We start from the raw sequence: 223,985 nt of genomic DNA, 5'->3' as shown, positions 1-223,985 counted from the left end.
CCATTCCACCAACACGGCCTCGGCCAGGCTGACCCGCGGCCATGCGGAGGAGATCGCCGCCGCCGCCCGCCGCCTCGGCGTCGAGTCGCCGTTGGAGCCGGATCTCGGCCTTGCGCTGGGAGTCAGCGAGGTGTCGCTGCTGGAGATCACCCAGGCCTACGCGGTGGTCGCCAACGGCGGCAGCAAGGTCAGCGGCCATCTGTTCCAGCGCATCGGCGATCCCGCCGGGCGGACGATCTACAGCTACACCCCGCCGAAAGCGGACCGGGTGATCGACCCGCAGGCCGCCGCCACCCTGAAGGCGATGCTGGGCGAGGTGATGCGGGACGGCACCGGCAGGACGGCCCGCCTGCCGGAAGCGCTCGCCAAGCGTGGGGCGGGCGGCAAGACCGGCACCACCAACGATTACCGGGACGCCTGGTTCATCGGCTTCGCCGACGGCGTGGCCGGGCGCGGGCTGACGGTGGGGGTGTGGGTCGGCAACGATGGCAACACGCCCATGAAGGGGGTGACCGGCGGCTCCGTCCCGGCGGAAATCTGGCGCCGTTTCATGGTCGAGGCGGCCCGGGTGAAGGGTTAGCGACCCTTCGCCCCGGCGAGCAGGGAGGCCCCGACGAAGCCCAACGCCCGCCCGTTCCGCCCGACCTCATACCAGGACCCGAAGGCGGCCATCACGGTGACCGTCTCCCCCCGCTCCAGGACGTCCGCCACCTTGGCGTCGCAGAAGGGGGCGACACGCAGGTTCGCGGCGGCGCGGACGCGCACCCGCGTCCCCACGGCGATGGCCGGGCGGCGCGTATCGGCGCTGCGTTCCTCGGCGATGGGACCGGGCAGGGCGCAGCCGCGATCCTCCTTCGATGCCTTGGCGTAGCCGCCTTTGAAACGGTTTGCCGGCGCGCTTTCCGCGACCGTCGCGGGGGCCGGGCCGGAGGGCTTGCGGGTCGGCAGCGGGGCGGCAAGGGTATCGGAGGTGGTGGGCACCGGGGGCTCCGCCGTGGGAGCGGCGGCGGTGGCCGGTTCCGCCGCTGTCAATGGCTCGGTCAGCACCGGCAACGGAAGCAACGGCGCCAAGCCCTGCGCAGTTGCCTTTCCCGTCTGGCCCAACGGAGTCAGCCGGGGCAGAACGGCGGTCGGCGGCGGGCGCGGCGTGAAGGTCGGCTCGGCCTCGTCCGCCCGCGCCGAGGGGGTGCCGAACAACGCCAGCAAGGCGAGGAGGGAAAGGGCGAGCCGGCGCATCCGCCGCCTCAATCCACGGTGACGCGGGCGATGAGCGCGGGCAGGGTCTGGCAGCGGAACAGCCCGTCCAAGGTCTGCTGCTCGGTCAGGCGCAGCGACAAGGCGCAGCCGTAGGCGTTCACCGTCAGGGTGGTCTGTGCCAGCGCGCCAACGGCGGCGGAAGGCTTGGCGATGCTGTAGCCTGGGGCCCCCAGCCGTCCGGCGAGTGCGCCGTTGACCGGGTTGACGGAGTCGATCTCCAGCGTCAGCGGCCCCAGATTGTTCAGCACCGTTTCCGAATGCGGGTCCTCCTTCGTCGCGTAGAGCTGCACCGGCACCGCCTTGCGGCGGGCGATCCAGTCCTTCAGCGCCAGATTGCCCAGCACCGGGTCGCGGCTCTGCAGCGCTGCCTCCAGGGCGATCTGGCGCAGCGACGGGTCGTTGCCGCCCAGCGCCGCCTCATAGGCGGCGATCCGCGCCGGGCGGTCGGCGCCCTGAATCCGGGCGCGCAGCTCGGCGATCCGCGCGGCGCGGGCGTCCTCCTGCCGCCGTTCGGCGGCGGCGCGCTCCTCTTCGGCCTTGGTTGCAGCGGCCTGCCGGGCGAGCAGGTCCTCCTCGCGGCGGCGGCGGGCGTCCTCCTCGGCGCCGCGGGCCTCGGCGTCGCGGGCGATCTGGTCGCGCAGGCGGTTGGCCTCGGCGGAACCGGCCAGCACCGGACGGCCGGGAAGCTCCTCCAGCGGCTGGCCGATGCCCTCCAGCACCTCCGGGTTGCGCAACTCGATGCGCGCGCTCCAGCCATTGGGGCCGAGCGTGGCGAGCGCGGTGGCGGTGAGTGTCTTCTCCAACCCAGCCTCGGCGACGGGGCGGATGAAGGTCACGGCGCCGTCGCGGCTTTCCACCGCGTAGGTCGGCTTGGCCAGCCGCAGCTTGACCGCGATCCGGACGGCGGTCCGCGACTCGACGGTTTTCGCGGCGGCCTTGCCGTCGGGTGCCGGGACGGGAATCGGGTTCGCCGTCATCTCCTCGACGGTCCAGAGGGGTGGGACGAGGCGCGACACCTCGGCGCGGATGCGGTCGATGGGCAACTCGGCCGCGCGGGCGGTCGGAACGGGAGCCAACCCGGGCGCCAGCCCGGCCATCAGCGTCACCGCGATCCCCCACGCCGCCGGTCGCACCATTGCTCGTTCTCCACCGGAAGTGACCACTACAGCTTGTGCCGGTTCATTCAGGCACTGGTACAGCGAAGCCGCCAACGAAGGGAAGCGGCTTTTGCCCGAGCCGGCGCCGCGCGGTGGCTGGAACGGTGAACCCGGGGCCGGGATCGCGACCCCCGGTCGAAATTGGCTTTGTGCCCACACGCCGCTTGCAATATCATCATACAAGTGAATGTATGTTCGCCGGAAACGCGAGCGCCTTTCCGCAACGGCAGGGGACCAAGGGCAACAATATGGCGGACAGACAGGGGAACAAGGAAGGGCCGGTCCTGGTCTGTCGCAATGTCAAGGTTTCCGGTCGACGCACCAGTCTTCGAATGGAGCCCTACATTTGGGACTCCTTGAAGGAAATCTGCGAGCGTGAGGGGCTGACGCTCAACGATATCTGCACCCAGATCGATCAAAGGCGCGGGGAAGCGAATTTGACCGCCTCCATCCGGGTCTTCATCGTCAGCTATTTCCGCAACGCCATCGGAAGCCGCGGCTTCTCCGAAGACGGGCCGTCCAGCATTCTGCGCAAGGCCATGGACGACGCCATCCCGCCCTTCGACTGAACAAAGGGACGGGCCTCCGTCCGTCCTACCAGCGCAGGCTGGGCAAGGCGTAGGTCGGCTGATGGCCGGACGCGGCGGCGGCGGCAGCCAGCTTGGCCGGGTCCACCGCCTCACCCCAGGCGCCACCCAGCTCCTCCCGATGAATGCCGAAGGTGACCAGCGCCACGTCGATCCGGGCGGCGTTGGCGCCGGCCACGTCGGTGCGCAGGCTGTCGCCCACCGCCAGGATGCGCCGCTTGTCCTTGATGCCCATCAGCGACAGGCAGCGGTCATAGACCGGGGCGTGCGGCTTGCCGTGCCAGAACACGTCGCCGCCCATCGCCTCGTAGCGCTGGGCCAGGGTGCCGGCGCAGATGACCATCTGCTCGCCGACCATCACGATCAGGTCGGGGTTGGCGCAGACCATCGGCAGGTTGTGGCGGCGGCAGGCCTCCAGTGCCGGCTCGTAGACCGACAGCGACTCCCCGAAGTCGACGATGCCGGTGTTCACGACGAAATCGGCCTCGTCCGGCGACGCCGCGAGCGTGTAGTCCAGCCCCTCATACACGTCCATGTCGCGGTCGGGGCCGATGTGGTACAGGCGCCGGCCCAGAGCGGCGTGCCACGGGTCGTCGCGGTCGCGCAGCGCGTCGTAGGCGGCCTCGCCCGAGGTCATGACGTGATGGTAGCGCTCCCGCCCGATCCCCATGCCGTCCAGCTTGGCGATGACGCCGCCGGTGCGGCGCGGCGCGTTGGACAGCAGGCAGATCACCTTGCCCGCCGTGCGCAGGCGGTCCAAGCACTCCGGCACGCCGGGATAGGGCCGCTCGCCGTCGTGCAGAACGCCCCACAGGTCAAGGATGACCCCGTCGTAACGGTCGATGACGGGGGCGATTCCGGAAAGCTGGACGATGTCGGTCATGAGGTCCGGTGGTGTGACGGGCGGGAAAGGGGTAGTAGCTCAGCGGCCTTGCTGGGCGCGCTTGGGCTCGGCGAGAAGCTCCGCATAGACGGCCAGCGTGTCGGCGCACATGCGCTGCTTGGTGTAGCGCTCGGCGACGAAGGCGCGGGCGCGGGCGCCGATGGCGTCGCGCTGCTCCGTCGTCAGCGACAGCGCCTCGTCCAGCGCCTTGGCCAGCGCGTCGGGATCGGCGGGCGGCACCACCCAGGCGGTCTCGCCGGGAATCACCGTTTCCTGATAGGCGCCGATGGCGGAGACGATCACCGGGCGGCCCATGGCCTGAGCCTCGGCGATCACCCGCCCGAAGGCTTCCGGCTCCTGCGAGGCGGAGACGACGACGGTGGACAGCCGGTAGGCGGCGGCCATGTCGTTGCAATGGTCGGTCATCTTGACCACGCCCTCCAGCCCGGCGCGGCGCACCTGCTCCTCCAACTCCTGCCGGTAACCGGTGCGGCCCTGGTCGGACCCGACGAGCAGCGCGCAGACGTCCTTGCGCCCCAGTTTCGCCAGCGCGTCGATCAGCACCGTCTGGCCCTTCCAGCGGGTCAGGCGGCCGGGCAGCAGGATCACCGGCTTGTCGTCGGGCAGCCGCCATTTCTGGGCGAGCTGGATCATGCGGGCGGAGCTGACCCGCTCCGGTGCGAAGGACAGCGGGTCGATGCCGCGGTGAATGGTGCGGATGACCGCCGGATCGACCGCGTAGTTCTCCAGGATGTGGCGGCGGATGAAATCGGAGATCGCGATGATCCGCTCGCCCCGCGCCATCACCGAATTGTACCAGCGCTTCAGCCCGTTCTTGTAATTGTACGGGGCGTGGAAGGTAGTCATGTAGCGCGCGCCGGTCGCTTGGCAGGCCAGCCAGGCGCTCCAGGCCGGGGCGCGGGACCGGGCGTGCACGATGTCCACGCCGTTCTCGCGGATGATCGCCTCCAGCTTGCGCGCGTTGCGGCGGATGACCAGCGGGTTCTTGGAGGCCAGCGGCAGGGTGATGTGGCGGATGCCGGCGCGGTCCAGCTCCGCCGCCATCGGCCCGCCTTCGGACGCCACCAGCGGCAGCGCGCCGGCTTGGGCCAGGGCCAGCGCCACGTCGATGCAGCCGCGCTCGGCCCCGCCGGTGACCAGCGCCGGCAGCACCTGGAGAACGACGGGCCGGCGCCCGCCCGCCGCGAAGGCGCCCTTCGCGAAGGCGCCGGCCGGGTTGCGCGGGTCCTCGCCGGTGCTAAGCTGGGATTCGACGTCCATAGTCACAGATTCCTAAAGTCCTGGCCCACAGAGGTGTCCGATATGACCGAACCCGCAGCCGGCCCCGTCCCGTCGCCGGGCGGCGCGCACCATAGCCTGAAGCGCGGCGCCGCGACCATAGCCTATCGTCACACCCCTGGGCGCGACCCGGAAGGGCTGGCCCCCGGCGTGATGTTCCTCGGCGGCTTCATGTCGGACATGACCGGCACCAAGGCGCTGGCCCTGGAGGAATGGGCGGCGGGCGAGGGGGTGTCCTTCACCCGTTTCGACTATCAGGGGCACGGCGCCTCCAGCGGGCGGTTCGACGAGGGCACCATCGGGCTGTGGGCCGACGACGCGCTGGCCGTCCTGGACCGTGTCACGGTGGGACCGCAGATCCTCGTCGGCTCCTCGATGGGCGGCTGGATGATGCTGCTGACCGCGCTGCGCCGTCCGGAGCGGGTGGCCGGCTTGGTCGGCATCGCCGCCGCCCCGGACTTCACCGAGGACCTGATGTGGGACCTCTTCGACGAGTCCGTCCGCCGCGAGATCCTGGAGACGGGCCGCTGGCTGCGCCCGTCCGACTACGGGCCGGAGCCGCAGCCGATCACCCGCGCCCTGATCGAGGACGGGCGCAACCACCTGCTGCTGCGCCAGCCGATCGCCTTCGACAAGCCGGTGCGCCTGCTGCACGGCATGGCCGACCCCGACGTGCCCTGGCAGGTCAGCCTGACCCTGGCCGACCGTCTGAGCAGCGCGGACGTGCGGGTGACGCTGGTGAAGGACGGCGACCATCGCCTGTCGCGCAACCAGGACATCGACCTGCTGTGCCGCACGGTGGCCGATCTGGTCCGCGGTCTCGGTTGAGGAGAGCGAGGCGTCGATCCGCCCAGCGGACCATCCAGAAGGCGGTGCAAGATTTTTCCCAAAAAGTGATTTCAGGGGCTTGCGCACCGCCTTCGGGCTGGATATAAACGCGGCCTCTGCGGAGGGGTGGCCGAGTGGTCGAAGGCGCACGCCTGGAAAGTGTGTATACCCCAAAAGGGTATCGAGGGTTCGAATCCCTCTCCCTCCGCCAGTTTTTCCTGCTGACTTTGCTGTGGCGTCAGCAGAAGTGAGATACCGCCGTACTTCCGGGCGGTTAGCCTTATACTTTCCCAGACATCGACCCTGTAATGGGCCATAAGCCGCGCTGTTTGGCCGGTCTGTGCCCGCTTTTCTCCGCCGGTCCGTGACCGACTTCCCTTTCGGGCGCGAAAGGTTACTCGCCTGCCATGGCGCTGTCTGCCGGTTTGGGGAAGCTCCACGCATGGCCGGAACCGTCGCGTTCCCGCCAAGACCACGATCGCCCGACAGCGCCGCCCAAGGTTTGGCTGAGTGACGCTGACGAAAGAGCGCGGCGCCCCGAGGGGGCGCCGCGCTCTTTCCCGGATCGGGATATGATCAGCGGGAAGGGAAGCCGAGGAGCCGGCGCTGCTCGTTCCAGGCCAGCGGGATGTCGGTTTCCAGCATCGTGCCCAGGGTCAGACGGCGCGGCTGCTCCCCGCGCAGGATGGCGTCGACGAGGTCAGGGGCGAGAAAGGCCAGCCTCAGGATCTGGCGGATGTAGGCCTTGGTGCAGCCGGCTTCGGTGGCCAGATCCGACACCGACGCCACCTGCCCCGAGGCGAGTCGCCGGCACCAGCGATGCGCCCGGGCCAGCGCCTTGACCAGCGCCTCGTCGACACGCGGCCGGGCGGTCAGGTCCTGGCCGTCGGGACCGACGATCACCCGCCGGCCGCCCCACGTCTTCAGGCGGACGGGGATTTCCAAGATTCGTTCATCCACGTCCCCGATCAGGCTCTCGCCCCTCTGCATCAGGCGCAGCGCATTCCCCGGATCGACGCCGTCGCCATGCGGCAGCGTGATCCGGACCCGCTCCGCGCCCACCTCGATGCGCCGCACCAGGACGGCCAGCCGGCGGGCCTTCTCATGCACCGCCAGCCGTTCCCAGTCCCGTCGCCCGGCACCGGCCATGAGCGCACAGAGCCGATCCTCCACCAGCTGTTCGATGGCCGGGGCCGACACCCGGGTCAGCGTGCCGGCCGTCTCCGGACGGTGCTGCAGGAGCGCCTGGCTGGTGTAGTAGCGGTAGCGCCGTCCCTTCTTGAGGCAATGCGACGGGCTCATGATGTTGCCGCGGTCGTCGACGATCAGGCCGGTCAGCAGCGGCCGGCCGGCGGCGCGGGGGCGGTTCTCCCGCTCGACCCGGTTGGCCTCCAGGATCGCCTGCACCCGGTCCCAGAGCTGCTGCGGCACGATCGCCGCGTGCTCGCCGGGGTAGGGGGTGCCCTTGTGCACCGCCTCACCGAGGTAGACGCGGTTGCGCAGCAGCTTGTACAGGTTGCCGCGGCCGTACGGGCCGCCGCCGCGCGTTCCCCCGGCCTGGGTGGTCCAGCGCTTGCTGGTGATGCCGCGCGTACGGAGGTCGGCAACCAGCTGTTTCACCGAGCGGAGGTCGCCGTAGCGCTCGAAGATCAGGCGGACCCGCTCCGCCTCCTCGTCGTTCACCACCAGCTTGCGGTCGCGGACGTCGTAGCCGAGCGGCGGCGTGCCGCCCATCCACATCCCCTTGCGGCGGGAGGCGGCGACCTTGTCGCGGATGCGCTCGCCGGTGACCTCGCGCTCGAACTGGGCGAAGGAGAGCAGCACGTTGAGGGTGAGCCGGCCCATCGAGGAGGTGGTGTTGAAGTGCTGCGTCACCGAGACGAAGGAAGCGCCCTGGGCATCGAAAATCTCGACGATGCGGGCGAAATCGGCGAGCGAGCGGGTGAGCCGGTCGACCTTGTAGACGATCACCACGTCGATGCGCCCCTGGCCGAGGTCGGCGAGCAGGCGCTGCAGGCCGGGGCGCTCCATGGAGCCGCCGGAGAAGCCGCCGTCGTCGTAGGACGGACCGGTGAGCCGCCAGCCCTCGTGCGCCTGGCTGGCGATGTAGGCGGCGCAGGCCTCGCGCTGGGCGTCGAGCGAGTTGAAGGACTGTTCCAACCCCTCGTCGGAGGATTTGCGCGTGTAGATGGCGCAGCGGACGGTCGGGGGCCGTGTCATGCCGGCCGGTCCTTGCCGCGGTCCAGCCGCAGCCCGAAGAACTTCGGCCCCGACCAGGCGGTGCCGGTGATGCGCCGGGCGATGGGGGAGAGGCTGGTGAAGCGCTCGCCCTGATGCTCGAAGCCGTCCTCGAGCACGCGGACCTGATGATGGACGCCGCGCCACTCGCGGCTGAGCACGGTCCCGGGGCTGAGGGACAGGGTGGGAGCCGGGCGGTGATCGGGGTTGCGCTCGAAGGTGCCGGCGAGTCGCGTCAGCCGCCGCCGCGTCTCGGCGGTGAGCCCGCCATGGACCTTTTCCTGAAGCTCCCAGGCGATGAGCCCGGCGAGGATCTCCCGGCTCCGGCACGCCGGGGCGGGGCGTCCGAGCCGGCGCCCCCACTCCAGACGGAGGTCGTCGAGGCTCAAGGTGCGGAGGGCGTCGATGATCGCCTCAAGGTCATCGGGCATGTTGGCGGTGGGACGGTGCGCCATGGGCTGATCCTCAACCGGCATCGACAATGCGATACACGCGGCCGGCGTCGGTCCGGATCGATTCGATCGTAAGCCCGAGCCTCTTCCTGAGGGCGCCGGAGATGGCGCCACGCACGGTGTGCTTCTGCCAGCCGGTGGCGGCAACGATCTCGTCGAGGCTGGCGCCTTGTTCGCGGCGGAGCAGGACGATCACCTGCGCCTGCTTGGAGATGGCCGGGGTGCTGTCGTCAGCGGGGGGTGGCGTGGGCTCCAGCTTCTGGAGGCCGGTCCAGAGGCCGTGGACCGCACTTGCCCGGGTTTTGAAGCGTTTGGACAGCACCCCGGGAAGGGCATTCCATAGAGCGGTCAGGCGGGGCAGGGAGAGGCCACTGGCGGCAAGCTCCTCTTCCGAGCGGATCAGCAGGGCATCGGCTGGAAGGCCACGGGTGGTGGTATGCGCAGTGACGGTATCGTCATGGATGAGGTAGACGGGCATGGCTGTGGATCCTCGGTCGGTGGTGAGCGGTTCATCGCCTTGGACCCACAGTCACGCTCTCTTGGCGGTTGCCAGCCACTCCTTTCAGGAAGCTTCCATTGCTTTCTTCCGCCGGGTTCGAGCATTTCCGAAGGACAGCGCCCGTTCTTCTTTCTGCGGATTTGACAAAGAAAGGTTAGCCATCGTCCTCGGTGTCAATATTTCCGCGGTACTTGGCTTGATGTTGGTCGACCCGCTTCTCCCATTCCTCTTCGGTGAGCGGCCCGGGAACAACAAGCACGCCGGTTGGTCCCGACGCGGAGGAGGAAGCCGTTTTGGTTTCCAGCTTCAGAATAGCCTCGAATGCTCTGGTATCCCCTTTCATCGCCTTATGCGTCTGGGCCAGCAGCATTGCTTCTCCCTTGGACACTGTTCTCATTGCACCGTCTTCGCGGAGGGTGATCGTTTCCTCGAGGATTCCGGCAAGCAGTGCGCCCAGGTTCTTGCTTTTCCTCGGTCGTCCCTTGGGGTTTCCCGACTTGCCGGGCTGGAACTGGTGCGACGGGGGCGGCTTCTTGTAACCGACCTTGTAATCACCAGTCATAGCTGTCCTCCCGGATTTCGGTCGGCCCGGTCACGGATGCGCGCTGCTTTCCGACGTCCGCATGGCTGTGCCCGGCCCCGGCGAGGCGAGCCGCTTCGCCGCTCTCCCGCTGCCAGCGATCGATGGCGGTGTCGACGTAGCGGGGATCCAGTTCGATGGCGTAGCCCTGCCGGTCGGTGCGGTGGGCGGCGATCAGCGTCGTGCCGCTCCCCGCGAAGGCATCAAGAACAATCCCGCCCCGCCTGGAGCAGTCCTTGATCGCGTCCGCGACCAGGGCAACCGGCTTGACCGTGGGATGCATCCGCAATTCGTCGAGCCGGTCGGGCTTCAGTGTGTTGACGCCCGGGTAGTCCCAGACGTTGGTGCGATAGCGGCCATGCTGCCCCAGTTCGAAATTGTTGATGTGAGGCGCCCGGCCGTTCTTGAAGACGAAGACCAGCTCGTGCTTGGAGCGGTAGAAGGTTCCCATGCCGCCGTTGTCCTTGTTCCAGACACAGACGTTCTTCAGTTCGGCGTAGACGGCGCGTCCGGCGGTCGACAGCTCGTGGAGGTGACGCCAGTCCATGCACACGTAGTGGATCGAGCCGTCCGCGCTGTGATCGGCGAGGTTCCGCAGCACCATGGTGAGGAAAGCAGTGAACTCGGCCTCGGACATCTCGCCGGAGGCCATGGCGAACTCCTGGTGGCGGACGCTGCCGGCGCCGCAGACGTGCCCGGTGATCGGCACGTTGTAGGGGGGATCGGTGAAGATCATCTGCGCCGTCCGACCGTCCATGAGACGGGCGAAGGCGGCCGGATCACGGGCGTCCCCACACAGGAGACGGTGCGGGCCAAGCAGCCACAGATCGCCGGGCCGCGATACCGGTGGTGCCGTGAAATCCGGTTCCGGCACTTGGTCAGCCGTGGCGGCTTCGTCCGATCCCACGCCATCGAGCAGGATTTCGACGTCACCAACCTCGAAGCCGGTGAGGGTGAGATCGAAGCTGATGTCCAGTTCGGTGATGTACTTCAATTCAAGAGCCAGGAGGTCGCGGTCCCAGCCGGCGTTTTCGGCGAGCTTGTTGTCGGCGATGATGTAGGCGCGCCTCTGCGCCTCGGTCATCTCCTCCAGACGGATGGCCGGTACAGTCGGGAGGCCGAGCAGCTTGGCGGCGGCGACGCGGCCATGTCCGGCGATAATCCGATCCTGGCGGTCGAGGAGGATCGGGTTGGTGAAGCCGAACGCCCCGATGCTGTCGGCAATCTGCCGGATCTGCCTCGGGGAGTGGGTGCGCGCATTGCGGTCGTGCGGCTGAAGCGCGGCGACGCTGCGGTATTCGATGTGGAGTTCGGCCACGACGTGGCTCCCGTGTTGAGCGGGGACACGCCGAACATGAAAATGGCGTGACCCGCGATGGCTTTCGCCGTGTCCACCGGAATCCCGGTTCCGACACGGGCCCATCGGGCGTCGCGCCCTCACTGTTGGAGCTACCACAGGCGGCTTCGGATCGCCCTCGCCGCCGGCCCTCGCTCCAGGCAACACTCTTGTGCCATGGACGGGCGCCGGACGGCAGGGGGCTTGTTCTAACGTTTTCCCGGACCGTGTCCCGACGTCAGCTTTCCACACCGGTGCGGTCCAGGTGGTCGATGAGGCGTTCGGCCACCTCGCGCATGTCCTGGCAGCGGTAGGGGGTGTAGCGGTCTTTCGATGCGCTGTTCGGACTGGGGGTGATCGCCAGCTTCTCGGCCTTGCGCATCGACACGGCCGGCAACTCGGCCATGGGGATCAGCCAGGCGCGTTGCACGCTTCCCTGCTGCATGTCGAGCAGCACGGCCAGGAGGAACATGTCCGGCCCGTCCCGGAACGTGCTGGTGCGTACATCGAACTGCACATAGCCAAGAGTTTCCTGGGCTTTTGCGACTCGTCCCTTCACCTGGATCGTCACCGAGCGGCCGGAAACCTTGTCATGCAGGAGGAGGTCGACGCCGCCATCGTCGGCGAGCGGCGCGAAGGGGGAGAGGCGGCCGGACGAGGCCAGCATGAGCTGCGCCCCGACGATATTTTCGCCAATCCTACCAATCTGCGTGGTGCTGAGTGCCAGTGCCATAGGATCCTTCCCCGTGTGGTTGGCGGAGCCGGCTTCGGGAAATACGAAGTCGGCTTGGTCGGACATGCATTTCCCGAAGTCAGCGCCATGGTCAAGTCCCAAATCCGAAGTTCAACTCGGGTTATGGAAGAGGCGCTGAAACGACAGATTGGGGTGGCAGTTCGCGGGGCGCGCAAGCGGGCCGGGCTGACCCAGGAGGAACTCGCCGGTCGGGTCGGCAAGTCGACGGAGGCGGTGTCGAACATCGAGCGCGGGCGGGCGCTGCCGACGCTGACAACGCTCATGGAACTCGCGCGTGCACTGGATGAACCGTTGCCCCGCCTTGTGGCAGACGTACCGGTCGGCACTCCAAAGGCGATGAAGCGGCTGACTTTGGAACTGCAGTTGCGATCGCTTGCAGATCAGTTGGATGATCGAGTGCTAGAGGTTGCGGTTCGGCAAGTGTCAGCTTTAGTGGATTTGCGGCGTTGAATATTGGGAAAGAAAAGAATATCATTAATATTGTCATGAGGGACGAGGGTTGGTTTTGAAGTTCTGTGGAACCTGCGTGTCGGTTGCGGCACTCTAAAGCCTTTTGATTTATCAGGGATGCTTTCACGACCTAGAGCGGATTCCGATCATTCTGGTTCGTAGATGGCGGCGGTGAAGAAGGCTCAACTATCGCTTTGCGTCACGTTGTCGATGGCACCGCCACCGTGGGCACAGCTGCGATCACGGCGATCAAGGAAAACCTCACCGCCGCGCAGGAGACGCTGACGGGCTTGGCGCCTCATCTCAAAGTGGCCAAGTGGGCGCTGCTCGCGGTGACGCTCACCGGTGTCGGCGTGATGGTGTGGGCGAGGATCGAGGACCGGCGGCGAGGGGTGCGGTGATTTCATGCCAGTTTTGGGGCAAGGCCGGCGAAGCGACTTATCGCCCGCACGCTCGTCGCCTGGAAGACCACCAAGGTCACCCTCATCGAAGGCCGGATTGGCACCCTGGAACGCGCCGTCGACAACGACATCACCAGCCGCCGCATGGTGGCAGTTATCTATTTATGTCATGTTTCCGCCAGCCCGGCACGTGGGCGGTCATCAACGCCTTGAACATTTTTCCGTGCGTCGGGAATCTCAGGTGAAGCAACTCATGCACGATGACGTAGTCCTGAAAGCTGTCGTCCTGTTCCATAAGATCCAATGCCAAGGTGACAATCCCGGAGGATGAGCAGGAACCCCACTTCCGCCTCATTTCCTGTACCCGGATGATCTTCGGGTTCACGCGTAGCCGGAGCGCCCATGCCATGACGCGGGACTTGAGGTTTTGTACTGGATAGGGAGGTGTTCTTCTTGCCCGCAGTCGTTGCCCTTCTGCGGCATTGGCCTTCATCACTCGGCCTCCGCCAGAAGCTGCTTCACGATCAGGTCCACCACGCGGGCACGTCCCTCCTGGGACAATGCAAGAAGTGGCTTGTACAAGGCCGCTCGGAATCGGCGCTGCTCATCGGAGTTGACGGTAGCGTTGGGGAATCGGGTCAGCACAATTTCGACTTCCTGCGCCAGCCCTTGGACGGAAATGCCGGCGGCCTTCAATTCGGCGTCGTCCTTCAACGACCAGAAGATGCCGAAAGCGCACGCGGACAGGCCGCTTTCCTTGGCGGCCTTGACGGCTTCTTCCTTTTCCTTGGCCAGAACGGCAAGCTCGTCCATGGCGGCAAGGCCGGTGGCCTTGCGGTTTTCGAGATCCTTCAGGATGCGCTCCGCCCGATCCTTCAGGGATTGAAGAACAGGCGCCTTATCGGCTTCGTCCTCGATTTCCTTCTGCAGGCCGCGAACGAGGTTGAATACCTTGCCCTCGTCGGAGCCCGTCTCACCGCGCAATGACTCCAACGTCTTGACATCAAATGTCACGGTCTTGGTCAGCCGCCCAAGACCTTCTTGCACTGCGCTTTCTTCGACGAGCCGTTTGGTCTTGTAGGCGAGTTCCGCGACATAGCCGACCCGGTCGGCATAGGCGTTACGCACGGCGGCATAAAGCTGGGCGAGTTGCTTAAACGTCGAGATGTGATCGCGCAGTTCGGGGGATGGGGAAAGGATCTCCCACAGGGCTTCGACTTCCTTGTAGGCCTCGAAGAAGACTTTCCGTGGCTCGGGATTCAGGAACCGCCCATACACCATTTTCTCCAGTCGCTCGTCGGCACTGCCACCAGCATCTTGGTCGAAATAGTCGGCCTTGGCCTGTGCGATCTTGCCCAGGAAGTCCTTGAGCAGTAGGTCGAGGTCTTCGATCACCCCGTTGACGTCGGCGGAATCGAACTTGAGGGCCTTTTTCAATTCGCGCAGCACACCGACGAAATCGACGACTAGGCCAACCGGCTTTTGGATGCCGTTGGCGTCCACATAGGGGCGATTGACGCGAGCGATGGCCTGAAGCAGCACATGGTCCCGCATCGGCTTGTCGAGATACATGCAGTACAGCACCGGTGCATCGTAGCCGGTCAGCAGCTTGTCGGTGACGATCAGGATCTTCGGCTCTTCGGCCGGCTTCTTGAACATCAGGCGGACATCCGCCTCCCGTTCGTCGGAAAGCTGTACCTCGGCGACTATGGGGCGGTCCACGACATCGGCTGCATTCTCGGTGTAGACCGCCTCCGACCATTCCGGCGGCAGCAGTTTGTCCAACGCGCGCTTGTATTTTGCGCATGCCTCGCGGTTTACGCCGACCAGGAACGCCTTGTAGCCCAGCGGCAGCACTTTCTTCCTGAAATGCTCGGCGACGAAGGCTGCGACCTTCTCGACGCGGTCGTCGGCGGTGAGGAAGGTTCGCAGGCCGACGGCCCGCTCCAGCGCCTTGTTCAGTTCGTCGATGTCAGTGACGCCCTCGGCAGCGGCCAAGTCGAAGAATTCCTTGTCCAGCCGCTCGGCTGGCACGGTCATCTCGCTGGGGGCCATGGTGTGTCGGATGGGCAGGGTGGTTTCATCCTCGATGGATTCGCGGATCGAATACTTGTCGAGGTAGCCCTGCTCGTCGTCGGCGCCGAAGATCTTGAACGTGCCTTCCCCCTGCGCCGTCTTGGCGATGGGGGTGCCGGTGAAGCCGATGATGGTGGCATTGGGAACCGCTGCCATCATGTAGGTGCCGAGATCCTTTGCGACGGAACGGTGGGCCTCGTCGATGAATACGTAGATGTTGTCTCGGGTGTTGGCGTCCTTCTCGATGCCCTCGAACTTATGGATCATCGACAGGATCAGGCCACGTTTGTCGCTCTTGAGCAGATCCTGCACCTCGGACTTGGAGCCGGCGCGCCAGACCGGGATGTCCTGGCTCTGCATTTCCCCCAGCAGCTTCTCGACCCAGCCCTTGAGCTGGCCTTCAAGCTCGGTGCGGTCCACCACAAGAATGACGGTGGCGTTCCGGAACCGCTCTTTCTGCTCAAGGATCAGCCGGGCTGCCGTCAGCAGGGTGAAAGTCTTGCCCGATCCCTGAGTGTGCCAGACCAGTCCGCGCTTCTTGCTGGAGTCTTCGCAGCGGGCGATGATCTTATCGATGGCGCCCCTCTGGTGTTGGCGCAGCACCGATTTCCTGGTTTCGCCATCCTCGACATAGAACAGAATCCAGTGCTGGAGGGTGCGCAGGAAGTCGGTCGGTTCGAAGAACGACTGGACGGCGAATTTGTAGTTTTCCTGCGGCCGTTCCTTCCAGCGGGCCATGAACCGCCGCGAGGCGTTCCAGGTCACGCCATACCAATAATCGATCAGGTGGGTGACATTGAACAACTGCGGAGAGCCGATCAGTTCCGGCGTTTCCTTCTCGTACCGGCGCAGCTGGGTGACGCCCCGGTCGATGGCGCCGCCGTCCTTCGGGTTCTTGTGCTCGACGATGGTGACGGGAATGCCGTTAACGACGAACATCACATCCGCTCGATTGCCCTTGCGGGCTAGGGGCTTCAACTTCCATTCCCAGGTCACCTGGAAGGCGTTGTTGCCGGGATGCTGGAAATCGATGAGCTGGACGGGACGATGGCGCTTTTCGCCCTCGTCGTACCATTGCCGTTCGCCCCGCAGCCAGGACAGCATGCCCCAGTTGCCTTCGATGGTGGCGGGGATGGCCTCCAGATGCTCGACCACCTGCCGGACGGCATCTGTCGTCATCCATGGGTTGAATTCAGCGAGTTTGGCTTCCAACTCGTCCCGCAGCAGCATGCCGGCTTCGCCGCCACGCTTGGCCTTGGCCACATCCGGCGTAATCGGCGTCCAGCCGATTTCAACGGCGTGGGCGACCATGGGGAACTGGACGGTGCCCGCCTCGTTGATCTTGAGTTCAGACATGGTTCGATATCTCCGGGCGGGATTTGAGCGTCATCGGTGAAAGACAAAATCATTTGTTTGTAGCGAAACTCGCTTCCATGACATGCAAGCCTGCTTGTTCGTAATGGACGACGGTCAAAGCACGGTTCTGCCTTCCGCGATGCTCAGGAGCTTGGGGAACGCGAGAATGGTGGCACTTCTGCCTAAGTCTTCGCATCATCCCGCTTGGGCTTAGAGCGCCTAACAGAACCATCTCTGGACGAAGCGCCAGCAGATGAGGCTGGCCGCGATATGGTGAAAGGCAGTGAAGATGTCGGCGCGCCGTTCGTAGCGGACGGCGATGCGGCGGAAGCGGGCAAACCAAGCGAGCGTACGCTCGACCACCCATCGATATCGGCCGAGACGCTCGCTGCTTTCGACGCCACGCCGGGCAATCCGCGGAATGATCGCTCGTTGGCGCAGCGCCCGCCGGCAGTGAGCGAAGTCGTAGCCCTTGTCGGCATGCAGCTTGGCCGGTCGCCGCCGGGGCCGGCCCGCACACTGGCGGATCGCCGGCACGGCATCGACCAGCGCCTCCAGCAGCTTGCTGTCGTGCCGGTTGGCTGGCGAGATCCTCAGGGCGAGCGGGATGCCGTTAGCATCGACGAGGATGTGGCGCTTGGAGCCCGGCTTGCCGCGATCCGTCGGGTTCGGGCCGGTCTCCTCACCCCCCTTTTTGCCGGGACGCTGGCGCTGTCCACCGCCGCACGATCCCAGTTGATGGCGTTGGCATAGCCGAGACGGTCGAGCAGCACACGATGCAGCCGTTCCCACACGCCAGCCCGATGCCACTCGTGCAGACGCCGCCAGCAGGTCATACCCGAGCCGCAGCCCATCTCCACCGGCAGAAGCTCCCAAGGAATACCCGTGCGCAGCACGAACAGGATGCCGGTCAGCGCAGCACGATCGCACAGCCGGGGCCGTCCGCCTTTCGGCTTGGGCGGCTCCGGCGGGATCAGAGGTTCGATGATCGCCCACAAGGCGTCGCAAACAAGAGGGGCTGCCATGCCCCTACCAACCGTTCCCAGCCGGTTTTGTTACGCACTCTTATCCACGTCGCCATCCCCCCTGCTTCGATCTCCAACACCTCTCCCAGCGTTACATTGGTGCCCTCGATTTTCGAAGACAACACGGCTTCCTGGGTGGTCAACGGCGACAGGAGAACACCGGCATTTGGGATCGCCGTGATCAGGCCGTCATACCGGGCAAGCGCGGCGTTAGCCGGGCCAATCAACGGCATGAGCCGCGCCCGGTCCAGCTTTTCAAGACTCGGTGGAAATTGCTCGAGGTGGTAGCGAACGGGACCGGTCATGTTGCCCCCGTCCGGCGGTGCGCAGGCAGGTCGGAGACGACGATCTGTTGAGTCTGTTCGTCAAAACAGTAGTAGATACGCAGGCATCGGACCGGGTCGCGGACATTACCCCCGTTCTTAATATGCCAGTCGGCGGAAAATCTCCGACCGTTCCAGTCAAACTCATAGGTATCGGCACCACAGGGAGCATTCTGGATCCCGTTCATGACCGGGATGTTGCTCAGGGAGCCGCCGCCATTGATGCGCTGGTCGCGCCCATTGGTGGCAAGCCACAACAGGCAATAGGCCGCTGTCTGCACCGCCTCGAACTCCGGCTTTCGCACCCCACGGCGTGCCCTGGGGGTCAGGACGAGCCGCCCAGCAAATTGCCGATCACACCAGTCGTCGAGGTCGGACCATTGGGTTGGAAGAACGATACCCTGGTCCGGATTGCCACCGACAGACTTGAGTTGGTCGGAAATTGTCTGGATGCGATAGGCGGAGGCCTGCGCCTGCGCTTCCGCCACCTCGGCCCGTTCACGCTCCTTCTGATACTCCGTAACGTAGTAGTCCTGTTCACTCCTCAATGCCTCGATCTGACTTTGCAGCGCGATGATCTGCGCCTGAGCCGCGGAAAGCTGCTTGCTCTCGCTCGCCGCTCCTTCGCGCAGGCTCGTCTGATATAATTCCAAGGCAGCACTACGAATCGCCGCAAAGGTCAGCACGTCCGATCCGAGCCGGGTTCGCCTCACACTTTCCTGCGCGGCTGTGTCGCGCAACCAACGCATTGCCCGTGCCAAGCCTTCAGCGGACGCAAGCTCGCCCATTAGGATCAACCGATGCCGGTATGGGTCGGCACCATCATCGAAGCCTGGCAGATACACCCGGGCAGCCCCACCGAAGACGGACAGCCGCCTGCCGAATCGTTCCGTCAGCTGCCAACTGGTTGCCGGATGCGCGACCACAACATGGGCCAAGCCGAGAACCGCGCGGGCGAGGCTCTTGGGATCAATGAGCGGAGTGTCCGCGGACGCCACATCGGGAAGCGTCAGGACGAACGTGGGCAGGACGCGGCCAGGATCCAGAAGATGGTCGATCAGGGCTTCAGGATCGTCGCCATCGATGAATTCCGAGGCGGTGGACAATATCGCCTGTGACCCCGCCATCAGGCGGCACTTGGCAGCGACCTGCTGCACGAAACCCGGAGTGTGCGGTTCGATCGGCAGATTGACCTCGGGCGTGCTGACCAAAAGGCGTGCGCCGAACTTTGCCGGTTCTCCCGGCAGAAGGCCTAGCACGACCTCGGTAGTCCAGACCCGTTCGGGCACGGTCTTGTCCGGGTCATCGGCCCGGATCGCCCAGATGTCCGACGTGCCAGCCTGGAGCCGAACGGCGCTGCTGTTGCGACCGCCTGAGAAGAACTCGAAAGAGCGCCCGTCCCATGCCTCGGCGGGAAGCTGACCGCCGGCGCGCCGCTGCGCCCATTTCAGCACCTCGGCGACGGCCCGGCGCGCGATGGCGCTCGGGTCGTCGCCCGGCATCCAACTGGTCACACGCAGCACCTCGTGCTCACGTACGACGCGGGGTATGCGTTGAGACAGGGGGGCAAGGGCTTTGGCGAAGCTCATGCTCATGCGGCCACCTCAACGGTCAGTCTTGAAGAGAGCGCGGACAGGTCGAGGTCGGCCACGCGGATCTCCCCCGTCATCAGCTTGTGCAGCAGGGTCTTGAAAAGCTCGTCCAGTACGTCGCGCTTTCGGCGGTGCAGATTGATCTTGCGGTCGATGGCGTCCAGTACGGCGACGATTTCACGCTGTTCGTCGAGGGTGGGGGGGACAGGGATCGGCAAGCTGTCGATATTCCCGGTGTTGAGATTGTATTTGCCATCCGCTGCCGGCGTCGCCCGTCCAGCAATAATGCCGGTGCCGAGTTCGGACCCAAAGAAGTAGGCCGCGAAGCGGGGAACGATCCGCGTCAATTTGGGCCTTGCCCTGATGAGGTACGAAGCGAATAGTGCGCCCTCAGGCTGCCCCTCGTAGACGGCACAGGCGCCAAGACGTTCGATCACACCATTGGTTCGAATGAAGATCAGGTCGCCATTCTCCAGCCAATAGCGTTCCGCCTCTGCCGCTGAAAATTTGGCAAACTTGATGTCCTGGACATCAACTTGGCCGGGCGTGATATTGGGAATCCGGAGCACGGGAAACTCGGTCGGCTCGTAGGTACAGTGGGTTGATGTCCCATACTGAAGCCATTGGCGGACTGTCTCGAATGCCACCACATCCCAGCTCTCCGGCACTGGCCCAATTTCAGTGTCCTTCTGCGCCTCGCCCCGCAGGCCGCGCGAAAACAGCAATTGCATGGCGGCACGCCTGAGAGCCTCGGCGGCAGTCACCTGCTGGGTAGCCAGATCCATTGCATCGAATACTGAGTCGAGAATGCTCCCGATGGCATCTCCCTCGGTCGGATCCTGGGGGGTGGGGATGGTGAAAGTCCTCACGTCATCCAAATTCAGCGTCATAGTCCCATGGGCCGACGGAACAATGCGCGACAGGAGGTAGTCACGCGACTGATAGATCGCCGCGCGGATAAACGAGCCGGAGATACGCGTGCGCGGCACTAGAGCTTTGATGTCTTGATTGAATGCCATTGGGCGCCGCACTACTGCAACAGGCAGATCTTTAGCCAGCCCCATACCTCGTACGAGAAGAAGCACGGCTCCTGCCGGGGCGAGGCGGCTACCAGCAGCAAGACCATCAGAGTTGATGTGGTCGATGGTGTCGTCGAGACGTGGTGTCTTCATGTCCTTCCCTGATACCCAGGGAATATCACCCTGCCAGAACGAGGCATTGGCTTTTGACGGCGTTCCGCCACTCAGGATTTCGCAGAGATCGCTCAGGGGGCGTCGAGACCATCCCTCGGGGAGTGAAACGTCAAGCGTCAGCGACATCGTTAACCCCAGACATCAGGCGCGCAAGATTGGACGAGAGATTAAGTGCCTCGTGATCAAGTGCCAGCACTTGCGCCAGCAATGCGCTAACTGACCCTGTCTTGGTAGAGTTCGTCTGCCCCACCCATCGGCTTGGGCTGAGGTTGTAATCCGCCTCCTCAGCCTGAGCCGTGGTAATGACGGCGACCTCGCCCTCGACCGCTTCGCCCTTCAGATAGGCGGCCGCCAAGGAGCGGATATCGGTCTCCGGGATGTAATTTTTTGGCCGTCCCTTGGCCACCCGCCGGCTGGCGTTCAACAGGATGATCTTGCCGGCGCGGGCTGTCGGCTTCTTCTTGGACAGCACCACGATCACGCCGGCGGCGGTGGTGTTGTAGAACAGGTTATCCGGCAGCAGGATCACGCCGTCGATCAGGTCACGGTCGACGAACCATTTGCGGATGTTGCGTTCCTTGTCCTCGTTCTTGCTGCCCGATCCGCGCGTCACCGCCCCGGTGTCCAGCACCACCGCCGCCCGTCCGCGATCATTGAGGCAGGTCAGAGTGTGCTGGAGCCAAGCCCAATCGCCCTTACCGGTAGTGATGCCGCCCTGGGTGCGGAAGCGATCGAACGGGTCGTTGCTAAACACGTCTGGATTGAACGGCTGGTTCCACATAGGATTGGCGACGACGATATCGTTGGTGCGAATACGCCCGTCCGCCGTCTTGAACTTGGGATTCAGCATGGTGTCGCCACGCGCGACCTCGACATCCATGTCGTGGATGATGGCGTTCATGTACGCCACGGCATAGCTCTCCGCCTGCTGCTCCTGGCCGGTCAGTTTCAACGGCACCTTGCTGGTGGGGTCGAGTTCGCGGGCTACCAGTTGCAGCTTCACCAGCAAACCGGCGGAGCCGCAGGCATAATCGTGGCATTCCTCGCCCGGCTTCGGACGCATGATGTGCGCCATCAGGAAGCCGACCTCGGTAGGGGTGAAGAACTCGCCCGCGCTCTGGCCCGAGCCTTCGGCAAACTTCCTCAGTAGGTATTCGTAAGCGCGGCCCAGGAAGTCGGGCTGTACGTCTGCAAGCCCCAGCCGGTAGCGCGGGTCGGAAAAGGTTTCGACCACGGTGGTCAGCTTGGCAGGGTTGATGTCCCGTTCGCCGTTGCGTTCGGCGGAGAAGTCCACCACGTCGATCACCCCCGACAGCGACGGGTTCTGCCGCACCACCGCCCGCACCGCCTTGGTCAGGTGCTCGCCGATGTCGCGTGGCCGCGTGCTGCGCCCCTTGTCGTCCACCGGCCATTCGTAGGCTTCGCGCCCGTTAATGATGGCCCAACGGGCCTCGCGGGGCAGATAGAAGCGGAGCAGGCCGTGATCGCCTGAGGTGGTCCCCGTTCCCCGGACAGTTTTGCGGCTGGGATAAGCTTGGTTCAGGTCCGTGTCATGCCGCCAATCTGATCCCAACCGGGACGCCCTGGTGGGCTTCAGCCGGGGTTCGGCCGCCGAGCGCAGAGTGCGGTCGGTCGGCGTTGTAATACTCGATCCACTGGCCGATTCCGGCCCGCGCCTCGCTGCCCAACTCGAAGGCATGGAGGTAGACACACTCGTACTTCAGCGATCGCCAGAGCCGTTCGATGAACACGTTGTCCATCCAGCGGCCCCGTCCATCCATCGACACCCGAATGCCGGCCGCGGTCAAGAGGCCGGTGAAGCGCGGGCTGGTGAACTGGCTGCCCTGATCGGTGTTGAAGATCTCCGGGCGGCCGTGCCGCGCCATCGCCTCCTCCACCGCCTCCAGGCAGAACTCGACGTCCATGGTGTTCGACAGTCGCCACGCCAGCACCCGACGTGTCGCCCAGTCCATCACGGCGACCAAGTACAGGAAGCCACGGCGCATGGGAATGTACGTGATATCAGCGCACCACACCTGGTTCGGACGGTCGATGACCATGTCCCGCAGCAGGTACGGCCAGATTTTGTGCTCCGGATGAGGCACCGTCGTCTTTGGACGCTGGTAGACCGCCTGCAAGCCCATCCGCAGCATCAGACGGCGGACCCGCTTGCGGTTGACCTCCTGCCCCTGGCGCCGGAGATGACGGGTCATCTGCCGGCTGCCGTACCAGGGCGTCTCCAAAAACTGCGCGTCGATCCGCCGCATCAGCTCCAGGTTCTCGGCCGGCTCGCCCTTCACCGGCTCGTAATAGCTGGAGCGGCTGAGCGACACCAGCGCGCACTGTCGCGTGATCGACAGGCGCGGATGCTCCGGCTCGATCATCTCCCGCCTCCGGCCAATGCTCATCGTCCGGAGGCCTTGCGCAAAAAATCGCGTTCCACGACCAACTGGCCGATCATGGCGTGCAGCTTTTCCACCTCGCCCTGATGGCTGGCCTCAGCAGCCTCCGCCTTGCCGGAAAACACCCCGGCCATCCCCTCGACGGCCTGCTTCTTCCAGGCGTTGATCAGCGTCTGGTGCACCCCGTGCTTGGCCACGAGCTGCGACACCGTCAGCTCGCCCCGAATCGCCTCCAGCGCCACCTTCGCCTTGAACTCCGCCGAATACCGCTTCCGTTTCCCCGTCATCGGGTCCGTCCTTCCTGATGGGCGAACCAAGCTTATCCAACTGTCCGGGGAACGGGGACCACCTCAGCCTTCGGCAATTTCCAATGCAGTAGCGCGGTCACGTCCACCAGTATAGCGGCGGCTTGCGCCGTCCTCGCCTGCGAAGCGGCGAGCGAGTCGCTGTGTCGCAGCTCAGCCGGCGGATGTCGGCCGCGGCACCCGCACGCTCCGCACCCGGGTCCAATCCAGACCTTCGAGCGATGGGGTTGAGAGATGCCCCGGGGCGCAAAGCCGATGTGGCATCGGATATGATGGTCGAAGTGATCGACCCGCGTCATCCGCTACCCGAATCCATTGGACCTGAGCGCAATTGCCCGACGCAATGTGTTGGCCGATGTTTCCGGCGTTATGAGAAGGGGGCGATGCTGGTGACCTCCAACCGCGGCTTTTCCGAATGGGGCGATGTCTTCGCGATCCTCGACCAGAAGCAGCGGCCGGGGCAGGTCAGCGTGCGGATTGTCTGGCAAACCGGCGCGGTCAGCGAGCACTGGGTGCGACGGCGGGTGCACGGCTATGATCAGCACGCCGACTTCGGCCGGCTCGAACAGCGCATCCGCGCCCTGAACGGGGCCGGCAACATGGACGCGGCGATCGCGGCAGCGCTGAACGCCGAAGGCCTCCTGACGGCGAAGGGAACGCCGTTCAACGGCGCATTGGTCCACCTGCTGCGCAGGCGTTGGGGGATTCCAACGGTCAAGATCAATGGGACGGCCCCGAATCCGGATCGCTGGCCGGACGGCACTTATTCCATTCAAGGTGTGGCGAAAGCGGTGGGCGTCACCGCCCAGACTGTGTTCGACTGGCTGAAGGTGGGGCTGCTGACGGGTGTGCAGAGCATGAAAGGGCAGCCCTGGCAGATCGTCATGTCCGAGGAGACATGCGAGGATCTGCGGCAACGAATCACACGAACCAGACGATCGAGGAAAGTGGCATCATGAAACACTCGGCTTCACCGTCGTCGCTTCAGCCCTGCTGGACCGCCTGCTGCACCATGCTGTGGTGGTGCAGATCGAAGGCGCCAGCTACCGCCTGCGCCGCCACGCCGAACTGATGCCGGACAACAACCGCAGCAGGCCGATCAGCGCCCCACCGCCGGCACCACGACGCCGAGGCCGGCCACCGAAAGCGAGGAGCGCCGACACCGAAGCCAATCCATAGCCCTTCAAACCATCTGGGGATTTTTCGACCGACCGTTCCGGGGAAACTTCATTCGGCCTTTACACGGGCTGGTGCCGGTGTCCAAGGTGCAGCCGGACCTGCTGGCCGCTGCCGATCGGGCGCGTGGCGCCCGGCTCATGGCGGCAATGGACGCGATCAACAGCCGGATGGGCCGGGACACGCTGGTGCCGGCCGCCACCATCGGCCGGGCGTGGCGGATGCGTCAGGACAGTCGGTCGCCCAGCTATACGACCGAGCTGGACGACGTGCCGGTGGTGCTGGCGTGAGGGGCGCTGTGCGCAACCCGACCGTTGCTACAGTGACGCGCCCAAGCTCGTAGCCTGCGCTCACACGCCGACATCACAGCCTAACCCTCTTTCTCGTTGAGAAAGCTCTGTTCAGGACCCGCACCCATTGTCTGTCGCCCCGAATCAGGGTATCGAGAGTAGCCGGACTGTGGATGAGGCAGCTATTGGATATCTCGTTTGCGACGAGCCAGCTACGATCGTTGTGTGAAAACGCCACGAAAGCAAGACGAGAGCTGGGAAAAGGCGCTGCCGATGCACTTCAACGCCGTCTGGCCGACCTATATGCCGCCTATTCAATCGATGATCTCATCGTTGGGGTATCGGCAGAGGTGCCCAGTCCGGTGGAATTGTCAATTGCGCTTGCTGAGGGTTACGTTCTATGCATCCGCCCCGCCCATGTGGTGCCCCCTCTCGATAGGCAGGGGAATATCGTCTGGTCTCGCGTCAGCCGGGTCAAAGTAGTGGAGGTTCGCAAAAATGGCTGAGACCACGGAATTCAAACCTCAGTGGGCGTCTCCTCCCGGAGCAACAATTATTGACATACTTGAACAGAAAGGTATGTCGATTGAAGATTTTTGTTCAGCTATGCAAACCTCTGAGCGATTAGCTTCTAAGATCATCTCAGGGGATGCGGAGATTGATGCGCGCTTGGCCATCAAGCTTGAAAATGTTCTGGGAGGCTCTGCGGCGTTTTGGTTGCGTAGAGAAGCTCAGTTCCGCTCGGACCTTCAGCGGCTTGATGAAGCTGTAGTCGAAATGGAGCCGAAAGCGTGGCTATCCATACTTCCGGTTCGGGATATTACTGCGTTCGGCTGGGTCGAACGAATTGCTGACCGCGCCCTTCAGGCTGAGGCATTGCTTCGTTTCTTCGATACCCAATCGGTACAGGGGTGGCACAATCGCTATCAAAGGACTGTGACAGCTGTTGCCTACCGTACATCTCAAACATACGAATCTAAACTCGGAGCTCTGGCGGCGTGGTTAAGGCAGGGTGAAATTGAAGCTGAAAAGATTGCATGTTCTCCTTGGGACAGGGAGGGGTTGCGTCTCCTTATTCCAAAATTCCGTGCATTGACTCGCGTAAAAGACCCTGCAGTATTTATACCGGAGCTGCAGAAATTATGCGCATCCTGTGGTGTTGCTGTTGTTATTGTTCGCGCGCCAGCAGGGTGTCGAGCAAGCGGAGCCACAAGATTCGTTTCAGAGGCAAAAGCTGTAATCCAGCTTAGCTTTAGATACCGTTCAGATGATCATTTCTGGTTTACTCTTTTTCATGAGCTTGGCCACCTCCTCCTGCATGATTGCTCATCTATTTTTCTAGAAGATCTGGACCTGATTGCGACACATGAAGAGGATGAAGCCAACGACTTTGCCGCTAACACGCTAGTGCCACCCGAGTATCGAGCGGAAATGTTGCGTCTTCCGGCCGATCACCGGGTGATTATGCGCTTTGCGAAACGCATCGGAGTTAGCCATGGCATCGTCGTTGGGCAAATGCAACACTTGAGGGTCCTTGCACCGAACAGGCTTAATGCGCTCAAAGTTCGTTATACCTGGACGGCGGAATAAGAGCGCAGATCAAAGCCTCGCCTCCATAGGGTCAATCCATTGATCTTGTTTGGGTCGGCGGGCTTTTTTGATTTGCGCTCCAAACTACCCTCGAAATGCTAGGTATGTGTCAGGGCTTTTCTGCCAATTACACAGTGAGTCTTCCATGATCTGCATTCCTAACCCTAAGTAATCTCCAAGCTCGACAACCCATTGGTTCAATTTTTGAGGCGACAAATTGGCACTGTGATTTCCACCGAATAAGAGTCGCGCCCCCGCTAGTGGTCCGGTTGCACCAACGAGATATGGGATTCCAGGTTCTATGTTAGCGAGGCCTAGCTTTCCTACCATTGTAAGGAAATCAAACCGACCTGTGCGACCGAATGACGTCACCGCGGCCATAGCATGGTAGAGGTGGTCAAACATTTTTTTTGGGTCTCCTCCGCATTCTTGCTCTGCTTCATCTATCAACAATGCATGACCTCGATTTGCACCGACCCAAGAGACATAAGAACTAAAAATTTTACTAGTTCCCCTATGGGAATCTGGTCTAAGTGTTTCGTATTTTCTATGATTACCGAAGCGGCGTGAGATTCCATCCGTTCTTAATTCTCGATAAGAGCGAGTTATCCAAGTGTGGAAATCCTCGGGGTTTGCGCTAATGGATGCCCAATTCCAGAGATTACCCGCACCGTTTCTGCCATAGAGGGTCCGTGCAAGGCTCCATTGATCTAAAATATGCTTTCCGCAATGAGTTGCTAAGAATACCAGCCAATAGGCCTCATCAAGATTTCCTTCTCTATGCTTGATCGCTGCTGCACGTAGCGGGTCAAACATAGAAAGTTCTCTCGGATCACATCGCGATGGATGTAATTCAGCCTCTCGTAAGCGATGTACAAAGTCAATTCGTCTTATGCTATCTATAAACTGCTCAACCAATGCTTCTTGTCGCTGTGGAGTTCTCGCCCCTGGAAGTGGACGATAAGTATAATTTTGGAGACCTTCTATAAGAAGCAAGCGGCGTTCGGTCCCGAATCTCATCGTTCAGTATCCTCTTCGTTCAGCGTTTTAAGATCAAGAACCAGTTGCTGAGGAGAATGGAGTCTCTCCGACCGATTTCTGATATATTGGTCATAGAACTTCGATTTCATACGCTGTCTTACCCGAACTACTTCTTTGAGATTTTCACGTTCTGTTTTCTTTCTTGTTAAGTGAAATATGCGAAAAAGTCTTGATATATCTTTCCAGTAGTCGTCTATTTGCAATTCTTCTATTTTTACATTTTCTCCCCCTCTTATTCTATTTTCGACTTCTAAAACTGTTTCGATTGATGACCATTGTTCTCCCGAGGGCATGGGGGGCATCTTCAAGTTGGCTTGCCAGTCCTCCTCCATGAATTTGTTAACTTTATCGTGATCGCAATCATATAAATGCAAGCTTCCAATCGCATGCTTATATCGGCCTAGATGAACCCCTAGATCTCTTGCAATAAGTTCTTGTATCATTGTAAAAGCAAATATATCATGAGGAAGCCCTAAATAAGCATCATTAGAGCGCATATTCACATACATGTGAAGAAAGCCCTTTCTCACGACAAATTGCATCGTGCAGGTGCATGGGACATCTTTGTATGATCCAAATAGATCATCTGAACCATATATTTGCACAACTGCCCTTCGTGAAGAAGACTTTCTCCTTAAAATAGAAGTAATTTCTCCAATTTGATTAGGTCCATTTTTGTTAAATATCCTTGAACCATACCCGCTCGATACATGGTCTGTATTTTCTTCAGGATCGTATCCTTTCGGTATGTAATATTTAATAAATGAATGTTTGTTAGATCCAGATAAGTACCAGAATAGCTCACCAAGCGCGCTGAAAATTGTCCCGCGGCTTTCCGTCCTGCTCACTCGAGCTAGGGGTTGAGTGAGTTCGAGCACAACACCAAAAAGCTCCTTGTTAGGGCCTTTCGTTGGATAGGGTTCCACCTGAATACCATGACGGAGAATCCGTGTGAAAACCACTCGCAGAAGATCGTCAAGGGTTTGCCGACGAATATACATATTAGCCCATCGCGCAGGTTAATGCCTCTATATGGCATATGATGAGCGCGGATTGAAGACGCTATAAGTGTCTCTCGTGGCGATCGGTCGCGTTAAGGGAGTGCAGATGTTCGTTCCGCTATTCTTGTTAAAATTCATTGTATAACATCGTCTTATGAGCACCTCGATAAACCGGCCTTTCTGGGCAGTTAAGGCCACGGAACGGGGTTGATCCGGTGAGAAACTGGCAAATTTGGGGACATAATCCCGATTTTTGATGCGAGAAGGCGGAAATATGCGGTGATTTTGGCGCTATACGGGCGCAGTTTGCCCCTCGAGCCAGATCAGGCGTCGGAAATTGTAGGCAAGGTTGGCGAGGCCGATCTTCACCGTGGCGCGCCCAAGGCCGATGGTGCGGATGAACAGCGCCATGCGCTGCTTCTGGTCGGCGAAGACATGCTCGACGGCGGATCGCACCGCCGAGCGGGCGCGGTTGGCGCGTTGATGTGGCCCCGGCATCGGCCGCCCCTTCGGCTTGCGGAAATGCACCATGCTGCGGCGGCCCGCCGCCGCGATAGCCGCTTCGTTGGCCTTCGAGCGATAGGCGCTGTCCGCCCACACCCGGCTGTCGAAGGCGTCCGGATTGAGCAGGCCCAGCAACTGCGCACCGTCATGCCGCGCGGCGTCGGTAACGGCAAAACGCCGGATCAAGCGGAACCGGCGGTCGATGTTGATGTGCGACTTGTAGCCAAAGGCCGGGATCAGCAGGCCTTCCACGGTGCGCGCCTCGGACCCGTCGAGCGTTGGCCCCGGCTTCGCCTTGACCCGTCCCCGCTTCACCGTCCAGCGCGCCTGTGTGTCCTTCTGGCGCGCCTTGGCCGGTGGCCAGGGCGGGTCTTCCCCGTCACGGATCTGGCGCTTCTCCTCCCGGGTCAGCCGCTGCCTGGGCGCTTCCACGATGGAGGCATCGACGATTTGCCCACCCAGCACGAAGTAGCCGCGTTCCTTCAGGTCCGCATCGAAGCGGGCGAACAGTCCCTCCATCGCCCCCGCCGTCACCAGGGCCTCGCGGAACAGCCAGATCGTCGTGCGATTCGGAACCCGGTCGCCCAATCCCAGCCCGAGGAACCGCATGAACGACAGCCGGTCGCGAACCTGATACTCGGCCTGCTCGTCCGACAGACCGTACAGCGCCTGCAGCACCAGGATCTTGAACATCATCACCGCATCCAGCGGCGGCCGACCGCCCCGGGAGCGGTCCTTGCGCCCCAAGCCCGCGTCCAGCGTCGGACGGAAAACCTCGAAGTCCACCACCGACGACAGGCGTTCCAGCGGATCACCACTCTTGCTCAGTTCCGCGTAGCGATCCTGAAGATCGAACAGCCCAGATTGACCGGCCATGCTTCCGCCCCCCGCCTTCAGAACAAGGGAATCACCAGAACGCCGAACACGCCACAGTTTTTCGAGGCGTCCAAAAGGGGCAACTTCCCTGCCCCCGATATGGAGGTAAGTGTCGTCCGGAGGCTGCCTTGTGGGAACGGGGGCAGCGTGCTGAAATCTGGAGGTCGCTGCCGCTGTGCGTGGCCGGCTCGGCATGGTGGCACGCAGCGTGATTTGCACCGCGGCGGTCCAGTGTATTGAGGTCATCACCGGCGCCGGTGGGCGGCGCATCTACTCGGCCGAGGAGGAGATCCGCTTGGTCGGCAAAGCCCGCGGCGGGCACGGCGCGGTGGCGCGCCGCCATAGCGTGTGAAACAGCCTGATCTAACTGACCGTCTCGTTGATGATCTCCTCCGCGACAAGCGCCAGCCAGTAAGTGAGTTCAGAGGCAATCTCGCTCGTAACCTCTCCAGCGATCCTTCATCGCCCTCCGTACGGGAGTGCGAACGATATTCTCGCATTTTTCATAGTTTCTCGTTAAGCTGAGGCACAGCCATGGGGTGTGTGAAGCTGTTATGCCGCACGCATCCCATATCCTTCATTTTGGTCAGATAACTACTAATTATGGCGATCCTTGATCTGTCACTCTCCGAAGCCATCTGGCAGTTCTTTAGCCGGAATGATGGAAAAAGGGATGGTGATACGTTCGAGGAACTCGTGGAAATCATTCTCAATCGACGGATCGGGGTGCCGTGGCTTGACGGCATCCTGGAGAGTTGGGAACGGACGCCGGGGTCACACGATCAATCCCGTGACTTCATTCTACGGCGGTTGGACGGCGAAGCCTGGGCGGAATGCAAGAACTACAAAAAATCGCCGTCGCGGCACATTGTCAGCGCGACCTTGGCAATGGCAACAGTAAAGCGCGTCCGGACTATTCTCCTGTTTTCACCGGAACCGTTCAATCGGCCGGCACTCGCATTCTTTTCTTCGTTTCAGGAAGTAAACGATATCAACATTCACGCCTATCACGGCGACACTCTTCTTTGGCTGGTGGCGGACAACGCAGAGCTGATCCAAGCACGGTTTCCCGAGGTGTCCGGGCTGCTGCAACGCGAACGGGCGCGTTTGCCGACACCGCAGAAGATCAACGTAGTGGTGCGCGTATCGAAGGATATCGACGACGACGAGAGGCTCGGCCGTAACCCGGAACCGCTGGGTGCGGGAGGCGTTTCCTTCCTGCCGCAAGGCCGGTGCGTGGAAATCTATCAGGGGCAATTGGTTGCGCTGGATGTATACATCACCAATCATGACCCGTTGAACGACATGATCGGCAAACTTGAGATCATCATGCCTGAACGGTCGACCCTCACCCTGCTCAGTTCAGCCCAAGGGGCGGCCGCCCACGGCAGCCGGGTCGACGTTAAGCGCGCCAGCTTCAAATGGGTGAGATATCTGCTCCGTGCCAGCGCTGGACGCGTGAACGGCCAGCTGCCAAAGATCACGTTTACTGCCGACACGGCGTATGAATCCGCAACCTCTGACACGCTGGTGGTCACGCAGCGAATGGCTGCCGTATTCGTCGGCGGCGAACGAGGCGCGATGAAGCGTGCGGCTGCCATTCTGTCCGGCGCGCGCAACCGTACGGTCTTTCTCGTCGTGCACGGCAAGAGCGGTGTCGGCAAGACCCGCCAGCTCCAGGAGATGCGTGAGCCGTTCATCACTACTGGACGGCTCGTCCATACCATCGACTGCGAGGAGGCGGGGATCCGGAGTTTCCGGCATTTCGCGCGCCTCATATTTCGCAAAATCACGCCAGGATATGTGCAGGAACACCCCCAAACCCTTTGCGAGGTTTCCGTCCCGAATTCCCAGCTCGCCGTTGGGCGGCCGCAACGGCTCGCCGAATTGCTGGACGCGGAAGATGGTGAGGAGCCGGACATCGAGGAGATGGCCGATCTGTTCGAAGCCGTTCTTTCGGTCGTCCGCCGTCCGCGCGCGTTCATGATCGACAACCTGCAAAGCCTGCCGCAAGCCGGGATCAACTTTCTGCGTGCGCTGGACGAACGCGACATACGCAGCGCCGTGGCGCCGCTGTTTGCGGTCACCGTCAACGAAGAGCAGGCCGGCCAGGGAAGCGCCAGTCGGGCCTTCCTGAACGACATGCTGACGCGCGGCGTGGTCTGGTCGGATCGGAGCGGCGAGACGCCCCGCTATGTGACATTCCCTCTGACCGATTTCACAGCCGGCGAGATCGAGTGGTTCATCAACGATCATTTCGCTGTCAAGCACGGCAAACCTTTTTCCATGCGGTACCCGAACCTGATGCGCGAGCTGACCCGCGACGTGGTCAAGCGCCCTTTGTTCATCGAGCAGTTCCTGAACTACCTAAGCGACATTGATGCCATCGAGTGGGATGGCGAGACGGGTCTGATGACCGTCCTCCACGAGGAGCGGCTCCAGGAGGCCATCCAGCGCGCCTACATCGGAACCAGCCTGGAACAGCTCCTGACCAAACGCTGGACTCTCATCTCCGCCGGGATGAAGCCTGGAGAGCGGGCCAATTTCCGTCTCTTCGCCTTGCTGGGGAGCATTGATCTCGACCATCTTCGGGATTTCGGCATACCCTCGGGCCAGAAAACCGACTGGGTGCTGCGCGGTCTTGCCCGGGTCGATGATGGCCGCTTGTCGTTCTACCATGGACAGCTACGTCGCTTCTTCTTCGACCTATTCCAGTTTTCCGAAAGCGACATCAAAGAGAACGCCACTTGTTTCCGGCGCGTCGTCACCCGTTCCGACGCCGCCGGCTTGACCGCACACTATCCTCTGGCATACTTCACCGCCAAAGCTTCGCTGAAGCCGCTCGCCCTGAACGACCGGCGGTCGGTCGTGCCGCAGGTTCGCAACGACGGCCCGGATCATGGGCTGGCGCTGTTTCTGCGGCGCGTGTTCAAGAGCACCCTGGCGGCATTGCAGGCCGGACCGATTCTCGGGGAGGACATCGACCTCCTGCGGTGGACGGCCGAGCGCACACGGCACGATGTCCGCTACGACGTGGGCATCGCCCAATACGACAAGGGGCGGGAACGCCTGTCGGCGCTGATCGGGCGATGCGACGATTCGGCGGCCCGCGCGGCCTTCGTGTGCTTCGCCATTGCAAACGCCAACTCCTACTTCACCGGACACAGGGACCGCGAAGCGCTGCTGGGGCTGGACGAGGCTCAGTATCATGTCCGGCAGCATCCGCAGACGTTCCCGAATTCGCTCCTCAGCCATCTGGCGGACCGGCGATGCGTCGCCCTCAAATCGCTGAACCGGTTGCCGGAGGCCGGCCGAGCCGGCCGGGAAGCGTTGCGGCTGGCCAAGCGGTCCGACGATGCCGAGCGCGCTGCGCGCCTAGTGTTTGCCTACATCGACATCGGCAACATCTTCCAGAACGGCCACGCGCTGATTCCGTCGACCACTTTCACCAGGGCTGGGAAGTCGCGGGTAAGGAACGCCCTGTATTACTGGGCAAAGGCACGGGAGATTTTCCTGCAAAACCCGAAGTCGGCTGCCTATGACGCCGACACCGGGCCGATGGTCGAACTCTATCATATCCAGTCCAGGCTATTGGTGCGGGATCTGGATGGGCTCGCGGACCTGATGGACGAACAGATCCGCGAATGCCGGAGACGGAATCGCGCCTTTTTCGGCGTGAAGCATCTGCTTTTGAAGTGTATCGCCTCCCTGCAGCATCCGACGCTGTTCTCTGCTGGCTCACCGCCGGTCGATCTTGCGCTCGAAACGGTGCAATGGGCCATTGGCCACGACGTTCGGCGGTACATCTGGATGGCCCGCTATATGGAGGCTAAGGTGCTCCTTGCGTCGGGGCAGTACGACAACGCCCGCAAATCGTTCCTGGCGGCGGCCAAGGCATTGCATGGCGTTGCGACGCACCAAGGCATCGAAGAGTATCACTATCACTTCTACGATGACTTGGTCTTGGCCGCCAGAACCTTCGGTTGGAACATCCTCGGGGATACCCTCGATCTGTTGCGGAGCCCGATGCTGCGGCAGCGGATCCGCAACGTGTTCGACCTAGACGAGCCGGGCTTCGCCCGTCTGACCGCCTCCTACAAAGGGACGGCTAGGTTTTGTGTCGGCGACGACAGCCCCTACCCCAGCCTGCGTAACCGCAACCTGCCATACCCATAAGGGGCTGACGCGTCGATTTTCAACTCTGGTCCACGAGATTGAGCATCTCGATGTTGGCATTCCGGTCGACGACAACATCCCCGCTGTGCCGACGCAGGCGTTTCCAGAGCGCGTTGCCCTGGAGCGCAATGAAACGATCGACGAAATAGATAATCGGATTCTGAGTTTCCAGGAGCGCTCCGTCAAGCTGCGTTATGAGTTCTATGGCCTTTTCATCACGTTCCTTCGCTGGAATTTCGCAAGGCGAAATAATTGGCAGGACTTGCCCTACCACCTCTCGGTGCCAATCGCGGTCGGCGACGCTGGACAAATCGACCCACAGGTACCGGTTGTCAAGATCGGTCTTTGCGGCCAGGAACCTGTAGCTTTCCTGATAGTATCTTTCCATATCGACCGACATACGGTGCGCGTTCTTGGCAACGTACCAGCCCTTCACGTCGGCACGATAGGGCGACCGGTTCGTCTGCGCGGAATCACCGCGATGGAAGGCCATGGCATCGGCGGCAATCCAGCATTCCAGTCTGGCCTCGTTGACCCTGAGGCACAGATCGGTGTCCTGATAGAAGTTGTAGAGTTCCGTGTCCATGCCGCCAACGCGTTCGAACACGTCACGAGACATCATCATGCATGCCGAGCAGGCCATTTGAACGCGCCTGTCGACACAGGTCAGCGGATGATCAATCCGGCGATCTTTGAAGGGGTGCGCATTGTTGTATTTTGTCAGCCCCATGCCGTAATCGATGACCCGACCGCTGTTGGGATCGATAAGCTTGCAGCTCGTCAATCCGATTTTGCGTGAAGAATTATGGAGATTGTACAAAGCTTCAAGCCAGGATTTCCTTAAGAACGTATCGGAATCACAGAATACTAGGAGATCACCTCTTGCTCTCTTCACGCCGAGATTGATGGCTCTAGAATAACCAAGATTGGCGTACTCTCGCTCAACCCTGATTCGTGGATGATTAATATCAAAATCGATTTGTCGCGGATCCGCGTTGTTAAGAACAACGATGATTTCAACTTCATCGCTGGTGGTAGCGGTCAAGGTAGAGAGACAGATATCCAGCAACCTTTTGTTGCTGTGAAACGGTACGATGACGGAGATGTTTTTCATGATAATTAGTAGTTATCGTCTCGTTCCTCCCGCCGCTCGGGCGCGGGCTTCGGTGATGCTGGTGCGTAGGCTGGTGTCGGTGACGGTGGTGTAGCCTTCGGTCGTGCTGATGCTCTGGTGGCCGAGAAGGCGTTGCACAAAGCGAATGTCCAGGCCGTTTTCTAGAAGCTGTGTCGCCGCGGTGTGGCGGAGCATGTGCGGTGTTACGCGGCGGGCAAGTGCGGCGGCTTCCGCGGTTTCCCGGACGAGTTTGCGGATGTGTTGAGTAAATGCCGCCCCTTGGGCAGTGACGAGGAGGTGGTCTGTGCCATGCGCTGTCCGAGCGCGGGCGCCAAGATAGCTGGCGAGCAGAGCCCGCAGTTCGGGATCGGGTAGGAAAACCCGGCGCTGACGGCTGCCCTTGCCGTTGACGGTGATCACCCCCTCCGCCAAGTCAATGTCGTCCACGGTGACCGAGGCCAACTCGCCAACACGCAATCCGGTGCACAGTAGGACCTCCACCGCCAGCAGTGCTGTCAGGTCGTCCAGACTGGCGCGGCGCGCGGCGCGCTCCACCTTTGCCGCAGTCAGCCGGCCAGTGATGCCAGCGCGGGCGGCGGCGGCACTTTGCAGGCGCCGCGCCTCGTCGTTGGTCAGGCTGCGTGGCAAGCGCCGGGGCAGGCGAACACGCGCGTCAAGGCGGTGGAAGGGGCTGGTCTCGATCACCTCGTCCAGCTCCAGCCAGCGAAACATTACTTTCAAGCAGGCGATGCGCCGCCTGACGCTGGTCTCTTTCAGCTTTCGGGTGTCCATCAGGTGGGCCAAATACCGACGCAGCAGATGGCGGTCCACCGCTGTCACCAGTGTGGCTGCCCCGGCAAAACGCTCAAACTCACGCAGGTCGATGGCGTAGGCACGAATGCTGTGAGGTGAGAGATTCTTGACTCGGCAATGGGACAGGAATGCGACGCAGGCCTCATCAAGGGTCATGGGTGCAGTGGGGTAGGTTGCATACCTAAGTATGCATACTCCTTTTGTGCACTTATGAGAAGCGCGGTGCTTTCGCCTTCGCGTCGTTAGCCGTCAGGCAACAAAAACCGGAGTGATTCAGGCTTGTCGGACAGAGTTCCGGAAAAAGGGGCGTGAGCAGGAAAGCGACGATCAGCTGCGCGAGGATGTCGATGGCCGACCGGGACTTGGAGTTGGGGCTTGACGCCCTCACCAAAGTCGGCAGCGCCCACGTTTCCGTGGACACGGCGTCCGGCGCCGCTGCAGCGCCTTGATCGAGTCGATACCGATTCAAGGGAGTGGCTCCGGAAAGTACTGCGCTCGCCAATGGGAGCAGGGGAACGGCGTGTTGCCGGCGCACTCACGGATCCTGGTTCCGTGTGGCCGCGTAAGCGGCGAATCCGATGCCGTTACTCCCGTTCCGGTCCGCGCGCGTCGGACGCGACGGCTTCCATAATGCGCTTCAATTCCCCAACGATATCGCCATGATGTTTGGCGAGGTAAGCGGCCACGGCCGCGTTGCCGAGCAACTTGGTCATGAAGCCCTTGGCGACCACCAGCACCAGCATGGTCTCGCCGAGCGTGTCCTCCACGACCCGATAATCCTGATGCAGCTTTTCCATCTCGCGTTCCATGCGAGCGATGTCCTCCGGCGTGACGCCGGCGGCGGGCTTCGGCTTGCGCCCATCGACCAATTGCTCCGGCCGCGTCGTCGCCAGGATCATGCGTGCGTAATTGACCGTGAAACGGCTGGCCGACACCATCATCTCCGCCGCCACAATCTGACGCATGGGCTTCATCTTGCGCAGAACGGCGAACACGCCTTGGCTCACCATCCGGTCTTTCAGCATCGTGACCACTTCGGGGGCGATGCCCTTGAGCAATTGCTGACGCTCACGGATGCGTTCGACATTGATATCGAACGACTGCGCGATCCGCTCCGGAGCCAAGCCTATTTCGATCCCCTTCAGGATCATCTCATGTTCTTGGATAGGACTCAGGCGGTTGATCCGCCGGTTGTAGGTGAAGCCCTCGTCGTCGGTGGAAACAAGGCAGACCGCTTCCGTTCCGCCAAGCTCCTTCAGGGCTTCGAGCCGCAGGTGTCCGTCAAGCAGGATGTAGTAGCGGTCGCCCTCACCGGTCCCGCGTCCTTCCGGATGGACAGCCAGCGGTTCGATGATCCCGACCTCGCGGATCGTGGCGAGAATGGTCCGGTATTTCGGTGACTGGCGGATGTCCTTGCCAAGCTGGCGGGTCGGCAGGATATGGTCAACTGGGACGGTGATGGTCTTTCCCTCGAAGCCGTTCCGAACGTGGGTCATGGCCTCGAGTCTCCCGACAACCGGTCGGTCAATACCTTGGGCATGTCATCGATGCCTTCGGCGCGCAGGAGGGTGCGGAAATGTTCGTCCGCCAGCAGCCGGCGGAGCGTGGTCGTCACGAACAGGAGCCGTTGCTCGCCGATCTCCGCCTTCTTCACCAGAAGGCTCCGTCGACGAACCTCCGTCTGATAGGTCTGGAGCAACTTGTGCGGGGTCATCGCCGTGTCGATCTTCTGCGTCCAACGTCCATACTGCTTGCCCAGCACCCGACGGCGGTCGATGAGCCGACGGACCTGGATCAACTGCTCACCACGCAGAAGCCCTGTCTCGTAAGCCTCCATCATCGCAACCTGGATATCCTCATCGCCCGCCCTGGCGATCTGGGAGGCGAGATTGATGGGCAGCCAACCCTTCTCGACGGCGGCGATGAGACGTTCCTCGCCAGCCTTCAGCAGGACGAGGATGCCACTGATGTAACTGGGATCAAGGCCGGTCTTTTCGGCGATCTTCATCACACCGTAGCCTCGCTCCTCCAGCACGCGGACCGCGGTGAGCAGATCCCGATTGGAATGCTTGCGGCGGGCGAGGTTCTCGATCAGGCTGATGAGGTAGAGGTCGGCTTCGCCGGCTTCGACGACCATCGCAGGAATCCGAGTCTCGCCCAGCGCCTTGAACGCTTCCATCCGGCCCTGGCCGCACACCAAGTCGTAAAACGGCCCTTCGCCGTCGGCGCCGTTTTCAGTCACGGTGACCGGGCGCTTCAGGCCGACGGTGGCGATGCTCTCGACGAGGCCGGAAAACACCTTTTGATTGCGGCTGCGTGGGTTCAGAACCCGGATGCGGTCGATGGGGATCGACCGGATTTCCGAAGGCCCGCCGACATGGTGTGCGGCGGGTTGTTTTCTCGAACTCATCCTGGCACCTCCTTGAGGCTGACGCGCTTGGCCATGTTCATCAAGGCGCTCAGACCGTCGAAGCGGTAGGCGTCGATGCCGGCTCCGTTCTCCTCCGCCAACCGTAGTTTCGGCGCCGTCATGTCGATGGAGGGAAGCAGATAGTAGTCACGGACATCGTCGTTGCCGGGCGTCATCCGCACCGCCACGGTCAGGTCGGGGACCAGCCCGGCATCGAGCCGAATCACCCAGCGCCGTGCCCCGGCTGGGGTTTCCTGGCAGCGGCTCAACACCAGCGACACGGTGAATTCCTCGTTGACGGTCAGAAGGTCGGTGCGTGCATCGATCGCCACCCGGCCGCCGGCTTGGCGGATGCGGGCGAGGGTATCCTCGACGAGGCGGGGGTGGAGATCGCGGAGGTGGCGGTTGATCTCGATATAGCGGTAGTCCCGTCCGGGCCGATAGCCGATCAGCGAATAGGCTCGTACCAAGCTGCCGAAGCGGTGCCGGTAGGCGCCGCTGGAGGGCATGCCCTCGCACTCGTCGATGACGAGACCGGAAAGGTATCCTTGATGCGCCAGCAGGCTCTTCAGCCGCTCCAGCATCTCCGGGTCGGACAGCCGTTGGCTGCGCGTGAGGATGAGAGCCTGTGCGGCCTGGAACAGCCCCGGATCAAGGATGGGGGCGAACGCTCCTTCGGCCCTGATCCACATGTCAGACCGGTTGACCACGCGTTTGCCTTTCAGTTTGCAGGAAATCCGGTTGTAGATGTTGGTGCCGATGTACTTCTCGTTGGTGAGCAGTTGATGGACGCTGCCCCGCGTCCAGGGGCGGCCGAAATCGGTGAGCTTACCCTCGGTGTTGAGGAGTGCGGCGATCTCTCCCTCGGTCTTTCCGTCCTCAACAAAGGTGCGATACACCCGTCGTACGGTTTCGATCTCATCCTCTGGACCAGGAACGAGGATCACCCTGTCGGTCTGAAGGCTCTTGCGCTCACCGGGGCCCAGCAGGCTCTTGGGTCGCCGATCCTGATCGATCATCTGCCGGCGCAAGCCGTAGCCGGCCGGCCCGCCCTGACGAAAACCCAGCTCGATCAGGCGGCACTGACCGGCAAAGACCTTGTGCGACAGCTCGCGGCTGTACTCCCCAGCCATCTTGCGCTTGATCATCTTTTGAAGGTCGGATCCCATGCTGCCGTCGTTCTCGAACGACTCGGCGCAGTACTCGACCCTTACACCCGCGCGTTTGCAGACGTACTCGTAATAGGCGCTCTCGTCAGCGTCTTGGAAACGTCCCCATCGGCTGACGTCGTAGGCCAGAATCACCGAATAGTCGGCACGGCCATTCTGGACGTCGTCGATCAGGCGCTTCAGGCCGTTGCGGCCATCGATGGCCAGCCCGCTCTTGCCTTCATCAGCATAAGTGCGAACGATTTCAAGGCCATGTCGGGCAGCGTATTGTCGCATGGCATCGGCCTGATTCTCGGTTGAGTATTTTTGATGCTCCGTCGACATCCGCACATACTCAGCCGCCCGCACCGGGCGGGAAGGATCAGGAGAGTCGGCATCCGTCCGGAGGGAGCGCATGGCGAAAGCAACTTTTCAGGACCGTCGCCTTCCAAATTATTTTACGCAGTGTATAAACGCAAGCGTCAAAGCCGCAGCGCGTCCACCTATCGCCCAGGGCGACGTGGTCGTAAGATCACGACGCGGCTTTCAGGAGTGTTTGAGGTGGTCCCCGTTCCCCGGACAGTTGGATAAGCTTGGTTCGCCCATCAGGAAGGACGGACCCGATGACGGGGAAACGGAAGCGGTATTCGGCGGAGTTCAAGGCGAAGGTGGCGCTGGAGGCGATTCGGGGCGAGCTGACGGTGTCGCAGCTCGTGGCCAAGCACGGGGTGCACCAGACGCTGATCAACGCCTGGAAGAAGCAGGCCGTCGAGGGGATGGCCGGGGTGTTTTCCGGCAAGGCGGAGGCTGCTGAGGCCAGCCATCAGGGCGAGGTGGAAAAGCTGCACGCCATGATCGGCCAGTTGGTCGTGGAACGCGATTTTTTGCGCAAGGCCTCCGGACGATGAGCATTGGCCGGAGGCGGGAGATGATCGAGCCGGAGCATCCGCGCCTGTCGATCACGCGACAGTGCGCGCTGGTGTCGCTCAGCCGCTCCAGCTATTACGAGCCGGTGAAGGGCGAGCCGGCCGAGAACCTGGAGCTGATGCGGCGGATCGACGCGCAGTTTTTGGAGACGCCCTGGTACGGCAGCCGGCAGATGACCCGTCATCTCCGGCGCCAGGGGCAGGAGGTCAACCGCAAGCGGGTCCGCCGTCTGATGCTGCGGATGGGCTTGCAGGCGGTCTACCAGCGTCCAAAGACGACGGTGCCTCATCCGGAGCACAAAATCTGGCCGTACCTGCTGCGGGACATGGTCATCGACCGTCCGAACCAGGTGTGGTGCGCTGATATCACGTACATTCCCATGCGCCGTGGCTTCCTGTACTTGGTCGCCGTGATGGACTGGGCGACACGTCGGGTGCTGGCGTGGCGACTGTCGAACACCATGGACGTCGAGTTCTGCCTGGAGGCGGTGGAGGAGGCGATGGCGCGGCACGGCCGCCCGGAGATCTTCAACACCGATCAGGGCAGCCAGTTCACCAGCCCGCGCTTCACCGGCCTCTTGACCGCGGCCGGCATTCGGGTGTCGATGGATGGACGGGGCCGCTGGATGGACAACGTGTTCATCGAACGGCTCTGGCGATCGCTGAAGTACGAGTGTGTCTACCTCCATGCCTTCGAGTTGGGCAGCGAGGCGCGGGCCGGAATCGGCCAGTGGATCGAGTATTACAACGCCGACCGACCGCACTCTGCGCTCGGCGGCCGAACCCCGGCTGAAGCCCACCAGGGCGTCCCGGTTGGGATCAGATTGGCGGCATGACACGGACCTGAACCAAGCTTATCCCAGCCGCAAAACTGTCCGGGGAACGGGGACCACCTCAGTTCGTGCCAAAGAGAAGGGGAGCGCGGCTCCGTCGCCGGTGAAGATCCAGTCGGTGGTGATCCCGTGCAATTCCTTCAGTCGCGCCATAACCAACGGGTCAGGCAGGCGTTTGCCGCTTTCCCAGTGATTCCATGTCGCCGCCTTTACCCCCAAAGGCTCGTAAAGGTCCTTCTGGGTAAGGCCGAGCGCCAACCGGGCCGCTCGCAAGCGATTGCCGATGGCCTTCAGGTCGTCGGGATGGCGCTTTCGGGTCATGATCAATAGGTTACTCAGCGTAAAGAAAAGAGGCAAGGCACAACAACGCCGAATTGCCACGCTCACAGCGTCATCATGGGCGAACGCGGCACGGGTACCCGCCTCCCTTCCAACCCGCCACCGTGGACTTGGCGTTGCCGTCAGTTGCCCGCGGCCCGGGTGCAGGTCACCAGGAAATCGATCAGGCGCTGGGCCGACGCGTCCAACTCATCCCCGGCGCGGGTGCAGATGGCCAGTTCGCGGCGCGCCCACGGCTCGTCGAGCAGCAAGAGCGTCAGCCCAAAGGCGGCCACCAGCGGCTGCGCCGCCAGTTCCGGCAGGATGCCCAGCCCCAGCCCGTGCAGCACCATTTGGCACATGGCCTCGAAACTGCGGACTTGCACGCGCACCCTCGGGGTCTGCCCGCTGCGGCGCGCCTGATCGGTCACAAGCCGGTGCACGGCGGTTGCGTGGTCGAGCGTGACGAGTTCTTCCTTGAGAACCGACGCGAAGGCGACCGGGCCGCCATGGGCCAGAGGATGGTCGGACGGCACGACGATGGCCAGGCGGTCTTCGGCGTACGTCCGGGTGCGGAGTTGCCACAGGTCGCCACCCCGCACGATGATGCCGATGTCTGTTTCCTTCTGGTAGAGCGCCTCGACGATCTCGACACTCGGGCGCTCCTGCAGTTCCAGACGGATCGAGGGGAAGGCGCGGGCGAAGGCGGACAGGTCGCCGGCCAGCCGCTGCACCAGCGCCGAGCTGCTGGCGAACACCCGCACGGACCCCCGCACGCCGGCACGGTAGTCGGCCAGTTCGGCGTCGAGCTGCTGGTTCATCCCCAAAACCCCGCGCGCGTAGCGCAGCACCGCCAGTCCCGCCGGGGTCGGCTCCACGCCGTAGGGAAGCCGGTGCAGCAGCGCGGTGCCGCAGCCGTCCTCCAGGAGCTTCACGCGCCGGCTCGCCGCTGACAGGGCGAGGTTCGACTGGCCGGCGGCGCGCGTGATGCTCTTCGTCTCGCACACCCGCAGGAACAGCAGCAACGTCTGGATATCATGCCGCACCATCCGCCGCCCCTTCCCGCTTGAGGATCTCAGCGGCGGCTTTCGACGGGCCGCCTTGTCTGATTCCGCAGGCAACCAGTGTGCAGCAGCCCCGACACCGGTGCAACGGTGCTTCCGCCTTCGAATTCCGCGAAGGCTGACTACAGGGAAATCTAATTCGTTCGCATAGCAAACAAATGATACCGTTTCTTCCAGAGCGCACTTTGGCCGCCAAGCGGTGGCCGGGTGCACGGGCAGGGATGGAAACGAGGGCGATCACACATGGCCGCGTCGAGCACCCCCCATGAACGAGCCGGTACCGGTTCGGTCGGCGACCGACTGACGGCGTCGGACGCCTTGGCGAACCTCCGCGTGCTGGACCTGACGCGGGTGCGGGCCGGTCCGACCTGCTGCCGCATCCTCGCCGACTTCGGCGCCGACGTGATCAAGATCGAGGCGCCGGCCGGGGCCGACCCGAACGATGGCATGAACGGGCCGCGCGACGGCTACGACATGCAGAACCTTCACCGCAACAAGCGCTCGTTGTCGCTGAACCTCAAGACGCCCGAGGGCAAGGCCGTCCTCGGCCGCCTCGTCCGCACCGCGGATGTCGTGGTCGAGAACTACCGTCCCGACGTCAAGCACCGCCTGGGTATGGATTACGAGACGCTGCGGGCGATCAATCCGCGCATCGTCCTGGCCTCCATCTCCGGCTTCGGGCAGACCGGCCCGTACCGCGACCGCGGCGGCTTCGACCAGATCGCCCAGGGCATGGGCGGGCTGATGTGGCTCACCGGGCTGCCCGGCCAGGGGCCGGTGCGCGCTGGCGTCGCCATCGCCGACATCTCCTCCGGCCTCTACGCCGCCGTCGGCATCCTGATCGCGCTGGCCGAGCGCGGAGACTCCGGAGAGGGGCAGTGGGTGCAGACGTCGCTGCTGCAAAGCCAGATCGCCCTGCTTGACTTCCAGGCCGCCCGCTACCTCGTCGACGGCGTGGTGCCGGAGCAGGCGGGCAACGACCACCCAACCTCGACCCCCATGGGTCTGTACCGGACGGCGGACGGTTTCATCAACATCGGCGCCTCCGGCGAGGATCTGTGGCGCCGCCTGTGCCGCGCCGTCGGGCATCCGGCCCTCGCCGAGCGGCCTGAGTTCCGCAGCGAACCCGACCGTCTGGCCAACCGGCCGCAGCTCAACGCCGAACTTGGCGCCATCTTGGCGGAGCGCCCGTCGCACGAGTGGCTGGACGCGTTCACCGCGCATGGTGTGCCGGCCGGGCCGGTCAACCGGATGGACGAGGTGTTCGCCGACCCGCAGGTCGAGTATCTGGGCATGGCGGTGCCGGTGCAGCACCCGCGCCGCGGCGCCATCCGGCTGGTCGGCCAGCCGGTGGTGCTGTCGCGCACGCCGGCCGGCATCGCCGCCCCCACGCCGGAGGCCGGCGCGCACACCGACGACATCCTCGGCGGCCTCGGCTACACACCGCAGGAGATCACCGATTTCCGCAGCCGGAGGGTGATCTGATGGATACGCCGTCGCTCCGCTACCGGACCACCGGCCCGGTGGCCCGGCTGACCATCAACAACCCGGCGCGCCGCAACGCCATGACGCTCGACATGTGGGCGGCGCTGCCCGATCAGGTGCGCCGCGCCGAGGTGGACCCGGAGGTGCGGGTCATCCTGCTGCGCGGGGCCGGCGACGCCGCCTTCTGCGCCGGGGCCGACATCTCGCAATTCTCCGAGAAGCGCAGCGGCGAGGCCGAGGGGCGGGTCTACGACGCCGCGGTCGAGGCGGCGCAGGCGGCGCTGTTCGCCGCCGGAAAGCCGACCGTCGCCTATGTCCGCGGCGCCTGCTTCGGCGGCGGCGTCGGAATCGCCTTGAGCTGCGACCTCCGCGTCGCCGCCGCGGACGCCCGCTTCCGCATTCCGGCGGCGCGGCTGGGCCTGGGCTACACCTTCTCCAACGTCGAGCTGGTGACGGCGCGCCTCGGTGCCTCGACGACGGCCGACCTGCTGTTCACCGCCCGCACGGTCGATGCGGAGGAGGCGTTCCGCTTGGGCCTCGTCGGGCGCCTGTTCGGCGCCGAAGAAGCCGACGCGGCGGTGGAGGATCTGGTGACCGCCATCGGCGGCAATGCCCCGCTCACCCTGCGCGCGGTCAAGCGCGCCCTGGTCGAGCTTGCCCAGCCGGCGGTGGAGCGCGACACCGCCGCCGTCGATGCGCTGGTGCGAGCCTGCTTGGGCAGCGACGACTATCGCGAGGGTCAGGCGGCGTTCAAGGAGAAGCGGGAGCCCAGCTTCCGCGGGGTCTGAACGAACAACGGGGGAGGGACGTCGGATGAGCGAGCTTTCGGCCCAGGAGGCCTTCGAGATCGGCAGTCTGTACAGCCGGTACAACCTGTGCAGCGACCTCGGCGACCCCGACGGCTACGCCGACTGCTTCACGGCGGACGGGGTGCTGGAGCTGATGCCGCACGAGCTGCGCATCGCCGGCCGGGCCGGGCTGCACGGGCACAAGGTGCGTGACCTCGCCACCCGGCAGGGCTACCGGCGGCACTGGAACGGCAACCTGCTCCTGGAACGGCGCGACGACGGCTCGGTGCGTGGTCGCTGCTACCTGATGGCCTTCAACGGCCCGTCGGGTGAACTGCCGGCCATCGGCGACTGCGGGGTGTACGAGGACGACATCGTGCTCGACGGCGGCACTTGGCTGTTCCGCCGCCGGCTCCTGACCATGGACGCCAGCACCTGGACGCGGAGGTGACGGCGATGGACGACATCCTGACCATGGGCGCGGCGGAGCTGGCGCAGGCGGTGGGCAGCCGCCAGATGTCGGCCCGTACCGTGGCCGAGGCCTTTCTCGCCCGCACCGAGGCGGTGAACGGCGTGGTCAACGCCGTGTGCACCCTCAATCCAGCGGCGCTCGCCGAGGCCGAGGCCTGCGACGCCCGCCTGGCCTCCGGCGCCGCTCCGCGGCTGCTGGAGGGCGTGCCCTTCGTCGTCAAGGACAACGTCGACACAGCCGGCCTGCGCACCACCTATGGCTCGCGGCTGCGCCAGGACTTCGTGCCCGCCGAGGATGCGGTGGCCGTGGAGCGGCTGCGTCGCGCCGGTGCGGTGCTGCTCGGCAAGACCAACGCGCCGGAGTTCGCGCACGACGTGAACACCACCAACGCGCTGTTCGGCACGACGCGCAACCCGTGGCGGCTCGACGCGACCTCCGGCGGGTCGAGCGGCGGGACGGGCGCCGCCGTCGCCGCCGGCATGGCGCCGATCGGCATCGGCACCGACCTCGGCGGCTCGATCCGCGTGCCGGCCGCCTTCAACGGCATCGTCGGCGTCCGCCCGACGCCGGGCCGCGTCCCGGTCTATCCCAGCGCCTTCGCCTGGGACACCCTGGTCGAGCACGTCCAGGGCCCGCTGGCCCGCAGCGTCGAGGACGCCGGGCTGATGCTCGCGGTGATGGCCGGGCCGGACGATCGCGACCCCGCTTCGCTGCCCGACGACGGCATGGACCTCGCCGCCGCCGCCCGGCGCACCGACACCGTGCGCGGCCGACGGATCCTCTACGTCGAAGATTTCGGCGGGCTGGTGCCCACCGACCCGGAAGTGGCGCGGCTGGCCCGCGCCGCCGCCCTCGCCTTCGAAGACCTCGGCTGCGTCGTCGAGAGCGGCGACCTCGCCGCCGGCTTCGACGTGGGCGGCCTGCGCGAGATCGTCATGGGAACGCGGGCGTTCGGCATGGTCGGGCGCTATGCGGACCTGCTCGACCACCACCGGGCGGAGATGACCGCCCCGCTCGTCAACCAGATCGAGGACGCGCTCAAGCGCTCGGTTCGCGAGGTAGCCGCGGCGGAGCGGCTGCGTGGCGACTACTGGCACCGGGTGCGGCGGGTGCTGGAGCGTTTCGACCACATCATCGCCCCCTCGGTGGGGATCGCGGCGTTCGACCTCGACCGGCCCCTGCCGACCGAGATCGCCGGACGGCCGCTGGAGCGCTTCTACGACGTGTTCCTCGGCACCTACGCCTTCTCCGTCACCGGGCTGCCGGTGGTGGCGGTCCCCTGCGGCTTCACGTCGGCGGGGCTGCCGGTGGGCGTCCAGATCGTCGGCCGGCGCCTGCGCGACGACCGCGCGCTGGAAGCGGCCGCGGCCTTCGCGCAGGCGCGCCCCGAGCATGTCCGCCGTCCGCAGGTCGACACCGCGTGGCGGCCGCCCGAACACGGGGAAACGGGCACGACCGGCTACAAGGTGGCGTGAGGGGAGGACGGACATGGAAGGACCGATATGGATCTCGACCTGAAAGGCAAGCGCGCGGTGGTCACCGGGGCCAGCAAGGGCATCGGCCGCGCCGTCGCCGAATCCCTCGCCGGGGAAGGCTGCGACCTCGCGCTGGTGGCCCGCGGGTCCGCGGAGCTGGAGGAGCTGGCGGCGACCCTGTCCGCGCGCTTCGGCGTCGCGGCGGCGGCGGTGCCCACGGACATGGCCGACGAGCGGGCCCGGCAGGCCCTGGCGGCGGACTGGGCCGGCGCCGACATCCTGGTCAACAACGCCGGCGCCATTCCGGGCGGCGAGATCGGCGAGGTCTCCGACGAGGTGTGGCGCGGCGCCTGGGAGTTGAAGGTGTTCGGCTACATCGCGCTGTGCCGGCTGTTCTACGCCGCCATGAGCGAGCGCGGCCGCGGCGTCATCGTCAACGTCATCGGCACCGCCGGCGAACGGCCCAACGCCGCCTACATCGCCGGCACCACCGGCAACGCCGCCCTGATGGCGTTCACACGGGCGCTCGGCGCGCGGGCGCCGGACGCCGGGCTGCGGGTGGTCGGCGTCAATCCCGGCATGACCGCCACCGACCGCGCCGTGACGATGATGCGGACCTTCAGCGCGCAGAGGCACGGCGACGCCGAGCGCTGGCCGGAGGTGGAAAGCGCCCTCGGCCTGCCGTTCGGACGGATGGGCACCCCGCGCGAGGTGGCCGACGTGGTGACGTTCCTGGCCTCGCCGCGGGCCGGCTACGTCAGCGGCACCATCGTGACGGTGGACGGGGGGGCCAGCAACCGCAGCGCCTGAGCGGAATCGGAAAACGACGCGTCAGGACCGCACACAGGGGCAGCGCCCGGAAAAGGGCCAACGAAATGGGCCAACGAAATGGGAGGAAGGCACATGCGCACGCTCACGATGACCGGACTGGCCACGATGACCGGCTTGGCGTCGGTCGCAGCCCTGTCGCTGATGGCGGCGCCGGCCGCCTTGGCCGAGACCGGCGTCACCGCCGAAACCATCGTCATCGGCGGCATGGGCGGGCTCACCGGCCCCTCCGCCGGCCTCATCATCCCGCAGCTCAACGGGGTGCAGGCGGTGTTCGAGGAGGCCAACGCCGCCGGCGGCATCCACGGCCGCAAGATCGTCTATACCAAGCAGGACGACGAGTGCCTGCCCAGCCGGGGCGTCGGCGCGGTCAAGAAGCTGATCCACGAGGAAAAGCCCTTCATGATCGTCGGCGGCGGCTGCTCCAACGCCGCCATCGCGCAGAAGCCCGAGGTCATCGAGGCGAAGATCCCCTGGGTGATCGTGGCCTCCACCGCCGACTCCCTGACCGAGCCGGTCAACCCGTACATCTTCACGACCATGTCGGCCGCCTGGATGGAGGTCTATGGCCAGCTCCAGCTCGCCCTCGACCAGGGCAAGACGCGCATCGCCGTGGTCTGGCAGCCGGACGCCTGGGGCAAGGCGCGCCTCGATCCGATGAAGCAGGCCTTCAAGGCCAAAGGCATCGAGCCGGTCTCCATCCAGGAGATTGCCGTCGAGCCGACCGACACCACACCCACCGTCCTGCAGCTCCAGGCCACCAAGCCGGACGCCGTGCTGCTGCTGCTGTTCCCCAAGGCGGCGGTGCCATTCCTGCGCGACGCCTACAAGGTGGGGCTCCAGCCGCTGATGGTCGGGGGCTCGCCGCTCGGCGAGATCGACGTGCTGGCCAAGGGCGTCGGCTCGCCCGACTCCGTGAAGAATCTCCGCGCCGTCACCGCCGCCGGCTACGGCGTCGACGACCCGCAGGTGGCGAAGTGGAAGGGCATCGTCGAAAAGCGGTTCGGCGACCGCTTCAACGTCCTGCACATGTACGGCATTTCCGCCGGGCAGTTCGCGGTCGAGGCACTCAAGCAGGCCGGTCCGGAGCCGACGCGGGAGAAGATCCTCCAGGTCATGTCGAACCTGACGGTGAAGACCGACACCTACGCCGGTCCGCTGGAGTGCAAGCCCACCGACCACCAGTGCCACAAGGCGCTGGGCATCTTCGCCTTCCAGGACGGCCGCGTCACCGGCATCGGCGTCACCAAGCCGACCCGCTGATTCCGCATCCCTGCGCCGGCTCCCCGAGGGGACCGGCGTAGCCCTCCAGAGAAAGGAGCCCGGCGGTGCTGCTCGCCTACGCCTTGTCCTCGGGGATCACCAGCGGCGCGCTCTACGCGCTCGTCGCGGTCGGCCTCGTGCTCTGCTACCGGACCACCGGCCACATCAACTTCTCGCACGGCGAGCTGTTCATGATCGGCGGCTTCCTTGCCTTCACCCTGCATGTGATGTGGGAGTTGCCCTACATCGTGGCGCTGCTGGGTGCGGTGGCCGGCTCGTTCGTGCTGGGCGTGCTCACCGACCGCGTCGTCTACCAGCCGCTGATCAAGGCGCCGCCGATCGCCATGGTCATGGCGACGGTTGGGTTGTCCTTCGTGCTGAAGGGCATCGGCCGCCACTTCTGGGGCGGCCAGGGCGAGGTGGTGCCCTTTCCACCGCTGGTTAGCCCGGCCCCGGTCCTCATCGGCGGCGTCGCCGTGTTCCCGCAGCAGCTCGTGGTCATCGCCAGCGTGGCGGTGTGCATGCTGCTGCTGACGCTGTTCTTCACCCGGACGCGGGCCGGCAAGATGATGCAGGCCACCGCCGAGAACGCGCACGCCGCCTACCTCGTCGGCATCCGCGTCGAGCGCGTCTACATGCTGACCTGGGGCGCCGGGGCGGCGCTCGCCGGGGTGGCTGCGGTCTTCGTGGCGCCGCTCACCCTGCTCACCCCGGACATCGGGCTCAGCCTGCTGCTGAAGGCGTTCGCCGCCACCATCCTCGGCGGGCTGGGCAGCATGACCGGCGCGGTCATCGGCGGGCTTCTGGTTGGCATCCTCGAGGCGCTCGCCGGCACCTACATCGCCAGCAGCATCCAGGACGTCTCGGCCTTCATCATCATTCTGGCCGTGCTGGTGTTCCGGCCGACCGGTCTGCTGGGCGCACGCGCCCGACGGGAGGTGTGAAGCGATGGTCACCCTGTCCAACGAACCCTCGGCCGAACCCTCGTCCCCCCGTGCCCTCAAGCGCCGCAACCTCGGCCGGCTGGTCGGCCGGCGCCCGGCGCTCGCCGTCGGCGTCCTGCTGTTCGTCGTGCTGCCGCTGGTGGCCAACCCCTATCAGGTCTATGTCGGCAACCTGGCGCTCATCTACGTGATCCTGGCGGTCGGCCTGAACATCCTGCTCGGCCTCGCCGGGCAGCTCTCCTTTGCCAATGGCGCCCTGTTCGGCGTCGGCGCCTATGCCACCGGCCTGCTGCGCCTCGATGCCGGCCTGCCGTTCTGGCTGGCCCTGCCGGTCGGCACCGCCATCACCGTGGCCATCGGGCTGGCGGTCGCGCTGCCGGCGCTGCGCCTGCGCGGGCTCTATCTGGCGCTCGCCACCATCGCCTTCGCGCAGTTCGCGCTGTGGACCTTCGTGCACTGGGACTCGGTGACCCACGGCACGGCGGGCTTCGTCATGACGCCGGTCGACTTCACGGCGCTCGGCCTGCGCACCACCACGGGCATCTACTATCTGAGCCTCGTCCTCGCCGTCCTGCTGGTGGCCGCGGCGTACGGCATCATGCGCTCACGCGTCGGCCGCGCCCTGGTGGCCCTGCGCGAGAGCGAGGTGGCGGCGGAGTCCATCGCCGTGGACATCACCCGCACCAAGATCGTCGCCTACGCGCTGACCGCCGTCTACGCCGGGGTGGCGGGCGGCCTGTTCGCCGGCCTGCTGAACGTGGTGGTGCCGGAGTCCTTCAACCTGTTCCAGATCGTCCTGCAGTTCTGCATGGTCGTCGTCGGCGGCCTCGGCTCGATCGCCGGGTCGGCGATCGCCGCCGTGCTGCTGATCGGTATGCAGGAAGGGCTGCGCGGCATGCAGGACCTGCAGGAGATCGGCCTCGGCCTGCTGCTGCTGGGCATGCTGCTGTTCGCGCCGGGCGGCCTCGTGCAGGCGCTGCGGCGCTGGCTGCCGGGGTGGACGGAACCGCACAGCCGAGGGGAGGAGGACTGATGGCCGAACTCAGCATCGAACGCCTGTCGCTGTCGTTCGGCGGCCTCGCCGCGCTCAGCGACGTGGACATCGCGGTGCCGGCCGGCGAGATCCGCGGCATCATCGGCCCGAACGGCGCCGGCAAGACGACCCTGCTCAACGTCGTCTCCGGCCTGGTGCGTCCGACCGAGGGCGAGATCCGCCTGGACGGCCAACCGCTCACCCGCCTCAAGGCCAGCGAAGTGGCCGCCCGCGGCGTCGGGCGCACCTTCCAGACCTCGCTCCTCTTCAAGGGGATGACGGTGCTCGAGAACGTCATGGCGGGGATGCACCAGGGACTGCGCACTTCGGTTCTGGCCGCCGCCGTCGGCCTGCCCGGCGTGCTGCGCGAGGAGCGGCAGGCCCGCGAGCGGGCGCGCGAGGCGCTGGCCTTCGTCGGGATGCTGTCCTTTGCTGAGCGTGACGGCGCATCGCTGTCGTTCGGCCAGCAGCGGCTGGTGGAGATCGCCCGTTCGCTGGTCGCCGAGCCCAAGGTGCTGCTGCTGGACGAACCGGCGGTCGGCCTCAGCCCACCGCGTGTCGCCGAACTGGACGAACTGCTGCGCCGCATCCGCGACAAGCGCGGCATCACCATCATCATGGTGGAGCACGTCATCCGCTTGGTGATGGGCGTGTGCGACCGCATCACCGTTCTGAACTCGGGCCGGAAGATCGCCGACGGCACACCGGACGTTATCCTCGCCGACCCGTTCGTCAAGGAAGCCTATCTTGGAAAGAGCCCCGATGCTGACCGTGCGTAATCTTAGCGTCTGGTACGGCCTCAGCGAGGTCCTGCGCGACGTTTCCTTCTCGGTTCCCCGTGGCGAGGTCGTCGCGCTGCTCGGCGGCAATGGCGCCGGGAAGACGACGCTGCTGAAGACGCTGAGCGGCCTGGTCAAGCCGCGCGGCGGCGCGGTGGAGTTCGACGAACGGCCGATCGCCGGCCTGCACCCGCACGACATCGTCACCAAGGGCGTGATCCAGGTGCCGCAGGGCCGCTTCGTCTGGCCCAGCATGACGGTTGCCGACAACCTCGCCCTCGGCGCCGCGACGCGCCACGACAAGGCCGGTATCGCCGCCGACCTGGAGCGCGTCTACGACTTCTTCCCCCGCCTGCGCGAGCGGCGGATCGTGCCGGCTGGAACCCTGAGCGGCGGCGAACAGCAGATGGTGGCGATCGGGCGCGCGCTGATGGCGCGGCCGCGAATCCTGCTGATGGACGAGCCGTCGCACGGCCTGTCCCCACGGCTGGTCCAGGAGATGATCGAGGTGATCCGGCGGCTCAACGAGGAGGGCATGACCATCTTCCTCATCGAGCAGAACATCGGTGTCCCCGCGGCGGTCGCCGGCACCACCTATGTACTCGCCAACGGCGCGATCGCCTTCCAGACCCACGGCTCGAAGGTCGCCGACGACCCGGAGGTGCTGAGCAGCTATCTCGGTGGCGGTCGCCATTGAGCCGCACGGTTGACCAGTGCCATTGGCCCGAAGTCCAGCCGTTACAGGCAACTGAAATTCCCTGTTCCCGACCAAATACCGAATCGGCGATCGCTCCGGGAATACCGAGAAAACCAGCGTTGGGTAGGCTGCTCGACGCCAGTCAATGCCAGTGCGTCAGCCGAATTCCCTGTATTTTCCCTGCTGAGCAGCAAAGCGGCCTCGGAGTCCGGCCGAACCTGCCTGTCATGGGCATTGCCAGCGACAGCGAACTTCGCCTCGGACTTCGTACTCCGCCAGTTTTTCCTGCTGACTTTGCTGTGGCGTCAGCAGGAACAAGATACCGCCGTACTTCCGGGCGGTTAGCGTTTTACTTCCCCAGACATCGACCCTGCGAAGGGGCACAAGCCGCGCTGCTTGGCCGGTTCGTACCCGATTTTCTCTGCCGGTCCGTGATCGACTTCCCTTTCGGGCGCGAAAGGTTACTCGCCTGCCATGGCGCTGTCTGCCGGTTCGGGGAAGTTCAACCTATCGGACGCCGCGTCCGCTCGCCGACACGGACGGCATGATCCGCTACCGCGCCAGCACGCTGGACTGTGCGCCCTGTCCGCTCAAACCGCGCTGCTGTCCGAACACTTCCGCGCGCAAGGTGCCGCGCTCCATCCATGAAGGGGCTCGCGATCTGGCGCGCGCCATCGCCGCCACGGATGCCTACGCCACCTCGCGGCGCGAGCGGAAGAAGGTTGAGATGCTGTTCGCCCCCCTCAAACGCATCCTGAGAATGAACCGGCTGCGATTGAAGGGGGCGAACGGGGCGCGCGATCAATTCCACCTCGCGGCCGCCGCCCAGAACCTCCGCAAGCTTGCCAAATTCACCCCGATGCCGGAACCCAGGCCGGCATGAGGGGCCTTTGCCCGCTGACCCTTCGCCGGCGCCACAGGGGCGCCCTGCCGACAACCGACTTTTTCAACACCATCGGTCTCCCTCCGCCAAAACCAGACACCAACGCTTGGCACGGGTCACGACAGTTGGGTCGGTTCGCCGGCGTCATGGATCAGCACGACGACGGACCGCGCTTCCACCAGATAGGACAACTCACTCAGCGTCGGCGCCAAGCTCCACTCGACGATATCACATGGGGGGTCGAGCGAGGTGTCGATCCATCGGCGCCATGGGCCAACACGGCCGTCATTTGCTGGCGGAAGGTCAAAGCGAAGCGGTTTCCAGTAGGCGTTCAGGATCAGGTAAATGCGAAGCCGGCCCTGCTCCACCTTCGCTTCGACGGCGATGCTGTGGGAATCGCGGCTCCAATCCGGTTGCTCGGGAGTCACGCCGTGCCAAGTAATCTTCGCCTTCCGGAGCAGCTGCCGCAAAGGCACCCGCTCGTACATCCTGTCCCGCAGACTTCGGCGTGTGTTGAGCACAGTCACGAACCGGTGCACGTCCGCGTGCGTCTCGACCAGCGTCCAATCAAACCAACTGGTCTCGTTGTCCTGGCAGTAGGCGTTGTTGTTGCCGGACTGGGTGCGCCGCGCCTCGTCGCCCATCGTGATCATCGGGATGCCGAGCGATAGCATCGTCACGGTCAGGAGGTTCTTCACCTGGCGGTTTCTCAGCCGCTCGATTGCCGGATCGTTGGTCGGGCCTTCGACGCCGCAGTTCCAACTGCGGTTGTCGTCCGCGCCATCGCGGTTGTCCTCGCCGTTCGCCTCGTTGTGCTTGCGGTCGTAGGACACCACGTCGTTGAGCGTAAAGCCGTCATGGCAGGTCACGAAGTTGACGCTTTGTTCAGCCTCCCGCTCCTCATGCCCATAGATCTCCGGGCTGCCCAGGATGCGGTCCGCGATCTGGGTCACCGATCCCGGTTCACCGCGGAAAAACGCACGCACGTCGTCACGGAACCGTCCGTTCCATTCCTTCCAGCTGTCGCCGACGAAACTGCCGACCTGATAAAGGCCCGCCGCATCCCAAGCCTCGGCGATCAGTTTCGTACCGGCAAGCGCCGGTTCCGTTTCGATGTCCCACAGGATCGGCGCGTTCGGGATCGGATGTCCCGATGTGTCGCGGGACAGAACCGAAGCCAGATCGAAGCGGAAGCCGTCCACATGCATCGTCTCGACCCAGTATCGAAGGCTGTCCACGATCATGCGCCGGACGACAGGGTGATTGGCGTTCAAGGTGTTCCCGGTGCCCGTGTAGTTGGCGTAGCGGGATCGGTCGTCTTCGAGAAGATAGTAGGTGGGATTGTCCAACCCTCGGAAACACAGGGTCGGCCCGTTGTGGTCGCCTTCCGCCGTGTGGTTGAAAACGACGTCGAGGATGACCTCGATGCCGCCGCGGTGCAGCGCCTTGACCATGTCGCGGAACTCGTCCAGCGGACCGAGCGGATCGGAACGCGAACTGTACGCCGCATGCGGCGCAAAGAACGAGACCGGCGCGTATCCCCAGTAGTTGACCTTTCCCGGCGGGCAATCCTGCGCATCGAATTGGAACACCGGCAGCAGTTCCACCGCGGTGACGCCCAATTTCTGCAGGTACGGAATCTTCTCGATCAGCCCGGCAAACGTGCCGCGGGTCTTCCCGCCGACGCCGGAACTGGGATGGCGTGTGAATCCGCGCACATGCATCTCATACACGATGGTCTGCGCGGACGACCGCCGCAACGGTGCGTCGCCTTCCCAATCGTAGGACCCCGGATCCACAACCACGCTTTTCATGGCGGCGCCGCAATCGTCACCGGGTTTGCGGATGTCGTCGCGGCTGTAGCGGTCCGGAACGACCACCGCGCGGCCATAGGGATCAAGGAGAAGCTTGTCCCGATCGAAGCGCAGGCCGTTGGCGGGGTCCCATGGCCCCTCGGCGCGATACCCATAGATTTGGCCGGCCGTCACGCCGGGAAGAAACACGTGCCAGTAATGATAGGTGCGATGGGTGGAGGGATCGAGGCGGATCACGCGCGCAGGCCCCGCATCCTCGGCGCGGTCGAAAAGCAGCAGCTCGATTCCGGTCGCGTGCTTCGAGAACACGCTGAAGTTCGTCCCCTGGCCGGTGGGGATCGCTCCCAGCGGCGCCGCGGCTCCCCGATCGGGAGGACTGGGTGTGCCAGACCGCCCCGCATCCTCGTCAACCTGGACCGCCGATCCGGCCCTCACGGCACCGCGCACGGCTTCGCATCCCATATCTCGGCGGCGTATTCGGCGATGGTGCGATCGCTGGAGAACCGGCCAGAGTTGGCGATGTTCATGATGACCTTGCGCGTCCAGTCCTGCGGGGCCGCGTAGGACGCCAGCAACCGCCGGTCCGCCTCCAGATAAGCCGTGAGATCGGCGAGATGCATGAATCGGTCCCCGCCTGTCAGCAGCGCGTCGCGCAGAGGTTCGAAGATGCCCGGTTCGTTGCGGTTGAAATGGTCGGAAAAGACCAGATCCAGCGCGGCGCGGGTTTCCGGTTCGTTGTGGTGATGCCAGAATGGGCTGTACCAGCCGGCGCTGCTGGCCACCTGATCCGCCGTCAACCCGAACAGGAAGAAGTTTTCCTCGCCGGCGGCTTGCCCCATCTCGATCGTCGCGCCATCGCGCGTGCCGATCGTCAATGCACCGTTCATCATGAACTTCATGTTGCTGGTGCCGCTCGCCTCATAGCCCGCCGTCGAGATCTGGTTGGACACGTCGGAGGCCGGAATCAGCTTCTCGGCCAGGGACACGCCGTACTCGGGCAGGAACACCACCCTGAGACGGCCCCGCACCGCCGGGTCGTCATCGATGGTGGCGGCGAGGTTGTTGAGGAATTTGATGATCACCTTGGCGAGACGGTAGGCGGGTGCCGCCTTTCCCGCGAAGAAGAAGGTCCGCGGCGCCATGTCGAGGCCGGGGTTCTGCCGCATCCGGTTGTAGAGCACGACGATCCGCAGCCCGTTCAGAAGCTGCCGCTTGTATTCGTGGATGCGTTTGATCTGGCAGTCGAAGATCGTGTCGGGATCGACGGCGATGCCGTTGGTCGATGCAAGCCACGCCACGAAGCGGTGCTTCATGGCGCGCTTGGACTCCCGCACGGCGTCCTGGAAAGCCCCGTCGTCGGCAAGCGGCGTCAGCTTGGCCAATTGGGACAGGTCGGTGATCCAGCCGTCTCCAATGGCGTCGGTGATGCAGCGGGAGAGGGCGGGGTTGGCCAGCCGAAGCCAACGCCGGGGCGTCACCCCGTTGGTCTTGTTGCTGAAGCGCTCGGGATACAGTTCGGCCAGATCCTTGACCGTCACGGTGCGCAGCAGATCGGAATGGATCGCAGCGACCCCGTTGGTGCTGTGCGATCCGACGATGGCGAGGTTGGCCATCCGGATCTTCCGCGGATCGCCCTCCTCGACCAAGCTCACGCGCTCGATACGGCCCTCATCGCCGGGAAAGCGGGTCCGCACTTCGTCGAGAAGCCGGCGGTTGATCTCCAGGATGATCTCCAGGTGGCGCGGCAGCAGAAGCTCGAACCAGGGCAGCGGCCATTTTTCGAGCGCCTCGGGCAGCAGGGTGTGATTCGTGTAGGCGAGTGTCCGCCGCGTGAGATCCCACGCCTCCTCCCAGCCGAGCCCCGCGTCGTCGAGCAGGATCCGCATCAGTTCGGACACCGTCAGGCTCGGGTGGGTGTCGTTGAGCTGGACGGCGACCTTGTCGGGAAGCACCCGCCAATCGGTCGGGCTGCCGACCGCATTGGTCCGGCGGAAGCGCCGCACGAGATCCGCCAGGGAACAGGCGACCAGAAAATACTCCTGCACGAAGCGCAGGCCCTGACCCATGCTCGTCGAATCGTCGGGGTACAGGACCCGTGTGAGGGACTCCGCCGAGAGCCGTTCGGCGAGCGCGCTGACGAAGTCGCCGGCGCTGAACGCCTGAAAGTCCAACGCGTGCGGTGCCGCCGCCGCCCAGAGCCGCAATGTGTTGATCGTTCGGCCGCCGTATCCGATGACGGGGCGGTCATACGGAATACCGAGCAGGCTGGACGGCCGGCCGGGCACGGCGGCGAATGTCCCGTTGCGCACCTCGAACGAGCAGCCGAGCGTGATCTCCACAGACTCCTGCGGCCGAGCGACCTCCCAGGGATCGGGCCGGCGCAGCCAGTTGTCGGGCTGTTCCTGCTGCCAGCCATCCCGCAGGCTCTGCCGGAAAATGCCGTATTCGTAGCGGAGCCCATATCCCATGGCCGGGATCTGCATCGTGGCCATGGAGTCGATGAAGCAGGCCGCCAACCGGCCGAGCCCCCCGTTCCCCAGCCCGGCGTCGGGCTCCTCGTCGAGCAGGGCAAGCCAGTCGATCCCCTTCTCGTCGGCGACCCGCGCCACGACCGGATCGAGAAGGAGGTTCATGACGTTGTTGGCCAGGGAGCGCCCGATGAGGAACTCCAGGGAAAGGTAATAGACGCGTTTCGGGTTCTCGCGTTCGTAGGTCTGCTCGGTGCGAAGCCACCGCTGTGACAGCACGTCGCGCACGGAGCGGGCGACCGCCTCGTAGCGTTCGCGGGGACCGACCGATGTGGGGTCGACCACATGGTCGAACATCAGGTGCCGCTCGTAGAGCGCGTCGCGCGTTCCGGTGAAGTGGATCGGGCCGCATCCATATTGCTGGAGCAGGTCCGTCGATCCAGAGACGTTCGACGCCGTTGCGTCGGCCATGGTCATGTCGCTGCTCATGGCGTTTCCTCCTCACCCGGTCGCGGCCGCCGCGCCGTCCGACGGATGGCCCGACCATCGCCTTATGGTTCAAACATTGTCGGCCTCGGTCGAGGCGGCTTTTCCGACCGCTCCTGTCCGGCTTGCTCCCGGCTGGCCCGCGCCCGTCTGGTCCCATATCCATCCCGCGATTTCGGGCATGTCGTCGCCATACCGCCGGATGTGTTCCTTGTGCGCGATGAGCTTGTCGCGCATGGCCTGCTTGACGTAGGCGGCCCTCGCGCCGAGCGCCGGAACCCGGTCGATCACGTCGCCCACGAGGTGGAACCGGTCGAGATCGTTCAGCACGCACATGTCGAAGGGCGTGCTGGTGGTGCCTTCCTCCTTGTAGCCACGCACATGCAGGTTCCCGTGGCCCGCCCGCCGGTACGTCAGCCGGTGAATGAGCCAGGGATAGCCGTGGAAGGCGAAGATGATCGGTTTGTCGGTGGTGAACAGCGCATCGAAGTCGCGATCCGGAAGCCCGTGCGGATGCTCCCCCGGGGGCTGCAAGGTCATGAGGTCGACGACGTTGATGACGCGGACCTTCAGGTCCGGGGCGTAATGGCGCAGGAGATCGACCGCCGCCAGGGTCTCCAGCGTCGGCACGTCGCCGCAGCAGGCCATCACCACATCGGGTTCGCCGCCGCGGTCGTTGCTGGCCCATTCCCAGATCCCCAGGCCGGCCGTGCAATGCCTGATGGCTTCATCCATCGTCAACCACTGCGGGGCCGGTTGCTTCCCGGCGACGACGACGTTGACGCAGTTCCGGCTGCGCAGGCAATGGTCCGTGACCGACAGCAGGCAATTGGCATCGGGTGGCAGATAGACCCGGACGACGTCGGCCTTCTTGTTCACCACATGGTCGATGAAGCCGGGGTCCTGGTGGCTGAAGCCGTTGTGGTCCTGGCGCCAGACATGGCTGGACAGCAGGTAGTTCAGCGAGGCGACGGGACGCCGCCAGGGAATGGTCCGGCAGACCTTCAGCCACTTGGCGTGCTGGTTGAACATCGAATCGACGATGTGGATGAAAGCTTCGTAGCAGGAGAAGAATCCATGTCGGCCCGTCAGCAGATAGCCTTCGAGCCACCCCTGGCATTGGTGTTCGCTGAGCATCTCCATGACCCGGCCGTCCGGGGCGAGATGGTCGTCCCACGGGACGGTGTCGGCAACCCATGTCCGGTCCGTGACCTGGAACACGTCCTGCCAGCGGTTGGAGTTGTTCTCATCGGGACTGAAGAGCCGGAAGTTCCGCGCATCGAGGTTCAGCCTCATCACATCGCGGAGAAACTGCCCCATCACGCGGGTGGCTTCTGCGACGGCCACGCCGGGAGCCTCCACCGGGACGGCGTAGTCGCGGAAATCCGGAAGACGCAGATCGCGCAGGAGTGTGCCGCCGTTGGCGTGCGGGTTGGCGCTCATACGGCGAACGCCGCGGGGTGCCAGGTCGGCGAGGTCGGGGCGGAGGCGGCCTCCCTCGTCGAAAAGCTCCTCGGGACGGTAGCTTTTCATCCACTCTTCGAGAACGCGCACATGGTCCGGGTTCTCATGCATTTCCCCCATCGGGACCTGATGCGAACGCCAGAAATCCTCGGCCCGCTTGCCGTCGATCTCCTTCGGGCAGGTCCATCCCTTCGGTGTGCGGAGCACGATCAGGGGCCAGCGGGGACGCTGCGTGACCCCGTTTCGGCGCGCGTCGTCCTTGATCCGCCGGATGTCGGCGATGGCCGTGTCCAGAGTGGAGGCCATGCGTTCATGCATGTCGTCCGGTTCGTGGCCTTCCACGAAATAGGGGATGTATCCATACCCGCGGAACAGCTGCTCCAGCTCCTCGTGGCTGATCCGGGAGAGAATGGTGGGGTTGGCGATCTTGTAGCCGTTGAGGTGCAGGATCGGCAGAACGGCGCCGTCGCTGAGCGGGTTGAGGAACTTGTTGGAATGCCAGCTCGTTGCCAGCGGCCCGGTTTCGGCCTCCCCGTCGCCGACGATGCAGGCGACGATCAGGTCGGGGTTGTCGAAGGCGGCTCCGTACGCGTGGGACACGGCGTATCCGAGTTCGCCGCCTTCATGAATCGAACCGGGCGTCTCCGGCGCCACGTGGCTGGGAATCCCGCCGGGAAACGAGAATTGGGTGAAGAGGCGCTTGATGCCCTCCTCATCCGGCGAAATGTTCGGGTAGACTTCGCTGTATGTTCCCTCAAGATAGGCATTCGCGACCATGGCCGGTCCGCCATGCCCGGGACCGGCAATACAGATCATGTTCAGATCCAATTGCCGGATCATCCGGTTCAGATGGACATAGATGAAATTCAAACCGGGCGTGGTTCCCCAATGCCCCAGCAACCTCGGCTTTATGTGTTCGAGGGTAAGGGGAACTTTGAGCAATGGATTGTCATAAAGATAAATCTGCCCAACGGACAAGTAGTTGGCTGCCCGCCAGTATGCGTCGATGAGAGCCTTTTCCTTGACTGACAGCGCTTCGGCCATGCCCGCCTCCCGCAGCCCTGGTGATGTGACGCGGTCCTCTGCGATGCCACGCCCGACCTCTCGGCGTTGGATCGGGTCGGTGTGCGGCATCCATCATTCCACCAAGCGTGGCAGCGGTCAGAGTGCCAGTGCCCGCCCATTCCGTCTTGGTCTCATCGGTGTATGACCTGGGTCCGGCATCCGCTTCGCGGGATGCGAAAAAGCGCTTTTGTTCGGCAGCGCCCCTTCAGCCGATGGAAACGATGAACTCGAAGGCCGATCCCCAGCCGCCCGCAACGACGCGGTTCTCACCGTGGTTCAGAAGGGCGGTGTCCCTCATGAAATCATGCCCGATCGGCTGCCCGTTGACGACCGTCCCAAGCGTGCTGCCAAGATCGGACACGAGCAGCCGGCCCTGGCTGCGGCTGATCATGAAGTGATCGCGCGACAGGCGAAACGGCGGCTGGTCGTCGATGGACAGATCGGGTGACCGTGGGGGCGATGCCTCGCCGTTGATCGGGAGCCGACCGACCACGAAGGGCAGTTGCCCAACCTGAATTGGGCTTGGACCGATCCGGCTGCGCAGGGAGTCCGACCCGGCGGTCAATAGAATGCGTTCGTTGTCGTTGGGAAGTGCCTCCGACGACGGCGCGCCGTTCTCCACCAGTTCCGCCTCGCGCGTCGAGAGCAGCAGGTCGCCGGCAATCTTGTCCTCGATCGTCCGCAGGCGGATGCTGAGACGCTGGATCAACCCACGCGCCAGGGATGCGTCCCGGCTCACCCGGTCCAGGAACTCCTGCGGGGTGAGAACTTCCGCGGTGCCATCGCTGACGGCCCGGGCGGTGGCACTCCGGCTGCGGCCTTCAATGACGCCCATCTCGCCCAGCCACTCGCCGCCCCGCACATGCCCGATCAGGATGGCGTTGTCTCCATTCTCGCGCAGGACTTCGATTTCCCCATGCCTGATCCAAAAAACGCAGTTGCTCGCGTCCCCCCGCCGGAACAGGAAATCGCCCGCTTTGAACTGAATGGATTTGGCCATATCCGGAAGTTCTCCGCTGTTTGGCCGTGCGTCGCAATGGCACGACAGACGGAGATTCTGTACGATGAAAGCAGAAGTGAAACCCACCGAGAAAATGGACGCACACGACGGAGCCCCGCTTCTCCTTTCTTTTGGTGCATCGTTCCATCGTACGGCAAGATGGTTGTGAGTGTGCGGCCATCAATCTTTTCATCGGCTCAACATAGTCATGATCTCGCACTCCGCCGTTTCCGGCGAGCAGTTGGGTGTCCCATTGCTCCGACTTGAGCCTACCGAGGTCGCACTGATCCGGGCGACGACCGGCATCGTGGTCGGCGACGAGGCCATCGCGGAATGGTGGCTGCACTTTGGCCGTCCATCCGCCAGCACGCTCAGGCGCTTCAAGTGTACGCCCGGCGCCGGTGCGACAAGCGGGCCACGTGCGCCGACACGCAAGCTGCTCAAGACGTACGATGTCGAGCCCCCAGGTCACCACCGAAACGCTGCAGTCCTATGGGGCGGCTTTCTGCCGGTGAGGCTGATTCATCGCAGTTTGACGGCCAAAGAAGAAAATTACGCAGCCTTAAGCGAAGCCAAGCACCCAAGCCATTTCGCAGATGCAAATTCGCAACTGCGAAATAAACTCATTCAGGAGAAAGCTTTTCCTCTAATTCAATCAAAGTCATTGTCCGAGATACTGTAACGCCAGACAATTTCTGGGGCGGCAACAGCCCTTTCCGTATCGCCAGGATCCTATAAAACGCCGCAGGCAATGCAAAGACGATGCGGAAACCGTATCGAACTTATGTAACGTCTCGCCGAGCGGTCAAGCTTGGGACTTCCGTTCCTGGTCGCCATTCCTTCAACGACATTCAACGAATGTGACCAGTGGACGCTGGAGCGGAAGATGCCCCGCCTCATTGGAGGGAATCCTGACGGCAGGGAGACGAGGATAGCGGAGAGACGGCGATGACGACGGCTGACGTGAACGATCTCGTGTCGGTGAAAAACGCTGGCGTGGCGCAGACCCAGAAGTCGGACAAGCTGACCTTGCTCCCACTCGTTGCGCTCGTTGTCGGCTCGATGATCGGCGGCGGCGTTTTCAATCTTCCGTCGGACATGTCCAAGGGTGCGTCGCCCGGAGCCATCCTGATCGGCTGGATGATCACCGGCGTCGGCATGATGATGCTCGCCTTCGTGTACCAAAACCTGGCCGTGCGCAAACCGAACCTGAACGCAGGCCCCTATCCTATGCCAAGGCCGGCTTCGGACCGTTCGTCGGCTTCAACAGCGCCTGGGGCTATTGGCTGAGCGCCTTTCTTGGAAACGTGGCCTACGCGGTGGCCATCTTCTCGGCCCTGTCCCACTTCTTCCCCATCTTCGGCGACGGCAACAACCTGCCCTCCATCGTCGGCGCGTCGCTGTGCCTGTGGCTGATCCACGCGCTCGTGCTCAGCGGCATCAAACAGGCGGCCTTCGTGAACGTCGTCACCTCGATCGCCAAACTGGTGCCGCTGTTCCTGTTCGTCCTGGTGGCCATCGTCGGCTTCCATTGGGATCGCTTCACGGTGGATTTCTGGGGAACCGGCGCCGGTTCCGGCACGGGAGGCCTCGGCTCGGTCATGGAGCAGGTGAAGAGCACCATGCTGGTGACTCTGTGGGTGTTCATCGGCATCGAAGGCGCCAGCGTCTATTCCGCCCGCGCGGCCCGCCGCTCCGACGTCGGGCGGGCGACCGTGATCGGCTTCGCCGGTGCGCTGGGAATCTACGTGCTGGTCTCGCTGCTGGCGACTGGCGTCCTGCGGCAACCCGAACTCGCCGACCTCAAGGTGCCGTCCATGGCGGGCGTGTTCGAGTCCCTCGTCGGCCCGTGGGGCGCCGCCCTGATCAACATCGGCTTGGTGATCTCGGTCGGCGGCGCCTTCCTCTCCTGGACGCTGCTGTGCGCGGAGATCCCCTACACCTGCGGCCGCGACGGGACTTTCCCGAAATGGTTCGCCGCGGAGAACGCCAACGGGTCGCCCGTGAACGCGCTGTGGGCAACCAATCTCCTGATCCAGCTCTTCCTCGCGCTCAGCTTCTTTTCGCGCAGCGCGTACCAGTTCTTCTACTTCATCGCCTCGGTCGCGATCCTTCCCCCCTACGTCCTGTCCGGTGCCTACGCGTTGAAACTGGCCCTGACCGGCGAGGGCTACGGTGCCGAATCGCGGACGAAGGGCATCCTGGTCGGTGCCTTGGCGACGGCCTACGGCCTCTGGCTCGTCTACGCGGCCGGCCTTCAGTACCTGCTGATGTGCGCGGTCCTCTTCGCCCCGGGAATCCTCGTCTATGTCCGGGCCCGACGCGAGCACGGGGAGCGCACTTTTACCAGCGTGGAGATGGCCATCGCGGCGGCCATCGCCGTCCTCGCCGTGCTCGCCGCTTGGCTCATGTGGACCGGCAGGATCAGCCCGCTGTGATGGCCGCCGCGCCGTCATACGACAACAAGGCCCGCACGGAATAGCGGGCCATCGAAGCAGGGAGTTGCGTCATGTCTGAAGTCGGCGTGCATTCGGAAGTCGGCAAGCTGCGGACCGTCCTGGTTTGCCGGCCGTCTCTGGCGCACCAGCGCCTCACCCCCGGCAACTGCCACGACCTTCTGTTCGATGACGTCATCTGGGTGCACGAGGCGCAGAAGGACCACCACGACCTCGTGCTGAAGATGGAGGAGCGCGGGGTCGAGGTGCTGGACCTGCACGACCTGCTGGCGCAAACGCTCGACGATCCTCAGGCGCGCAGGTTCGTGCTCGACCGCCGCGTCACCGCCAACACCGTCGGGGTCGCCGCCGTGGAGGTCATGCGCCCCTGGCTGGACGAGATGCCGTCCAGGGAACTCGCCATCCATCTCATCGGCGGCATCGCCATATCGGACCTGCCGGACAACACCGTGAGCGTGCTGTTGAACGAGGCGTTCGGCGGCACCGATTTCGTGCTGCCGCCGATCCCCAACACGCTGTTCCAGCGGGACCCGTCCTGCTGGATCTACAACGGCGTGACCTGCAACCCGATGTTCTGGCCCGCCCGCAAGCCGGAGACGCTGCTGCAGCGGGCGGTCTACAAGTTCCACCCCCGCTTCCGGGACGGCGGCTTCACGATCTGGTGGGGCGATTCCGACGAGGACTTCACCGGTGCCTCCCTGGAGGGCGGCGACGTGATGCCGATCGGCAAGGGCATCGTCCTCATCGGCATGGGGGAGCGCACCAACCGCCAGGCGGTCGGCCAGGTGACCCGCGCGCTGTTCCGCAACAACGCGGCGTCCCGGGTCATCGCCTGCCTGATGCCGAAAAGCCGCGCGGCCATGCATCTGGACACGGTGTTTTCGTTCTGCGACCGCGATCTGGTGACGGTTTTCCGCGAGGTCGTCGACCAGATCCGCTGCTACAGCGCCTATCCCCTGGACGACGAGGGGCGCTTCGAGGTGCGGCCCGAGGCGAGGCCGCTGCTGGAGGTCGTAGCCGACGCGCTGGGCTACTCCAGGCTCCGCGTCGTCGGCACCGGCGGAAACGCCTACGAGGCGGAGCGCGAGCAATGGGACGACGGCAACAACGTCGTCGCCCTCGAACCCGGCGTGGTCGTGGCCTACGACCGCAACACCTACACCAACACGCTGCTGCGCAAGGCCGGCGTCGAGGTCATCACCGTCCGCGGGGCCGAACTCGGCCGCGGACGGGGCGGCGGCCACTGCATGACCTGCCCGATCTGGCGGGAACCCGCCCACTGACGACCAGCCGCGGACAACGAACCCGGAGGGAACCCCAGGAGGAAAAGATGAGCTTCAATCTGCGCAACCGGTCGCTGCTCACCGTCCAGGATTACACGCCGCGGGAGTTCCGCTATGTGCTCGACCTCGCGCGCGACCTCAAGCGTGCGAAGTACGCCAGGACCGAGCAGCAGCACCTGCGCGGCAAGGAGATCTGCCTGATCTTCGAAAAGACGTCGACGCGGACCCGTTGCGCCTTCGAGGTCGCCTGCCACGACCAGGGCGCCAACGTCACCTACCTCGATCCCGCCGGCTCGCAGATCGGCCACAAGGAGTCCTTCAAGGACACCGCGCGCGTCCTCGGCCGGATGTACGACGCCATCGAGTACCGCGGCGCCGCACAGGGCGGCGTGGAGCAGCTGGCGAAGTACGCGGGTGTGCCGGTCTACAACGGCCTCACCGACGAATACCACCCGACCCAGATGCTCGCCGACGTCATGACGATGCGCGAGCACAGCGACAAGCCGATCACCGACATCACGTACGCCTATGTCGGCGACACCCGGTCCAACATGGGCCATTCCCTGATGATCGTCGGCTGCCTGATGGGCATGGACGTACGCATCTGCGGGCCGCAGAGCCTGTGGCCGTCGGAGGAGTACACCGCCATCGCCCACAAGCTCGCGGCTGCCTCGGGCGCACGGCTGACCATCACCAGCGACACCGCCGAAGCGGTGGCCGGGGTCGATTTCATCCACACCGACGTCTGGGTTTCGATGGGCGAGCCCAAGGACGTGTGGCGGGAGCGGATCGCGCTGCTGAAGCCCTATCAGGTCAACCCGGAGCTGATGGCGGCAAGCGGCAACCCGCAGGTCAAGTTCATGCACTGCCTGCCGGCCTTCCACGACAGCGAGACGACGCTCGGCCGGCAGATCGCCGAGGATTACGGGATGCCCAACGGGCTCGAGGTGACCAACGAGGTCTTCGAATCGGAAGCGAACATCGCCTTCGAACAGGCGGAGAACCGCATGCACACGATCAAGGCGCTTCTCGTCGCCACTCTGGGGGAATGATGCCATGCGCGTCGTCGTCGCTTTGGGGGGCAACGCTCTGTTGAAACGCGGCGAGCCGATGACCGCCGACGTGCAGCGCCGCAACATCCGCATCGCCGCTGAGGCCATGGCCCCGGTCGCCCGGGAGCATCAGCTCGTGATCAGCCACGGGAACGGGCCGCAGGTCGGGCTTCTGGCGCTCCAGGGCGCCGCCTACCGGCCGGACGAGGCCTATCCGCTGGACGTCCTGGGGGCCGAGACCGAGGGCATGATCGGCTACATGATCGAGCAGGAGCTGGGCAACCTGCTGCCGTTCGAGGTGCCCTTCGCCACGCTGCTGACCATGGTGGAGGTCGACGGCGACGACCCGGCCTTCGGCGATCCGACCAAGTTCGTCGGGCCGGTCTACGGAGCCGCCGAGGCCGAGCGCATCGCGGCCGAGAAGGGGTGGGTGTTCAAGCCGGACGGCGCGTCCTGGCGGCGGGTCGTGCCGTCGCCGGCCCCCAAGCGCATCTTCGAGATCCGGCCGATCCGCTGGCTGCTGGATCAGGGAACCATCGTGATCTGCGCCGGCGGCGGCGGGATACCCACCATGTACCAGCCGGCCATGCACCAGCCGGGTAAGGAACGTACGCTGGTCGGCGTTGAGGCGGTGATCGACAAGGACCTCTGCTCGGAGCTGCTGGCGCGCGAGCTGGGTGCCGACCTCCTCATCATGGCGACCGACGCCGAGGCCGTGTTCCTCGGCTGGGGAACGCCGGACGCGCGGGCCATCCACCGCGCGAGCCCCGACGCGATGGGCAGGTACAGCTTCCCGGCCGGGTCCATGGGGCCGAAGGTGGACGCCGCCTGCCGGTTCGCGACGGCGACGGGGCGAACCGCGGCGATCGGGGCGCTCGCCGACATTCCGGCAATCGTGCGCGGCGAGAAGGGCACGCTGATCGACAACGCCTTCACGACGACGAGTTGGCACGGGTAGGCGGCCTGATTGGGGCGGCGATCCGGAAAAGGGGGCTGCGGCCATGGCGAACCACGTTTCGATGCCGGCTGAGGAAAAGCGGGAGGCGCGCCGGCCCACGCTGCTCGACGCCTTGCTTCCGATGATCGCCCTCATCGCCCTGCTAGCGTTGTCCTACCTCCTGTTCGGCAAGGACGCCTCCGCTGGGCCGAACCAGGTGGCGCTGCTGTTTTCCGGGATCATCGCGGCGGGGATCGCCTACAAGAACGGGATGCCCTGGGACGGGGTGCGCCAAGCCGTGGTCGACGGCATCGCCACCGGGCTCGCGGCCATCATGATCCTGCTGGCGGTGGGCGCGCTGATCGGCACCTGGGCGCTCAGCGGCACCATCGTGGCGATGGTCTATTACGGCCTCCAGATCCTCAGTCCCCACTATTTCTACGCGACGACCGCAATCATCTGCGCCCTGGTCGGCTTCAGCATCGGAAGCTCCTGGACCGTGGCGGGCACCATCGGCATCGGCCTGATGGGGGTGGCGGCCAGCATGAACCTGTCGCCGGAAATCACGGCCGGCGCGGTGATCTCCGGCGCCTATTTCGGCGACAAGGCCTCCCCGCTGTCCGACACCGCCAATCTGGCGACCGCGGTGACGGGGTCCGGGATTTACGAGCACATCCGGGAATCGCTGTTTACCTCGGTTCCGGCCCTGCTCGTCGCCATCCTTCTGTTCGGGATGCTGGGGGCGCCCGGCGATTTCGACGCGACCGCCATGATGTCCGGCATCGAAAGCCACTTCACGGTGTCGCTCTGGGCCTTCACGCCGTTGCTGCTGGTCCTTGGCCTGTCGATCGCCCGGTTTCCGCCCTTCATCACGATCTTCTTCGGCGCTCTGGCGGGCGGGCTTCTGGCGGTCGTCCTGGAGCCGGCGCGCGTCGTCGCCTTCGCCGCCGCACCGGAAATGCCGGCGGCTGTCGCCATGCTGAAGGGGGTGTGGATGGCGCTCGCCAACGGTTACGTCGCGCACAGCGGCAACGAGTCCCTCGACGTCATCCTGACGCGGGGCGGCATGTCCAGCATGATGAACACGGTGTGGCTGATCATCACCGCGCTGTCGTTCGGCGCGACGGTGGAGCACGCCGGGCTCCTCAATCGCCTGATCGACCCGGTGATCCATCGGATGAGGTCCGTCGGCGGGCTCGTGGCGACCGTGGTCGCCACCTGCATCGGCGCCAACATCGTCACCTCGGACCAGTATATTTCGATCGCCCTGCCGGGCCGGTTGTTCAAGGCGGAATTCGCGAAGAGGGGCCTTGCTCCCGTTCTGCTGTCGCGCGTGGTCGGCGATTCGGCGACGGTGACCTCACCGCTGATCCCCTGGAACAGTTGCGGGGCCTATATGGCGGCAGCGCTCGGCGTGTCGGCGACCGGCTTCGCCATGTATTGCTTCTTCAACATTCTCAACCCCTTGGTGACGATTCTCTTCGCTGTCTCCGGTCTGCGGGTGTGGAGAACGACCATCGACACGCCTCCGGGCAACGCACCGCCGCTGCAAGGCTGACGAACCCTGCACATGGCGTCGACCGCTGCCCGGCGCGGATGGGAGCAGTTCCGTCTTTTGGCTCAACGTGTGGAGTGATCACTGCCAGGATGGAGGGGACGATCATGAACCGCTGTTTTCTGGCGGGCTGCGCTGCCGCTGCTCTGGCAATGGGTGCCGGGGACGCCAATGCCCAGGCCAAGTACGAGATAAAAATCGGTGGCGATGCCTTCTTCGAAGCCGGCTTCGTCAATCAGGACCTTGACTCCGGTATGCGTTCGACCGAGTTCCGCAACCGCTTCCGCGTGCACATCACGCCGGTCGCCAAAGCGGACAACGGCCTGGAGTATGGTGGGCGCATCCGCATCCGCGCCTCCGGTTCCGACACCGGCGTCAACGCCGACCGTGCCTTCATCTTCGCACAGGGCAGGCTTGGCGAGGTGCGCCTCGGCGTGTCCAACTCCTTCAACGACGAAACCTTCATCTCGACGCCGGGCGACTATCTGCCGACCAGCATCATCGATCTCGATCAGGTGACGAACTGGGTTGGCCCGACGACGGCCGGGCAGTCCGTCAACCCGGCGAATGGCCGGTATCAGGGCTCCGACGTCCTCGGTGGGGTCGCCGAAGCCGTCAACGCCGCCAGCATCCTGTGGCCGTCGCTGACACCGGACGCCAACGCAACGAAGATCGTCTACTTCTCCCCACGCTTTGCCGGCGTGCAGTTCGGTGCCAGCTACACCCCGCGCAACGACTCCTTCAATCAGGACGTCAACCGGTTGAAGGCGTCTTCGGCGATCGCCAATCAGGGCGTCACCAACTCCTTCGCCAATCTGGTCGAGGTCGGAGCGAACTATGACGGCAACGTCTTCGGCTTCGACGTCAAGGCCAGTGCCGGCTATTTCTGGGGCACGTCCTCGGACAGCACGGTGGCCGCGGATTCCTTCCGTGACCTGAACGCTTGGCAGGTTGGCGCCCAACTCGGTTATGCCGGCTTCGCCGTCGGTGGCAGTTACACCAGCTTCGGCAAATCGGGCCAGAACAAGCGTCCCGGCTTCTTCGCGGACGACATGTACAATTGGACCGCGGGTGTGCAGTACACCGCCGGAGCCATCGTGGTGGGTGCGAACTACAAGTACGGCGTTGACCCCGGTTCCATGCTCGACCCGGGCAGCCGGCGGGTGACGGCCTACGAAGTTGGCGCCGGTTACACGGTCGCTTCGGGCCTGACCGTGAACGCCCAGTACGACTATGTGCTCTCCAACAGCGATCGCCCCGAGACCGCGGCCACGGGCTCGCCGGATGACAAGGCGCACGTCATCGTGCTTCGCACGGTCCTGGCGTTTTGATCTTCAGGGGAATGGAAAAGCTGATCCGGCGTGGAACGTTGAACCGAAAAGCACCGGAATGCCCGGCAACGGCGTCGCCGCCATGCGGGATACGGTCAACATCCATACGGAAGCCACGGCAAGGAAGAGAACCATGGCAAAAATGATGAAAGCGGCGGTGGTCCGCCAATTCAAAATGCCGCTGTCGATCGAAGAGGTTCCGGTGCCGGAGGTCGGTCCGGGCCAGATTCTGGTCAAGATCGAAGCCTCGGGTGTCTGCCACACCGACCTGCACGCGGCCGACGGCGACTGGCCGGTGAAGCCGAACCCGCCCTTCATTCCAGGCCATGAAGGCGTCGGCACCGTTGCCGCGGTGGGCGCTGGGGTGACCGCGGTGAAGGAGGGCGACCGGGTCGGCGTTCCCTGGCTGCACACGGCCTGCGGGCACTGCCGGCAGTGTCTCGCCGGGTGGGAAACCTTGTGCGATTTGCAGCAGAACACCGGCTATTCCGTCAACGGCGGCTTTGCGGAGTACACGCTCGCGGATCCCAACTATGTTGGCCACCTGCCGGACAGTCTTGACTGGGAAATGGCCGCCCCGATCCTCTGCGCCGGCGTAACCGTCTATAAGGGCCTGAAGGAAACCGACACCAAGCCCGGCGATACGGTTGTGATCTCCGGGATCGGCGGACTCGGCCACATTGCCGTGCAATACGCGAAGGCCATGGGGCTCGACGTGATCGCCGTCGACATCTCCGACGAAAAGCTGGCGCTCGCCCGTGCCATGGGCGCGGACGCCGCGATCAACGCGAAGACGACCGATCCGGTCGCCGAGGTCAAGGCTTTGTGCGGTGGCGCCCAGGGCGTGCTCGTCACCGCCGTGTCCCGGCATGCCTTCAACCAAGCTCTCGGCATGCTCGCCAAGCGCGGCACCATGGCCCTCGTCGGCCTGCCGCCCGGATCGTTCGAACTGGACATTTTCAGCACGGTTCTGATGCGGAAGACGATCCGCGGATCGATCGTCGGCACCCGGTTGGACCTCGCCGAATGCCTCCAGTTCGCCGGCGACGGCAAGGTGAAGGTTCACTATTCGGTCGAGCACTTGGACAACATCAACGATGTGTTCAGCCGGATGCGCAACAACGAGATCGACGGGCGGGTGGTCATGCGGATGTAACAAAAACCAAGTGACAGCCAATCCATGTGATCAGCAGCACGCCCGTGATTTCGACCAAGACTTACGTTGTTCCAACCTGCAAACAAGGGAACGATCGGCATGTGGTCGCGACGCGGGTTTCTGGCGGGAGCACTGGGGGTCTTCGTCCTGGCCGGCTGTTCCGGATCGGGAAGCGTTGCTTATGTGAACGATCCTTGGGGCTACCCGTTCTATGATGACGATTGGGTCTACTACTACGATGAGGGTGACGTGGACTTCCTCGCCGGCCTGACCGACGAACAGAAGGCCGCGCTCAAGCAGAAATGGGACACGCTCTCACCCGAGGAGAAGGAGCAGATTCGTGACCGGTGGAACGCTCTCAGCGCCGACGAGCGCGCGCGCGTGCAACAAGCATGGAGCGGCTTGGATGCGGAAAGGCGACAACAGGTGGTTTCCAGCATGCAGACCCGCGTCCGCGATGGGACGCTCCGTTCCGTGACGCCTGCCGCGGCCGGGCCATCGCGTTTCCCGGCAGGATCCGGCGGTGGCCTGGATCGCAGTGGTGCAGGAGCCCGGACCGGCTCGTTTGATCGCGGCAGCTTTGGTGGCGGCAGGCTGGGTGGCGGTAGGTCGGGTGGTCGGCGTTAGCGTCATGGAACAAACGGATTTCGACGTTCGCAGATCAGGAAAAATTGCGAACGTTCGGGCGCCTTGCGTTCCAAATAACATTCGGTTCTCTCGAGGCAATGAACATGATGCACAGCCGCAGGAAGCCAATGGAAAAATCCCAATATAAATACATCATCATCTTGATGGCAAAAACGATTGTTGTCTTTGGGGCAATAGCCATCGCAGGGTATCTGATTTTTGGACATAATAACGATGTTCACCCGCTCGAAAACAAACCCATGGTCGTGCCGCTTCTGCGATAGAAGCAGTTTTTCATTGGAATTGGTTTTTTCTTTTTTGCCATCGTGTTCTTGGGCCCATTTGACCAGATTCCCTCTGCTTGGAAAACGGGGGTGGTCAAACTTCATCTGGTCTTTGCAATGCGTGAAAGCCGGGGCGGGTGCTCACCCGGAGCGGTTCGCCTTCCGTACCCCCCTCAAATGGGGCGCCACGAGCTTTTCGTAGGCAAACTTGACCTGCCGGTACTCCTCTTCGCACAGTTCGGCCCGTTCGGCCGGCAGATAGCCCTTCTCCACGAAATCGCCGAAGCTCTTCCGGTCGGAGCCATAGCTGATACACATCAGGTTGTAGAAACGTTGGGCCGGCAAGCTGTGCTCGTTCGCGAAGTCCTTCAATTCCGTCGGCGCTTCCTTTGCCTCGCTCGCGTACATCACGGCAACGCTGGCGATCACCCGGCGGGCCTCGTCCTTGCCCAACTGCAGCAGCGTGTAGGCGGCGATCTGGTCGGCGGCATCCTCCTCACGGCCCAGGATCGGCACTTTCTTCAGATCAAAAATGGCGTGGGCGAGTTCGTGAAGCACGACCTCCAGAAAGGGGCCGACGATGTAGTTCGCAGGCGTCAGCCCCTCGCTGACACCGGCCGGTGGGATGTTCTGTCCGAGTTCCTGGATGTAGGCGAGATACTCGTAGCAGATGCTCAGTGTGGCGTCGGAGGTTTCGTAGGAGGCATTGATCTCACCGTCGCACCCTTCGGTTCTGATGGTCAGCACGCGCGGCAGATCGATTCCCTCGACGCGGTCGCGGATGCGTTCCAGCACGCGCTTGTCCTGCAACGTCCGGTAAATCGCCTCGTGTGAAGGGTTTTTCGGCACGGCGTAGGCGATCCGGACATCGCCTGGACGGGCGCCCGCCGGGCAAGCGATGGCAACGGTCGCCAGTGCGATCAGAAGAACGCCGCAAAACCTGTAAGCGAAACGGGTGCAACGTGAATGAACACGCATGGGCCGCGCTCCTCTGCCGGCCAAGGGGACGTTAATCGGTCCCACAGACGTTATCCAACATGATCTCCGAACCGCTGTACAGATATCCTGACGGGGAAATGTAGACTCATGAGGGGCAATTATCGTTGCATGGAGTTTTCTGTGCCAATATGGCCTGGACTTGCGTGTTCTGGTCGCGCTCCGAGAGCTGTGCTCCATCAACGGCACACCGGCGACACCGATCCAGACGGCGAATGCCTGAGCCCGAAAGTGCGGAAGTCGGTGGCGGCGTGGTGGTCGCGACGGAGTTGGAAAAACTGGCGATGGGGGTGCGGATGGACCGGAAGCGCTGAACTTGGCCTGCTGATTTGAAGCGTTTCATCTGACGCTCACGGCGTCATGGCGAAGGGCGAGGCGGCGCGGTTGCGCCGCTGCTTGTACAGGTTGCCGCCGCCGTACTGGCCGCCCCCCCCGGAGTTGCGGCTCGGGCGCTTTTCCAAGCCGAACCAACGCTGTTCTGGTCTGGCGCCGCGTCTTTTCCGGCCCGCTCGTCACACCAGGGTGGCAAGCGCTTCCTTGGTGAAATCGCGCAACGCCTCCATGCGCCCTTCGCGAACCTTCCGGACCCATTGTGGGTCGGAGAGCAGGGCCCGGCCGACGGCGACGAGGTCGAAGTCGCCGCGCTCGAAGCGGCGCAGCAACTCATCCAGAGGGCTGGGCTGCGAACTCTCGCCTTGGAAGGCAGCGATGAACTCGCCCGACAGACCGACGGAACCAACGGTGATCGTGGCCTTGCCGGTCAGCTTCTTGGCCCAGCCGGCAAAGTTCAGGTCCGAGCCCTCGAATTCCGGCTGCCAGAAGCGCCGCTGCGAACAGTGGAAGATGTCGACGCCCGCGTCGGCCAGCGGAGCCAGCCACGCTTCCATCTCCTCCGGCGTCTTGGCGAGGCGCACCGCGAAATCCTGCTGCTTCCACTGCGAGAGGCGGAGGAGCACGGCGAAGTCCTCGCCGACCGCCGCACGCACCGCCTTGACCACCTCGACCGCGAAGCGGCTGCGTTCCGGCAGGGTGGAGCCGCCGAAGGCGTCGGTCCGCTTGTTCACTCCGGCCCAGAAGAACTGGTCGATCAGGTAGCCGTGGGCGCCGTGGATCTCGACCGCATCGAAGCCCAGCCGCTTCGCATCCGCCGCGGCGCGGCCGAAGGCGGCGATGGTGTCCGCGATGTCCTGCTCGCTCATGCCGTTGCCGCCGGGCTTGCCCGGCACGACGAGGCCCGAGGGGCCTTCGAATGGCTGCGGCGGCGTCCAGCCGGACAGGTGCGGGGCCATCACGCCCATGTGCCAGATCTGCGGCGCCATTGCGCCCCCCGCCGCGTGCACGCCGTCGATGACCCTCTTCCATCCGGCCAGCGCATCCTCTCCATGGAAGCGCGGAACGTTGGGATCGTTCGAGGAGCTGGGCCGGTCGATGACGGTGCCTTCGGAAAGGATCAGGCCGACCTCGTTCTCCGCCCGGCGGCGGTAGTAGGTGGCCACATCGTCCGTCGGCACACCGCCCGGCGAGAAGGACCGGGTCATCGGGGCCATGACGATCCGGTTCTTCAGATTCAGCGACTTCAGGGCAAACGGGCGGAAGAGGATGTCCACGCTCATGGTGACGATCGCCTCTGCAATGGTTTGTGAAAGAGGACGTGGAAGCCGGGACACGGTCTTTCTCTGCGCCGATTGTCTTCGCCAACAGAGCGCCGCGACGCTTGTTGCCCAGGCGATGCCGTGCAGGATCGGCAATCGGCCATGCCGCGGCGTTGCGCAGCCACGATGCCGCTTGCCATGGACAACCCTTCCCTGGTTACGGCCCGCTCCGTCGGACCGGCCCGTGCGACGTGAACACCCGTCCGCCCGTGGACAGGACCCCTGGCAGTGGCAAGCGGCGCACGCAACAGCCGCAGCCGGCGGGATGCGCAGCCGAAGCCCGGTGTGGGTGGGTCGCGCCCGGCTCGGCGCCATCGCGGGCAATGCGGTCACCCGGGGTGCTGCTGGCAATGGCGGGTGCGCTGAGGCATGTTCGCGGTGCCGCGGCCCCGCATTCCGGGCAGGCGCATGGGTCCCGGAACTGTGCCATGGGCCGCATCGCCGTGAACGGCCCGCACGCTTCGCACTCGTAGTCGTAGATCGGCATGACGTCCTCACGCTCGGGCCCGTCCGGCGGGATGGCGGAGAGGCCGGGCGAGCGACGGCCCGCCCGGCCCGGCGGGTCACGCGGCGGGTTTGAGGACCACCTTGGTCCAGCCATCGTCGCGCGCGTCGAAGTGCTGGTAGGCGTTCGGCGCCTCACGCAGCGGCAGCTCATGCGAGATGATGAAGGATGGCTTCGCGCGGCCGGTCGAAATGAGGTCGCGCAGCTGCCGATTGTAAGCCTTCACGTTGCACTGGCCCGTGCCGATCGTCTGACCCTTGAACCACAAGAGGCCGTAGTCGAAAACGATCTCGCCCTGCTTGTAGAGCGGGTCCTGGGGGGCCGGGTCCTGGGGCGTGTAGACGCCGACCACGCCGATGCCGCCGGTGAATTTCACCGACTTGACCAGATTGTTCATGGTCATGTTGGGGTGCTCGTGGCCCGCCGGGTCGTGCGCCTGGTAGCCGACGCACTCGCAGCCGCGGTCGGCGCCGATGCCGTTCGTCAACTCAAGGACCTGGTCCACCGGGGAGCCCTTGGAATCGTCGATGGGCAGGGCCCCGATCGAGCCGGCAAGGCGCAGGCGGTCGGGATGACGATCGACGACCATGACCATGCAGGCGCCCTTGATCATCGCCGCGTGGGCGGCCATGAGGCCGACCGGCCCGGCCCCGTAGATGACGACCGACTCGCCGGGACGCAGTCCGGCGAGTTCGGTGACATGCCAGCCGGTCGGGAAGATGTCGGCCAGCATCACATAGTCGTTCTGCCGCTCCTCCGCGTCCGGCGGCAGCTTCAGGCAATTGTAGTCGCCGTAGGGAACGCGCAGAAGGTCGGCTTGGCCGCCCCGATATGGTCCCATGTCGGCGAAGCCGTACGCGGCGCCGGCCATGTTCGGCACGACGCTTCGATCCGCCGTGGTCAGGCAGAACGCGCTCAAGCCGCGCTCGCAGTTCTTGCAGAATCCGCAGCCGATGTTGAAGGGGATGGCGACCCAGTCCCCGACCTTCACCCGATCGACGGCGTCGCCCACTTCGGCCACCTGCCCGAGGTTCTCGTGCCCGAAAACGCCGCCCCGCGGGAAGTCGGTCCGGCCCTCATACATGTGCAGGTCGGAGCCGCAGATGTTGGTGCTCGTGATCCGCACCAACACGTCGGTCGGTCTCTCGATCCGCGCGTCGGGCACGTCCTGCACCGCAACATCGCGCGGTCCGTTATAGACAACTGCTCTCATCTCGTTCTCCCGACCTGAAGCCGCATACTCGACAGGAAGAGTGTCGTGCGGTCTGCCGTCGGACCAACCCGGTCGTTACCTGAGGGGATTTCCGTAGCGTGGCGTGATCATGCGCAAGGCCGCCTGATATTCTCATTCTGTCCGCTTACAGATCAAATTCTCGCGTTTCGTTCGTTCGGGGCGATGGAGGAAAAACGCGGCGGCTTCCGGTGCGATGGAGCCCAATCGTCCCGGCGGTCGTGCCGGATCTTCAGGACGATCCGCCGATCCGGCACGCGATTTACGACGAGGGAATCATCGATCCCAGCGCATCGCTAAAATTAACTGATAATTATTGTATTTTATTCCGAATAAACACCATTGATAATAATTGTCTTCTTCGGAATGGTGTAATTCAGCCGTGAATGGTGGGATTCATGCCGCACACATCCGTACGATACGCCTTCATCCATGAGGCGCAGCCAAGAGATGCCGGCCTGATGCCGATCCTGCGCCTCGTTCTCGACAACATGGCGGAGGGGGTGTGCGTCGCCGGTCCGGATGGCCGGATCATCACCGCCAACCCGGCGGCGGAGGCGGTGTTTGGGCCGCTCACCGGTGCGGCCTTCGACACGCTGTTCGGACCGCGCCTGCGGCTGGCCGACGGAACCACCCCGTGCCCGCCGGCCTCCTGGCCGATGGGCCGCGCCATCCGGGGCGGCGCGATGGAGCGGGAAAGCCTCTATCTCGCCCCGCCGCCCGGCGGTTCCGGAGTGTGGCTGCGGGTGAACGCCCGGCCCCTGATGGAGAACGGGTTCTCCGTCGGCGGCGTGCTGGTCTTCCGCGACATCACCCAGGTCAAGGCGGCGGAGGACCGCATGGCCTGGCTGGCCCACTTCGACCCGCTGACCGGCTTTCCCAATCGCGTGCAGTTCCATCAGGCGCTGGAACGGGCCATGGCGACCGTGCGGCGGTCGGGCGGTGGCCTGTCGCTGCTGCTGCTCGACTTCGACGGCTTCAAGGAGGTGAACGACCAGTTCGGCCACGCCGCGGGGGACGAGTTGCTGGCCGGGATCGCCCGCCGCCTGCGCGAGGCGCTGTCCGACGCTGTCCTTGGCCCGATGGTCACCGCCGCCCGCCTGGGAGGCGACGAGTTCGCGATCCTGGTGGAGGAGCGCGACGGCGGCGAGGTGACGGACCTGCTCGACCGGATGGCCCGCGTCACCGCCGATCCCTTTCCGCTGGGCGGCGTGCGCCATCGCGTGAGCGTCAGCATCGGCATCGCCCGCCATCCCGACCACGGCAACGGGGTGGAGGAGCTGATGCGCATGGCCGATCTGGCGATGTACCGCGCCAAGGAGCAGGGCGGCGGCACGGTCTGCCGCTACGACCCGGCGATGATGGCGGCCACGGTGGAACGGGCGCGGCTGCGCAGCCTGCTGGCCGGGGCGTTGGAGCGCGGGGAGTTCCATCTGGTCTACCAGCCGCTGACCGAGGCCGCGGGGGGCCGTCCGGTGGGTGTGGAGGCGCTGTTGCGCTGGAACCCCGCCGGTGGCGCGCCGGTCCCCCCGTCCACCTTCATCCCCCTGTGCGAGGACAGCGGGCTGATCCTTCCCATCGGGCGCTGGGTGCTGGAGACCGCCTGCCGCCAGTTGCGCCGATGGCAGGAGGAGGGACACGGCGAACTGGAGTTCGCCGTCAACCTGTCGCCCCGCCAGCTTCGCGATCCGGCGCTGGTCGACAACGTGCGCGGCGTCCTGGCCGCCACCGGGATCGAACCGTCGCGGCTGGTCCTGGAGGTCACCGAAGGGCTGCTGATCGAGGACATGGCCTTCAGTCGCCAGGTCCTGACCCGCTTGAAGGAGCTGGGGGTGCGGCTGGCGCTCGACGATTTCGGCACCGGCTACTCCAGCCTCAGCTATCTGAACAACCTGCCCTTCGACATTCTGAAGATGGACGGTTCCTTCACCCGCAACCTGGGCGACGCGGGGCGGGAGAACGCCAGCGGGCAGGCGGTGGCCCGCGCCATCATCGGCCTTGCCCGCAGCCTGTCGATGACCCTGGTGGCCGAGGGGGTGGAGACGCCGGAGCAGCTCGCCTGGCTGGCCGCCAACGGCTGCACCCTGATCCAGGGCTATCTGCTGGGCCGCCCGGAGGCGCCGCAGGCCGCCGCGGCCACCCTCGACCGGCTGGCCGCCGAGCACGCGCGGCGCCAGAAGGAGCGCGGCGACTTCGTGATCTGAGGAATCGAGCCGAGGGGCGCGCCCGGCCGTGCCCCCCATCTTTTACCGGATCATTTTTACCGGATCACGGGGCGGAGCGGGCCAGGGCGGCGCGCCCGGCGCTGGTCAGGATCATGTCGTTCTGGGGGGCATGGACGCGGGCGCACAGCACGTCGCGGTGATGACGTTCCAGGGGGTTGTCGCGGGACAGGCCGGGATTGCCGGTGATCTCCAGCGCCTTGGCGACCGCGTCGATCGCGTTGTTGGTCACCGTGTGTTTGACCAGGAAGCTGTCGCTGGCCGGCGGGACGGTCCCGACGTCCACCGAGGCCGACAGCGAGCGCAGAAGCACCCTGTTGGTCAGCAGCAGCGCCTCGATGGCACCCAGCGCCTCCTGAAGGCGGAGCACGGTCGCCAGCGGGGCGCCGCCCAGCGCCGTCGGCTTGCGGGCGTGCAGGAAGCCGGTCAGCCAGTCCCGCGCCGAGCGGGCGATGCCGTCGTAGACGCCGCTGAACAGGGTGGACAGCCAGGCGGAGCCGACCGGATCGGGCACCGTCCAGCCCGCGGCTGGGCGCCGTTCGCCGACATGGTCGTCGGGAACGAAGGTGTCGTGGAAGATCACCTCGTGGCTGCCGCTGGCCCGCATGCCGATGTGGTTCCAGCTTTCCCGCACCTCGATGCCCTGCTCGGCGAGGCCGTCGCCGCGCGGCACCACCCAGGTGCCGACCAGCGGCTCGTCGTCGTCCGTGCGCGCCCAGACGCCGAGCCAGGAAAGCACCGGCAGCCCGGTGGAGTAGAGCTTGGTCCCGGAAATCCGCCAGCCCCCCGGCACCCGGCGCGCCACGGTGGCCGGCAGGCCGCCGCGGTGAGGGGTGCCGAGTTCCGGCTCGACCCGCAGCAGGTTGATGATGGCGCCCTCGGTCACGGCGCTGCGAAGGATGCGGTCGCGCAGAGGCTCCGGCCAGCCGGCGCCGCGCTGGATCTGGTTGAGGATGGCGTATTGCAGCACCAGCACCAGGGCGGTGGACGGTTCCCCCCGCGCGAGCCCGCCGACCACGGCCAACGCGTCCCTCAGCCCGCCGCCCTTGCCGCCCAGCGGCGTCGGAACGATCAGCGCCGGCAGCCCCGCCTCCCGCAGCCATTCGAAATTCTCGAAGGGGAAGCTGGCGGCGGCGTCGTGCTCCGCGGCGCGAAGGGCGAAGCGGGCGGCCAGCGCCGCAATCTCGGCCTCGTCCACCGCCGGGGCGGGGGCGGCCTCGCCGAGGGGCACGGGCTGGAAGGAAAAGTCGGCATGGAGCGTGTCGGGGGGCATGTCGGGTCGGTCCGCTGCGATGAGGGGAAACTGGGCGGCGACGGCGGTCAGACGAGATCCACCGTGATGCGTCCGGCGAAGCGCTGGCTGTCGGTCCCGCGCTTGATGACCGAGACGCTCTTCAGCTCGTCGGTGTAGAGGGCAAGCTGCCGGCGCAGCGCGTCGCCGATGGGGGTGACGTTGTGGGCGTGGCTGCGCAGCATCGCCTCCAGATCCTCCACCGGGAATTTTGGGGCGAAGGGGGCGTAGGCCGCGGCGGCGGCGCGCGGGTCGGCGTAGGCGGCGTGCTGCGCCTCGATCAGCGCCGCGGTCAGCGCCTTGGCCGCCGGGCGGTTGTCGCGCAGCAGGCTGCCGCGCACCCCGACGAGGCAGCAGGTGCGGGTGGAGTACTCGCCGCAGACGTTGTTGGTGATTTCCACGAGATTGGGGTCCTGGGTGTGGCGCCAGACCAGCGGGTCGCCGTCGGCCAGCGCCTGGATCTCGCCCTTCTCCACCGCCAGCCCCAGCAGGTCGGCGGGATATTGGCGCCATTCGACGTCCTTGGCCGGATCAATGCCGAATTTGGACAGGACGATGGAGAAGAAGTTCTTCGACGGGCTGGCCATGTCGCTGACGCCGATGGTCTTGCCCGGCAGGTCGAGCACGGTGTTCACACCCGCCGCCCTGGACCCGATCAGCCGCATGCAGCCGCCATGCAGGCCCGCCGAGATCTTCACGTCGAAGCCCTGTTCCAGCGGTTTCAGCCAGCGCAGCGCCATGCCGACCCCGGCGTCCGCCTTGGCGGTGGCGATGGCCTCCAGAAGCTGGTCGGTGGAGCCGGTGAAGTTGATCAGTTCGACCTCCAGCCCGTGCTTCCTGAACAGGTCCAGCTTGAAGGCCAGCGGTACGGCGGAGAAGCAGACGGCCCCCGCGTTCCAGGACAGGCGGAGCGGCTCCGCCGCCAGCGCGTGGCGGCGCAGGACGAAGGGCGCGGAGAGCGCCACGGCGCCGGCGGCGATCACGCCGCGGCGGCTGAGAAGGGGAAAGGCGGGCTTTGCGGTCATGGTGCGGGAGCCTTTGCGGAGGAGCGGGGGCGGGCGGTTGGTATCCCCTCTCCCGCCCCGGGAGAGGGAGGGGCCCACGCGTCAGCGTGGGAGGGTGAGGGTGCCGCCGAGGATGACGTGTCTTGCTCCTCGGACGACCCTCACCCGCCCGCTTCGCGGGCACCCTCTCCCGGGGCGGGAGAGGGGCTCAAGGTCAGTCGAGCAGGTCGGGCTCCGCCGCGACGATCCATTCCCACAGCGGGTGGAAGTTGTAGGCGCCGCCCTGCTGGGTGCCGACCTGCGAGCGGGTCAGCAGGGCGGTCTCGTGGTCGATGGGCTGCGGCGTGCCGGCGGCTTCCGCCAGAAGCTGGGTTTGGGCGGTGTCCTCGGCGCTGATGAACCACCAGGCGGCCGCCTCCACGCTCGGGCCGAGGGTGAGCAGGCCGTGGTTCTTCAGGATCGCCAGCTTGCGGTCGCCCAGCGCCTCGACCAGCCGCCGGCCCTCGCCCTCGGTCAGCACAACGCCGGTGTAGGGGTCGAAGATCACCTGATCCTCGTAGAAGGCCGCGGCGTCCTGGCTCAGCGGGGCCAGCGGCCGCCCGAGCGACGACCACGCCTTGCCGTAGGTCGAATGGGTGTGGGCGGCGGCCACCACGTCGGGGCGGGAGCGGTGGATGGCCGAATGGATGGTGAAGCCGGCCTGGTTGATGGCGCGGTCGCCGTGCAGGACGTTGCCGTCGATGTCCACCAGATGCAGGTCGGACACCCGGATGGTGCTGAAGTGCTGGCCCAGCGGGTTGATCCAGAAGCGGTCGTGATGCTCCGGGTCGCGCGCGGTGACATGGCCGGCCAGCCCCTTGTCGTAGCCGTAGCGCCCGAACAGGCGGAAGGTGGCGGCCAGCCGCTGCTTGCGGTGCTGCCGCTCCTCCTCGACGCTCGTGTGGGTGACCGGATCGACGGGCGGCCAGAACTTGCGGGGGCGGGGCTGGATGTGGGTCATCGGAAGGACGCTCCTCGGGGGAATGGGGTCAGTAGCCGGCCTGGACGTTCACCACGTCGCGCAGCGGCGCGCCGCGCGCGTAGGCGTCCAGGTTGGCCAGGATTCGCTCGGCCAGCCGCGGCTCCACGTCCGGGGCGGACCAGGACAGATGCGGCGTCAGGCGGATGGCCGGATGGCGGTAGAAGGGATGGCCGGCGGGCAGTGGTTCCGGCTCGGTCACGTCCAGCGTGGCTCCGGCGATCCGCCCCGCCTCGATGGCGGCCAGCAGGGCCCCCTGATCGACCAGCGCGCCGCGCGCGACGTTGACCAGATGCAGTCCCGGCTTGGCCCGCGCCAGCAGATCGGCGCCGACCACGCCGCGGGTGGCGGCGGTCAGCGGCAGGGCCAGCACCAGATGGTCGCTGACCGCGATGAGGTCTTCGAGCCGGTCGAAGGGCTCCACCTCCGGCTCCGTCTCTGACCCGGTCCAGCCGGACCGCCGCACGGCGCCGATGGACAGGCCGAAGGCCCGCGCCCGCTCAGCCACCGCTTGTCCGATGGCGCCGAAGCCGGCCAACCCCAGCCGCCGGCCCGACAGGCCGCCCAGCGTCTCCCGCCGCCAGTCCTCCGGTCCGCGCAGGCGCACGGCGTCGAACCGCTTCTCGAAGGCCAGCACGGCGGCCAGCGCATATTCGGCGATGGGCACGGCGGAGACGCCGCGGGCGCAGGTGACCAGCGGCGCCCCGTCCAGCAGCCAGGGCGGATAGACGTCCATGCCGGTGGAGCCCGACTGTATCCAGCGCAGCCCCCGCCCCCAGCCGGCGGGGCGTGCGGCGGGCGCCGAGTCCCAGCCGATCAGCGGGCGCGTCAACAGCACCTCCACCCCGTCCGGGATGTCCCAGGGCGGACGGCCGTCCTCGTGCCGCAGCACCGTCGGGCGCGACGGGTGGGCGGCGATCCGCTCCCCCACCAGGGCGCCGATCTGGTTGAGGACGACCGGCGACCGGCCCGTGCCCGCCACCGCACCCTCACTCCGCCGCGACGGCTTGGGCCTGCCGGCGCTCGGCCACCAGCTGGCGGACGCGCGGCAGCAGCTCCCGGCCATAGGAGATGGCGTCGGGCAGCGGGTCGAACCCGCGGATCAGGAAGGTGGTGATGCCGAGGTCGTAATAGTCCAGCAGCGCGTCGGCCACCTGATCCGGCGTGCCGACCAGCGAGGTGGAGTTGCCCTTGGCCCCGGTCAGCCCGGCGATGGCGGTCCACAGCCGCTTGTCGTGGCGATGACCCTTGTCGGCGGCGGCATCGGCGATGGCGATCAGGCGGCGGGCGCCCTCGTTGCTGGGCAGATCGCCGCGGCGGAAGCCGGTCTTGTCCAGCAACGCCTTGGCCTTCTGGTGGATGGCGTCGGCCTTGGCCCAGGCGGCCTCCTCGGTGTCGGCCAGGATCGGGCGCAGCGACAGGCTGAAGGCCGGCTGCGGGCGGCCCGCCTTGGTGACGGCGGCGCGCACACGGCCCAACAGTTCGCGCACCTGCTCGTGGGTCTCGCCCCACAGGGCGAAGGTGTCGGCGTGGCGCCCCGCCACATCGATGGCGGCCTGCGAGGCGCCGGCGATCCACACCGGGATGCCCGAGGCGTTGTAGGGCTTCACCTGCGAGAAGGCCTGCTCGACGCGGTAGTACTTGCCCGCGTAGTCGAAGGGCGTCTCGCTGGTCCATTCGGCGCGCACGATGTCGAGGAACTCCGACGTGCGGGCGTAGCGGTCGTCCTTGTCGTCCACGCCGTTGCCGTCGCGCGCCAGTTCGCTGCGCTCGGCCCCGGTGATGACATTGATGGCGACGCGGCCCCGGCTCAGCTGGTCGAGCGTGGCGAACTGGCGGGCCAGGATGGTCGGCGCCTGGAAGCCGGGGCGGTGGGCGATCAGCACGCCCAGCCGGTCGGTCACGCCGGTGATGTGCTGGCTGACCTGGAGGCTGTCCGGCGCGTCGGAATGGAAGGCCTGGAGCACCGCATCGAAGCCGCCCAGCTCATGGGCCTTGGCGACCGTCTCGATGTAGTCGCGGTCGACCACCGGTCCCTGGCGCGGAATGATCTCCGACGCATTGTGGTTGCCGACGAAGCCGACGAAGCGCAGCGGGTGGGCGGAAGCGGTGGCGGAAGCGGTCATGGGGGCGATCCCTTCAAGTGCGTGGCGATGGGGCGGCGTCCGGTCAGCTGAGCGGACGCGACAGGATGTCGTTGAAGCGGCGGTCGAAGGCCGGGGCGATGTCGATCCGCCTGGGCAGCACGCCCAACTGATGGAAGGTGTCGGCGACGTTCTGGGCAGAGGCGACGTCGGCGTCGGTGATCGGGGCAAGGTCGCGCTGGCGCGAATTCTTCCGGAGGATTTCCAGGTCGATCTCGGCGGAGACGCCGATGGCCGCGGAATGGACCTGCGCCCAACGCTCCAGATTGGCGGCGCGCCAGGCGAAGGCGCGGCGCAGCCGCAGGAAATACTCCCCGATGGCCGCCGCCTTGCCCGGCTCGGCCAGCGCGTCGGGCGAGGCGAGGTACAGGTAGTTGCCCGACAGGTAGCCGTTGGAGGTGACGAGGACCCGCGCCCCCTTCTTGATGGCGAAGGGCACGGAATAGCCGTAGATCGCCCAGGCATCGAGCGCGCCCTGTTCGAAGGCGGCCTGTCCTTCCGCCGGGGTCAGGGCGACCGGCTGGATGTCGGTGAAGCGCAGCCCGACCTTGCCCAGCATCTTGGCGAGGTAGTATTGCGTGGTGGTGGCGCGGACATAGCCGACGCGCTTGCCCTTCAGATCGGCGACCGAGCGGATCGGGCTGTCTGGCGGAACCAGCACCACCTGCCAGTTCACGTCGTCCTTGACGACGGCGACGATGGACAGGCGCGCCCCGGCGGCGATGCCGAAGGCGGGCGGGATCTCGCTGCTCGACCCCACGTCGATGGAACCGGCGTTGATCGCCTCCACGATCAGGTTGCCGGAGCCGAACTCGGCGAACTGCGACCGGAAGGGTGTCGGCAACTGGCCGGACGCCTCCAGCGCCAGCCCATCCAGCGCCTTGTAGTCGGCGATGCGGAGCACGGTTTCCGGCGTCGGGCCGGAGGCGGCGCGCGAGGGGGCGGGCAGGCCGCCCAGCGCCAGGGCGCCGCAGGCTCCGGCCGCACCGCGCAGCAGGCTGCGCCGCCCGACGCCGGACAGGGAATGGGAAACGGAAGCGGTGGTCGGGTCGAACGGCATGGGTCGGGAGTCCCGCGGTTTGGGAGTCAGTGGGAGGCGGCGGCGACGGCTCCCGCCGGCAGGGCGTAGCCGCCCACGGCCACGCCGGGCGCCGCCGATCTGGAATCGGTTGCGGTGCGCTGTGGCTCCTGCCCGGCGAGATGCTCCTCGTCGATGCCGAGTTCGGAGAGCAGGCGGCTGCGCAGCGCGATGAATCCGGGGTTGCCGTGGCGGCGCGGGCGGGCGAGCGGGACCGGGATGTCGGCGGCGATCCGGCCGTCGGCCATCACCAGGGCGCGGTCGGCCAGCAGCAACGCCTCGTCCACGTCGTGGGTCACCAGAAGGATCGCCGGGGCATGGGCGCGCCACAGCGTTTCGACCAGCCCCTGCATGCGCAGGCGGGTCAGCGCGTCGAGCGCCGCGAAGGGCTCGTCGAGCAGCAGCAGGCGCGGCTCCCGCACCAGCGCGCGGGCCAGCGCCGCCCGCTGCGCCTCGCCGCCCGACAGGGTCAGCGGCCAGGCGCGGGTGCGGTGGGACAGCCCGACCTCCGCCAGGGCGGCGAGGCCGCGGGCTTCCGCGTCGGCATGGCGCAGCCCCAGCGTGACGTTGCGCAGAACCGGCATCCAGGGGACCAGCCGCGGCTCCTGGAACACCACCGCGCGCTCGTCGGGCAGCGTGACCGTGCCGTGCGGCGCCGGGTCCAGCTTCGCCAGCGTGCGCAGCAGCGTGGACTTGCCGCAGCCGGACCGGCCCAGCAGGGCGGTGAAGGACCCCGGCTGAAGATCCAGCGACAGGCCGTCCAGCACGTTGCCGTTGCCGAAGCCACGGACCAGGCCGCGAACCGTCACGACGGCTTCGGTCCCGGAAACGGCGGTTTGCGGAAGGCTGTGGCTCATGGAGGGTCACTCCTTGATGAAGGCGGGGCGCCAAACCAGGGCCGACCGCTCGATCAACCGGACGATCAGGTCGGCGAGCAGCCCCAGGATGGCGTAGACGATCAGGGCGACGATGATCACGTCGGTGCGCAGGAAGTCGCGGGCGGTCATCGCCAGATAGCCGATGCCGCTAGAGGCGTTGATCTGCTCCCCCACCACCAGGCTGAGCCACGCCACGCCGAGGGCGTAGCGCAGGCCGGTCAGGAAGGAGGGCAGCGCCCCCGGCAGGATGACGAGGGCGATCAGCTCCCGGCGGGTGAGGCCGAGGGTGGACACCGCCTCCACCACCTTGGCGTCGACCGTGCGGATGCCGGCGAACAGGTTCAGGTAGATTGGAAAGGCGGAGCCGAGCGCGACCAGGGCGATCTTCGGCGCCTCGCCGATGCCGAACCACAGGATGAACAGCGGCACCAGCGCCAGATGGGGCAAGGTGCGCAGCATCTGGAGCAGCGCGTCCAGCGCGTCCTCTCCCCGCTTCGACAGACCGGCGACCAGGGCGCAAACCGTGCCGACCGACACGCCGATGGCCATCCCGGCGCTGACCCGGCCCAGCGACACCAGCAGATGAACCGCCAGTTCGCCGCTGGCCGTCAGTTCCCAGAAGGCCAGCAGGATCTGGGTGGGCGACGGGATGGACCGGGTGGAAATCCAGCCGAGCCCGACGCTGGTCTGCCACAGCGCCAGCAGGGCCAGAGGCACCGCGCAGCGGCGCAGGCCCGCCGCGAGCGTGGCGGCGCGGGACGAACGTCCCGGCTTTTTCGCGGTGGCTGCCGTCATGATGCCTCCCGAAGCCGGCCAGGGTTGGCGCTACGGGAAAAGCCTATTCCTATTGCGGAAATAGGAAAAACAAAAAACACAAACAGGATTGTTCAGAAATTCTCAAGCAACGAATATTCTATGTTGTTTGTCCGATCGGGCGTCGGCCACCATCGCGCCCAGGGATTCGGTCAGAATCCCACACAGCCGGTCCACCGCGGGGCTGGCCGCGGACGGCGCGCGGTGCAGTTCCAGCGGCACCGTGCCGAGCGCCGGCAATGCCCCGTCCGGTTCGAGGATCGACAGCGTGTCCGGCAGGCCCAGAGGGGTGCGGACGGTCACCCCCAGCCCGGCTTCCACCGCCGCCCACAATCCGGACAGGCTGGGGCTGGTGAAGGTGATGCGCCAGGGCCGCCCGCCGCCGTCCAGCCGTTCGATCCCGTGCTGGCGGAACATGCAGGGCGCGTCGAGCAGGGCGAGCGGCAGGGAGGTTTCCGGATCGCCCCGGAATCCCTTCGGCGCCACCCAGACCACCGGCAGGTGGGCGAGCGCCGCCGCACCGGGAATGCCGGGCGTGTCGCCGATCTCACCGAAGGCCAAAGCCAGATCGAGCGCTCCGTGTGCGACCCTCTCGCGCAGTTCGCGCCCGCGGCCCACCTGCGCCTCCACATGGATGCGCGGATGGGCGCGGTGGAAGGAGCCAAGCACGGCGGGCAGCCAGCGTTCCGCCAGATCCTGCGGGAAGCCGACCCGCACGGTGCCGTCCATCGCCCGCCCGCGCACGGCGGACAGCGCCTCGTCGTTCAGGGCGACGAGGCGGCGGGCGTAGCCCAGCAGCAGATCCCCGGCGTCGGTCAGCGCCACCGTGCGGCCCGCCTTGCGGAACAGCGGCTGGCCGACCTGCTCCTCCAGCTTCTTCATCTGGAGGCTGATCGCCGACTGGGTGCGGCCCAGCCGCTCGGCGGCGCGGGCGAATCCGCCATGCTCCATGGCGATGACCAGCGCCCGCAGCACGTCCATGTCGAGGTTGGTGGGAAGCATCGCGACCCCGCTGCGCGTCAGCGGACCGCGCCGCGGGCGGCCAGCAGCGCGTCGGCCAACTCCACGAAGCCGTCGCCGCCGGGGCCGCGGGTGATCCAGGCGGGCGGCGCGGAAAGCTTGGGCAGGATGCCGGCCACCGTGCTGACGCCGACCGACAGCGGGAAATGGGCGAACATCGGCGCATCGTTGAGCGAATCGCCGGCGTAGGCGACCGCATCGGCGGCGGCGTCGATGTCCAGGCCGTGGATCTCGCGCAGCACACGACGGGCCATGGTCAACTTGTCGTAGCCGCCGATCCAGCCCAGCACCCACAGCGAATTGACCGTCACGTCCGCCCCGGCCTCCCGAAAGCGCGCGGCCAGGGCCGCCCGCAATCCGGCATCCTCCGGCACGCGGAAGGCGAGGCTGGTCAGGCGGAAGGGCTGGTCGCTCGCCGGCTCCACCCCCGGCAACGCCTCGCGAATGGTGTGCGACAGCCGGTCGAGCCGTTCCGCGACCGCCGCCCGCTCCGCCTCCCCGTGCCAGAAGCGGCGCTCGGCGTCGCCGTCCGGGGTGGGGCGCAGGAACAGGCCGCCGTTCTCGGCGATCACCCCGTCCACCGGCCACATGCGGGCCATCTGGTCGGCCCAGCCGGCGGGGGCGGCGGTCACCGGCAGCACCGGAAGTCCGGCGTCCCGCAACCGCTCGATGGCGTCGTAGGTGCGGGCGGACAGGCGGCCGCGGTGAGTCAGCGTGTCGTCCATGTCGGTCAGCACGAAGCGCACGCGGGCGAGGTCCGCCGCCGGCGCCTGCGCCAGCGGACGCAAGACGGCAGAGGGGCTCACGCCTTCTCCGGGCGCCGCACCCCGGTGGGAACGGTCATGGCGTGCGCCCTCGTCCCGCGGTCGGCTCACAGGATCGTCACGGCCTGGGACAGGTCCAGGCGCGGAGCGCGGGGACGGGCCGGCGGTCCCTCGGCATGGCCGAGCGCCACGAGGATGTTGGCGTGCAGGCGCCCGTCGGGGAAGAACTCCCGGTCCACCGCGTCGGCGTCGAACCCCGACATCGGCCCGGCGTCCAGTCCCAGCAGCCGGGCGGCCAGGATCAGGTAGCCGGCCTGGAGCGTGCCGCTGCGGAAGGCGGTTGTCTCCGTCAGGGCGGGATCCTTGGCGAACAGCGGCGTCGGGTCGAAATGCGGGCTCAGCACCGGCAGATGTTCGGTGAAGCGGCGGTCGTAGGCGGCGATGGCAATGACTCCGGCGGCCAGCTTGGACAGGTTCCCGCGGCTCAGCGCCGGGCGCAGCCGTTCCTTGGCCTCCGGCGTCGTCAGGAAGACGAAACGCGCCGGACTGCCGTTGAAGGCGGTCGGTGCCAGCCGGACCAACTTGTAAAGCCGGTGCAGCGTCTCCAGCGGGACCGGGCGGTCCGACCAGGACTGCGGCGTGCGGGCGTTCAGGAACAGGCGTTCGGCGGCCGGCACGAGGTCGTCCGGAAGACCGGCAAGGGGAGATTCGGCGGAAACGAGGGTGTCCGGCATGAAGCGAGGCTCCGTCTGGGAGAAAGGGGGGGCAGGTCAGGGCAGAGCGGCCAGCGGCGCCGGGAGGACTGCGGCGCTTCATAACAACAATTCAATGACGTATTTATAATATATATTCCCTATAGATAAATAGGATTTATGCCCGACGTCAAGCGCGCGCGCTTCGTCCCAGGTGAACTTTTTCGACGATTCCGCGACGCGGACGGGGCGCGGCCATCGCGGGAGGACAGGGCAGCAGGACAGGGCAGCAGGACAGGGCAGCAGGACAGGAATGAGCGACTTTTCTCAACAAGCCGCTGCGTCGGCCTTTCCTTGCGGACGGCAACGGCGGGTGTCGCGTGGACTATTCCCGTTTCTTCGTCCGCTGCCGCGAGGCCAGGATCTCATGGACGGTGACCGGGCGGAAATCCCACACATCCACGCCGACGTCGATTTGCCGGGGCATGCCCTTCAGCTGGCCATGGCTGTGGCCGTGCAGGTTCAGCGCACCCTTGTACATGCCATTCCAGGTGCGGAAGGCGTAATGGCACAGCACCAGCCGCCGCTCGTCCAGCAGCAGTTCCGTGTAGGGCTGCACGCTCGCCCAGCCGGGCAGGGCCAGGGTGGCGGGGCCGTCGTTGTTGCCGGTGATCAGGTGCTTGGTGCCGTGCAGGCGCTCCAGAAGCGCCGCCATCGCGTCCGGCTTGCGGTGCAGGGCGAAGTCGCCGAGGTGCCAGACCTCGTCGTCCGGACCGACCGTGGCGTTCCAGTTGGCCGCCATGGCCTCGTCCATGTCCGCGACCGACGCGAAGGGGCGGCGGAAGCGGCTGAGCGCGCCGGCGTGGCCGAAATGCGTGTCGCTGGAACGTCCCCCCGGTGGGGGCATAATGATCCATGCGCGAATGGGGCCGGGCGTCGTCGCTCAGAACATCGCCCAGCGACAAGGGAGATATTGACATGGCATAAAAAGTACCCAACATTATAATAATGTTGGATCTGAATCCACCCCCCTTCGCCCATTCACGCGTCGAGCACCTCGACGCCGCGGGGCTGCCTGTGATCTCGATCATTTTGGACGGCGGACACCCGTTCACAGCCTGGGCGGAGTACCGCGACGACCACAACCTGAAGGTCGGTTCCCAGGAAGCCCACGCCGCCGCGATTGGTCTGTTCATCGACTTCATCGCCGCCCAGGGCACAGAGTTTCTGGATGTGCAGGATCGTCCAAAGCTGTTCCAGGCTTTCGCCGATGCGCTGGTTCTGGGCACGATCAAGGGCGGGAACGACCCTTCTGATCTGTTTTGGCTCCCGCGGTCGCAGCTTGTGGCGCGGCGGACGGTCGCGAAAGTGACGACGTTCATGGATTGGCTTGTCGACGAGCGAGGCGTGCAGGCCGTGAACCCAAGGCGCCAAGCCACTATGGCTGAGCAGATCGCTTTCTGGCGGGCGTGGCGGAAGGTCAGTTCGACAAGCCTTCTGAAGCACATCAAACGACGGGCGCAGGAGCACACGACCCGGACCGTGAGAGTTCGCGGACACAAGCCGGCGCTGCCGGACGGCGACGCCAAAGCGTTCCCGGACGACATGTTCCCAGACCTGCTGCGATACGGCTTCGAGCGTCGGCCACAGCTCCGGTGGACCACCTACAGGGATCAGCTGATCACCTTGCTCCTGCACCATGGCGGACAGCGTATCTCACAAGCTCTACAACTATGGGTTGACGATGTTTATATTCATCCAGAGGATGAAACCCTTCCGGTGGTGCGGGTGTACCACCCCACAGACGGTGTCCACGAGTATCAGGACCCCACCACGGGGCGGGACCGGCTTATCACCCGGGCTCAGTACCTCCAGTTGGTCTACGGTCGCCTAGCGCTGACGCAGCAGCCCGGCAAGCGTCGGGTGGGTTTTAAGGACCCGAAGCTTGATGACCAACGCCATAAGTTTCTGACGGTCTACTGGAACTCGCAAGAAGCGGCCCGTGCGTTCCTAAAGCTCTATCGCTTATACGTTGAGACGAGGCCAAGGATTGTTGGGCATCCCTATCTGTTCGTTACACCGGACGCTGAGCCGATGACGGTTCATGGGTACGAGAAGGTGCATGGCGCCGCCGTGCGCCGGATCGGCTTGGTTGCCGCAAAGCACCTTGGGACGACCCCGCACGGACACCGTCATGCCTACGGCCGCTGGCTAGAGTCTGCGGGTGACGTCTTGACAAGGAAGGTCCGGCAGGCGGCTCTACACCACAAATCAGCTTTCAGCCAGGACGTGTACACGGAAGCGGACATCGCTGCAGTCAGCGATGCGATGCGTGCTGCCGAACAGCGGATCGTGGCGAAAAACCGTCTGGAGTGGATCAGTAAATGACCGGAGGTAAATATTGGCAAGACAAGTACTTCACTCCGACGCAGAGTCATCTTACTGGCCGCGAAATTATTAAAAACGACGCTCCAGATCTTTTTCTTGTCCTGCCGATGGAGCTCTGGGATCTTGCCAGGGTTGCGGAGCGCTTGCGCAGGTTCCGGGACGACATGGAGCCAGTGCAGTTTAAGCCGTCCGTGCACATGAGGGGGATTATCGCTCCGCTAATGGACAGTCCCGATGCCGGCACCCTCGGCACCGTCATTGACGTCCTGATGGACGCAAAGGGTGAATGGCTGAAGGCCGTAAGAGCGCCTAACAGAACCATCTCTGGACGAAGCGCCAGCAGATGAGGCTGGCCGCGATATGGTGAAAGGCAGTGAAGATGTCGGCGCGCCGTTCGTAGCGGACGGCGATGCGGCGGAAGCGGGCAAACCAAGCGAGCGTACGCTCGACCACCCATCGATATCGGCCGAGACGCTCGCTGCTTTCGACGCCACGCCGGGCAATCCGCGGAATGATCGCTCGTTGGCGCAGCGCCCGCCGGCAGTGAGCGAAGTCGTAGCCCTTGTCGGCATGCAGCTTGGCCGGTCGCCGCCGGGGCCGGCCCGCACACTGGCGGATCGCCGGCACGGCATCGACCAGCGCCTCCAGCAGCTTGCTGTCGTGCCGGTTGGCTGGCGAGATCCTCAGGGCGAGCGGGATGCCGTTAGCATCGACGAGGATGTGGCGCTTGGAGCCCGGCTTGCCGCGATCCGTCGGGTTCNGGCCGGTCTCCTCACCCCCCTTTTTGCCGGGACGCTGGCGCTGTCCACCGCCGCACGATCCCAGTTGATGGCGTTGGCATAGCCGAGACGGTCGAGCAGCACACGATGCAGCCGTTCCCACACGCCAGCCCGATGCCACTCGTGCAGACGCCGCCAGCAGGTCATACCCGAGCCGCAGCCCATCTCCACCGGCAGAAGCTCCCAAGGAATACCCGTGCGCAGCACGAACAGGATGCCGGTCAGCGCAGCACGATCGCACAGCCGGGGCCGTCCGCCTTTCGGCTTGGGCGGCTCCGGCGGGATCAGAGGTTCGATGATCGCCCACAAGGCGTCGCAAACAAGAGGGGCTGCCATGCCCCTACCAACCGTTCCCAGCCGGTTTTGTTACGCACTCTAAGTCCGTGGGTGGCAAAAGATAGGAGCGCCATTAGAAAACTTTGTCATGCCATGTGGGAGGCTGGTGTGTTGGCGCTGCCGGCCGTCAATGACCCATTTTCCGGGCAAGTACACAACTTTGACCACCCTATCGCGGATGCTGTGGTTGACGCCGTAAAGGCGACTGGAGTGGCGCCAGAGTTTGCGCGAGCTGTGTCAAGTCGGCTCGAGCGCATGCTGCTGCGTGCGATCGGTATCGAGTCTGTTGGTGATCTTAGAGCTCCTATCAAAACCCGTGGAAAGTGGGCTGAAGCCGTTGATTTACCTCAGCCCTACCCGGTTTTGATCCGCACTCTTACGCCCGATACAATCGTCGGCGATCCTGGGAAACAATACCGCAGGGCCTTGGCGCAAGCCCTTGTCACCTTGCAGCAGCGTGACCACGGGGATCTCGTTTGGCATGAGGCCTTGGATTTCCCATTTTTCAAGCGTGGGAGGAAGAGGGATTTGACCTTCTCCTGGGTCCTGCAAATTGATCCTCGCATGGAACAATGGAGAAGCTTTGCAGAGGAGTACCTGGCGGGTAGAAGCGGCTACTTGGATCAAGTGCTCACCTTTGTTGGCCAGTTCCTCGCCCACGTGGCGAAGAACCCAGCGCTGCCTCGCGAACCGAAAGTCTTCCTAGAAAAACGCCGCCCCTCGGATACACCACTAACACCCGCCTTTGATCCTGAAAGCAGCTTCTGCGCGAACCACGTTTTCCACTTTTTGGACTGGGTTTTGGCGACAAAGTTCACCACCGAGGATGATGAGGGTAATCCCGTGCGGATGCCCGGACTGTATAATCCCGTGCAGCGCAGGCAGCGCGGTTATATCCCAGACGAAACCGTGCGTGAGGCCATGCCGACACGCTACATCCGCATGACGCTTGAGATCTTGAGCGAAAACGACTGGGCTTGGGCCAAGAAATTATTTAATGGTCCAAAAGGAGGAGATTGGATTACTTGGCGCAACCCGGAGACGGGGCAGCAGGAGGAGGTCTGGTGCCCAGCGCGGGCTGTAGCTTTATTCGTAAAGCTGCGGATGCCTTTCCGCACCGTGCAGGTGCGCACCACGGATGATGGCTCGGCGGATACGTACATTTATGATCGAGCAAACCGCTCCATGGTGCTCAATCACGGCCCTCTGCAGCAAGGGAATCCGGCGAATCCGGTACAGCGGGGCGTGATCCAGGCTACTGCGGACAACAAAGGGGGCCGCACAATCCTGACGGCCCGTTTGACAACGAACAAGACCGCGGACATCGATAAGGAGGCTTGGCAGAAGGGTTATACCTGTCCCTGGTTGCCTGACGATGTCGCCGAGGTTCTGATGTACCTCGCAGATTGGCAGAAGATCTACAACCCGGTCAGCGCTCCGACGCCATGGGGCAAGCTGTTGGAGATGCGGGGCAGGGTCGCCAAGCGGACGTTGGAAGGGATGGAGAACTGCTTCCTGTTCCGTGACGCCACCAACAAGGTCGGACGCCGGGACGAGCCGATCTTCAATCACAAAATCAACATCCTGTGGTTGAAGTTAATGGACGAGTTGGAGCGCAGGCTTGCCGCCAGCGGCATTACCGGCCCCGACGACCAGCCCATCATACTAATTGGTACGCGCAATCCGAATGGGTCCCCGAGTTCAGCTGTTTACGACCTGCATTCACTGCGCGTCTCCATCGTCACCAACCTGATCGAAACGGGCAAGGTGGCTCCGGAGGTCATGATGAAGGTCGTGGGCCATGCCGTGGTTACGATGACCCTCTACTATACCAAGCACAGCACGGTGTTCATTGCCGACCAATTGTCCGAAGCAGACGCGGCGCTGTTGCAACAGGAGCAAGATAACTGGCTAAGGCACCAGCGGTCACAAGCCTTCAAGGATCTTACCCGTGCCGTGGCTCATCAAAGCGAAGCGGGGCTCCTTGCCTTTTCGAACGCTTCCCCAGGGAGCTTGGTGCCAGTACCAATAGGCATTTGCCCCGTGGGCGGCGCCATGTGCCACAAAGGTGGGGCGAAGCTCTCGGGGAAAAAAGGGGCGGACGATTACGGGCCTGTCGTGGGTGGACGGAGCAATTGTGCCGGCTGTCGCTTTAGCATCAGCGGCGAGCCCTTCCTGCATGGCATTCAAGCGGAGTTCAACGCGCGGTCGTTCGAGGCCACAGGCCTGAACAGGACGAGAGAGCAGATCGGAGCGAGTTACGAGCGCCTTGACGCCGAACGGCGGACCGCGGATGCGACCGGTACGCCATTCCTTGATCACCGGGAATGGTTCAGGCTGGCTGATCGGCTGGAAGAGATCGACGCGCGCGCCGCCCAACTGGCAGTGGAGATGGCAAACTTGTGGACGCTGCAGGAGCAGGTTACCTCCCTAGCCTTCCGGCGGCAGACGGAAGAGGCCGCAGGCGTGGCTCTCGTCGTCGGCGACGTGCCATCGGTGACCGCCGCTTTGGAAGAGTCCACTGAATGGGAATTGGCCGACCGGCTGTGCAGGGCGAGTGTCGTGTATCCGTCGCTTGCCGCCCGCGGCAACTTGCCCCAATACGCCAACGAGTTTCGTTTGAAGCGCTTTGATCGCATGCTCTCCCGCAACGGGCTCCAGCCCAGGTTCTTGGACATGGACGAGGGCCTCTCGCTCTATGTCGGAAACCGGCTAACCGATTTCCTAATGCTGCGGATCGGGCGCGAGGGAACGCTGCGCTTGATGGATGGGGAGAGCTCGTTGGCAGAGGAAAGCGTGCGGGCTGGCCTCCTGCCAGAGCAATTCTGCGATGATTTGATGAATGCTTTTGCCGAGCAGGAGCCGCAGCAGATCATCCTCGCGAGGGAACATGCCCTTGCGGGCGGCCCGAAGTGCGTCGCGATGGAGTGAACCATGGGGCGTCCCGGTTTTGTTGTAGCCGAAATCAGAGCCCTTCTTGAGCCCTATCTCGACGAGCAGATGGCCGCTTGGGAACGGCAGCCCGAAGCCGGGCGCCAGCCCACGTTGCCCATGATCGGTGACAAGGTCAGCGTCCGCGGTCTGACGCGGGCACTAGGGCTAAAGATCAGCCGAGAGCAGTATTTCTACGATGAGCCTGAATTGGCCAGCCTCGTCAACGCCGTCGCCGAAGCTCAGGGGCTCCTACCCATTGGTAGCCGTGCCCAGCTCGACGCTGAAGATAAAGCCGTTGCAGAGCGCATCACCCGCGCCCAGGCGGACCGCAGCGATCTTGCGCGGACCCTGGCGGAGCGCGAGGCCCTGATCGAGCGGCAGCGCCGCGAGATCGAGGCCCTGCGCGGACAATTGGCGTTGCTGGAGGAGACGGGCATGGTGATGCGGACGGGCAAGGTGCGTTGATGCGCGTCGCAGTCCAGACCATTGTCAGCGAGCGGGACTTCGGCACCATCCTGTCGGCCAGGGTGGAGGATTTCGGCCATCCGCTCGAGGGCGACGTCATCCGGGTCAAAGCGAGCGCCGGCGCCCTTGTCGGTCGTCCTGCGCCGGGAGAGGTCTGGGACGTCGAAGGCGAGGTTCGGGACACTTCCTGGGGACCACAGATCGAGACCACGCGCGCTGTGCGCGTCATGCCGAGCGGTCGGTTGGTCCGAGACTTTCTGGCGGCCCACGCCCCCGGCGTCGGCCCTGAACGGGCTGAGGCGCTGTGGCAGAGGTTCGGCGTGTCCTTAGGCGATGTGCTGTCCAGCGAGGATAGCGTGCCATTGCTCGCGCCCGTGCTCGCCCCCGACCGTTCCAACCTGGCCCCCCGGCTCGCTGTCGCCTGCGTACGGGCTTGGCGCGAGGCGGCCGCCCAGACCAGGGCCATGACTTGGCTCGCCGAGCGTGGGGTCGAGGACGTCAGGATCGCCATGCGGGTGGCCCATATCCTGGGTCCGGATGCTGTCGAGCGGGTGGCCGACAATCCTTACATGCTGGTCGCCCTGTTGCCTTGGTCCAAGGTGGACGAGCTCGGCCTTCAGCTGCTGGCGGAGGCAGGATGCCATGTCCCCCGGCGTGACCCGCGCCGGCTCGTAGGTGCTGTGGACGCGGTCGTCAAACGAATGATCGCGGATGGCCACACGGCTATCCCTGACGAGATCCTGCGCGAACTGGTGGGCCGCGCCTTGGGCGCTGCCGCTGGTTCACCCTTGCTCGCCGAAGCCGTCGCCGCTGGCGAGCGGAACGGAGCCATCATTCCCGGCCAGGATGTTTGGCGCGCCCCCGGTTGTGCGACTATGGAGAGTGCTGTCGCGGAGCGCCTGCACGGCATGCTGTCTCCCGCATATCCCTCGCCTGTGGAGATGCCCACGCCGAAGGCCCTAGCCGCGCTGCTGGAGGACTTTGTCGTGGACCGGCGGTCATTGCACCCTGAGCAGCAGGAGGCTGTCCAAATTCTTCTGCGGCGACCGCTAGGGTGCCTGCAAGGCGGCGCCGGAGTGGGCAAGACGACCACCATCAAGGCCGTGTGCGACCTCTGGGAGCGACAAGGCGGCAAGCTTGTTCTCTGCGCTCTGGCCGGCAAGGCGGCGCTCCGCCTGAGCCAATCAACCAAGCGGCTCGCCATGACCCTTGCCCGCCTGCTCAGACAGCTGGAGATGCGCGCCAGTACTGTCGAGGAGCTCTCCGACCGGACCCTCTCGAAGGCTGAACGGGAGAGGTCGGAGAAGCGTCTGTCGGGCCTCGCCCAGATCACGCCGAAAACCTTGGTTGTGGTCGACGAGAGCTCAATGGTGGACCTCGCCACCATCCATGCCCTGTTGCGCCACATGCCGCAGGGGGCCCGCCTGCTGCTAGTAGGCGACGAGGCCCAGTTGCCCCCGGTAGGATTCGGCTTGGTCTACCACCGGCTGGTAGCCGACGCAGCCATCACGGCGCGGCTGAGCATTGTCCACCGGCAGGGGCCGAAGAGCGGCATTCCGGCTGCCGCCGCAGCCCTGCGGGACGGCCACGTGCCTGTGTTCGCCGACTACGTCGGTATCGGCGAAGGCGTGAGCATGGTCGAGGTAGACGAGGCCGATCTGCCTGCCACCGTCGAGCGCGTCTGGTGCGAGTTGGGCGGCCGCGCGGGTGAGACGCTGATTGTCGCGGCCACGCACAAGGGCGGCGCCGGCATAGAGGAAATGAATAGGCGGCTGCACGCCAGGCATGTCCAGACGCGGAGCGCCGCCGAGCTGAAGGGCCACCTTGGCCAATGGTTCAGCTCTCACGACCCGGTGGTGTGGCTCCGCAACGACTATGAGCGGGGATTGTTCAACGGCCTCCTCGGGCATATTGTCTCCATCGATTGCGAGCAGCGTTCCTGCTTGGTCCAGTTCGACGGCTACGGCGAGGCGCACGAGATCGGTCGTGACGACCTGATCGACCTCGCCCTGGCCTATGCCATCACCTGCCACCGGGCCCAGGGCAGCCAAGTCCCGTCCGTGGTGGTGCCGCTCTACCGCAGCCAAGTCCTCGATCCGTCCTGGCTCTATACCGCGGTCACCCGCGCGGAGCGCCAGGTCGTGCTCGTGGGGGCGCGTGCCGTCCTGCAAGAGGCACTAGCCCGGCCTTGGGCGGCAAGACGTCGGCGGGTCGGGTTCGCCTGGCGCGGGCAATGATACACAACAGGAGAACAAAGTGACTGCCGAGGCGTCGTTCGAAGAGGTCGTGTCGGAAATCCTGAGCCGATCCAACGCGAGGAAGAAGACGACCATCCTGGCGCTGAAGGGCGTGCTGGAAGGCATGCGGGCCAAGGGCGTGCAGGTCTACCGGATCGTGGACGTCGGGCGGGCCTGCGAGGAAGCCTGTGTGCTGACCACACAGGCAATCCGCAACAAGTCCGGCGACGACTTCAAGTCCATGATCGAGGCGTTCGCACGCAGTATCGGGGCGGCCACGACGCACTTGGCGCCGTCGATGGCGACGCCGCTCGAACAGACGATTGCGAGCATCGCCGATCTCGACGCGCGCACCCGCCTGCGCGCGATGATCGCTGAAAACAAGGCGCTCCGGGCTGAGGTGAACCGGCTCAAGGAAGGTTTCAAGCGTCTCCGTGAAGCGCCTGCTGCGGCGCTCAAAGCCACAGAGATCGCGCCGATCCAGATGGAAGTGCTTCCTCCCTTGAAGGGTATGGATGTCGTTCCACTCGAGCGGTTCCTGTCCGAGGATTGGCTCGGCGATCTGGATTGGCGCATCGGGGAGGATGGAGCGATCTATGAGTTTGGGCCGGCGGGGCAGGGTGTGCGTCTGACGCCGATTGGCTTTGTGTCCGCTCTGAAGGGCGCGATCAAGCTCGTGCGCGGCGCCTGAAAGTTCGCTGCTACACAAAAGCGTGAACTTCAGTCTCACTCAAGCCCCTAACTTCCTTTCCGAAAAGGGAGAACCCGGCAGGAATGTCCCCATCATTCCAGTCAGCGACAAGCGCGACGCTATGACGGGCACGCGTAAGGGCGACATAGAATTTAGCGCGTGTCTGGGGCGCAAGCTTTTGAGCAGGATTGCGTACCCATTTGAGCATGTCTTCGGTCGGGAGAATGATCACCCGGTCAAATCCGCGGCCCTTTGACTCCCCAAAATTCATACAAGGGAAGCGTTGATCAATGCCGGCGCTGGTAACTTTGTCGCGTAGCTGCATCGGCCGGTATGTTTCGACATAACGGGCATAATCTGCACGCCTGACGATGAAGATGCCTGCTCCATCAACCACTCTGCTGCGACACTCATTACATGTGCAGGATGTACTCGGCATCATGTCGGGATAGAGCTTGGAAGAGAGGCTGCAGATTGGGGCGCTGCTACGATGGGACGTGCTCAACGTTTTCTCGTCGATCTCAAAAGGGACTTTTTTCGGAAGATTCTCCCTCAGAAACTCAACCAATTTACCCTCTGCATACTTGCTGTGTCTGGCTTCATAATGTGTCAAGTACGTTACTTGACGGGGATCGCCGACGAGCAGCACTCGTGACGAGCTTCTGAAAAATGTAACCAGAATGTCGAGGTCATATCCGGCGAGATCCTGCACCTCGTCGACGAAAATATGTTGAAAGACTCGGCTGATGCGGTCAATTACATTGCCATTCGATTTTTCGTTGCAGCGGATAACGAGTTTGGCGAGTTTGTCAGAATAGATGCGATGGCCGCCGTCAAAGTAGTGCTTTTCAAAGTCGTCTTCGCCCCAGTAGATCGGCTTGCCAAGTTTGTTGGTTGCGCGCAGACCAGAGCGGCGCGAAACAAGTTGCATCCCTTTAACAGGGAAATCAAAAACGCAGCCTTGGAAAGGTTTGACGCCGTGGGTGATAAGGAACGTGAACCACGTCATCACTACGATGTTCGGCGGTATATAGCAGTTTATCTCGAATATCTTCTGCCTAATCTCATATTCATTTGACTCTGTGTAGGTTGTGATCAGGACGTTGTCGTCCTTCACCTTGAGCGCTTCGCGAACAAGGTAAGTCGTTTTACCTGACCCTGCCGCGGCAATGACAACGTTGTTTGGTCTGATCATATGAGAGTGGCTCTGGTAACATAGGAGGGGTATTTGATCTTTTCTCTGGCGCTAAAAATTGCCAGCGCGCATTCCGTCTTATTGGCGCGCATGTGGATATGTAGATCATCGTCTGTCTTCGGGGCAATTCCGAACAGAGTTCCTAGCGTTGTCCGATCATTTTCTTTGAGCAACTTAGGCTCAAGCGTATTGTAGTTGAACGGTTTGTTACCAATCACCAAGTCGCCGCCATCAACAACCTCGTCATAGCAGATCGTGATATGGTCAACGTCTTGATAATCGGCATACTTCCTTCGCAAGGCGTCAGGGGCGCCGTCGTTGTCGGTGACGACCGCGACAGGCACCTTTAGTTCCTTGGCCAGTTCGAGAAAACGCAAAAACGAAGTGCCGACAGAGATAACGTCAATTTCGTCCTCGATTGGCAGCCGGCCGTCATGAGCATCCATGTAAGCGCGCTGGACTATTAGCTCGTCCGAGTCGCCTTCAACTAAAATTGCCTTTGCAGCGAGCACAAGTCGCAACGTATCGTATCCGGCAAGCTTCTTAAAAAAGTCGTTCGCCTTCAAATTGCTAATACGAACTGCCTTTGACTGTCGCAGCAGCACGAGATTTTCGAGGCCGAGCTTGTTAGCAACAAAGCTGCTGTGAGTCGAGATGATGACTTGCTTGTGGCCATTGTCCGCGCTGAGATCGCGGATAAGTTGATTAAGGCGTGTGTGCGATAGATGATTTTCGGGCTCCTCAATCAGAAGCACGGTTGCCTCGGTGTTTTTCTTTGTGCTCAAGGCGAGTTTCGTCTTGATTATGCATTGCTCTCCCTTCCCGATATAGTGGAATGGGATGTTGTCGATGTAGGTCATCAGGCTGCTTTCCCAGGCAGTCTGAGATGACAAGTCGACCGAAATGCTCACTGACTTTTTGCTGATCTTTGCAGCAGCAGTAATCTTCGCGTTGATGAGTTCGAGGCCGTCATCTTTCATGAACTCCTCGCGCAGCCTTCTATGTGCTTGCGAAATTGAGGCGCGTTCCTTTTCCTCCAGGCTATCTCTGATGATGCGCGAGATGTAGACGTCGGACCCGTTTTGGAGCCGAGAACTAGATGAATCTATTAAAGCCGATTTTATAGGAATGTTGCGCGAAGTAATTCCTTTGCGAGCAAAGGACATCATGGTTGCTGTATAGTATTCAATCGGGATTGACCTCAGTCCTCCTGCTTTCACTAGCTCTGCGTAGGCGTCACCGTAATTCTCTCCATCAAATTCTATCTTATAAGCGACCCCGCTTGCCTTCACCCTGTCCGAGTTGCCGTTGCCTTCGAGCTCAGCGACTTCCTTTCCTTCGCCGGAAAAGTACAACTCGATTACGATGCTTGGCGGGGGAAGAGGGCTGTTTGTTGAAAGGCTTGCGACATATTCCTGCTCAACAGACAGGTTGAATAAGAGTGCGTAACAAAACCGGCTGGGAACGGTTGGTAGGGGCATGGCAGCCCCTCTTGTTTGCGACGCCTTGTGGGCGATCATCGAACCTCTGATCCCGCCGGAGCTGCCCAAGCCGAAAGGCGGACGGCCCCGGCTGTGCGATCGTGCTGCGCTGACCGGCATCCTGTTCGTGCTGCGCACGGGTATTCCTTGGGAGCTTCTGCCGGTGGAGATGGGCTGCGGCTCGGGTATGACCTGCTGGCGGCGTCTGCACGAGTGGCATCGGGCTGGCGTGTGGGAACGGCTGCATCGTGTGCTGCTCGACCGTCTCGGCTATGCCAACGCCATCAACTGGGATCGTGCGGCGGTGGACAGCGCCAGCGTCCCGGCAAAAAGGGGGGTGAGGAGACCGGCCCGAACCCGACGGATCGCGGCAAGCCGGGCTCCAAGCGCCACATCCTCGTCGATGCTAACGGCATCCCGCTCGCCCTGAGGATCTCGCCAGCCAACCGGCACGACAGCAAGCTGCTGGAGGCGCTGGTCGATGCCGTGCCGGCGATCCGCCAGCGTGCGGGCCGGCCCCGGCGGCGACCGGCCAAGCTGCATGCCGACAAGGGCTACGACTTCGCTCACTGCCGGCGGGCGCTGCGCCAACGAGCGATCATTCCGCGGATTGCCCGGCGTGGCGTCGAAAGCAGCGAGCGTCTCGGCCGATATCGATGGGTGGTCGAGCGTACGCTCGCTTGGTTTGCCCGCTTCCGCCGCATCGCCGTCCGCTACGAACGGCGCGCCGACATCTTCACTGCCTTTCACCATATCGCGGCCAGCCTCATCTGCTGGCGCTTCGTCCAGAGATGGTTCTGTTAGGCGCTCTTAAGTAGTTTGAGAGGTCATGCCGGATGTGGCGCCCGTTGAGCATGCCGGTTAGCGCCAGATGTATTGCTTCTAAGATTGTTGACTTACCAGACTCATTGCAGCCAACGATGATGTTGACGCCATCGTTCAACGGGATCTCGAACATGCCAGCGTAACACTTAAAGTTTTTGATCTTAACCTTCTTTATCTTCATAATGTCTGCCATGAACACGTCTTTATAGGGTTTTGTGGGAAAGGTACAATCACGGTAAGGCGGTACTGTGCATCGACTCCCGGCCCTGCGTCAACAAGCTCCGTTCATACTCGCAGTGAGCTAGTCAACTCAGCTCCTTAAACTGATCATATGCCTACGTTCGAGAGCGGACGATCGCAAGCGCTTTGGTTCTGATGGTGGCGAGAAGCGGACTGGCGGCGCTGTTCAGCTGGACGGATCCAGCCACCAGGAGACGACAATATGCCGATCATCGCGGCGAAGCTGGATAAGCTGGCGTCTATCCTGTGCCGGATAGACGCCGGAAGCCGATCAACCCAGAGGGAGGTGCGGGATAGTTCTCGTGTAATGCCCTAATCAACCGCGTAATGCGAATAACGGAAAGTGCGGTGCTCGAATTTCGGATCCCGCCAGCGTTGGGAGATGGGCATCCTGGACGGCACCCGAGCAGAAGCCTTTGCGTTAGGGAGATGTTTGGGTGAACGGAACTCGCGACGGGGCATTCCGTTGCCTGGTCCATGGCAACGTTTTTCATTTCCGACACGCATTTTGGCGACCATCGTGTGATCTGGATGTACAAGCGGCCGTTCGCGACCGTCTCGGAGATGGATGCAGCCATGATCGAGAAGTGGAACGCCGTGGTCGGAGAGTATGACGAGATATGGCATCTGGGCGACTTCGCCGTCCGGTACTCGGCTGACCGCATCTCCGCCCTGTTGCGTCGGCTGAACGGGACGAAGCACCTGATCGTCGGCAATAACGACCCGGCCGCCACGATCGAGGCGCCAGAGTGGGAATCCGTCCAGCACTATCGAGAACTGACGGTGGATAGCGTCTCGCTGGTCCTCTGCCACTATGCCTTTCGGTCCTGGAATGGGATGTACCGCGGCCGGCTGAACCTGCACGGCCACAGTCATGGTCGGCTAGCTTCAATGAAGGGGCAGTACGACGTGGGCGCAGACGTGTTTGGCTTCGCCCCAGTCACCGTGACGCAAATCGTCCAGAGCCGACAACCGAGGCGCAGCAACAAGAGCAGAACCAACCCGTAGTCCAGTCGCACTGGGAGCGCGGCGAAGGTTGCCTTTCGCGCTGCGGTGAGGCGGTGATCACGATGGGGCACTGCGGTGACGAAGAGGACGCGCCGCGGCGATCTACACCATCGTGGAAACCGCCAAGCTCAACGACCTCGATCTGCAGGCCTACCTGCGCGACGTGCTCGTCCGCATCGCCGACCACCCAATCAGCTGCATCGCCGACCTGCTGCCCTGGAACATCGCCGTGGCATCCCCAGTCTGAACGCGGGGCAACCCACACTCGCCGCAGCCGTCAGCCGACGCTTACATCTGGATCGGGACAGTCTCGCTCCCTATACTGCAAGAAGCTGGGAGGATGAATGCGCGAATCCTTGAGGGCCGACTATGTAGTGCGATTGATCGACGGCATCTCGCGTATCGGGCCGGGGCCGATGTTCGAGCGCTTCGGTGCGAAGTTCCTCGACCATCATCTCAAGGTCACGCTGATCCATCGCGGTCTCAATCCGCAATTGAGCCCGGTCGGGCATACGATCGACAGCTATGACGATGCGGGGTTGACCGGAGCCGAATATTCGATCGACCAGGATTATTTCGCCGGCTCGATGCTGAAGGCGACGCGCGACTTGCTCCATGTGCTGCGCAAGCATCCCACCGTCGTTGACATCTATCTTCTGTCCTCGCAGAAAGCGTCTGAAGGCGTGATTCCTGGCTTCACCCAGGACGTGGCACAATGGCCCGGCATGCTTGAACGCAAGCTACATATCTATGATGCGCGCCGCATCGCCGAGGTGATTGTCGACGAACTGCTGCCGAGCGACGCCGCGATCGAGGATCTCGTCGAGCATTTGTCTGTGCTCGCCAACATCATCGACGATGCCGCCGCAAACCTCGCCGTGCCCGGCGTTGACGATCGCCACGTTGAACGGCCAGCCATTGGCGAGATGATAGCCAGAGCGCTACGCGAAACAGGCCCGGTCGTCACCATCGCGGGCATCGGCGGGCTCGGGAAATCGGAAGCCGCTGCGGCTTATGCCGCCGAGCATCGCGGTGATTACGATACCTGCATGTGGATCGACGGCGATGTGCTGCGCCGGCCCGAGGACCTGAAGGCGATCTCGCTCTGGCGCGGCGGAGACAGCCGCAACCTTACGGCGATGCTCGCCGCAAGGAAATGCCTACTGATCATCGACGACATCACAGACACGATCGACGCCGCCGATTTCGCGCACTTATGCGGACCGGGCTCGAACATCATCCTCACCCGGCGTGCTTGGCGCGAGGGCGATCTCACGCTTCCGATGCTGGCGGATAAAGAGGCCCGCTCGATCCTCGACCATGGCCTAGCGACGCCGTGCCCCGACGAGGTGTTCGCGCAGCTCCTCTTGACCGTCGGTGGCCATCCCTTGAGCCTCGCGCTGGTGAACTGCGTCGTCGCGGACGGCACCAGTTGGGCGGAAGTCGCCGAGGATTGCGCTGCGATTCCCGAGCTGACGCTGGGCGACCAGCGGCTTGCCGACCGGCTGCTCGGCCGTCTGGCCAACGCGCTCGCCCGCGAGCTGCAGCTGTTCGAATGGGCGGGACAGGCGAGCTGCGATCTCCGCTTCCTGCGCCGCGCCATCGGGCCGATCGGCATCGCGAAGCTCCGCCGGCATGGGCTGACCGCGCCCGACCGGCCGACCACGCTCAGGCTGCACGACATCATCCATGCGAGCGTCGTCGCCCAGCGCTGGCTCAACGCCGAGCGTGCCGCCGCGCTCGATGATCAGCTCGAGGCCTTCATCGAGCAACTGATGGCCGAGGAAGGTTTGGCGCTGAGGGTGCTTGCCTCAACGATGCGGGCGAAGCTCGAGGCGCTCGCTGCGGTTAAGCCGCGTGCCGCGTTTGTTGTCGCCCTGCTCGAGATCTGGAAAGCTGCCGAGACCCAGCCCGAGCTGCTAGCCGATCCGGCTACGGTAGTTGAGCGTCTCGCGGGGCGGGGCGTGCCGCCGCGGCCTGCCGAGGTTCGCGCTGTGATCGAGACGATCGAGGGGCTGTACCGCTTTGAGAAGCTCGGCGGCTATGAAGCCGCACGCGAGAGCCTGCGCGCCCGGCTGCCCATCTTCGAGCGCCTCTCCGCGATCGATGGGCTCGACTCGCGCTCGGTGACCGAGATCCAGCATCACCATGCCAAGGCGCTGAAGATCCTCGGCATGGATGCCGAGGCCCAGGCGATGTTCGAGGGCGTCCTCGTCGGCCCGCATCCGCTCCATGCGAGTCGGCTGCAGCTGGTGCGCCTGTACGGTCGGTCAAAGGACACCATCGACAAGGCTGCCGAGCAAGCTGACGCGATCCTCACCGCGGCGAGCAATCCCGGCGCTGTCTCGAGCAATGTCGTGCTCGCGACCTTGCAGGCGCTTCCGTCCGCGGGCGGAAGCTGGCGCCAGACGCTCTTCGACCGCCACGCCAATCTCATTGAGCGCGAGATCCTGGTCGCTGCGGAAGCCGGTGCGGACGATGCATTCCGCGCCTTTGCTGCCGCCGCACGGCACTGGTCGTGGCACGATCGCGACCGCCTGCTTCGCGTCTTTGCTGGGCTTGAGATGATCGATCCGGCCTCGCTCGAGGACAGCACCCGCGCGGCGTGCGGCGAATTGTTCGCCGAGGTTGCTAAGGGGCCCAACGGGGTCGAAGCCGGGTTCCAAGCGCAGGCGCTGCGCTACTATGAAGCGGTCGAGACACCGCAGGATTTCGGCCTCCAGAAGCACGGCCAACTGCTGGTCGAGATGGACAGGCCCGGCGAGGCCGAAGCGGTCCTGCTTCGCATCGGTAAGCCCCAGCCGTTCGCCTTCTATTGGCTTTCCAAGGCGCAGTTCGCGCAGGGCAAGCATGACGAGGCGATGGTCGCGATCGACAAGGCGCTGGACGGCTTGCTGTCCGGTCAGGCGCGCTTCCGGCCAACCTTTCTGGCGCACCGCTTCGAGGTCCGCCGCGCGCTGTCCGACCCCGCCGCGCGTGAGGATCTGACGGAAGCCCATCGCCTCTGCGAGGAGCCCAAGTACAAGGCGGCGCTTGAACGGCGGCTGGCCGAGCATTCCGCCGACTGATACCAATGGCATAAGAAAGCTTCAGATAATTGGATTTTCCTGAGTTTTCATGCGAATCATTGGTGAGACAGGGGACGCCAGCGATGTGGCACCCCCTTGGCTCGCTCCAGAGAACCTCAGCGGTCAGCGGACCGGCTCTCCCGCAGGCTCGTCACCCCAACCAACCCTCGGTGACGACAGAACGTGAGACGAGCCACCTTCAGCTCGGCAGGGACATGGGGTCTAGTCATCGTTGACGTGGATGGCTGCCGTCATCTGATCAAGCAGACCGGCACCACGGGAATCCACGACAAGGATCCATGCCGCGACGAGACGGTGATCGCCCTGACCGGCGGGCAACGCCTCATGCTGCCGCACCACCCCTGGAGGACGTGGTGGCTTGGCTCGGGCCGCTGCGGTGATGCGGAAGCGCCGTAGTCTTGTACCATATCAGGGTATGTAGCGGCGCGGTCGCGGTGCCCCCGGCGGGTGGCGATCGTAATCTTGTACCGTTTCCCCGTTTAGCGGACGGTTCACGGGCTTGGGACGAGCGGCGGAGCGCGGCCTTCAAACCCTCTAATGGTAGTTTCGCGCATCTCGTAACGGCGAATCGGCGCAACAGAGCCAATCGAAATAGCCGCCCCTCAGCGCGGGCGCCGGTCTACAAGGGCTCCTGCGGGAGCCCTTCTTCATTTCCGCCCCGGCCCCCGGCGCCGCACGCGCGTCGTCACCACCGTGTCCGGGTCTGCGGGGCTGATCGCCTTCTTGGGGCGCCCCATGGGAGGATTGGCCTTCGCCCACCGGCGGGCCAGATCGACGTCGCGCGCTGTCAGATCTGGATAAGCGCCGAGAATGCGCTTGAGAGGCAGCCCCGCCTCGGCCGAGGCGGCGACGTCGTAGACGGGAATCCGGGTGCCGCGGATGACCGGCGTGCCGGACAAGACCTCCGGATCCCGCACGACTAGGTCGCTCAGATCGTCCCGTTCGCTCATGCCGCCCTCCACTGTCGCGCCGACGAGCGTAGCACGGGGAATCCGCGCGAGCCATCCACCGGCCGGCCGGCCGACGGGGCGGCAGCCGCGGCGCCTAGTGGAAGATTCCCCGCCCGCCTGATGGAAGATTCCCCGGCCTCAGATTGCGGCGCCGCACGTGCGATCCAGGCGCAGTTGATGTGGCCACGGCGCCGGAAAAAACGGCTCAATCGCTTGATTCCAAAGCGTTTGTCCGGCAAATCGGCCAAAACGTGGAGTTGCCGGACAAAACCTTTCCTATCAACGACTTATCCGCTAATGAACAATCCCCTGGCCCGCCAAAAATCACCGCAGTGAAGCGATCCGCCGCTCCGCTTCCGACCGTCCCGGCTTGCGGCGTCGCAAGCGCCATGCCGGCGTGATCGTTACGCCGGCGCCCACGGCGCGAGCAGCCGGAGCTGGCGGGCCGCCTCGTGCGCGCTGCGATAGCCGCTGCCGAGCGCCCGGCGGATGCCCTGGGCGGCGACGCCGGCGTTGACTCGGCGCAGGTGATGCTCATGCTCCGCGCCGCAGTCGCTCAGCCGGAGATAGCGTGTGCAGTGATACGTGCCGTTGTCGTCCACCACCTCGGCCGCGGGCAAGACGACCCCATGTGCGGCGACGAGGTACGCGTGGCGCTCGTGATACGTTCCGGCGCCCGCGGGGGCCGCCCCCCCCCCCCCACCGCCGCGCCGCAAGGCAGGCGGCGATCGCGTTTTGCACCTCCGCCGGCAGCTCGCTCACCGGCCGTGTCCGCACCTCCATCCGAACCTCATCGCGCGCATCGGGCCAGGGATTGACCTCTCTGGGAGATGATCGTCAGCGCCGCGCGCTCGTGCGCACTCAGGTCGCCGTCGGCCGCCCGCGCGAGGACCGCCGCGGCTGCGGCTGCGCACGCCGCGTCCCGGGTGCTCTCGATTCCGTCGACCACGCGGTGCCCGGGGGCGGACACAAACCACCCACAGCCCCGCCACGACCGCCAGAGAATGAGCGTCCACGCTCCGGTGCGGGCGATCTCGCTGGGAAACAATCCACCGCTGGTCTCAGTCCAGATCATCCCGCCGCCCCCTCCAGCGCACAAACGCGACCCTGCGCCACCAAACGCGATTTTACCCTGGTATATGGTCCAGCGATGAGGACGGAGAGAAATTATTTCTGTGGATCGGCATCAGCGTTGACCCTCTATCGGCGTCCGCTTGCCCCCACATTGGCCGACCAAAGTCGTGTCCCTCCAGTGATTTACGGTGAATGGCCCTCTGCCGATGGGGGCATTGAAGCGCGCCGATTCACAGCCGTTACGGTGCGAGACGCCCTCTGCTGGCGCGTAGCGTTGTCCCCGCTTTCCAGCCCGCCGTGCGGGCCGGAGCGAAGCGAAGCATATCCACAGGCCCAAAAGCGCCTCCAACAGCGCACCTTTGGGCCTGTGGATATGTGGTAAGCGGGGGCAGCGCGGCTGGATTGGATGGCCCGCCGGTTACGATTATACGGCGCCTACCATTATACGTGAAGATTAGGTAGCGGCTTATAAGTGGCGGTTTTTACATACATAGTATGCCATCGGGGGGTCATCCCGCCGTGAAGAAGACCGCCATCGGGGGTCCTCAACGCAGCGGCGGCGCGGAGGGTTCCCCGCGCCGCCGTTTGGCGCCGTCCGTCAACCGTGCTTGTGCCCGTCCGCCGACGGATCGAGCAGCCGGTGCAGGTGCACGATGAAGTAGCGGGTGTGGGCGTCGTCGATGGTCATCCCGGTGGCGCCGCGCCACGCCTTGTACGCCTCGTCGTAGTTGGGGAAGATGCCCACGATGTGGACCTTCGTCGGGTCCACGAACTGGTCGGAATCGGGACGGACGAGTTCACCGCCGAAGACGAGGTGGAGAAGCTGCTTGTCGGGCATGACGCGGGCATCCTTGATTGGACGGGGTTGGGACGGATTTTTGAGTACGTCATATCCGTCGTCGGCCCGCTTCTTCAAGTGCAATGACAGTGCTGTACCGCCGCTCTTCCCCCTGATTGTCGCTTTTTTTCCGAAAGGTGGGCAAACGGCACCGCCTTGGGGCATAGTCTAAGGAAGAACAGACGAAGCGAGGGGTGATTCATGGTTGTTGGTAATACCACAAATCGGACGAAGGCCCGGCGCGAGGTGGCGGTCTGGGACTTGCCGACGCGCCTGTTTCATTGGAGTTTGGTCCTTCTGGTGACGGTTGCGGTGGTCTCCGCCAAGACCGACCGGATGACCATCCACATGCTGGCGGGGGAGGCGATCCTGGCGCTCCTGCTGTTCCGGCTCGTCTGGGGGCTGATCGGCAGCCAGACGGCGCGCTTCAGCCATTTCGTGAAGGGGCCGCGCGCCGTCCTCGCCTACGCCTGCGGAATGCTCCGCGCCGGGCGCGGCGGCACCGAGCCGGAGCCGGTCGTCGGGCACAACCCGATGGGTGGGCTGATGGTGCTGGCGCTGCTGGGGGCGCTGACGCTCCAGGCGGTGGCCGGCCTCTTCACCTCCGACGACATCCTGGTGGACGGGCCGCTGGTGGCGCTGGCGTCGGGGAGTGTCGTGGCGGGGTTCAGCACGCTGCACCGCATCCTGGCCGACGGAATCCTGATCCTGATCGGCGTGCATGTGCTGGCCGTGCTGGCCTATCTGCTGGTCAAGCGGGACAATCTGATCCGCCCGATGGTCACGGGGCGGAAGGCGATCCCGGCGGATGCGCCGGTCGATTCGCCGAAGCGTCGTCCGGCCACTCTGGCCCTGGCGGTGCTGGCCGCGGCGGCCGGGCTGGTGGCGGCGGTGGTGCAGGCGGGCTGAGGCCCGCCGCAAGGGTCCTTCCCCGCAAGCGGCGGGGAAGGACGTGTTTGCGGACCGGCCGGATATCAGTCGGCGCGGTAGCGCTCGTGGCAGGCCTTGCAGGCGCCGCCCACGGCGGCGAACTGCTTGGCGGTGGCGGCCTTGTCGCCGGACGCCGCGGCGGCTTCCAGCCCCTTGGCGGCCGCCTCGTAGGCCTGGGCCTTGGCGGTGAAGTCGGCGTTGTTCGCCCAGATGTCGGCCTTGGCCTTGGTGTCGCCCTTGTCGCTGCCCGCCGGGAACAGGGTGGGGATCTGGGCGGCGAAGGCGCTCATGCGCTGGGCGGCCGGGCCGACCTGGGCGACCTTGTCGCTCCCCAGCAGGTCCTTGATCTCGGCCATCGCGTTCTTGCTGGTCTGGAAACCGTCCTTGCGCGCCTTGATCGAATCCTGGGCCATCGCCGTGCCGCCGACGAGGAGCAGGGCGGCCGTGGCGGCCAGCGTGACGCGGGTGAGCATGCAGATCCTCCGGATGATGGGTTTGATTAGAAAGAGGTAAGATACCCCGTCCGCGGCGCGGGCTGTCAAGCCGGGCCTGTGCGGTGCAGCATCCGGCCTTTGCGCTGTACGATGCGTCCGTCTGCCGGGAAACCGCCCCGCCGGGGAGTGATCGGCTTGCAAGAGCAATAAGGCGGAAGTAAGGTCCCGCGTCGCGTTCGCGCGGTCATACCAAGTTCTCACCCCAACCTTCCGCCACCTTCGTCATAGGGGCCAGTACGCCATGTCGATCATCGCGTCCCGTCTGTCGCGCATCAAGCCCTCGCCGACCATCGCCGTCACCCAGAAAGCCCGCGAGCTTGCGGCGGCCGGTCGCGACGTCATCGGCCTCGGCGCCGGCGAGCCGGACTTCGACACCCCCGACAACATCAAGGACGCCGCCATCAAGGCCATCCAGGCCGGCGACACCAAGTACACCGCCGTGGACGGCACGCCCGCGCTGAAGAAGGCCATCTGCGCCAAGTTCGAGCGCGAGAACGGCCTGACCTACGCGCCCGACCAGATCACGGTCGGCGTCGGCGGCAAGCAGGTGCTGTACAACGCCCTGATGGCGACGCTGAACGCCGGCGACGAGGTCATCATCCCGGCCCCCTACTGGGTGTCCTACCCGGACATGGTGGAGCTGGCGGAAGGCACGCCGGTCTTCGTCTCCTGCCCGGCCGAGCAGGGCTTCAAGCTGCAGCCCGCCGACCTGGAAAAGGCGATCACGCCGAAGACCAAGTGGCTGATCCTGAACTCCCCGTCCAACCCGTCGGGCGCGGCCTACACGCGCGACGAGATGAAGGCCCTGACCGACGTGCTGGTGAAGCACCCGCAGGTCTGGGTGATGACCGACGACATGTATGAGCACCTGCTCTACGACGGCATCGAGTTCGTGACCCCGGCCCAGGTCGAGCCGGCGCTGTACGACCGCACGCTGACCGTCAACGGCGTGTCGAAGTCCTACGCCATGACCGGCTGGCGCATCGGCTACGCCGGCGGCCCGAAGGCGCTGATCAAGGCGATGGGCGTGATCCAGAGCCAGTCGACCTCCAACCCGACCTCGATCGCCCAGGCCGCCGCCGTCGAGGCGCTGAACGGCCCGCAGGACTTCATCACGGAGCGCGCCGCGGTGTTCGCCCAGCGCCGCGATCTGGTGGTGTCGATGCTGAACCAGGCCAAGGGCATCTCCTGCCCGAAGCCGGAAGGCGCCTTCTACGTCTACCCGTCCTGCGCCGGCACCATTGGCAAGACGACGCCGGACGGCAAGGTGATCGAGACCGACGAGGATTTCGTCACCTACCTGCTGGAGTCGGAAGGTGTGGCGGTCGTCCAGGGTTCGGCCTTCGGCCTCGCTCCGCACTTCCGCATCTCCTACGCGACCAGCACCGAGGCCCTGGAAGAGGCCTGCAAGCGCATCCAGCGCGCCTGCGGCAATCTGAGGGACTGATCTCCGGCGGCATTTGACCGGTCGTCGAAAAAGGGCCGGGGGCGAAAGCCTCCGGCCCTTTTCTTGTGCGCGGGATCGAAGGGGCTTTCACGCCTTGTGCGTGTGGTCGTCTGTGGTATGGGGCCGCGCCGTCATCGCCGGCGTCGCCTTTGGAGAACAACGATCAGGAGCATCCCGACGATGCCTTACGTCCCACCGACCCGGCGGAAAACCGCCGCAGCCACCTCCCTTCTGGCCAATCCGGGTCCCGACGATGGCAATCCCATCTTCGTGAAGGTGCCACAGGCGGACTGGGCCAAGCTGGGCTACCAATACACCCTGACCATCCAATGGCCGAACGTCGCCGTCGAGGGCACGGACCCGATCACGGTGCGCGCCCATGTCCACTACAAATGGAATGGCAATGGCTGGACCAAGATCGCGGGCAACGCCTGGATTTCCAAGCTGAACGACTGGAGCACCCAGGCCTCCGAGGCGGTCGTCGCGATGGCCCCCGGCCAGCCCCCGGACCAGAACTATCACCCTTGATGATCCACCCCTGACGGCGCCGACCTTCACGGCCGATGCGAGTTGGGGGGCAGGCGAGGGGGCCCGGAGGCCCCCTCCGCTCACGCGCGGCGGTCGGCCCCCGCGGCGTGCAGGGCCGGCGCGGCGTCCTTGGCCGAGACCAGCCGCAGGACCAGGGCGCCCGCCGTCGCCGACAGGATCGACCCGGCGAAGACGCCCACCTTCACCGCGTCGCCCAGCTCCGGCGAGGTCGGGAAGGCCAGCGCGCCGATGAACAGGCTCATGGTGAAGCCGATGCCGCACAGCAGGGCGACGCCGTAGAGCTGCGCGGTGCTGGCGCCGGCCGGCATGCCGGCGAAGCCGAGCCGGATGGTCAGCCAGGCGGTGCCGAACACGCCGACCATCTTGCCGAGGAACAGGCCGAGTGCGATGCCCAGCGGCAGCGGGCCGGTGAGGATCGAGGCGTCCATCCCGGCGAAGGACACGCCCGCGTTGGCGAAGCCGAAGACCGGCACGATCAGGAAGGCGACCCAGGGGTGGATGCCGTGCTCCAGCCGCAGCAGCGGCGCATGCGGGTCCGCCGCCGCGCCGGAGGCGGGACGCAGCGGGATGGTCAGGGCCAGGGTCACGCCAGCCAGCGTCGCGTGCACGCCCGACAGCAGAACCGCACCCCACAAGCTCGCGCCGAGGACCAGATAGGGCACGAGGCTGCGCACGCCGAACCGGTTCAGGCCGATCAGCGCCGCCAGGAGCAGCGCCGCCACGCCGAGCGCGGGCAGGGACAGGTCGGCGGTGTAGAACAGGGCGATGATGATGACCGCGCCCAGGTCGTCGATGATCGCCAGGGCGGTCAGGAAGATCTTCAGTGAGACCGGAACGCGCGGCCCGAGCAGCGACAGCACGCCGAGCGCGAAGGCGATGTCGGTCGCCGCCGGGATGGCCCAGCCGTTGACCGTGGCTTGGTTGCCGGCGTTGAAGGCGAGATAGACCAGCGCCGGCACCAGCATGCCCCCCGCCGCGGCGACGCCCGGCAGGATGCGGCACGACCAGGTGGAGAGCTGGCCGTCGAGCATCTCCCGCTTGATCTCCAGCCCGACCAGCAGGAAGAAGATCGCCATCAGGCCATCGTTGATCCAATGGCCGATGCTGAGCCCGAGGACGTAGCTGTGGAGCGTGTCGAAATAGGCGGCGGAGAGGGGGGAGTTCGCCACCACCAGAGCCAGCGCCGCGGCCACCATCAGCAGGATGCCGCCCGACGCCTCGTTGCTCATGAAGTTGCGGATGAAGGCTGCCGGGCGCCGGCCGGCGGGTTGCCTGTGAGCATCCATGGCGCGCCATTCCTTTCGTATACGGTCAATTAATTCGGTCGGCTGACACGTGGGGATGCGGAGGGGCCACGGACAGGTTGAATCGACCGGATTGAACCGAAAACGACCCCCTCTCCCGCTCCCGGAAAGGAGCGGGAGAGGGAATTCGAGGATTTATTGCGCGGCCAGCGTCTCCTTGCGGATCTCCACCGCCTTGTCGGCGGCCTTGCCGGTCAGTTCCTGCAGCCGTTCGAAGCTCCAGGTGAAGGTGCCGACGCCGAGCGACAGGGAGCGCAGCTCGACGATCAGGTCGTGCATCTCGGCCTGCGGCAGATAGGCCTTCACCTCGTCCCAGCCCTGCCAGCCGGGGCGCGCGTCGTAGCCGAGGATCTGCCCGCGCCGCCCGCTGACCAGCCGCTGCACCTTCGAGGTGAAGTCGCTGGGCACGGCGATGGAGACGGTCAGGATCGGCTCCAGCAGCACCGGTTCGCAGGCCGGCAGCGCCTCGGTCATCGCCTGCCGGGCCACCGTCTTGAAGGCCATCTCGGAGCTGTCCACGGCGTGGAACTGCCCGCCGGTCAGCCGTACCGCGAAATCCACCACGGGGAAGCCCAGCGGCCCGCGCACCGCGTAGTCGCGCACGCCGGTCTCCACCGCCGGGATGAACTGGCGCGGCACGACGCCGCCGACGATGCCGTCCTCGAACTGGAAGCCGGTGCCGCGGGGCAGCGGCTTGACCTCGACATGGATGTCGGCGAACTGGCCGTGGCCGCCGGTCTGCCGCTTGAAACGGGCGTGGTGGGCCGTGCCCTTGCGGATCGACTCGCGGTAGGGGACCTGCGGCGGCACGCCCTTGACGGTGACGTTGAACTTGTTGCGCAGCCGGTCCATGGCGATCTGGAGATGGATGTCGCCCTGGCCCCACAGCACCAGCTCGCCGGTGTCGGTGGACTGGTCCAGACGCAGGGACGGGTCCTCCTCGACCAGCTTCTGGATGGCCGCGGTCAGCTTCACCTCATCGTTGCGGTTCTGGGCGTGCAGGGCGAGGCCGAAGACGGGTGGCGGCAGCTCCGGCCACAGCGCCGACCGGCCGGCGTTGCCCTTGTCGGTCAGCAGGTCGCCGGTCGCCGCCTTGTCGAGCCGGCCGAGCGCCACCACCTCGCCGGCCGCCGCCTGGGACAGCTTCTCCTGATTGTGGCCCATCATGCGGAAGACGCCGGACACCCGCTCCCCGCCCAGCGTCATGCCGTCGTTGACCGTGCCGCGCCAGACCCGGACGAGGCTGATCTTGCCGGCGTGCGAGCCGTTCAGCGTCTTGAAGACCTGGGCGGCCACCGTGGCGTCTGCCGGGATGCCGGCGCGCTCCGCCGAGGTGGCGACGTCCGGCCCCTCGTGGCGCAGCGCCTTCAGCAGGCGGCGGATGCCGTTGTCGTTCTCCGCCGAGCCGAAGAAGACCGGCACGATCAGGTCGTCGGCCAGTTCGCTGGCCAGTCGGTCGTAGACCTCCTGGGTGTCGGGGGCGACGTCCTCCAGCAGCTTTTCCAGAAGCGCGTCGTCATAGTCGGCCACCGCCTCCAGCATCTCCTGCCGCGCCTCGTGCTCGCGGTCCTTCAGGCTGTCGGGGATCTGGACGAGGTTGGACGGCTTGTGCGGGTTGAAGTGCCAGGCGCGCTCGCTGACCAGATCGACGAAGCCGGTGATCTTCCCGCCCTCGCGGATCGGCACCTCGCGCAGCACCAGCTTGCGCGCCGACACCGCCTGATAGGCCTGCACCACGTCGCGCACCCGCAGGTCGCCCAAGCTGTCCACCTTGTTGATGAACAGCAGGTGGGGGATGCGGTTGTCGTCGAGGAACTTGAACAGGGGGGCGAGCAGCACGGCCTTTTCCGGTGCGGCCTCCGCCACGATCACGGCGACGTCCGCCACCATCAGGGCGCTTTGCGTCTCGCAGGCCAGCTCCACCGAGCCGGGGCAGTCGAGCACGCTCCAGCGTTCGCCCAGGAACTCGAAGGAGGCGACGTTGACCTCGACGCTCATCTGCCGGGCCTTGGCCTCGGGGGAGCTGTCGCCGACCGCGTTGCCGTCGCGGACGCTGCCCTTGCGCGTGGTCGCCCCGGCGGCGGACAACAGGCTTTCCAGAAGCGATGTCTTGCCGCTGAGATAGGGGCCGACCAGCGCAGCGCAGCGGGCCGTCTGGATCTGTGTATGGGTCATGCACACCTCCCGTATGGCGTCTTCCCGTGTGGGCATCGGCCGGAACGCCGGGTGGCCTGGGTGGGCCGGGTGGGACGCTGTGGCCGGAAGCACCGGCGGCGCGCATGGCCCTGACAGGGTGCCGGACTGGTCCGGTGCTTTGAAAACAGTGCCTTTTCAAGGTTATGGTCCACCCGTGGCGGGGGACCTGTCGATGGAAAAAAGGGGCGGCATGACGTCACGCCGCCCCCGCTGGGGTGTCATTCCTCAGGGCGGTCCGTCGGCGTAGGGCGCCAGGGCCGCCGCGACCACCCGGTGGACGGGCGTCGGCACCCCCAGCTCCGAGCCGAGCTGCACCACCGCCCCGGACAGCCAGGGCAGCTCCAGCCGCCCGCCCCGCATCAGGTCGTTCAGCATGGACGAGGTCATGGCGGGCGGCACGCCGTCGAGCAGCGCCTCGACGCGGGCGACGATGCCGGTGCCAAGATCGATGTCGCGGGCGCGGGCCAGCCGGGCGACCTCGGCCACCGCGTCGAGGAACAGGGCGCGGCTTTCCGGAACGCGGCGGATCACCCCGGCGGGCTGGCGGGTCAGGGCGGTGACCCCGCTGAAGGGCGCCAGGAAGGCGAATTTCTCCCACTGCGCGCGCAGGATCGCCGCGGACAGCACCGCCTCGAACCCGGCCGCCTCGGCCAGCGCGTGGAAGGCGGTCAGCCGGGGCGAGGGGCGCCCGTCCAGCTCTCCGTAGGTCAGGCGGGCCAGCGTCCCGGTGTGGCGGATCACGCCCGGGGCGGCGATGGTGGCGCCGATGTGGGCGACGCCGCCCGCCACATGCTCCCGCCCCAGGATCTGGCACAGCGTGTCCATGCCGGTGACGCCGTTCTGCACGGTGACCACCACGGTGCCCGGCTTCACCAGGGGGCGGCAGGCCTCCGCGGCGCGGTCGGTGTCCCACAGTTTGACGGCGAACAGCACGAGGTCCACCGGCCCGACCTCGGCCGGGTCGTCGGTTGCGCGGACGTCGGTCAGATGCAGGGGTGCGGCCTCGCTCTCGATGCGCAGTCCGTCGCGGCGGATGGCTTCCAGATGCCGGCCGCGGGCGATGAAATGCACCTCGGCTCCGTGGGTCGCCGCGAGGCGTGCGCCGAAATAGCCGCCGACCGCGCCCGCCCCCATGATTGCGATGCGCATGCGTTGCTCCTCCCAAATGCGGTCCGGGCCGGCGCGCACCGTTGGATGGAGCCGATCGATCGGCGGAGGCCGGGCGGGCCTTTGGTGCCGGACGCTGGGGACAGTGTGGCGCGCGCGGAACTTTGCGGCAATAGGCCGCAGGATTGCGGATTGCCGGAGGCCGACTTTCTTTCGACAGTGGGCGAACCGATCGGCGCCCCTTTCCGCATCACGTTCCCGCATTGGCCGGTCCGGGGGATTTGCCATGGGATGTATCATCAGCGCCTTCGTCCGAGTGCCGCCGCTCCGCGTCTTATGGGTTCTGTTGACCGCTCTTCTGGTCGCGACGGTCCACTCCGCGGCTGCCCGCGCCCAGCCCGGCGATCCGGAGCGGGAGCAGGTCCGCGCCGTCGCGCTGAAGGCGGCGGAGTTGATCGCCGCCCGGGGGCTGGAGGCGGCGGCGGCGGCGTTCAACCGCGACGGCGAGTTCAGGCACGGCGCGCTCTACGTCACGGTCATCGACTTCGCCGGGGTGTGGAAGGTCTATCCGCCCCGGCCCGCCGGGGTCGGGGTCAGCGTGATCAACGTGAAGGACCCGGACGGCCGCGACATCGTCCGCGACATCCTGTCGGTGGCGCGGGACTCGGGCGAGGGCTGGGTGGAGTACCGCTGGTTGAACCCCGCCAGCGACCGGATCGAGCCGAAAACCACCTTCGTGAAGCGGGTGCCGGGCCAGGATCTGGTCGCCTATGTCGGGCTGTACCATTGACGCCGCGCGGCCAAGTGTCCGGGGCGCCCGATACTGATGCTTGATACGGATGCTGTTGCGGCGCACATCTTGACCCGCACCGGGCGCGCCCAAGCTTGTCGGGGTGGCCTTCACGGCATGCCGGGGCATGCGGGTTGCGCAGGGCTGCTTTTTAGAAAGTTTCTAAAGTAGGGTCTTTACCCGGGGCGCAGCGGGGCGTAGCCTCGATTGCAGCCACGAATGGAAGACAACCCCTCGGAGGATTGGGAAACCATGCAGATCGACATCGGGATCGCGGAAGCCGACCGCAAGGCCATTGCCGAAGGCCTGAACAACGTGCTCGCCGACACCTTCGCCCTGTACCTGAAGACGCATTCCTTCCACTGGAACGTCACGGGGCCGATGTTCAACACGCTCCACACCATGTTCATGACCCAGTACACGGAGCTGTGGACCGCCCTGGACGAGGTGGCGGAGCGCATCCGCGCCCTTGGCTATCCGGCGCCGGGCAGCTTCTCGCAGTTCACCAAGCTCGCCTCGATCAAGGAGGAGCAGGGCGTTCCGAACGCGCAGGAGATGCTGCGCCAGCTCGTCGAGGGGCACGAGGCCGTCGCCCGCACCGCCCGGAAGGTCTTCCCGACCGCCGAGGAGGCCAACGACCAGCCGACCGCCGACCTGCTGACCCAGCGCCTGCAGATCCACGAGAAGACCGCCTGGATGCTGCGCTCCATGCTGGAGTAGTCGGCGCCGAACAGCGGTTCGCGATTCGACTTTGTGATTCGGCGGGGCGCCGTCCTTCGGGGCGGCGCCCCGTCCTTTTTGGGCCAAACACAACAACAGGGGGAAACAACCGGGCGGGACCGCGCGTTCTCCTTGGATGTCCGATGGACGCGGGAGAGGGCGCCATGGCCTCCTACAATTACGACCGAGCGCGGGGAGCGGACCGGGCGGCGACGGGCGGGCAGGATGTCCTGCTGCTGGCCGCGAGGCTGCTGATCGGGGCGATTTTCGTGCAGAGCGGCTTCGGCAAGCTGATGGACCTCGGCGCGTTCGCCGGGAGCCTGGAGGGGCAGGGGCTGCCCATGCCGATGCTGCTGGCCGCGCTGGGCGGTGCGGTGGAGTGCTTCGGCGGGCTGGCCGTGGTGCTGGGGGCCTGGACGCGGCTGGCCGCGGCGGCGGTGGTCCTCTTCACCATCATGGCGACGCTGATCGCCCACCGCTACTGGACCTACCCGCCGGAAGCCCAGGGGATGCAGCGCATCCAGTTCATGAAGAACCTCGCCATCATCGGCGGCTTCCTCGCGCTGATCGCCGCCGGAGCCGGGCGGTTCAGCGTGGACGGTTTGATGAACCGGCGGTAGGAGGGGGCCGGGCGACCGGCCCCCCGACCACCGGTTACCAGTTGCCCGCCGGGCTCGGCTCGCCCTCGTGGTGAGCCAGCCAGCGCTCGGCCTCCAGGGCGGCCATGCAACCCATGCCGGCGGCGGTGACGGCCTGCCGGTAGATCTTGTCCTTCACGTCGCCCGCCGCGAAGACGCCCGGCACGTTGGTGGCCGTCGAGTCGGGGGCGGTGACGATGTAGCCCTCGGAGTCGGTCTCCACCTTGCCCTGGAAGACGGCGGTGGCCGGGACATGGCCGATGGCGACGAAGACGCCGGCCACCGGGATCACCCGCTCCTCGCCCGACTTCACGTTCTTCACGCGCACGCCGGTGACGCCGCGCGGGTTGCCCAGCGAGCCGTCGCCCTCGCCGACGATCTCCTCGACGACGCTGTCCCACACCACTTCGATCTTGGGGTTGCGGAACAGCCGGTCCTGCATGATCCGCTCGGCGCGGAAGCTGTCGCGGCGGTGGATGACCGTCACCTTGGAGGCGTGGTTGGTGAGGTACAGCGCCTCCTCCACCGCGGAGTTGCCGCCGCCGATCACCGCGATCTCCTTGCCGCGGAAGAAGAAGCCGTCGCAGGTGGCGCAGGCCGACACGCCGAAGCCGCGGTAGATCTCCTCGCTGGAGATGCCCAGCCAGCGCGCCTGCGCGCCGGTCGCGATGATGACGCTGTCGGCGGTGTAGGTGTCGCCCGAGTCGCCCTTGCAGACGAAGGGGCGCTGGCTGAAGTCGACGTCGGTGATCAGGTCGAAGACCATCTTGGTCCCGACATGCTCCGCCTGCTTCTGCATCTGCTCCATCAGCCACGGCCCCTGGATGGGGTCGGCGAAGCCGGGATAATTCTCGACGTCGGTGGTGATCATGAGCTGGCCGCCCGGCTGCATCCCCTGCACCATCAGCGGCTGCAGGTTGGCGCGCGCCGCGTAGATGGCCGCGGTGTAGCCGGCAGGACCGGCGCCGATGATGAGAACCTTGGTGTGGTGGGTGCTGGGCATCGCTCTGTCCGTCACGATCTGATCTGATGCGGACCATAGGGCCGCGCCGAACATATGGTCCAGTTCCGACGCGCTGTCATCGGAAAGCCTGCCATGCCGGCCCATCATGGTGACGATGCCTCACCCCGACCACCGGGGGGACCACCCGGGGGACCATCCGGGGAATGCCCCTCAATAATGGACCGGCGCGGCGCCCTTGCGGTTCTTCAGCCAGGCGCCGACGCGGTGGCGCCACTGCTCGTGCCAGATGTAGACGCTGTTGCGGACCCAGTTCATTTGCACGGCGCGGCGCCGGCCCTCGAAGGAATGGTGCCCGTGCCAGGAGGTGTCGGAGCGGCGGAAGCACAGCAGCGTGCCCTCGTCCGGCGGCACCTCGGCGGCGTAATCCTCCAGGTTCGGGCTGCGCAGGACGCGCAGGCGCCCGCCCGACGCCTCCCAGGGCGGGTTCATGTAGATCAGGACGGTGACGATCTTGCTGGCCGAATCGGGGTGGATCTTGCCGTCGGTCGCCCGGCACATGCCACGGGCGGTGAACATGGTCGGGTAGCGCGACAGCTCCAGCCCGAACTTCTCCGAAAAGGCTTGGCAGACCGCCTCGCCGCGCAGCTCCTCGATCAGGGCGTCGAAGGCCGGGCCCTGCGGGAAGACGCCCAGGGGGATGGAGCCGGGCTTGTCCACCTTGGGGTAGTCGCGGTGCAGCGCCTCCAGATGCTCCGGCTTCACGAAGCCGGGGACGCAGAGGAAGTCGAACGGATCGTGCTGCAGCGGGGTGGCACGGAAGCGGTCCAGATCCAGCATGGAGGTGGGCATGGACATGGGGCGGTCTCCAGACGGCTGCAATTCAGGCCACGGCAATTCAGGCGACAGGGGTGTCGGGGAAGGCCAGTTCGTGGCGGGCGCGCCATTCAGGGCCGACATAGTTCACGATGATCGACTTGCGCACGCCGCGGATCGGGCGCGGGGCGAAGCCATGCCACGTGTTCGTCGCGGGAACGAAGACCAGCCCCCCGTTGAAGGCGTAGGGCGCGCGGGTGACGACGGTGCGTGTGGCGTCCAGCACGTCGGTGCCCCAGTCGGCGCAGTCCGGCCCCTTGGAGAGATAGATCAGCATCGTGAACTTCTTCACGCCGATGTCGGTGTGCGGCTCCAGCCAGAAGCCGTCGGTGTCCTGGCAGTATTCGATGCGCAGCGAGGTGCCGGCCAGATCGACGCCGCAGGTGCGCCGGATCGCCTCCGTCACCGCCCGGCGCTGGAAGGCCGTGGCGACCGCGTCGCAGACGGGATGCTCGGCCCGGCTGCGGGCGCAGAAATAGCTGCGGGTGGCGTTGTTGGTGTCCCGCTTGCCCATGGTGTCGCCGACCGGCGGCGGCGCCCAGGGCAGTGCGGCGATGCCCTCCGCGGCCTCGTCGGTGAGCGCGCGCGACAACAGCCAGTGGCGATACGGGTCATCCTTGGTTGGGGCGTTGTCCAGGCAGCGGATGAAGGCATCCTGGACCGCGTCAGGCGAAACCATGCAAAAAGATCCAATGCGTCCCGGCGGTAAAAGCGAATTACCACAGGGCGGCACACGCGCTAAATGAATTAGCGTTCATGAACCTTTTGACAGGATTCCGGTCTGAACAGCATAAGCATACCTTGATACGCCGCGGCGTTGCGGAGTGTGATGCACACCGGATTTCAGGCGCTGTGCTTGGCGCGGTGGGCGAGAAGCCGATGGCGCAACTCTTCGGCGACTTGCCGGGTATCGTCCAACGTTGGGTAGGTCCACTGTTCCAAGGCGCCGGTGAAGGGCCGGGTGATGCCTTCCTTGTAGAGTTCTTCGTGGAAGCTGCGGAACTTGGGCGAGCCGCCTTCCAACTCGATCACATAGACCGGCTTTCCGGTGGAGCAGGCTTCCGAGGTCATGGACACGCTGTCGCAGGTCACCACCACCGCGTCGGCCAAGCCGAGATAGGCGAAATAGGGGTTCTCCCCCGTGCCGTCCCACACCTCCGCCGGCAGGCCGTTCAGGCGGGCGCGCAGGATCGCCTCGTTGTCGGCGCCGGTGCGGCGCGACGGGGTGACCATCAGCCCGGCCCCCTTGCCGCGGGCCAGTTCCGACAGCTTCTCCGCGACGTCGCCCATGATGGTCGGGGTCAGGGCATAGACACCGTTGGTGCCGCCGATCAGCACGGCGACGCGCGGGTGCGGCAGGTCTGCGAGCCGGGGGGCGTGGCGCTGAGCGGCCTCGGCCAGCAGCTTGGGCGTCACGCGGTGCAGGGCGCCGCGGGTGGCCATGACGTTGGGGCCGCGCAGCCGGTCGTGGCGGGGCACCACGACGAGGCCGAAATGCCGCGGGTTGATCTGCGGGTCCTGGATGTAGACGGTGAAGGTCCGCCCGCGCGACTGCTTGCTGGCGGCCAGCAGCGGCGCGATGGCCTGGCGACCCGAGCCGATCATCAGGTCGGGCCAGGGCGCGCGGATCGGATCGCCCTCAGGCCCGGCGGCGAAGCGGTTGCCCAACCGTAGGAAGGGGCTGAGCTGGCGCCACGGGCTGCGCAGCCGCACGCGCTTCACGACGGGGGTGAGGCCCAGCGCCTCGGCAAGGCCGATGCACTGGTTTTCCATGCCGGGCTTGCCGTCCGACACGACCCAGCAGGTAAGGGAACCGGAAATGGTGGAATGCATCGTCACACGAATGGTTTGGAGGTGCGGCTGGTTGTCGCGCCTGGGTGGGCGTCGGGGCGGGATACATCGATAGAAAGTTTTTCCACCGGCGCCGATACGGGTTTCTTGCTTGGCGTGGATGGCTGCGCCGTGTAATATCCTTTCTTCAAATCACCCCCGGAGCGACCGAGCAAACCATGCGGCGGGTCAAACTCGACCGAATTGACCGGCGGATTTTGCGCGACTTGCAAAATGACGGCCGGATGACCAACGTAGAACTCGCGAGGCGTGCCGGCATCTCTGCCCCTCCGTGTTTGCGGCGTGTCCGCGCCTTGGAAGAGGCGGGCTTCATCCGCGGCTACCACGCCGACATCAATCCCGACGCGCTCGGGTTCGGTGTCACCGTGTTCGCCCAGGTCGGCCTGTCCAGCCAAGCTGAAGTGGACCTAAAGAAATTCGAGGAACTCGTCAACTCCTGGCCCATGGTGCGTGAGTGCAACATGCTGGCCGGCGAGTATGATTTCCTGCTGAAGATCGTGGCGGAGGATTGGGACGACTACCAGCGCTTCCTGACCACGAAGCTGACGGCGGCGCCCAACGTGTCGCATGTGAAGTCAGCCCTGTCGATCCGCACGTCGAAGCACACGCCCGGTGTGCCGATCGACGTCGACTCGCCGGACATTCCCGACTCGCTGGAGGATGATGACGAGGAGGACGAGGGCGAGTCCTCGACCCGAGTGGCGCGCCGCTGACGCGGCGCCGCACCGACGCGAAGCCTTTTCCAGGACAGCCGGCACCGCACCCCGCGCATGGGATGTGGTGCCGGCTGTTCGCGTTTCGGGAGCGCGGCCCTCGCGCAACTTTGTGACACCGAGCGTTTCCAAAAATGGATTCCTGCCCGTCTTCGCACGTGCGATGCTTCCACACGGCGAAGGTGCTAAACTTGCGCGCAACCGACTCCGCCGATTTTGCCCGTGACCGGGAGACGATGATGGCCTCACCCCGCCGCCGTGCCCTTCCGCCGCGCCTCCTCCTGCCGACGCTGGCGCTCGCCGCCGCCTTGGCCCTGCCGCCCCTGCTCGCCTCCCCGCCGGCCGTGGCGGCCACGCCGGGCGTTCATGCGGAGGAGATCGTCCGCTTCCCCTCGCTCGACGCCGACCTGACCAGCGGCGCCCCGACGGCCCTGACCGGTCGCTTCCTGCGTCCCAAGGCCGACGGCCCCTATCCCACCGTCGTCCTGCTGCATGGCTGCAGCGGCCTTTACGCCAACACCGGGCGGGTGTTGGCCCGGCACATCGACTGGGCGCTGACGCTGCGCGAGCAGGGCTACGCGGTGCTGATGGTGGACAGCTTCGGCCCGCGCGGCGTGGCGGAGGTCTGCACGGTCAAGGACCGCCCTGTCCGGGCGACCGAGGAGCGCAAGCGCGACGCCTGGGCGGCGCTGGCCTATTTGCGCGCGCGCAGCGACGTCGACAGCGACCGGATCGCCCTGATGGGCTGGTCGCAGGGGGCGGGCACGGTGCTGGCCGCCTATGGGCCGGGCGGGCAGGGGAACGGTTTCCGCGCCGCCATCGCCTTCTATCCCGGTTGCCGGACGCCGCTGGGCGACGCCGACTGGCAGCCGGAGGGCCCGCTGCTGATGCTGCTGGGCGGCAAGGACGAGTGGACCCCGGCGGAGCGCTGCCTGGAACTGGCGAACCGCGAGCCGGTGAAGGAGCGCACCGAGGTGGTGGTCTACCCCGACGCCCATCACGGCTTCGACTCCCCTCATTCGCCGCTGCGCAAGCGCCGCAATCTGGCGACCGCTCCGGCGGGCGAGGCGATGGTCGGCACCGACGAGTCTGCCCGCAAGGACGCCATCGAACGGGTCACCGCCTTCCTGGCGGAGCGGCTGCGGGGATAAGGGTGCCCTAGGATAAGGGTACAAGGTCATGGGTGAGAACAAAACGCCCCGCACCGGCTGTCGGTGCGGGGCGTTTCATTTCGGCTCGCGGTCGGTGGCGGGGCGGTGTCTTGCGAACCGGCCCCTGAAGCTTGAACCCGCGCTTACTTGAAGGCGACGGTGACGATCTCGTAGACCTTGGAGCCGCCCGGCGTGGAGACTTCCACGCTGTCGCCGACCGACTTGTTGATCAGCGCGCGGGCCAGCGGCGCCTGGATCGACAGCATGCCGTTCTTGATGTCGCTCTCGTCCTGGCCGACGATCTGGTAGGTGATCTCCTCGTCGGTGTCCTCGTCCGCGAGCGTGACGGTGGCGCCGAACTTCACCGCACTGCCGGACAGCTTCGTCGGGTCGATGACCTCGGCGCGGCTGATCTTGTCCTCCAGCTCCGCGACGCGGCCCTCGATGAAGCTCTGGCGTTCACGCGCGGCGGTGTATTCGGCGTTCTCCGACAGGTCCCCGTGCTCACGCGCCTCGGCGATCGCCTTGATGACGTTGGGCCGTTCGACAGTCTTGAGGTGCTTCAACTCCTCTTGCAGGCGGTTGTATCCCGCCGCAGTCATTGGAACTTTTTCCATCGTTCAATCCATCACCATGCCGACGCAGCGCCCTGGGAAAGCTACGGCGCGGCGGAGGAGGTCCGCCGCGCCGTAAACCGTCCTAATAGGAACCGCTAAGGTACGACTGCAACGGCGCGACTTCAAGGCTGCCGTTCCGGAGTGCGGCAATCGCTTCCACCGCCGCGCGTGCACCGGCCATGGTGGTGTAGTAGGGCAGGTTGTAGGTCAGCGCCGTGCGCCGCAGGCTGAAGCTGTCGGACAGGGCCTGCGCGCCGTCCGTGGTGTTGATGACCAGATGCACCTCGCCGTTGATCATCGCGTCGACGATGTGCGGCTGGCCTTCCACCACCTTGTTGATCGACTCCGCCGGGACGCCGGCCTGGCGCAACGCCGCCGCGGTGCCGGTGGTCGCCAGGACGCGGAAGCCCATGGCGTGCAGCTTCTGCCCGATCTGCACGGCCGACGGCTTGTCGCGCTCCTTCACCGAGATGAAGACGGTGCCCTGGACCGGCAGGGTGACGCCGGCGCCGAGCTGCGACTTGGCGAAGGCCAGCGCGAAGTTGTGGTCGAGGCCCATCACCTCGCCCGTCGACTTCATCTCCGGGCCGAGCACGATGTCGACGCCGGGGAAGCGGGCGAAGGGGAACACGGCCTCCTTCACGGCGGTGTGCGGCGGGGTCGGGCCGTTCAGCGTGAAGTCGGCCAGCTTCTCGCCGGCCATGACGCGGGCGGCGACCTTGGCGATGGCGGTGCCGGTGGCCTTGGCAACGAAGGGCACCGTGCGGCTGGCACGCGGGTTGACCTCCAGGATGTAGACCGTGCCGTCCTTGACCGCGAACTGGACGTTCATCAGGCCGACGACGTGCAGGGCGCGGGCCAGCGCCTCGCCCTGGCGGCCGATCTCGGCGATGGTCTCGGCGGGCAGCGAGTAGGGCGGCAGGGCGCAGGCCGAGTCGCCGGAATGGATGCCGGCCTCCTCGATGTGCTCCATGATGCCGGCGATGTAGACTTGGCCGGTGGCGTCGGCCACCACGTCCACGTCCACCTCGATGGCGTCCTGCAGGTAGCTGTCGATCAGCACCGGGTTCTTGCCCGACACCTTCACGGCGTTGCCCATGTAGCGCTTGAGCCCGGCCATGTCGTGGACGATCTCCATGGCGCGGCCGCCCAGCACGTAGGACGGACGGATGACCACGGGGAAGCCGATCCGCGCGGCGACCGTCTCCGCCTCCTCCAGCGACCGGGCGAGGCCGTTGGCCGGCTGGAGCAGGTTGAGCTGGTGCAGCAGCTTCTGGAAGCGCTCACGGTCCTCGGCGAGGTCGATGGCGTCCGGCGAGGTCCCGAGGATCGGGATGCCGGCCTTCTCCAGCGCGTCGGCCAGCTTCAGCGGGGTCTGGCCGCCGAACTGCACGATGCAGCCGAGCACCGTGCCGTTGCGCTGCTCGACGCGGACCAGCTCGATCACGTCCTCGGCGGTCAGCGGCTCGAAATACAGGCGGTCGGCGGTGTCGTAGTCGGTGGACACCGTCTCCGGGTTGCAGTTGACCATGATGGTCTCGATGCCGGCCTCGCGCAGGGCGTAGACGGCGTGGACGCAGCAATAGTCGAACTCGATGCCCTGGCCGATGCGGTTCGGTCCGCCGCCCAGGATGACCACCTTCCTCTTCTCGGTCGGGTCCGATTCGCACTCGGCGGCACCCGTGCCGTCGGTCTCGTAGGTGGAATACATGTAGGGCGTGCGGGAGGCGAACTCGGCCGCACAGGTGTCGATACGCTTGAAGACCGGCGTGACCCCGGCAGCGCGGCGGGCCTCGGCGACCTCACCCTCGCTTTTGCCGGCCAACTCGGCCAGACGGGCGTCGGAGAAGCCCATCTGCTTCAGCGCCTGCCAGCCGGCCTTGTCGGTCGGCAGGCCGCCGCTGCGGATCGCCTGCTCGCGGTCCACGATGGCCTTGATCTGCTCCAGGAACCACGGGTCGTACTTGGAGACCTGCTGGACCTCGGCGACGGTGAAGCCGTGGCGGAAGGCCTGGGCGATGACCAGCAGGCGGTCCGGCGTCGGGCGGGCCAGCGCGCCGCGGATGGCGGCGGCGTCCGGCGTGTCGCTGTCGCCGATGCGCACCTCGTTGAAGCCGGTCAGGCCGGTCTCCATGGAGCGCAGCGCCTTCTGCACCGACTCCTGGAAGGTGCGGCCGATCGACATGGCCTCGCCCACCGACTTCATCGAGGTGGTCAGCAGCGGCTCGGTGCCGGCGAACTTCTCGAAGGTGAAGCGCGGCATCTTGGTGACGACGTAGTCGATCGTCGGCTCGAAGCTGGCCGGGGTGGTGCCGGTGATGTCGTTGGTCAGCTCGTCCAGCGTGTAGCCGATGGCCAGCTTCGCGGCGATCTTGGCGATCGGGAAGCCGGTGGCCTTCGAGGCCAGGGCGGAGGAGCGCGACACGCGCGGGTTCATTTCGATGACGATCAGGCGGCCGTTCGCCGGGTTCACCGCGAACTGGACGTTGGAACCGCCGGTCTCCACCCCGATCTCGCGCAGCACCGCGATCGAGGCGTTGCGCATGATCTGGTATTCCTTGTCCGTCAGCGTCAGCGACGGGGCGACGGTGATCGAATCGCCGGTGTGGACGCCCATCGGGTCGATGTTCTCGATGGCGCAGACGATGATGCAGTTGTCCGCCTTGTCGCGGACGACCTCCATCTCGTACTCCTTCCAGCCCAGCACCGATTCCTCGATCAGCACCTCGCCGACCGGGCTGGCGCGCAGGCCGCCGCGCACGATGTCCTCGAACTCGGCGCGGTTGTAGGCGATGCCGCCGCCGGTGCCGGCCAGCGTGAAGCTGGGGCGGATGATCGCGGGCAGCCCGACGAACTCCAGCGCCTCGGTCGCCTCCTGCATGTTGCGCACGAGGCGCGAGCGCGGCGATTCCAGGCCCAGCTTGTCCATGGCGTCGCGGAACAGGATGCGGTCCTCGGCCTTGGCGATGACGTCGCGCTTGGCGCCGATCATCTCCACGCCCAGCCGCTCCAGCGTGCCGTCGTCGGACAGGGCCATGGCGGTGTTCAGCGCGGTCTGGCCGCCCATGGTCGGCAGCAGGGCGTCGGGGCGCTCCTTCTCCAGGATCTTCGCCACCACGGCCGGGGTGATCGGCTCGATGTAGGTGGCGTCGGCCAGACCCGGATCGGTCATGATGGTGGCCGGGTTGGAGTTGACCAGGATGACGCGGAAGCCTTCCTCGCGCAGCGCCTTGCACGCCTGGACGCCGGAGTAATCGAACTCGCAAGCCTGGCCGATGACGATCGGCCCCGCGCCGATGATGCAGATGGATTTGATATCAGTGCGCTTGGGCATGGGTCCGCTTCTCGACGTTCGTGCAGCAAAAGCCCCCTCGCGCCATTGGCCCCTTTCGGGGCGCGGGTGTGAGGGGGCACGGATCAATATGTCGTTGCGAGGCCCCTTTATAGGGAACAAGGCGGCGCGGGGGAAGGGGTGGGATGATGCGCGGGCCACATGTCTGAAACATCGCCAGCGGGCGGCGAGGCAAGGCTTGAACCTGCGCCGAAAGGGCGTCATCAATCGGGGTGCGCCGGAAACCCGGCGTGTTCCGAATTCGTCCAGCGGGAGAAGCCCGCACACCTGATTCTGATTGCCTCCGGAGTTCGCACCCGACGATGACCCACGCTTTCGCCAAGGACAGCCGCGCCTGCGCCGCCTGCGTTTCGTGGGGGGGCGACCGCGCCCTGTCGGACGACAACACGCTCGTCCATGTCGACCGCTACAGCGCGGAGGGGGAGTGCCGGACGGCGACCAGCCAGGATTACCGGAAGGTCACGCGCTCCTACCACACCTGCCCGACCTGGGCGCCGCTGCCGATGCTGAAGAAGCATGGCGGCCGGCCGGAGCGCCAGCCGGTCTTCGCCAGCCGCCCGGCGCCCGCCTCCGCCATGGCCTCTGCCGCCGTCAAGCCGGTGCCTGAGGTCGCGGCGGCCGCGCCGGTGCGCGTGGTTGCCGCCGCCCCAGCCGTTCCGCTGCCGCCGCCCGCACCGCCGGTCTGCCGGTCGGAGCCGCTCGACCTCGACCAGATCCCGCAGATCGCCAGCCTGCTCTACGTCCACTGGCGCCGCGTCCTCCGCGGGCGTCCGATGCCGGAAGCGCGCGACATCGACACCGCGCAGATCCGCGAATGCGTGCCGCGCCTGTGCCTGATGGAGCCGCTGCGCGGCGGCGAGGATTTCCTCTACCGCGCCTGCGGGCGGGCGGTGCAGCGCCGGATCGGGCAGCGCGCGGTGCCGCGCCCGGTCAGCGACTGCCACCCCGCCGAGGCGGCGGCGCGCTTCAACGCCGATCTGCGCGCCTGCCTGGAGACGGGGGAACCGCGTGGCCTTCTGGTGCGCGACGACCCGATGCTGCCGGGCGCGCGCTTCGTCGAACTGCTGCTGCCGCTGTCCGACGAGGACGGCCGCCCGGCCCGCGTGCTGGCCTTCCGGCACGTGCCGGGGGGCTGACGGAGGCCGCGGTGCCCTGGAGCGCGCAGCCCCCACCGGAGTCTCCGATGCCGACGCCCGGCGAAGGCAAGCCGGCCGGCGGCGCCGACATGGTGGGGGTCTGGCCGTCCGCCGTCTGGATCGTCGTCGGCACGCTCTTCTATCTGGAGCATCCGCAGAGCTTCACCGGCTGGAAGGGCGCGCTCTATTATGTGGTCGGCACCGCCGTCGTGGCGCTGGTGATCGGCCTCGTCAGCCTGAACCTGCGCCGCGCCATCGCCGGCATGCTGGCTGAGGTGTTTCCCCGCCGCGACCGCTTCACCGACCTCATGAGCCTGATGCTGCGGCTGATGCTGGCCACGGCGGAGGGCATGCTGGTGGCGCTTCTCGCCCGCTGGACTCTGGGCGGGCTGGGGTAGGGTGATCCTTCGCCAACCAATCGGCGCTACACTGGACGTCCCGGGACCGGTCGTCCCGGGGGAAGGGGCGTCATGCTGAACCTGTCCGCCTACTGGTCACCGGCTGAACTGGCCGTCAACGGGGTCATCCTGCTGCATCTGGTCGGGGCGCTGGGGCTCGGCATCCTGATGGGCTACGAGCGCTCCTTCCACGGGCGGGCGGCGGGGATGCGCACCTACGCGCTGGTCTGCCTCGCCTCGACGGCGCTGACCGTCGTCAACGCCTATCCGGGGCTGTGGTATGGCGGCATCGGAAGCGGAAACGGCGGGGGCGGTGACCCGACGCGCGTCATCCAGGGCATCGTGACCGGCATCGGCTTCCTCGGCGCCGGAGTCATCATGCGGGAGGGCTTCTCCATCCGCGGCCTGTCCACCGCGGCGTCGATCTGGACGGCGGCGGCGATCGGGGTGACCGTCGGGCTGGGCTTCTACGCCGCAGCCATCGGCTTGGCCTTTCTGGTCATTCTGGTGATGAGCGCCTTCCGACGTCTGGAGGCGGTGCTGCCCCACCACACGGTGGTCCAGGTGATGCTCGTCTTCGAGCGCGATCAGGCGCCCCCGGCGGAGGTGCTTCGCGTCAAGGCGCTGGAGCACGGCTACGAAATCGTGTCCTGGGCCTTCCACCTGCGCAACGGCAGCGGTCATCTGGAATACCAGCTCACGCTCCAGGCCAACGGCACGCCGGACCCGATGGAGCTGATCGACAAGCTGGCCCGCACCAGCCGGGTGGTGGAGTTCCGCCTGTCACCGTCGCGGATGTGAGGGGCGGATGTGAGAGGCCGGCGTGCCTACTTGTCCAGCAGGAAATAGGCGAAGTCGATGCTGGGCGCGGCCAGCCCGAACTGCGTCAGCAGCGTGTGCGCCTGCCCACGGTGGTGGGTCTGGTGGTTGAACAGATGGGCCAGCACCGCGGAGAAGGGCATGGTGAAGGCCTGCCCGGCCAGTGAGCGGTAGTGGAGGTCCGTGGCGAAGCGCGCCTCTTCCTGCTCCGCCACGACGCGGATGATGCGCTCGTCCTCCGCTTCGCGGACGGCGCGCAGCTCGTCGAAGCCGTCATAAAGGATCTCGTCGAGGGCAAAGGGCGTCGGCCCGTCCCCCTCGATGCGGCGCAGCCACACCCGGTCGGCCACCAGGATGTGGTTCAGCGTTCCCCGCACCGAGCGGAAGAAGGCGCTGCGGTCCTCGCGGTACTGGGCGTCCGACAGCTCGGCCGCCACCGCGTAGAGTCGGCGGTTGGCCCAGCGGTTGTAGCGCGCGAACCGTTCGAAATGCGCCTTCATCGCCCTCTCCCCTGTTCCTAAAGCGAATTTTCATTCGCTTTAGACTCATATGGCCTCATTCGCCGGCCGGGCTTCGGCCGCATGCGCGGCCGGGACCGCCGTCGCGGTCCAGAGCGGAATGCATTCCGCTTTAGACCCCCGCGCGCTTGGCCGACAGGCCGGCGGGGGACAGCAGTACCTCGCGCTTGCCCTGGTGGTTGGCTTGGCCGACCACGCGCTCCGTTTCCATCCGCTCGACCAGACGGGCGGCGCGGTTGTAGCCGATCTGGAGCTGGCGCTGGATGAAGCTGACCGACACCTTGCCCTCGCGCACCACGAGGTTGACGGCCTGCATGTAGAGGTCGTCGCCGGAGTTGCCGCCGCCGCTCTCGTCGTCCTCGTCGGCGACCGCCTCATCCTCTTCCTCGGTGATGGCGGTGACGTAGTTGGGGGCGCCCTGCGACTTGATGAACTGCACGATCTCCTCGACCTCCGAATCGGAGACGAAGGGGCCGTGGACGCGGGTGATGCGGCCGCCGCCGGCCATGTAGAGCATGTCGCCCTGGCCGAGCAGCTGCTCCGCCCCGGCTTCGCCCAGGATGGTGCGGCTGTCGATCTTGGAGGTGACCTGGAAGCTGATGCGGGTCGGGAAGTTGGCCTTGATGGTGCCGGTGATGACGTCCACCGACGGGCGTTGCGTCGCCATGATCAGGTGGATGCCGGCGGCGCGGGCCATCTGGGCGAGGCGCTGGATCGCCGCCTCGATCTCCTTGCCGGCGACCAGCATCAGGTCGGCCATCTCGTCCACGATGACCACGATGTAGGGGAGCGGCGTCGGCTCCTGCGGGGTCAGGTCGAAGACGGTCTCGGCCTCGCCGGGGACATGGCGGCGGGGCATCGGCTCGCCGTTGGCGATCATCTCGGCGATGCGGGCGTTGTAGCCCTCGATGTTGCGCACGCCGAGCTTGGACATCGCCTCGTAGCGGCTCTCCATCTCGCGCACGGCCCAGCGCAGCGCGATCACCGCCTTCTTCGGGTCGGTCACCACCGGGGTCAGCAGATGCGGGATGCCGTCATAGACCGACAGTTCCAGCATCTTCGGGTCCACCATGATGAAGCGGCAGCGCTCCGGCGGCAGCCGGTAGAGCAGCGACAGGATCATCGTGTTGATCGCCACCGACTTGCCCGAGCCGGTGGTGCCGGCGACCAGCAGGTGCGGCATGCGGGCGAGGTCGGCGACCACCGGCTCCCCGCTGATGTCCTTGCCGAGCGCGATGGCGAGATGGGCCTGCGACTCGGCGAAGGCCGCATGGTCGAACATCTCGCGCAGATAGACCATCTCGCGCACCGGGTTCGGCAGCTCGACGCCGATCACGCTGCGGCCCGGCACGATGGCGATGCGGGCGGTGACCACGCTCATGGAGCGGGCGATGTCGTCGGTCAGGTTGATGACCGTGGCCGACTTGGTGCCCGGCGCCGGCTCGAACTCGTAGAGCGTCACGACGGGGCCGGGGCGCACGTCCATGATCTCGCCGCGGACCCGGAAGTTCCGCAGCACCGTCTCCAGCATCCGCGCGTTGCGGGCAAGGACCGTCTCGTCATGCTGCTGGGGCGGGCGCGGCGGCGGGTTCTGGAGGAGCGTGGTGCCGGGCAGGGCGTAGGGATCGTCCTCGCCGGCCGGCTCGCCGTAGGCCGCGCCATCCTCGTCCGCTTCGTCCCCGTCCAGGCCCTCGTCATCCAGGCCCTCGTCATCCAGGCCATCCCCGTCCAGCGCGACGGGTTCGGCGTCGTCCTCGGTCTCTCCGTCCTCATAAGCGAGGGTGTCGTCCGCCGCGTCCTCGGACTCCGCGTCCTCGGGCAACTCCTCGGCGTCGGGAATGAGGACATCCTCCACGTCCGCAGGCGCGTCCATGGCCGCATCCGAGGCCAAGGCCGGGGGAGCCGTCTCGGCTGCGCGCGCCTCGTAGGCCCATTCGACGCCGGACAGGAAGGCGAATCCGGCGACCACCGCCAGCGCCTCGTCGCCGAGGTTGGTCGAATAGACCGTGCCGGCGCGCGGGGTGCCGGGAAGCACCTCCACGTCCCACAGCAGCCGCCCGTCCGGGCGCGCGTTGGGGATCAGGTTGAAGGGGCGGCCGTTCAGCGCGCACCACAGATTGAACTCGTCGGCGGTGACGACTCCCGACTGGGTCGCGGGCGCGGTCAGGTGGGGCGTGCGCGGCGTCATGCCGGGGCTCCCGGTTTCTGTTCGGTGGAGAAGGACTCGCCGTCTTCGGCGTCGTCGGGGGTGTCGTCGTCGGTCTCAGCCTCGGTCTCGGCGTCCTCGTCCGCAAGAGCCTCGGGGTCGGGGGCCGCCGTGCCGTCCGCATCCGGTTCGTCGCCGTCCGGTTCGCCGCCGTTCGGTTCATCGTCATCCGGCGCGTCGACGTCCAACTCCGCCTCTTCGTCCGTCTCCTCACCCGCCGCGGCGGGGATGAGCGCGGCGCAGGGCGGTTCGTCCGGCGGCAGTTCGTAGGCGGCGACCAGGATCTTGTCGATGGTTTCGCCGTCGCTGGACATGGGCAGCGCCAGCCGCTCCCAGGTCCGCATCACGCCGCTGAAGTCGGCGGTGTAGACACGGGCGACCGGCAGCCGTTCGCGCAGGAGCGAGGCGTATTCGGGGCGCAGGATCGCCCGCTGCTCCTCCGGCAGATCATCCAGCGTGGCGCCCAGGCGCGAATGCCCGAAGGCCGCGGCGAGCGACTGGCCGTAATAGGAATAAACGAAGTCGTCGTCGCCGATGACCTCGAAAATCACAATATTATCCTTCCACGGCCGCAAATCGGCCGGGGCGACGGTGCTGGACACCGGCGGCTTCCCGCCGATGCATTTGGTGAGCCAGAAGTCAAGCAGGCCGCTCAGGTGCGGCGTCGCCAGCTCGGTTCTTTCCTTGATCATGGATTGGGCGCGGAATTCTCGGGCGGCGCCCCGCGGGGCTACCCCCTGGAGCTTTCATGGACCGCCGGAACCATACCCGGAAGGGACGGGCAGGCGCAACCGCAAGGGACCGCCCCGTTCAAGCCGGCTTAACCCTGTCGCCCGGATGCCGCAGTGGGGGGCGGGAACCGTCTCCATGGTTCAGCCCCCGCACCGCAAGACCGCGTCACGCCGCGCAGGTCACCCCGGTCCCGCCCAGCCCGCAATAGCCCGCGGGATTCTTGGACAAATACTGCTGGTGATAGTCCTCGGCGTAATAGAAGGGCGGGGCCTCGCGCAGCTCCGTCGTCACCGGGCCGAACCCCGCCTGCTCCAGGCGGGCCTGATAGGACTGGCGGCTGGCCTCGGCGGCGGCGCGCTGGGCGTCGGTGTGGGTGTAGATGGCCGAGCGGTACTGGGTGCCGACATCGTTGCCCTGGCGCATGCCCTGGGTCGGGTCGTGCGCCTCCCAGAAGACGCGCAGCAACTCCTCGAACCCGACCTTGGCCGGGTCGTAGACGACGCGCACCACCTCGGTGTGGCCGGTGCGGCCGGAGCAGACTTCCTCATAGGTCGGGTTGGGGGTGTGGCCGCCCTGATAGCCGACCATGGTCGACCAGACGCCCGGCACCTTCCAGAACTTGCGCTCCGCCCCCCAGAAGCAGCCGAGCCCGAAGTCGGCGACCTCCAGCCCCTCCGGATAGGGCGGGGTCAGCGGGTTGCCGTTGACGTGGTGGCGCGGCGGCACGGGAACCGGCGTGTCGCGTCCGGGCAGGGCCTCCTCCGCGCTGGGCAGCGCCGGGGGCTTGCGCATGAACATTCCGAGCATCTCGGCCTCTCCGATGGCGTAGGATTTGGGAATGGGGATTTGGGGATTATGTCGGGTCGCCCCGCCCCGGAGGCAAGTCGGCGCCTTTGCACGGGAGCCTTCCGCGGCTCCGCCTGTTTACCCTTCGGAATGTTCAGTCCAAGGTGGAAACGCGGGGAGAGAATCATGACGATCGATGACACCACCCTCCAGCGCCTGATTGCCAAGGGACGCCAGCACGGCAACCGGCTCAGCGTCGAGCAGCTCGGCCAGGACGTGCCGGTGGAGACGATGACCCCGGAAGAGGTCGCCACGGTGGTGGAGCAGCTGGAGGCCGCGGGTATCGACGTGGAGCTGACCGACGAGCGGCTGAAGCGCCCGCGCGGCGGCGGTGGCGACTACCAGCGCGGGGCCGGGGTGGTCACCATCGCCAGCCCGGCGGCGCCAGCCGTCTCCGCCCCCGGCGCCCGTCCGTCCGAACATGGCTGGGCCGACGAGGGGCTGGGCCACGCCCACGGCGCGCATCACGGCTCCCGCCGGGCGCCGACCTGGGACCGCGGCGGGGTGGACATGCTGCCCGTCGTCTCGGTCATCGTGGTGGCGCTGGTGCTGATCATCGCCCTGGGCGGCTGATCCGCCAAGCCGTCAGCCCGGCTTCGCCAGCGCGTGGATGAGGATGGCTGCGGTCGCCGCGACGTTCAGCGACTGGATGCGGCCGGTGCCCGGCAGGGTCAGGATGTCCTCGCAGGCGGCGAGGGTGGCGGGGGGAAGCCCGTCCTCCTCGTTGCCCAGCACGACGGCGGCGGGTCGCTCGCCCTTGGTGAGGACCGCCGGGTCGGTGACCACCGCCCGGCCGCGGCCCAGCGCCGTCCCGGCCACCCGGTAGGACTCGCGCAGCCGCTTTAGCACCATCGGCAAATTGGCCGCCCGGTACAGCTCCACCCATTCGAATCCGCCTTCGGCCACCCGGTAGGCGGACTCCGACGGCAGGGCCTGTCCGGGATGGTCCGACACCACGACGCGCCGCAGGCCGAAGAAGGCGGCGGTGCGCAGGATGGCGCCCAGATTGTGCGGGTTGCCGACCCCGTCGAGGATCAGCAGCGGCTGCCCGTCCATCGCCCAACGCTTCGCCGCCTCCACGTCGAAGGCGGGCACCGGGCGCGGCGCGATCAGCGCGACCACCCCGCCGTGCAGCACCGTCCCGGCGACTTTCGCCAGTTCGTCGGCCTCCACCATGCGGTAGGGCTTGCGCGCCGCCGCCATCGCCTTGCAGAAGTCGCCGGTCTTCGCCTTCAGCCGCTCCTCGAAGAACAGCCGCTCCACTCGCGCCGCGTCATGGGCGAACAGGGCGGAGACGGCGGACAGGCCGGCGACGCGGAACAGTTTGCCCGGCTCTTCCCGCACGTCCTCCCGGCGCACGTCCTTGCCGGCGCGGGCCGGACCCGGACGGGAGAGGCGGGCAGGGGAGGAGACGGGCGGACGGCCGCGCGGGGTCGTCGGCTTCGGCATGATGGACTCGGGGGCTTTGGGGGAACGGGCCGGCATTCTGGACCAACCCGTTCCCGAACTCAAAGCCCTCAGTGGTTTCCGTTCTTGCTCCGCGCGTAGCCGGCGTAGGCCGCAGCGGCGGCGGCCGCGACCCCGGCGACGAGCAGCGGCGACACCCAGGCGGGCGGCGGGGTGCGGAAGCCGCCGGTGACGCCGCGGCCGCGCTCCACCGGACGGAACAGGTTGCCGTCGCTCGCCGCGGCGGGCGGGGTCCGGCTGAAATGGCGGTGGGCGCCGTGGCCGGCGATCTTCTCCATCAGGCGCGGTGCCAGCGCGTGCCCCAGCCGGGTCAGCGGCGTCATCGCCCCGACCATCGCCTGGGCGCGCGGGCGCAGGGCCACGGCCAGCACGGTGTCCGCCACGTCCTGCGGGTCGTCGTAGAACGGGCTCTCCGCGTCCAGCTGGTGGCCGGTGTAGTTGGCGCCGTGGGACATGCCCGGCGTGTCGGTGAAGAAGGGATAGACGCCGCAGACATGGACGCCCGGCGCGTCGACCAGTTCCGCCCGCAGGCTCTCTAATAGCCCTTCCAGCCCGAACTTGCTGGCCGCGTAGGCGGCGGCGTAGGGGGCGGGCGCCCAGGCCCCGACCGATACGGTGTTGATGAGCACCCCATGGCCCTGTCGACGGAACAGCGGCAACACGGCGTGGGCGGCGTGCAGCGGGCCGAACAGGTTGGTTTCGACGACGCGGCGGTGCGCCTCCAGCGGGGTGTCCTCGAACCGCCCGACGGCGCCGACCCCGGCGTTGCTCACCCAGACGTCGATGCCGCCGTGCAGCTGCATCGCCCGGTTGGCCAGCCGCCGCACCGCCTCGGCGTCGGTGACGTCGGTGGGCACGACCTCGGCCTCGCCGCCCAGTTCCCGGCATTCCTCGGCGACCTCGCCGAGCAGGGCCTCCCGCCGGGCGGCCAGCACCAGCCGGGCGCCCTCCCGCGCGAAGGTCAGGGCGGTGGCCCGCCCGATCCCGCTCGACGCGCCGGTGATGACCACCACGGCCCCGCGCACGCTGTCCATCCATCCTCTCCCGTCAATGCCTCGATGCGGCATCAACAGGACAGGATGGCCCGGCGTCGCGGTGCTGTGGTTGGGTTGCCCCGGATCAGATCAGCTTGATCGCCAGGAAGCCGCCGATCAGCGCGACGGCGAAGGCGGTGGTGACCAGCGTCAGCCGCTTCTCGATGAAGGCGCGCACCGGCTCGCCGAACCAGTAGAGCAGGGCGGCGACCAGATAGAAGCGGATGGCGCGCGACAGGATCGAGGCGCCGATGAACACCCAGATGTTCAGCTTTGCAACACCTGCGGTGATGGTCAGCAGCTTGTAGGGGATGGGCGTCATGCCCTTGATGATGAGAATCTCCGCGCCGTATTCGACGAAGGTATGGCGCAGCGTCTCGAACTGGGCTTCCAGGTGGTAGAAGTCGATGACCGCCTTGCCGATGGCCTCGTACAGGAAGAAGCCGATCATGTAGCCGGCGACGCCGCCCACCACCGAGGCCAGCGTGCAGATCGTCGCGATCCGCCACGCGGCCTGCCGGTTGGCGAGCACCATCGGCACCATCAGGATGTCCGGCGGGATCGGGAAGAAGGAGCTTTCCGCGAAGGAAACCCCCGCCAGCCAGGTGGTGGCGTTCTTCGAGGCCGCCTTGGCCATCGTCCAGTCGTAAAGGCGCTTCAGCATGCCGGTCGCAGCCCGTGTTGTGCCGGTGAGGGAGCCCCTGTTTTAGCGGGGGACCGTGTCAACGGCTACGACCAATTCGGGGCGGCCCCGGAAAGGCTACGCCATCGGCCTAGCGGGACGCGGGCCTGTTTCCGGATTCGGCGCTGTCCGGTTCCGCCTGCTCGGGGTCGGCGCGCGCCACCGGATCGCAGTCGCCGTCGCGGGAACCGCCGGGATGGCCGCCCGGCATGCCACGGTAGCGCGTGTCCGGGTTGGACCCGCCGCCGCCGCTCTGCTCGTCGCACAGCCGCCCGATGTCGGTCTTGTGAATGTCCTTGGGCTCTGCGCCTTTTTGTCCTGCGGTGTCGTCGGCCATGGCCGTTCTCCGGCTGCGGGGGGAAACCGGGCAACAGGCCAGCGCCGCCGCGGTTCCCGCCCCGCCCAGCTTCCGTTTCGCCGGCGCTCACTTGGTCGCGGCTTCCAGATAGGCGATCAGGTCGGCCCGGTCCTCCGGCTTCGCGACCCCGGCGAAGGCCATGCGGCTGTCGGCAATGACCGCCTTCGGGTTGGCGAGATACGGGTCGAGCGTCTTGGCGTCCCACGCGATGCCGGAGGCCTTCAGCCCCTCGGAGTAGTTGGCGTAGGTTTCCACGGTGCCGGCCTTGCGCCCGAACAGCCCGTGCAGCGTCGGGCCGACGCGGTTCTTGCCCGCCTCCACCGTGTGGCAGGCCTTGCACTGACGGAACAGTTTCTCGCCGTTCGCCGGATCGCCGTCGGCCAGGGCCGGGAGCGGCGCCGCGGCGAGAAGGACCAGGGCGGCCAAGGCTACAGGGGCGGCGGTGCGGGCGGCGGTGCGCATGGGTCGTGGGCCTCCTTCGTTTCGCCGCGGCGGAAGGTCGCGGCGTCGAGGGAGACTTTACGGATCGCCGGAGTCCGGGCCATTGGACTTTGGATCAGCGGAGTCCGCGCCCTTTTCGGGCGCCGCCTCCGGCTTCAGCGCCTCGTCCAGCCAGGCGAGGTGGGGTGCCGCGGCGCGGCGGGCCTCCTCCTCCATGCGGCGATAGCGGGTGATCACCTCCTGCCCGAAGGCGGTCAGGCCGGTCCCGCCGCCCTCCCGCCCGCCGACGTTGGTGCGCACCACCGGCTCGCGGAAGGCGGAGTTCATGGTTTCCACCAGGAACCACGCGCGGCGGAAGGACATGCCGAGCGCCCGCGCCGCCGCTGAGATCGAGCCGGTGCGGTCGATCTCCTCCAGCAGGGACACCTTGCCGGGTCCGATGGCGCCGGAGGGGTGGAGGAAGCGCAGCCGGATGTCGGTCGTCATGTCCTGAAGTCTCGCCGGGAAACGGAAGGGTCTCCGCCCAAGGTATCATCTGTCGGCCAACGGTCGGTCCCGAATCTGGGGCGGGCCGCGTCTGCAACCAAAGTCGAATTTACCGGCCTTCCCAGAAACCGCGATAACGGCGGGGCGCTGTGACGGATACCGATCATCGGACGAACGGACACAGGGCGCACAACCCGCCAAACGTCATTCCACGACATTCAGTTCGGGCAATCCGCTTCGGGAGGAAACCGCCGTGATCCATCAGGCCCTGGAAACGCTCAGCAAGCAGGTCGCCATCCGGCCGCGCTACGACAACTTCATCGGTGGCCAGTGGGTGGCGCCGACGAAGGGACAGTATTTCACCAACCTGACCCCGATCACCGGCAAGACGCTGTGCGAGGTCGCCCGCTCGACCGCGGAAGACATCGAGAAGGCGCTGGACGCCGCCCACAAGGCCAAGGACGCCTGGGGCCGCACCTCCCCGGCGGAGCGCGCGCGCATCCTCAACAAGATCGCCGACCGCATGGAGGAGCGTCTGGACGTCCTGGCGCTGGCCGAGACGCTGGACAACGGCAAGCCGATCCGCGAGACGACCCACGCCGACCTGCCGCTCGCCATCGACCATTTCCGCTACTTCGCCGGCTGCGTCCGCGCCCAGGAAGGCACCATCGCGGAAATCGACCACACCACCTACGCCTACCATTTCCATGAGCCGCTGGGCGTCGTCGGCCAGATCATCCCGTGGAACTTCCCGCTGCTGATGGCTGTGTGGAAGCTGGCCCCGGCGCTGGCCGCCGGCAACTGCGTCGTGCTGAAGCCCGCCGAGCAGACCCCGATGGCCATCATGGTGCTGATGGAGATCATCGGCGACCTGCTGCCCGACGGCGTCCTCAACGTCGTCAACGGTTTCGGCATCGAGGCCGGCAAGCCGCTGGCCCAGAGCCCGCGCATCGCCAAGATCGCCTTCACCGGCGAGACGACGACCGGCCGCCTGATCATGCAGTACGCGGCGGAGAACATCATCCCGGTCACGCTGGAGCTGGGCGGCAAGTCGCCGAACATCTTCTTCAACGACGTGATGGCCGACGACGACGAGTTCCTGGACAAGGCGCTGGAAGGCTTCGCCATGTTCGCGCTGAACCAGGGCGAGGTCTGCACCTGCCCGTCGCGCGTCCTGGTGCAGGAGAAGATCTACGACAAGTTCATGGAGAAGGCCGTCGCCCGCGTCGCCGCCGTCAAGCAGGGCAGCCCGCTCGACCCCGCGACGATGATCGGCGCCCAGGCGTCCATCGACCAGCTCGAGAAGATCCTCTCCTACATCGACATCGGCAAGGCCGAGGGCGCCAAGGTGCTGATTGGCGGCGAGCGCGCCCATCTCGGTGGCGAGCTGGAGAGCGGCTACTACGTCCAGCCGACGGTCTTCGAAGGCCACAACAAGATGCGCGTCTTCCAGGAGGAGATCTTCGGGCCGGTTGTGTCCGTGACCACCTTCAAGACCGAGGAAGAGGCGCTGGCCATCGCCAACGACACGCTCTACGGCCTGGGCGCCGGCGTGTGGAGCCGCGACGGCAACCGCGCCTTCCGCATGGGCCGGGCCATCCAGGCCGGCCGCGTGTGGACCAATTGCTACCACCTCTACCCGGCCCACGCGGCCTTCGGCGGCTACAAGCAGTCGGGCATCGGCCGTGAGACCCACAAGATGATGCTCGACCACTACCAGCAGACCAAGAACCTGCTGGTCAGCTACAGCCCGAAGGCCCTGGGCTTCTTCTAAGCGTTTTGTCTCCTCCCTGACGACCTTTGGGCCGGCGGCCATTCGGCCTCCGGCCCTTTTTCTCATCCGACGGGCCATTCATTCAGGAGTGTCCGCCCATGGTCGAACGAGTCGTCGCCACACCGGCGGCCCTGGCGCTGATCGAAAAGCTGCGCGGGCTCTACGGGCCGCTGTTCTTCCACCAGTCCGGCGGCTGCTGCGACGGCAGCGCGCCGATGTGCTTCATGGACGGGGAGTTCCGCCCCGGCGGGCAGGACGTGCGGCTGGGGGAGATCGGCGGCTGTCCCTTCTACATGGGGGCGGCGCAGTTCGAATACTGGTCGCACACCCAGCTCATCATCGACGTGGTGCCGGGCCGCGGCGCCAGCTTCTCGCTCGAAGCGCCGGAGGGCGTGCGCTTTCTAACCCGCTCGCGCCTGTTCTCCGATGGCGAGGTGGAGGCGTTGCGGTCCGATCCGGGCGATATGACGAAAAAAGCATAGCGCTGTTTCATGGAATGCGGTATTCAGGATTCGACTTTGGGACTTTCCCAGTCGGCACGGCCTCCGGGCGGTCTGATCCGTGTTCAGACCGGCTCCCCCGCGTGGTGGTGCATATGGAACCGAACTCAGGCGCCTTCCGCGACGGCGGAAGGCGCCTTTTTCGTTGCGTGGGAAAGACGCGGTCCATTGGACCTTTGGATGAGCGGAGGCCGCGGCTTCATGCGCGGCCCCCTTCATCCGATGAACCCCGGCGCGGCGTTCAGGCGCGCTTCCAGGTCGTGCCCTGCGGGCCGTCCTCGAGAATGATGCCGAGGTCGGCCAGCTCCTTGCGGATGCGGTCGGCCTCCGCGTAGTTCTTGGCCTTGCGGGCGGCCAAGCGGTCGTCGATGCGCTGCTGAATGTCGGCGTCGGACAGGGCGGCGGCCCCCTTCGGCGCCCAGCGGAACCATGTCTCCGGGTCCTGCTGGAGCAGGCCCAGCGCCTCACCGGCGGCGCGCAGCGCGCCCTTGGCGGCGGCCTTTCCGGCGTCTCCCGTCGCCTTGTTCACGGCTGAGGCCAGCTCGTGCAGGTGGGAGATGGCGAGCGGGCTGTTGAGGTCGTCCTCCAGCGCGGCCAATACGTCGAACGGCAGTTCGGCGTCCACCGGGGCGGGCTCGCCGCGCAGCGCCTGGTACCAGCGGTCGAGCGTCGCCTTGGACTGCTTCAGCCCCTCGCGGGTGAAGTCCAGCGGCTGGCGGTAGTGGGCGCTCAGCAGCGTCAGGCGGATGGCCTCGCCGGGGAACTCGTCCAGCAGATCATGCACGGTGAAGAAGTTGCCCAGCGACTTGGACATCTTCTCGCCCTCGACGGTCACGAAGCCGTTGTGGACCCAGTAGCGGGCCAGCGGCTCGCCGCCGTGTGCGCAGCGGCTTTGGGCGATCTCGTTCTCATGGTGCGGGAAGATCAGGTCCAGCCCGCCGCCGTGGATGTCGAAGGTGACGCCCAGATGCTCCTTGGCCATGGCCGAGCATTCGATGTGCCAGCCGGGGCGCCCGCGGCCCCACGGGCTGTCCCAGCCGGGCTGGTCGGCGGCGCTCGGCTTCCACAGCACGAAGTCGGAGGAATCGCGCTTGTAGGGGGCGACCTCGACGCGGGCGCCGGCGATCATCTCGTCAAGCGAGCGGCGGGAAAGCTGCCCGTACTCCGCCATCGACGGCACGGAGAACAGCACGTGCCCTTCCGCGGCGTAGGCGTGGCCGCGTTCGATCAGCAGGCCGATCAGGGCGACCATGTGCGAGATGTGGTGCGTGGCGCGCGGCTCGATGGTCGGGCGCAGCGCGTTCAGCGCGTCCATGTCGGCGTGGTAGAGGTCCGCGGTGCGCTTGGTCAGCGCCTCGATCGGCTCCCCGCTGTCGCGCGAGCGGTCGATGATCTTGTCGTCGACGTCGGTGATGTTGCGGACGTAGGTCACCGCCGGGTACAGCCGCCGCAGCAGCCGGAACAGCAGGTCGAACACCACCACCGGGCGGGCGTTGCCGATGTGCGCGGTGTCGTAGACCGTGGGTCCACACACATACATGCCCACCCGGTCCGGAGTCATCGGCTCGAAGCGTTCCTTGCGGCGGGTCAGCGTGTTGTAGAGGTCCAGCGGCACGGCGCCCAATCTCCTGTGAAAGGTTCATCCCCCTCCCCCGCCCAGCGGGGGAGGGCCGGGGTGGGGGAAAGGACTCTAGGCCGTCTCTCCCGCGAGGCGCTTTTGCGCGCGGGTTCGGCCGATCAGGGGTAGCAGGTTCTTCAATTCCGGTCCATGGTCCCGCCCGGTGAGGGCCCGGCGCAGGGGGAGGAACAAATCCTTGCCCTTCCGACCCGTCTTCGCCTTCACCGCACCCGTCCAGGTGCCCCAGGTGGAGAGGTCCCACGGCTCCTCCGGAAGCAGGGCGGCCGCCTCGGCCAGGAAGGCGGGGTCGTCCGCCGCCGGGGCGACCGGGGCGTGGGTCACCGCCCACCAGTCGCGGGCCTCTGCGACGCGCGACAGGTTGGGGCGCACCGCCTCCCAGAAGGCGGCGTCGGCCTCCGTCAGGCCGAGCGCGGCCAGCTCCCCGGACACCCGCTCGAAGGGCAGCAGATGGAGGATGCGGGCGTTCAGCCGCAGCAGCTCCTCCGGGTCGAACTTCGGGGTGGCGCGGGACACCTTGGCGATGTCGAACTCGGCCACCAGCTCGTCCAGCGTCAGCCGCGGCTCGATGGCGTCGGAGGTGCCGAGCTTGGCGAGCAGGCTGGCCAGCGCCATCGGCTCGATCCCCTCCTCCTCGCGCAAGCTGGCCACGGACAGGCTGCCCAGCCGCTTGGACAGGCCCTGTCCCGTCGCGTCGGTCAGCAGCGGCAGATGGGCGAAGACCGGGACCGCCCCACCAACCGCCTCGAAGATCTGGATCTGCACCGCCGTGTTGGCGACGTGATCCTCGCCGCGGATGACGTGGGTGATGGCAAGGTCGGCGTCGTCAACCACGCTGGTGAGCGTGTAGAGCGGGCGCCCGTCCTCGCGGATCAGCACGGGGTCGCTGAGCGCGGAGCCTTCGAAATGCACCGGCCCGCGCACGAGATCGGTCCATTCGACCGGCCTGTGCTCCAGCTTGAAGCGCCAGTGCGGCTTGCGCCCCTCCGATTCGAGGCGGGCGCGGTCGGCGTCGCCCAGGCGGAGCGCCGCGCGGTCGTAGATCGGCGGACGGCCCTGCGAGACGAGGCTGGCGCGCTTGAGGTTCAGCTCCTCCGGCGTCTCGTAGCAGGGATAGAGCCGCCCGCTGGCCTTCAGCGCCGCCGCCACCTCGTCGTAACGGCCGTAGCGGTCGCTTTCCCGCGCGAAGCGGTCCCAGGTCAAGCCGAGCCAGGTCAGATCCCGCTCGATCCCCTCCGCGTATTCCGGCTTGGAGCGCTCCTCGTCCGTGTCGTCGAGGCGCAGCAGGAAATTGCCGCCCGCCTTGCGCGCGAACAGCCAGTTGACCAGCGCGAGGCGCACATTGCCGACATGGAGGAGACCGGTCGGGCTGGGGGCGAAGCGGACGGCGACGGACATGTGGGCATCATTCGAAAGTCGGGAACAGGGCGGCAGTCGTAGCACGCCGCGCGCCGGTCCGAAAGACGCCCATCAGGCGCCGTGGGAGCTATCGCGTTTGGAGAAAAACCCCTCTCCCGCCCCGGGAGAGGGTGGCGCCGAAGGTGCCGGGTGAGGGTCGTCCGAGGATCAAGACGCCAGTCCTTGGAAGCACCCTCACCCTTCCCTCTCCGGGGACGGGAGAGCGGATATCAAGCGCGGCCTCCACCCCTCCACAATTTCCGGCGCATAAGGATTGTTTCGGATGAAACAATTCTTGCGCGGAGCGGTGGCGGAGGCGATGCTGTCCCCCTGTGCGGGTTTTCGACCCGCGAAACCAATTGGAACGGGAGAGCGGCCATGAAGCTGGCCGAAGCCCTGCTGCGCGCGCTGAAGGATCGCGGCGCACAGGCCATGTTCGGGATTCCGGGCGATTTCGCCTTGCCCTTCTTCAAGGTGGCGGAGGAAACGCAAATCCTGCCGCTCCACACGCTGAGCCACGAACCGGCGGTGGGCTTCGCGGCGGACGCGGCGGCGCGCTACAGTTCGACGCTGGGGGTGGCGGCGGTCACCTACGGGGCGGGCGCCTTCAACATGGTGAACGCGGTGGCCGGCGCCTACGCCGAGAAGTCGCCGGTTGTCGTCATCTCCGGAGCGCCGGGCACGACGGAGGGCAACGCCGGCCTGCTGCTGCACCACCAGGGCCGCACGCTGGACACACAGTTCCAGGTGTTCAAAGAGATCACCGTCGCCCAGGCTCGGCTGGACGACCCGGCCAAGGCTCCGGCGGAGATCGCCCGCGTTCTGGGGGCCGCCCGCGCCCTGTCGCGCCCGGTCTATCTGGAAATCCCCCGCAACATGGTCAACGCCGAGGTCGAGCCGGTGGGCGACGACCCCGCCTGGCCGGTGGACCGCGACGCCCTGGCCGCCTGCGCGGACGAGGTGCTGGCGACCATGCGTTCGGCCACGTCGCCGGTGCTGATGGTCTGCGTCGAGGTCCGCCGCTATGGGCTGGAAGCCAAGGTGGCGGAGCTGGCGCAGCGGCTGGGCGTGCCGGTGGTGACCACCTTCATGGGGCGCGGCCTGCTGGCCGATGCGCCGACCCCGCCGCTCGGCACCTACATCGGTGTCGCCGGCGACGCGGAGATTACCCGGCTGGTCGAGGAGTCGGACGGGCTGTTTCTGCTCGGTGCCATCCTCAGCGACACCAACTTCGCGGTGTCCCAGCGCAAGATCGACCTCCGCAAGACCATCCACGCCTTCGACCGGGCGGTGACGCTGGGCTATCACACCTACGCCGACATCCCGCTGGACGGGCTGGTGGACGCCCTGCTGGAGCGGCTGCCGCCGTCCGACCGCACGACCCGCGGCAAGGAACCCCACGCCTACCCGACCGGTCTTCAGGCGGACGGCGAGCCGATCGCCCCGATGGACATCGCCCGCGCCGTCAACGACCGTGTCCGCGCCGGGCAGGAACCGCTGCTGATCGCGGCGGACATGGGCGACTGCCTGTTCACCGCCATGGACATGATCGACGCCGGGCTGATGGCGCCGGGATATTACGCGGGCATGGGCTTCGGCGTGCCGGCAGGCATCGGGGCGCAGTGCGTGTCGGGCGGCAAGCGCATCCTGACGGTGGTCGGCGACGGCGCCTTCCAGATGACCGGGTGGGAGCTTGGCAACTGCCGACGCCTTGGCATCGACCCCATCGTGATCCTGTTCAACAACGCCAGCTGGGAGATGCTGCGCACCTTCCAGCCCGAATCCGCCTTCAACGACCTGGACGACTGGCGTTTCGCCGAGATGGCGGCGGGCATGGGCGGCGACGGCGTCCGCGTGCGCACGCGGGCGGAGCTGAAGGCGGCGCTGGACAAGGCCTTCGCCACGCGCGGGCGCTTCCAGCTGATCGAGGCGATGATCCCGCGCGGCGTGCTGTCCGACACGCTGGCCCGCTTCGTCCAGGGGCAGAAGCGCCTGCACGCGGCGCCCCGGGAGTAGGGGCAGGGGGAGCCGCGTCCGCAGGCTGGCGGCCAGCCTCCCACCGATCGGGCTGGCCCGCTAAGCCGTTGTCGCGCTTGCGCTTGGAGTGAGGTGCCGAAGCGAAATACCCCCTTCGGCACCGCCGCTGCGCAACAATTCGTTAACCATAAAAGCCCACCCTGTCCCTGCTTTCGGGCGAAATTGATTCAGGGACGAGGACGGCGATGACCTGCATTGTTGGCTTGGTGGACGGCGATCGTGTGTGGATGGGCGGTGACAGCGCGGGCGTGAACGGCCTGGACATCACCGTGCGCGCGGACACCAAGGTGTTCCGCAACGCCGATCTGCTGATCGGCTTCACCAGCAGCTTCCGCATGGGCCAGCTTCTGCATTACCGGCTGGAGCCGCCGCACCGCGACCCCGAGGCCGACGTCTTCCGCTACATGGTCGTCGATTTCGTGGACGCCGTGCGCGGCTGCCTGAAGGACGGCGGCTACGCCCACCGCTCCAACGACGTGGAGACCGGCGGCACCTTCATGGTCGGGTACGAGGGGCGGCTCTTTTCGATCCAGTCCGACTATCAGGTGGGTGAGGCGGTGCGCGGCTATCACGCCATCGGCTGCGGGTCCGACTACGCGCTGGGCTCGCTCGCCTCCACGGCCGGCCTGCCGGCGGAGGAGCGGGTGCTGAAGGCGCTGGAATGCGCCGAGCTGTTCAGCGGCGGCGTGCGCGCCCCCTTCACCATCCAGTCGATGGTTCGCCGCCCGCATCTGGCGCTGACCGAAGCGGCGTAAGGCCACAATAAAAATCAGGACTTACCGCGCCGTTTTCGCCATCCGGCAAGACGGCGCGAAGTCGTGCCCGCATTATGGCAAACTGTGCTATAGGGACGGCGCTCCGTCCGCCAGAGATGGAGAAGAAAAAGACCATAAATACAGTGGGTGCTAGAGAATGGTGGATCAAACTGTTGAAGATGCGGATCGTTTTATTGGCGAAGAGTCGTGCGATGTCTCGGGCCGGGTTTCGGGCCGGGTGCATGGCCTGCCGGCTTACTGCAATTCGCCTTACTTCGTGTTTCCGGCGCTGATCCTTTTGCTGATCATGCCGCTGTCGATCATTTTCCACCCGTCCTGGATCGTTCCGCTGGCCGAGCTGTACGCGATCGGCATGATGGTGACGATCATCCGCCTGACGCGCTGAGTCTCCGGGTCTTCCGCCACCCCGGCCCTTCGCTTCCGCTTCCCAGGGAACGGCCGGGGTGGAGGCCCATCGCGTCCCCTTACGCCAGCAGGCCCGTCATCACCGCGCGGAGCTGGGCCGGGCGCACCGGCTTGTTCAGCACATGGCAGCCCTTGGCCTGCGCCTCCTCCACCACCTCGGCGGTGCGGTTGGCGGTGATGAGGACCGACGGCAGGTCCGCCCCGCAGCGCTCGCGCACCCGCGCGATCTCGGTGAAGCCGATCACCCCGTTGTCCAGGTGGTAGTCGGCGAACAGCACGTCCGGCGCCACCGCCCCCAGCCCGGCCAGCGCCTCGTCGCCCGACGACGCCGTGGCGACGCTGCACCCCCAGCCTTCCAGAAGCGCGCGCATCCCGGCCAGCACCGCCGGCTCGTTGTCGATCACCAGCACCCGCGTGCCGGCCAACCGGTTCGAGGCCGTCTGCACCGGCGCCTCCAGAGCGCGCACCGGGCGGGCGTAGCGCCCGAAGGGCACCGTCACCGCGAAGACCGAGCCCCGGCCCGGCTGGGAGCGCACGGTGATCGGGTGGTCGAGCATCCGCGCCACCCGCTCCACGATGGCGAGGCCGAGGCCCATGCCGCGCACCCGCTCGTTGGCGCAGGGCGTGTCGAGGCGGCGGAACTCCTGGAAGATCTCGTCCAGCTTGTCGGCGGGCACGCCGGGGCCGGTGTCCCACACCTCGATCCGCAGGCCCTCGCGGGTCCGCCGGCAGCCGACCAGCACACGCCCGGCGCCGCCCCGCGCCCCTCTCTTCGCCTGGGTGTAGCGCAGGGCGTTGGACAGGAAGTTCTGCAGGATCCGGCGCAGCAGCCGGATGTCGCTGCGCACCACGGCGTGGCTGGGAACGACGCAGAGGTCCAGCCCGCGCTCTTTCGCCACCGCCGCGTATTCGGTGGCCAGCGCGCCGAACAGGCTCTTGATCGGGAAATCGGCGATCTCCGGCCGCACCGCCCCGGCGTCCAGCTTGGAGATGTCCAGCAGCGCCGACAGCAGGTCCTCCACCGAGGCCAGGGCGACGTCGATGTTGTCGACCAGCCCGCGGTTCGGCTCCGGCTGCTCCAAGTCGCCCAGCGCCGAGACGAACAGCCGTGCGGCGTTCAGCGGTTGCAGCAGGTCGTGGCTTGCCGCCGCCAGGAAGCGCGTCTTGGACAGGTTGGCCTGCTCCGCCTCCGCCTTGGCGAGCCGCAGCGCCTCCTCCGCGGCGATGCGCTCGGCGATCTCCTGCTGGAGCTGGCCGTTGAGCCGGGTCAGCTCGGCGGTGCGCTCGACGACGCGGCGCTCCAGGCTGTCCTTGGCGTCTGCCAGCGCCTCCGCCGCCATGCGCCGCTCGGTGATGTCGTGGATCAGGCCGAAATAACCCAACACCTCCGGCTTGCCGCCGCCGCGCCGCTCGCCGAAATGCGGGATGTAGGTGGCGACGGCGTAGCGCGGGGCGCCGTTCTCGCCGGGCAGCTCCAGGTCGAAGGTGACCTCCTCGCCGGCCAGCGCCCGCAGCACGTAGGAGCGCCGCACCTCGTAATAGAGGTCGCCCAGCGCCGCCCACATGGGCTGCCCCTCGATCTCCTCGCGCTTGCGGTTGAACCAGCCCTCGTAGGCCTTGTTGACGAAGCGGAAGCGCTGCTCGGCGTCGACGTAGGCGATCAGCGCCGGCACCGCGTCGGTGACCAGCCGGATGCGCTCCTCGCTGTCGCGCAGCGCCTGCTCGGCGCGCTTGCGCTCGGTGATGTCGGTGAAGGTCAGGACGAAGCCGCCGCCCGGCATGGGGTTGCGGCTGATCTCCAGCACCGTGCCGTCGAGCCAGGGCTGCTCGACGAGGCAGCTCGGCATCATCAGAGCCTTCAGCGACAGGCCGCGGTCGCCGAGCGCCGCGTGGTGCAGCACGAAGTCGGCGAAGCCCGCCCCGCGCTCCGCCACGTTGGCGGGCAGGCGCAGCAGGCCGGTGAAGCGCTCGTTCCAGGCGACCAGCCGCTGGTCGCGGTCGTACACCCCGACCCCTTGGGCGATGTTGTCCAGCGTCGCCTGGAGGAGCGCCGACTTCTCGGCCAGCTCGCGTTCGCGGCGGCGGGTCTCATGCTCCTTGATGTCGGTGATGTCGGTGTAGACGCCGACCACCCCGCCGTCGCGGGTCCGCCGCTCGTTCACCTGGACCCAGCGCCCGTCGGCCAGCCGGTAGACGTAGGGGCCCTTCAGCGCCCGGTGCTGGGCCAGCCGCTCCGACAGCCAGCGGTCGGGCCGCGGGTAGGCGTCGGCGATGGTGCGCGAGGAGGCGGCCAGCTCGGCGATCTCCTGGAAGCGGATGCCAGGCAGGATGCGGTCGCGGATCTCCGGCCACAGGGCCAGATACTTGCTGTTGCACAGCACCAGCCGGTCGTCGGCGTCGAAGATGGCGAAGCCCTCGTTGACCGACTCGATGGCCTCCGACAGGCGGCTGCGCATGGTGTCGGCCAGCTCCTTGGCGCGGGCCAGCGCGCGGTGGCTGTCCTCCAGCTCGCGCAGGGCGCGCTCCAGCTCCAGCGTGCGCTCGCGCACCTTCTGTTCCAGGACGATGGCGGTCTGGAACAGGGAGAAGGCACCCCCCTGCACGTCCATCGACCGCTCGACCCGGTCCATCAGCACCTGGTTGATGCGGCGGAGCTTGGCGTTCTCGCGCTCCAGCGCCTCCAGCCGCTTGTCCTCGCCGGTGACCGGGAGGGGGGCGGGCGATGGATCGGCGGGTGGACGGGACGGTTCCCGCCAGTCGAAGATGAGCGTCATCGCGCACCTATCGCGACACCGGTGAAGGTCTGGTTGACGTGCATGGCGTTGTACTGCTCGCCGTAAGCGCAGAAGCCAACGACGTTGTGCCGCGCCAGCGCCGCCGACATGACGTGCTTGAGCTGCCGCTGCTCCAACTCCAGCCGGCGCAGGATGCAGTCGCAGCCGAGCACGAGGTCCGGCGGCCCGCCGACCTCCGCGGCCAACTTGCGCATCATCTCCTCCAGATTCTCCACCGGATCGACGCCGCGCGCGACGGTCAGCACGATGCCCTCGTCGATGGCGCAGTAGAAGGTCAGGCTCTCGTCGTCGTTGACCTTCTGGATGGAGCGGACATGGTACTCGCCCCCCACCCGCACGACGACGGGATAGGCGGCGAAGATCAGGGGAGTCAGCGGCTCCCCCTCCAGCCCGACCATGCGGGCGTATTCGCGGCCCGCCGGCTCGGCGTTGATCTCGGTGACGATGCGGCGCTGCGGATCGGCGCCGGTCACCACCATCTTGGCGTCGGACGCCACGAAATGCTCGGTCCGGAAGACGACGAAGCGGCGCGCCGTGGTGACCAGCATCAGCACGGCGGCATTGGTGTGGAACCGCCCCTCGTGCAGGACGAAGGTGCGCTCGAAGCGCAGCTCGTCCCCGGCGGAGCCGCCGAACAGCGGAATGTCCATCAGCACGCTGTGCAGCGCGCTGACCACCATCTCCTCCGCCCGCGACATGCCGTCGATCATCAGGAAGGCGAAGCTGCCATGGTCGGGGAAGGCCTCGGTGCGGGCGGCCAGGGCGACGTCGCGCTGCTCCATCAGGCTGCGCAGGACGCGCGGCGCGTCGGCGATGGAGAAACGGTCGAGGTCGTCGATGCGCTGGGTGGCGATGGTGAAATCGGCGCGTGGGAAGCCGATCCCGACCAGCGACCCGGCAGCGTAGCCGAAGGGCGTGATCTCCCCCGCCGTGGTGCAGCCGACCACCGGCACCGGCCCGAACAACTCGGCCAGCGCCGCCGCCAGCTCCGCCTGGTCATAGTGAGCGGAGCAGAAGACCAGCACCATCTCCAGCTCCGCGGCGGCGGCGGGGTCCCGCCCGCACAGCCCCTCGAAAAGGTCCCGCGCGGCGGTGCGGGCGTCCTCCGCCATCGAGACGGCCCTTGGCAGGGATGGGCTGGGCACAGAGGCGCCGGGCACAGAGGCGCTGGGCGGAGCATCGGAGAGGAGAGCGTCCGAGGCCGGATGTCTGGTCACAATGCGGGTCCCGAAAAGCATCGGCATGGCATCCAACACCCCAAACAGCCACCCGACGCCGGAAGGCCGGCCGGGAAACGTGGGCGGATGACCTATAGGTTACTTCAGCGCCGCCCGCCGGGCAAAGCCGGCGCGGGGGTGCGGGTATGCGACCATGGTCTAAGAACGCTTGGCTTTGCCTGCGCTCAGCCGGTCCGGCGGGCCATCGTCTCGCGGCCGCGCGCCGGGGTGCTTCGCTTCTTCGCTTCGCCCGGCGGGACGCCGTTCATCAGGAAGCGCAGCGTCGGCGAACGGCGGACCAGCCCGTGATGGACCGCCAGCGGCACGAACAGCCCCACCGCGGTGATCGCGGCGAATTCCAGCAGCGGCGGCGCGGTGACGGCGAGCAGGGCGAAGCCGGCGGCCATGACCACCAGATGGTGCAGCAGATAGATGGTGTAGGAGGCCTGCGACAGCGCCCGGACCCGGCGGCTCTCCGCCGAGAAGAAGGACTGCGTCAGGCCGAGGACGAAGCGGAAGGCCGACCAGGCGGCGACGGCGCGCAGCGCCTCGTCGAGGAAGCGGACCGGCATGGGCTTCTCCACGCCGACCATGCCGATGTGGATGGCGAAGCACGCCAGATAGGTCAGCGCCACGCCCCAGCTCGCCTTGGCGTAGCGCGCGGCCCCGCCCGGCCAATGGGCGATCAGCACGCCGACTGCGAAGAAGCCCGCCGAGATGACGATGCTCACCGCCGTCGAGTTGGTCGGCACCAGCGGCGTCACCAGAAGGTCGGAGATGTTGTCGAAGCCCAGCACCCCCATCATGACGAGGCTGAGCAGGAGCGGCGGCAGCCAGTCCGGCGGGTCGGCCAGCCAGCGGGCCAGCCCCGGCGCGCGCTCGGCCAGCCGCCGGTGCAGCGCGACCAGCAGCGGGTAGGCGAGACAGAGCGCCAGCACGCTGATGAACAGCTCGACCAGGAACCACAGGTGATAGACGAGCCCGCCGCTCCAGAAGGCCGCGGGGATGGTCTGGGTGAGGAACTCCCCCGCGGTCAGGCCGGGGTCGACCGCGCGGCTTTCCATCCACAACTGTGCGACGTTCAACGTCGCCGCCATGGCGACGAGCGGCACCAGCAGCCGCGAGGCACGCGAGGTCAGCGTCGCCCGCGGCCCGTGGCGGCGCAGGCTGTGGGTGATCAGCAGGCCGGAGATCAGGAAGAAGGCGGGCATGCGGAAGCTGTGGATGAAGTCCGCGAACAGCCCGATCCAGGCGATGCCGTCGGGGGAGTTCATCACCCAGTCGTAGCCCGGCGTGTAGATCAGCGCCGCGTGGTAGGGCACGCCGAGGATCATCAGCAGGCTGCGCGCCGCGTCCAGCGAATGATCCCGTGTGCCGCCCATTCCAATTGATACGCCCGCCGCCGCCATCGCCCTCACCTTTCGGGGTCTCTTTCGTTTCGCCTCTCCGAACGAACGCGCCAGGACATCGTCCGGACGCGCTAGGGGCGGCGGCGCATTCGGGGAACCGAGGTGGGGGTAAGCCGTTCTTGGCGGTTGCGCTCCGTCCGCACCGGCGCGCCGCGGGTTCACGGCGCAAGGGTTCACGGCGATGACCTGAATCTGCTACAAGACCGCTGCGGAGCGCTCGCATTCACGCGGGTGGCGCCGTCGTTCGCGCCCGTATTTCCGCGGGTGGCTTTTGGAGGATTCCGTCATGCTCTGGCTCGCCGCCTACATTGGCAGCGTACTCGCCATCAACTACGCCTTCAGCTTGGCGCCGCATCTCGACCTCGTGTGGTCCTGCTGGGCCGGGTTGATCTTCATCCTGCGCGACATGGTCCAGGTCCGCTACGGCCACTGGTCGCTGGCCGCCATGCTGGCCGCCACGCTGCTGTCCTTCCTGCTGGCCGACCCCTTTGTCGCGACGGCCAGCGTCACCGCCTTCGCGGTGTCGGAGTTGATCGACTGGGGCGTCTTCACCGTCACCCGCCGCCCGCTGCGCGACCGGCTGTGGATCAGCGCCGCCCTGTCGGTGCCGGTGGACACGGCGCTGTTCTTCGGCATGCTCGGCATCTGGGACCCGGCGGTCTGGGCGGCCAGCCTCGCGTCCAAGCTGGCCGGCGTGTCGGCGGTGTGGATGCTGATGCGCGCCCGGTCGGCGCGGCCGGCGACGGCCTGATCCGGTCCGGGATTTGGCAATCGCCGACTCGGTGACCCGCCGGTTCCGCCGCGGCTGGTCCCAGAAGTCCTAAAATCCGCGGCGTCGGCGATTGCCAAAAGGACCGGAGGGCGTCAGACCACTGAGGTCACGGTCTCGGTGGTCTGGCCGGGGGCGGGCGCCTCGTCGGGGATCTCGACCAGGAAGATGGCGCCGCGTCCCGGGCGCGACAGCACCCGCACCCGGTAGCCGAGCAGGCGGCTGAGCCGCGCCACGGTGGCGAGGCCGAGACCGAGGCCCTTGCGCCGGTCGCGCTCGGGATTGCCGATCTGATAGAAGTCTTCGAAGATCAGATGCAGCCGATCCTGCGGGATGCCGGGGCCGGTGTCCTGCACCTTGATGGCGGTGAAACCGCGCGCCTGCCGGCAGGTCACCCGGATGGTGCCGCTGTGCGTGTATTTCAGCGCGTTGCTCAGCAGGTTACGGACGATCCGCTCCAGCATCGCCGGGTCGGTCGTCACGCGGGCGCCGCCGCAGGTGACGCGGAAGCCCAGACCCTTGCCGGCGGCCTCCAGCCGGCCTTCCTCGCAGATGCGCTCCAGGAAGACGGGCAGGTCCAGTTCGGACAACTGCGGGCTGATCACGCCGGTTTCCAGCGTGGCGATGTCCATCAGCGAGTTCAGCAGGCGCTGGGTCGCCTCGAACCCGTCGCGGGCGGCGTCCACCAGCTTGCGCAGCCGGGGGCTGTCCGCCTGTTCGCCGATCATGTGCAGGTAGATGCCCAGCGTCTGGAGCGGCTGGCGCAGGTCGTGGCTGGCGGCGGCGAGGAAGCGCGACTTGGCGGCGTTGGCCTGCTCCGCCTCCGCGCGCGCCAGCGCCAGCGCGTCGTAGCTGCGGCGCAGTTCCTCCATGCGGTCGCGGTCCTGGAGCACGGAATTGACGGTGGCGACCAGAAGCAGGGTGATGATCAGGCCGGCGAACAGCACCGCCCGCGGCGTGGCGCTGGCCACGCTCTCCTCGAAGGCGTGGGTGCCGGACAGGACCAGCGTCCAGGGGCGGCCGAACACCTCGACGTAGAGAACCTCCTGAAAAGCGGCGTCCCGGGCGGTCGCGGAGTCGAACATCAGCGAGTCCGTGGTGCTCTCCGTCCCGTCATGGACGCGGATGTCCAGCAGTTGGGACGCGCCCTGGTCCATGATGCTGCGCATCAGGTCGTGCGCGCGGAAGGGGCTGTAGACGAAACCCAGCAGCGCCTCCCGCCGGTCGGCCGGGGTGGTCAGGGGCAGGGTCTGGTCGTAGACGGGCACATAGATGAGGAAGCCGGGCTGCACGTCTTCGTCGGTTTCCTGGACCAGACGCAACCGGGCGGTCGCCGCGGCGGTGCCGGTGCCCCGGGCGCGCTCCATAGCGGTGCGGCGGGTCGGCTCGGCGTGCATGTCGAAGCCGAAGGCCCGCAGGTTGCGGCTGGCGAAGGGCTCGATGTAGATGATGGGGAAATATTCGGGCCGCTCCCCTTCCGGCGTCACGCGGTAGCTGTAGAAGCCGGCGGCGTGCAGCGCCGCCTCGTGCTGTTCCCGGTCGGGCGCCTTCACGCGCTTGGCGTAGCCGATGCCTTGGATGCCGGGATAGCGGTCCTCCACATGCAGGCCGGTGACGTAGGCCCGCCATTCCGTGCGGCTGACCTGCCCGCCGCCAGCGTCCACCATCGCCACGGCGCCCTGCAGCATCTGTTCATAGGTGTCGAGCCGCGCCGTGACGTCACCGGCCAGATCGCGGGCCAGCGCGCGGAAGCGCGCCTCGGCCAGCCGGTGGTTCTGCTCGGTCAGCAACCACCAGGCGAGGCCGGTCAGCAGCAGCCCCAGCCCGAAGACCACCCAGCTTTCCCATGAGCGGAAGAGCCGTCCGTCGGGAACGGCGGTGCGCTTGCGCTTCGGCTCGTTGTGCCTTGGCCTGGGTGGCGCGGCGGGTGCCGGTGGTAACGGAAGGTCCATGCCGGTCCGGCCCGTCATGCCGTGCCGGCGGGCTGCTCCCGCAGCACCTTGGTCAGCACCGCCTGGAGATGGGGCGGCAGCACCGGCTTCTGCAGAACGGTCAACCCGCGGGCGCGGGCGTCGCGCAGCCCCTCGGTGGAGGTGTCGCCGGTGATGATGACGCCCGGCACCTCGGCCCCGGCCTCCGCCCGGATGCGGTCGATGGCCTGGACGCCGGTGCGCCCTTCGCGCAGGCGGTAGTCGGCCAGGATGGCGTGCGGCGTTTCCCCGGCGATGGACAGGCGGTCGACGGCCTCGCCCTCGCTTTCGGCAGTGACGACCCGGTACCCCCACATCTCCAGCAGGAGATTGAGGGCCTGCAGAACCGTCCGCTCGTCATCGATCACCATGACGAGCTTGTCCTGGTCGTCGTCACCCGCGGGAGTCACTGTGTCCAATCCATCCGTTCACAAGGGCCGGTGATCATACAGACCAACAGGCGTCCGGCCAGAAAAGAGTACCGCACCCGTGAGATGGGCGCCATGCAGAGGGGCGGCTGTGTAGCACAAACGATGGTTTATTCGGTCAGTACATTTGTCCTATTACCTCCATTGCGTGCCTATGGCCGGCGCGGCAAAGCCCCGCATTCCTGGCGGGTTCGATCAAAAGCATTGAGCTGGCGAAGCGCATCGTCCATTCTTCCGGCCCTCCGGAGAGTCCTATGACCTTCCTTCGGGCGACCAATATCTTCGGGCGGCGGCAATGACGGGCGAACGCATCTATCTGTACGACACCACGCTGCGCGACGGGGCGCAGACCCAGGACGTGGATTTCTCCGTCGCCGACAAGATCGCCATCGCCCGCGACCTCGACCGGCTGGGAATCGACTATGTGGAAGGCGGCTGGCCCGGCGCCAACCCGACCGACGACCAGTTCTTCGCCGAGGCGCCGGATCTCGCCCGCTCGACCTTCACCGCCTTCGGCATGACCCGCCGTCCCGGCCGCAGCACCGCGAACGACCCGCAGCTCGCCGCCCTGATCCAGTCCAAGGCGCGCGCCGTCTGCATCGTCGGCAAGACCTGGGATTTCCATGTCGATGTCGCGCTGGCCATCCCGCGCGAGGAAAACATCGAACTGATCGCCGACAGCATCGCCGCGCTGAAGGCCGCCAAGGGCGAGGCGCTGTTCGACGCCGAGCATTTCTTCGACGGCTACAAGCGCAACCCGGCCTACACCGCGTCCTGCATCAAGGCCGCCTACGGGGCGGGGGCGCGCTGGGTCGTGCTGTGCGACACCAACGGCGGCACGCTGCCGCACGAGATCGACGAGATCGTCCGGCAAGTGATCAATGAGCACGGCATTCCCGGCGACCGGCTGGGCATCCATTGCCACAACGACACCGAGAACGCCGTCGCCAACTCGCTGGCCGCGGTGCGCGCCGGGGTGCGGATGGTGCAGGGGACGATCAACGGGCTGGGCGAGCGCTGCGGCAACGCCAACCTCGTGTCGCTGATCCCGTCGCTGATGCTGAAGATGGGCTGCGACGTCGGCATCAAGCCCGCCGACCTGCCGCTGCTGACCGAGATCAGCCGCAAGTTCGACGAGCGGCTGAACCGTGCACCGAACCGCCACGCCCCCTACGTCGGCGCCAGCGCCTTCGCCCACAAGGGCGGGCTGCACGTCTCCGCCGTGGAGAAGGACCCGTCCTCCTACGAGCATGTCGAGCCGGAGGCGGTCGGCAACCGCCGCCAGATCGTCATGTCGGACCAGGCGGGCCGCGCCAACGTCATCGCGCGGCTGCGCGAGATGGGCATGGCCGTGGACCCGAAGGACGAGCGGCTGAACCGCCTGCTCGACCTCGTGAAGCAGCGCGACACCGAGGGCTACGCCTATGACACCGCCGAGGCCAGCTTCGAGCTGCTGGTCCGCCGCGAGCTGGGCGAGGTGCCGGACTATTTCACCCTGAAGCGCTTCCACGTCACCGACGAGCGCCGCTACAACGCCAAGGGCGAGCTGGTGGTCGAGTCCGAGGCCGTCGTCCGCGTGAAGATCGGCGGCAAGGAGTATCACGAGGTGGCGTCGGGCAACGGCCCGGTGAACGCGCTGGACACCGCGATGCGCAAGGCGCTGGAGCCGCTGTACCCGCTGCTCGACGGGGTGAAGCTGTCCGACTACCGCGTGCGCATCCTCGCCGCCAAGGACGGCACCGGCGCCATGCCGCGCGTGCTGATCCGTTCGCGCAACGGCGACGGGCAGGAATGGTCGACGCTGGGCGTCTCCACCAACATCATCGAGGCGTCGATGGAGGCGCTGGTGGACAGTTACACATTCAAGCTGTTTAAAGGCGGCGCAACACCGCGAAGCTGAGACCAAAGTTCAGATCATGACCTCCGGCAAAGACCCCAACCGGCCCTCCGTCCTGGGCGGCCCGACCATCATCCTCGTGCAGCCCCAGCTCGGCGAGAACATCGGCGCCTGCGCGCGGGCCATGCTGAATTGCGGCCTGACCGAGCTGCGTCTGGTGAAGCCGCGCGACGGCTGGCCGAACGAGAAGGCGGTGGCCGCGGCGTCGGGCGCCGATCCGGTGCTGGATGGAGCCAAGCTCTACGACACGACGGCGGAGGCCGTGGCCGACCTGAACGTGGTCTTCGCCACCACCGTCCGCACCCGCGGGATGATCCAGGAGTTCGTCACCCCGCGCGTCGCCGCGACGGAGCTGCGCGCCCATGTCGACGCCGGGCACAAGACCGGCGTGCTGTTCGGGCCGGAGCGCACCGGTCTGGTCAACGACGACCTGACGCTGGCTTCAACGCTGATCACCGTTCCGCTGAACCCGGCCTTCTCCTCGCTCAATCTGGCGCAGGCGGTCCTGCTGATCGGCTACGAGTGGTTCCAGACCGGCGAGATCCCGCCCGACCGCGTTCTGCACACCGGCCAGACCCGCCCGGCGACCAAGGCGGAGCTGGTGAACTTCTTCGAGCATCTGGAAGGCGATCTCGACCGCACCGGCTTCTTCACCTCGCCGGAGAAGCGCCCCTCCATGGTCCGCACGCTGCGCAACGCCCTGGAGCGGATGCAGATGACCGAGCAGGAGGTCCGCACCTTCCACGGTGTCGTCGCGGCGCTGACCGGACGGCGCAAGGGCGAACCGTAACCCTCTTTCCTAACCTCTTCCCTTCCGGGGCCAATCGCTGCCTATACTGCCCCATGGAATACACCTTGCAGCATATGGACGTTGGCCTCGTCCTGCTCGACGGCGACCGGCGCGTGGTGTCGGTCAACGCGTCCGTGGCGCGGATGCTGGGGCGCGACCGTCCGCTGCTGGGGGCCAGCCTGCACGACCTGCACCCGCCGGGCAGCCGCGCCAAGGTGGAGCTGCTGCTGGCGGCGGCGCACGACCCGGAGTCCCCGGCGGCGGCCAGCTCCATGATGGTGGCCCTGCCGGGGCGGACCATCGTGGTGAAGGCCACCGCCCTGCCGCCGGGCGGCGGGGCGGCGCTGGCCCTGATGCTGTTCGAGGTGACCGGGAAGGCGCTTCACGAGCCGGTGCCGCCGCCGGTTGCGGACGCGGTGCCCGAGCCGGTCACCCCGCTGGTGAAGCTGCCGATCACGACGCGCCAGGGCGTGGTGCTGATCGACCCCGCCGACGCGGTCTACGTGCAGGCCGACGGCCATTACACGCGGGTGCACACGGCGGACGGCGCCTTCTTCTGCTCGCTCTCGCTGTCGGAGCTGGAGGCGCGGCTCGACGGGCGGCAGTTCGTGCGGGCGCATCGCCGCTATCTGGTCAACCTGCGCCACGCCCAGGCCATCGACCGCAGCGACGGGCGGGCCGCCTTCGTCATGGCCGCCCCCGGATCCCCCCGCGTGCCGGTCAGCCGCGGCCGGATCGAGCAGTTGAAGAAGCTGTTGGCCCTTTAGCCTTTCCCCTTGCGCGCATCAGGGTTGTTCCCGCCGGCCTGTGACTTCGGGTGTGGGTTGATCCGCCTCAATCGTTCGGGCCCGCCGCAGGCGTAGAACAAAGCCATGGCCGGCGCCCGCATCGGGTGGGCGCCACGATGACGAGGAGATACGGCCATGGCTTTCCTGGACGACGACCGCGCCTATGTGGACCAGCTCGTGGTGGAGTATTACGGCGACCGTCTGACCGCGCTCTCGCCGGAACGGCTCGCTGCCCTGCACGTGCTGTTCGGCGAGGTGATGTGGCACGAGGGGATCGAGGCGCTGACCCCGCAGCGGCTGAACACGCTGCTGGACTTCACCGAGGAAGAGCTGTCGCACGCCGCCTGAGTGGGCCCCCTGAATGGTAAGAGCGCGAACCGTTCGCGCAGGACACCCGCCGTTCACGCCGCCCGCCCGCCGTTCGTGCAGCGGGTCTTGTTCCTGGACCCGCCTTCCGCGATGAGGGATGTCAACACAACCCTCTTCCGCAGGAAGCACGACCGTGGACGCAACCGACACTCCCGACCGCTACGTCTCCTTCAAGGGCATCGACTGCGAGGGCAACTCCCGCCGCATCATTGAGCGCCTGTACATGCACATCGACGACCCGGCCAAGACCAACGCCTTCTGGGAACGCTTCCGGGCGAAGCTGGCCGTGGCCGACGATCCGTTGAAGCGTCAGGCGGACGGGCTGTGCCTGCTCTGCGCCAACGTCTACTACATCTCCGACCTGTTCGAGGAATATGAGGACGAGGAAGGTCTGGCCATGCTGCGCCAGCTCGAGGACGAGTGCTGCTGAGGCTTCGAGGTTCGACACGACTCATGGTTTGACCCGACTCATGGTTTGACAAGGCGCGCCGAATCCGTATAGTGCGCGCCTTCACTCCTGGGAAAGCGGGCGTGCCTCTTGTTTGCGCCCCGTCCGCGGCCTGTTCCGCGGAACTACCGGGACAAAACCAACTCGTGTTCCACCGAGGACCAAAATGGCCAAGCGTCAACAGTCCAAGTACAAGATCGATCGCCGCCTCGGCGTAAACCTCTGGGGCCGCGGCAAGTCGCCGATCAACAAGCGTGAGTATGGCCCCGGCCAGCACGGCCAGCGCCGCAAGAAGCCGTCCGACTACGGCCTGCAGCTCATGGCGAAGCAGAAGCTGAAGGGCTACTACGGCAACATCGGCGAGAAGCAGTTCCGCCGCATCTACGCCGAGGCCGTGCGCCGCAAGGGCGACACCGGCGAGAACCTGGTGGGCCTGCTGGAGCGCCGCCTGGACGCGGTGGTCTACCGCATGAAGTTCGCGCCGACCCCGTTCGCCGCGCGCCAGATCATCAACCACGGCCACATCCTGGTCAACGGCCGCCGCCTGAACATCCCGTCGGCCCAGATCAAGGAAGGCGACACCATCGAGGTGCGCGCCAAGTCCAAGCAGATGGCCCTCATCCTCGAGGCCACCGCCTCGGGTGAGCGCGACACCCCGGACTACCTGGAAGTCGACACGGGCGCCCTGAAGGGCCGCTTCGTCCGCGTCCCGCTGCTGGCCGACATTCCGTACCCGGTCCAGATGGAACCGAACCTGGTCGTCGAGTTCTACTCGCGCTGACCGTTCGGCCTAGCCGACACGCGAAAGGCCGCGCCTCCGGGCGCGGCCTTTTTCGTTTGGGCCTTTTTCGTTTGAGGATGGGCGGTCGGATTGAGTTCCCTCTCCCCTCTGGGGAGAGGGAAGGGTGAGGGGGGGCGCGCGATTCCCGAACTTGTCATCAAGCGTAGCCCCCTCACCGGCCCTCCGGGCCACCCTCTCCCCAGAGGGGAGAGGGCTGGAAGTCGTCATTGAGTGCCGTGAAGTAGGCTGTAAAGGTCCTGAGCGGTGTTCAAGAACCTTTCTCTGCCGCGGCCAGCGTGGCCCGGCATTCGGCCCGCATTGCCTCGGCATCCCACTCTCCGCCGTCTCCTTCAAGCCCTTCCAACAAGGCGCCTTCCAGAGCTTCGTCGGATGCATCGCGGGCATCGGCAGCGATGAGATGGGCAAGATAGGATGCGACATCCTGAAAGCCGGCTTCGCTGGCGCGGCGTTCAGCCATCTGTTCGATGTTGCGCGGCAGAATAACGCTCATGCCCGTCTCCTTCGCTCGGTTCAGGATAACAGTCGATTCCCGGATCGGGCAACGTCCGCGCTGGTGGCGCGGTGGAAAGAAAAAAGCCGGAACCCTTGCGGGTCCCGGCCTTGAGGTGCGGGGATCGGGGGCAATCCCCGCGGGGGAGAGGGATCAGGCGTCGGCCGTTTCCAGCGCCGGATAGTCGGTGTAGCCTCGGGCGTCGCCGCCGTAGTAGCTGGCCTTGTCCGGCGTGTTCAGCGCCGCGTTGCGGCGGAAACGCTCCGGCAGGTCCGGGTTGGCGATGAAGGGCTCGCCGAAGCTCACCGCGTCCGCCGCGCCGGCGGCGATGGCCGCCTCGGCCTGCTCCTTGCTGTAGCCGCCGTTGATGATGAAGGGGCCCTTGAAGATCCGGCGCAGCTCCGCCGCGAGGTGCGGGGCGCCTTCCGGCGGGGCCATGTGGTGGCCCGGCTGGCCTTCGATGACGTGCAGGAAGGCGAGGCCGAAGGGGTTCAGCGCTTCGGTGACGTGGGTGTAGAGCGCCCGCGGGTCGCTGTCCGCCATGTCGTTGAAGGTGCCGGTCGGCGACAGCCGGACGCCGACCCGGCCGGGGCCGACGGCGGTGGTCACCGCGTCCACGATCTCCAGCAGGAAGCGCGCCCGGTTCTCCACGCCGCCGCCGTAGCGGTCGGTGCGCTTGTTGCTGCGGTCGCGCAGGAACTGGTCGATCAGATAGCCGTTGGCGCCGTGGATCTCCACGCCGTCCAGCCCGGCGTCGAACACCGCGCGCTTGGCGGCGTCGGCGAAGGCCTTGACCAGACCGGGGATCTCGTCGGTCTCCAGGGCGCGCGGGGTGGGGAAGGGCACCAAGCCCTTGCTGGTGTAGGACTCGCCGGCGGCGGCGATGGCCGAGGGGGCGACCGGCAGGGCGCCGTTCGGCTGGAACTCCGTGTGGGAGATGCGGCCGACGTGCCAGAGCTGCGCGGCGATCAGCCCGCCCTTGGCGTGGACCTCCTCCGCGATGCGGCGCCAGGCGAGCGTCTGCGCGTCGGTGTGGATGCCCGGCGTGCTGGGATAGCCCTGGGCGGTGGCCGAGACCTGCGTCGCCTCGGTGATGATGAGGCCGGCGGAGGCGCGCTGGCCGTAATAGTCGGCCATCAGCGGAGTGGGGACGTTGCCCTCGCCCGCGCGGCTGCGGGTCATCGGCGCCATGATGACGCGGTTCGGCAGCTCCATGGAGCCAAGACGCAGCGGCGTGAACAGATCGGCGGTGGTCATGATGCGGTTGCCCTCTCGATTCAAAAATCGGGTCCCACGTTGGGGCGTCCCAAAGTGGTGTCCGGGGTTCCGCGGGTTGGGCGGTGCCCGGTATGTATGTGCGTACATACTTGCCGGCGCCATCCGGCCTTGTCAAGTATGCACGTGCATACCTATTATCATTTCAGCCGCCGCACGGATCGGCGGCCAGTGAGAGGGCCTGAATCGTGGACAAGACCGACACCCCGGCCACCGCTCCGGCAACTGACGACGGCTGTTGCGGCACCGGGACCGACGCGCCAGCGCGCAAGCGCGATCGCGAGGCGACCAAGGGTGTGCTGCTGGACGCGGCCAAGATGGTGTTCGCCGAGCGCGGCTTCGACGCCGCGACCACGCGCGACATCGCCGGCCGCGCGGGTGTGAACGAGCAGTTGATCCAGCGCTATTTCTCGGGCAAGGCCGGATTGCTGCTGGCCGTCGTGGAGCGCTACGGGCGCGAGGAGGGGAGCGGCTGCGCCATGCCGCCGCCCGGCGACGATCTGGAGGAGGATTTGGCGGCCTTCCTGCTGCACCAGCTCCGCCACGCCTGGAAGTGCCGCGACTTCACGCGGGTGATGCTGGCGCGCGCGCTGGTTGATCCGGACATCGCGAACGAGATGGCGCGCACCCTGTCGGAAAGCCGCATCCCCTGCCTGCTCAGCCGGCTGGAGATCTTCCGCGCGCGCGGGGCGATCGCGGCGGACGCCGACCTTGCCCACGTCGCGGCGGGTATCGCCACGCTCAGCTTCGGGCTGGGCTTCCTCGATCAGGTGGTGTTCGGGCGCTGCCCGGACCGGGTCAACGAGGTGGTGAAGACGCTCGCCCACACCATGGCCTACGGCCTTGCGCCGCGGGCCTGAGCCGCCTCAATCGGCGCGGCAGGCAGCGATGCGGGCCTGCTCCGCCCGGTTTTGTTCCGCCCGGCTTTGTTCGGCGCGGGCCTCGGCGCGGGCGGCGCGGTGGGTGAACAGCGCGTCCGCCGAATAGAGCGCCAGCGCCACCCAGATGCAGACGAAGGCCACGAGGTGGGAGGAGGTGAAGGCCTCGCCATAGACCGCCACGCCGAGCAGGAGCTGCCCGGTCGGGCTGATGTATTGCAGGATGCCGATGGTCGACAGCTTCAGCCGGGCGGCGCCGACCATGAACAGCACCAGCGGGATGGCGGTTACCGGGCCGGTCAGGATGATCAGCAGGTCGGTGCCCAGCCCGTGCGCGCCGAAACTCCCCAGCCCCTGGGCGTTCAGCCACAGCAGATAGACGATGGCCGGCGGCACCAGCAGCACCGTTTCCACCAGCAGCCCGATCAGCGGGTCGATGGCCGCCTTCTTGCGCACCAGCGCGTAGACGCCGAAGCTCAAGGCCAGCGACAGCGCCACCCAGGGAACCTCCCCGTAGGACAGGACGAGGCTCAGGACGCCCGCCGCCGCGATCATAACCGCCAGTCCCTGCCGCTTCGACAGCCGTTCCTGAAGGAAGGCCATACCGAGCAGCACGTTGATGATCGGGTTGATGTAGTAGCCGAGGCTGGACTGCACCAAATGGCCGTTGTTCACGGCCCAGATGAAGATGGTCCAGTTGCTGCCGATCAGCGCCGTCGTCACCAGGAAGATGCCCAGGCGCCGCCAGCTTCCCACCCCGCGCACGATGCCGGACAGGCCGCGCGTCGGCACCAGCCACAGCCCGACCAGCACCACGGTCCACAGCACCCGGTGGGCGACAACCTCCACCGCTCCGACGTTGCCGAGCTGCTTGAAGAAGATCGGCGCCAGCCCCCCCCAGATCAGGAAGGCGGTCAGAGCGGCGGCGAAGCCCAGGGTGGCGGGGTTGCGCCCGTCGGCCTGCGGCAAGGAGGGGGAGGGAGTCTGGGCCATGGCTCCCCTTTACCATGCCCAAGAAATGGGCGATAGGAACGCCCCCTCATGCCCGCACTGCGCGCCGGGAATGCCGCATTTCGCGCAGGGGTTTTCCCGCTCAGCCCCCTCCGCCGCCTGCGGTGCCGCTTCCGCTTCCACTGCCGGTGGGGGCTCCGTTCCGCGGCATCGCGCCGGACGACCCCGACGAGCCCCGGCCAATCGGCACGTTGGTGCCGACGCCCTCGTTGCGGACCAGCGCGCGGGCCTCGCGCAGCCGGTCCACGCAGCCGTCCGGGTCGCCCTTGCCGGCGGCGGACCGCGCCTCGCCGAGCAGGCCCCGCAGCCGGTCCTTCTGCTCGCCGGTCAGGGCAGTATGGTTGCGCCCGCCGGCCACCACCTTGTCGCCCAGAAACAGGTCGGAGAAGCGGGACACCTCGTCCCGGCAGGCGGTCAGCCGCTCCTGCTTCGGGACCGTTCCGTCCTGGCCCTGCGCCTGAACGGGAAGAGCCATCAGAGCCAGCAGCGCCGCCGCTGGAAACACGCGCCTGTCCATGACCGGGCCTCCTTATCCGTGTCTTCTCCGTGCCGACACCTCCGCGGAATCGTCGATGGAAAAACAAGGGTGGGACAGGGCCTGTTCCGCCAAAGGAAAAGGGCTCCGCGGTGGCGGAGCCCTTTGTCACACGTCTGCGGCGCGGCTGGCCGATCAGGCGTTGGCGCCCGTCGCGACGCCCTTGTCGGCCAGCAGCGACTGCAGCTCGCCCGACTCGTACATCTCGCGCACGATGTCGCAGCCGCCGACCAGCTCGCCCTTGACGTAGAGCTGCGGGAAGGTCGGCCAGTTCGAGTAGTCCTTCAGCCCCTGGCGCAGGCCCGGGTCCTCCAGGATGTTGATGCCCTTGAACTTCACGCCGACGGTGCTGAGCACCTGGACGACGGCGGCGGAGAAGCCGCACTGCGGGAAGACGGGCGTGCCCTTCATGTACAGCACGACATCGTTGCCCTTGATGTCCTGCTCGATGCGATCCTTGACGTTCTGGTCAACCATGTCTTTCGGCCTTCTTACGATGTCATCGTGTCTTTGCGGGATACCGTCCTACGCGCCTTCCGGCACGGCGGTGGTCAGGGCCAGGGCGTGCAGTTCCCCGCCCATCCGGCCCTGGAGGGCGGCGTAGACCATCTGGTGCTGCTGCACGCGCGACTTGCCCTTGAAGGCGGCGGAGGTGACCAGCGCGGCGTAATGGTCGCCGTCGCCGCGCAGGTCGGCGATCTCCACCGTCGCGTCCGGGATGCCTTCCCTGATGAGCTTCTCGATCACCGCGGCTTCCATCGCCATGGCCGTCATCCTGTTCCGTCAATCCCTGCCCATGCGGGCGCTGCCCGTATAATTAGGCGGAGCGGCCGGGTTTGTCACCGGAGAAGCGACGACATTCCGCGGTGCGAAGGGTTGGCGCCACCGGCCCCCACCCTGACCCTCCCCCGCTGGGCAGGGGAGGAGACCAAATTCCCTCTCCCGCCCAGCGGGGGAGGGAAGGGGACCGCGGCGAAGCCGTGGGAAGGGTGGGGCAAAACTCCGCCCCAAAACGAAAAGGCCGGGCGACGCATCCGCCGCCCGGCCTTCCGTTCTTCGAACCCTCAACCGCGTCCGATCACTCGGCGGCGGCCATGTAGCCGGGCAGCCAGGCCTCGTTGGCCTTCTTCAGGCGGGCGATGGTGATCGCCTCGCCGCCACGGCCGGTCAGCGCCGTGCCGTTGGTCTTACCGAGCAGGCTCACCGGCACGCCGGCCGCCTTGGCCTTCTCCTGCACCGCGGCGGCCTTGTCAGCGCGGACGGCCAGGACGTAGCGGCCCTGGTCCTCGCCGAACAGGGTGCCGGCGTCCGCACCGTCGAGGCCCGACAGGTTGGCGCCGATGCCGCCGGCCATGGCCATCTCGGCCACGGTGACCAGCAGGCCGCCGTCCTGGATGTCGTGGCTCGACACCACCAGACCCTCGGCGATCAGGCCGCGGACGAACTCGCCGTTGCGGCGCTCCACCGCCAGATCGACCGGCGGCGGCGGGCCGTCCTCGCGGCCCAGGATCTCCCGCAGGTAGAGCGATTGGCCGAGATGGCCCGCGCCCTCGCCGACGAGCAGGATGGTGTCGCCCTCGTTGCGGAAGGCGATGCCGACGGCGATCATGGCGTCCGGCAGCAGGCCGACGGCGCCGATGGCCGGGGTCGGCAGGATCGCCTCGCCGTTGGTCTCGTTGTAGAGCGACACGTTGCCCGACACGACCGGGAAATCCAGCGCGCGGCAAGCGTCGGCCATGCCCTGGATGGCGCCCACGAACTGGCCCATGATCCGCGGCTTCTCGGGGTTGCCGAAGTTCATGTTGTCGGTGACGGCCAGCGGCAGGGCGCCGACGGCGGACAGGTTGCGGTAGGCCTCGGCCACCGCCTGGGCGCCGCCGCGCACGGGGTCGGCAAGGCAGTAGCGCGGGGTGCAGTCGGTGGTGACGGCGATGCCCTTGCTCTGGCCGGGCAGCCGCACCACGCCCGCGTCGGCCTGACCGGACATGAAGCGGGTGTCGCCGTTCACGAGGCTGTCATACTGCTCCCAAATCCAGCGCTTGGACGCCTGATCGGGGCAGGACATGATTTTTTCCAGGATGTCGCCCAGCGTCTTGTCGGCCGGCAGGGCGCGCACGGCGTCCTCCAGCTCCGCGGCGGCCGGGGTCGGCTCCCACGGGCGGTCGTAGAGCGGCGAGGCGTTGGAGACCGGGGCGATCGGCATGTCGCACCAGGTCTGGCCGTGCATCTTGATGATCAGCTTGCCGTTGTCGGTCAGCGTGCCGATCACGGCGAAGTCCAGCTCCCACTTGTCGAAGATCGCCTTGGCGACCTCCTCGCGGCCGGGCTTCAGGATGATCAGCATGCGCTCCTGGCTTTCGGAGAGCATGATCTCGTAGGGGGTCATCCCCTCCTCGCGCATCGGCACGTCGTCGAGCACCAGCTCGATGCCGAGGCCGCCCTTGCCGGCCATCTCGACCGAGGAGGAGGTGAGACCGGCCGCACCCATGTCCTGGATGGCGACGATGGCGTCCGTCTCCATCAACTCCAGGCAGGCCTCGATCAGCAGCTTCTCGGTGAAGGGGTCGCCGACCTGCACGGTCGGGCGCTTCTCCTCCGAATCCTCGCTGAACTCGGCCGACGCCATGGTGGCGCCGTGAATGCCGTCGCGGCCCGTCTTGGAGCCGACATAGACCACCGGATTGCCGACGCCCGCGGCGGCCGAATAGAAGATCCGGTCGGCCTTGGCGACGCCCACGGTCATCGCGTTGACCAGGATGTTGCCGTTGTAGGCCGGGTGGAAGTTGGTCTCGCCGCCGATCGTCGGCACGCCGACGCAGTTGCCGTAATGGGCGATGCCGGCGACCACGCCCGACACCAGATGGCGGGTCTTGGGATGCTCGGGCGCGCCGAAGCGCAGCGCGTTCATGTTGGCGATGGGCCGGGCGCCCATTGTGAAGACGTCGCGCAGGATGCCGCCAACGCCCGTCGCCGCACCCTGGAAGGGCTCGATGTAGGACGGGTGGTTGTGGCTCTCCATCTTGAAGATGATGGCGTCGCCGTCGCCGACATCGACCACGCCGGCGTTCTCGCCGGGGCCGCAGATGACCTGCGGGCCGGTGGTCGGCAGCGTCATCAGCCACTTCTTCGACGACTTGTAGGAGCAATGCTCCGACCACATCACCGAGATGATGCCCAGCTCCGTGTAGGTCGGCTGGCGCCCCAGGATCTCCAGGGCGTTGTTGTATTCCCCTTCGGACAGGCCGAACTCGCGGGCCATCTCCAGGGAGACTGCGGGCTGCTGCGCGGTGGTCACGACAGGGCCTCCACCAGACCATCGAACATGGGCTTGCCGTCGGTGTTGCCATGGAAGGCGGACACCGCGTCCTCGGGGTGCGGCATCAGGCCGAGCACGGTGCGCTTGGCGTTGAAGATGCCGGCGATGTTGTCCAGCGAACCGTTCGGGTTCCAGTCGGTCGGGTTCCAGCGCGGGTCGGCGCTGCCCTCGTCGCTGACGTAGCGGAAGGCCACCTGGCCCTCGCCGTCCAGCCGCTTCACCGTCTCCGCGTCGGTCCAGTAGTTGCCGTCGCCGTGCGCCACCGGGTAGCGGACGATCTGGCCCTTGCGGTACTTCGCCGTGAAGGGGCTGTCCGTGTTCTCCACCCGCAGGTGCACGGTGCGGCAGATGAACTTCAGCTTGGCGTTGCGCATCAGCCCGCCGGGCAGCAGTCCCGCCTCGGTGATGATCTGGAAGCCGTTGCAGATGCCGAGCACCCGCACGCCCTGATCGGCCCGCGCCTTGACCTCGCGCATGATCGGCGAGTGCGCCGCCATGGCGCCGGAGCGCAGATAGTCGCCATAGGAGAAGCCGCCCGGCACGAGGATCAGATCGACCTTGGGCAGTTCGGTGTCGCGGTGCCAGACCAGATGCGGCTTGGTTCCGCTGGCGGCCTCCAGCGCGGCGACGGCGTCGCGTTCGCGGTTGGAGCCGGGGAAAACGATGACGGCGGCCTTCATGGGGCTTGGAAAATCCGGCGTCGTGGGGGGAACGGTTCGAGGCCGGACACTAAAGGCCCCGCCCCGGCAAAGCAAGGGCAAGGACCCCGCCATTCTCCCTTATCGGCCCTGCGTTGACGCGCTGGCGGCCTGTTCGCGCAGCCAATCGGGGAAGGCGGGCGCCTCGGTGTGGCCGCGCTGGCGGCTTTCCAGCAGGTAATAGTGACCGGACACCACCCCTTCGGCCCCCAGCGGCGCGGTCAGCCGCCCGGTCTCCAGCGGGCGCTCCACGAACAGCCGCGGCACGATGGCGACGCCAAGCCCGTCCTCCGCTGCCTGGATGGCGAAGTAGGTGTGGTCGACCTCCATCCGGTTGCGGAAGGCGTCCAGCTCCAGCCCGTGGGCCGTGCTCCAGGCCGGCAGCAGGTCGGCGCGGGCGCGGATGGTGATGACCGTCCGGCGGGTCAGGTCGGCGGGGCTGCGCAGAGTCTCCAACCCCGGCAGGGAGGGGCTGCACACCGGCACGCAATGCTCGCTCATCAGCGGCAGCGGCTTCAGCCCGGCGAAATGGGCGGGGTCGCGGCGGATGGCGTAGTCGAAGGGACGGCCGATGTCGATCGGGCCGGGGGCGGTGGACAGCGACACCGCCAGCTCGGGAAAGCGCTGCTGGAACAGGGGCAGGCGCGGCAGCAGCCAGTGCATGGCGAAGGTCGGGATGCAGTCCACCCGCAGCGTCCGCCGCCCGTCGCCGTCGAGCAGCGTGTCGGTCGCCTGCTGGATCTCGGTGAACAGGTCGGCGATGCGGGTGAAGTAGCGCGCCCCGGCCTCGGTCAGCCGGACCTGCCGCTGGCTGCGATCGAACAGGGGAACGCCGAGAAAGAGTTCCAGGCTGCGGATCTGGCGGCTAACCGCGCCGGGGGTGACGTTCAGCTCCTCCGCGGCGAGGCGGAAGCTGGAATGGCGGGCGGCGGCGACGAAGGCGCGCAGGGCGTTCAGCGGTGGGAAGCGGGAGGCCATTCGTTGAGCTTTTCTCACCGGTCGGCGGAAGACAAGTCGTTTGTCGGTTTCCTACCGGCTGGCTAGGGTGCCTGCCGCTTTCCGTCGCCCCCTGGTCCGTCATGTCGCACATCACCCGCCGGCTGGTCTGGTTCCTCGGCGTCTCGCAGCTGCTGTGCTGGGGGATCTCCTATTACCTGATCGCCATTTTCGGAAACCCCATGGCCACCGACCTGGGCCTGAGCCTGCCGGTGGCCTTCGGCGGCTTCACGGCGGCGCTGCTGGTCATGGGGGTGGTGTCGGGCAGCGTCGGGCGGGCCATCGACCGCTGGGGCGGACGCCCGGTGATGGTCATCGGCTCGCTGCTGACGGCGGCGGGGTGCCTGGGGCTGGCCACCTCCACCGGGCTGGTGAGCTATTACGCCTCCTGGCTGGTGCTGGGTCTGGCGATGCGGGCGAGCCTGTACGAGGCGGCCTTCGCCGCCCTGGCCCGGCTGGGTGGCCCGCTGGCGCGGGTGCCGATCTCGCAGATCACGCTGCTGGGGGGGCTGGCCTCCACCGTGCTGTGGCCGGTGGGGCAGGCGATGGCCGACGCGTGGGGCTGGCGCGGCGCCCTGGTCGCCTACGCCGTCATCGCGCTTCTGACGATCCCGCTGCACGCCGCCATCCCGTCCGACCGCTACGTGCGCCCGGCGGCGCCCGCCGGGACGGAGCCCGCCGGACTCGTGGACCCGCGACGGCGGGCCTGGGTGGCGCCGCTGTTCTACATGGTGATGACCACGGCGGTCGGCGTGCTGACCTCGGCCATGTCGGCGCACATGATCGGCATCCTGGTCGGGCTGGGGGCGGCGCCCGCGGCGGCGGTGTGGATTTCCACGGTGCGCGGCGTCGGCCAGTCCTCGGCCCGGCTGTGCGAGGTGCTGTCGGGGTCCCGCCTGCACCCCACCGCCCTGGCGCTGCTCGCCTGCGGCCTGCTGCTGCCCGGCTTCATCATCGGCTTGTGGAGCGGCGCGGTGCTGGCCGCCGGCGTCGCCTTCTCCCTGCTGTTCGGGGCGGGGGCCGGGCTGGCGACGATCGTGCGCGGCACGCTGCCGCTGGTGCTGTTCGACCCGCAGAGCTACGGCCGGACGGTCGGGCGGCTGCTGGTGCCGAGCTTCTACGCCGCCGCGCTGGCACCGATGGGCTACGCGGTCATCATCGAGCGGGCGGGAGAGACGGCGGCGCTTCTGCTGTCCGCCGTCCTGGCGCTGGTGGCGGTGGGTGCGGCGGGGGTGCTGTGGGCGACCGCCCGCCGCTGAGGGATCAGTCGCCGCCGTTCAGGCGCTTGGTCCAGTCCTCGACGCCCTGGGTCAGCCGGCGTTCGGCCAGCGTCCTCCACGTCTGGGCCAGCACCGGCAGGGCAGCCATCTCGGCCAGGGCGTCGCGGTTCTGCGTGTCCACGTAGAGGACGTGCAGCAGCCGGGCGAGCGTCCATTGCGGGTAGGGGCGTTCGACCAGGGTCAGCCGGTCGCCGGGACCGATCATGCCGGTTTCCGGCACGCGATAGTACCAGCCGGTGCGCCCGGTGGTCTGGACGCGCTTGGCCATGTCGGGCACGGCGAAGCGGTGGTTCAGCTTCCAGCAGGGCTGGCGGGCCTGGGCGACCTCAAGCAGGGCGGTGCCGGCGCGGAAGCGGTCGCCAACGCAGACATCGGCTTCGGTCAGGCCCAGCGTCGCGAGGTTCTCGCCGAAGGCGCCGGGCTGGCCGAGCAGCGGCACGTCCCCGCCCAGCTCGTCCCGCCACGCCGGGTGGTGGTCCAGCGGGTAATGGTGGATGGCCTTGTCCGGCCCGCCATGGACGCGGCGATCGGCCTGCTCGTCGTCCAGGAAGCCTTCGGGGCCGACCGCGCGCGGGCCGTCCACCGGGGACTTGGCGATGGCGCTGGTCCGCCCCGGAGGGCCGAAGGCGGCGGCCTTGCCGACGAGGACGGCGGTGATGGTGGTCTCGGTCACGGTGTCGTCTTTCCTTTGGGCGTCTTCTTGCTCTTGGCCGGCCTCTGTTTGGCCGATTTCAGGGCCCTGGCCTGCTCCTGCAGGGCCACGTAATGGTGCCAGACGAGCTGGGCGGCGAGGCTGCGGTGCGGGCGCCAGGGTTCGGCGACGGCGATAAGCTGCGCCTGGGTCGGCTTCTCCACCCATCCCTTCAGCCGCTGCACGCCGAGCTGGATGGCGAGGTCCCCCACCGGCCAGATGTCCGGCCGGCCGAGCGCCATCATCAGGTAAATCTCGGCGGTCCAGCGTCCGATGCCCTTCAGCGCGATCAGGGCGGCGATGGCCTCCTCGTCGTCCATCTTGTGAATGGCGTCGAAGTCCAGCCGGCCGTCCGCAACGGTCTGGGCCAGCCCGCGGGCGTAGCCGATCTTCTGGCGCGACAGGCCGCAGGCCCGCAGATCCTCGTCGGGCAGGGCCAGGATGGCGTCGGGGGTCACCACCCCGACCATGGCCTGGAGCTTGGCCCACAGCGCCGCGGCGACCGTGGTGGACAGCTGCTGCTCGATGATCAGGCAGAGCAGGCCGGAGAAGCCGTCCGGGCGGCGGAAATCGCGCACCGTCGGGCCGCCGACGCGCAGGGACTCGGCGAAGATGGGATCGAGCGTGGAGAGATGGTCGATGGACATGGTCGAACGAAAATGGGGGATGCGCAGCGGTTGCGCATCCCCCATTTTCCGACAGGCAGGATTGAGCGCGGACGGCCTTAGGCCATCAACTCTCAGGCCACCAGCTCGATCGCGTAGTCTTCGATCACGGTGTTGGCCAGCAGCTTGGTGCACATGGCCTCGACCTCCTTGCGGGCGGCGGCCTCGTCGGTGCTCTTGAGCTGAAGCTCGATGACCTTGCCGGCGCGGACGTCCTCGACGCCGTCGAAGCCCAGCGTGTGCAGCGCGTGCGCGATGGCCTTGCCCTGGGGGTCGAGAACGCCGCGCTTGAGGGTGACGTGAACCTTCGCCTTCATCGGATGTCCGCTCGCTTGATGGTGCTGATGGGGTGGGGAAAACGGATTATTGGACGGTCTTGGGACCCTTGACGTCCACCGGGCCGCCTTCGGGCAGGATGCCGAGGCGCCGGGCGACCTCCTGGTACGCCTCCTCGACCTGACCGAGGTCCTGGCGGAAGCGGTCCTTGTCCAGCTTCTCGTTGGTCTTGATGTCCCACAGGCGGCAGTTGTCGGGGCTGATCTCGTCGGCCAGGACGATGCGCATCTCCTCGTTCTCCCACAGCCGGCCGAACTCCAGCTTGAAGTCCACCAGCCGCAGGCCGATGCCGAGGAAGAGGCCCGACAGATAGTCGTTCACGCGGAGCGACAGCGCCACCATGTCGTCGAGGTCCTGCGGAGCCGCCCAGCCGAAGGCCGTGATGTGCTCCTCGGTGACCATGGGATTGTTCAGCTCGTCGGACTTGTAATAATACTCGATGATCGAGCGCGGCAGCGGGGTCCCCTCGGGGATGCCGAAGCGCTTGGACAGCGAGCCGGCGGCGGTGTTGCGCACGACCAGCTCGATGGGGATGATCTCGACCTCGCGAACCAGCTGCTCGCGCATGTTCAGGCGGCGCACGAAGTGCGTCGGCACGCCGATTTCCGACAAACGGCTCATCAGGTACTCGGAGATGCGGTTGTTCAGCACCCCCTTGCCGGTGATGATGCCCTTCTTCTGGTTGTTGAAGGCGGTCGCGTCGTCCTTGAAGTACTGCACCAGCGTGCCCGGCTCCGGACCTTCGAACAGGACCTTCGCCTTGCCTTCGTAGATGCGCCGACGTCGTGTCATGAGAGATCGTCCAAAAACGTGTAGCCTGGACCGGCGGGGGACCGGTCCAGGGGATATGCACGAGTGATATAGCAAGCTGGCCCAGGGAACACAATGCGCGGGGTCCGCCGCCGCCCCTACCCCAACGAGACGGGTTGCCACGGCGCCTCGTGAGGGCGGCCGGCGGCGAAGTGCCAGACGGGGTCCAGGTCCGGGCGCTCCACGGCGGGGAGGGCGATCAGCGCGCTCGACACCGTGCCGAAGCCGGTCGGCAGCAGGAAGTTCATCGCCCCGCGCTCGCCCCGCTCGCCGTCCCAGATGCGGCTCGCCAGCAGTTCCGGCCAGCCGCCCCACAGGTTCCCGTCCTCGCCCCGCTCCGGATCGGGCGGTGCGGCGTGCTGGAAGAGGGGGAGATACTGGGCCTGCCGCGGGTCCTCCGCCACGTCGTCCAGATCGCTGGCGGTGATCATGTGCGCGCCTGCGGGGATCTCGATCATCTCCGGGCGGTTGCGCGGGGAGGGGCCGCGGTGGACCAGAAGCCGGGCGTCGCGGTTGTCGGCGATCAGCAGGTTGAAGGGGCGGTAGGCCCGCGTGTCGAGCTGCGCCATGGCCAGCGCCGCCTCCGCCGCGTCGGCGAAATCCAGCGCGTCGAGCACCAGTTCCCCGCGCGACCGCTTGCCGGCTTCCGGCCCCAGCGTGCCCATGCGGTTCAGCACGGCGGCGACGACCCCTTCGTCGTTCAGGCCCAGCCAGGAGCCGCCGGCCAGCTCGTCCAGTCCGGCGACGACGTTGGGGCGGTCGGGCCAATGGCGCGCCGGGGCCTTCCAGGGCCGTCCAGCCATCTCGTCGCGGTTGGCGCCCAGGATCAGGGGCCACGTTGCGTCCGGTCGTCGCAGGAGGATCACGCTGCACATGGGGAATCTTGCCTTCCGCTTCCCTCTTGGGTATGTCGCCGCACGCCGGATTCACCGATTGGCCGGTGGGTGGGGGCGATGACGACGCCCAATCCACCGGCTATATAGTCTTGTATCTGGGAGCGCAAAACCAATCCAAGGAGCCGGGTCCCATGACGACCTTCGACGAGCGCGAGAGGGCCTTCGAGAACAAGTTCCAGCACGACCAGGACCTGCTCTTCAGGATTCGTGCACGCCGCAACCGGCTGGCCGGGCTGTGGGCCGCGAGCTTGCTGGGCCTGACCGGGGGCGAGGCCGACGCCTACGTCCGTCAGGTCATCGACGCCGACATCGGCGCCACCGGTCCGCACGACGTCCGCGACCGTCTGGCCGCCGACCTGCACGCCAGGGGCGTGGACATCTCCGACCACCGCGTGGAGAAGGAGCTGGCTCGTCTGCTGGACGTCGCGCGCGTGCAGGTGCACGCGGAGTAGAGTTTTCGTGGGGGGAGGTGTTGCCCCCTCCCTAACCCTCCCCCGCTCTCGCAGGGGAGGGGAAAAAAACTCCCTTTCCCGCGAAGCGGGGTCCGACGGCCAAAGCCCCCGGACCCCTCACTCCCCGAACACGCGCTTGAACACCATGTCGACGTTCTTCGTGTGGTAGGTCATGTCGAACATCGGGGCCAGCGTCTCGCGGGAGATGTGCTTGGCCACGTCGGCGTCCGACGACAGCAGGTCGAGGAAGTTGCCGCCCTTTTCCCACACCTGCATGGCGTTGCGTTGCACCGCCTTGTAGCTGTCCTCGCGGCTCATCCCGGCCTGGGTCAGGGCCAGCAGGACGCGCTGCGAGAAGACCAGGCCGCCCAGGTCGTCCAGGTTCTTCTGCATGCGCTCCGGATAGACCACCAGCTTGTCCATCATGCCGGTCAGGCGGGCCAGCGCGAAGTCCAGCGTCACCGTGGCGTCGGGGCCGAACATGCGCTCGACCGAGCTGTGGGAGATGTCGCGCTCGTGCCACAGGGCGACGTTCTCCAGCGCCGGGACGACGGCGGCGCGGACGATGCGCGCCAGACCGGTCAGATTCTCCGACAGCACCGGGTTGCGCTTGTGCGGCATCGCCGAGGAGCCCTTCTGGCCCGGATGGAAATACTCCTCCGCCTCGCGCACCTCGGTGCGCTGCAGGTGGCGGATCTCCACGGCCAGATTCTCGATCGACGAGGCGATGACGCCGAGCACCGAGAAGTAGAAAGCGTGACGGTCGCGCGGGATGACCTGGGTGGACACCGGCTCCGGCGTCAGCCCCATCTTGGCGGCGACGTGCTGCTCGACCCGCGGGTCGATGTTGGCGAAGGTGCCGACGGCGCCGGAGATGGCGCAGGTGGCGATGTCGGCGCGCGCCTGGACCAGACGCTCGCGCCCGCGGGCGAAGGCGGCGTAATGGCCGGCCAGCTTCAGGCCGAAGGTCGTCGGCTCGGCGTGGATGCCGTGGCTGCGCCCGATGGTGACGGTGTCCTTGTGCTCGTAGGCGCGGCGCTTCAGCACAGCCAGCAGCTTGTCCATGTCGTCGAGCAGCAGGTCGGCGGCCTGGGTCATCTGCACGGCGAGGCAGGTGTCCAGCACGTCCGACGAGGTCATGCCCTGGTGGACGAAGCGCGCCTCCGGCCCGACATGCTCGGCGAGGTTGGTCAGGAAGGCGATGACGTCGTGGCGGGTCTCCCGCTCGATCTCGTCGATGCGGTCGATCTCCCACTTGCCGCGCTCCCACACGGCGGCGGCCGCCTCCTTCGGGATGACCCCCAGCTCCGCCTGCGCGTCGCAGGCGTGCGCCTCGATCTCGAACCAGATGCGGAACCGGTTCTCCGGCTCCCAGATGCGGGCCATTTCGGGGCGGGTGTAGCGGGGGATCATCGGACTCTCCGGGGGTGGCGGACCTGAACGCTTCGGCGGCGGGCGGGGGATGCGTTTGGGCCATTGCCATGGCGGAAACCGCCCCCTGTTGCCCGCGCGCGGGACCATAACCGCGCCGGACGGCGCTGCAAAGCCCCTTCACAGCCCCGGTGGACACGGGATGCGCGTCATAAGGTTTTCGAGGGCAGGCTTGTCTTCCCGGAAAAATCGCAAAGACTGGCGATTCGTCGCGCCGGTTTCCTCACCTTGAACTTGCCGAGTCCCCGCCACGCGCACTAATGATCTACTCTGTTCGCCGCGGACGGGTTAAGCCGGGCGTGGTTCCAGGAGGGCTTTCCTTGTCCGATCCGATCGCCGAGTTGATGCGCGAGCCGTCCCGGACTTCGGACGAAAGGCGCCTTTACCGCCTGCAGTTCCTGGCGTCCCTGTTTCTGATTGCGGCGGTGGTGGGGGGCTTGGGCGCCTACTTCATCTGGCAGCACCGGCTGGATTTCGAAGCCGACCTGAAGCAGACCGAAGCCCGCTACCTGGAAGTGCAGCGCCAGACCCTGCAGGAGGAGCTGGAGAACGCCCGCTCCTACCTCGCCTACATGCGGTCACGCACCGAACCGCTGCTGCGCGCCGAGCTGCGCGCCAAGGTGGACGAGGCCTATGGCATCGCCTGGACCATCTACGAGCGCGAGAAGGAGTATCTGCCCGAGGAGTCGATCCGGCAATCGATCAAGGAGACGCTGCGGCCCCTGCGCTTCTTCGGCGGGCGCGGCTACTACTTCATCGACGACATGCAGGGCACCTGCGTGCTGCTGCCCACCGCCCCCCAGCGGGAGGGCAGCTCGCTGCTCGACAACCGCGACGACCAGGGGCGCCCGATCATGCGCAACCTGATCCGCGCCGTGGACGATCCGGAGATGCAGGGCTTCACCCGCTACCGCTGGTACGCGCCAAGCAACCCGCACAGCATGTCCGACAAGTTCGCCTATGTCCGCCGCTTCGAGCCGTTCAACTGGCTGATCGGCACCGGCGACTATGTCGGGGCGGTGGAGGAGAAGCTCCAGCGCGAGACGCTGGAGCGGCTGCGCGCCCGGCGGTTCGGGGATTCGGGTTTCATCGCGGTGCTGCGGGAGGATGGCGAGGTGCTGCTCTCCCCGACCTCCCCGGCGGCGGAGGGCAAGAACGCCGGCGACCTGCCCTGGGAGACAGAGCGGGATCTGGTCAGCCGCCTGCTGGAGGCCGGTCTGACGGGCGGGGGGGAACTGCGCTTCGACTGGGTGCATCCGGTCACCGGGCGCCCGGCGCCGAAACTGTCCTACGCCACGGCGCCGGACGTCTGGGGGTGGGTGCTGGTCGCCGGCTTCTACACCGACGATATCGATTCCGTGCTGGCGCAGCGGCGGGCCGAGATCAGCGCCGGCATGAAGAAGCGCATCCTGACCACGCTGACGGTGCTGGCGCTGGCGCTGGGCGCCTCGGCCTGGGTGTCCTGGCTGGTCACCGGCTGGGTCCGCCGCATCGTCCGCGGCTACCAGTCCAACATGCGGGAGAGCGACAGCATGCTGCGCGAGCGGGCGCGGCAGCTCTACCTCGCCAACTTTTTCGTGGACCATGTGTCCGAGATCGTCGTGCTGGCGGATGCGGAGCTGCGCATCGCCTACGTCAACCCCTTCGGCTGCGACGCGCTGGGCGCCCCGCTGGCCGGGCTGGCCGGCACGCACGCCGACCTTCTGGAACGCTTCCGCGACGAGGCGTCCGAGGCGTCGGCCCATTACGAGACGCTGTACCACACCCGCGGCGGGCGCGCGCTGGAGCTGGAGGTGACGGCGAGCCGCGTCACCTACGAAGGCGACGCCTACTACTGCGCCATCGCCCGCGACATCTCGGAGCGCAAGCGCGCGGAGTGGGAGCTGCGGCTGTCCGCCAAGGTGTTCGACAACGCCGCCGAAGGCATGGTCGTCACCAACGAGAAGAACCGCATTGTCGCGGTCAACGACGCCTTCTGCCGCATCACCGGCTACAGCCGCGAGGAGGTGATCGGCGGCGATCCGGCCATGCTCTCCTCGGGCCGGCAGGACGGCGCCTTCTACGCCGCGATGTGGGTGAAGCTGAAGGAGGAGGGCCACTGGTCCGGCGAAATCTGGAACAAGCGCAAGTCCGGCGAGGTCTATCCGGAATGGCTCAGCATCCAGATGGTGCGCAACGAGGCGGGGGAGGCCGTCAACTACATCGCCGCCTTCTCCGACATCACTGAGAAGCGCGCCCAGGAGGAGCGCATCCGGCATCTGGCGCAGTATGATTTCCTGACCGACCTGCCCAACCGCTTCCTGCTGCGCGACCGGCTGGAGCGCGCGATGCTCGCCGCCGACCGGCACGGCACCAAGGTGGGGCTGCTGTTCGTCGATCTCGACCGCTTCAAGACCATCAACGACAGCCTGGGGCACGGCGTCGGCGACCGGCTGCTGCGTGCGGTGGGGGCGCGGCTGCTGGGGACGGTGCGGGCCAGCGACACCGTCAGCCGCCAGGGCGGCGACGAGTTCGTCATCCTCGTCAACGACCTGGACGGTCCCGACGCGGCCTGTTCGGTGGCCCGCAAGGTGCTGCGGGCGATGACCGAATCCTTCCCGGTGGACGGGCACGAGCTGCAAATCTCCCCGTCCATCGGCATCGCGCTCTATCCCGACGACGCGACCACCATCGACGCGCTTCTGAAATGCGCGGACATGGCGATGTACGCCGCCAAGGAGGCGGGGCGCGCCAACCACCAGTTCTTCACGCCGGAGCTGAACAAGCGGGCGTCGGAGCGGATGTGGTTGGAAAGCAACCTGCGCCACGCCCTGGCCGACAACGAGCTGGAGCTGCATTTCCAGCCGCAGTTTGCGGTGGACGGCCGCCGTCTGGTGGGGGCGGAGGGGCTGCTGCGCTGGCGCCGACGCGACGGCACGATGATCCCGCCTGGCCAGTTCATCCCGGTGGCCGAGGACACCGGCCTGATCCAGCCGATCGGCGACTGGGTGCTGGGCGAGGCCTGCCGCCGCGCTGCCGACCTGCTCGCCCGCGGCCATCCGCTTCTCATCGCCATCAACCTGTCGGCGGTGCAACTGCGCCGCCCCGGTCTGGCCGACCGCGTGGCCTTCTGGCTGGACGCCTACAAGGTGCCGGCCCGCTGCCTGGAACTGGAGGTGACCGAAAGCGTCCTGATGGACGAGTCCGACATGGTGAGCGGCACCTTCGCCCGGCTGCGCGAGATGGGGGTGGCGCTGGCCATCGACGATTTCGGCACCGGCTATTCCAGCCTCAGCTATCTGAAGCGCTTCCGCGTCGACAAGCTGAAGATCGACCGCTCCTTCGTGACCAGCCTGACCGACGGCTCCGATGGCGGTGCCATCGCCGAGGCGATCATCGGCATGGCGCGCTCGCTGCGCATGCAGACACTGGCCGAGGGGGTGGAGACGGAGGAGCAGTTCGGCGGGCTCGCGCGGCTGGGCTGCGACCAGATCCAGGGCTATCTGCTGGGCCGCCCCATGCCCTACGACGATTTCGTGGCCTTCATCGCCCGTCACGCCGACGCCCCCGAAGCGGTGGGGGAGACGGTCGGCTGACGGGCGATGCGCCACGAAGCCGGCCTTACGCTCCCAGCACGCTGCGGTCGTTCTTGGCGACCAGCGCCTGGAAATAGGGGCCGAGCTTGGCGTCGTCGAGGCCGAAGGCCTGCTGGAAGCGCGCGATCAGGTCACGCTCGCCCTGTTCGGCTTGGCCGTCGGCCATGGCGCTGTCGATCATGTTCAGCAGGATGCACAGCCGCTGCTGTTCGTTCAGGTTCGGCGTGGCGGCGGCCAGGAAGGCGTCGGGCGGGGTGCTGCGCGCGTACTTGAAGCAGCGGTCCAGCTCCTCGCGCGTGGCGCTGCGGCCCATCACCGACAGCAGATGGCCGACCTCCTCCGGGTCCAGCTCGCCGTCCGCGCCCATGCAGTAGATCAGCGAGACGACCAGCGTCCGGCGGGGGGTGAGATCCAGCGGCGCCGATCCCTTGAACATGTCGAAAAGGCCCATGGTGCTACCTCTGTGGTGACGAACGCCGCACATATGGGGGCGCCGGTCGGGCCAACAAGATGGGACTGCAGAACAGGGTTGCGGCTACAGCAATCCTTGGGCTTTGAAGCTGACATGCTTGCCCTTGCCGACGATGATGTGATCGTGGACCGCGATGCCCAGGCTGTGGGCGGCGCGCAGAATCTCCTTGGTCATCTCCACGTCGGCGCGGCTGGGGGTGGGGTCGCCGGAGGGGTGGTTGTGCACCAGGATGATGGCGCTGGCCGACAGCTCCAGCGCGCGCCGCACCACCTCGCGCGGGTAGACCGGGGTGTGGTCCACCGTGCCGGTCTGCTGCACCTCGTCGGCGATCAGCTTGTTCTTGCGGTCGAGGAAGAGCAGGCGGAACTGCTCCATCGGCTGGTGGGCCATGGCGGCGGTGCAGTAATCCAGCAGCGACTGCCAGTTGGCCAGCACGGGCCGGTCCATCACCCGCTGACGCATTCCGCGCAGCGCCGCCGCCCCGACCGCCCGCAGCATTGCGACGGCCTTGTCGGAGGCCAGCGAGACCTCCCCCACGCAATAGCCGCGCAGGCGAGGCGGCGGGGCGTTGACGACGCTCCAGAGGTCGCCGAAATCGCGGATCAGCGCCTTGGCCAGCGGCTTCACGTCGCGGCGCGGGTTGACCGCGAACAGGATCATCTCCAGCAGCTCGTAATCCTGCAGCGCGTCCGGCCCGCCATCGAGGAAGCGGGTGTAGAGACGCTGGCGGTGGCCCTTGTGATGGGTCTCCTCCACGGAGACGTCAGAGGGCGGCTCCAGCCCGGGAAGCCGCTGAGCCTCCTCCGCATCCCCCGATCGCTTCGCGCTGTTCCGTCCCGCCATCCCGACGCCACCATACGAGTGTGTGCGTCGGGACTATACCTCTTCCGCGCGAAAATCACACGGCTGCGGTCGCTTCCTCGGCCGGGACGGCGTAGGGGGGCTTGTGGAAGCCGGCGGGGGACAGGGTGAAGATCTCGCAGCCGTCCTTGGTCACGCCGATGGAATGCTCGAACTGGGCGGACAGCGACTTGTCCTTGGTCACCGCGGTCCAGCCGTCGCCGAGGATCTTCACGTCGTAGCGGCCGGCATTGATCATCGGCTCGATGGTGAAGATCATGCCCTCGCGCAGGACGGCGCCGGTGCCAGGGTTGCCGAAATGCAGGACCGACGGCGGCTCGTGGAAGACGCGGCCCAGCCCGTGGCCGCAGAAGTCGCGGACGACCGAGTAGCGGTGGCCTTCCGCGAAGGTCTGGATGGCGTGGCCGACGTCGCCCAGTGTGGCGCCCGGCTTCACCTGATTGATGCCGATCATCAGCGCGTCGTAGGTGACGTCCACCAGCTTCTTCGCCTTCACGCCGACGTCGCCGCACAGATACATGCGGCTGCTGTCGCCGTACCAGCCGTCGAGGATGGGCGTGACGTCGATGTTCAGGATGTCGCCGTTCTGCAGCCGCTTGTCGCCGGGGATGCCGTGGCAGACCACATGGTTGACGGAGATGCAGTTGGCCTTCGGGAAGCCGCGGTAGCCGAGCGGGGCCGGGACGCCGCCATGGTCGCGGATGTATTGCTCCAGCAGCCGGTCCAGCTCGCCGGTGGTGACGCCGGGCTGGACGTAGGGCGTGATGAAATCGAGCGTGGCCGCGGCCAGCCGTCCGGCCTTGCGCATGCCCTCGAAATCCTCCGGCCCATGAATCCGGATGCGATGGGAATCGAGGTCGTCGTGGTCCAAGAGAATCGTCCCCTACAGATCAGGTCCCAGGAAAACCCGCCGGCAGGCCCGGCGGTGAACACGTATCGCGGTCAATCCGTGCGGATCGGCAGCGGCCGTTCCAGTTCGATCGCCTGCGGGGTGATCCTACAGGACCAGCACACGGCTTCCACCCCCGATTCGAACGCGAGGCGCAATCCGGCGGCGTAGGCAGGGTCGATGTCGGCGGCGACTCGGAAGTAGGCGCAGTCGGCGCGCTGCACAAGGTAGACCATGACCGCCCGCGCGCCCTGGCGGACCATCTCGGCCATCTCCACCAGATGCTTGGCGCCGCGGGCGGTCACGCAGTCCGGGAACTCCGCGGCCTGCCCGTCGCCCTGCGCGGGGCGGCGCAGATGGACGTTCTTGACCTCGACATAGGCCGGCGGCCGGGCCTCGTCCTCCAGCAGGATGTCGATGCGGGAGTTGCGCCCGTACTTCACCTCGCGGCGCAGCCGGGCGTAGCCGGCCAGTTCCGGGATGGTGCCGGAGGCGATGGCGGCGGCGACCAGCCCGTTGGGATGCGACGTGTTGACGCCGACGAGGCAGGGGGCGTCCGGATCGTCCAGCGCCTCGACCAGCTCCAGCGTATGGGCGAGCTTGCGCTTGGGGTTGTCCGACCGTGACAGCCAGACGGCGGAGCCGGGGGCGTCCACCCCGATCATGCTGCCCGAGTTCGGCACATGGGCGGTGACCAGGGCGCCGTCGAGGTCCACGTCGGCGAGGAACCGCTTGTAGCGGCGGACGAGGCGGCCTTGCAGGAGGGGGGTGGGGAAGCGCATCTTGGGCTCTAGGTTAAAGCGCGCCCCCGCCGTCCGGCAAGCCCGCCGGTCCCGCCCTCCCCGCACCAACCGAGAACGGAGCCGACTCCGCATGTCCTCGCCCGCCTCCTCCGCCACGCCGAACCCGACCGCCGCCGTCCTCGTCATCGGCAATGAGATCCTGTCGGGCCGCACCAAGGACGCCAACCTGCCGCACATCGCGGAGAAGCTGGCCGGCATCGGCGTCCGTCTGCGCGAGGCGCGCGTCGTCCCGGACGTGGAGGAGGAGATCATTACGGCGCTGGACGCCCTGCGCGGCCGCTACGGCTACGTCTTCACCACGGGCGGCATCGGGCCGACCCACGACGACATCACCTCGGCCTGCGTCGCCAAGGCCTTCGGCGTGCCGCTGGAGCGCAACGCCGAGGCCGTGGCTAGGCTGGAGCGCCATTACGGTGACCCGTCGAAGCTGAACGAGGCGCGGCTGCGCATGGCCAACATCCCGGCGGGGGCGTCGCTGATCGACAACCCGATCAGCGCCGCGCCGGGCTTCCGCATCGGCAACGTCTTCGTCATGGCGGGCGTGCCCAACATCATGCAGGCGATGCTCGACGGCGTCCTGCCGCAGCTGGAGGGCGGGCCGGGCCTGCACGCCCGCACGGTGGCCTGCGAACTGGCCGAGGGGCAGATCGCCGCGGACCTCGGCGCCCTGCAGGACCGCTACGCGGACCTGGAAATCGGCAGCTATCCCTATTTCCGCAACGGTTTCTTCGGCGTCAGCCTCGTGCTGCGGGGCACGGACGAGACCCGCGTGGTGGCGGCCACGGAGGAGCTGGCGGGCATCGTCCTGCGCTTGGGCGGTACGCCGAACGTCACGGTGGGGACCAAAGGCTAGAGAGGTCTCTAGGACGCCAAGCCATCCTTGGTCATATTGTCGCCGCCTTGGGTAATTCTATGTTGAGGACTGGGACGTGACGGTCATGAAAAGTCGTGCCATGAAACCCTTCGAAAAAGCGGCGATCCTGTTCTTGCTGAAGCATCTGGCGTCCGGCGTGGCCGGGGCTGTTGTCTTGGCGACCGGCCTTCTGATTCTCGACGTCGCCAATCTGGCGACCCTGATGGGAAACAGCGATCACGGCATTATTGCCGCGATCATGCTGTATGCCAGCCTCATCCTCACCTTCGGCAGCGTGGCGATGGGCATCGGCATCATGACCCTGAACGAGGACACGCGGCCCTGACCGGCGCCGGATGAACGCTGCCCGGTCGAGACCCGGCTGGGCCTGGACCGTTCAGAACGGCCCGAAGCTGTCGTACGCCCAGACCAGCGCCACGATGGCGGCGACCCAGACCGCCGCGTAGGGCAGCCAAGTGTTGCGGTTGCGCCGCAAGGCCGCCGGGACGACCAGCACGGCGACCATCAGCACGCTCACCACACCCAGCCAGTTGATCGATTCCAAACTCACCTCCCTTGAACGCCAGGGTTGCGGGGATTTTTGCGTGTCCGGCGCTTGAAACGCGCTCAATCCTTGACCAAACGCCCGCCGATTGTCTAAGTCAATCCAGCGGAACGGTGGGCTGCATACAATGATATGCAACTCCGGCGGGCGGGGGCAACCCGTTCTCCGAGCCGATCCGCGACGGTGCGCGGGCGTGGCGGAATCGGTAGACGCAAAGGACTTAAAATCCTTCGCTTAGGCATGCGGGTTCGAGTCCCGCCGCCCGCACCACAAATCCAACGATGACGATGTTCGGGAACTCGCGCCGAAGGGGCGCGGGACCAACCGGTGGCGGACTGGTGGTCGGCCCGCGTCAGGTTCCCGTGAGCATTGTTGTTCTTCACGAGCATTTGCAGAACCGGCATTCGGAACTTCAAAAGTTACAAGAAAATATGGATCATGATCGCCGAAGGGAGAAATATATCTGTCATCAGGCATCCATAATTTTTTGTAATTCAAAGTCCACCAGCCTGTCTCTCTGGAATCGTTTTTGATATTCACTCGCAATTGCGATGACTGATTTGGTGTGGTGCGGAGAATTTGTTTTGTCGACTGCCGTTCATCCGGTTGCCAAGGCTCCACAAATGGGGCATGGTCATTCCAGAAACGTCGCAATTCGACAAACAAACCGCATGGAGGCAGGACGTGAAGGGCGATCCGCAGGTCATCACCCATTTGAACAAGATCCTGACCAACGAGCTGACGGCGATTAACCAGTACTTCCTGCATGCCCGCATGTTGAAGAACTGGGGCCTGAAGCGCATTGCGCACAAGATCTACGTAGAATCCATCGACGAGATGAAGCACGCCGACAAGATGATCGAGCGCATCCTGTTCCTGGAAGGTCTCCCCAACCTTCAGGATCTGGGCAAGCTGATGATCGGTGAGGACGTGCCGGAAATGCTCGGCAACGATCTGAAGGTGGAGCACAAGGCCCGCACCGACCTGATCGATGCCATCACCCTGTGCGAGCAGGTCCGCGACTACGAGACGCGCGCGCAGCTCACCGAGTTGCTGGACGACACCGAGGAACACATCGACTGGATCGAGACGCAGCTCGACCTGATCCAGCGCGTGGGCATCGTCGCCTACCAGCAGGAGCAGATCTACGGCGAGAGCTGAGCGCTCGAAGCCGCTCGGAACCGGTCGGAGGGGGCGTGGCCACAGGCTGTGCCCCCTCGGCGTGTCCTCCTTTTGCGCAGGGCCACGGCGTCGGTCCGGCAACGCCTTGTTAACCATGTTCTCGTAGCTTGCGGGTTTCCGCTTCTGTTTGTACGGGAACCGCCATCATGCTCCCAAACACGTCCTTGCAGGTTGACGACCTGACACCGGAGGAGACCGCTGCCGTCGCGCACGCCTATCTGGCGGCGCTGGATGAGAGCGATCTGGATCAGGGCGATCATGAAAGCGCCTTCGACCGGGCGCTGGAGACGTTGCGTGGTTGCCGTCCCGGCCTGCCGCTGAACGTCGCCGCGGCGGAGCTGGAATTGCTGCTGGCCTCCCTGCCGGCCGCCGTGTCCCCAGGCGTGTCCCCGGCGCAGGAGCCCGCCCTGGCGTAAGGCGCGCCCGGCCGTCCTTCCCCGGTTCAGAGCCCAGTCTGCGGCTTGCCGGTGTCGGCCGTCTTGGTCACGCCGGGGTCGATGAGGGGCTGCAGCGCCGGGGCGATGCTCTTCAGCAGCTGGGCGGGCAGGGCGCTGGTGAAGCGGTAGTTGTCGGCCTCCGGACCGTGGACGAAGGCGGTCATGGTGCCGAAGAAGCGGTCGCCGATGTAGAAGGCGAAGGTCGCCGTCCGGTTCACCGCCCGCGATTCGATCAGGTGCCCGCCGGGGCCATAGCGGTCCAGCCGGTGGTCGCCCGTGCCGGTCTTGCCGCCGATCGGGATGACCGCGCCCGAGGAGTCCTTGAAGGAGCCCCAGACGCGCTTGGCCGTGCCGTTCTGCGCCACGTCCATCAGCGCCTTGCGCAGGGTGGCCGCGACCTCCGCCTTCATCACGCGCTGGCCGCGCAGCTCGCCCAGGCCGACGACGGCCTCGTAGGGCGTACCGGCGGCGAAATGCAGCTTGCGCACGCGCACGGTCGGCTGGCGCACCCCGTCGTTCTGGATGATGCCGACCAGCTCGGCCAGCGCCGCCGGGCGGTCGGCGGAGCTGCCGATGGCGGTGGCGAAGGACGGGACGAGCGTTTCGAAGGGGTAGCCCAGCTTGCGCCACTGCTCGGTGATGCGCTGGAAGGCTTCCTCCTCCAGCCCGATGCGGATGCGGGTGTTCTGGGCCGACTGGCCCTTCTTGAACAGCCAACGGTAGCTTTCCTGGCGCTCCTGCACGCTGGCCTCCAGCACCTCCTGCCGCTTGGCGTCGGGGCGCTTCTGCAGATAGGAGACCAGCCACAGCTCCAGCGGATGGACGCGGGCCAGATAGCCGAGGTCGTTCAGCGGGAACTTGTCCGGCCCGTATTTGCCGTAGAGCGACGCGATGTCCCCGTCGTCCAGCTTGGCGTCGGGCAGGCGGGCGCGCAGGAAGGCGCCGAACTCCTTCACCCCGGCTTGCGGGCGCACGGTGCGGAAGATCACCGACAGGCGGTGCGGCATCGGCCGCGACCGGGCCGCCAGCATGTTCAGCATCGCGTCCGGCGTGTGCTTCCGGTAGCTGTTGTAGAAGCGGTTCAGGAAGTCGCTGCCTTCCTTGTCGGCGAAGCGGGCGAGGTAGGCTTGGCGGGCGGGATGGTCGGGGTTGTGCAGGATGTCGGTGCTGTCGTCGCCGCCTTCGGACAGATAGAACTGCACGACGTCGCGCATCATGCGGATGAAGGGCAGGTTGACCGAATTGCGCAGCGACTCGGTCACGCTCAGGATGCTGCCGTTGTCCCGCGGGTTGAAGTTCACGAAGCTGTGCAGCCCGCCGCCGGTGAAGAAGGCCTCGCCGGGGTTCGCCGAGTAGCGGCGCTCCATGGCGGCGTCGAGCATGGCGCTCAATCCACGGTTGCTGGAGGTCGCCAGCCAGTTCGCCGCCCAGCGCGTCAGGTTGTCGGATGCCTCCTCCTCCACGTCGGCGAGGAAGTCCTTGGGCAGGTGGGCGTAGCGGGTGTGCAGTTCCGCCACGATCTCCAGGTAGGTCGCCAGCGTGCGCAGCTTCGCCGTGGAGCCGAGGTCGAGCTTGGCGCCCTCGTTGATGTCCAGCGGCTGGTCGAGGTTGTCGGCCTGGACGCGCAGGTAGTTGGCGTCCGGCCCGCGCTCGTACAGCGTGATCGAGTAGATGATCTTGGACAGGTCGCTGCCCTTGGTGTCGAGCAGCCGTTCGCCGGTCAGCCCCATCTGCGCGGCGAAGGCCGGGTCGCCCAGCTTCCCCAGAACCTCCACCACGCGCTGCTGCGCCGGGGCGTCAAGCGTCGATTCGGCGGTCAGGTCGATGCGGTCGAGCTGGTAGAGGCTGGACACGCCGAGCATGGAGAGAAGCCGGGCGCGGATGGCGTTGGGGGCCTTCTGCTCCACGAAATTGGCGGTCTGGGCCTGCGGCGGGTCCTCGCGGAACTTCAGCGTCAGGCCGAGCGCCGCGTCGCGCAGCGCGGTGTCGATGACGCCCGCGCCGTGCAGCACGCGCAGATGGCTGTCGGCCAGCCGCTCCAGCGCCTGTCGGTCCTGGATCAAATAGTAGGAGGGGCGGCGCTGGGCGAGCAGAAGGCTCAGCACCTGCTTGTAGGCCAGCGCCTTCAATTGCAGGGCGCGGGCGTCGGCGGGCTCCTCCGACAGCACCTTCTCGGCCATGGCGAGGTCGGTGCCGAACCAGGCCCACAGCCCGTCGCCCAGCCCGTTCACCTCGCCGAAGCCGGGGCGCCCGGTCAGCGGGGTGGAGTTCAGATAGTCGATCAGGATGCGGCGGCGGTGGGCACCGGTGTCCTCGCCGTCCAGATAGGCGCGCGTGCTGGCCGAGATCATCTGGCGCAGCTTCTCCGTGGCGCCGCTGGTCTGGCCGTCGGGAGAGTGGCGGTACTTCTCGATCTGGGTCGCCAGGGTCGAGCCCCCGGGGGAGCGCTGGCCGGGCTTGACCCACTGCACCGGCAGCATCGCCACGGCGCCGGCGAAGCGGTCCCACTCCACGGCGGGGTTGCGGCGCGGCTCGTCGGTGTTCAGCAACTCGCGGTTCTCGATGAACAGCAGCGTGGCGGCGACCAGCGGCGGCACATCCTCGAACTTGGCGAAAACCCGCTCCGGGTAGCGGGCGGAGAACAGCGCGGTGCCGTTGCGGTCGAGCAGGGTCAAGCCGGCGCGCGTCTTCTCATGGTAGATCGGGAAGCCGCCGGCGGCCATGAACTGGTCGAGCGTCGGCGACAGATGCGCCTGCATCTCCACCGCGTACATGTCCGAGGTCAGCGAGCGCAGATAGCCGGGCAGCCCGACATAGCCCATCCGCTCGTTGTAGGGACCCTGGGTGGGGTGACGCGCGGCGGGGTTCGGCCCCTCGCTCAGCGTGTAGGTCATGTCCTTGGCGTAGCCGGCGAGCAGGCGGGCCTGCAACCGCGACGTGCGCATTTCTTCCTGCGCCAGAAGGGCGCCGCCGCCCAGCGTCGCCGCCAGCGTCACACCCCAGATCGCGCGTCGCACCCACAACCGTGTCATGTCCGGCTCCAGCCATGACCGCGGGGCAAGACCCGCGAATTGGTTAAAATGCTCGGTAAAATGGCCGAGCGATATGGCCGGAATGTAGAGGCGCCTTGGTTAACAACCGGTGTAATCCCTCGCCCTTCGAGGGTGCGAGTCTGCCCCGAAATCGGTGTAACTCAAAATCGTAGAGGACCGTTGCGCCGGCGCCACGAATGCGCCCAACGGTTGTGTGGTTAAGAAGCGCGACCGTGCGCCGCCACGAAATCCGTTAACGCCGCGCGCAGGCGGGCGACCACGCCGGACCAGTCGCCGGAGCGGTCCTGGCCGAACACGCGCATGGTCGGGTACCAGGGATTCGCCTCCCGGTTGCCCAGCCAGCGCCAGCAGGCGTCGGCGCGCGACAGCGTCCAGGTCGGCCGTCCCAACCCGCCCGCAAGGTGGCAGACGGAGGTGTCCACCGTGATGACGAGGTCCAGCGTCTCGGCCAGCGCCGCCGTGTCGGCGAAGTCGCGGACGCCAGCCATGGGGTTCTCGATGTCCATCCCCGCCGGGGCCTCGACGAGCTGCGCCGCGCCCGGCCCCATCTGGAGGCTGACGAAGCGCACCCCCGGCACATCGGCCAGGGGGGCCAGGGCGGCCAGCGGCAGGCTGCGCCGCCGGTCGATCGGGCTGGCCACCCCGCGCACCGTGCGCGGCGACCCGGCCCAGACGAGCCCGACCCGCGTCCGCCCGTCCGCCGGCACCCGCGCGCGCCACGCCGCGACGTCGGCGGGATCGGCGCGCAGATAGGGCATCGCGGCCGGGATGCTGTCCAGATCCGTCCCGAAGGCGCGGGGCAGGCTCATCATCGGGATGTGCAGGTCGAAGGCCGGAAGCTCGTCACCCCAGGCGATGGCGGCGGTCACGCCGTCCACCCGTGCCATCAGCCGCACCAGGGCGGGGGAGCAGCCGACGATCACCCGCGCCCCCCGCGCGGCCAGCAGCGGCGCGTAGCGGACGAATTGCAGCGTGTCGCCGAGTCCCTGCTCGGCGTAGAGCAGGATGGTCCGGCCCGCCACATTCTCCGCACCCGTCCATTGCGGCTGGGGGAAGCTGCGGTGCACGGGGTCGAGTTGCCGGGTTTCCCACCGCCACTCGAACTCCTCCCACCCCTCGCGGAGTTGGCCGGAGGCGAGCAGGGCGACGGCGAGCGCCAGATGGGCCTCGGCGTCGGCGGGGGCGAGACGGATGGCCTCCCGCCCGACGGCGACGGCCTCGTCGCGGCGGCCTTCATGCAGCAGAAGGGACAGGCGGTTGCGGTGGAAGGCGGCCCGCTGCGGGGCGATGCGCGTGGCGCGCGCGCACTGGCGCAAGGCCTCCGCGACACGGAGGGTCTGTTCCAGCAGCGGCGCCATGTTGCCGTAGGCGTCGGCGTTGCCGGGGTCCAGCGCCACGGCCCGGCGTCCGGCCCGCTCCGCCTCGTCGAAACGGCCCAGCGTGACCAGGAGATGGACGAGGTTGGTCTGCGCCTCGGCCAGCGTGGGATCGAGCCGCAGCGCCTCGGTCAGCGCCGCCACGGCGCCCTCCGGGTCGCCCGTCTGAGCCAGCGCGGCGCCGAGCATGCGGTGCGCCTCGGCCCGCTGCGGGGCGAGGGCGCGCGCCTTGCGGAAGGCGTCGGTGGCGCCGGCCCAGTCGGCGGCGGCGTAGAGCAGCAGGCCGGCCCGCTCGAACGCCTCGGCCAGCGGCTCGCTGTCGGTGGCGGCGCTGGCCGTCAGGGCGCGGGTCAGGGCGCGGAAGGCGGCGGGACCGTCACCGGTCTCGATCAGGGCGCCGCCCAGGGCGAACCAGTCACCAGCGCCGTCGGGTTGCAGGGCAAGGACGCAGCGGAAGGCGGCGGCGGCCTGCGCCGCTCCGTTCGTCGTGCCCAGCGCCATCAGCGCCTTGCCGAGATTGCCGTGGATGTCGGCGGCGAGCGGCAGGAGGGCCGCCGCCTTGCCGATCATCGCCACCCCGTCTGCCACCGCGCCGGTCTGGGCCGCCAGCAGCCCGGCGAAATGCAGGGCGTGGGGGTTGTCCGGGTCCGCCTCCAGGATGCGGCCGTAGAGCAGCCGTGCCTCCTCCAGCCGCCCGGACAGATGATGGTCGAGCGCGAGGTTGAGGGCTTCGGCGACGGTGGCCATGGGCGGGGCCTTCTGTGGTGGGGAGCTATGCCCCCAGCAGTTCCTTCGCCTTGGCGGCGAGGTCGGCCAGTGGGACTTCGACCTGCTCGCCCTTCACCAGATGCTTCAGCGTTGCCGTGCCGCGGGCCTTCTCGTCGGAGCCCATCAGGACGACCAGCGGGATGCCCGCCTTGTCGGCGTACTTCATCTGCTTGGCAAGCTTGCCGCCGTCGAGCTGGATTTCCGTGTTGATGCCCGCCGACCGCAGCGCCGTCGCGAGGCCATAATAGTCGGCGGACAGGGCCGGGTCCATTTGCGTCACCAGGACCTGGGCGGTGGCGCCGCCGTCCTTGATGATGCCGGCTTCCATCAGCTGGTAGAACAGCCGCGTCGCGCCGATGGAGATGCCCACCCCCGGCAGCTTCGACTTGGTGTAGTGGCTGGCGAGGTTGTCGTAGCGCCCGCCGGAGCACACGCTGCCGATCCCCGGATGGTCGTTCAGGAAGGTCTCGTAAACCGTGCCGGTGTAGTAGTCGAGGCCGCGCGCGATGGCGAGGTTGATGCGCACCACGCCGTCCGGCACCTGGAGGGCCTTCAGCCCCTGGATGACGGTGGTCAGCTCCGCGACGCCCTGGCGGAAGGTTTCGTTCTCGATGCCCAGCGCGCCCAGCGCGGCGAGCGTCTCCTCGTTCGTGCCCTTGGCGTCGATCAGGGACAGGATCTTTTCCGCGGCGTCGGCGGCCATGCCGAGGCCGGTCAGGCTGTCGCGCACCTTGTCACGGCCGATCTTGTCCAGCTTGTCGATCTCGCGCAGGACCAGGACGCGCTTCTCCGCGTCGTCCACGCCCAGCCCGTCGAGCAGGCCGAGCAGGACCTTGCGGTTGTTCACGTTGATGGTGAAGCCGCCGAAGTCCAGCTCGCTGAAGACGTGGTAGATGACCGCCGGGATCTCCGCGTCGTAATGCGCGGACAGGCTGTCCTTGCCGATCACGTCGATGTCGCACTGGTAGAATTCGCGGAAGCGCCCGCGCTGCGCCCGCTCCCCGCGGTAGACGCGCTGGATCTGGTAGCGGCGGAAGGGGAAGGCGAGATCGCGCTCATGCTCCGCCACGTAGCGGGCGAGCGGCACCGTCAGGTCGAAGCGCAGCGCGATGTCCGGCTTGTTGCCCTGCTGGAGGGCGCCGGTGGACTGCACGAAATAGACCTGCTTCTCGGTCTCGCCGCCGGACTTGGTCAGCAGGGTGTCCACCGTCTCGAACACCGGGGTTTCCACCGGCACGAAGCCGAACCGCTCGTAGCCGCGGCGGATGGTGTCGAGCAGACGCTGGAAGGCCACCTGCTGGCGCGGCAGCAGCTCCATCGTTCCGGGCGGGGTGCGGGGGGTAATCAGGCTCATCGGCGCGGGTCCGGCTTCGAATGTCCCTAGGGATTCGGCTAGGGTTCTAGCGGCTTTCGCCGGTCCCGTCACCATTGCAGTGGCCGGATACCGCCCCGATACCCCCCTGATATCGTTGAGCGGGGGACCGTAAGGGGATAGAACTCCGGCAAACCCCATACATCCGTGCCGGAGCCGCCATGCCCACCGACCGTCTCGTCCTCCGCCGTCCCGACGACTGGCATGTGCACCTGCGCGACGGCGCCATGCTGAAGGCGGTGCTGCCCTTCACCGCCCACCAGTTCGGCCGCGCCATCATCATGCCGAACCTGAAGCCGCCGGTGACCCGCACGGCGGACGCCGTGGCCTACCGGGAGCGCATCCTGGCCGCCCTGCCGGAGGGCCATGCCTTCACGCCGCTGATGACCGCCTACCTGACCGACGGCACCGACGCGGACGATCTGGCCCAGGGCTTCGAGGACGGCGTGTTCGCCGCCGCCAAGCTCTATCCGGCCAACGCCACCACCAACAGCGCCCACGGCGTGACCGACCTCGGCAAGATCGCCCCGGTGCTGGAGCGCATGGCGGAGATCGGCATGCCGCTGCTGATCCACGGCGAGGTGACCGACGCCCATGTCGACATCTTCGACCGCGAGGCGGTGTTCCTGGAGCGCACTCTCGGCCCGCTGCTGGAGCGCTACGCGGCGCTGCGCGTGGTGCTGGAGCACGCGACCACCGCGGAGGCCGTGGCCTTCGTGCGTGAGCACGCCGCCTCGGGCCGGGTCGGGGCGACCATCACGGCGCATCACCTGCTGATCAACCGCAGCCACCTGTTCGCCGGCGGCATCCGCCCGCACCTCTACTGCCTGCCCATCGCCAAGCGCGAGACGCACCGCGTGGCGCTGGTCGAGGCCGCGACGTCGGGCGAGGGGCCGTTCTTCCTGGGCACCGACACCGCCCCGCACACGGTGACCGCGAAGGAGAGCGCCTGCGGCTGCGCTGGCTGCTTCACCGCGGCCAACGCCATGGAACTCTACGCCGAGGCCTTCGACGAGGCGGGCGCCCTGGACAAGCTGGAGGCCTTCGCCAGCCTGAACGGCCCGCGCTTCTACGGCCTGCCGGTCAACGAGGACAAGGTGGTGCTGGAGCGCACGCCGTCCACGACGCCGGACATCGTGCTGACCGCGGACGGCGAGGCCGTGCTGCCCTTCCGCAGCGGCGAGACGACCCGCTGGACCTTCGCCGGCGCGGCTTGAGAGGCTGACGTTGCCCCCTCCCTAACCCTCCCCCTCTACGAGGTGGAGGGGACTGCCGCCGCTTTGCGGAAGGCACCCCCTCCCGCGAGAGCGGGGGAGGGCCGCGTCGTTCGGACGGACGCCCGACCCCGTCCGGACGGAGGAGGGCGGGGACGGGCGGGTGGGCGACGCCTTCGGCCCTCAGAACAGGCTCCCCTGGGTCGGCGGGCGGTTCGGTTTCTTCGGCTCCGCCTTTGGTCTGGCGCTTTTGGGCTTCGGCTCGGGCGCCGCGGCGGGTGGCGCCTCAACCCGTGGCCCGCCGTCCACCGTCGCGGCGGCTTTGCCATCGGCGAAGACCAGCGACACCGCCAAGCCCGGCGTGGCCTGGGCGGCTCTGGTCAGCGGCCGGCCGTCGCCGGACTGCACCAGGGCGAAGCCGCGCTCCAGGACGCCCTTGTAGGAGTAGCTTTCCAGAAGCTTTCCCACCGCCGTCAGCCTCGCTGCGCGCTCCTCCACCGCCTTGCCGTAGCTGCGGCCCAGGCGCGGCGACAGGTCGGACAGCCGCCGGCTGCCATCGCCGAACTTCACCCGGATGGGGCCGAGCGTCAGCCGTCCGCTGACCCGCTCAGTACTGGCCGCGCGCGGCGACGACGGCGTGGCGCAGCGCGCCGTCGAGCGCGCGGGATTCCGAGGCCAGCCGCTGCCCGGCCTCCGCTAGCTTCTCGCGCGGGTGGCGCAGCGCAGCGCCCAGTTCGTCAGGCGCGTGCGGCGGCGGTCGAGGAGCGAGGCGGCGGCCAGCGCCAGCCGCCTCCGCCGGTCGTCCAGCCGCTGGGCGTGGCTTTCCAGCAGGGCGCGCGGGTCGCCGAGGCCGCGGGCCAGCCCCTCCACCCGCGTCCGCCGCTCGGCCAGCAGGCGGGTGGCGGCGCCGACCATGCGCCGCTCGTCGTCCAGCACTTGGGCCAGCAGCTCCGCCCGCACCGGCACGGCCATCTCCGCCGCCGCCGTGGGGGTGGGCGCGCGGCGGTCGGACGCGAAGTCGATCAGGGTGGTGTCCGTCTCGTGCCCCACCGCGGAGATCAGCGGGATGCGGCTGGCCGCCGCCGCGCGGACGACGTTTTCCTCGTTGAAGGCCATCAGGTCCTCCAGCGAGCCGCCGCCGCGCGCCACGATCAGCAAATCGGGGCGCGGCACAGGGCCGCCGGGGGCGATGCGGTTGAAGCCATCGATCGCCGCGGTGACCTCCGCCGCCGCCCGCTCGCCCTGGACGGCGACCGGCCAGAGCAGGACCCGGCGCGGGAAACGGTCGTGCAGCCGGTGCAGGATGTCGCGGATGACCGCCCCGGTGGGGGAGGTAACGACGCCGATCACGTCGGGCAGGAAGGGGATGGGCTTCTTGCGACCGGCGTCGAACAGCCCCTCCGCCGCGAGGCGCTTCTTGCGCTCCTCCAGCATCTTCAGGAGGGCGCCCTCGCCGGCCAGTTCCATCGACTCGATGATGAGCTGGTATTGCGAGCGTCCGGGGTAGGTCGTCATGCGCCCGGTGACGATGACCTCCAGCCCCTCCGCCGGCTGGACGGCCAGCTTCGACGCGGTGCCGCGCCAGCACACCGCCTCGATCACCGCCGTGTCGTCCTTCAGACGCAGGTAGCAGTGGCCGGAGCTGTGGCGCTTGGGCTGGGAGATCTCGCCGCGCACGCGGACGAAGCCGAACTCCTCCTCGATGCTGCGCTTCAGGCGCCGGGCGAGGTCGCCCACCGAGAATTCCGGAAGGTTCGAGCCGGGGCGCGGCTCGGGGGCGATCAGCGGAGAGGTCATATCAAGGTCTTGAGTCATGGCGGCACCATGATACAAGGCGCGGTGTCGGCAACAAGCGTGGAAGGACGAGGTGCCATGAAAGTCCTGGTGGTCGGGTCGGGTGGGCGCGAGCATGCGCTGTGCTGGGCCATTCAGAACTCGCCGCTGTGCGACACGCTCTACTGCGCGCCGGGCAACGCCGGCATCGCGGATGTGGCCGAATGCGTCGCCATTGGCGCGGAGGACGTGGACGCCCTGGTCCGCTTCGCCCAGGACAAGGCCATCGACTTCGTGGTCGTCGGGCCGGAAGGGCCGCTGGTGCTCGGCCTCGTCGACAAGCTGACCGCCCTCGGCATCAAGGCTTTCGGCCCCAGCGCCGCGGCGGCGGAGCTTGAGGGCTCCAAGGGCTTCATGAAGGACATCCTGGCCAAGTACGGCGTGCCGACCGCCGCCTATGGCCGCTTCAAGGACGTCGAGGCCGCCAAGGACTTCGTGCGCAAGAACGGCGCCCCCATCGTGGTCAAGGCCGACGGGCTGGCCGCCGGCAAGGGCGTGACCGTCGCCCGCACCCAGGAGGAGGCCTTCGCCGCCATCGACGAGGCCCTGGTCGAGGGTCGCTTCGGCGCCGCCGGGGCCGAGGTGGTGGTCGAGGAGTTCCTGGACGGCGAGGAGGTCAGCTTCTTCGCGCTGTGCGACGGCGAATCGGCGCTGCCGCTGGCGTCCGCCCAGGACCACAAGGCGGTGGGCGACGGCGACACCGGCCCGAACACCGGCGGCATGGGCGCTTATTCGCCGGCCCCGGCGCTGACCCCGGACCTCCAGGCCCGCGTGATGCGCGAGATCGTCGAGCCGACCGTCAAGGGCATGGCGGCGGAGGGGCGCCCCTTCAAGGGCGTGCTGTTCGCCGGCCTGATGATCGGCAAGGACGCCGCCGGCAAGCCGGTGCCGAAGACGCTGGAGTTCAACGTCCGCTTCGGCGATCCGGAATGCCAGACGCTGATGATGCGCCTGAAGTCCGACGCGCTGGCCGCCTTGATCGCGGCGGCGGACGGCCAGTTGAAGAACATCGACCTGCGCTGGCACGACGAGACGGCGCTGTGCGTCGTCATGGCTGCGAACGGCTATCCCGGCGACTACGTGAAGAACACGGAGATCAAGGGCTTCGAGGCCGCCAACGCTGTGGAGGGCGTGACCGTCTTCCACGCTGGCACGAAGCTCTCCGAGGGCCGGGTGCTGTCCACCGGCGGGCGCGTCCTGGGCGTGACCGCCAAGGCGCCGACCGTGGCCGAGGCGCAGAAGCGCGCCTATCAGGGTGTCGACGCGCTGGATTGGCCGGACGGCTTCTGCCGCCGTGACATCGGCTGGCGGGCGGTGGGGCGCTGACACCGGGGAAAATCTTGCAACGGAGGGGCGGGGTTGCCGCCCCATCCATCCTTTCACGGTCCGGCGCCGTCGCGCCGGACCATTCATGATTTCTGAGAACCGGGGGATCTCTGGCCACCAAGGCGGGGCGAGGCAAGCCGCGCGCCCGCTGCGTTCGCGGCGGGTGCCGCCTTTCACGTCAAGCCCAGCCCACCGCGTTCGAGCCCGCTTTCAAAAGGCGCGGAATGACCAGAAAAGAAGGCGGCGGACGCTTTGCCTTTGCGCCGCCCGCCGCGGTTGATCGAATCCGGCGATTTTTGAATTCTGGTTGCTACCGCTTCTTTCCGATCGCTCTGGGGCGTGCAATCCATTCCAATGCACGTCATATTGCTTTTGCTTTTCAGGCAATTTCTCACTAAGATTGAAACGATCGAGTGAGGAGAAATTTTCCGCCGTTCGGGGGCTTTTCGAGCCGTGAACAGTCGATGAGCGGGGTGGCCAGCATCATGTCTGGGTGGAACGCAACGAAAATCCTGCAAACCATCCGCAACCACCGGCAAAACTTCGGCGTTTTCCTTCGTGCACAGGGTGCCGGATGGCAGCCGCGAGCCTGCCGGATGCTGAAGCTTCTCCCCGCGCCGCTTTTCATCGTGCTGGTCGCCATCGTCAACCCGCTGGGTGTCAAAAGCTCAAGCAGCCAGACATCGATCGACACCTACCGTCAGATCGCGGCCGGTGCCTATCCCGACACCGGACAACGGAAGATCGTCGTGGTCCAAATCGACGACCGGTCGCTCAACGCCGCCAAAGAGCCTCACCCGCCGTCATTCGACTTCTACGTTCGCCTTATCGAAGAAATCAAAGCGGCTGGCGCCAAAAGTATTCTTTTGGATTTGATGATCATCAGCAAAGTCAGGCACGGAGATCCGGAGGGGCTGAACCGGCTTGCCACCGTCATGGAAAACTTTCCCGTATTCCTGACGGCTGCCGATGACAGGGGAAATGAGGCCGGCTGCAGACCGGATGGGGTTCAGAACATTCCGGAATTGCAGAAAGCGGCAACCCGGGAACCCCATGCGCTGATCCGCGACCAAGCAACCCACGTCGACCTTTTCCTGGACAACTATTGCGGCTTCTCGCGGATGTCGGCATCCCTGGCCGCCTACCAGCATTATTGCCAGCAGGATGACGCTTGCCGGAAGAGCGCGAACAACCCGTTGGTCAACCAGGACGCATTCAGGAACAAGGCGCTGACCATCGAATGGGGGCGTGCCTGGCCGGCCGGCACCGAGGCCATCCACGCGGGTTATCGGAACCTTGCCGAAAGTTGCCCGAAACGTTCCTCCTTGGCCGCCCTCGGCAATGCGTTTTTCACGTTCTTTACGTTCCGGGGCGAAGGTCCGTCGAAGGAATCGCCGGGGTGTTCCTATCACCCGTTGATCCGCGCCGAATGGCTGGTCGCACCGGACCCTCGCCAAGAGGTCGATCAATCTGCCCTGCGCGCATTCCTGGCCGGCCGAATCGTCGTGGTGGGCAATAAACTTGCGGGCATCCCGGACGTCGGGCCCTCTCCCGTGTTCGGCGACATCCCCGGGATGTTCCTGCACGCCATGGCGATCGACAACCTGATCGTCCGCGGCGCGGACTTCATGACGGAATGGCCCAAAGGGAGCATCGGCGGGCTCGACACGTCAGGGCTGGCGGAATTCGCCGCCATGGGCCTGTTCGCGTCCGTCGGCCATGCGCTCTCCCGCCGGATCGTCCTGCGGAGGACGCGCGATGCCCTTCTCTGGACACTGGTGCTCGTGCTCGCCGGATGGGCATGCGGCCTGTTGATCTCTGCCGGGTTGGTTTGGATGTGCCGGCTGGAGCCGGTAAATTGGATTGGCGTTGTGCTTGCCGGCGCGGTGATCGCGAGTCCGGCCCGCTCCGCGGTCGCCAGGGCATGGCACGCAGCCTTGACGACGGAACCACAGACAATTTCCAAGAATGGAGACAAGCCGTGATCAAGACGTCTGTCGCGGCGTTGGCCGCTCTTTGTTCGTTCGCTGCCGCGGTGGCGGCGCAGGAGGCCGTGCAGGTCGAAAAAATATTCTCTGGCCCCGAGGGCAGGGTTGCCGTGTTCAACGAGAAGGGCGTCGACCAAGGGGAATTGCCGAAGGATGCATTCAAGACGCTCCCCCTCGACGCTATCGCCTACAACCGGAACACCGGCTTCGTGAAGGTGATGGCGGGTGAGAAGGAGGTGTGGCTCAGCCCGTTCCAGGTGGAGGTCTCGGTCAAGGCGCAGGTGCTCACGCCATGCGAAGCCGCCAAGCGCGTGGCCGGCCCGGCCTATTCCGCGCGTGGCGCGCAAGACTGCCCCGCTAGATGAGCCCCGCTATGCGTCGCCCCCTCATTCTCACCGGGCTCGTCCTGAGCCTGCTTGCCGGCGGCTGCACATCGGTCGGCAAGCGGACTTATGAAGCCGTCCCGTCACGCTTCATCGACGTCGCGCAGGAACGTCGGGTCCCCGATGCTAGGGGCAGCTCCATGACGACGTTGGCCGCGTCGCTTCAGAAGCAACCCACCGCGCCGGCACGAGGGTTCGACGGACGCGACCCGCTTCCGCCGGGGACCCGCGAACTGGCGGGGGCGGAGCCGCTGCAGCGTTATGCGAATCAGATCCTCGCGCGCCTCTTGGTGAAGTGGCCTCATGCCAAGCCACCCATTCGCGTCGTCGTCACCACCAACCCCGCCTATGTGGCGGAAGCGGTTCCGGGCGGCACCATCCTGATTTCCCAGGGCGTGTTCATAAATGCGCGGGACGAGGACGAGTTGGCTTTCATCCTGGCTCACGAGGTGTCGCACATCCTGCTCAATCACCTGGACGCCGACCGTCATCACGCGGCCCAGAAGACGATTGAGGACACCGCCGCGGGGGCTCTCCTGTCGGCCGTTCCCCGCTCCAATCCGGAGATGGCCAGGGATGCGACGCTGATCTATGCTTCCTACCGCACGTTCCAAGATGTCGTGGTGCAACCGTCCTGGACGCGCCAGCAGGAGGACGAGGCCGATCTCCTTGGCTTCGATCTGCTTGAAATGGCCCTCTACAACGGCCGCGTCTACAAGGACGCAATGGAGCGCTTCGCCGACGACGCCGGGAAGCAGAAGGCCAAGGCCGAGGACGAGCGTCGGCAGTTCGAATCCCAGATCAACAACATGATGGCGTCGGGGCAATACAGTGCCGGGATCAACGCGGCCTTCAAAGAGCTGGCCAGCGGCCCGGCCAGAATGCTGGACGAACTCGCCAAGCAACTGAAGGCAGGGCACAATTCCCCGGAACAGCGGAAGGAGGATCTGAGCGCCTACATAACCCGCCAGAAGCTGTTCGGGACGGCTCTTCGGGAGAGATCCCGGTCGGCCTACGAGAAGGTTGTGTTCCAGGGGACCGCCCTCAAGGCGCTGTCGCGGAGCGTCCTCATGCAGCGGGCCGACAGCCTGATCGCACACGGGGACCTCGACGAGGCGGAGACCACCTTGAAGGAGATCGCCAAGGGCGGATTCGAGTCTGATCCCTATCTGCGGATGACCTACTATCGCCTTCATCTGAAGCAGAACCGGCCGGACCTTGCGGTCAGAGATCTGGAAATCGCCGTGAAAAGTCCTGCCGCTCCGCCGGAAGCCTTTGATTTCCTGATCGCAGAGCATCGGGCCGGCGGACGGGCATCGCAGGCGCTGGTCGTCCTCGATGGCAAGGACCGGCGCTTCGGCGGGGCTGAGCGGGGTTATCCGCTCCGCATCCGGCTGCTGGTCGAGGCCGGGCGCACGCCGGAAGCCGGGGTCGTGATGGAGCAGTGCCGCACCCTGAGGGGTCCTCTCGTTCGCGATTGCGAGGATGCGTGGAGTCAGGCGACGGTGGCCATCCTGTCCCCGCCGCGGTGACCGCGCGCCGCCCCGGCACTCAACCGGGGCGGCGCCCCCTGAAGAACTCCCGCAGCATCTCCCCCGCCCGCGTCTCGTCGATGCCGCCGTAGATGTCCGGGGCGTGGTGGCAGGTCGGCTGGTGGTAGAAACGGGGGCCGTGCTCCACCCCGCCGCCCTTGGGGTCGTAGGCGCCGAAATAGACCCGCCGCAGCCGGGCGAAGCTGATCGCCGCGGCGCACAGCGCGCAGGGCTCCAGCGTCACATACAGGTCCAGCCCCGGCAGGCGCGGCTCGCCCAAGGCCGCGCAGGCGGCGCGGATCGCCAGCACCTCGGCGTGGGCGGTGGGGTCGTTCAGCTCCTCGGTCCGGTTGCCGGCGCGGGCCAGCACGGCGCCGGTCGCCGGATCGATCAGCACGGCGCCCACCGGCACCTCCCCGCGGGAAGCGGCGGCCTCGGCCTCGTCGAAGGCGATGTCCATGGGGAGGGGGGGCGGCTCATGCGGGGCACCCTGCCCGGCGGTCCCTGTTTTCGTCAAGCCGCGGAACGTCCTCCGGCGTTGTTAAGCATCGGACGAAACAGGGAGGACGGTCATGAGCAACCATGTCTACAAGAAGGTGGAAATCGTCGGCACCGCCGAGACCACCATCGACGACGCCATCCGCAACGGCATCGAGCGCGCGTCCAAGACGCTGAAGAACGTGGACTGGTTCGAGGTGGGCGAGATCCGCGGCCACGTCAGCGGTGGAAAGGTCGCCCACTTCCAGGTGGTGATGAAGGTCGGCTTCCGCCTCGAAGAATAACGGCGGGGACCCCGTGCCGTGGGTTGCGGGCGGGGCTTGCAAGCCCTATGGTCCGTGCCCATGGACACCCCCGATTTCGAACATTCCAAAGCCATGCCCGGCGCCGCCGATGCGGACGCGGGCGAGCCCGATGCCGGCGAGCGCATCGCCAAGCGGCTGGCGCGCGCGGGCCTGTGCTCGCGCCGCGACGCCGAGCGCTGGATCACCGACGGCCGCGTGGCCGTCAACGGCACGACCCTGGACAGCCCGGCCTGCGTCGTGCGGTCCGGCGACGTCGTGCAGGTGGACGGCAAGGTCATCCCCGAGCCGGAGCCAGCACGGTTGTGGCGCTATTACAAGCCGTCCGGGCTGGTCACCACCGCCCGCGACGAGAAGGGACGCACCACCGTCTTCGAACGGCTGCCGCCGGACATGCCGCGCGTCATCTCGGTCGGACGGCTCGACCTGACGACCGAAGGGCTGCTGCTGCTGACCAACGACGGCGAACTGGCCCGCTTCCTGGAACTGCCGGCCACCGGCTGGACCCGCCGCTACCGCGTGCGCGTCTTCGGCGAGGTGAACGAGGTGAAGCTGGCCGAGCTGGCGAAGGGACCGACCATCGAGGGGGTGAAGTACGGTCCCATCGAAGCCGTTCTGGACCGCATCCAGGGCCGCAACGCCTGGCTGACCGTCAGCCTGAAGGAAGGCAAGAACCGCGAGATCCGCAAGGTGATGGAGGCGCTCGACCTCCAGGTGAACCGGCTGATTCGCGTCGCCTACGGCCCCTTCCAGCTCGGCAAGCTGGAGGAGAGCGCCGTCGAGGAGGTGCCGAAGCGCGTCGTGCGCGAGCAGGTGTCCCGATTCTTCACCGGCGCCGATCCGGCGGAGGAGGGCAAGGCCAAGGGCAAGACCTCTGCCGCCAAGACCGCCGCCAAGAGTGAAAGCGCCGGCACGGAAGGCGCCAAGGGCCGTTCCGCCGCTCCGGCGAAGGCGTCCAAGCCGCGCGACGCCAAGGCCGGCTGGGCCAAGGCGGAGCCGAAGGCCGCGTCCGACCGGCGCGGTCCGGCCAAGCCGGCCTCGGGCGGATACGCTTCCGGCAAGCCCGCTTCCAACAAACCGGACGGCAAGCCGGCGGGCAAGCCCGGCACGCTGACGCTGAAGGGCGGAAAGCCCGGTGGCGGCCCAGGTGGCGGCAAGCCGGGGCCGAAGCCGCGCGGCGCCGGTGGCGCTGGCGGTGCTTCGGGCGGTGGCGCCTCGGGTGGCCGGGGGCCGGAGCGGACCCGTGCGGATCGTCGGCGGTAAGCACCGCGGGCGGCGGCTGGCCGCCCCGGGGGGCAGCGACACGCGGCCGACCACCGACCGCACCCGCGAATCCCTGTTCAACATCCTGTCCCACGCCGACTGGGGGCCGGACGGCACCGACCTGCTGGAGGGCGCCGTGGTCGTGGACGCCTTTTGCGGAACCGGAGCCCTGGGGCTGGAGTCGCTGTCCCGCGGGGCCGCCCACGCCAGCTTCCTCGACCTGGGCCGCGCCGCCCTGGACGCCGTGCGGGCCAACGTCGCGGCGCTGGGGGAGGGGGCGAACGCCGCGGTCCTGCGTGCCGACGCCACCCGCCCGCCGCCTCCGCCGGGCCGCCCCTGCACGCTGGCCTTCCTCGACCCGCCCTACGGCCAGGATCTGGCGCCGCGGGCGCTGGCCGGGCTGGCGAAGGCCGGCTGGCTGGCCCCCGGCGCCGTGCTGGTGGTCGAGGTCGCCGGGCGCGACCCGCTGCCCCTGCCGCCCGGCTTCGCGGAGCTGGACGAGCGCCGCTACGGCGACACCCGCGTCCAGTTCCTGCGCTACGGGGTGCCTCAGCCGTAGGTGAAGAAGGCTGCGGTGACTTGGTTCGGAGCAATGCCGGCCAAGGTCAGCCGGTCGCCGCCGCCGAAGTCGAGCAGGGCGCTGCCGCTGCCGTCCGATCCCAGCCGGTAGGTCATGTTGGAGGCGATCTGGATGCGGTCGTTCTGCGCGCGGCTGAAGTCGGCGATGCGGTCCTGGCCGCCGCCGCGCGTGAAGACGAACAGGTCCGCCCCAGCGCCGCCCCACAGTGTGTCGTTTCCGGCATCGCCCCACAGCGTGTCGTTGCCCTCGTCTCCCATCAGCAGATCAGCGCCCGAGCCGCCGTGCAGCGCGTCGTTGCCGGCCTGCCCGCGCAGCGTGTCGTTTCCGGCGTCGCCCCACAGCAGGTCGTTTCCGGCGCCGCCAAAGAGCTGGTCGTTGCCGCTCAGCCCGCTCAGCGTGTCGTTGCCCGCCCCGCCATAAAGGCTGTCGGCCCATGTGTTGCCGGTCAGCGTCAGGTTCTTCGGCATTTCCACGATCTGGAAGGTCTTGCCGGTGAACTGCTCGGCGTAATAGTCGATGGAGTTCATGTAGTTGGGGCGCAGCGTCGGGGTCAGGTCCGACATGATGGTGCCGGTGGCGGCGAAGTTGCCGTAGGTGGCCCCGCCCGCATACTCGTCGAAGGCGCCGATCATGTGCCCGAACTCGTGGGCCGCCAGCTCGTCCTGGTAATCGGGTCCCCAGTCGGTCTGGGTGCACCAGTTCAGCATGTCGCAGCGCCCGTAGCTGTTGCTGACGTTCACGTTGTAATGCTGGTTCCCGGCCGCCACGAACTGCACGTCGAAGCGGATGGCGTAGTTGTTGGTGCCGTCCGACAGGCTGTACTTGTCGCTCCAGATCCCCTCGATCCCCTGCTCCCAGACCTGCTTCATGGCACCGGCGTCGTCGCCGGTCAGGTGGATGCGGGTCTGCACGACGAAGGCCGTGCCGTCGAAGGCGAGGTCGTACTTCACGTCCCAGCCGAAGCCGCCATCCGCCCGTGTCTCCGCGTAGTTGATGGTCACCGGGGCGAAGCTGGTGGGAACCGGCGCCGCGGGAGCCGCCAGAGCACCGGCGTTCCCGTAGGTGTAGCTGACGGCCTGCGTCGTGGTGGACTGGATGGCGCTGCTCTGGGCGGCGCTGCCGTGGGCGGCGGTGCTCTGGGCGGCCCCGCTCTGGGCGGCGTGGTGGCGCATGGCACGCTTCATGGCACGATTCCCCTGGTTCTGTGCGTCTTGGGGGACATCATGCGGGCAGGATTGAAGGCTTTCTTGTGACTTTAACTATACATTAACCTTTTTCCTAAGGGCGTAGGACACCCCCTTACGGTTGGCTCGGCGGAGTGGCGGGACCTCGGCCGGTCGGCCCTGTTATGGCCTAGGCAGTTTTGTGCGGGGCGGGCCATGATCAAGGATCTCTGGTACAAGAACGCGGTCATCTACAACCTGTCGGTCGGCACCTTCATGGACGCCAACGGCGACGGGATCGGCGATTTCCAAGGGTTGCAGCGCCGGCTGGACTATCTGCAGGGGCTGGGCGTGACCTGCCTCTGGCTGGGGCCGTTCCAGCCGTCGCCGATGCGCGACCACGGCTACGACGTGGCCGACTATTACAACGTCGATCCGCGCTACGGCACGCTGGGCGACTTCGTGGAGTTCAGCCACGCCTGCAAGCAGCGCGGCATCCGCGTCATCATCGACCTCGTGGTCAACCACACGTCGGACCAGCACCCCTGGTTCCAGGCGGCGCGCCAGGACCCGGACTCCCCTTACCGGGACTGGTACGTCTGGTCGGACAAGAAGCCGGCCGACGCCGACCAGGGCGTCGTCTTTCCCGGCGTGCAGAAGACGACCTGGAGCTGGGACAAGGAGGCCCGCGCCTACTACTTCCATCGCTTCTACGAGTTCCAGCCGGACCTGAACACCGCCCACCCCGAGGTGCAGGCCGAGCTGCTGAAGGTGATGGGCTTCTGGATCGAGCTGGGCGTGTCGGGCTTCCGCATGGACGCCGTGCCCTTCGTCATCGCGACCAAGGGGCCCGAGGTCAAGAAGCCCAAGCAGCAGTTCGACATGCTCCGCACCTTCCGGGAGTTCGTGCAGTGGCGGTGCGGCGACGCCGTGCTGCTGGCCGAGGCCAACGTGCTGCCGACCGTCGATCAGGAGTATTTCGGCGACGACGGTGACCGCATGCAGATGGTCTTCAATTTCCAGGTCAACCAGAACCTGTTCTACGCCTTGGCGACGGCGGACACGCGGCCGCTGGCCAAGGCGCTGGACGTCACCCGTGTGCCGCGCCCCAGCACCAACCAGTGGGGCCTGTTCCTGCGCAACCACGACGAGCTGGACCTCGGGCGCCTGACCGAGGCGCAGCGCAAGCGCGTCTTCGACGCCTTCGGGCCGGACAAGGACATGCAGCTCTACGACCGCGGCATCCGGCGGCGGCTGGCCCCGATGCTGCGCGGCGACCGGCGCTGGCTGGAGCTGGCCTACAGTCTGCTGTTCACGCTGCCCGGCACGCCGGTGCTGCGCTACGGCGACGAGATCGGCATGGGCGACGACCTGTCCCTGCCGGAGCGCGAGTGCGCCCGCACCCCCATGCAGTGGTCGGACGAGCCGCAGGGTGGCTTCACCAAGGCGGCCGACCCCGTGCACCCGGTCATCAGCGGCGGCGCCTACGGCTATGAGCGGATCAACGCCGCCCACCAGCGCCGCGACCCGTCGGCCCTGCTGAACTGGACCGAGCGCATCATCCGCATGCGCAAGGAATGCCCGGAAATCGGCTGGGGCGACTTCCAGGTGCTGCCCACCGGATCGAACGCGGTGCTGGCGATCCGCTACGACTGGAGGAACAACTCGGTGCTCGTCGTCCACAACCTCGACGACCGTCCCCACGAGGTCGCGCTGGAGGTCGATGGCACGGGGGAATCGCCGCGGCTGGTCAATCTGCTGGCCGAGGACCACAACGACCCCGAGGAGGACGGGCGGCACCGTCTGGTGCTGGAGCCCTACGGCTACCGCTGGTACCGGCTGGGCGGGCTGGACTACCTGCTGCGCCGGACGGAGGGGCCGGTGGGCGGGGCGAAGCGGTCTTGACTTTGCCCGGCCCGCTGGGGGACGCTGGCGGTGCCGTCCCCATCCGGGGGCGGCGCAACAGACGCTTGTTCTCAGGGCAGGGTGAAAATCCCGACCGGCGGTAGCCCCTTGCAAGAGGGGGAGCCCGCGAGCGCTCCCGGCCGTCAGGCCGGGAGGACAGCAGATCCGGTTCAAGGCCGGAGCCGACGGTAACAGTCCGGATGGAAGAGGACGAGCCGGTCATCGACCGTGGTCCGCCCGCAACGCATGGCGTCGGGCGCGGTCCGCGTGCGCTGGCCTGCGACGGTGGTCCGCGCGGGACATCCCGTGCACCGCCGGATGTCTCTTTGCGCCCTGATTCAGGCTCGCCCCAACCGGAGTGAGAACCATGAATCAGACCTTTGCCAGCAACCCGCTTTCTACCACGTCCTCCACCGGCCTTCTCGACCGCTTCGGCACCGCCGAGGAACGGGTGATGCGCGCCGTGGAGGCCATCCGCCAGGGCGGCGGGGTCGTCGTCGTGGATGACGAGGACCGCGAGAACGAAGGCGACGTGATCTACGCCGCCGAAACCATCACCGCCGAACAGATGGCTCTGCTGATCCGCGAAGGGTCGGGGATTGTCTGCCTGATCCTGACCGACGCCGACGCGCGCCGCCTCGACCTGCCGCCCATGGTCGGCAGCAACACGGCGCGCTTCGGCACCGCCTTCACCGTCTCCATCGAGGCGCGGGAGGGCGTGACGACGGGCGTGTCGGCGGCGGACCGGGTGACCACCATCCGCACCGCCATCGCCGACGGCTGCCGGCCGGAAGACCTCGCCCGGCCGGGCCATGTCTTCCCCATCCGCGCGCACGCCGGGGGCTTGGCGGCGCGGCGCGGCCACACCGAGGCGACCATCGAGCTGACAACCCTGGCCGGGCGCCGTCCGGCGGGGGTGCTGTGCGAGGTGATGAACCCCGACGGCACGATGGCCCGTCTGCCCGAGCTGGTCGCCTTCGCCGAGCGCCAGGGCATGCCGGTGGTGACCATCGAGGATCTGGTCGGGGCGATGCGGTTGCGTGCCGCCGCCTGACCGGCGTGGTGAGTGGGACCGGCTCCCTCCATTGGGGGCCATTGTGGGGCCGGTCCCCTCCGCCGTCTCCGGTGCGATATCACACCCGCCCGCTCTTTTCCCATTGAGGGCGACCGGATTGCCCTGTACGCGGTGCCCGGCGACTGGCGATGTCGGGATGTGAGCGGAGAGGGTTGATGAGGACGAGGGTGCGCGCGTGTTTGGCGGGGGTGGCGCGGTTGCTGGTCGCCGCCTTGGTTCTGGCCCTGCTTATGGCCGTGGCCCCGGCGCGCGCGGAGAACTGGACGGTCGCGTCCGAGGACTATTTCCCGCCGTACAATTTCACCGAGCGCGGCAAGCGGACGGGAATGGACACGGAGATCGTTGATGCCATGCTGAAGGACATCGGCGTCTACCCGGTTCACCGCCCCATGGCCTGGCCGGAGGTTGTGCGCGCTCACGATGAGAACGAGGTGGACGTCGCCTTTCAGTTCTTCACGTCACCGCGCCGTCTGGAGCGGGGGCATCTGGTCGGACCCTACCGTGTCGGCGCGACCGTGCTCATGGTCCGCAGCAATTCGGAGATCACCTACGCGCGCATCGACGATTTGCAGGGTCTGCGGATCGGCGTCGTCGACGGGTTCGAATACACCCCCGAGTTCGACAAATCCCCCCTGTTCGAGCGGGTCCGCAGCAGCAGCAACGTCGTGTCCTTCCGCCGCCTGCTTCTCGGCCGTGTCGACGCCATCGCCGGTGACCTCCAGGTGCTCCGCTACCTTGCCGACAGCGAGGGGCGGACGGGTTCGGTGAAGATCCTGCCCAAGCCGCTGGCCATGGTGCCGCGCTACATATCCGTCCCCAAATTGCGGGCGGAAAAGGCCGAGCGGTTGCAGGCGGCCTACGAAAAGCTCAAGCGGGACGGCACCATCGACGCCATCGTCCGCCGGTGGGAACGGTAAGGGGAGCCGATGACCGTACACCCGTCCCGCCTGGACCAGCTTTGCGGTTGCTGGCGTTGGAGCCGTCTCACCCCGGCGTGACGCCGTTCAGAAGGTGATAGCTGCGGATCACCTGGCTGTCGTCCATGGTGCCCTCGCCACGCCCGGAGGCGGAGAGGAACATCTGGTGGGCGACGGCGGCCAGCGGCAGGGCGGCCTTGGCGCCGCGCCCGGCCTCCAGGACGATGCCGAGGTCCTTGACGAAAATGTCCACCGCGCTGGTGATGCCCGGCTCGGCCTCCAGCATGCGCGGGCCGCGGTCCTTCAGCATCCAGCTCGACGCGGCGGAGCCGCTCATGATCTCCAGCAGGACCGCCAGATCGACGCCGGCCTTGGCGGCCAGCGAGAAGGCTTCCGCCACCACGGCGATGTGGACGCCGCACAGCAGCTGGTTGACGGTCTTCACCGTAGCGCCTTGCCCCGGCGCCTCGCCGACGTGGAAGACCTTGTCGCCCATCGCCGCCAGGACCGGGCGGACCCGCTCCACCACCGCGGCCGGGGCCGCCGCCATGATCGAGAGCGTTCCGGCCACCGCCCCGACCGTCCCGCCCGACACCGGGGCGTCCACGAAGCGCCGCCCCACCGCCTCGACCCGCGCGGCGAGCGCGGCGACGGCGTCCGGCGGACAGGTGGCCATCAGGATCACCGTGGCGCCCTCCGGCAGTTTGTCCAGCGCGCCCTGAGCGAACAGGACGGACTCGGCCTGGGCGGCGTTGACCACCATCAGGACCAGCGCGTCGGCCCCGTCGGCGGCGACGGGGGCGCTGTCCGCCCCCCGCCCGCCGCGGGCTTCCAGGGCCGCGACGCTCTCGCGCCGCACGTCGAAGCCGCGCAGCGCGAAACCGCGGGCCAGCAGGTTGCACGCCATCGGCATGCCCATGGAACCGAGGCCGATAAAGCCCACCGTCGTCATGGCCGTATCACTTTCCTGAACTGAAAAGGGAGAGGAAGGCCCGGCCCGGCCATTGGAAACGCAGGGGACCGGGCCGGAAGGCGGATCACAGGAAGACGGATCACAGGAAACCGATGGAGATCCAGGGCACCGCCGCGACGACGATCAGGCCGATGGTCAGCGCCACCAGATACCCGATGATCGGCTTCATGCCTTCGTCGGGGTTGATCCGGCTGATGGCGCAGGCCGCGTAGTAGCCGACGCCGAAGGGCGGGGCGAACAGGCCGATGCCCATGGCCAGGATCACGATCATCGCGTAGTGCACCTCATGCACGCCGAGCTGGCGGGCGATGGGGAACAGCAGCGGTCCGAACAGCACGATGGCGGGGATGCCCTCCAGCACGCTGCCCAGGATGATGAAGGCGATGATCGACACCACGATGAAGACCGGCACGCCGCCCGGCAGGGCCCGCATCGCCTCGGCCAGCGAGCTGGAGAAGCCGGATTGGGTCAGCGCCCAGGCCATGCCGGTGGCGGCGCCGATGATCAGCAGGATCGCCCCGGACAGCGACGCCGTCTCGACCAGCATCGGGTAGATGCGACGCCAGTCGAACTGGCGGTAGATCAGCAGGCCGGCGACCACCGCGTAGACGATGCCGATGGTCGACACTTCGGTCGCGGTCGCCACGCCCTCGATCACCGCGGCGCGGATGATGAAGGGCAGCGCGATGGCCGGCAGCGCGATCAAGAAGGTTCTGCCGATCTCCGCCTTGCTGGCGCGGCGGACGTGCGACAGGTCCTCGTGGCGGTAGCGCCACCACACCAGCGCCGCCAGCGCCGCGCCCAGGACGACGGCCGGCAGCAGGCCGCCGGTGAACAGGGCGGCGATGGACACGCCAGTGACCGAGCCGATGGTGATGAGGACCAGCGACGGCGGGATGGTCTCGGTCTGGGCGCCGGTGGCCGACAGCAGGGCGACGAGGTCGCCGGGCTTGGCGCCGCGCGCCTTCATCTCGGGGAACAGCACCGGGGCGACCGCCGCCATGTCCGCCGCCTTCGACCCGGAAATGCCCGAGACGAGGTACATGGCGCCGATCAGCACGTAGGACAGGCCGCCGCGGACATGGCCGAGCAGGCTGGCCAGGAAGCCGACCATGGCGCGGGCCATGCCGGTCATCTCGATCAGCTGGCCGAGGAAGACGAACAGCGGCACCGACAGCAGGATCAGGTGGCTCATCCCCTCGTCCATGCGGCCCACCATGACGATGGCCGGGGTCGAGGTGGCGAGCGCCAGATAGCCGAAGGTCGCCAGACCGAAGGCGAAGGCGATGGGCAGGCCGAGGAACACCATCGCACCGACGCCCACCACGAAGAAGAGCAGCAGGTTGTAGTTGCCGAGCCCGGCGAACAGCGGCGCCGCCAGCGCCATGACGCCGACCACCGCCGTGACCGCCACCACCGCCCGCAGCACGTCGGACGGACGGCCCAGCCGCGCCAGCCGGAGCAGCGCCACCGCGATCATCAGGACGAAGCCCACCGGCAGCGCGCTCGCCCGCCAGGAGTTGGGAATGTCCAGCGCCGGGGTGGTGACCCACACCTCCTCCACCGCGAACTCGTAGGCCGGCTCGGCCATCAGCAGCAGGAAGGCCAGCGCCGCGGTGATCGCCACCACGTCGAGGAACGCCTGGGTGCGGGGCTGGAGCATGCCGACGATCGCGGTCATCCGCATGTGCTCGCCCCGGCGCAGCGCCACGACGGAGCCGAACATGGCGAGCCAGAGGAACAGGATGGAGGCCAGCTCGTCCGACCAGATGATCGGGCTGTGCAGGAGGTAGCGCCAGATGACGCCGACCAGCAGGACGCCGACCTCGGCGAGCACCAGCAGCGCCGCCGGCGTCTCGACCAGCAGCCCGATGCCGCGGTCCAGCCGGTCGAGCCAGCCGGTGCCGGCGCCCGATGGCCGCCCGGCGCCGTGAACGGCGGCGTCCGCCGTGTTGACGGGAGTGTTCATGGTAACCAGCCCTTCGCATGAACGATCGGTGGTGGGGACGATCGGTTGTGGGGAGGCGGCCGGCCCTGCAGGTCCTTCGGGAACCGGAGGGCCGGCCGCGTCGGCGGACCGCGTCAGCCCAGCTTGCCGGTCACCTTCTCAAGCAGGTCCCAGGCGGTGGACCCGTACTTCTCCTTCCACTCCGCGTAGAAGTTCGTCCCGGCGAGGACCTTGCGGAACGGCTCGCGGTCGATGGTGTGGAAGGTCAGCCCCTTGGCGGACAGGTCCTTCTGCAGCGATTCGGTGAGTGCGGCGATGTCGGCCCGCTGGTCGTCCGCCGAACGGTCCAGTTCGCGGCTGACGATGGCCTGGATGTCGGCGGGCAGGCGGGCGAAGGCGCGCTTGTTGCCGAGCACCCAATAGCCGTCCCAGACATGGCCGGTCAGGCTGCAGGACTTCTGCACCTCGTACAGGCGGGCGGTGGCGATGATCGCCAGTGGGTTCTCCTGCCCCTCCACCACGGTGGTCTGCAGGGCCGAGTAGAGTTCGTTGAAGTTGATCGGCGCCGGGGCGGCGTCGATCGCCTTGAACAGCGAGGTCAGGGCCGGCGCCGGCGGCACCCGCATCTTGAAGCCCTTGATGTCCTCCGGCGTCTTGATGACGCGGGTGGAGGAGGTGACGTGGCGGAAGCCGTTGTCCCAGATCTTGCTGAGCGTCATGATCGGGGTCTTGGCGATCTCCGCCCGGACATGCTTGCCCAGCTCGCCGTCCATCGCCTGCCAGACCGCGTCGTAGTCCTTGAAGGCGAAGCCCATGCTGGTGATGCCGGACAGCGGGACGAAGGTGGCGAGGATCAGCGAGGAGAGGTTGAAGATCTCCACGCCGCCGTTGCGCACCTGCCCCAGCAGGTCGGTGTCGCTGCCGAGCTGGTTGGCCGGGAACAGCTTGATGTCCAGCCGGCCGGACGTCGCCTCGCGGATGCGGTCGATGGCCTCCTGCGCGCGGATGTTGACCGGGTGGGTCGGGTCCTGGCCGGTGGCGTACTTGAACTGGAACTCGGCGGCGTTGGCCGGGCGCTTGAGGATGGTCACCAGCGGCACGGCGGCGGCGGCGGCCAGAACGGCGCGGCGGCTCGGGCGAAGAAGGCCCAGGGTCGAGTGAGCGGGGGTTTGGGGCGGCTTCTTGTCCATTGTTTCCTCTCCTGTGGTCTTTTGTCGTTCAGCGTATCGGGAACGGGCGCGGCGCGGTTCTTAAGGTGTCCTCGCTTCTGCGACAGCCGGGGTGGGGTGAGCGACGGGGGTTGGGGGCGGCTTACAGCCACCCCTTGATGCTGGTTACCATGGCGTCGGTGGAAATGCCGTAGAGGTCGTGCAGAGTCGGCAGGGCGCCGGCCTTCAGGAACTCGTCGGGCAGGCCGATCTGGCGGAAGGCGCTGGGAACGACCCCGGCGCGCAGCAGCGTGCCGGCCACCGCCTCGCCCAGACCGCCGATGACCGTGTGGTTCTCGGCGACGACGACCATGCGACCGCTGCGCCCGGCCTCGGCCAGGATGGTCTCGGTGTCGAGCGGCTTGATGGTCGGGACGTGCAGCACGGCGACGTCCACCTTGTCGGCCTCCAGGGCCTTCGCGACCTCCAGCGCCCGCATCGTCATGATGCCGGAGGAGATGACCAGCACGTCGGCGCCGTCGCGCAGAAGCTTCGCCTTGCCGAGTTCGAATTTATAGTCGTACTCGTCGAGCACCAGCGGGACGTTGCCGCGCAGCAGGCGCATGTAGACCGGCCCCTGGTGGGCGGCCATGGCGGGCACCGCCTGCTCGATCTCAAGGGCGTCGCAGGGGTCGATCACCACCATGTTCGGCATGGCGCGCATCAGGGCCAGATCCTCCGCCGCCTGATGGCTGGGGCCGTAGCCCGAGGTCAGGCCCGGCAGGGCGCAGGCGATCTTGACGTTGCGGTTCTCCTCCGCGATCGTCTGGTGCACGAAGTCGTAGGCCCGGCGCGAGGCGAAGACCGCGTAGGTGGTGACGAAGGGCATGAAGCCCTCGTGCGCCAGACCGGACGCGGCGCCCATCAGCAGCTGCTCGGCCATGCCCATCTGATAGAAGCGGTCCGGGTTGGCCTGGGCGAAGATGTGCAGGTCGGTGTATTTCGCCAGATCGGCGGTGAGGCCGACGATCTCCGGACGGGCCTTGGCCAGTTCGACCAGCGCGTGGCCGAAGGGGGCGGGCTTGGTGCGCTGCCCTTCGCCCGCGATCGAGGCGATCATGGCGGAGGTCTTCAGGCGCGGCTTGGCGGCGGCAGCAGTGTTGGCGGCAGAGGCGGTGGCGGTGCTCATGCGGTCCTCCCGGCGTCCAGCGCGTCGAGAGCGAGCTTCCACTCGTGCGCGTCCACGCGGATGAAGTGATTCTTTTCGCGGGCTTCGAGGAAGGGCACGCCCTTGCCCATCTTGGTGTCGCAGACGATCATGCGGGGCTTGGGCTCCGGATGGTCGCGGGCGGCGTCGAAGGCGGCGACCACGGCGTCCATGTCGTTGCCGTCCACCCGCTGGACGAACCAGCCGAAGGCCTCCAGCTTGTCGACCAGCGGCTCGAAGGCCATCACCTGGGTGGAGGGGCCGTCGGCCTGCTGGTTATTGACGTCGACGATGCCGATCAGGTTGTCGAGCTTGTAATGGGCCGCCGACATGATGGCCTCCCAGACCGAGCCCTCGTCCAGCTCGCCGTCGGAGAAGAGCGTGTAGACGCGGTTGTCCGACGCCTTGCGCTTCAGGCCCAGCGCGATGCCGACCGCAATGCTGAGGCCGAGGCCGAGCGAGCCGCCCGACATCTCCATGCCCGGCGTGTAGGCGGCCATGCCCGACATCGGCAGGCGGCTGTCGTCGCTGCCGTAGGTCTCCAGCTCGTCGGCCGGGACGATGCCGGCCTCGATCAGGGCGGCGTAGAGCGCGATGGCGTAGTGGCCGTTGGATAGCAGGAAGCGGTCGCGGCCTTCCCAGTGCGGGTCCTCCGGCCGATAGCGCATGGCGTGGAAGTAGGACACGGCCAGCACGTCGGCGATGTCCAGGGCCTGCCCGATGTAGCCCTGGCCCTGCACCTCGCCCATCAGAACGGCGTTGCGGCGGATGCGGTAGGCGCGTTCGGTCAGGGGAACGTTGTGGCCCAGTTGGGTGGTGTCCACGGAAGTCGTCTCCAGCGTTTCGGGATCAGTGGATGAGCATGCCGCCGTTGACGTCGAGCGTGGCGCCCGTGACGTAGGACGACAGCTCCGACGCCAGGAAGAGGCAGGAGCGTGCCACGTCCTCGGCGTCGCCCAGGCGGTTCAGCGGGATGCCCTTGAGGATTTCGGCCCGCAGCTCCGGCGTCAGCTTGCCGCCGGTGATGTCGGTCTGGATCAGGCCGGGGGTGACGGAATTGACGCGGACGTTGTCCGGACCCAGCTCCCGCGCCATCGCCTTGGCGAGGCCGAGAACGCCGGCCTTGGCGGCGCTGTAGTGCGGGCCGCCGAAAATGCCGCCGCCGCGCTGCGCCGACACCGAGGAGATGCAGACGATGGAGCCGGACTTCTGGGCGCGCATGTGCGGGACGACCGCCTGGCTCATGTAGAGCGTGCCGCGCAGGCTGACGTCGGTCACCGCCTCGTAGTTCTTCGGCTCGATGTCCATGAACTTCAGCGGCTGGGTGATGCCGGCGTTGTTGACCAGCACGTCGATGCGGCCGAACTCCTCGACCACGCGGGCGGCGGCGTTGACGCAAGTGGCCTTGTCGGTCACGTCGCAGGCGATGCCGCGGTGCGCCTCGCCCAGCTCGGCGGCGGCTTCGGCGGCTTGGCCGCCGTCGAGATCCAGGATGATCGCCCGCCCGCCGTGCAGCGCGAACAGCCGCGCCGTGGCCCGGCCGATGCCGCGCTGGGACGCCGCTCCGGTGATCACGCACACCTTGTTGGACAGCAACATGCTCGCTCCCTTTGTTCGAAGCTGGCTCCGCCATGGCGGCCGTGGATGTGACGGCCGTGGGCGTGGCGGCCCTGGGGATGCCGCGGCGGAGCGTCGTTTTCGCTCGGTTTTGATGATTTTTCGGTACGGAGGGCGGATGGTTCGGGCCTCCGATCGTTGCAACAATCCTATGGTCTTGAGATGAATTCGACAAACGAATAAGATTGCCGAATGCTGAAATGAATTCATGAATATGGTGCAATGCGAAAACGGGTTTCCATCAAGGCTTTGCAAGCCTTTGAGGCGGCGGCGCGGCTCGGTTCCTTCGCAACGGCGGCGGAGGATCTCGGCCTGACGCCCTCGGCGATCAGCCATCAGGTGAAGATTCTGGAGGAGCAGCTCGGCCTGCGGCTGTTCCACCGCGTGCACCGGTCGGTCGCGCTGACCGACGACGGGCGGGCCTACGCCGCGGAGATCATCGCCGCCTTCGCCCGCATCGACACGGCGACCCGCAACGTCACGACGACGGGCAGCGGCACGACGATCCTGACCGTGCGCTCGATGCCCAGCTTCGCCGCGCAATGGCTGATGCCGCGGCTGGGGCGGGTGAAGGAGATCCATCCCGCCATCGACATCCGCCTGCGCGCGTCGGTCTCGCCCATCGACCTGACGACGGGGGCGGTGGATGTGGACATCCGCTACAACCCCGGCCCGCCACCGGCCGGCTGCGTGCTGGAGCTGTTTCCCGACGACGTCATCGCGCCGATGTGCTCCCCGGCGCTGGCGAACGGGCTGAACCCGATCCGCAAGCCTTCGGACATCAGCCGGCACATCCTGATCCATTCGGAAATCAACATCGTCGGCTGGCGCGACTGGGCGAACCGGCACCGCGGCGTCGAGCTGGACATGGAGCGTGGCCTGCGCTTCGACCGCTCCTTCATGGCGATCAACGCTGCGGCGAACGGCATGGGTGTGTGCCTGGACAGCCTGCTGCTGGCCCGGCAGGAATTGCTGTCGGGCCGGCTCATCGTCCCCTTTCCGACCCGCGGCCTGCGGGCGCAGGGGCATGGCTTCGTCACGCTGAAATCGACCGCCAACCTTCCGAAGATCCGGCTGTTCCGCGAGTGGCTGTTCAGCGAACTGGAGGCGGGCCGGCAGTGGGAGGAGGAGTTCCTGTCGTCACTGAACAAGAGCGCGTAGGGCCGCCCCGGGGCGCCGGCAACCCGCGGCGTCCCGCCGTCCACGCCCGTCATGGGAAAGGCGACCGTCCGCTCCCGCCCCGTTGTCCTGTGCGGGGCGAGCGACGGCCCCTGCGGTGCTGCGGCGCTTTGGTCTTGCTCGCTTTAGGTGTGGGCGGTGCGGCGCTCGTCTGCTATATCCGGTCCGTCCGAGGCCGGGCGGTGCAGGCAGAGGAATGATGAAGGAATCGTCGCCCATCACGGCACGCGTCGGCCACCCTCCCCAGGAGGACGTCGAAACCCCCAACAGGATCATCGACACGGCGGCTCGGCTTTTCGCGGCCCAGGGCTTCGCGGCGACCTCGGTCGAGCAGGTCGCCTCCACCTGCGGTGTGGGGAAGGAGACGATCCATCGTCGCTTTCCGTCGAAGGCCGCTCTCTTCGCGGCGGTGGTCGAGCGCATGCGCGCACGCACCCTGGACGGGCTTGAAGCCGAGATCGGCGCCGCGGACGGTGACGCGCTGTCGCGGTTGAAGCGCGTCGCCCGCTGGTTTCTCGCCGTCAGCCTCGAACCGGACATGATCGCGCTGAACCGGATCGCCTTGAGCGAAGCGATCCTCCCCGGCGAGGACCGGAGGGACCCGTGGGAGAGCGATCCGATCACCGACCGGCTGGTCGCCCTGGTCGCCGCCGCGCAGTGGGACGGCATGCTGGGCGGCGACGACCCCCGCGTGATCGCCGCGCACCTGCTGCACTCCATCGTGCTCGGACCGTCGAATGACGCCATGCTGGGCCGCATGACCTACGCGTCCTCCGAGGCCCAGGACCGCTTCTTCGATCAGGCCTGGAGCCTGTTCCTGCACGGGGCGGGACGATCGCTGCCGGCCGCCGCCCGCTGAATTCGCTCCCGGAGCGCAAGTCCTTCCGGCTCTTCAAGGGCTGAGGGTGCCCTCACACCGCACCGCCGTCTCCGTGAACGATCGATTGTTTTCGTCATCGGCTGCAAAAATTGCTCCCGCCCCGCGCAGGAGTGCGGCGGAGCGGCCCGTATCAAGGGCGGGAACATTTTTGGGCAATCGGGGGCATCGGCATGGCGGCAGGCCGGCGCGGCGGGCACCGCTCGCCTTGGGAGGCGGTCCTTTACGACCCGGCACGGGCGGAGGGCGCCTTCCTGCTCGGGCTGGCGGCGGCGCGGCTGGGGCGGATGGAGGCGGCCATCCGCTGGTTCCGGCGCGCCGCCCGGCTGCAACCTGGCTGGGCGGACGTGTGGGCGGCGTTGGCCGACGCGTGCCGCCGCGCCGGACGCTGGAAGGAGGCCGCAGCGGCCTTCGCCATGGTGCTTGCCCTGTCCCCCGCCGATGGCGCGGCTCTGGTCAACCTCGCCGTGCTGGAGCGGGCCGCCGGTCACCCGCGGGTGGCGGTGCGCCGGCTCCGCCGCGCCCTGGCGCTCGATCCCCGGCAGGCCGGGACCTGGAACAATCTGGGCAACGCGCTGCGGGACCTGGGCGCGACCGTCCAGGCCGCGGCGGCGTGGCGGACGGCGCTGGTGCTCGACCCGGGTCAAGCGGACGCGCTCGGCAATCTGGGCGGCGCGCGGCGCGACCAGGACCGTTTCGCCGAGGCGCGGGTTCTGCTGCGCCGGGCTCTGGCGCTGGCGCCGCAGCACGCGGCGCTTCACGGCGTCCTGGCCTACGCGCTGAGCGGCGAAGGCCGGCTGGAGGAGGCGGAGCGGGCCTGCCGCCGCGCGCTGGCGCTGGCGCCGGCCCTGGCCGATCCGCTGTGCACGCTCGGCTTGACGGTGCAGCGGCGCGGCGGCGCCGATGCCCTGCGCTGGTTCGACCGGGCCGCGGCGGCGTCGCCGGGCCACCCGCTCGCCCGCTTCAACCGCGGTCTGGCGGATCTGGAGAGCGGCGCGCTTGCCGAAGGCTGGGCCAACTATTCCTGCCGCTTCGCCGCCGGTCGCGCCGGACGGGAGCGGCGCTTCTCCATCCCCGAATGGCGCGGTGAGCCGCTGGCCGGCAAACGGCTGTTCATCTGGCGGGAGCAGGGGGTGGGGGACGAGTTCCTGTTCGCCTCCTGCTACGCCGACGCCATCCGGCAGGCCGGCGGGGTGGTCATCGAGTGCGAGCCGCGCCTGCTGCCGCTGTTCGCCCGCTCCTTCCCCAAGGCCATCGTCCGGGCCGAGCAGCCGCTGCGCGGGCGGGCGCTGGTGGAGACGGTGGACTGCGACCTGCACATTCCCGCCGGCTCGCTGCCGCGTTACCTGCGCGGTGGGCTGGCGGACTTCCCGCCGCGATCCTCCTGGCTGTTTCCCGACCCGGTGCGGGTGCTGGAACGGCGGCAACAACTGGACGGCATCGGCGGGGACCTGCGCGTCGGCATCGCGTGGCGCAGCCAGCTGATGACCGTCGAGCGGCAATGGGCCTATCTGCCGCTCGGAGACTGGGGGCCGGTGCTGGGCGTGCCGGGGGTGACCTTCGTGAACCTCCAGTACGACGACTGCGAGGCCGAGATCCAGCGGGCGGAGGCGCGCTTCGGCGTTCCCATCTACGAGTTGGAGCGGCTCGACCTGAAGAATGATTTCGAAGGAACGGCGGCGCTCACCGCCAACCTGGATCTGGTGATCGCGCCGGCCAATTCGGTGGCGGAGCTGGCCGGTGCGCTGGGCGTGCCGGTCTGGCGCTTCGGCGCGCGGGACTGGACCCATCTCGGCGGCGGCGTGCGCCCCTGGTACCCGTCCATGCGGGTCTTCCATCCCCGCACGGGCGAGCCGCTGTCCGCGGCGCTGGGGCGCATCGCGGCGGAGCTTCGCCGCGCCGCCGCCCTGGCGCGCCGGGCGGGTGCGGAGGCGCCGGGGCCGCGTCTTCCCGCCCGTCCGGCGCGGCGCGTCCACCCCCAGGCCCCCTCGCTGCGGCGGCATTGAGCCGCAGCGGCCGGAGGTTGCCGTCGCCGCGCCTCCTCGCTTTTTGAGAAGAAGGGATCAGACCGGGCGGATCGTGCCGCGCAACGGAGCGGCGTCGGGCGCCAGGGCGTCGGAGGACGCCGTCCTGGTGCCAAAAGCCCGTTCAAAGATGCGGTCGGCCAGATCGGCGGGGGGCGTGGCGTCGCCGTCGGCTTCCGCCAGGGCGAGTTCGACCGCCACCAGCTCGTCCAGCATGGCCTGGGCCGCGACGGATTGGGCGAGGAGGCGGCGCGCCTCCCGCAGCGTCGCGCGGGGCCAGCGCTCCAGATCGCCGCCGTGGCGGTCCAGCAGCTCGCGAAACTCGTCTTCGGTCATCGCGTCATCCGTCTTCGAACGAATCCCTGGCGGCCTGCGCGCTGGCGCGCAACAGCGTGCGAAGCTGCTGGCGGGCGCGTTTCAGCAGCGATTCCACAGCAGTTACGCTGATTTGCATAATGGTCGCAACCTCGGCGCCGCTCAAGCCCTCGTTATAATAAAGGGCGAGGGCGGCGCGCTGCTGCTGCGGCAGCCGGTCCTGGGCGTCGCGCAGCCGGGCTGCCACCTGCCGGCGCTGGATGTGGGTGACCGCGTCGGGGGCGTGGTCCGGCGGCTCGGGCACCGAGTCCAGATCCTCCCCCGCCGGGCGGCGCTTGTGGTCGATGCAGCGGTTCAGCACCACCCGGTAGAGCCATGTGGTGAATTTGGCCCCCTCGTCGGTCCAGTGGTCGCGCCGCTGCCAGACCTGGAGGAAGGCGTCCTGGGCGATGTCCTCCGCCTCGGCGTCGCTGCCGGACATGCGGCGGGCAAGCGCGTAGGCGCGCTTCAGGTGGCGGTGGACGAGCGTGCGGTAGGCCGCCTGATCCCCGGCACGGATGCGCGCCATCAGGACCTCGTCGGTCTCCGCCGCCAAGCCGCTCACGCTCCTGCCGGACATGGAGTTGTGAAGGGTGCCGGACGGACGTGTGCCGTCCTCAGCCGAACAGGCCGCCGCGCGCATGATCCATGGATCTCCCGATCACGGATGCGTGCGACCCTTTGGCCGAAGCACCGGTTGAGCTGGGGACCACGCCGCGTTCTGCGGCGATGGTCTGCCACGCCTTCGTCATGAAGGACAGCTGGCGGATGATGGCCTCGGTCGCGGCCACGGGATCCCGGCGCGCAGCGGCCAGACCGGCCTGCCGGACCAGGGACCGGTAGAAGCGCCGCAGCGTTGCCGCGACATCCCCACCTTTATCCAATTTCAGAATGGAATCAAGCCCCAAGAGGATGGTGATGGCGCGGTCCATGGCCTGGAAATGGGCATCGAACCGGCCGTCCCGCGCGGCGTCGCGCGCCTGGTGCAGATGCGCCGCCGCCGTCTCGTAGAGGCGGACGACGGCAACCAGGGGCGGCATCGCCGCGCTGTTGGCGGAAGCGTAGGCGGACAGGGCCTTGGTCAGGGTCGGGTTGCGCATGGCGCGGCTTCTCCGGATGGGGATGCGGGGACGTTGGCGGGCGCGCGGCGCAGTCAGTCGTCGCTGCTTTCCTTGTATTTCAACTGTTGGAGCAGGAGGTTCGCGGCCTCCGCCTTGGCCTCCAGCCGTGCGTAGTAGGCGGTCAGGCGGGTGCGGTAGTCCTCGGCCTTGGTCTTGATGTCGTCGGACCGCCGGGTCATGTCGGTGTTGTCGGCGTCGAGCTGCGAGACGATGCGTGCGATGTCGCCGCTGTCCTTCGCCGCGATGCCGTTCAGCGTGGTGTAGAGCCGGTCCGCCAGCCCTTGCGAGAAGCCGACGTCCACCGATCCGGTCTGGCCGGTGTAGACCAGGACCAGCCCGGCGAAGGCGGTTCCGTCGTTGCCGATGATGCGGTTGCCGCTGACCCGGAACAGCGAGGAGTCGCCGTCCACCGACGCGCCGGACAGGGTTCCGTCCTCGGCCACCGTGATGTCCAGCGTGAAGTCCGTTCGGCCGAGGCTGCGGTCGTAGCGCAGCAGCTTCAGGTCGGTGGAGGAGCTGGTCATCTCCAGCCCCAGCAGCGTGCGCACCGCGTCGATGTCGCCGGTCAGCGCGGCGTTCAGGGCCGTCTCGTCCACTTTCAGCGTGTTGTCGCTGGCGAAGGTGATGCCCAGGCTGGCCAGCGACAGGGTGTTGCCATCGTCCGTCGTCACCTTCGCGTTCAGGGCGTCGTAGACCGACTTGGTGACCTGCCGCAGCAGGCTGTCCGCGAACAGGGTGGCGTCGCTGTCGGCGGTGCCGCTGCTGCCGACGGTCTGATGGCTCTGGGCGAAGGCGCGGAAGGCGTTGTAGGCGTCCACGAAGCCGGTGA

At 66.8% G+C, this 223,985-nt stretch carries 205 protein-coding genes, 2 tRNA genes, 4 pseudogenes and 1 riboswitch (2 of these 212 cut by a window edge); of the genes and pseudogenes, 92 read left to right on the top strand and 119 right to left on the bottom strand.

Going from position 1 to position 223,985, the window contains the following annotated elements; genetic code table 11:
- Nucleotides 1–580: the end of a transglycosylase domain-containing protein gene (locus tag ABAZ39_RS11685; protein ID WP_051657976.1), read on the top strand. It extends 1,262 nt beyond the left edge of the window; the window shows 580 of its 1,842 coding nt (coding positions 1,263–1,842); its start codon lies off the left edge, out of view; it ends in the stop codon at nt 578–580.
- Here ABAZ39_RS11685 and ABAZ39_RS11680 read toward each other — a convergent pair.
- Together ABAZ39_RS11680 and ABAZ39_RS11675 are read right to left on the bottom strand one after the other, a co-directional pair.
- Entirely contained in the window at nt 577–1,236 is a 660-nt protein-coding gene (locus ABAZ39_RS11680) for an SH3 domain-containing protein (RefSeq protein ID WP_038529533.1), read from the bottom strand. The two genes, ABAZ39_RS11685 and ABAZ39_RS11680, sit on opposite strands and share 4 nt — an antisense overlap.
- 8 nt (nt 1,237–1,244) lie before the next feature.
- Complete coding sequence (locus ABAZ39_RS11675) at nt 1,245–2,393, bottom strand: hypothetical protein (RefSeq protein ID WP_038529531.1); 1,149 nt, start codon at nt 2,391–2,393, stop codon at nt 1,245–1,247.
- A gap of 212 nt (nt 2,394–2,605) precedes the next feature.
- Here ABAZ39_RS11675 and ABAZ39_RS11670 point away from each other — a divergent pair, with 212 nt between their 5' ends.
- Nucleotides 2,606–2,983 (top strand): ribbon-helix-helix domain-containing protein, encoded by a 378-nt coding sequence (locus tag ABAZ39_RS11670; protein WP_247874600.1) that lies wholly within the window; start codon nt 2,606–2,608, stop codon nt 2,981–2,983.
- Nucleotides 2,984–3,008: 25 nt separating this feature from the next.
- Here the strand turns inward: ABAZ39_RS11670 and ABAZ39_RS11665 are convergent, their stop codons facing one another.
- Both ABAZ39_RS11665 and ABAZ39_RS11660 read right to left on the bottom strand, forming a co-directional pair.
- Entirely contained in the window at nt 3,009–3,884 is an 876-nt protein-coding gene (locus ABAZ39_RS11665) for a TIGR01459 family HAD-type hydrolase (protein ID WP_038529529.1), read from the bottom strand.
- 39 nt (nt 3,885–3,923) lie between these two features.
- Nucleotides 3,924–5,165, bottom strand: coding sequence for a glycosyltransferase family 4 protein (locus ABAZ39_RS11660; RefSeq protein WP_038529527.1), 1,242 nt, complete (start codon nt 5,163–5,165; stop codon nt 3,924–3,926).
- Nucleotides 5,166–5,207: 42 nt separating this feature from the next.
- Between ABAZ39_RS11660 and ABAZ39_RS11655 the strand changes: the two genes are divergently transcribed.
- Both ABAZ39_RS11655 and ABAZ39_RS11650 read left to right on the top strand, forming a co-directional pair.
- Nucleotides 5,208–6,011 carry an alpha/beta hydrolase gene (locus ABAZ39_RS11655; protein ID WP_038529525.1) on the top strand — a complete coding sequence of 268 codons (804 nt, stop codon included), beginning with the start codon at nt 5,208–5,210 and terminating at the stop codon, nt 6,009–6,011.
- A gap of 120 nt (nt 6,012–6,131) precedes the next feature.
- A tRNA-Ser gene (locus ABAZ39_RS11650) sits at nt 6,132–6,222 on the top strand.
- Between the two features lie 365 nt (nt 6,223–6,587).
- On the opposite strand, the gene ABAZ39_RS11645 is transcribed toward ABAZ39_RS11650, so the two are convergent.
- The 6 genes from ABAZ39_RS11645 to ABAZ39_RS11620 all read right to left on the bottom strand — a co-directional run bounded on the left by ABAZ39_RS11645 (nt 6,588) and on the right by ABAZ39_RS11620 (nt 11,915).
- Complete coding sequence (locus ABAZ39_RS11645) at nt 6,588–8,231, bottom strand: recombinase family protein (RefSeq protein ID WP_038529523.1); 1,644 nt, start codon at nt 8,229–8,231, stop codon at nt 6,588–6,590.
- Complete coding sequence (locus ABAZ39_RS11640; RefSeq protein ID WP_051657975.1) at nt 8,228–8,704, bottom strand: DUF2924 domain-containing protein; 477 nt, start codon at nt 8,702–8,704, stop codon at nt 8,228–8,230. The genes ABAZ39_RS11645 and ABAZ39_RS11640 overlap by 4 nt, the downstream gene beginning before the upstream one ends.
- Before the next feature lie 10 nt (nt 8,705–8,714).
- Nucleotides 8,715–9,179, bottom strand: coding sequence for a DUF3489 domain-containing protein (locus ABAZ39_RS34080; protein ID WP_081862984.1), 465 nt, complete (start codon nt 9,177–9,179; stop codon nt 8,715–8,717).
- A gap of 175 nt (nt 9,180–9,354) precedes the next feature.
- Nucleotides 9,355–9,762, bottom strand: a complete 408-nt coding sequence (locus ABAZ39_RS35560) for a DUF5681 domain-containing protein (protein WP_144243522.1) — start codon at nt 9,760–9,762, stop codon at nt 9,355–9,357.
- Nucleotides 9,752–11,098, bottom strand: coding sequence for a site-specific DNA-methyltransferase (locus tag ABAZ39_RS11625; protein WP_051657974.1), 1,347 nt, complete (start codon nt 11,096–11,098; stop codon nt 9,752–9,754). Before ABAZ39_RS11625 ends, ABAZ39_RS35560 begins: the two co-directional genes overlap by 11 nt.
- Before the next feature lie 256 nt (nt 11,099–11,354).
- Nucleotides 11,355–11,915 (bottom strand): DUF4365 domain-containing protein, encoded by a 561-nt coding sequence (locus tag ABAZ39_RS11620; RefSeq protein WP_144243521.1) that lies wholly within the window; start codon nt 11,913–11,915, stop codon nt 11,355–11,357.
- Between the two features lie 21 nt (nt 11,916–11,936).
- On the opposite strand from ABAZ39_RS11620, the gene ABAZ39_RS34075 reads away from it, so the two are divergent.
- Nucleotides 11,937–12,320 carry a helix-turn-helix transcriptional regulator gene (locus ABAZ39_RS34075; RefSeq protein WP_247881579.1) on the top strand — a complete coding sequence of 128 codons (384 nt, stop codon included), beginning with the start codon at nt 11,937–11,939 and terminating at the stop codon, nt 12,318–12,320.
- A 194-nt stretch (nt 12,321–12,514) separates the two neighbouring features.
- Nucleotides 12,515–12,721 carry a hypothetical protein gene (locus tag ABAZ39_RS11610; protein ID WP_038529515.1) on the top strand — a complete coding sequence of 69 codons (207 nt, stop codon included), beginning with the start codon at nt 12,515–12,517 and terminating at the stop codon, nt 12,719–12,721.
- A 154-nt stretch (nt 12,722–12,875) separates the two neighbouring features.
- Here the strand turns inward: ABAZ39_RS11610 and ABAZ39_RS11605 are convergent, their stop codons facing one another.
- The 8 genes from ABAZ39_RS11605 to ABAZ39_RS11575 all read right to left on the bottom strand — a co-directional run bounded on the left by ABAZ39_RS11605 (nt 12,876) and on the right by ABAZ39_RS11575 (nt 22,975).
- On the bottom strand, nt 12,876–13,214 hold the full coding sequence (locus tag ABAZ39_RS11605; RefSeq protein WP_081862983.1) for a M48 metallopeptidase family protein: 339 nt from the start codon (nt 13,212–13,214) through the stop codon (nt 12,876–12,878).
- Nucleotides 13,214–16,153: a type I restriction endonuclease subunit R gene (locus ABAZ39_RS11600; protein WP_038529513.1), complete on the bottom strand. Its 2,940-nt coding sequence runs from the start codon at nt 16,151–16,153 to the stop codon at nt 13,214–13,216. The genes ABAZ39_RS11605 and ABAZ39_RS11600 overlap by 1 nt, the downstream gene beginning before the upstream one ends.
- A gap of 219 nt (nt 16,154–16,372) precedes the next feature.
- Nucleotides 16,373–17,178 (bottom strand): IS5 family transposase gene (locus tag ABAZ39_RS34070; protein WP_088123925.1). Its coding sequence is split into 2 segments (ribosomal slippage): nt 16,373–16,851 and nt 16,851–17,178, totalling 807 coding nucleotides; the frame shifts between segments, so codons are not numbered across the junction.
- Nucleotides 17,127–17,483, bottom strand: coding sequence for a Fic/DOC family N-terminal domain-containing protein (locus tag ABAZ39_RS34065; RefSeq protein WP_081862982.1), 357 nt, complete (start codon nt 17,481–17,483; stop codon nt 17,127–17,129). The genes ABAZ39_RS34070 and ABAZ39_RS34065 overlap by 52 nt, the downstream gene beginning before the upstream one ends.
- Nucleotides 17,480–19,096: a hypothetical protein gene (locus ABAZ39_RS11590; protein WP_038529511.1), complete on the bottom strand. Its 1,617-nt coding sequence runs from the start codon at nt 19,094–19,096 to the stop codon at nt 17,480–17,482. Before ABAZ39_RS11590 ends, ABAZ39_RS34065 begins: the two co-directional genes overlap by 4 nt.
- Complete coding sequence (locus tag ABAZ39_RS11585) at nt 19,093–20,412, bottom strand: restriction endonuclease subunit S (protein WP_063922636.1); 1,320 nt, start codon at nt 20,410–20,412, stop codon at nt 19,093–19,095. The genes ABAZ39_RS11590 and ABAZ39_RS11585 overlap by 4 nt, the downstream gene beginning before the upstream one ends.
- On the bottom strand, nt 20,396–21,691 hold the full coding sequence (locus tag ABAZ39_RS11580) for an HsdM family class I SAM-dependent methyltransferase (RefSeq protein WP_200885621.1): 1,296 nt from the start codon (nt 21,689–21,691) through the stop codon (nt 20,396–20,398). Before ABAZ39_RS11580 ends, ABAZ39_RS11585 begins: the two co-directional genes overlap by 17 nt.
- A 145-nt stretch (nt 21,692–21,836) precedes the next feature.
- Nucleotides 21,837–22,975 (bottom strand): IS3 family transposase gene (locus tag ABAZ39_RS11575; RefSeq protein ID WP_103041826.1). Its coding sequence is split into 2 segments (ribosomal slippage): nt 21,837–22,720 and nt 22,720–22,975, totalling 1,140 coding nucleotides; the frame shifts between segments, so codons are not numbered across the junction.
- A 401-nt stretch (nt 22,976–23,376) separates the two neighbouring features.
- Between ABAZ39_RS11575 and ABAZ39_RS32980 the strand changes: the two genes are divergently transcribed.
- The 4 genes from ABAZ39_RS32980 to ABAZ39_RS34055 all read left to right on the top strand — a co-directional run bounded on the left by ABAZ39_RS32980 (nt 23,377) and on the right by ABAZ39_RS34055 (nt 26,049).
- Entirely contained in the window at nt 23,377–23,952 is a 576-nt protein-coding gene (locus ABAZ39_RS32980; protein ID WP_051657971.1) for a hypothetical protein, read from the top strand.
- Nucleotides 23,900–24,172: an ATP-binding protein gene (locus ABAZ39_RS34060; protein WP_372684158.1), complete on the top strand. Its 273-nt coding sequence runs from the start codon at nt 23,900–23,902 to the stop codon at nt 24,170–24,172. The genes ABAZ39_RS32980 and ABAZ39_RS34060 overlap by 53 nt, the downstream gene beginning before the upstream one ends.
- Nucleotides 24,173–24,309: 137 nt before the next feature.
- On the top strand, nt 24,310–24,459 hold the full coding sequence (locus ABAZ39_RS11560) for a DUF4113 domain-containing protein (protein WP_144243520.1): 150 nt from the start codon (nt 24,310–24,312) through the stop codon (nt 24,457–24,459).
- A 498-nt stretch (nt 24,460–24,957) separates the two neighbouring features.
- Nucleotides 24,958–26,049 (top strand): ImmA/IrrE family metallo-endopeptidase, encoded by a 1,092-nt coding sequence (locus tag ABAZ39_RS34055; protein ID WP_081862981.1) that lies wholly within the window; start codon nt 24,958–24,960, stop codon nt 26,047–26,049.
- Between the two features lie 84 nt (nt 26,050–26,133).
- On the opposite strand, the gene ABAZ39_RS35555 is transcribed toward ABAZ39_RS34055, so the two are convergent.
- From ABAZ39_RS35555 to ABAZ39_RS11555, 3 genes are all read right to left on the bottom strand, one after another.
- Nucleotides 26,134–27,069 (bottom strand): alpha-glutamyl/putrescinyl thymine pyrophosphorylase clade 3 protein, encoded by a 936-nt coding sequence (locus ABAZ39_RS35555; protein WP_144243519.1) that lies wholly within the window; start codon nt 27,067–27,069, stop codon nt 26,134–26,136.
- Complete coding sequence (locus ABAZ39_RS34050; protein ID WP_160174821.1) at nt 27,066–28,052, bottom strand: thymidylate synthase; 987 nt, start codon at nt 28,050–28,052, stop codon at nt 27,066–27,068. The genes ABAZ39_RS35555 and ABAZ39_RS34050 overlap by 4 nt, the downstream gene beginning before the upstream one ends.
- Nucleotides 28,053–28,382: 330 nt before the next feature.
- Nucleotides 28,383–29,471 carry an IS5/IS1182 family transposase gene (locus ABAZ39_RS11555; protein WP_038529509.1) on the bottom strand — a complete coding sequence of 363 codons (1,089 nt, stop codon included), beginning with the start codon at nt 29,469–29,471 and terminating at the stop codon, nt 28,383–28,385.
- Nucleotides 29,472–29,664: 193 nt separating this feature from the next.
- Between ABAZ39_RS11555 and ABAZ39_RS36125 the strand changes: the two genes are divergently transcribed.
- Complete coding sequence (locus tag ABAZ39_RS36125; RefSeq protein ID WP_160174820.1) at nt 29,665–29,823, top strand: hypothetical protein; 159 nt, start codon at nt 29,665–29,667, stop codon at nt 29,821–29,823.
- Between the two features lie 251 nt (nt 29,824–30,074).
- A complete protein-coding gene (locus tag ABAZ39_RS11550; protein WP_038529507.1) occupies nt 30,075–33,647 on the top strand; it encodes an AAA family ATPase in 3,573 nt (1,190 codons plus the stop codon).
- A gap of 19 nt (nt 33,648–33,666) precedes the next feature.
- Here ABAZ39_RS11550 and ABAZ39_RS34040 read toward each other — a convergent pair whose 3' ends face one another.
- The 5 genes from ABAZ39_RS34040 to ABAZ39_RS11525 form a co-directional block, all read right to left on the bottom strand.
- On the bottom strand, nt 33,667–34,761 hold the full coding sequence (locus ABAZ39_RS34040) for a glycosyltransferase family 2 protein (protein ID WP_081862979.1): 1,095 nt from the start codon (nt 34,759–34,761) through the stop codon (nt 33,667–33,669).
- 12 nt (nt 34,762–34,773) lie between these two features.
- A complete protein-coding gene (locus tag ABAZ39_RS11540) occupies nt 34,774–35,730 on the bottom strand; it encodes a tyrosine-type recombinase/integrase (protein ID WP_038529503.1) in 957 nt (318 codons plus the stop codon).
- Nucleotides 35,731–36,158: 428 nt separating this feature from the next.
- Nucleotides 36,159–37,070 (bottom strand): plasmid partitioning protein RepB C-terminal domain-containing protein, encoded by a 912-nt coding sequence (locus tag ABAZ39_RS11535; RefSeq protein WP_038529501.1) that lies wholly within the window; start codon nt 37,068–37,070, stop codon nt 36,159–36,161.
- Entirely contained in the window at nt 37,067–37,984 is a 918-nt protein-coding gene (locus tag ABAZ39_RS11530; protein WP_038529499.1) for a plasmid partitioning protein RepB C-terminal domain-containing protein, read from the bottom strand. The genes ABAZ39_RS11535 and ABAZ39_RS11530 overlap by 4 nt, the downstream gene beginning before the upstream one ends.
- Nucleotides 37,981–39,549: a recombinase family protein gene (locus tag ABAZ39_RS11525; protein WP_257722213.1), complete on the bottom strand. Its 1,569-nt coding sequence runs from the start codon at nt 39,547–39,549 to the stop codon at nt 37,981–37,983. The genes ABAZ39_RS11530 and ABAZ39_RS11525 overlap by 4 nt, the downstream gene beginning before the upstream one ends.
- A 206-nt stretch (nt 39,550–39,755) precedes the next feature.
- Between ABAZ39_RS11525 and ABAZ39_RS11515 the strand changes: the two genes are divergently transcribed.
- A protein-coding gene (locus ABAZ39_RS11515) for an IS3 family transposase (protein ID WP_103041826.1) occupies nt 39,756–40,894 on the top strand; the annotation gives its coding sequence in 2 pieces (ribosomal slippage) (nt 39,756–40,011 and nt 40,011–40,894; 1,140 coding nt in all).
- Nucleotides 40,895–40,912: 18 nt separating this feature from the next.
- Here the strand turns inward: ABAZ39_RS11515 and ABAZ39_RS11510 are convergent.
- Both ABAZ39_RS11510 and ABAZ39_RS11505 read right to left on the bottom strand, forming a co-directional pair.
- Nucleotides 40,913–41,212 carry a helix-turn-helix domain-containing protein gene (locus ABAZ39_RS11510; protein WP_051658103.1) on the bottom strand — a complete coding sequence of 100 codons (300 nt, stop codon included), beginning with the start codon at nt 41,210–41,212 and terminating at the stop codon, nt 40,913–40,915.
- 140 nt (nt 41,213–41,352) lie between these two features.
- Nucleotides 41,353–42,258 carry a LysR family transcriptional regulator gene (locus ABAZ39_RS11505; protein WP_038529488.1) on the bottom strand — a complete coding sequence of 302 codons (906 nt, stop codon included), beginning with the start codon at nt 42,256–42,258 and terminating at the stop codon, nt 41,353–41,355.
- 258 nt (nt 42,259–42,516) lie between these two features.
- Between ABAZ39_RS11505 and ABAZ39_RS11500 the strand changes: the two genes are divergently transcribed.
- The 11 genes and pseudogenes from ABAZ39_RS11500 to ABAZ39_RS11450 all read left to right on the top strand — a co-directional run.
- On the top strand, nt 42,517–43,758 hold the full coding sequence (locus tag ABAZ39_RS11500; protein WP_051657969.1) for a CaiB/BaiF CoA transferase family protein: 1,242 nt from the start codon (nt 42,517–42,519) through the stop codon (nt 43,756–43,758).
- Nucleotides 43,758–44,546 carry an enoyl-CoA hydratase gene (locus ABAZ39_RS11495; protein ID WP_051657968.1) on the top strand — a complete coding sequence of 263 codons (789 nt, stop codon included), beginning with the start codon at nt 43,758–43,760 and terminating at the stop codon, nt 44,544–44,546. Before ABAZ39_RS11500 ends, ABAZ39_RS11495 begins: the two co-directional genes overlap by 1 nt.
- A gap of 25 nt (nt 44,547–44,571) precedes the next feature.
- A complete protein-coding gene (locus ABAZ39_RS32975) occupies nt 44,572–44,997 on the top strand; it encodes a nuclear transport factor 2 family protein (protein ID WP_051657967.1) in 426 nt (141 codons plus the stop codon).
- Nucleotides 44,998–45,002: 5 nt separating this feature from the next.
- A complete protein-coding gene (locus ABAZ39_RS11485; protein ID WP_051657966.1) occupies nt 45,003–46,493 on the top strand; it encodes an amidase in 1,491 nt (496 codons plus the stop codon).
- 27 nt (nt 46,494–46,520) lie between these two features.
- Nucleotides 46,521–47,303 (top strand): short-chain dehydrogenase/reductase, encoded by a 783-nt coding sequence (locus tag ABAZ39_RS11480; RefSeq protein WP_038529486.1) that lies wholly within the window; start codon nt 46,521–46,523, stop codon nt 47,301–47,303.
- Nucleotides 47,304–47,396: 93 nt separating this feature from the next.
- A complete protein-coding gene (locus ABAZ39_RS11475; protein ID WP_038529484.1) occupies nt 47,397–48,584 on the top strand; it encodes an ABC transporter substrate-binding protein in 1,188 nt (395 codons plus the stop codon).
- 65 nt (nt 48,585–48,649) lie between these two features.
- Nucleotides 48,650–49,528, top strand: coding sequence for a branched-chain amino acid ABC transporter permease (locus ABAZ39_RS11470; protein WP_014241452.1), 879 nt, complete (start codon nt 48,650–48,652; stop codon nt 49,526–49,528).
- A gap of 4 nt (nt 49,529–49,532) precedes the next feature.
- Nucleotides 49,533–50,561: a branched-chain amino acid ABC transporter permease gene (locus ABAZ39_RS11465; RefSeq protein ID WP_051657965.1), complete on the top strand. Its 1,029-nt coding sequence runs from the start codon at nt 49,533–49,535 to the stop codon at nt 50,559–50,561.
- On the top strand, nt 50,561–51,340 hold the full coding sequence (locus ABAZ39_RS11460; RefSeq protein ID WP_038529482.1) for an ABC transporter ATP-binding protein: 780 nt from the start codon (nt 50,561–50,563) through the stop codon (nt 51,338–51,340). Before ABAZ39_RS11465 ends, ABAZ39_RS11460 begins: the two co-directional genes overlap by 1 nt.
- Complete coding sequence (locus tag ABAZ39_RS11455) at nt 51,324–52,037, top strand: ABC transporter ATP-binding protein (protein WP_038529480.1); 714 nt, start codon at nt 51,324–51,326, stop codon at nt 52,035–52,037. Before ABAZ39_RS11460 ends, ABAZ39_RS11455 begins: the two co-directional genes overlap by 17 nt.
- A gap of 508 nt (nt 52,038–52,545) precedes the next feature.
- Nucleotides 52,546–52,920: pseudogene (locus ABAZ39_RS11450) on the top strand (transposase); the annotation flags it as partial.
- A gap of 116 nt (nt 52,921–53,036) precedes the next feature.
- Here the strand turns inward: ABAZ39_RS11450 and glgX are convergent.
- From glgX to ABAZ39_RS11430, 4 genes are all read right to left on the bottom strand, one after another.
- Nucleotides 53,037–55,196 (bottom strand): glycogen debranching protein GlgX, encoded by a 2,160-nt coding sequence (gene glgX / locus ABAZ39_RS11445; RefSeq protein WP_038529476.1) that lies wholly within the window; start codon nt 55,194–55,196, stop codon nt 53,037–53,039.
- Nucleotides 55,166–57,691 carry a glycogen/starch/alpha-glucan phosphorylase gene (locus tag ABAZ39_RS11440; protein ID WP_051657964.1) on the bottom strand — a complete coding sequence of 842 codons (2,526 nt, stop codon included), beginning with the start codon at nt 57,689–57,691 and terminating at the stop codon, nt 55,166–55,168. Before ABAZ39_RS11440 ends, glgX begins: the two co-directional genes overlap by 31 nt.
- 69 nt (nt 57,692–57,760) lie before the next feature.
- Complete coding sequence (locus tag ABAZ39_RS11435) at nt 57,761–60,196, bottom strand: phosphoketolase family protein (protein ID WP_038529474.1); 2,436 nt, start codon at nt 60,194–60,196, stop codon at nt 57,761–57,763.
- A 226-nt stretch (nt 60,197–60,422) separates the two neighbouring features.
- Entirely contained in the window at nt 60,423–61,217 is a 795-nt protein-coding gene (locus ABAZ39_RS11430) for a cyclic nucleotide-binding domain-containing protein (protein ID WP_038529472.1), read from the bottom strand.
- 208 nt (nt 61,218–61,425) lie between these two features.
- Here ABAZ39_RS11430 and ABAZ39_RS35550 point away from each other — a divergent pair, with 208 nt between their 5' ends.
- From ABAZ39_RS35550 to ABAZ39_RS11390, 9 genes and pseudogenes are all read left to right on the top strand, one after another.
- Entirely contained in the window at nt 61,426–61,899 is a 474-nt protein-coding gene (locus ABAZ39_RS35550; RefSeq protein ID WP_144243517.1) for a hypothetical protein, read from the top strand.
- Between the two features lie 266 nt (nt 61,900–62,165).
- Nucleotides 62,166–63,655 (top strand): annotated as a pseudogene (gene arcD, locus ABAZ39_RS11425) (arginine-ornithine antiporter).
- A 71-nt stretch (nt 63,656–63,726) separates the two neighbouring features.
- Nucleotides 63,727–64,956: an arginine deiminase gene (locus ABAZ39_RS11420; RefSeq protein WP_038529470.1), complete on the top strand. Its 1,230-nt coding sequence runs from the start codon at nt 63,727–63,729 to the stop codon at nt 64,954–64,956.
- 47 nt (nt 64,957–65,003) lie between these two features.
- Nucleotides 65,004–66,008 (top strand): ornithine carbamoyltransferase, encoded by a 1,005-nt coding sequence (locus tag ABAZ39_RS11415; protein ID WP_038529468.1) that lies wholly within the window; start codon nt 65,004–65,006, stop codon nt 66,006–66,008.
- Nucleotides 66,009–66,012: 4 nt separating this feature from the next.
- Entirely contained in the window at nt 66,013–66,966 is a 954-nt protein-coding gene (gene arcC / locus ABAZ39_RS11410; protein WP_038529466.1) for a carbamate kinase, read from the top strand.
- 43 nt (nt 66,967–67,009) lie between these two features.
- Entirely contained in the window at nt 67,010–68,503 is a 1,494-nt protein-coding gene (locus ABAZ39_RS11405; protein ID WP_051657963.1) for a Na+/H+ antiporter NhaC family protein, read from the top strand.
- Between the two features lie 104 nt (nt 68,504–68,607).
- On the top strand, nt 68,608–69,831 hold the full coding sequence (locus tag ABAZ39_RS11400) for a porin (protein WP_038531326.1): 1,224 nt from the start codon (nt 68,608–68,610) through the stop codon (nt 69,829–69,831).
- A gap of 58 nt (nt 69,832–69,889) precedes the next feature.
- Nucleotides 69,890–70,987: an alcohol dehydrogenase AdhP gene (gene adhP / locus ABAZ39_RS11395; protein ID WP_425599001.1), complete on the top strand. Its 1,098-nt coding sequence runs from the start codon at nt 69,890–69,892 to the stop codon at nt 70,985–70,987.
- Between the two features lie 99 nt (nt 70,988–71,086).
- Entirely contained in the window at nt 71,087–71,614 is a 528-nt protein-coding gene (locus ABAZ39_RS11390; RefSeq protein WP_144243516.1) for a hypothetical protein, read from the top strand.
- A gap of 2 nt (nt 71,615–71,616) precedes the next feature.
- On the opposite strand, the gene ABAZ39_RS35545 is transcribed toward ABAZ39_RS11390, so the two are convergent.
- From ABAZ39_RS35545 to ABAZ39_RS11370, 5 genes are all read right to left on the bottom strand, one after another.
- The gene (locus ABAZ39_RS35545; RefSeq protein WP_144243515.1) at nt 71,617–72,003 is read right to left on the bottom strand and encodes a hypothetical protein; all 387 of its coding nucleotides are present in this window, start codon (nt 72,001–72,003) and stop codon (nt 71,617–71,619) included.
- A 36-nt stretch (nt 72,004–72,039) separates the two neighbouring features.
- The gene (locus tag ABAZ39_RS11385) at nt 72,040–72,876 is read right to left on the bottom strand and encodes a DUF4344 domain-containing metallopeptidase (protein WP_063922635.1); all 837 of its coding nucleotides are present in this window, start codon (nt 72,874–72,876) and stop codon (nt 72,040–72,042) included.
- 530 nt (nt 72,877–73,406) lie between these two features.
- On the bottom strand, nt 73,407–74,507 hold the full coding sequence (locus ABAZ39_RS11380) for an NADH:flavin oxidoreductase (RefSeq protein ID WP_038529460.1): 1,101 nt from the start codon (nt 74,505–74,507) through the stop codon (nt 73,407–73,409).
- 196 nt (nt 74,508–74,703) lie between these two features.
- On the bottom strand, nt 74,704–75,033 hold the full coding sequence (locus tag ABAZ39_RS37675; protein ID WP_038529458.1) for an FmdB family zinc ribbon protein: 330 nt from the start codon (nt 75,031–75,033) through the stop codon (nt 74,704–74,706).
- A 76-nt stretch (nt 75,034–75,109) separates the two neighbouring features.
- On the bottom strand, nt 75,110–76,264 hold the full coding sequence (locus tag ABAZ39_RS11370) for a glutathione-independent formaldehyde dehydrogenase (protein WP_038529456.1): 1,155 nt from the start codon (nt 76,262–76,264) through the stop codon (nt 75,110–75,112).
- A gap of 416 nt (nt 76,265–76,680) precedes the next feature.
- Here ABAZ39_RS11370 and ABAZ39_RS11365 point away from each other — a divergent pair, with 416 nt between their 5' ends.
- Nucleotides 76,681–78,486 (top strand): putative bifunctional diguanylate cyclase/phosphodiesterase, encoded by a 1,806-nt coding sequence (locus tag ABAZ39_RS11365; RefSeq protein ID WP_247881576.1) that lies wholly within the window; start codon nt 76,681–76,683, stop codon nt 78,484–78,486.
- A gap of 64 nt (nt 78,487–78,550) precedes the next feature.
- Here ABAZ39_RS11365 and ABAZ39_RS11360 read toward each other — a convergent pair whose 3' ends face one another.
- The 12 genes from ABAZ39_RS11360 to ABAZ39_RS11305 form a co-directional block, all read right to left on the bottom strand.
- Nucleotides 78,551–79,777: an acyl-CoA dehydrogenase family protein gene (locus tag ABAZ39_RS11360; protein ID WP_038529452.1), complete on the bottom strand. Its 1,227-nt coding sequence runs from the start codon at nt 79,775–79,777 to the stop codon at nt 78,551–78,553.
- A gap of 47 nt (nt 79,778–79,824) precedes the next feature.
- Complete coding sequence (locus ABAZ39_RS11355; protein WP_038529450.1) at nt 79,825–80,820, bottom strand: ABC transporter substrate-binding protein; 996 nt, start codon at nt 80,818–80,820, stop codon at nt 79,825–79,827.
- A 193-nt stretch (nt 80,821–81,013) separates the two neighbouring features.
- Nucleotides 81,014–81,799: a class II aldolase/adducin family protein gene (locus tag ABAZ39_RS11350; protein ID WP_038529447.1), complete on the bottom strand. Its 786-nt coding sequence runs from the start codon at nt 81,797–81,799 to the stop codon at nt 81,014–81,016.
- Between the two features lie 28 nt (nt 81,800–81,827).
- Nucleotides 81,828–82,799, bottom strand: a complete 972-nt coding sequence (locus tag ABAZ39_RS11345) for a D-isomer specific 2-hydroxyacid dehydrogenase family protein (RefSeq protein ID WP_038529446.1) — start codon at nt 82,797–82,799, stop codon at nt 81,828–81,830.
- A 7-nt stretch (nt 82,800–82,806) separates the two neighbouring features.
- On the bottom strand, nt 82,807–83,943 hold the full coding sequence (locus ABAZ39_RS11340; protein WP_038529444.1) for an LLM class flavin-dependent oxidoreductase: 1,137 nt from the start codon (nt 83,941–83,943) through the stop codon (nt 82,807–82,809).
- 43 nt (nt 83,944–83,986) lie between these two features.
- Complete coding sequence (locus ABAZ39_RS11335) at nt 83,987–85,021, bottom strand: ABC transporter substrate-binding protein (protein ID WP_051657961.1); 1,035 nt, start codon at nt 85,019–85,021, stop codon at nt 83,987–83,989.
- 26 nt (nt 85,022–85,047) lie between these two features.
- A complete protein-coding gene (locus ABAZ39_RS11330) occupies nt 85,048–85,896 on the bottom strand; it encodes an ABC transporter ATP-binding protein (protein WP_038529442.1) in 849 nt (282 codons plus the stop codon).
- A gap of 6 nt (nt 85,897–85,902) precedes the next feature.
- Nucleotides 85,903–86,712 (bottom strand): ABC transporter permease subunit, encoded by an 810-nt coding sequence (locus ABAZ39_RS11325; protein WP_038529440.1) that lies wholly within the window; start codon nt 86,710–86,712, stop codon nt 85,903–85,905.
- A gap of 102 nt (nt 86,713–86,814) precedes the next feature.
- A complete protein-coding gene (locus ABAZ39_RS11320; RefSeq protein ID WP_038529438.1) occupies nt 86,815–87,732 on the bottom strand; it encodes a LysR substrate-binding domain-containing protein in 918 nt (305 codons plus the stop codon).
- Between the two features lie 17 nt (nt 87,733–87,749).
- Nucleotides 87,750–88,556 carry an HAD-IIB family hydrolase gene (locus ABAZ39_RS11315; RefSeq protein ID WP_200885620.1) on the bottom strand — a complete coding sequence of 269 codons (807 nt, stop codon included), beginning with the start codon at nt 88,554–88,556 and terminating at the stop codon, nt 87,750–87,752.
- A gap of 65 nt (nt 88,557–88,621) precedes the next feature.
- Nucleotides 88,622–89,248, bottom strand: a complete 627-nt coding sequence (locus ABAZ39_RS11310) for a malonic semialdehyde reductase (protein WP_081862974.1) — start codon at nt 89,246–89,248, stop codon at nt 88,622–88,624.
- 343 nt (nt 89,249–89,591) lie between these two features.
- Nucleotides 89,592–90,113 (bottom strand): metallophosphoesterase, encoded by a 522-nt coding sequence (locus ABAZ39_RS11305; RefSeq protein WP_038529435.1) that lies wholly within the window; start codon nt 90,111–90,113, stop codon nt 89,592–89,594.
- 101 nt (nt 90,114–90,214) lie between these two features.
- Between ABAZ39_RS11305 and gmtY the strand changes: the two genes are divergently transcribed.
- Together gmtY and ABAZ39_RS35540 are read left to right on the top strand one after the other, a co-directional pair.
- On the top strand, nt 90,215–91,594 hold the full coding sequence (gene gmtY / locus ABAZ39_RS11300) for a gamma-mobile-trio recombinase GmtY (protein ID WP_051657960.1): 1,380 nt from the start codon (nt 90,215–90,217) through the stop codon (nt 91,592–91,594).
- Complete coding sequence (locus ABAZ39_RS35540) at nt 91,591–91,941, top strand: hypothetical protein (protein WP_144243512.1); 351 nt, start codon at nt 91,591–91,593, stop codon at nt 91,939–91,941. Before gmtY ends, ABAZ39_RS35540 begins: the two co-directional genes overlap by 4 nt.
- Here the strand turns inward: ABAZ39_RS35540 and ABAZ39_RS34030 are convergent.
- Nucleotides 91,904–92,709 (bottom strand): IS5 family transposase gene (locus ABAZ39_RS34030; RefSeq protein ID WP_144243511.1). Its coding sequence is split into 2 segments (ribosomal slippage): nt 91,904–92,382 and nt 92,382–92,709, totalling 807 coding nucleotides; the frame shifts between segments, so codons are not numbered across the junction. The genes ABAZ39_RS35540 and ABAZ39_RS34030 overlap by 38 nt on opposite strands.
- Nucleotides 92,710–92,820: 111 nt before the next feature.
- Between ABAZ39_RS34030 and gmtZ the strand changes: the two genes are divergently transcribed.
- Genes gmtZ through gmtX form a run of 4 tightly spaced genes read left to right on the top strand, consistent with a single transcriptional unit; the run spans nt 92,821 to nt 99,036 of the window.
- Nucleotides 92,821–95,640, top strand: coding sequence for a gamma-mobile-trio integrase GmtZ (gene gmtZ / locus ABAZ39_RS11285; protein WP_160174819.1), 2,820 nt, complete (start codon nt 92,821–92,823; stop codon nt 95,638–95,640).
- 3 nt (nt 95,641–95,643) lie between these two features.
- Entirely contained in the window at nt 95,644–96,108 is a 465-nt protein-coding gene (locus tag ABAZ39_RS11280) for a hypothetical protein (RefSeq protein WP_038529429.1), read from the top strand.
- Entirely contained in the window at nt 96,108–98,345 is a 2,238-nt protein-coding gene (locus tag ABAZ39_RS11275; RefSeq protein ID WP_038529427.1) for an AAA family ATPase, read from the top strand. The genes ABAZ39_RS11280 and ABAZ39_RS11275 overlap by 1 nt, the downstream gene beginning before the upstream one ends.
- Before the next feature lie 19 nt (nt 98,346–98,364).
- Nucleotides 98,365–99,036: a gamma-mobile-trio protein GmtX gene (gmtX, locus tag ABAZ39_RS11270; RefSeq protein ID WP_038529425.1), complete on the top strand. Its 672-nt coding sequence runs from the start codon at nt 98,365–98,367 to the stop codon at nt 99,034–99,036.
- A 10-nt stretch (nt 99,037–99,046) separates the two neighbouring features.
- Here gmtX and ABAZ39_RS34025 read toward each other — a convergent pair whose 3' ends face one another.
- Together ABAZ39_RS34025 and ABAZ39_RS11265 are read right to left on the bottom strand one after the other, a co-directional pair.
- Nucleotides 99,047–100,231, bottom strand: a complete 1,185-nt coding sequence (locus tag ABAZ39_RS34025) for a UvrD-helicase domain-containing protein (RefSeq protein ID WP_081862972.1) — start codon at nt 100,229–100,231, stop codon at nt 99,047–99,049.
- The gene (locus ABAZ39_RS11265) at nt 100,228–101,850 is read right to left on the bottom strand and encodes an ATP-dependent nuclease (protein ID WP_247881575.1); all 1,623 of its coding nucleotides are present in this window, start codon (nt 101,848–101,850) and stop codon (nt 100,228–100,230) included. Before ABAZ39_RS11265 ends, ABAZ39_RS34025 begins: the two co-directional genes overlap by 4 nt.
- On the opposite strand from ABAZ39_RS11265, the gene ABAZ39_RS34020 reads away from it, so the two are divergent.
- Nucleotides 101,738–102,516 (top strand): IS5 family transposase gene (locus ABAZ39_RS34020; RefSeq protein ID WP_372684151.1). Its coding sequence is split into 2 segments (ribosomal slippage): nt 101,738–102,047 and nt 102,047–102,516, totalling 780 coding nucleotides; the frame shifts between segments, so codons are not numbered across the junction. The two genes, ABAZ39_RS11265 and ABAZ39_RS34020, sit on opposite strands and share 113 nt — an antisense overlap.
- On the opposite strand, the gene ABAZ39_RS34015 is transcribed toward ABAZ39_RS34020, so the two are convergent.
- Entirely contained in the window at nt 102,479–102,718 is a 240-nt protein-coding gene (locus ABAZ39_RS34015) for an AAA family ATPase (RefSeq protein ID WP_144243553.1), read from the bottom strand. The genes ABAZ39_RS34020 and ABAZ39_RS34015 overlap by 38 nt on opposite strands.
- A gap of 536 nt (nt 102,719–103,254) precedes the next feature.
- Between ABAZ39_RS34015 and ABAZ39_RS11250 the strand changes: the two genes are divergently transcribed.
- From ABAZ39_RS11250 to ABAZ39_RS11245, 3 genes and pseudogenes are all read left to right on the top strand, one after another.
- The gene (locus tag ABAZ39_RS11250; protein ID WP_038529421.1) at nt 103,255–103,785 is read left to right on the top strand and encodes a metallophosphoesterase family protein; all 531 of its coding nucleotides are present in this window, start codon (nt 103,255–103,257) and stop codon (nt 103,783–103,785) included.
- A gap of 88 nt (nt 103,786–103,873) precedes the next feature.
- Nucleotides 103,874–104,032: pseudogene (locus tag ABAZ39_RS35535) on the top strand (transposase domain-containing protein); the annotation flags it as partial.
- Between the two features lie 97 nt (nt 104,033–104,129).
- On the top strand, nt 104,130–106,853 hold the full coding sequence (locus tag ABAZ39_RS11245; protein WP_038529419.1) for a hypothetical protein: 2,724 nt from the start codon (nt 104,130–104,132) through the stop codon (nt 106,851–106,853).
- 668 nt (nt 106,854–107,521) lie between these two features.
- Here ABAZ39_RS11245 and ABAZ39_RS11240 read toward each other — a convergent pair.
- From ABAZ39_RS11240 to ABAZ39_RS11225, 3 genes are all read right to left on the bottom strand, one after another.
- The gene (locus ABAZ39_RS11240) at nt 107,522–107,824 is read right to left on the bottom strand and encodes a DUF433 domain-containing protein (protein WP_051657958.1); all 303 of its coding nucleotides are present in this window, start codon (nt 107,822–107,824) and stop codon (nt 107,522–107,524) included.
- Nucleotides 107,825–108,228: 404 nt separating this feature from the next.
- Nucleotides 108,229–108,444, bottom strand: a complete 216-nt coding sequence (locus ABAZ39_RS11235; RefSeq protein ID WP_038529417.1) for a hypothetical protein — start codon at nt 108,442–108,444, stop codon at nt 108,229–108,231.
- A gap of 1,052 nt (nt 108,445–109,496) precedes the next feature.
- Nucleotides 109,497–109,736, bottom strand: a complete 240-nt coding sequence (locus ABAZ39_RS11225) for a DUF4170 domain-containing protein (protein WP_014241380.1) — start codon at nt 109,734–109,736, stop codon at nt 109,497–109,499.
- A gap of 201 nt (nt 109,737–109,937) precedes the next feature.
- Here ABAZ39_RS11225 and ABAZ39_RS11220 point away from each other — a divergent pair, with 201 nt between their 5' ends.
- Nucleotides 109,938–110,645 (top strand): cytochrome b/b6 domain-containing protein, encoded by a 708-nt coding sequence (locus ABAZ39_RS11220; RefSeq protein WP_038529413.1) that lies wholly within the window; start codon nt 109,938–109,940, stop codon nt 110,643–110,645.
- Between the two features lie 65 nt (nt 110,646–110,710).
- Here ABAZ39_RS11220 and ABAZ39_RS11215 read toward each other — a convergent pair whose 3' ends face one another.
- Nucleotides 110,711–111,139: a c-type cytochrome gene (locus ABAZ39_RS11215; RefSeq protein WP_038529411.1), complete on the bottom strand. Its 429-nt coding sequence runs from the start codon at nt 111,137–111,139 to the stop codon at nt 110,711–110,713.
- Between the two features lie 262 nt (nt 111,140–111,401).
- Between ABAZ39_RS11215 and ABAZ39_RS11210 the strand changes: the two genes are divergently transcribed.
- Nucleotides 111,402–112,607, top strand: a complete 1,206-nt coding sequence (locus ABAZ39_RS11210; protein ID WP_038529409.1) for an aspartate transaminase — start codon at nt 111,402–111,404, stop codon at nt 112,605–112,607.
- Nucleotides 112,608–112,787: 180 nt separating this feature from the next.
- On the top strand, nt 112,788–113,135 hold the full coding sequence (locus tag ABAZ39_RS11205) for a hypothetical protein (protein ID WP_038529407.1): 348 nt from the start codon (nt 112,788–112,790) through the stop codon (nt 113,133–113,135).
- An 80-nt stretch (nt 113,136–113,215) separates the two neighbouring features.
- Here ABAZ39_RS11205 and nhaA read toward each other — a convergent pair whose 3' ends face one another.
- The 3 genes from nhaA to ABAZ39_RS11190 all read right to left on the bottom strand — a co-directional run bounded on the left by nhaA (nt 113,216) and on the right by ABAZ39_RS11190 (nt 117,805).
- Nucleotides 113,216–114,442, bottom strand: coding sequence for a Na+/H+ antiporter NhaA (gene nhaA, locus ABAZ39_RS11200; protein WP_038529405.1), 1,227 nt, complete (start codon nt 114,440–114,442; stop codon nt 113,216–113,218).
- Nucleotides 114,443–114,595: 153 nt separating this feature from the next.
- Nucleotides 114,596–116,635, bottom strand: a complete 2,040-nt coding sequence (locus tag ABAZ39_RS11195; protein ID WP_038529403.1) for an elongation factor G — start codon at nt 116,633–116,635, stop codon at nt 114,596–114,598.
- Nucleotides 116,636–116,881: 246 nt separating this feature from the next.
- Nucleotides 116,882–117,805: a ketopantoate reductase family protein gene (locus ABAZ39_RS11190; RefSeq protein WP_038529401.1), complete on the bottom strand. Its 924-nt coding sequence runs from the start codon at nt 117,803–117,805 to the stop codon at nt 116,882–116,884.
- A gap of 304 nt (nt 117,806–118,109) precedes the next feature.
- Here ABAZ39_RS11190 and ABAZ39_RS11185 point away from each other — a divergent pair, with 304 nt between their 5' ends.
- From ABAZ39_RS11185 to ABAZ39_RS11175, 3 genes are all read left to right on the top strand, one after another.
- Entirely contained in the window at nt 118,110–118,553 is a 444-nt protein-coding gene (locus ABAZ39_RS11185) for a cache domain-containing protein (RefSeq protein ID WP_247881573.1), read from the top strand.
- Nucleotides 118,554–118,805: 252 nt separating this feature from the next.
- Entirely contained in the window at nt 118,806–119,273 is a 468-nt protein-coding gene (locus ABAZ39_RS11180) for a Dps family protein (RefSeq protein WP_035675596.1), read from the top strand.
- 164 nt (nt 119,274–119,437) lie between these two features.
- On the top strand, nt 119,438–119,893 hold the full coding sequence (locus ABAZ39_RS11175; protein ID WP_051657956.1) for a DoxX family protein: 456 nt from the start codon (nt 119,438–119,440) through the stop codon (nt 119,891–119,893).
- 34 nt (nt 119,894–119,927) lie between these two features.
- On the opposite strand, the gene trxB is transcribed toward ABAZ39_RS11175, so the two are convergent.
- The 4 genes from trxB to ABAZ39_RS11155 all read right to left on the bottom strand — a co-directional run bounded on the left by trxB (nt 119,928) and on the right by ABAZ39_RS11155 (nt 123,581).
- The gene (gene trxB / locus ABAZ39_RS11170) at nt 119,928–120,914 is read right to left on the bottom strand and encodes a thioredoxin-disulfide reductase (protein ID WP_035675595.1); all 987 of its coding nucleotides are present in this window, start codon (nt 120,912–120,914) and stop codon (nt 119,928–119,930) included.
- Nucleotides 120,915–121,085: 171 nt separating this feature from the next.
- Nucleotides 121,086–121,730 (bottom strand): 2OG-Fe(II) oxygenase family protein, encoded by a 645-nt coding sequence (locus ABAZ39_RS11165; RefSeq protein WP_038529398.1) that lies wholly within the window; start codon nt 121,728–121,730, stop codon nt 121,086–121,088.
- 40 nt (nt 121,731–121,770) lie between these two features.
- Nucleotides 121,771–122,427: a 2OG-Fe(II) oxygenase gene (locus ABAZ39_RS11160; RefSeq protein ID WP_038529395.1), complete on the bottom strand. Its 657-nt coding sequence runs from the start codon at nt 122,425–122,427 to the stop codon at nt 121,771–121,773.
- A 164-nt stretch (nt 122,428–122,591) separates the two neighbouring features.
- Nucleotides 122,592–123,581, bottom strand: coding sequence for a mitochondrial fission ELM1 family protein (locus ABAZ39_RS11155; RefSeq protein ID WP_038529392.1), 990 nt, complete (start codon nt 123,579–123,581; stop codon nt 122,592–122,594).
- A 176-nt stretch (nt 123,582–123,757) separates the two neighbouring features.
- On the opposite strand from ABAZ39_RS11155, the gene ABAZ39_RS11150 reads away from it, so the two are divergent.
- A complete protein-coding gene (locus tag ABAZ39_RS11150; protein ID WP_038529390.1) occupies nt 123,758–124,312 on the top strand; it encodes an Lrp/AsnC family transcriptional regulator in 555 nt (184 codons plus the stop codon).
- 239 nt (nt 124,313–124,551) lie between these two features.
- Nucleotides 124,552–125,463, top strand: a complete 912-nt coding sequence (locus ABAZ39_RS11145) for a dienelactone hydrolase family protein (protein ID WP_038531298.1) — start codon at nt 124,552–124,554, stop codon at nt 125,461–125,463.
- Between the two features lie 143 nt (nt 125,464–125,606).
- Here ABAZ39_RS11145 and greA read toward each other — a convergent pair whose 3' ends face one another.
- Together greA and carB are read right to left on the bottom strand one after the other, a co-directional pair.
- On the bottom strand, nt 125,607–126,080 hold the full coding sequence (greA, locus tag ABAZ39_RS11140; protein WP_081862970.1) for a transcription elongation factor GreA: 474 nt from the start codon (nt 126,078–126,080) through the stop codon (nt 125,607–125,609).
- 82 nt (nt 126,081–126,162) lie between these two features.
- Nucleotides 126,163–129,414: a carbamoyl-phosphate synthase large subunit gene (carB, locus tag ABAZ39_RS11135; RefSeq protein ID WP_038529384.1), complete on the bottom strand. Its 3,252-nt coding sequence runs from the start codon at nt 129,412–129,414 to the stop codon at nt 126,163–126,165.
- A gap of 320 nt (nt 129,415–129,734) precedes the next feature.
- On the opposite strand from carB, the gene ABAZ39_RS11130 reads away from it, so the two are divergent.
- From ABAZ39_RS11130 to ABAZ39_RS11120, 3 genes are all read left to right on the top strand, one after another.
- Nucleotides 129,735–130,568 (top strand): PAS domain-containing protein, encoded by an 834-nt coding sequence (locus ABAZ39_RS11130; RefSeq protein WP_038529381.1) that lies wholly within the window; start codon nt 129,735–129,737, stop codon nt 130,566–130,568.
- A 47-nt stretch (nt 130,569–130,615) separates the two neighbouring features.
- Complete coding sequence (locus tag ABAZ39_RS11125; RefSeq protein ID WP_038529378.1) at nt 130,616–130,966, top strand: hypothetical protein; 351 nt, start codon at nt 130,616–130,618, stop codon at nt 130,964–130,966.
- 72 nt (nt 130,967–131,038) lie between these two features.
- Entirely contained in the window at nt 131,039–131,767 is a 729-nt protein-coding gene (locus ABAZ39_RS11120; RefSeq protein ID WP_038529375.1) for an MgtC/SapB family protein, read from the top strand.
- A 26-nt stretch (nt 131,768–131,793) separates the two neighbouring features.
- Here ABAZ39_RS11120 and ABAZ39_RS11115 read toward each other — a convergent pair whose 3' ends face one another.
- From ABAZ39_RS11115 to msrA, 4 genes are all read right to left on the bottom strand, one after another.
- Entirely contained in the window at nt 131,794–132,285 is a 492-nt protein-coding gene (locus ABAZ39_RS11115) for a DinB family protein (RefSeq protein ID WP_038529372.1), read from the bottom strand.
- A 130-nt stretch (nt 132,286–132,415) separates the two neighbouring features.
- Nucleotides 132,416–134,491, bottom strand: a complete 2,076-nt coding sequence (locus ABAZ39_RS11110; protein WP_038529369.1) for a DNA translocase FtsK — start codon at nt 134,489–134,491, stop codon at nt 132,416–132,418.
- Nucleotides 134,488–135,201 carry a PAS domain-containing protein gene (locus ABAZ39_RS35530; RefSeq protein WP_144243509.1) on the bottom strand — a complete coding sequence of 238 codons (714 nt, stop codon included), beginning with the start codon at nt 135,199–135,201 and terminating at the stop codon, nt 134,488–134,490. The genes ABAZ39_RS11110 and ABAZ39_RS35530 overlap by 4 nt, the downstream gene beginning before the upstream one ends.
- A 205-nt stretch (nt 135,202–135,406) precedes the next feature.
- Nucleotides 135,407–136,048, bottom strand: a complete 642-nt coding sequence (gene msrA, locus ABAZ39_RS11100) for a peptide-methionine (S)-S-oxide reductase MsrA (protein ID WP_144243508.1) — start codon at nt 136,046–136,048, stop codon at nt 135,407–135,409.
- 165 nt (nt 136,049–136,213) lie between these two features.
- Here msrA and ABAZ39_RS11095 point away from each other — a divergent pair, with 165 nt between their 5' ends.
- Nucleotides 136,214–136,660, top strand: a complete 447-nt coding sequence (locus ABAZ39_RS11095) for an RNA polymerase sigma factor region1.1 domain-containing protein (RefSeq protein WP_038529366.1) — start codon at nt 136,214–136,216, stop codon at nt 136,658–136,660.
- 12 nt (nt 136,661–136,672) lie between these two features.
- Here the strand turns inward: ABAZ39_RS11095 and ABAZ39_RS11090 are convergent, their stop codons facing one another.
- The 6 genes from ABAZ39_RS11090 to ABAZ39_RS11065 form a co-directional block, all read right to left on the bottom strand.
- Nucleotides 136,673–137,536 (bottom strand): TrmH family RNA methyltransferase, encoded by an 864-nt coding sequence (locus tag ABAZ39_RS11090; protein WP_038531292.1) that lies wholly within the window; start codon nt 137,534–137,536, stop codon nt 136,673–136,675.
- A 68-nt stretch (nt 137,537–137,604) separates the two neighbouring features.
- Entirely contained in the window at nt 137,605–138,588 is a 984-nt protein-coding gene (locus ABAZ39_RS11085) for an SDR family oxidoreductase (protein ID WP_038529363.1), read from the bottom strand.
- 85 nt (nt 138,589–138,673) lie between these two features.
- On the bottom strand, nt 138,674–139,252 hold the full coding sequence (locus ABAZ39_RS11080; protein ID WP_038529360.1) for a YqaA family protein: 579 nt from the start codon (nt 139,250–139,252) through the stop codon (nt 138,674–138,676).
- 109 nt (nt 139,253–139,361) lie between these two features.
- Complete coding sequence (locus ABAZ39_RS11075; protein WP_038529357.1) at nt 139,362–139,607, bottom strand: hypothetical protein; 246 nt, start codon at nt 139,605–139,607, stop codon at nt 139,362–139,364.
- 87 nt (nt 139,608–139,694) lie between these two features.
- Nucleotides 139,695–140,090, bottom strand: a complete 396-nt coding sequence (locus tag ABAZ39_RS11070; RefSeq protein WP_038529355.1) for a c-type cytochrome — start codon at nt 140,088–140,090, stop codon at nt 139,695–139,697.
- Between the two features lie 57 nt (nt 140,091–140,147).
- The gene (locus ABAZ39_RS11065) at nt 140,148–140,555 is read right to left on the bottom strand and encodes a winged helix-turn-helix domain-containing protein (RefSeq protein ID WP_038529352.1); all 408 of its coding nucleotides are present in this window, start codon (nt 140,553–140,555) and stop codon (nt 140,148–140,150) included.
- A gap of 253 nt (nt 140,556–140,808) precedes the next feature.
- On the opposite strand from ABAZ39_RS11065, the gene adh reads away from it, so the two are divergent.
- Nucleotides 140,809–142,329 carry an aldehyde dehydrogenase gene (gene adh / locus ABAZ39_RS11060; protein WP_035679551.1) on the top strand — a complete coding sequence of 507 codons (1,521 nt, stop codon included), beginning with the start codon at nt 140,809–140,811 and terminating at the stop codon, nt 142,327–142,329.
- 98 nt (nt 142,330–142,427) lie between these two features.
- Nucleotides 142,428–142,811, top strand: a complete 384-nt coding sequence (locus tag ABAZ39_RS11055) for a DUF779 domain-containing protein (RefSeq protein WP_038529350.1) — start codon at nt 142,428–142,430, stop codon at nt 142,809–142,811.
- Between the two features lie 259 nt (nt 142,812–143,070).
- On the opposite strand, the gene cysS is transcribed toward ABAZ39_RS11055, so the two are convergent.
- A complete protein-coding gene (gene cysS / locus ABAZ39_RS11050) occupies nt 143,071–144,444 on the bottom strand; it encodes a cysteine--tRNA ligase (protein WP_038531290.1) in 1,374 nt (457 codons plus the stop codon).
- Nucleotides 144,445–144,519: 75 nt separating this feature from the next.
- Nucleotides 144,520–145,863, bottom strand: a complete 1,344-nt coding sequence (gene gltX / locus ABAZ39_RS11045) for a glutamate--tRNA ligase (protein ID WP_038529348.1) — start codon at nt 145,861–145,863, stop codon at nt 144,520–144,522.
- Between the two features lie 378 nt (nt 145,864–146,241).
- On the opposite strand from gltX, the gene ipdC reads away from it, so the two are divergent.
- From ipdC to ABAZ39_RS35525, 3 genes are all read left to right on the top strand, one after another.
- The gene (ipdC, locus tag ABAZ39_RS11040; protein ID WP_038529346.1) at nt 146,242–147,879 is read left to right on the top strand and encodes an indolepyruvate/phenylpyruvate decarboxylase; all 1,638 of its coding nucleotides are present in this window, start codon (nt 146,242–146,244) and stop codon (nt 147,877–147,879) included.
- A gap of 206 nt (nt 147,880–148,085) precedes the next feature.
- A complete protein-coding gene (locus ABAZ39_RS11035) occupies nt 148,086–148,655 on the top strand; it encodes a hypothetical protein (RefSeq protein ID WP_038529345.1) in 570 nt (189 codons plus the stop codon).
- Nucleotides 148,656–148,812: 157 nt separating this feature from the next.
- Complete coding sequence (locus ABAZ39_RS35525; RefSeq protein ID WP_144243507.1) at nt 148,813–149,061, top strand: hypothetical protein; 249 nt, start codon at nt 148,813–148,815, stop codon at nt 149,059–149,061.
- 79 nt (nt 149,062–149,140) lie between these two features.
- On the opposite strand, the gene ABAZ39_RS36840 is transcribed toward ABAZ39_RS35525, so the two are convergent.
- The 3 genes from ABAZ39_RS36840 to ABAZ39_RS11020 all read right to left on the bottom strand — a co-directional run bounded on the left by ABAZ39_RS36840 (nt 149,141) and on the right by ABAZ39_RS11020 (nt 154,475).
- Nucleotides 149,141–151,855 carry a NahK/ErcS family hybrid sensor histidine kinase/response regulator gene (locus ABAZ39_RS36840; RefSeq protein ID WP_081862969.1) on the bottom strand — a complete coding sequence of 905 codons (2,715 nt, stop codon included), beginning with the start codon at nt 151,853–151,855 and terminating at the stop codon, nt 149,141–149,143.
- Entirely contained in the window at nt 151,852–152,988 is a 1,137-nt protein-coding gene (nosP, locus tag ABAZ39_RS11025) for a nitric oxide-sensing protein NosP (protein ID WP_063922634.1), read from the bottom strand. Before nosP ends, ABAZ39_RS36840 begins: the two co-directional genes overlap by 4 nt.
- Nucleotides 152,989–153,278: 290 nt before the next feature.
- Entirely contained in the window at nt 153,279–154,475 is a 1,197-nt protein-coding gene (locus ABAZ39_RS11020; RefSeq protein ID WP_038529343.1) for an acyltransferase family protein, read from the bottom strand.
- 313 nt (nt 154,476–154,788) lie between these two features.
- On the opposite strand from ABAZ39_RS11020, the gene ABAZ39_RS11015 reads away from it, so the two are divergent.
- Entirely contained in the window at nt 154,789–155,253 is a 465-nt protein-coding gene (locus tag ABAZ39_RS11015) for a preQ0 transporter (protein ID WP_038529341.1), read from the top strand.
- Between the two features lie 113 nt (nt 155,254–155,366).
- On the opposite strand, the gene ABAZ39_RS32970 is transcribed toward ABAZ39_RS11015, so the two are convergent.
- Both ABAZ39_RS32970 and ABAZ39_RS11005 read right to left on the bottom strand, forming a co-directional pair.
- Nucleotides 155,367–157,223 carry a CHASE domain-containing protein gene (locus tag ABAZ39_RS32970; protein ID WP_160174818.1) on the bottom strand — a complete coding sequence of 619 codons (1,857 nt, stop codon included), beginning with the start codon at nt 157,221–157,223 and terminating at the stop codon, nt 155,367–155,369.
- A 14-nt stretch (nt 157,224–157,237) separates the two neighbouring features.
- Nucleotides 157,238–157,612, bottom strand: coding sequence for a response regulator (locus tag ABAZ39_RS11005; RefSeq protein ID WP_144243506.1), 375 nt, complete (start codon nt 157,610–157,612; stop codon nt 157,238–157,240).
- A gap of 352 nt (nt 157,613–157,964) precedes the next feature.
- Between ABAZ39_RS11005 and cimA the strand changes: the two genes are divergently transcribed.
- From cimA to rpsD, 6 genes are all read left to right on the top strand, one after another.
- A complete protein-coding gene (cimA, locus tag ABAZ39_RS11000) occupies nt 157,965–159,569 on the top strand; it encodes a citramalate synthase (RefSeq protein WP_038529339.1) in 1,605 nt (534 codons plus the stop codon).
- Between the two features lie 16 nt (nt 159,570–159,585).
- On the top strand, nt 159,586–160,356 hold the full coding sequence (locus ABAZ39_RS10995; RefSeq protein ID WP_038529337.1) for an RNA methyltransferase: 771 nt from the start codon (nt 159,586–159,588) through the stop codon (nt 160,354–160,356).
- A 74-nt stretch (nt 160,357–160,430) separates the two neighbouring features.
- Nucleotides 160,431–161,123, top strand: coding sequence for a PAS domain-containing transcriptional regulator (locus ABAZ39_RS10990; RefSeq protein WP_247874604.1), 693 nt, complete (start codon nt 160,431–160,433; stop codon nt 161,121–161,123).
- A 156-nt stretch (nt 161,124–161,279) separates the two neighbouring features.
- Nucleotides 161,280–161,492: a hypothetical protein gene (locus ABAZ39_RS10985; RefSeq protein WP_038529333.1), complete on the top strand. Its 213-nt coding sequence runs from the start codon at nt 161,280–161,282 to the stop codon at nt 161,490–161,492.
- A 154-nt stretch (nt 161,493–161,646) separates the two neighbouring features.
- Complete coding sequence (gene cowN, locus ABAZ39_RS10980) at nt 161,647–161,943, top strand: N(2)-fixation sustaining protein CowN (protein ID WP_014239500.1); 297 nt, start codon at nt 161,647–161,649, stop codon at nt 161,941–161,943.
- Between the two features lie 184 nt (nt 161,944–162,127).
- Nucleotides 162,128–162,742, top strand: a complete 615-nt coding sequence (gene rpsD / locus ABAZ39_RS10975; protein ID WP_014239501.1) for a 30S ribosomal protein S4 — start codon at nt 162,128–162,130, stop codon at nt 162,740–162,742.
- Nucleotides 162,743–163,010: 268 nt separating this feature from the next.
- On the opposite strand, the gene ABAZ39_RS10970 is transcribed toward rpsD, so the two are convergent.
- The gene (locus ABAZ39_RS10970; protein WP_038529331.1) at nt 163,011–163,253 is read right to left on the bottom strand and encodes a hypothetical protein; all 243 of its coding nucleotides are present in this window, start codon (nt 163,251–163,253) and stop codon (nt 163,011–163,013) included.
- A gap of 153 nt (nt 163,254–163,406) precedes the next feature.
- Nucleotides 163,407–164,510, bottom strand: coding sequence for an alkene reductase (locus ABAZ39_RS10965; RefSeq protein WP_038529329.1), 1,104 nt, complete (start codon nt 164,508–164,510; stop codon nt 163,407–163,409).
- 206 nt (nt 164,511–164,716) lie between these two features.
- On the opposite strand from ABAZ39_RS10965, the gene ABAZ39_RS10960 reads away from it, so the two are divergent.
- Nucleotides 164,717–165,388: a TetR/AcrR family transcriptional regulator gene (locus ABAZ39_RS10960; RefSeq protein ID WP_038529327.1), complete on the top strand. Its 672-nt coding sequence runs from the start codon at nt 164,717–164,719 to the stop codon at nt 165,386–165,388.
- Between the two features lie 6 nt (nt 165,389–165,394).
- Here the strand turns inward: ABAZ39_RS10960 and rarD are convergent, their stop codons facing one another.
- The 7 genes from rarD to ABAZ39_RS10925 form a co-directional block, all read right to left on the bottom strand.
- Nucleotides 165,395–166,399 (bottom strand): EamA family transporter RarD, encoded by a 1,005-nt coding sequence (rarD, locus tag ABAZ39_RS10955; protein WP_051657952.1) that lies wholly within the window; start codon nt 166,397–166,399, stop codon nt 165,395–165,397.
- 100 nt (nt 166,400–166,499) lie between these two features.
- Entirely contained in the window at nt 166,500–166,934 is a 435-nt protein-coding gene (locus ABAZ39_RS10950; RefSeq protein ID WP_014239507.1) for a hypothetical protein, read from the bottom strand.
- Nucleotides 166,935–167,087: 153 nt separating this feature from the next.
- Complete coding sequence (gene grxD, locus ABAZ39_RS10945; protein ID WP_014239508.1) at nt 167,088–167,429, bottom strand: Grx4 family monothiol glutaredoxin; 342 nt, start codon at nt 167,427–167,429, stop codon at nt 167,088–167,090.
- Between the two features lie 48 nt (nt 167,430–167,477).
- Nucleotides 167,478–167,717 carry a BolA family protein gene (locus ABAZ39_RS10940; protein ID WP_038531271.1) on the bottom strand — a complete coding sequence of 80 codons (240 nt, stop codon included), beginning with the start codon at nt 167,715–167,717 and terminating at the stop codon, nt 167,478–167,480.
- A 313-nt stretch (nt 167,718–168,030) separates the two neighbouring features.
- Nucleotides 168,031–170,211 carry a phosphoribosylformylglycinamidine synthase subunit PurL gene (purL, locus tag ABAZ39_RS10935; RefSeq protein WP_051658101.1) on the bottom strand — a complete coding sequence of 727 codons (2,181 nt, stop codon included), beginning with the start codon at nt 170,209–170,211 and terminating at the stop codon, nt 168,031–168,033.
- A gap of 32 nt (nt 170,212–170,243) precedes the next feature.
- The gene (gene purQ / locus ABAZ39_RS10930) at nt 170,244–170,948 is read right to left on the bottom strand and encodes a phosphoribosylformylglycinamidine synthase subunit PurQ (RefSeq protein ID WP_038529323.1); all 705 of its coding nucleotides are present in this window, start codon (nt 170,946–170,948) and stop codon (nt 170,244–170,246) included.
- Nucleotides 170,949–171,047: 99 nt separating this feature from the next.
- Nucleotides 171,048–171,944: a LysR substrate-binding domain-containing protein gene (locus ABAZ39_RS10925; RefSeq protein ID WP_038529321.1), complete on the bottom strand. Its 897-nt coding sequence runs from the start codon at nt 171,942–171,944 to the stop codon at nt 171,048–171,050.
- Nucleotides 171,945–172,045: 101 nt separating this feature from the next.
- Here ABAZ39_RS10925 and ABAZ39_RS10920 point away from each other — a divergent pair, with 101 nt between their 5' ends.
- Nucleotides 172,046–173,221, top strand: a complete 1,176-nt coding sequence (locus ABAZ39_RS10920; RefSeq protein WP_038529319.1) for an MFS transporter — start codon at nt 172,046–172,048, stop codon at nt 173,219–173,221.
- 4 nt (nt 173,222–173,225) lie between these two features.
- Here ABAZ39_RS10920 and ABAZ39_RS10915 read toward each other — a convergent pair whose 3' ends face one another.
- The 5 genes from ABAZ39_RS10915 to ABAZ39_RS10895 form a co-directional block, all read right to left on the bottom strand.
- Nucleotides 173,226–173,915 carry an MOSC domain-containing protein gene (locus tag ABAZ39_RS10915; protein WP_038529317.1) on the bottom strand — a complete coding sequence of 230 codons (690 nt, stop codon included), beginning with the start codon at nt 173,913–173,915 and terminating at the stop codon, nt 173,226–173,228.
- The gene (locus ABAZ39_RS10910; RefSeq protein WP_051657951.1) at nt 173,912–174,580 is read right to left on the bottom strand and encodes a DNA-3-methyladenine glycosylase family protein; all 669 of its coding nucleotides are present in this window, start codon (nt 174,578–174,580) and stop codon (nt 173,912–173,914) included. The genes ABAZ39_RS10915 and ABAZ39_RS10910 overlap by 4 nt, the downstream gene beginning before the upstream one ends.
- Nucleotides 174,581–174,672: 92 nt before the next feature.
- Nucleotides 174,673–174,915 carry a phosphoribosylformylglycinamidine synthase subunit PurS gene (purS, locus tag ABAZ39_RS10905; protein ID WP_038529315.1) on the bottom strand — a complete coding sequence of 81 codons (243 nt, stop codon included), beginning with the start codon at nt 174,913–174,915 and terminating at the stop codon, nt 174,673–174,675.
- A 46-nt stretch (nt 174,916–174,961) separates the two neighbouring features.
- Nucleotides 174,962–175,726 (bottom strand): phosphoribosylaminoimidazolesuccinocarboxamide synthase, encoded by a 765-nt coding sequence (gene purC, locus ABAZ39_RS10900; RefSeq protein WP_014239519.1) that lies wholly within the window; start codon nt 175,724–175,726, stop codon nt 174,962–174,964.
- 116 nt (nt 175,727–175,842) lie between these two features.
- Complete coding sequence (locus ABAZ39_RS10895) at nt 175,843–176,619, bottom strand: NRDE family protein (RefSeq protein WP_038529313.1); 777 nt, start codon at nt 176,617–176,619, stop codon at nt 175,843–175,845.
- A gap of 152 nt (nt 176,620–176,771) precedes the next feature.
- Between ABAZ39_RS10895 and ABAZ39_RS10890 the strand changes: the two genes are divergently transcribed.
- Nucleotides 176,772–177,092 (top strand): DUF1476 domain-containing protein, encoded by a 321-nt coding sequence (locus ABAZ39_RS10890; protein WP_038529311.1) that lies wholly within the window; start codon nt 176,772–176,774, stop codon nt 177,090–177,092.
- Between the two features lie 117 nt (nt 177,093–177,209).
- On the opposite strand, the gene purB is transcribed toward ABAZ39_RS10890, so the two are convergent.
- Nucleotides 177,210–178,505, bottom strand: coding sequence for an adenylosuccinate lyase (gene purB / locus ABAZ39_RS10885; RefSeq protein WP_035671612.1), 1,296 nt, complete (start codon nt 178,503–178,505; stop codon nt 177,210–177,212).
- 338 nt (nt 178,506–178,843) lie between these two features.
- Here purB and ABAZ39_RS10880 point away from each other — a divergent pair, with 338 nt between their 5' ends.
- Nucleotides 178,844–182,098 carry a bifunctional diguanylate cyclase/phosphodiesterase gene (locus tag ABAZ39_RS10880; protein ID WP_051657950.1) on the top strand — a complete coding sequence of 1,085 codons (3,255 nt, stop codon included), beginning with the start codon at nt 178,844–178,846 and terminating at the stop codon, nt 182,096–182,098.
- A 25-nt stretch (nt 182,099–182,123) separates the two neighbouring features.
- On the opposite strand, the gene ABAZ39_RS10875 is transcribed toward ABAZ39_RS10880, so the two are convergent.
- The 4 genes from ABAZ39_RS10875 to sfsA form a co-directional block, all read right to left on the bottom strand.
- The gene (locus ABAZ39_RS10875) at nt 182,124–182,549 is read right to left on the bottom strand and encodes a tellurite resistance TerB family protein (RefSeq protein WP_038529309.1); all 426 of its coding nucleotides are present in this window, start codon (nt 182,547–182,549) and stop codon (nt 182,124–182,126) included.
- A gap of 84 nt (nt 182,550–182,633) precedes the next feature.
- Nucleotides 182,634–183,413, bottom strand: coding sequence for a RadC family protein (gene radC, locus ABAZ39_RS10870; protein ID WP_081862965.1), 780 nt, complete (start codon nt 183,411–183,413; stop codon nt 182,634–182,636).
- Nucleotides 183,414–183,468: 55 nt separating this feature from the next.
- Nucleotides 183,469–184,239 carry a type I methionyl aminopeptidase gene (gene map, locus ABAZ39_RS10865; RefSeq protein ID WP_372684157.1) on the bottom strand — a complete coding sequence of 257 codons (771 nt, stop codon included), beginning with the start codon at nt 184,237–184,239 and terminating at the stop codon, nt 183,469–183,471.
- A 134-nt stretch (nt 184,240–184,373) separates the two neighbouring features.
- Nucleotides 184,374–185,102, bottom strand: coding sequence for a DNA/RNA nuclease SfsA (sfsA, locus tag ABAZ39_RS10860; protein WP_038529305.1), 729 nt, complete (start codon nt 185,100–185,102; stop codon nt 184,374–184,376).
- Between the two features lie 91 nt (nt 185,103–185,193).
- Here sfsA and ABAZ39_RS10855 point away from each other — a divergent pair, with 91 nt between their 5' ends.
- Together ABAZ39_RS10855 and ABAZ39_RS10850 are read left to right on the top strand one after the other, a co-directional pair.
- On the top strand, nt 185,194–185,976 hold the full coding sequence (locus tag ABAZ39_RS10855; protein WP_038529303.1) for a competence/damage-inducible protein A: 783 nt from the start codon (nt 185,194–185,196) through the stop codon (nt 185,974–185,976).
- A 100-nt stretch (nt 185,977–186,076) separates the two neighbouring features.
- Nucleotides 186,077–186,322, top strand: a complete 246-nt coding sequence (locus tag ABAZ39_RS10850) for a hypothetical protein (protein WP_014239528.1) — start codon at nt 186,077–186,079, stop codon at nt 186,320–186,322.
- Nucleotides 186,323–186,373: 51 nt separating this feature from the next.
- Here ABAZ39_RS10850 and ABAZ39_RS36510 read toward each other — a convergent pair whose 3' ends face one another.
- A complete protein-coding gene (locus tag ABAZ39_RS36510; RefSeq protein ID WP_014239529.1) occupies nt 186,374–186,541 on the bottom strand; it encodes a hypothetical protein in 168 nt (55 codons plus the stop codon).
- Between the two features lie 187 nt (nt 186,542–186,728).
- On the opposite strand from ABAZ39_RS36510, the gene ABAZ39_RS10845 reads away from it, so the two are divergent.
- From ABAZ39_RS10845 to ABAZ39_RS10835, 3 genes are all read left to right on the top strand, one after another.
- A tRNA-Leu gene (locus ABAZ39_RS10845) sits at nt 186,729–186,811 on the top strand.
- A gap of 414 nt (nt 186,812–187,225) precedes the next feature.
- The gene (bfr, locus tag ABAZ39_RS10840) at nt 187,226–187,702 is read left to right on the top strand and encodes a bacterioferritin (RefSeq protein WP_038529301.1); all 477 of its coding nucleotides are present in this window, start codon (nt 187,226–187,228) and stop codon (nt 187,700–187,702) included.
- 167 nt (nt 187,703–187,869) lie between these two features.
- Complete coding sequence (locus tag ABAZ39_RS10835; RefSeq protein ID WP_038529299.1) at nt 187,870–188,139, top strand: hypothetical protein; 270 nt, start codon at nt 187,870–187,872, stop codon at nt 188,137–188,139.
- Between the two features lie 26 nt (nt 188,140–188,165).
- Here ABAZ39_RS10835 and ABAZ39_RS10830 read toward each other — a convergent pair whose 3' ends face one another.
- The 3 genes from ABAZ39_RS10830 to hisS form a co-directional block, all read right to left on the bottom strand.
- A complete protein-coding gene (locus tag ABAZ39_RS10830) occupies nt 188,166–191,192 on the bottom strand; it encodes a transglycosylase domain-containing protein (protein ID WP_038529297.1) in 3,027 nt (1,008 codons plus the stop codon).
- 218 nt (nt 191,193–191,410) lie between these two features.
- The gene (locus ABAZ39_RS10825) at nt 191,411–193,336 is read right to left on the bottom strand and encodes a tetratricopeptide repeat-containing glycosyltransferase family protein (RefSeq protein ID WP_051657949.1); all 1,926 of its coding nucleotides are present in this window, start codon (nt 193,334–193,336) and stop codon (nt 191,411–191,413) included.
- A gap of 25 nt (nt 193,337–193,361) precedes the next feature.
- On the bottom strand, nt 193,362–194,711 hold the full coding sequence (hisS, locus tag ABAZ39_RS10820; RefSeq protein ID WP_038529294.1) for a histidine--tRNA ligase: 1,350 nt from the start codon (nt 194,709–194,711) through the stop codon (nt 193,362–193,364).
- A gap of 179 nt (nt 194,712–194,890) precedes the next feature.
- Between hisS and pyrC the strand changes: the two genes are divergently transcribed.
- Nucleotides 194,891–195,946 (top strand): dihydroorotase, encoded by a 1,056-nt coding sequence (gene pyrC, locus ABAZ39_RS10815; RefSeq protein WP_038529292.1) that lies wholly within the window; start codon nt 194,891–194,893, stop codon nt 195,944–195,946.
- A 180-nt stretch (nt 195,947–196,126) separates the two neighbouring features.
- Here pyrC and xseA read toward each other — a convergent pair.
- Nucleotides 196,127–197,740: pseudogene (xseA, locus tag ABAZ39_RS10810) on the bottom strand (exodeoxyribonuclease VII large subunit).
- A gap of 75 nt (nt 197,741–197,815) precedes the next feature.
- Here xseA and purD point away from each other — a divergent pair.
- From purD to ABAZ39_RS10790, 5 genes are all read left to right on the top strand, one after another.
- Nucleotides 197,816–199,102, top strand: coding sequence for a phosphoribosylamine--glycine ligase (purD, locus tag ABAZ39_RS10805; RefSeq protein ID WP_038529291.1), 1,287 nt, complete (start codon nt 197,816–197,818; stop codon nt 199,100–199,102).
- Between the two features lie 224 nt (nt 199,103–199,326).
- Nucleotides 199,327–199,500, top strand: a complete 174-nt coding sequence (locus ABAZ39_RS36120) for a hypothetical protein (protein ID WP_160174816.1) — start codon at nt 199,327–199,329, stop codon at nt 199,498–199,500.
- Between the two features lie 66 nt (nt 199,501–199,566).
- Nucleotides 199,567–201,087 (top strand): CHASE2 domain-containing protein, encoded by a 1,521-nt coding sequence (locus ABAZ39_RS10800; RefSeq protein WP_081862964.1) that lies wholly within the window; start codon nt 199,567–199,569, stop codon nt 201,085–201,087.
- Entirely contained in the window at nt 201,084–201,455 is a 372-nt protein-coding gene (locus ABAZ39_RS10795) for a hypothetical protein (RefSeq protein WP_038529287.1), read from the top strand. Before ABAZ39_RS10800 ends, ABAZ39_RS10795 begins: the two co-directional genes overlap by 4 nt.
- Nucleotides 201,456–201,463: 8 nt before the next feature.
- Nucleotides 201,464–203,005: a M48 family metalloprotease gene (locus tag ABAZ39_RS10790; RefSeq protein WP_160174815.1), complete on the top strand. Its 1,542-nt coding sequence runs from the start codon at nt 201,464–201,466 to the stop codon at nt 203,003–203,005.
- Between the two features lie 19 nt (nt 203,006–203,024).
- Here the strand turns inward: ABAZ39_RS10790 and ABAZ39_RS10785 are convergent, their stop codons facing one another.
- Nucleotides 203,025–203,465: a nucleoside deaminase gene (locus ABAZ39_RS10785; RefSeq protein WP_038529283.1), complete on the bottom strand. Its 441-nt coding sequence runs from the start codon at nt 203,463–203,465 to the stop codon at nt 203,025–203,027.
- 112 nt (nt 203,466–203,577) lie between these two features.
- Between ABAZ39_RS10785 and ABAZ39_RS10780 the strand changes: the two genes are divergently transcribed.
- The 3 genes from ABAZ39_RS10780 to rsmD are packed head-to-tail and all read left to right on the top strand — an operon-like array spanning nt 203,578 to nt 205,627.
- Nucleotides 203,578–203,787 carry a dodecin gene (locus ABAZ39_RS10780; protein WP_014239544.1) on the top strand — a complete coding sequence of 70 codons (210 nt, stop codon included), beginning with the start codon at nt 203,578–203,580 and terminating at the stop codon, nt 203,785–203,787.
- A gap of 60 nt (nt 203,788–203,847) precedes the next feature.
- On the top strand, nt 203,848–205,068 hold the full coding sequence (locus tag ABAZ39_RS37490; RefSeq protein WP_038529281.1) for a pseudouridine synthase: 1,221 nt from the start codon (nt 203,848–203,850) through the stop codon (nt 205,066–205,068).
- The gene (gene rsmD, locus ABAZ39_RS10770; protein ID WP_038529279.1) at nt 205,049–205,627 is read left to right on the top strand and encodes a 16S rRNA (guanine(966)-N(2))-methyltransferase RsmD; all 579 of its coding nucleotides are present in this window, start codon (nt 205,049–205,051) and stop codon (nt 205,625–205,627) included. The genes ABAZ39_RS37490 and rsmD overlap by 20 nt, the downstream gene beginning before the upstream one ends.
- Here rsmD and ABAZ39_RS32965 read toward each other — a convergent pair.
- Nucleotides 205,618–206,832, bottom strand: coding sequence for a calcium-binding protein (locus tag ABAZ39_RS32965; RefSeq protein ID WP_051657948.1), 1,215 nt, complete (start codon nt 206,830–206,832; stop codon nt 205,618–205,620). The two genes, rsmD and ABAZ39_RS32965, sit on opposite strands and share 10 nt — an antisense overlap.
- Before the next feature lie 195 nt (nt 206,833–207,027).
- Between ABAZ39_RS32965 and ABAZ39_RS10760 the strand changes: the two genes are divergently transcribed.
- The 3 genes from ABAZ39_RS10760 (at nt 207,028) to ABAZ39_RS10750 (ending at nt 210,708) form a co-directional block, all read left to right on the top strand.
- A complete protein-coding gene (locus ABAZ39_RS10760) occupies nt 207,028–208,716 on the top strand; it encodes an alpha-amylase family protein (RefSeq protein WP_038529276.1) in 1,689 nt (562 codons plus the stop codon).
- A gap of 63 nt (nt 208,717–208,779) precedes the next feature.
- Nucleotides 208,780–208,932, top strand: a riboswitch (FMN riboswitch).
- Nucleotides 208,933–209,083: 151 nt separating this feature from the next.
- Nucleotides 209,084–209,770, top strand: coding sequence for a 3,4-dihydroxy-2-butanone-4-phosphate synthase (gene ribB, locus ABAZ39_RS10755; protein WP_038529274.1), 687 nt, complete (start codon nt 209,084–209,086; stop codon nt 209,768–209,770).
- Between the two features lie 176 nt (nt 209,771–209,946).
- Nucleotides 209,947–210,708: a substrate-binding periplasmic protein gene (locus ABAZ39_RS10750; protein ID WP_081862962.1), complete on the top strand. Its 762-nt coding sequence runs from the start codon at nt 209,947–209,949 to the stop codon at nt 210,706–210,708.
- A gap of 67 nt (nt 210,709–210,775) precedes the next feature.
- On the opposite strand, the gene ABAZ39_RS10745 is transcribed toward ABAZ39_RS10750, so the two are convergent.
- The 6 genes from ABAZ39_RS10745 to ABAZ39_RS10720 form a co-directional block, all read right to left on the bottom strand.
- Nucleotides 210,776–211,660, bottom strand: a complete 885-nt coding sequence (locus ABAZ39_RS10745) for an NAD(P)-dependent oxidoreductase (protein WP_038529271.1) — start codon at nt 211,658–211,660, stop codon at nt 210,776–210,778.
- 100 nt (nt 211,661–211,760) lie between these two features.
- Nucleotides 211,761–213,650 carry a TRAP transporter large permease gene (locus ABAZ39_RS10740; RefSeq protein WP_038529269.1) on the bottom strand — a complete coding sequence of 630 codons (1,890 nt, stop codon included), beginning with the start codon at nt 213,648–213,650 and terminating at the stop codon, nt 211,761–211,763.
- Between the two features lie 113 nt (nt 213,651–213,763).
- Complete coding sequence (locus ABAZ39_RS10735) at nt 213,764–214,819, bottom strand: TRAP transporter substrate-binding protein (protein ID WP_051657947.1); 1,056 nt, start codon at nt 214,817–214,819, stop codon at nt 213,764–213,766.
- 121 nt (nt 214,820–214,940) lie between these two features.
- Complete coding sequence (locus tag ABAZ39_RS10730; protein ID WP_038529267.1) at nt 214,941–215,966, bottom strand: transketolase family protein; 1,026 nt, start codon at nt 215,964–215,966, stop codon at nt 214,941–214,943.
- The gene (locus ABAZ39_RS10725) at nt 215,963–216,808 is read right to left on the bottom strand and encodes a transketolase (RefSeq protein ID WP_038529265.1); all 846 of its coding nucleotides are present in this window, start codon (nt 216,806–216,808) and stop codon (nt 215,963–215,965) included. Before ABAZ39_RS10725 ends, ABAZ39_RS10730 begins: the two co-directional genes overlap by 4 nt.
- A gap of 25 nt (nt 216,809–216,833) precedes the next feature.
- Entirely contained in the window at nt 216,834–217,583 is a 750-nt protein-coding gene (locus tag ABAZ39_RS10720; RefSeq protein ID WP_038529263.1) for an SDR family NAD(P)-dependent oxidoreductase, read from the bottom strand.
- A 240-nt stretch (nt 217,584–217,823) separates the two neighbouring features.
- On the opposite strand from ABAZ39_RS10720, the gene ABAZ39_RS10715 reads away from it, so the two are divergent.
- From ABAZ39_RS10715 to ABAZ39_RS10705, 3 genes are all read left to right on the top strand, one after another.
- Nucleotides 217,824–218,762: a LysR substrate-binding domain-containing protein gene (locus ABAZ39_RS10715; RefSeq protein ID WP_038529260.1), complete on the top strand. Its 939-nt coding sequence runs from the start codon at nt 217,824–217,826 to the stop codon at nt 218,760–218,762.
- A 214-nt stretch (nt 218,763–218,976) separates the two neighbouring features.
- Entirely contained in the window at nt 218,977–219,639 is a 663-nt protein-coding gene (locus tag ABAZ39_RS10710) for a TetR/AcrR family transcriptional regulator (RefSeq protein WP_247881572.1), read from the top strand.
- Between the two features lie 191 nt (nt 219,640–219,830).
- Nucleotides 219,831–221,663 carry a tetratricopeptide repeat protein gene (locus ABAZ39_RS10705; protein ID WP_051657946.1) on the top strand — a complete coding sequence of 611 codons (1,833 nt, stop codon included), beginning with the start codon at nt 219,831–219,833 and terminating at the stop codon, nt 221,661–221,663.
- A 57-nt stretch (nt 221,664–221,720) separates the two neighbouring features.
- On the opposite strand, the gene ABAZ39_RS10700 is transcribed toward ABAZ39_RS10705, so the two are convergent.
- The 4 genes in view from ABAZ39_RS10700 to fliD are tightly spaced (at most 53 nt apart) and all read right to left on the bottom strand, a layout consistent with a single transcriptional unit that may run on beyond the window.
- Complete coding sequence (locus ABAZ39_RS10700) at nt 221,721–222,017, bottom strand: hypothetical protein (protein ID WP_038529258.1); 297 nt, start codon at nt 222,015–222,017, stop codon at nt 221,721–221,723.
- A 4-nt stretch (nt 222,018–222,021) separates the two neighbouring features.
- Nucleotides 222,022–222,600, bottom strand: coding sequence for an RNA polymerase sigma factor (locus tag ABAZ39_RS10695; RefSeq protein ID WP_038531243.1), 579 nt, complete (start codon nt 222,598–222,600; stop codon nt 222,022–222,024).
- A 52-nt stretch (nt 222,601–222,652) separates the two neighbouring features.
- A complete protein-coding gene (locus tag ABAZ39_RS10690) occupies nt 222,653–223,135 on the bottom strand; it encodes a flagellar export chaperone FliS (RefSeq protein ID WP_038529255.1) in 483 nt (160 codons plus the stop codon).
- Between the two features lie 53 nt (nt 223,136–223,188).
- Nucleotides 223,189–223,985, bottom strand: the final stretch of a protein-coding gene (gene fliD, locus ABAZ39_RS10685; protein WP_038529254.1) for a flagellar filament capping protein FliD. 901 nt of this gene lie beyond the right edge of the window; 797 of the gene's 1,698 nt are visible here — the last part of the coding sequence; its start codon lies off the right edge, out of view; its stop codon occupies nt 223,189–223,191.

Source organism: Azospirillum argentinense (assembly GCF_000632475.1).
In the GTDB taxonomy this organism is placed as follows: Bacteria; Pseudomonadota; Alphaproteobacteria; order Azospirillales; family Azospirillaceae; genus Azospirillum; species Azospirillum baldaniorum.
Note: the sequence above shows the minus strand (reverse complement) of the source record. Positions and strands in the feature narration are given on the sequence as shown.

Excerpts from the sequence above, each read along its gene's own strand:
- ABAZ39_RS11680 (WP_038529533.1), bottom strand. The coding sequence starts at position 1,236 with ATGCGCCGGCTCGCCCTTTCCCTCCTCGCCTTGCTGGCGTTGTTCGGC.
- ABAZ39_RS11675 (WP_038529531.1), bottom strand. The coding sequence starts at position 2,393 with ATGGTGCGACCGGCGGCGTGGGGGATCGCGGTGACGCTGATGGCCGGG.
- ABAZ39_RS11670 (WP_247874600.1), top strand. The coding sequence starts at position 2,606 with ATGTTCGCCGGAAACGCGAGCGCCTTTCCGCAACGGCAGGGGACCAAG.
- ABAZ39_RS11665 (WP_038529529.1), bottom strand. The coding sequence starts at position 3,884 with ATGACCGACATCGTCCAGCTTTCCGGAATCGCCCCCGTCATCGACCGT.
- ABAZ39_RS11660 (WP_038529527.1), bottom strand. The coding sequence starts at position 5,165 with ATGGACGTCGAATCCCAGCTTAGCACCGGCGAGGACCCGCGCAACCCG.
- ABAZ39_RS11655 (WP_038529525.1), top strand. The coding sequence starts at position 5,208 with ATGACCGAACCCGCAGCCGGCCCCGTCCCGTCGCCGGGCGGCGCGCAC.
- ABAZ39_RS11645 (WP_038529523.1), bottom strand. The coding sequence starts at position 8,231 with ATGACACGGCCCCCGACCGTCCGCTGCGCCATCTACACGCGCAAATCC.
- ABAZ39_RS11640 (WP_051657975.1), bottom strand. The coding sequence starts at position 8,704 with ATGGCGCACCGTCCCACCGCCAACATGCCCGATGACCTTGAGGCGATC.
- ABAZ39_RS34080 (WP_081862984.1), bottom strand. The coding sequence starts at position 9,179 with ATGCCCGTCTACCTCATCCATGACGATACCGTCACTGCGCATACCACC.
- ABAZ39_RS35560 (WP_144243522.1), bottom strand. The coding sequence starts at position 9,762 with ATGACTGGTGATTACAAGGTCGGTTACAAGAAGCCGCCCCCGTCGCAC.
- ABAZ39_RS11620 (WP_144243521.1), bottom strand. The coding sequence starts at position 11,915 with ATGTCCGACCAAGCCGACTTCGTATTTCCCGAAGCCGGCTCCGCCAAC.
- ABAZ39_RS34075 (WP_247881579.1), top strand. The coding sequence starts at position 11,937 with ATGGTCAAGTCCCAAATCCGAAGTTCAACTCGGGTTATGGAAGAGGCG.
- ABAZ39_RS11605 (WP_081862983.1), bottom strand. The coding sequence starts at position 13,214 with ATGAAGGCCAATGCCGCAGAAGGGCAACGACTGCGGGCAAGAAGAACA.
- ABAZ39_RS11600 (WP_038529513.1), bottom strand. The coding sequence starts at position 16,153 with ATGTCTGAACTCAAGATCAACGAGGCGGGCACCGTCCAGTTCCCCATG.
- ABAZ39_RS34065 (WP_081862982.1), bottom strand. The coding sequence starts at position 17,483 with ATGACCGGTCCCGTTCGCTACCACCTCGAGCAATTTCCACCGAGTCTT.
- ABAZ39_RS11590 (WP_038529511.1), bottom strand. The coding sequence starts at position 19,096 with ATGAGCATGAGCTTCGCCAAAGCCCTTGCCCCCCTGTCTCAACGCATA.
- ABAZ39_RS11585 (WP_063922636.1), bottom strand. The coding sequence starts at position 20,412 with ATGTCGCTGACGCTTGACGTTTCACTCCCCGAGGGATGGTCTCGACGC.
- ABAZ39_RS32980 (WP_051657971.1), top strand. The coding sequence starts at position 23,377 with ATGCTGGTGACCTCCAACCGCGGCTTTTCCGAATGGGGCGATGTCTTC.
- ABAZ39_RS11560 (WP_144243520.1), top strand. The coding sequence starts at position 24,310 with ATGGCGGCAATGGACGCGATCAACAGCCGGATGGGCCGGGACACGCTG.
- ABAZ39_RS34055 (WP_081862981.1), top strand. The coding sequence starts at position 24,958 with ATGGCTGAGACCACGGAATTCAAACCTCAGTGGGCGTCTCCTCCCGGA.
- ABAZ39_RS35555 (WP_144243519.1), bottom strand. The coding sequence starts at position 27,069 with ATGAGATTCGGGACCGAACGCCGCTTGCTTCTTATAGAAGGTCTCCAA.
- ABAZ39_RS11555 (WP_038529509.1), bottom strand. The coding sequence starts at position 29,471 with ATGGCCGGTCAATCTGGGCTGTTCGATCTTCAGGATCGCTACGCGGAA.
- ABAZ39_RS36125 (WP_160174820.1), top strand. The coding sequence starts at position 29,665 with ATGGTGGCACGCAGCGTGATTTGCACCGCGGCGGTCCAGTGTATTGAG.
- ABAZ39_RS11550 (WP_038529507.1), top strand. The coding sequence starts at position 30,075 with ATGGCGATCCTTGATCTGTCACTCTCCGAAGCCATCTGGCAGTTCTTT.
- ABAZ39_RS34040 (WP_081862979.1), bottom strand. The coding sequence starts at position 34,761 with ATGAAAAACATCTCCGTCATCGTACCGTTTCACAGCAACAAAAGGTTG.
- ABAZ39_RS11540 (WP_038529503.1), bottom strand. The coding sequence starts at position 35,730 with ATGACCCTTGATGAGGCCTGCGTCGCATTCCTGTCCCATTGCCGAGTC.
- ABAZ39_RS11535 (WP_038529501.1), bottom strand. The coding sequence starts at position 37,070 with ATGACCCACGTTCGGAACGGCTTCGAGGGAAAGACCATCACCGTCCCA.
- ABAZ39_RS11530 (WP_038529499.1), bottom strand. The coding sequence starts at position 37,984 with ATGAGTTCGAGAAAACAACCCGCCGCACACCATGTCGGCGGGCCTTCG.
- ABAZ39_RS11525 (WP_257722213.1), bottom strand. The coding sequence starts at position 39,549 with ATGCGCTCCCTCCGGACGGATGCCGACTCTCCTGATCCTTCCCGCCCG.
- ABAZ39_RS11510 (WP_051658103.1), bottom strand. The coding sequence starts at position 41,212 with ATGACCCGAAAGCGCCATCCCGACGACCTGAAGGCCATCGGCAATCGC.
- ABAZ39_RS11505 (WP_038529488.1), bottom strand. The coding sequence starts at position 42,258 with ATGGTGCGGCATGATATCCAGACGTTGCTGCTGTTCCTGCGGGTGTGC.
- ABAZ39_RS11500 (WP_051657969.1), top strand. The coding sequence starts at position 42,517 with ATGGCCGCGTCGAGCACCCCCCATGAACGAGCCGGTACCGGTTCGGTC.
- ABAZ39_RS11495 (WP_051657968.1), top strand. The coding sequence starts at position 43,758 with ATGGATACGCCGTCGCTCCGCTACCGGACCACCGGCCCGGTGGCCCGG.
- ABAZ39_RS32975 (WP_051657967.1), top strand. The coding sequence starts at position 44,572 with ATGAGCGAGCTTTCGGCCCAGGAGGCCTTCGAGATCGGCAGTCTGTAC.
- ABAZ39_RS11485 (WP_051657966.1), top strand. The coding sequence starts at position 45,003 with ATGGACGACATCCTGACCATGGGCGCGGCGGAGCTGGCGCAGGCGGTG.
- ABAZ39_RS11480 (WP_038529486.1), top strand. The coding sequence starts at position 46,521 with ATGGATCTCGACCTGAAAGGCAAGCGCGCGGTGGTCACCGGGGCCAGC.
- ABAZ39_RS11475 (WP_038529484.1), top strand. The coding sequence starts at position 47,397 with ATGCGCACGCTCACGATGACCGGACTGGCCACGATGACCGGCTTGGCG.
- ABAZ39_RS11465 (WP_051657965.1), top strand. The coding sequence starts at position 49,533 with ATGGTCACCCTGTCCAACGAACCCTCGGCCGAACCCTCGTCCCCCCGT.
- ABAZ39_RS11460 (WP_038529482.1), top strand. The coding sequence starts at position 50,561 with ATGGCCGAACTCAGCATCGAACGCCTGTCGCTGTCGTTCGGCGGCCTC.
- ABAZ39_RS11455 (WP_038529480.1), top strand. The coding sequence starts at position 51,324 with ATGCTGACCGTGCGTAATCTTAGCGTCTGGTACGGCCTCAGCGAGGTC.
- glgX (WP_038529476.1), bottom strand. The coding sequence starts at position 55,196 with ATGGGATGCGAAGCCGTGCGCGGTGCCGTGAGGGCCGGATCGGCGGTC.
- ABAZ39_RS11440 (WP_051657964.1), bottom strand. The coding sequence starts at position 57,691 with ATGAGCAGCGACATGACCATGGCCGACGCAACGGCGTCGAACGTCTCT.
- ABAZ39_RS11435 (WP_038529474.1), bottom strand. The coding sequence starts at position 60,196 with ATGGCCGAAGCGCTGTCAGTCAAGGAAAAGGCTCTCATCGACGCATAC.
- ABAZ39_RS11430 (WP_038529472.1), bottom strand. The coding sequence starts at position 61,217 with ATGGCCAAATCCATTCAGTTCAAAGCGGGCGATTTCCTGTTCCGGCGG.
- ABAZ39_RS35550 (WP_144243517.1), top strand. The coding sequence starts at position 61,426 with ATGATCTCGCACTCCGCCGTTTCCGGCGAGCAGTTGGGTGTCCCATTG.
- ABAZ39_RS11420 (WP_038529470.1), top strand. The coding sequence starts at position 63,727 with ATGTCTGAAGTCGGCGTGCATTCGGAAGTCGGCAAGCTGCGGACCGTC.
- ABAZ39_RS11415 (WP_038529468.1), top strand. The coding sequence starts at position 65,004 with ATGAGCTTCAATCTGCGCAACCGGTCGCTGCTCACCGTCCAGGATTAC.
- arcC (WP_038529466.1), top strand. The coding sequence starts at position 66,013 with ATGCGCGTCGTCGTCGCTTTGGGGGGCAACGCTCTGTTGAAACGCGGC.
- ABAZ39_RS11405 (WP_051657963.1), top strand. The coding sequence starts at position 67,010 with ATGGCGAACCACGTTTCGATGCCGGCTGAGGAAAAGCGGGAGGCGCGC.
- ABAZ39_RS11400 (WP_038531326.1), top strand. The coding sequence starts at position 68,608 with ATGAACCGCTGTTTTCTGGCGGGCTGCGCTGCCGCTGCTCTGGCAATG.
- adhP (WP_425599001.1), top strand. The coding sequence starts at position 69,890 with ATGCCCGGCAACGGCGTCGCCGCCATGCGGGATACGGTCAACATCCAT.
- ABAZ39_RS11390 (WP_144243516.1), top strand. The coding sequence starts at position 71,087 with ATGTGGTCGCGACGCGGGTTTCTGGCGGGAGCACTGGGGGTCTTCGTC.
- ABAZ39_RS35545 (WP_144243515.1), bottom strand. The coding sequence starts at position 72,003 with ATGAAGTTTGACCACCCCCGTTTTCCAAGCAGAGGGAATCTGGTCAAA.
- ABAZ39_RS11385 (WP_063922635.1), bottom strand. The coding sequence starts at position 72,876 with ATGCGTGTTCATTCACGTTGCACCCGTTTCGCTTACAGGTTTTGCGGC.
- ABAZ39_RS11380 (WP_038529460.1), bottom strand. The coding sequence starts at position 74,507 with ATGAGCGTGGACATCCTCTTCCGCCCGTTTGCCCTGAAGTCGCTGAAT.
- ABAZ39_RS37675 (WP_038529458.1), bottom strand. The coding sequence starts at position 75,033 with ATGCCGATCTACGACTACGAGTGCGAAGCGTGCGGGCCGTTCACGGCG.
- ABAZ39_RS11370 (WP_038529456.1), bottom strand. The coding sequence starts at position 76,264 with ATGAGAGCAGTTGTCTATAACGGACCGCGCGATGTTGCGGTGCAGGAC.
- ABAZ39_RS11365 (WP_247881576.1), top strand. The coding sequence starts at position 76,681 with ATGCCGCACACATCCGTACGATACGCCTTCATCCATGAGGCGCAGCCA.
- ABAZ39_RS11360 (WP_038529452.1), bottom strand. The coding sequence starts at position 79,777 with ATGCCCCCCGACACGCTCCATGCCGACTTTTCCTTCCAGCCCGTGCCC.
- ABAZ39_RS11355 (WP_038529450.1), bottom strand. The coding sequence starts at position 80,820 with ATGACCGCAAAGCCCGCCTTTCCCCTTCTCAGCCGCCGCGGCGTGATC.
- ABAZ39_RS11350 (WP_038529447.1), bottom strand. The coding sequence starts at position 81,799 with ATGACCCACATCCAGCCCCGCCCCCGCAAGTTCTGGCCGCCCGTCGAT.
- ABAZ39_RS11340 (WP_038529444.1), bottom strand. The coding sequence starts at position 83,943 with ATGACCGCTTCCGCCACCGCTTCCGCCCACCCGCTGCGCTTCGTCGGC.
- ABAZ39_RS11335 (WP_051657961.1), bottom strand. The coding sequence starts at position 85,021 with ATGCCGTTCGACCCGACCACCGCTTCCGTTTCCCATTCCCTGTCCGGC.
- ABAZ39_RS11330 (WP_038529442.1), bottom strand. The coding sequence starts at position 85,896 with ATGAGCCACAGCCTTCCGCAAACCGCCGTTTCCGGGACCGAAGCCGTC.
- ABAZ39_RS11325 (WP_038529440.1), bottom strand. The coding sequence starts at position 86,712 with ATGACGGCAGCCACCGCGAAAAAGCCGGGACGTTCGTCCCGCGCCGCC.
- ABAZ39_RS11320 (WP_038529438.1), bottom strand. The coding sequence starts at position 87,732 with ATGCTTCCCACCAACCTCGACATGGACGTGCTGCGGGCGCTGGTCATC.
- ABAZ39_RS11310 (WP_081862974.1), bottom strand. The coding sequence starts at position 89,248 with ATGCCGGACACCCTCGTTTCCGCCGAATCTCCCCTTGCCGGTCTTCCG.
- ABAZ39_RS11305 (WP_038529435.1), bottom strand. The coding sequence starts at position 90,113 with ATGCCCCCACCGGGGGGACGTTCCAGCGACACGCATTTCGGCCACGCC.
- gmtY (WP_051657960.1), top strand. The coding sequence starts at position 90,215 with ATGTTGGATCTGAATCCACCCCCCTTCGCCCATTCACGCGTCGAGCAC.
- ABAZ39_RS35540 (WP_144243512.1), top strand. The coding sequence starts at position 91,591 with ATGACCGGAGGTAAATATTGGCAAGACAAGTACTTCACTCCGACGCAG.
- ABAZ39_RS11280 (WP_038529429.1), top strand. The coding sequence starts at position 95,644 with ATGGGGCGTCCCGGTTTTGTTGTAGCCGAAATCAGAGCCCTTCTTGAG.
- ABAZ39_RS11275 (WP_038529427.1), top strand. The coding sequence starts at position 96,108 with ATGCGCGTCGCAGTCCAGACCATTGTCAGCGAGCGGGACTTCGGCACC.
- ABAZ39_RS34025 (WP_081862972.1), bottom strand. The coding sequence starts at position 100,231 with ATGATCAGACCAAACAACGTTGTCATTGCCGCGGCAGGGTCAGGTAAA.
- ABAZ39_RS34015 (WP_144243553.1), bottom strand. The coding sequence starts at position 102,718 with ATGAAGATAAAGAAGGTTAAGATCAAAAACTTTAAGTGTTACGCTGGC.
- ABAZ39_RS11250 (WP_038529421.1), top strand. The coding sequence starts at position 103,255 with ATGGCAACGTTTTTCATTTCCGACACGCATTTTGGCGACCATCGTGTG.
- ABAZ39_RS11245 (WP_038529419.1), top strand. The coding sequence starts at position 104,130 with ATGCGCGAATCCTTGAGGGCCGACTATGTAGTGCGATTGATCGACGGC.
- ABAZ39_RS11240 (WP_051657958.1), bottom strand. The coding sequence starts at position 107,824 with ATGAGCGAACGGGACGATCTGAGCGACCTAGTCGTGCGGGATCCGGAG.
- ABAZ39_RS11225 (WP_014241380.1), bottom strand. The coding sequence starts at position 109,736 with ATGCCCGACAAGCAGCTTCTCCACCTCGTCTTCGGCGGTGAACTCGTC.
- ABAZ39_RS11220 (WP_038529413.1), top strand. The coding sequence starts at position 109,938 with ATGGTTGTTGGTAATACCACAAATCGGACGAAGGCCCGGCGCGAGGTG.
- ABAZ39_RS11215 (WP_038529411.1), bottom strand. The coding sequence starts at position 111,139 with ATGCTCACCCGCGTCACGCTGGCCGCCACGGCCGCCCTGCTCCTCGTC.
- ABAZ39_RS11210 (WP_038529409.1), top strand. The coding sequence starts at position 111,402 with ATGTCGATCATCGCGTCCCGTCTGTCGCGCATCAAGCCCTCGCCGACC.
- ABAZ39_RS11205 (WP_038529407.1), top strand. The coding sequence starts at position 112,788 with ATGCCTTACGTCCCACCGACCCGGCGGAAAACCGCCGCAGCCACCTCC.
- nhaA (WP_038529405.1), bottom strand. The coding sequence starts at position 114,442 with ATGGATGCTCACAGGCAACCCGCCGGCCGGCGCCCGGCAGCCTTCATC.
- ABAZ39_RS11195 (WP_038529403.1), bottom strand. The coding sequence starts at position 116,635 with ATGACCCATACACAGATCCAGACGGCCCGCTGCGCTGCGCTGGTCGGC.
- ABAZ39_RS11190 (WP_038529401.1), bottom strand. The coding sequence starts at position 117,805 with ATGCGCATCGCAATCATGGGGGCGGGCGCGGTCGGCGGCTATTTCGGC.
- ABAZ39_RS11180 (WP_035675596.1), top strand. The coding sequence starts at position 118,806 with ATGCAGATCGACATCGGGATCGCGGAAGCCGACCGCAAGGCCATTGCC.
- ABAZ39_RS11175 (WP_051657956.1), top strand. The coding sequence starts at position 119,438 with ATGGCCTCCTACAATTACGACCGAGCGCGGGGAGCGGACCGGGCGGCG.
- trxB (WP_035675595.1), bottom strand. The coding sequence starts at position 120,914 with ATGCCCAGCACCCACCACACCAAGGTTCTCATCATCGGCGCCGGTCCT.
- ABAZ39_RS11165 (WP_038529398.1), bottom strand. The coding sequence starts at position 121,730 with ATGTCCATGCCCACCTCCATGCTGGATCTGGACCGCTTCCGTGCCACC.
- ABAZ39_RS11160 (WP_038529395.1), bottom strand. The coding sequence starts at position 122,427 with ATGGTTTCGCCTGACGCGGTCCAGGATGCCTTCATCCGCTGCCTGGAC.
- ABAZ39_RS11155 (WP_038529392.1), bottom strand. The coding sequence starts at position 123,581 with ATGCATTCCACCATTTCCGGTTCCCTTACCTGCTGGGTCGTGTCGGAC.
- ABAZ39_RS11150 (WP_038529390.1), top strand. The coding sequence starts at position 123,758 with ATGCGGCGGGTCAAACTCGACCGAATTGACCGGCGGATTTTGCGCGAC.
- ABAZ39_RS11145 (WP_038531298.1), top strand. The coding sequence starts at position 124,552 with ATGGCCTCACCCCGCCGCCGTGCCCTTCCGCCGCGCCTCCTCCTGCCG.
- greA (WP_081862970.1), bottom strand. The coding sequence starts at position 126,080 with ATGGAAAAAGTTCCAATGACTGCGGCGGGATACAACCGCCTGCAAGAG.
- carB (WP_038529384.1), bottom strand. The coding sequence starts at position 129,414 with ATGCCCAAGCGCACTGATATCAAATCCATCTGCATCATCGGCGCGGGG.
- ABAZ39_RS11130 (WP_038529381.1), top strand. The coding sequence starts at position 129,735 with ATGACCCACGCTTTCGCCAAGGACAGCCGCGCCTGCGCCGCCTGCGTT.
- ABAZ39_RS11125 (WP_038529378.1), top strand. The coding sequence starts at position 130,616 with ATGCCGACGCCCGGCGAAGGCAAGCCGGCCGGCGGCGCCGACATGGTG.
- ABAZ39_RS11120 (WP_038529375.1), top strand. The coding sequence starts at position 131,039 with ATGCTGAACCTGTCCGCCTACTGGTCACCGGCTGAACTGGCCGTCAAC.
- ABAZ39_RS11115 (WP_038529372.1), bottom strand. The coding sequence starts at position 132,285 with ATGAAGGCGCATTTCGAACGGTTCGCGCGCTACAACCGCTGGGCCAAC.
- ABAZ39_RS11110 (WP_038529369.1), bottom strand. The coding sequence starts at position 134,491 with ATGACGCCGCGCACGCCCCACCTGACCGCGCCCGCGACCCAGTCGGGA.
- ABAZ39_RS35530 (WP_144243509.1), bottom strand. The coding sequence starts at position 135,201 with ATGATCAAGGAAAGAACCGAGCTGGCGACGCCGCACCTGAGCGGCCTG.
- msrA (WP_144243508.1), bottom strand. The coding sequence starts at position 136,048 with ATGCTCGGAATGTTCATGCGCAAGCCCCCGGCGCTGCCCAGCGCGGAG.
- ABAZ39_RS11095 (WP_038529366.1), top strand. The coding sequence starts at position 136,214 with ATGACGATCGATGACACCACCCTCCAGCGCCTGATTGCCAAGGGACGC.
- ABAZ39_RS11090 (WP_038531292.1), bottom strand. The coding sequence starts at position 137,536 with ATGCCGAAGCCGACGACCCCGCGCGGCCGTCCGCCCGTCTCCTCCCCT.
- ABAZ39_RS11085 (WP_038529363.1), bottom strand. The coding sequence starts at position 138,588 with ATGGACAGCGTGCGCGGGGCCGTGGTGGTCATCACCGGCGCGTCGAGC.
- ABAZ39_RS11080 (WP_038529360.1), bottom strand. The coding sequence starts at position 139,252 with ATGCTGAAGCGCCTTTACGACTGGACGATGGCCAAGGCGGCCTCGAAG.
- ABAZ39_RS11075 (WP_038529357.1), bottom strand. The coding sequence starts at position 139,607 with ATGGCCGACGACACCGCAGGACAAAAAGGCGCAGAGCCCAAGGACATT.
- ABAZ39_RS11070 (WP_038529355.1), bottom strand. The coding sequence starts at position 140,090 with ATGCGCACCGCCGCCCGCACCGCCGCCCCTGTAGCCTTGGCCGCCCTG.
- ABAZ39_RS11065 (WP_038529352.1), bottom strand. The coding sequence starts at position 140,555 with ATGACGACCGACATCCGGCTGCGCTTCCTCCACCCCTCCGGCGCCATC.
- ABAZ39_RS11055 (WP_038529350.1), top strand. The coding sequence starts at position 142,428 with ATGGTCGAACGAGTCGTCGCCACACCGGCGGCCCTGGCGCTGATCGAA.
- gltX (WP_038529348.1), bottom strand. The coding sequence starts at position 145,863 with ATGTCCGTCGCCGTCCGCTTCGCCCCCAGCCCGACCGGTCTCCTCCAT.
- ipdC (WP_038529346.1), top strand. The coding sequence starts at position 146,242 with ATGAAGCTGGCCGAAGCCCTGCTGCGCGCGCTGAAGGATCGCGGCGCA.
- ABAZ39_RS11035 (WP_038529345.1), top strand. The coding sequence starts at position 148,086 with ATGACCTGCATTGTTGGCTTGGTGGACGGCGATCGTGTGTGGATGGGC.
- ABAZ39_RS35525 (WP_144243507.1), top strand. The coding sequence starts at position 148,813 with ATGGTGGATCAAACTGTTGAAGATGCGGATCGTTTTATTGGCGAAGAG.
- ABAZ39_RS36840 (WP_081862969.1), bottom strand. The coding sequence starts at position 151,855 with ATGACGCTCATCTTCGACTGGCGGGAACCGTCCCGTCCACCCGCCGAT.
- nosP (WP_063922634.1), bottom strand. The coding sequence starts at position 152,988 with ATGGCGGAGGACGCCCGCACCGCCGCGCGGGACCTTTTCGAGGGGCTG.
- ABAZ39_RS11020 (WP_038529343.1), bottom strand. The coding sequence starts at position 154,475 with ATGGGCGGCACACGGGATCATTCGCTGGACGCGGCGCGCAGCCTGCTG.
- ABAZ39_RS11015 (WP_038529341.1), top strand. The coding sequence starts at position 154,789 with ATGCTCTGGCTCGCCGCCTACATTGGCAGCGTACTCGCCATCAACTAC.
- ABAZ39_RS32970 (WP_160174818.1), bottom strand. The coding sequence starts at position 157,223 with ATGGACCTTCCGTTACCACCGGCACCCGCCGCGCCACCCAGGCCAAGG.
- ABAZ39_RS11005 (WP_144243506.1), bottom strand. The coding sequence starts at position 157,612 with ATGGTGATCGATGACGAGCGGACGGTTCTGCAGGCCCTCAATCTCCTG.
- cimA (WP_038529339.1), top strand. The coding sequence starts at position 157,965 with ATGACGGGCGAACGCATCTATCTGTACGACACCACGCTGCGCGACGGG.
- ABAZ39_RS10995 (WP_038529337.1), top strand. The coding sequence starts at position 159,586 with ATGACCTCCGGCAAAGACCCCAACCGGCCCTCCGTCCTGGGCGGCCCG.
- ABAZ39_RS10990 (WP_247874604.1), top strand. The coding sequence starts at position 160,431 with ATGGACGTTGGCCTCGTCCTGCTCGACGGCGACCGGCGCGTGGTGTCG.
- ABAZ39_RS10985 (WP_038529333.1), top strand. The coding sequence starts at position 161,280 with ATGGCTTTCCTGGACGACGACCGCGCCTATGTGGACCAGCTCGTGGTG.
- rpsD (WP_014239501.1), top strand. The coding sequence starts at position 162,128 with ATGGCCAAGCGTCAACAGTCCAAGTACAAGATCGATCGCCGCCTCGGC.
- ABAZ39_RS10970 (WP_038529331.1), bottom strand. The coding sequence starts at position 163,253 with ATGAGCGTTATTCTGCCGCGCAACATCGAACAGATGGCTGAACGCCGC.
- ABAZ39_RS10965 (WP_038529329.1), bottom strand. The coding sequence starts at position 164,510 with ATGACCACCGCCGATCTGTTCACGCCGCTGCGTCTTGGCTCCATGGAG.
- rarD (WP_051657952.1), bottom strand. The coding sequence starts at position 166,399 with ATGGCCCAGACTCCCTCCCCCTCCTTGCCGCAGGCCGACGGGCGCAAC.
- ABAZ39_RS10950 (WP_014239507.1), bottom strand. The coding sequence starts at position 166,934 with ATGGACAGGCGCGTGTTTCCAGCGGCGGCGCTGCTGGCTCTGATGGCT.
- grxD (WP_014239508.1), bottom strand. The coding sequence starts at position 167,429 with ATGGTTGACCAGAACGTCAAGGATCGCATCGAGCAGGACATCAAGGGC.
- ABAZ39_RS10940 (WP_038531271.1), bottom strand. The coding sequence starts at position 167,717 with ATGGCGATGGAAGCCGCGGTGATCGAGAAGCTCATCAGGGAAGGCATC.
- purL (WP_051658101.1), bottom strand. The coding sequence starts at position 170,211 with ATGGCCCGCGAGTTCGGCCTGTCCGAAGGGGAATACAACAACGCCCTG.
- purQ (WP_038529323.1), bottom strand. The coding sequence starts at position 170,948 with ATGAAGGCCGCCGTCATCGTTTTCCCCGGCTCCAACCGCGAACGCGAC.
- ABAZ39_RS10925 (WP_038529321.1), bottom strand. The coding sequence starts at position 171,944 with ATGGCCTCCCGCTTCCCACCGCTGAACGCCCTGCGCGCCTTCGTCGCC.
- ABAZ39_RS10920 (WP_038529319.1), top strand. The coding sequence starts at position 172,046 with ATGTCGCACATCACCCGCCGGCTGGTCTGGTTCCTCGGCGTCTCGCAG.
- ABAZ39_RS10910 (WP_051657951.1), bottom strand. The coding sequence starts at position 174,580 with ATGTCCATCGACCATCTCTCCACGCTCGATCCCATCTTCGCCGAGTCC.
- purS (WP_038529315.1), bottom strand. The coding sequence starts at position 174,915 with ATGAAGGCGAAGGTTCACGTCACCCTCAAGCGCGGCGTTCTCGACCCC.
- purC (WP_014239519.1), bottom strand. The coding sequence starts at position 175,726 with ATGACACGACGTCGGCGCATCTACGAAGGCAAGGCGAAGGTCCTGTTC.
- ABAZ39_RS10895 (WP_038529313.1), bottom strand. The coding sequence starts at position 176,619 with ATGTGCAGCGTGATCCTCCTGCGACGACCGGACGCAACGTGGCCCCTG.
- ABAZ39_RS10890 (WP_038529311.1), top strand. The coding sequence starts at position 176,772 with ATGACGACCTTCGACGAGCGCGAGAGGGCCTTCGAGAACAAGTTCCAG.
- purB (WP_035671612.1), bottom strand. The coding sequence starts at position 178,505 with ATGATCCCCCGCTACACCCGCCCCGAAATGGCCCGCATCTGGGAGCCG.
- ABAZ39_RS10875 (WP_038529309.1), bottom strand. The coding sequence starts at position 182,549 with ATGGGCCTTTTCGACATGTTCAAGGGATCGGCGCCGCTGGATCTCACC.
- radC (WP_081862965.1), bottom strand. The coding sequence starts at position 183,413 with ATGGCGGGACGGAACAGCGCGAAGCGATCGGGGGATGCGGAGGAGGCT.
- map (WP_372684157.1), bottom strand. The coding sequence starts at position 184,239 with ATGCGCAAGGCCGGACGGCTGGCCGCGGCCACGCTCGATTTCATCACG.
- sfsA (WP_038529305.1), bottom strand. The coding sequence starts at position 185,102 with ATGCGCTTCCCCACCCCCCTCCTGCAAGGCCGCCTCGTCCGCCGCTAC.
- ABAZ39_RS10855 (WP_038529303.1), top strand. The coding sequence starts at position 185,194 with ATGTCCTCGCCCGCCTCCTCCGCCACGCCGAACCCGACCGCCGCCGTC.
- ABAZ39_RS10850 (WP_014239528.1), top strand. The coding sequence starts at position 186,077 with ATGAAACCCTTCGAAAAAGCGGCGATCCTGTTCTTGCTGAAGCATCTG.
- ABAZ39_RS10835 (WP_038529299.1), top strand. The coding sequence starts at position 187,870 with ATGCTCCCAAACACGTCCTTGCAGGTTGACGACCTGACACCGGAGGAG.
- ABAZ39_RS10830 (WP_038529297.1), bottom strand. The coding sequence starts at position 191,192 with ATGACACGGTTGTGGGTGCGACGCGCGATCTGGGGTGTGACGCTGGCG.
- ABAZ39_RS10825 (WP_051657949.1), bottom strand. The coding sequence starts at position 193,336 with ATGGCCACCGTCGCCGAAGCCCTCAACCTCGCGCTCGACCATCATCTG.
- hisS (WP_038529294.1), bottom strand. The coding sequence starts at position 194,711 with ATGAGCCTGATTACCCCCCGCACCCCGCCCGGAACGATGGAGCTGCTG.
- pyrC (WP_038529292.1), top strand. The coding sequence starts at position 194,891 with ATGCCCACCGACCGTCTCGTCCTCCGCCGTCCCGACGACTGGCATGTG.
- purD (WP_038529291.1), top strand. The coding sequence starts at position 197,816 with ATGAAAGTCCTGGTGGTCGGGTCGGGTGGGCGCGAGCATGCGCTGTGC.
- ABAZ39_RS36120 (WP_160174816.1), top strand. The coding sequence starts at position 199,327 with ATGACCAGAAAAGAAGGCGGCGGACGCTTTGCCTTTGCGCCGCCCGCC.
- ABAZ39_RS10800 (WP_081862964.1), top strand. The coding sequence starts at position 199,567 with ATGAGCGGGGTGGCCAGCATCATGTCTGGGTGGAACGCAACGAAAATC.
- ABAZ39_RS10790 (WP_160174815.1), top strand. The coding sequence starts at position 201,464 with ATGCGTCGCCCCCTCATTCTCACCGGGCTCGTCCTGAGCCTGCTTGCC.
- ABAZ39_RS10785 (WP_038529283.1), bottom strand. The coding sequence starts at position 203,465 with ATGGACATCGCCTTCGACGAGGCCGAGGCCGCCGCTTCCCGCGGGGAG.
- ABAZ39_RS10780 (WP_014239544.1), top strand. The coding sequence starts at position 203,578 with ATGAGCAACCATGTCTACAAGAAGGTGGAAATCGTCGGCACCGCCGAG.
- ABAZ39_RS37490 (WP_038529281.1), top strand. The coding sequence starts at position 203,848 with ATGGACACCCCCGATTTCGAACATTCCAAAGCCATGCCCGGCGCCGCC.
- ABAZ39_RS32965 (WP_051657948.1), bottom strand. The coding sequence starts at position 206,832 with ATGAAGCGTGCCATGCGCCACCACGCCGCCCAGAGCGGGGCCGCCCAG.
- ABAZ39_RS10760 (WP_038529276.1), top strand. The coding sequence starts at position 207,028 with ATGATCAAGGATCTCTGGTACAAGAACGCGGTCATCTACAACCTGTCG.
- ribB (WP_038529274.1), top strand. The coding sequence starts at position 209,084 with ATGAATCAGACCTTTGCCAGCAACCCGCTTTCTACCACGTCCTCCACC.
- ABAZ39_RS10750 (WP_081862962.1), top strand. The coding sequence starts at position 209,947 with ATGAGGACGAGGGTGCGCGCGTGTTTGGCGGGGGTGGCGCGGTTGCTG.
- ABAZ39_RS10745 (WP_038529271.1), bottom strand. The coding sequence starts at position 211,660 with ATGACGACGGTGGGCTTTATCGGCCTCGGTTCCATGGGCATGCCGATG.
- ABAZ39_RS10740 (WP_038529269.1), bottom strand. The coding sequence starts at position 213,650 with ATGAACACTCCCGTCAACACGGCGGACGCCGCCGTTCACGGCGCCGGG.
- ABAZ39_RS10735 (WP_051657947.1), bottom strand. The coding sequence starts at position 214,819 with ATGGACAAGAAGCCGCCCCAAACCCCCGCTCACTCGACCCTGGGCCTT.
- ABAZ39_RS10730 (WP_038529267.1), bottom strand. The coding sequence starts at position 215,966 with ATGAGCACCGCCACCGCCTCTGCCGCCAACACTGCTGCCGCCGCCAAG.
- ABAZ39_RS10720 (WP_038529263.1), bottom strand. The coding sequence starts at position 217,583 with ATGTTGCTGTCCAACAAGGTGTGCGTGATCACCGGAGCGGCGTCCCAG.
- ABAZ39_RS10715 (WP_038529260.1), top strand. The coding sequence starts at position 217,824 with ATGCGAAAACGGGTTTCCATCAAGGCTTTGCAAGCCTTTGAGGCGGCG.
- ABAZ39_RS10710 (WP_247881572.1), top strand. The coding sequence starts at position 218,977 with ATGATGAAGGAATCGTCGCCCATCACGGCACGCGTCGGCCACCCTCCC.
- ABAZ39_RS10705 (WP_051657946.1), top strand. The coding sequence starts at position 219,831 with ATGGCGGCAGGCCGGCGCGGCGGGCACCGCTCGCCTTGGGAGGCGGTC.
- ABAZ39_RS10700 (WP_038529258.1), bottom strand. The coding sequence starts at position 222,017 with ATGACCGAAGACGAGTTTCGCGAGCTGCTGGACCGCCACGGCGGCGAT.
- ABAZ39_RS10690 (WP_038529255.1), bottom strand. The coding sequence starts at position 223,135 with ATGCGCAACCCGACCCTGACCAAGGCCCTGTCCGCCTACGCTTCCGCC.